The 227,674-nt window shown below is 71.1% G+C and carries 194 protein-coding genes, 1 tRNA gene and 3 pseudogenes (2 of these 198 running past the window's edge); 88 read left to right on the plus strand and 110 right to left on the minus strand.

Going from position 1 to position 227,674, the window contains the following annotated elements; genetic code table 11:
• Positions 1–1,829 carry the 3' portion of a 5-oxoprolinase/urea amidolyase family protein gene (locus tag ACIBK3_RS32965; protein WP_399371114.1) on the plus strand. The gene continues 1,702 nt to the left of window position 1, outside the view, so the window shows 1,829 of its 3,531 coding nt (coding positions 1,703–3,531); its start codon lies off the left edge, out of view; it ends in the stop codon at positions 1,827–1,829.
• 14 nt (positions 1,830–1,843) lie between these two features.
• Positions 1,844–3,499, plus strand: coding sequence for an allophanate hydrolase (gene atzF / locus ACIBK3_RS32970; RefSeq protein ID WP_399371115.1), 1,656 nt, complete (start codon positions 1,844–1,846; stop codon positions 3,497–3,499).
• Positions 3,500–3,595: 96 nt separating this feature from the next.
• Here atzF and ACIBK3_RS32975 read toward each other — a convergent pair whose 3' ends face one another.
• The 11 genes from ACIBK3_RS32975 to ACIBK3_RS33025 form a co-directional block, all read right to left on the minus strand.
• Complete coding sequence (locus tag ACIBK3_RS32975) at positions 3,596–6,448, minus strand: DEAD/DEAH box helicase (protein ID WP_399371116.1); 2,853 nt, start codon at positions 6,446–6,448, stop codon at positions 3,596–3,598.
• Positions 6,449–6,533: 85 nt separating this feature from the next.
• Complete coding sequence (gene tatC / locus ACIBK3_RS32980; RefSeq protein ID WP_399371117.1) at positions 6,534–7,481, minus strand: twin-arginine translocase subunit TatC; 948 nt, start codon at positions 7,479–7,481, stop codon at positions 6,534–6,536.
• Positions 7,482–7,528: 47 nt separating this feature from the next.
• Entirely contained in the window at positions 7,529–7,819 is a 291-nt protein-coding gene (gene tatA, locus ACIBK3_RS32985; RefSeq protein WP_399371118.1) for a Sec-independent protein translocase subunit TatA, read from the minus strand.
• A gap of 274 nt (positions 7,820–8,093) precedes the next feature.
• Positions 8,094–8,288, minus strand: coding sequence for a hypothetical protein (locus ACIBK3_RS32990; RefSeq protein WP_399371119.1), 195 nt, complete (start codon positions 8,286–8,288; stop codon positions 8,094–8,096).
• Between the two features lie 10 nt (positions 8,289–8,298).
• Positions 8,299–8,589 (minus strand): hypothetical protein, encoded by a 291-nt coding sequence (locus ACIBK3_RS32995; RefSeq protein ID WP_399371120.1) that lies wholly within the window; start codon positions 8,587–8,589, stop codon positions 8,299–8,301.
• Positions 8,590–8,791: 202 nt separating this feature from the next.
• A complete protein-coding gene (locus tag ACIBK3_RS33000; protein ID WP_399371121.1) occupies positions 8,792–9,829 on the minus strand; it encodes a helix-turn-helix transcriptional regulator in 1,038 nt (345 codons plus the stop codon).
• Between the two features lie 14 nt (positions 9,830–9,843).
• Positions 9,844–10,797, minus strand: coding sequence for a helix-turn-helix transcriptional regulator (locus ACIBK3_RS33005; protein WP_399371122.1), 954 nt, complete (start codon positions 10,795–10,797; stop codon positions 9,844–9,846).
• A 129-nt stretch (positions 10,798–10,926) separates the two neighbouring features.
• On the minus strand, positions 10,927–11,298 hold the full coding sequence (locus ACIBK3_RS33010; RefSeq protein WP_030672441.1) for an FKBP-type peptidyl-prolyl cis-trans isomerase: 372 nt from the start codon (positions 11,296–11,298) through the stop codon (positions 10,927–10,929).
• Positions 11,299–11,382: 84 nt separating this feature from the next.
• Positions 11,383–12,399 carry an FKBP-type peptidyl-prolyl cis-trans isomerase gene (locus ACIBK3_RS33015; RefSeq protein WP_399371123.1) on the minus strand — a complete coding sequence of 339 codons (1,017 nt, stop codon included), beginning with the start codon at positions 12,397–12,399 and terminating at the stop codon, positions 11,383–11,385.
• 128 nt (positions 12,400–12,527) lie between these two features.
• Entirely contained in the window at positions 12,528–13,889 is a 1,362-nt protein-coding gene (gene pafA, locus ACIBK3_RS33020; protein ID WP_028801611.1) for a Pup--protein ligase, read from the minus strand.
• 9 nt (positions 13,890–13,898) lie between these two features.
• On the minus strand, positions 13,899–15,158 hold the full coding sequence (locus ACIBK3_RS33025; RefSeq protein WP_399371124.1) for an MFS transporter: 1,260 nt from the start codon (positions 15,156–15,158) through the stop codon (positions 13,899–13,901).
• 116 nt (positions 15,159–15,274) lie between these two features.
• Here ACIBK3_RS33025 and ACIBK3_RS33030 point away from each other — a divergent pair, with 116 nt between their 5' ends.
• Positions 15,275–16,291, plus strand: a complete 1,017-nt coding sequence (locus ACIBK3_RS33030) for a LacI family DNA-binding transcriptional regulator (protein ID WP_399371125.1) — start codon at positions 15,275–15,277, stop codon at positions 16,289–16,291.
• Between the two features lie 57 nt (positions 16,292–16,348).
• On the opposite strand, the gene prcA is transcribed toward ACIBK3_RS33030, so the two are convergent.
• The 6 genes from prcA to arc form a co-directional block, all read right to left on the minus strand.
• Positions 16,349–17,104: a proteasome subunit alpha gene (gene prcA, locus ACIBK3_RS33035; protein WP_399371126.1), complete on the minus strand. Its 756-nt coding sequence runs from the start codon at positions 17,102–17,104 to the stop codon at positions 16,349–16,351.
• 71 nt (positions 17,105–17,175) lie between these two features.
• Complete coding sequence (gene prcB / locus ACIBK3_RS33040; protein ID WP_399371127.1) at positions 17,176–18,021, minus strand: proteasome subunit beta; 846 nt, start codon at positions 18,019–18,021, stop codon at positions 17,176–17,178.
• Positions 17,973–18,578 (minus strand): endonuclease VII domain-containing protein, encoded by a 606-nt coding sequence (locus ACIBK3_RS33045; protein WP_399371353.1) that lies wholly within the window; start codon positions 18,576–18,578, stop codon positions 17,973–17,975. Before ACIBK3_RS33045 ends, prcB begins: the two co-directional genes overlap by 49 nt.
• 52 nt (positions 18,579–18,630) lie before the next feature.
• Positions 18,631–18,846: a ubiquitin-like protein Pup gene (locus ACIBK3_RS33050; protein WP_399371128.1), complete on the minus strand. Its 216-nt coding sequence runs from the start codon at positions 18,844–18,846 to the stop codon at positions 18,631–18,633.
• A 155-nt stretch (positions 18,847–19,001) separates the two neighbouring features.
• On the minus strand, positions 19,002–20,513 hold the full coding sequence (dop, locus tag ACIBK3_RS33055) for a depupylase/deamidase Dop (RefSeq protein WP_399371129.1): 1,512 nt from the start codon (positions 20,511–20,513) through the stop codon (positions 19,002–19,004).
• 234 nt (positions 20,514–20,747) lie between these two features.
• The gene (arc, locus tag ACIBK3_RS33060) at positions 20,748–22,514 is read right to left on the minus strand and encodes a proteasome ATPase (protein WP_399371130.1); all 1,767 of its coding nucleotides are present in this window, start codon (positions 22,512–22,514) and stop codon (positions 20,748–20,750) included.
• A 243-nt stretch (positions 22,515–22,757) separates the two neighbouring features.
• On the opposite strand from arc, the gene ACIBK3_RS33065 reads away from it, so the two are divergent.
• Entirely contained in the window at positions 22,758–23,063 is a 306-nt protein-coding gene (locus tag ACIBK3_RS33065; protein WP_030932633.1) for a ferredoxin, read from the plus strand.
• A gap of 57 nt (positions 23,064–23,120) precedes the next feature.
• Here the strand turns inward: ACIBK3_RS33065 and ACIBK3_RS33070 are convergent, their stop codons facing one another.
• The 3 genes from ACIBK3_RS33070 to ACIBK3_RS33080 form a co-directional block, all read right to left on the minus strand.
• On the minus strand, positions 23,121–23,699 hold the full coding sequence (locus ACIBK3_RS33070) for a hypothetical protein (RefSeq protein WP_399371131.1): 579 nt from the start codon (positions 23,697–23,699) through the stop codon (positions 23,121–23,123).
• 210 nt (positions 23,700–23,909) lie between these two features.
• A complete protein-coding gene (locus tag ACIBK3_RS33075; RefSeq protein ID WP_030672413.1) occupies positions 23,910–24,812 on the minus strand; it encodes a tRNA (adenine-N1)-methyltransferase in 903 nt (300 codons plus the stop codon).
• A gap of 38 nt (positions 24,813–24,850) precedes the next feature.
• On the minus strand, positions 24,851–26,548 hold the full coding sequence (locus ACIBK3_RS33080; protein ID WP_399371132.1) for a site-2 protease family protein: 1,698 nt from the start codon (positions 26,546–26,548) through the stop codon (positions 24,851–24,853).
• 175 nt (positions 26,549–26,723) lie between these two features.
• Between ACIBK3_RS33080 and ACIBK3_RS33085 the strand changes: the two genes are divergently transcribed.
• Both ACIBK3_RS33085 and ACIBK3_RS33090 read left to right on the plus strand, forming a co-directional pair.
• Positions 26,724–27,845: a RecB family exonuclease gene (locus ACIBK3_RS33085; protein WP_399371133.1), complete on the plus strand. Its 1,122-nt coding sequence runs from the start codon at positions 26,724–26,726 to the stop codon at positions 27,843–27,845.
• 14 nt (positions 27,846–27,859) lie between these two features.
• Positions 27,860–28,534 carry a response regulator transcription factor gene (locus ACIBK3_RS33090; protein ID WP_030932644.1) on the plus strand — a complete coding sequence of 225 codons (675 nt, stop codon included), beginning with the start codon at positions 27,860–27,862 and terminating at the stop codon, positions 28,532–28,534.
• A 98-nt stretch (positions 28,535–28,632) separates the two neighbouring features.
• Here ACIBK3_RS33090 and ACIBK3_RS33095 read toward each other — a convergent pair whose 3' ends face one another.
• The 4 genes from ACIBK3_RS33095 to metH all read right to left on the minus strand — a co-directional run bounded on the left by ACIBK3_RS33095 (position 28,633) and on the right by metH (position 36,674).
• On the minus strand, positions 28,633–30,210 hold the full coding sequence (locus ACIBK3_RS33095) for an ABC transporter substrate-binding protein (protein WP_399371134.1): 1,578 nt from the start codon (positions 30,208–30,210) through the stop codon (positions 28,633–28,635).
• 65 nt (positions 30,211–30,275) lie between these two features.
• On the minus strand, positions 30,276–31,880 hold the full coding sequence (locus ACIBK3_RS33100) for an ABC transporter substrate-binding protein (protein WP_399371135.1): 1,605 nt from the start codon (positions 31,878–31,880) through the stop codon (positions 30,276–30,278).
• Positions 31,881–32,328: 448 nt separating this feature from the next.
• Positions 32,329–33,024, minus strand: coding sequence for an HAD family phosphatase (locus tag ACIBK3_RS33105; RefSeq protein ID WP_030676467.1), 696 nt, complete (start codon positions 33,022–33,024; stop codon positions 32,329–32,331).
• 128 nt (positions 33,025–33,152) lie between these two features.
• Entirely contained in the window at positions 33,153–36,674 is a 3,522-nt protein-coding gene (metH, locus tag ACIBK3_RS33110) for a methionine synthase (protein WP_399371136.1), read from the minus strand.
• A 336-nt stretch (positions 36,675–37,010) separates the two neighbouring features.
• Here metH and ACIBK3_RS33115 point away from each other — a divergent pair, with 336 nt between their 5' ends.
• The 6 genes from ACIBK3_RS33115 (at position 37,011) to ACIBK3_RS33140 (ending at position 44,546) form a co-directional block, all read left to right on the plus strand.
• Positions 37,011–37,775, plus strand: a complete 765-nt coding sequence (locus ACIBK3_RS33115; RefSeq protein WP_399371137.1) for an IclR family transcriptional regulator — start codon at positions 37,011–37,013, stop codon at positions 37,773–37,775.
• 310 nt (positions 37,776–38,085) lie between these two features.
• Entirely contained in the window at positions 38,086–38,880 is a 795-nt protein-coding gene (locus ACIBK3_RS33120) for an MIP/aquaporin family protein (RefSeq protein WP_399371138.1), read from the plus strand.
• An 85-nt stretch (positions 38,881–38,965) separates the two neighbouring features.
• Entirely contained in the window at positions 38,966–40,504 is a 1,539-nt protein-coding gene (gene glpK / locus ACIBK3_RS33125) for a glycerol kinase GlpK (protein WP_399371139.1), read from the plus strand.
• Between the two features lie 64 nt (positions 40,505–40,568).
• A complete protein-coding gene (locus tag ACIBK3_RS33130; RefSeq protein WP_399371140.1) occupies positions 40,569–42,185 on the plus strand; it encodes an FAD-dependent oxidoreductase in 1,617 nt (538 codons plus the stop codon).
• Between the two features lie 199 nt (positions 42,186–42,384).
• The gene (locus ACIBK3_RS33135) at positions 42,385–43,056 is read left to right on the plus strand and encodes a FadR/GntR family transcriptional regulator (protein WP_030676479.1); all 672 of its coding nucleotides are present in this window, start codon (positions 42,385–42,387) and stop codon (positions 43,054–43,056) included.
• Between the two features lie 437 nt (positions 43,057–43,493).
• Positions 43,494–44,546 (plus strand): PAC2 family protein, encoded by a 1,053-nt coding sequence (locus ACIBK3_RS33140; protein ID WP_399371141.1) that lies wholly within the window; start codon positions 43,494–43,496, stop codon positions 44,544–44,546.
• A gap of 85 nt (positions 44,547–44,631) precedes the next feature.
• On the opposite strand, the gene mshC is transcribed toward ACIBK3_RS33140, so the two are convergent.
• From mshC to ACIBK3_RS33160, 4 genes are all read right to left on the minus strand, one after another.
• On the minus strand, positions 44,632–45,861 hold the full coding sequence (mshC, locus tag ACIBK3_RS33145) for a cysteine--1-D-myo-inosityl 2-amino-2-deoxy-alpha-D-glucopyranoside ligase (RefSeq protein ID WP_399371142.1): 1,230 nt from the start codon (positions 45,859–45,861) through the stop codon (positions 44,632–44,634).
• Between the two features lie 94 nt (positions 45,862–45,955).
• Positions 45,956–46,798, minus strand: a complete 843-nt coding sequence (locus ACIBK3_RS33150; protein WP_399371143.1) for an SCO1664 family protein — start codon at positions 46,796–46,798, stop codon at positions 45,956–45,958.
• Positions 46,762–47,352: a DUF3090 domain-containing protein gene (locus tag ACIBK3_RS33155; protein ID WP_399371144.1), complete on the minus strand. Its 591-nt coding sequence runs from the start codon at positions 47,350–47,352 to the stop codon at positions 46,762–46,764. Before ACIBK3_RS33155 ends, ACIBK3_RS33150 begins: the two co-directional genes overlap by 37 nt.
• Positions 47,353–47,451: 99 nt before the next feature.
• A complete protein-coding gene (locus ACIBK3_RS33160; RefSeq protein ID WP_399371145.1) occupies positions 47,452–48,138 on the minus strand; it encodes a histidine phosphatase family protein in 687 nt (228 codons plus the stop codon).
• Between the two features lie 110 nt (positions 48,139–48,248).
• Here ACIBK3_RS33160 and corA point away from each other — a divergent pair, with 110 nt between their 5' ends.
• Positions 48,249–49,244 (plus strand): magnesium/cobalt transporter CorA, encoded by a 996-nt coding sequence (gene corA / locus ACIBK3_RS33165; protein WP_399371146.1) that lies wholly within the window; start codon positions 48,249–48,251, stop codon positions 49,242–49,244.
• Positions 49,245–49,256: 12 nt separating this feature from the next.
• Here corA and ACIBK3_RS33170 read toward each other — a convergent pair whose 3' ends face one another.
• A complete protein-coding gene (locus ACIBK3_RS33170) occupies positions 49,257–50,045 on the minus strand; it encodes a ferritin-like domain-containing protein (RefSeq protein ID WP_399371147.1) in 789 nt (262 codons plus the stop codon).
• Positions 50,046–50,733: 688 nt separating this feature from the next.
• The gene (locus tag ACIBK3_RS33175) at positions 50,734–51,789 is read right to left on the minus strand and encodes an LLM class F420-dependent oxidoreductase (RefSeq protein ID WP_399371148.1); all 1,056 of its coding nucleotides are present in this window, start codon (positions 51,787–51,789) and stop codon (positions 50,734–50,736) included.
• Between the two features lie 255 nt (positions 51,790–52,044).
• Between ACIBK3_RS33175 and ACIBK3_RS33180 the strand changes: the two genes are divergently transcribed.
• Together ACIBK3_RS33180 and ACIBK3_RS33185 are read left to right on the plus strand one after the other, a co-directional pair.
• Complete coding sequence (locus ACIBK3_RS33180) at positions 52,045–53,028, plus strand: aldo/keto reductase (RefSeq protein ID WP_399371149.1); 984 nt, start codon at positions 52,045–52,047, stop codon at positions 53,026–53,028.
• Entirely contained in the window at positions 53,025–55,274 is a 2,250-nt protein-coding gene (locus ACIBK3_RS33185) for a helix-hairpin-helix domain-containing protein (RefSeq protein ID WP_399371150.1), read from the plus strand. The genes ACIBK3_RS33180 and ACIBK3_RS33185 overlap by 4 nt, the downstream gene beginning before the upstream one ends.
• 230 nt (positions 55,275–55,504) lie before the next feature.
• Here ACIBK3_RS33185 and ACIBK3_RS33190 read toward each other — a convergent pair whose 3' ends face one another.
• On the minus strand, positions 55,505–56,188 hold the full coding sequence (locus ACIBK3_RS33190; protein WP_399371151.1) for a hypothetical protein: 684 nt from the start codon (positions 56,186–56,188) through the stop codon (positions 55,505–55,507).
• Between the two features lie 47 nt (positions 56,189–56,235).
• On the opposite strand from ACIBK3_RS33190, the gene ACIBK3_RS33195 reads away from it, so the two are divergent.
• On the plus strand, positions 56,236–56,424 hold the full coding sequence (locus ACIBK3_RS33195) for a DUF5703 family protein (protein WP_005485166.1): 189 nt from the start codon (positions 56,236–56,238) through the stop codon (positions 56,422–56,424).
• A 112-nt stretch (positions 56,425–56,536) separates the two neighbouring features.
• Here the strand turns inward: ACIBK3_RS33195 and ACIBK3_RS33200 are convergent, their stop codons facing one another.
• The 3 genes from ACIBK3_RS33200 to ACIBK3_RS33210 form a co-directional block, all read right to left on the minus strand.
• Positions 56,537–57,391, minus strand: coding sequence for a chaplin family protein (locus ACIBK3_RS33200; RefSeq protein WP_399371152.1), 855 nt, complete (start codon positions 57,389–57,391; stop codon positions 56,537–56,539).
• 182 nt (positions 57,392–57,573) lie between these two features.
• Positions 57,574–57,807: a chaplin ChpH gene (gene chpH / locus ACIBK3_RS33205; protein ID WP_399371153.1), complete on the minus strand. Its 234-nt coding sequence runs from the start codon at positions 57,805–57,807 to the stop codon at positions 57,574–57,576.
• 172 nt (positions 57,808–57,979) lie between these two features.
• Positions 57,980–59,305, minus strand: a complete 1,326-nt coding sequence (locus ACIBK3_RS33210) for a M20/M25/M40 family metallo-hydrolase (RefSeq protein WP_399371154.1) — start codon at positions 59,303–59,305, stop codon at positions 57,980–57,982.
• A gap of 186 nt (positions 59,306–59,491) precedes the next feature.
• Here ACIBK3_RS33210 and ACIBK3_RS33215 point away from each other — a divergent pair.
• The 4 genes from ACIBK3_RS33215 to ACIBK3_RS33230 all read left to right on the plus strand — a co-directional run bounded on the left by ACIBK3_RS33215 (position 59,492) and on the right by ACIBK3_RS33230 (position 65,858).
• A tRNA-Leu gene (locus tag ACIBK3_RS33215) sits at positions 59,492–59,576 on the plus strand.
• A gap of 277 nt (positions 59,577–59,853) precedes the next feature.
• The gene (locus ACIBK3_RS33220) at positions 59,854–63,708 is read left to right on the plus strand and encodes a Pls/PosA family non-ribosomal peptide synthetase (protein WP_399371155.1); all 3,855 of its coding nucleotides are present in this window, start codon (positions 59,854–59,856) and stop codon (positions 63,706–63,708) included.
• Between the two features lie 77 nt (positions 63,709–63,785).
• The gene (locus ACIBK3_RS33225) at positions 63,786–65,165 is read left to right on the plus strand and encodes a M1 family metallopeptidase (protein WP_399371156.1); all 1,380 of its coding nucleotides are present in this window, start codon (positions 63,786–63,788) and stop codon (positions 65,163–65,165) included.
• Between the two features lie 273 nt (positions 65,166–65,438).
• On the plus strand, positions 65,439–65,858 hold the full coding sequence (locus tag ACIBK3_RS33230; protein ID WP_399371157.1) for a YchJ family protein: 420 nt from the start codon (positions 65,439–65,441) through the stop codon (positions 65,856–65,858).
• Between the two features lie 22 nt (positions 65,859–65,880).
• On the opposite strand, the gene ACIBK3_RS33235 is transcribed toward ACIBK3_RS33230, so the two are convergent.
• Positions 65,881–66,582 carry a FadR/GntR family transcriptional regulator gene (locus tag ACIBK3_RS33235; RefSeq protein WP_399371158.1) on the minus strand — a complete coding sequence of 234 codons (702 nt, stop codon included), beginning with the start codon at positions 66,580–66,582 and terminating at the stop codon, positions 65,881–65,883.
• 143 nt (positions 66,583–66,725) lie between these two features.
• Here ACIBK3_RS33235 and ACIBK3_RS33240 point away from each other — a divergent pair, with 143 nt between their 5' ends.
• The 4 genes from ACIBK3_RS33240 to ACIBK3_RS33255 all read left to right on the plus strand — a co-directional run bounded on the left by ACIBK3_RS33240 (position 66,726) and on the right by ACIBK3_RS33255 (position 70,629).
• Positions 66,726–67,244 (plus strand): gluconokinase, encoded by a 519-nt coding sequence (locus ACIBK3_RS33240; RefSeq protein ID WP_399371159.1) that lies wholly within the window; start codon positions 66,726–66,728, stop codon positions 67,242–67,244.
• A 125-nt stretch (positions 67,245–67,369) separates the two neighbouring features.
• Entirely contained in the window at positions 67,370–68,797 is a 1,428-nt protein-coding gene (locus tag ACIBK3_RS33245) for a GntP family permease (RefSeq protein WP_399371160.1), read from the plus strand.
• A 9-nt stretch (positions 68,798–68,806) separates the two neighbouring features.
• On the plus strand, positions 68,807–69,577 hold the full coding sequence (locus tag ACIBK3_RS33250; RefSeq protein WP_399371161.1) for an SDR family oxidoreductase: 771 nt from the start codon (positions 68,807–68,809) through the stop codon (positions 69,575–69,577).
• 14 nt (positions 69,578–69,591) lie between these two features.
• The gene (locus tag ACIBK3_RS33255; RefSeq protein ID WP_399371162.1) at positions 69,592–70,629 is read left to right on the plus strand and encodes an L-idonate 5-dehydrogenase; all 1,038 of its coding nucleotides are present in this window, start codon (positions 69,592–69,594) and stop codon (positions 70,627–70,629) included.
• A gap of 83 nt (positions 70,630–70,712) precedes the next feature.
• On the opposite strand, the gene ACIBK3_RS33260 is transcribed toward ACIBK3_RS33255, so the two are convergent.
• The 6 genes from ACIBK3_RS33260 to ACIBK3_RS33285 all read right to left on the minus strand — a co-directional run bounded on the left by ACIBK3_RS33260 (position 70,713) and on the right by ACIBK3_RS33285 (position 78,080).
• The gene (locus ACIBK3_RS33260) at positions 70,713–72,764 is read right to left on the minus strand and encodes a nitrate- and nitrite sensing domain-containing protein (protein ID WP_399371163.1); all 2,052 of its coding nucleotides are present in this window, start codon (positions 72,762–72,764) and stop codon (positions 70,713–70,715) included.
• A gap of 46 nt (positions 72,765–72,810) precedes the next feature.
• A complete protein-coding gene (locus tag ACIBK3_RS33265; protein WP_399371164.1) occupies positions 72,811–73,644 on the minus strand; it encodes an MHYT domain-containing protein in 834 nt (277 codons plus the stop codon).
• Positions 73,645–73,861: 217 nt separating this feature from the next.
• Positions 73,862–74,488 carry a cytochrome b/b6 domain-containing protein gene (locus ACIBK3_RS33270; protein WP_399371165.1) on the minus strand — a complete coding sequence of 209 codons (627 nt, stop codon included), beginning with the start codon at positions 74,486–74,488 and terminating at the stop codon, positions 73,862–73,864.
• 15 nt (positions 74,489–74,503) lie between these two features.
• The gene (locus tag ACIBK3_RS33275) at positions 74,504–75,193 is read right to left on the minus strand and encodes a molybdopterin-dependent oxidoreductase (RefSeq protein WP_399371354.1); all 690 of its coding nucleotides are present in this window, start codon (positions 75,191–75,193) and stop codon (positions 74,504–74,506) included.
• A 327-nt stretch (positions 75,194–75,520) separates the two neighbouring features.
• Complete coding sequence (locus tag ACIBK3_RS33280) at positions 75,521–77,017, minus strand: APC family permease (RefSeq protein WP_399371355.1); 1,497 nt, start codon at positions 77,015–77,017, stop codon at positions 75,521–75,523.
• A gap of 124 nt (positions 77,018–77,141) precedes the next feature.
• Positions 77,142–78,080, minus strand: coding sequence for a hypothetical protein (locus tag ACIBK3_RS33285; protein ID WP_399371166.1), 939 nt, complete (start codon positions 78,078–78,080; stop codon positions 77,142–77,144).
• Between the two features lie 680 nt (positions 78,081–78,760).
• Here ACIBK3_RS33285 and ACIBK3_RS33290 point away from each other — a divergent pair.
• The 6 genes from ACIBK3_RS33290 to ACIBK3_RS33315 all read left to right on the plus strand — a co-directional run bounded on the left by ACIBK3_RS33290 (position 78,761) and on the right by ACIBK3_RS33315 (position 83,532).
• Positions 78,761–79,654: a DMT family transporter gene (locus tag ACIBK3_RS33290; RefSeq protein WP_399371167.1), complete on the plus strand. Its 894-nt coding sequence runs from the start codon at positions 78,761–78,763 to the stop codon at positions 79,652–79,654.
• Between the two features lie 60 nt (positions 79,655–79,714).
• Positions 79,715–80,239, plus strand: a complete 525-nt coding sequence (locus ACIBK3_RS33295) for an NUDIX hydrolase (RefSeq protein WP_399371168.1) — start codon at positions 79,715–79,717, stop codon at positions 80,237–80,239.
• Between the two features lie 72 nt (positions 80,240–80,311).
• On the plus strand, positions 80,312–80,704 hold the full coding sequence (locus ACIBK3_RS33300) for a YidH family protein (RefSeq protein ID WP_399371169.1): 393 nt from the start codon (positions 80,312–80,314) through the stop codon (positions 80,702–80,704).
• Positions 80,701–81,027, plus strand: coding sequence for a DUF202 domain-containing protein (locus ACIBK3_RS33305; protein WP_399371170.1), 327 nt, complete (start codon positions 80,701–80,703; stop codon positions 81,025–81,027). The genes ACIBK3_RS33300 and ACIBK3_RS33305 overlap by 4 nt, the downstream gene beginning before the upstream one ends.
• Positions 81,028–81,261: 234 nt before the next feature.
• Positions 81,262–82,293, plus strand: coding sequence for a phosphotransferase family protein (locus ACIBK3_RS33310; protein WP_399371171.1), 1,032 nt, complete (start codon positions 81,262–81,264; stop codon positions 82,291–82,293).
• A 6-nt stretch (positions 82,294–82,299) separates the two neighbouring features.
• On the plus strand, positions 82,300–83,532 hold the full coding sequence (locus tag ACIBK3_RS33315) for an acyl-CoA dehydrogenase family protein (RefSeq protein ID WP_399371172.1): 1,233 nt from the start codon (positions 82,300–82,302) through the stop codon (positions 83,530–83,532).
• Between the two features lie 62 nt (positions 83,533–83,594).
• On the opposite strand, the gene ACIBK3_RS33320 is transcribed toward ACIBK3_RS33315, so the two are convergent.
• From ACIBK3_RS33320 to ACIBK3_RS33330, 3 genes are read right to left on the minus strand one after another with little or no spacing between them, the layout of a single operon-like run.
• Entirely contained in the window at positions 83,595–84,188 is a 594-nt protein-coding gene (locus ACIBK3_RS33320) for a TetR/AcrR family transcriptional regulator (protein WP_399371174.1), read from the minus strand.
• A gap of 41 nt (positions 84,189–84,229) precedes the next feature.
• Positions 84,230–85,891: a class I adenylate-forming enzyme family protein gene (locus tag ACIBK3_RS33325; protein WP_399371175.1), complete on the minus strand. Its 1,662-nt coding sequence runs from the start codon at positions 85,889–85,891 to the stop codon at positions 84,230–84,232.
• Positions 85,888–86,661 carry an SDR family oxidoreductase gene (locus ACIBK3_RS33330; protein ID WP_399371177.1) on the minus strand — a complete coding sequence of 258 codons (774 nt, stop codon included), beginning with the start codon at positions 86,659–86,661 and terminating at the stop codon, positions 85,888–85,890. Before ACIBK3_RS33330 ends, ACIBK3_RS33325 begins: the two co-directional genes overlap by 4 nt.
• A gap of 264 nt (positions 86,662–86,925) precedes the next feature.
• Here ACIBK3_RS33330 and ACIBK3_RS33335 point away from each other — a divergent pair, with 264 nt between their 5' ends.
• Positions 86,926–88,155 (plus strand): exo-beta-N-acetylmuramidase NamZ domain-containing protein, encoded by a 1,230-nt coding sequence (locus tag ACIBK3_RS33335; RefSeq protein WP_399371178.1) that lies wholly within the window; start codon positions 86,926–86,928, stop codon positions 88,153–88,155.
• A 118-nt stretch (positions 88,156–88,273) separates the two neighbouring features.
• Positions 88,274–89,617 carry a serine-threonine protein kinase gene (locus ACIBK3_RS33340; protein ID WP_399371180.1) on the plus strand — a complete coding sequence of 448 codons (1,344 nt, stop codon included), beginning with the start codon at positions 88,274–88,276 and terminating at the stop codon, positions 89,615–89,617.
• 18 nt (positions 89,618–89,635) lie between these two features.
• On the opposite strand, the gene ACIBK3_RS33345 is transcribed toward ACIBK3_RS33340, so the two are convergent.
• A complete protein-coding gene (locus ACIBK3_RS33345) occupies positions 89,636–92,449 on the minus strand; it encodes a penicillin acylase family protein (RefSeq protein WP_399371181.1) in 2,814 nt (937 codons plus the stop codon).
• 288 nt (positions 92,450–92,737) lie between these two features.
• Here ACIBK3_RS33345 and ACIBK3_RS33350 point away from each other — a divergent pair, with 288 nt between their 5' ends.
• Complete coding sequence (locus ACIBK3_RS33350; RefSeq protein ID WP_399371183.1) at positions 92,738–93,340, plus strand: hypothetical protein; 603 nt, start codon at positions 92,738–92,740, stop codon at positions 93,338–93,340.
• Positions 93,341–93,430: 90 nt separating this feature from the next.
• A pseudogene (locus ACIBK3_RS33355) lies at positions 93,431–93,810 on the plus strand (hypothetical protein); the annotation flags it as partial.
• Between the two features lie 204 nt (positions 93,811–94,014).
• Here ACIBK3_RS33355 and soxR read toward each other — a convergent pair.
• Positions 94,015–94,518, minus strand: coding sequence for a redox-sensitive transcriptional activator SoxR (soxR, locus tag ACIBK3_RS33360; protein ID WP_399371184.1), 504 nt, complete (start codon positions 94,516–94,518; stop codon positions 94,015–94,017).
• A gap of 118 nt (positions 94,519–94,636) precedes the next feature.
• Here soxR and ACIBK3_RS33365 point away from each other — a divergent pair, with 118 nt between their 5' ends.
• Positions 94,637–95,098 (plus strand): MaoC family dehydratase, encoded by a 462-nt coding sequence (locus ACIBK3_RS33365; RefSeq protein ID WP_399371186.1) that lies wholly within the window; start codon positions 94,637–94,639, stop codon positions 95,096–95,098.
• 12 nt (positions 95,099–95,110) lie between these two features.
• Here ACIBK3_RS33365 and ACIBK3_RS33370 read toward each other — a convergent pair whose 3' ends face one another.
• From ACIBK3_RS33370 to ACIBK3_RS33380, 3 genes are all read right to left on the minus strand, one after another.
• Positions 95,111–95,734 carry a TetR/AcrR family transcriptional regulator gene (locus ACIBK3_RS33370; protein ID WP_399371188.1) on the minus strand — a complete coding sequence of 208 codons (624 nt, stop codon included), beginning with the start codon at positions 95,732–95,734 and terminating at the stop codon, positions 95,111–95,113.
• Positions 95,735–95,805: 71 nt separating this feature from the next.
• The gene (locus ACIBK3_RS33375) at positions 95,806–96,051 is read right to left on the minus strand and encodes a YiaA/YiaB family inner membrane protein (RefSeq protein WP_030676617.1); all 246 of its coding nucleotides are present in this window, start codon (positions 96,049–96,051) and stop codon (positions 95,806–95,808) included.
• A 73-nt stretch (positions 96,052–96,124) separates the two neighbouring features.
• Positions 96,125–97,312, minus strand: a complete 1,188-nt coding sequence (locus ACIBK3_RS33380) for an acyl-CoA dehydrogenase family protein (RefSeq protein ID WP_399371189.1) — start codon at positions 97,310–97,312, stop codon at positions 96,125–96,127.
• A gap of 77 nt (positions 97,313–97,389) precedes the next feature.
• Between ACIBK3_RS33380 and ACIBK3_RS33385 the strand changes: the two genes are divergently transcribed.
• The 3 genes from ACIBK3_RS33385 (at position 97,390) to ACIBK3_RS33395 (ending at position 99,867) form a co-directional block, all read left to right on the plus strand.
• Entirely contained in the window at positions 97,390–98,031 is a 642-nt protein-coding gene (locus ACIBK3_RS33385; RefSeq protein WP_399371190.1) for a TetR/AcrR family transcriptional regulator, read from the plus strand.
• A gap of 47 nt (positions 98,032–98,078) precedes the next feature.
• Positions 98,079–98,792: an ArsR/SmtB family transcription factor gene (locus ACIBK3_RS33390; RefSeq protein ID WP_399371192.1), complete on the plus strand. Its 714-nt coding sequence runs from the start codon at positions 98,079–98,081 to the stop codon at positions 98,790–98,792.
• A gap of 67 nt (positions 98,793–98,859) precedes the next feature.
• Positions 98,860–99,867: a DMT family transporter gene (locus tag ACIBK3_RS33395; RefSeq protein WP_399371194.1), complete on the plus strand. Its 1,008-nt coding sequence runs from the start codon at positions 98,860–98,862 to the stop codon at positions 99,865–99,867.
• Between the two features lie 337 nt (positions 99,868–100,204).
• Here ACIBK3_RS33395 and ACIBK3_RS33400 read toward each other — a convergent pair whose 3' ends face one another.
• The 8 genes from ACIBK3_RS33400 to ACIBK3_RS33435 form a co-directional block, all read right to left on the minus strand.
• Positions 100,205–101,284 carry a Zn-dependent alcohol dehydrogenase gene (locus ACIBK3_RS33400; protein WP_399371195.1) on the minus strand — a complete coding sequence of 360 codons (1,080 nt, stop codon included), beginning with the start codon at positions 101,282–101,284 and terminating at the stop codon, positions 100,205–100,207.
• 11 nt (positions 101,285–101,295) lie between these two features.
• Complete coding sequence (locus tag ACIBK3_RS33405; protein WP_399371196.1) at positions 101,296–102,684, minus strand: aldehyde dehydrogenase family protein; 1,389 nt, start codon at positions 102,682–102,684, stop codon at positions 101,296–101,298.
• A gap of 146 nt (positions 102,685–102,830) precedes the next feature.
• Positions 102,831–104,171 carry an ABC transporter ATP-binding protein gene (locus ACIBK3_RS33410; protein WP_399371197.1) on the minus strand — a complete coding sequence of 447 codons (1,341 nt, stop codon included), beginning with the start codon at positions 104,169–104,171 and terminating at the stop codon, positions 102,831–102,833.
• A 471-nt stretch (positions 104,172–104,642) separates the two neighbouring features.
• On the minus strand, positions 104,643–105,881 hold the full coding sequence (locus ACIBK3_RS33415) for an MFS transporter (protein ID WP_399371198.1): 1,239 nt from the start codon (positions 105,879–105,881) through the stop codon (positions 104,643–104,645).
• A 54-nt stretch (positions 105,882–105,935) separates the two neighbouring features.
• Positions 105,936–107,351: a CitMHS family transporter gene (locus ACIBK3_RS33420; RefSeq protein ID WP_399371199.1), complete on the minus strand. Its 1,416-nt coding sequence runs from the start codon at positions 107,349–107,351 to the stop codon at positions 105,936–105,938.
• Between the two features lie 167 nt (positions 107,352–107,518).
• Positions 107,519–109,762 carry a molybdopterin oxidoreductase family protein gene (locus tag ACIBK3_RS33425; RefSeq protein ID WP_399371200.1) on the minus strand — a complete coding sequence of 748 codons (2,244 nt, stop codon included), beginning with the start codon at positions 109,760–109,762 and terminating at the stop codon, positions 107,519–107,521.
• 164 nt (positions 109,763–109,926) lie between these two features.
• Positions 109,927–110,544: a TetR family transcriptional regulator gene (locus tag ACIBK3_RS33430; RefSeq protein WP_399371201.1), complete on the minus strand. Its 618-nt coding sequence runs from the start codon at positions 110,542–110,544 to the stop codon at positions 109,927–109,929.
• The gene (locus tag ACIBK3_RS33435; RefSeq protein ID WP_399371202.1) at positions 110,541–111,143 is read right to left on the minus strand and encodes a hypothetical protein; all 603 of its coding nucleotides are present in this window, start codon (positions 111,141–111,143) and stop codon (positions 110,541–110,543) included. Before ACIBK3_RS33435 ends, ACIBK3_RS33430 begins: the two co-directional genes overlap by 4 nt.
• Before the next feature lie 171 nt (positions 111,144–111,314).
• On the opposite strand from ACIBK3_RS33435, the gene hmgA reads away from it, so the two are divergent.
• From hmgA to ACIBK3_RS33450, 3 genes are all read left to right on the plus strand, one after another.
• Positions 111,315–112,649, plus strand: coding sequence for a homogentisate 1,2-dioxygenase (hmgA, locus tag ACIBK3_RS33440; RefSeq protein WP_399371203.1), 1,335 nt, complete (start codon positions 111,315–111,317; stop codon positions 112,647–112,649).
• Positions 112,650–112,676: 27 nt separating this feature from the next.
• On the plus strand, positions 112,677–113,426 hold the full coding sequence (locus ACIBK3_RS33445) for a GntR family transcriptional regulator (RefSeq protein ID WP_399371204.1): 750 nt from the start codon (positions 112,677–112,679) through the stop codon (positions 113,424–113,426).
• Positions 113,427–113,538: 112 nt separating this feature from the next.
• On the plus strand, positions 113,539–114,696 hold the full coding sequence (locus ACIBK3_RS33450) for a type ISP restriction/modification enzyme (protein ID WP_399371356.1): 1,158 nt from the start codon (positions 113,539–113,541) through the stop codon (positions 114,694–114,696).
• Between the two features lie 24 nt (positions 114,697–114,720).
• Here the strand turns inward: ACIBK3_RS33450 and ACIBK3_RS33455 are convergent, their stop codons facing one another.
• On the minus strand, positions 114,721–115,452 hold the full coding sequence (locus ACIBK3_RS33455) for a TetR/AcrR family transcriptional regulator (RefSeq protein WP_399371205.1): 732 nt from the start codon (positions 115,450–115,452) through the stop codon (positions 114,721–114,723).
• A gap of 63 nt (positions 115,453–115,515) precedes the next feature.
• On the opposite strand from ACIBK3_RS33455, the gene ACIBK3_RS33460 reads away from it, so the two are divergent.
• A complete protein-coding gene (locus tag ACIBK3_RS33460; RefSeq protein ID WP_399371206.1) occupies positions 115,516–116,466 on the plus strand; it encodes an ATP-binding cassette domain-containing protein in 951 nt (316 codons plus the stop codon).
• Between the two features lie 26 nt (positions 116,467–116,492).
• Positions 116,493–117,245, plus strand: coding sequence for an ABC transporter permease (locus ACIBK3_RS33465; protein WP_399371358.1), 753 nt, complete (start codon positions 116,493–116,495; stop codon positions 117,243–117,245).
• 249 nt (positions 117,246–117,494) lie between these two features.
• On the opposite strand, the gene ACIBK3_RS33470 is transcribed toward ACIBK3_RS33465, so the two are convergent.
• The 3 genes from ACIBK3_RS33470 to ACIBK3_RS33480 all read right to left on the minus strand — a co-directional run bounded on the left by ACIBK3_RS33470 (position 117,495) and on the right by ACIBK3_RS33480 (position 119,247).
• Complete coding sequence (locus ACIBK3_RS33470) at positions 117,495–117,764, minus strand: hypothetical protein (protein WP_399371207.1); 270 nt, start codon at positions 117,762–117,764, stop codon at positions 117,495–117,497.
• A gap of 125 nt (positions 117,765–117,889) precedes the next feature.
• On the minus strand, positions 117,890–118,708 hold the full coding sequence (locus tag ACIBK3_RS33475) for an anti-sigma factor domain-containing protein (protein ID WP_399371208.1): 819 nt from the start codon (positions 118,706–118,708) through the stop codon (positions 117,890–117,892).
• Entirely contained in the window at positions 118,705–119,247 is a 543-nt protein-coding gene (locus tag ACIBK3_RS33480) for a sigma-70 family RNA polymerase sigma factor (RefSeq protein WP_030676686.1), read from the minus strand. Before ACIBK3_RS33480 ends, ACIBK3_RS33475 begins: the two co-directional genes overlap by 4 nt.
• A gap of 233 nt (positions 119,248–119,480) precedes the next feature.
• On the opposite strand from ACIBK3_RS33480, the gene ACIBK3_RS33485 reads away from it, so the two are divergent.
• From ACIBK3_RS33485 to ACIBK3_RS33500, 4 genes are all read left to right on the plus strand, one after another.
• The gene (locus ACIBK3_RS33485) at positions 119,481–121,013 is read left to right on the plus strand and encodes a DUF4331 domain-containing protein (protein WP_399371210.1); all 1,533 of its coding nucleotides are present in this window, start codon (positions 119,481–119,483) and stop codon (positions 121,011–121,013) included.
• 140 nt (positions 121,014–121,153) lie between these two features.
• Positions 121,154–122,761 (plus strand): tetratricopeptide repeat protein, encoded by a 1,608-nt coding sequence (locus ACIBK3_RS33490; RefSeq protein ID WP_399371211.1) that lies wholly within the window; start codon positions 121,154–121,156, stop codon positions 122,759–122,761.
• Positions 122,758–124,443, plus strand: coding sequence for a nickel transporter (locus tag ACIBK3_RS33495; protein WP_399371213.1), 1,686 nt, complete (start codon positions 122,758–122,760; stop codon positions 124,441–124,443). Before ACIBK3_RS33490 ends, ACIBK3_RS33495 begins: the two co-directional genes overlap by 4 nt.
• Positions 124,444–124,530: 87 nt before the next feature.
• The gene (locus tag ACIBK3_RS33500) at positions 124,531–126,144 is read left to right on the plus strand and encodes a protein kinase (RefSeq protein WP_399371214.1); all 1,614 of its coding nucleotides are present in this window, start codon (positions 124,531–124,533) and stop codon (positions 126,142–126,144) included.
• Between the two features lie 44 nt (positions 126,145–126,188).
• Here the strand turns inward: ACIBK3_RS33500 and ACIBK3_RS33505 are convergent, their stop codons facing one another.
• Positions 126,189–126,995: an SGNH/GDSL hydrolase family protein gene (locus ACIBK3_RS33505; RefSeq protein WP_399371216.1), complete on the minus strand. Its 807-nt coding sequence runs from the start codon at positions 126,993–126,995 to the stop codon at positions 126,189–126,191.
• Positions 126,996–127,239: 244 nt separating this feature from the next.
• Here ACIBK3_RS33505 and ACIBK3_RS33510 point away from each other — a divergent pair, with 244 nt between their 5' ends.
• The 5 genes from ACIBK3_RS33510 to ACIBK3_RS33530 all read left to right on the plus strand — a co-directional run bounded on the left by ACIBK3_RS33510 (position 127,240) and on the right by ACIBK3_RS33530 (position 134,586).
• Positions 127,240–127,719 (plus strand): hypothetical protein, encoded by a 480-nt coding sequence (locus ACIBK3_RS33510; RefSeq protein WP_399371217.1) that lies wholly within the window; start codon positions 127,240–127,242, stop codon positions 127,717–127,719.
• 343 nt (positions 127,720–128,062) lie between these two features.
• Entirely contained in the window at positions 128,063–128,884 is an 822-nt protein-coding gene (locus ACIBK3_RS33515) for a glycosyltransferase family 2 protein (protein ID WP_399371218.1), read from the plus strand.
• Positions 128,881–130,011, plus strand: coding sequence for a glycosyltransferase (locus tag ACIBK3_RS33520; RefSeq protein WP_399371219.1), 1,131 nt, complete (start codon positions 128,881–128,883; stop codon positions 130,009–130,011). The genes ACIBK3_RS33515 and ACIBK3_RS33520 overlap by 4 nt, the downstream gene beginning before the upstream one ends.
• Positions 130,008–130,808 (plus strand): polysaccharide deacetylase family protein, encoded by an 801-nt coding sequence (locus ACIBK3_RS33525; RefSeq protein WP_399371221.1) that lies wholly within the window; start codon positions 130,008–130,010, stop codon positions 130,806–130,808. The genes ACIBK3_RS33520 and ACIBK3_RS33525 overlap by 4 nt, the downstream gene beginning before the upstream one ends.
• The gene (locus ACIBK3_RS33530) at positions 130,801–134,586 is read left to right on the plus strand and encodes a lipopolysaccharide biosynthesis protein (protein WP_399371222.1); all 3,786 of its coding nucleotides are present in this window, start codon (positions 130,801–130,803) and stop codon (positions 134,584–134,586) included. The genes ACIBK3_RS33525 and ACIBK3_RS33530 overlap by 8 nt, the downstream gene beginning before the upstream one ends.
• 18 nt (positions 134,587–134,604) lie before the next feature.
• Here the strand turns inward: ACIBK3_RS33530 and ACIBK3_RS33535 are convergent, their stop codons facing one another.
• Positions 134,605–136,032, minus strand: coding sequence for a xylan 1,4-beta-xylosidase (locus ACIBK3_RS33535; protein WP_399371224.1), 1,428 nt, complete (start codon positions 136,030–136,032; stop codon positions 134,605–134,607).
• A gap of 166 nt (positions 136,033–136,198) precedes the next feature.
• Between ACIBK3_RS33535 and ACIBK3_RS33540 the strand changes: the two genes are divergently transcribed.
• Together ACIBK3_RS33540 and ACIBK3_RS33545 are read left to right on the plus strand one after the other, a co-directional pair.
• Positions 136,199–137,293: a DUF5925 domain-containing protein gene (locus ACIBK3_RS33540; protein ID WP_399371225.1), complete on the plus strand. Its 1,095-nt coding sequence runs from the start codon at positions 136,199–136,201 to the stop codon at positions 137,291–137,293.
• Between the two features lie 157 nt (positions 137,294–137,450).
• Positions 137,451–138,203: a DUF72 domain-containing protein gene (locus ACIBK3_RS33545; protein WP_399371226.1), complete on the plus strand. Its 753-nt coding sequence runs from the start codon at positions 137,451–137,453 to the stop codon at positions 138,201–138,203.
• Positions 138,204–138,415: 212 nt separating this feature from the next.
• On the opposite strand, the gene ACIBK3_RS33550 is transcribed toward ACIBK3_RS33545, so the two are convergent.
• Positions 138,416–138,787, minus strand: coding sequence for a GntR family transcriptional regulator (locus ACIBK3_RS33550; protein ID WP_399371227.1), 372 nt, complete (start codon positions 138,785–138,787; stop codon positions 138,416–138,418).
• A 72-nt stretch (positions 138,788–138,859) separates the two neighbouring features.
• On the opposite strand from ACIBK3_RS33550, the gene ACIBK3_RS33555 reads away from it, so the two are divergent.
• Positions 138,860–139,789: a GNAT family N-acetyltransferase gene (locus tag ACIBK3_RS33555; RefSeq protein ID WP_399371228.1), complete on the plus strand. Its 930-nt coding sequence runs from the start codon at positions 138,860–138,862 to the stop codon at positions 139,787–139,789.
• Positions 139,770–140,270 (plus strand): DUF402 domain-containing protein, encoded by a 501-nt coding sequence (locus ACIBK3_RS33560; protein ID WP_399371230.1) that lies wholly within the window; start codon positions 139,770–139,772, stop codon positions 140,268–140,270. Before ACIBK3_RS33555 ends, ACIBK3_RS33560 begins: the two co-directional genes overlap by 20 nt.
• A gap of 41 nt (positions 140,271–140,311) precedes the next feature.
• On the opposite strand, the gene ACIBK3_RS33565 is transcribed toward ACIBK3_RS33560, so the two are convergent.
• Positions 140,312–140,929, minus strand: a complete 618-nt coding sequence (locus tag ACIBK3_RS33565; RefSeq protein ID WP_399371231.1) for a class I SAM-dependent methyltransferase — start codon at positions 140,927–140,929, stop codon at positions 140,312–140,314.
• 139 nt (positions 140,930–141,068) lie between these two features.
• Between ACIBK3_RS33565 and ACIBK3_RS33570 the strand changes: the two genes are divergently transcribed.
• The gene (locus tag ACIBK3_RS33570) at positions 141,069–141,200 is read left to right on the plus strand and encodes a hypothetical protein (protein ID WP_399371233.1); all 132 of its coding nucleotides are present in this window, start codon (positions 141,069–141,071) and stop codon (positions 141,198–141,200) included.
• Between the two features lie 231 nt (positions 141,201–141,431).
• Positions 141,432–141,689: a lytic polysaccharide monooxygenase gene (locus tag ACIBK3_RS33575; RefSeq protein WP_399371234.1), complete on the plus strand. Its 258-nt coding sequence runs from the start codon at positions 141,432–141,434 to the stop codon at positions 141,687–141,689.
• 306 nt (positions 141,690–141,995) lie between these two features.
• Here ACIBK3_RS33575 and ACIBK3_RS33580 read toward each other — a convergent pair whose 3' ends face one another.
• A complete protein-coding gene (locus ACIBK3_RS33580; RefSeq protein WP_399371235.1) occupies positions 141,996–142,442 on the minus strand; it encodes a MarR family winged helix-turn-helix transcriptional regulator in 447 nt (148 codons plus the stop codon).
• 97 nt (positions 142,443–142,539) lie between these two features.
• On the opposite strand from ACIBK3_RS33580, the gene ACIBK3_RS33585 reads away from it, so the two are divergent.
• The 8 genes from ACIBK3_RS33585 (at position 142,540) to ACIBK3_RS33620 (ending at position 151,191) form a co-directional block, all read left to right on the plus strand.
• A complete protein-coding gene (locus ACIBK3_RS33585; protein ID WP_399371236.1) occupies positions 142,540–142,914 on the plus strand; it encodes a cupin domain-containing protein in 375 nt (124 codons plus the stop codon).
• 205 nt (positions 142,915–143,119) lie between these two features.
• Positions 143,120–144,346 (plus strand): lactonase family protein, encoded by a 1,227-nt coding sequence (locus tag ACIBK3_RS33590; RefSeq protein WP_399371237.1) that lies wholly within the window; start codon positions 143,120–143,122, stop codon positions 144,344–144,346.
• A gap of 483 nt (positions 144,347–144,829) precedes the next feature.
• Positions 144,830–146,182: an ABC transporter substrate-binding protein gene (locus ACIBK3_RS33595; protein ID WP_399371239.1), complete on the plus strand. Its 1,353-nt coding sequence runs from the start codon at positions 144,830–144,832 to the stop codon at positions 146,180–146,182.
• Positions 146,183–146,302: 120 nt separating this feature from the next.
• Positions 146,303–147,262: a carbohydrate ABC transporter permease gene (locus ACIBK3_RS33600; RefSeq protein WP_399371241.1), complete on the plus strand. Its 960-nt coding sequence runs from the start codon at positions 146,303–146,305 to the stop codon at positions 147,260–147,262.
• Positions 147,259–148,146 (plus strand): carbohydrate ABC transporter permease, encoded by an 888-nt coding sequence (locus ACIBK3_RS33605; protein WP_399371242.1) that lies wholly within the window; start codon positions 147,259–147,261, stop codon positions 148,144–148,146. The genes ACIBK3_RS33600 and ACIBK3_RS33605 overlap by 4 nt, the downstream gene beginning before the upstream one ends.
• A 209-nt stretch (positions 148,147–148,355) precedes the next feature.
• Entirely contained in the window at positions 148,356–149,390 is a 1,035-nt protein-coding gene (locus ACIBK3_RS33610) for a zinc-binding dehydrogenase (RefSeq protein WP_399371243.1), read from the plus strand.
• Between the two features lie 260 nt (positions 149,391–149,650).
• A complete protein-coding gene (locus tag ACIBK3_RS33615) occupies positions 149,651–150,457 on the plus strand; it encodes a DeoR/GlpR family DNA-binding transcription regulator (RefSeq protein WP_399371245.1) in 807 nt (268 codons plus the stop codon).
• Entirely contained in the window at positions 150,454–151,191 is a 738-nt protein-coding gene (locus ACIBK3_RS33620) for an HAD family hydrolase (protein ID WP_399371247.1), read from the plus strand. Before ACIBK3_RS33615 ends, ACIBK3_RS33620 begins: the two co-directional genes overlap by 4 nt.
• 253 nt (positions 151,192–151,444) lie before the next feature.
• Here ACIBK3_RS33620 and ACIBK3_RS33625 read toward each other — a convergent pair whose 3' ends face one another.
• From ACIBK3_RS33625 to ACIBK3_RS33645, 5 genes are all read right to left on the minus strand, one after another.
• Positions 151,445–152,425 (minus strand): ImpB/MucB/SamB family protein, encoded by a 981-nt coding sequence (locus ACIBK3_RS33625; RefSeq protein ID WP_399371248.1) that lies wholly within the window; start codon positions 152,423–152,425, stop codon positions 151,445–151,447.
• Entirely contained in the window at positions 152,422–155,961 is a 3,540-nt protein-coding gene (locus ACIBK3_RS33630; protein ID WP_399371250.1) for a DNA polymerase III subunit alpha, read from the minus strand. Before ACIBK3_RS33630 ends, ACIBK3_RS33625 begins: the two co-directional genes overlap by 4 nt.
• 725 nt (positions 155,962–156,686) lie before the next feature.
• Positions 156,687–157,277, minus strand: coding sequence for a TetR/AcrR family transcriptional regulator (locus tag ACIBK3_RS33635; protein WP_399371360.1), 591 nt, complete (start codon positions 157,275–157,277; stop codon positions 156,687–156,689).
• Positions 157,278–157,330: 53 nt separating this feature from the next.
• Positions 157,331–158,413, minus strand: a complete 1,083-nt coding sequence (locus ACIBK3_RS33640; RefSeq protein ID WP_399371251.1) for an SMP-30/gluconolactonase/LRE family protein — start codon at positions 158,411–158,413, stop codon at positions 157,331–157,333.
• A gap of 125 nt (positions 158,414–158,538) precedes the next feature.
• Complete coding sequence (locus ACIBK3_RS33645) at positions 158,539–159,354, minus strand: oxidoreductase (protein WP_399371253.1); 816 nt, start codon at positions 159,352–159,354, stop codon at positions 158,539–158,541.
• Positions 159,355–159,458: 104 nt separating this feature from the next.
• On the opposite strand from ACIBK3_RS33645, the gene ACIBK3_RS33650 reads away from it, so the two are divergent.
• Positions 159,459–159,719, plus strand: a complete 261-nt coding sequence (locus ACIBK3_RS33650) for a hypothetical protein (RefSeq protein ID WP_399371255.1) — start codon at positions 159,459–159,461, stop codon at positions 159,717–159,719.
• Here ACIBK3_RS33650 and ACIBK3_RS33655 read toward each other — a convergent pair.
• Complete coding sequence (locus ACIBK3_RS33655) at positions 159,704–160,537, minus strand: enoyl-CoA hydratase/isomerase family protein (RefSeq protein ID WP_399371257.1); 834 nt, start codon at positions 160,535–160,537, stop codon at positions 159,704–159,706. The genes ACIBK3_RS33650 and ACIBK3_RS33655 overlap by 16 nt on opposite strands.
• Positions 160,538–161,092: 555 nt before the next feature.
• Between ACIBK3_RS33655 and ACIBK3_RS33660 the strand changes: the two genes are divergently transcribed.
• Positions 161,093–163,861, plus strand: coding sequence for an AAA family ATPase (locus ACIBK3_RS33660; protein ID WP_399371258.1), 2,769 nt, complete (start codon positions 161,093–161,095; stop codon positions 163,859–163,861).
• 196 nt (positions 163,862–164,057) lie between these two features.
• Positions 164,058–164,198, plus strand: a complete 141-nt coding sequence (locus ACIBK3_RS33665; protein WP_399371260.1) for a hypothetical protein — start codon at positions 164,058–164,060, stop codon at positions 164,196–164,198.
• A gap of 463 nt (positions 164,199–164,661) precedes the next feature.
• On the opposite strand, the pseudogene ACIBK3_RS33670 reads toward ACIBK3_RS33665, so the two are convergent.
• Positions 164,662–165,004: pseudogene (locus ACIBK3_RS33670) on the minus strand (WYL domain-containing protein); the annotation flags it as partial.
• Between the two features lie 188 nt (positions 165,005–165,192).
• On the opposite strand from ACIBK3_RS33670, the gene ACIBK3_RS33675 reads away from it, so the two are divergent.
• The 5 genes from ACIBK3_RS33675 to ACIBK3_RS33695 all read left to right on the plus strand — a co-directional run bounded on the left by ACIBK3_RS33675 (position 165,193) and on the right by ACIBK3_RS33695 (position 169,300).
• Complete coding sequence (locus ACIBK3_RS33675; protein ID WP_399371262.1) at positions 165,193–166,002, plus strand: alpha/beta hydrolase; 810 nt, start codon at positions 165,193–165,195, stop codon at positions 166,000–166,002.
• Complete coding sequence (locus ACIBK3_RS33680) at positions 165,999–166,829, plus strand: SDR family NAD(P)-dependent oxidoreductase (RefSeq protein WP_399371263.1); 831 nt, start codon at positions 165,999–166,001, stop codon at positions 166,827–166,829. The genes ACIBK3_RS33675 and ACIBK3_RS33680 overlap by 4 nt, the downstream gene beginning before the upstream one ends.
• A gap of 71 nt (positions 166,830–166,900) precedes the next feature.
• Positions 166,901–167,890 carry an alpha/beta fold hydrolase gene (locus ACIBK3_RS33685; protein ID WP_399371265.1) on the plus strand — a complete coding sequence of 330 codons (990 nt, stop codon included), beginning with the start codon at positions 166,901–166,903 and terminating at the stop codon, positions 167,888–167,890.
• A gap of 14 nt (positions 167,891–167,904) precedes the next feature.
• Positions 167,905–168,384: a cupin domain-containing protein gene (locus ACIBK3_RS33690; protein WP_399371266.1), complete on the plus strand. Its 480-nt coding sequence runs from the start codon at positions 167,905–167,907 to the stop codon at positions 168,382–168,384.
• A 43-nt stretch (positions 168,385–168,427) separates the two neighbouring features.
• A complete protein-coding gene (locus ACIBK3_RS33695; protein WP_399371267.1) occupies positions 168,428–169,300 on the plus strand; it encodes an alpha/beta fold hydrolase in 873 nt (290 codons plus the stop codon).
• 126 nt (positions 169,301–169,426) lie between these two features.
• Here the strand turns inward: ACIBK3_RS33695 and ACIBK3_RS33700 are convergent, their stop codons facing one another.
• Complete coding sequence (locus ACIBK3_RS33700) at positions 169,427–169,549, minus strand: hypothetical protein (protein ID WP_399371269.1); 123 nt, start codon at positions 169,547–169,549, stop codon at positions 169,427–169,429.
• Here ACIBK3_RS33700 and ACIBK3_RS33705 point away from each other — a divergent pair.
• Complete coding sequence (locus ACIBK3_RS33705; protein ID WP_399371270.1) at positions 169,548–170,381, plus strand: alpha/beta fold hydrolase; 834 nt, start codon at positions 169,548–169,550, stop codon at positions 170,379–170,381. The two genes, ACIBK3_RS33700 and ACIBK3_RS33705, sit on opposite strands and share 2 nt — an antisense overlap.
• Positions 170,382–170,466: 85 nt before the next feature.
• On the opposite strand, the gene ACIBK3_RS33710 is transcribed toward ACIBK3_RS33705, so the two are convergent.
• From ACIBK3_RS33710 to ACIBK3_RS33760, 11 genes are all read right to left on the minus strand, one after another.
• The gene (locus ACIBK3_RS33710; protein WP_399371271.1) at positions 170,467–173,247 is read right to left on the minus strand and encodes an ATP-binding protein; all 2,781 of its coding nucleotides are present in this window, start codon (positions 173,245–173,247) and stop codon (positions 170,467–170,469) included.
• Positions 173,248–173,331: 84 nt separating this feature from the next.
• The gene (locus ACIBK3_RS33715) at positions 173,332–176,046 is read right to left on the minus strand and encodes an ATP-binding protein (protein WP_399371272.1); all 2,715 of its coding nucleotides are present in this window, start codon (positions 176,044–176,046) and stop codon (positions 173,332–173,334) included.
• A 493-nt stretch (positions 176,047–176,539) separates the two neighbouring features.
• Positions 176,540–177,622: a S1 family peptidase gene (locus ACIBK3_RS33720; RefSeq protein ID WP_399371274.1), complete on the minus strand. Its 1,083-nt coding sequence runs from the start codon at positions 177,620–177,622 to the stop codon at positions 176,540–176,542.
• Between the two features lie 229 nt (positions 177,623–177,851).
• Positions 177,852–178,823: an SPFH domain-containing protein gene (locus ACIBK3_RS33725; protein WP_399371361.1), complete on the minus strand. Its 972-nt coding sequence runs from the start codon at positions 178,821–178,823 to the stop codon at positions 177,852–177,854.
• A 130-nt stretch (positions 178,824–178,953) separates the two neighbouring features.
• Complete coding sequence (locus ACIBK3_RS33730; protein WP_399371276.1) at positions 178,954–179,862, minus strand: S1 family peptidase; 909 nt, start codon at positions 179,860–179,862, stop codon at positions 178,954–178,956.
• Positions 179,863–180,072: 210 nt separating this feature from the next.
• Positions 180,073–180,882 carry a DUF1684 domain-containing protein gene (locus ACIBK3_RS33735; protein WP_399371277.1) on the minus strand — a complete coding sequence of 270 codons (810 nt, stop codon included), beginning with the start codon at positions 180,880–180,882 and terminating at the stop codon, positions 180,073–180,075.
• Positions 180,883–180,904: 22 nt separating this feature from the next.
• Positions 180,905–182,206, minus strand: coding sequence for an NtaA/DmoA family FMN-dependent monooxygenase (locus ACIBK3_RS33740; RefSeq protein WP_399371279.1), 1,302 nt, complete (start codon positions 182,204–182,206; stop codon positions 180,905–180,907).
• Positions 182,190–183,293 carry an LLM class flavin-dependent oxidoreductase gene (locus tag ACIBK3_RS33745; protein ID WP_399371280.1) on the minus strand — a complete coding sequence of 368 codons (1,104 nt, stop codon included), beginning with the start codon at positions 183,291–183,293 and terminating at the stop codon, positions 182,190–182,192. The genes ACIBK3_RS33740 and ACIBK3_RS33745 overlap by 17 nt, the downstream gene beginning before the upstream one ends.
• A 32-nt stretch (positions 183,294–183,325) precedes the next feature.
• Complete coding sequence (locus ACIBK3_RS33750; RefSeq protein WP_399371282.1) at positions 183,326–184,087, minus strand: amino acid ABC transporter ATP-binding protein; 762 nt, start codon at positions 184,085–184,087, stop codon at positions 183,326–183,328.
• A 72-nt stretch (positions 184,088–184,159) separates the two neighbouring features.
• Entirely contained in the window at positions 184,160–185,926 is a 1,767-nt protein-coding gene (locus tag ACIBK3_RS33755; RefSeq protein WP_399371283.1) for an FAD/NAD(P)-binding protein, read from the minus strand.
• A complete protein-coding gene (locus ACIBK3_RS33760) occupies positions 185,923–186,780 on the minus strand; it encodes an amino acid ABC transporter permease (RefSeq protein ID WP_399371284.1) in 858 nt (285 codons plus the stop codon). Before ACIBK3_RS33760 ends, ACIBK3_RS33755 begins: the two co-directional genes overlap by 4 nt.
• Before the next feature lie 427 nt (positions 186,781–187,207).
• Here ACIBK3_RS33760 and ACIBK3_RS33765 point away from each other — a divergent pair, with 427 nt between their 5' ends.
• Positions 187,208–188,155 (plus strand): ABC transporter substrate-binding protein, encoded by a 948-nt coding sequence (locus ACIBK3_RS33765; RefSeq protein ID WP_399371285.1) that lies wholly within the window; start codon positions 187,208–187,210, stop codon positions 188,153–188,155.
• A 21-nt stretch (positions 188,156–188,176) separates the two neighbouring features.
• Here the strand turns inward: ACIBK3_RS33765 and ACIBK3_RS33770 are convergent, their stop codons facing one another.
• Positions 188,177–189,382: a DUF5685 family protein gene (locus ACIBK3_RS33770; protein WP_399371287.1), complete on the minus strand. Its 1,206-nt coding sequence runs from the start codon at positions 189,380–189,382 to the stop codon at positions 188,177–188,179.
• A gap of 299 nt (positions 189,383–189,681) precedes the next feature.
• Between ACIBK3_RS33770 and ACIBK3_RS33775 the strand changes: the two genes are divergently transcribed.
• Positions 189,682–190,119 carry a cell division protein SepF gene (locus ACIBK3_RS33775; RefSeq protein ID WP_399371288.1) on the plus strand — a complete coding sequence of 146 codons (438 nt, stop codon included), beginning with the start codon at positions 189,682–189,684 and terminating at the stop codon, positions 190,117–190,119.
• 39 nt (positions 190,120–190,158) lie between these two features.
• Here the strand turns inward: ACIBK3_RS33775 and ACIBK3_RS33780 are convergent, their stop codons facing one another.
• Together ACIBK3_RS33780 and ACIBK3_RS33785 are read right to left on the minus strand one after the other, a co-directional pair.
• Entirely contained in the window at positions 190,159–191,331 is a 1,173-nt protein-coding gene (locus ACIBK3_RS33780) for an acyl-CoA dehydrogenase family protein (RefSeq protein WP_399371290.1), read from the minus strand.
• Between the two features lie 176 nt (positions 191,332–191,507).
• Positions 191,508–193,115 (minus strand): MFS transporter, encoded by a 1,608-nt coding sequence (locus ACIBK3_RS33785; protein ID WP_399371291.1) that lies wholly within the window; start codon positions 193,113–193,115, stop codon positions 191,508–191,510.
• 295 nt (positions 193,116–193,410) lie between these two features.
• Between ACIBK3_RS33785 and ACIBK3_RS33790 the strand changes: the two genes are divergently transcribed.
• Positions 193,411–194,691, plus strand: a complete 1,281-nt coding sequence (locus ACIBK3_RS33790; protein WP_399371292.1) for a mannosyltransferase family protein — start codon at positions 193,411–193,413, stop codon at positions 194,689–194,691.
• 237 nt (positions 194,692–194,928) lie between these two features.
• Positions 194,929–195,945, plus strand: coding sequence for a phosphatase PAP2 family protein (locus tag ACIBK3_RS33795; RefSeq protein WP_399371293.1), 1,017 nt, complete (start codon positions 194,929–194,931; stop codon positions 195,943–195,945).
• Between the two features lie 134 nt (positions 195,946–196,079).
• On the opposite strand, the gene ACIBK3_RS33800 is transcribed toward ACIBK3_RS33795, so the two are convergent.
• Positions 196,080–196,295, minus strand: coding sequence for an I78 family peptidase inhibitor (locus tag ACIBK3_RS33800; protein ID WP_399371294.1), 216 nt, complete (start codon positions 196,293–196,295; stop codon positions 196,080–196,082).
• A 373-nt stretch (positions 196,296–196,668) separates the two neighbouring features.
• On the opposite strand from ACIBK3_RS33800, the pseudogene ACIBK3_RS33805 reads away from it, so the two are divergent.
• Positions 196,669–196,990 (plus strand): annotated as a pseudogene (locus ACIBK3_RS33805) (ABC transporter); the annotation flags it as partial.
• Positions 196,991–197,096: 106 nt separating this feature from the next.
• Here the strand turns inward: ACIBK3_RS33805 and ACIBK3_RS33810 are convergent.
• On the minus strand, positions 197,097–197,804 hold the full coding sequence (locus ACIBK3_RS33810) for a transglycosylase family protein (RefSeq protein ID WP_399371295.1): 708 nt from the start codon (positions 197,802–197,804) through the stop codon (positions 197,097–197,099).
• 554 nt (positions 197,805–198,358) lie between these two features.
• Between ACIBK3_RS33810 and ACIBK3_RS33815 the strand changes: the two genes are divergently transcribed.
• A complete protein-coding gene (locus ACIBK3_RS33815; protein WP_399371296.1) occupies positions 198,359–199,141 on the plus strand; it encodes a hypothetical protein in 783 nt (260 codons plus the stop codon).
• Positions 199,142–199,190: 49 nt separating this feature from the next.
• On the plus strand, positions 199,191–199,559 hold the full coding sequence (locus ACIBK3_RS33820; protein ID WP_399371297.1) for a hypothetical protein: 369 nt from the start codon (positions 199,191–199,193) through the stop codon (positions 199,557–199,559).
• Positions 199,560–199,625: 66 nt separating this feature from the next.
• Here ACIBK3_RS33820 and der read toward each other — a convergent pair whose 3' ends face one another.
• The 5 genes from der to aroH all read right to left on the minus strand — a co-directional run bounded on the left by der (position 199,626) and on the right by aroH (position 204,082).
• The gene (gene der / locus ACIBK3_RS33825; RefSeq protein WP_399371298.1) at positions 199,626–201,098 is read right to left on the minus strand and encodes a ribosome biogenesis GTPase Der; all 1,473 of its coding nucleotides are present in this window, start codon (positions 201,096–201,098) and stop codon (positions 199,626–199,628) included.
• Between the two features lie 107 nt (positions 201,099–201,205).
• Positions 201,206–201,796, minus strand: a complete 591-nt coding sequence (locus ACIBK3_RS33830; protein ID WP_051826485.1) for a lysophospholipid acyltransferase family protein — start codon at positions 201,794–201,796, stop codon at positions 201,206–201,208.
• Between the two features lie 62 nt (positions 201,797–201,858).
• On the minus strand, positions 201,859–202,545 hold the full coding sequence (gene cmk, locus ACIBK3_RS33835; protein ID WP_399371300.1) for a (d)CMP kinase: 687 nt from the start codon (positions 202,543–202,545) through the stop codon (positions 201,859–201,861).
• 86 nt (positions 202,546–202,631) lie between these two features.
• Positions 202,632–203,717, minus strand: a complete 1,086-nt coding sequence (locus ACIBK3_RS33840; protein ID WP_399371301.1) for a prephenate dehydrogenase — start codon at positions 203,715–203,717, stop codon at positions 202,632–202,634.
• Positions 203,714–204,082, minus strand: coding sequence for a chorismate mutase (gene aroH, locus ACIBK3_RS33845; protein ID WP_399371303.1), 369 nt, complete (start codon positions 204,080–204,082; stop codon positions 203,714–203,716). The genes ACIBK3_RS33840 and aroH overlap by 4 nt, the downstream gene beginning before the upstream one ends.
• Before the next feature lie 236 nt (positions 204,083–204,318).
• Between aroH and ACIBK3_RS33850 the strand changes: the two genes are divergently transcribed.
• From ACIBK3_RS33850 to ACIBK3_RS33860, 3 genes are read left to right on the plus strand one after another with little or no spacing between them, the layout of a single operon-like run.
• A complete protein-coding gene (locus ACIBK3_RS33850) occupies positions 204,319–204,996 on the plus strand; it encodes a hypothetical protein (protein ID WP_399371305.1) in 678 nt (225 codons plus the stop codon).
• A 29-nt stretch (positions 204,997–205,025) separates the two neighbouring features.
• Positions 205,026–205,610 carry a DUF6529 family protein gene (locus tag ACIBK3_RS33855; protein ID WP_399371306.1) on the plus strand — a complete coding sequence of 195 codons (585 nt, stop codon included), beginning with the start codon at positions 205,026–205,028 and terminating at the stop codon, positions 205,608–205,610.
• Positions 205,607–206,017, plus strand: a complete 411-nt coding sequence (locus ACIBK3_RS33860) for a Rieske (2Fe-2S) protein (protein WP_399371307.1) — start codon at positions 205,607–205,609, stop codon at positions 206,015–206,017. Before ACIBK3_RS33855 ends, ACIBK3_RS33860 begins: the two co-directional genes overlap by 4 nt.
• A gap of 25 nt (positions 206,018–206,042) precedes the next feature.
• Here the strand turns inward: ACIBK3_RS33860 and ACIBK3_RS33865 are convergent, their stop codons facing one another.
• The 14 genes from ACIBK3_RS33865 to ACIBK3_RS33930 all read right to left on the minus strand — a co-directional run bounded on the left by ACIBK3_RS33865 (position 206,043) and on the right by ACIBK3_RS33930 (position 221,962).
• Complete coding sequence (locus tag ACIBK3_RS33865; RefSeq protein ID WP_399371309.1) at positions 206,043–207,062, minus strand: ADP-ribosylglycohydrolase family protein; 1,020 nt, start codon at positions 207,060–207,062, stop codon at positions 206,043–206,045.
• Positions 207,059–207,844, minus strand: a complete 786-nt coding sequence (locus ACIBK3_RS33870) for an NUDIX hydrolase (protein ID WP_399371311.1) — start codon at positions 207,842–207,844, stop codon at positions 207,059–207,061. The genes ACIBK3_RS33865 and ACIBK3_RS33870 overlap by 4 nt, the downstream gene beginning before the upstream one ends.
• Positions 207,845–207,917: 73 nt before the next feature.
• The gene (locus ACIBK3_RS33875; protein WP_399371312.1) at positions 207,918–209,324 is read right to left on the minus strand and encodes a DHA2 family efflux MFS transporter permease subunit; all 1,407 of its coding nucleotides are present in this window, start codon (positions 209,322–209,324) and stop codon (positions 207,918–207,920) included.
• A 26-nt stretch (positions 209,325–209,350) separates the two neighbouring features.
• Positions 209,351–209,932 (minus strand): TIGR03086 family metal-binding protein, encoded by a 582-nt coding sequence (locus ACIBK3_RS33880; RefSeq protein ID WP_399371313.1) that lies wholly within the window; start codon positions 209,930–209,932, stop codon positions 209,351–209,353.
• Entirely contained in the window at positions 209,929–210,888 is a 960-nt protein-coding gene (locus ACIBK3_RS33885) for a sigma-70 family RNA polymerase sigma factor (protein ID WP_399371315.1), read from the minus strand. The genes ACIBK3_RS33880 and ACIBK3_RS33885 overlap by 4 nt, the downstream gene beginning before the upstream one ends.
• 68 nt (positions 210,889–210,956) lie before the next feature.
• Entirely contained in the window at positions 210,957–212,042 is a 1,086-nt protein-coding gene (locus ACIBK3_RS33890) for a pseudouridine synthase (protein WP_399371317.1), read from the minus strand.
• A complete protein-coding gene (gene scpB / locus ACIBK3_RS33895) occupies positions 212,042–212,716 on the minus strand; it encodes an SMC-Scp complex subunit ScpB (protein ID WP_399371319.1) in 675 nt (224 codons plus the stop codon). Before scpB ends, ACIBK3_RS33890 begins: the two co-directional genes overlap by 1 nt.
• The gene (locus ACIBK3_RS33900) at positions 212,713–213,849 is read right to left on the minus strand and encodes a segregation and condensation protein A (RefSeq protein WP_399371321.1); all 1,137 of its coding nucleotides are present in this window, start codon (positions 213,847–213,849) and stop codon (positions 212,713–212,715) included. The genes scpB and ACIBK3_RS33900 overlap by 4 nt, the downstream gene beginning before the upstream one ends.
• 18 nt (positions 213,850–213,867) lie before the next feature.
• The gene (locus tag ACIBK3_RS33905; protein WP_399371323.1) at positions 213,868–214,473 is read right to left on the minus strand and encodes a hypothetical protein; all 606 of its coding nucleotides are present in this window, start codon (positions 214,471–214,473) and stop codon (positions 213,868–213,870) included.
• Entirely contained in the window at positions 214,458–215,594 is a 1,137-nt protein-coding gene (locus ACIBK3_RS33910) for a ParA family protein (RefSeq protein ID WP_399371324.1), read from the minus strand. Before ACIBK3_RS33910 ends, ACIBK3_RS33905 begins: the two co-directional genes overlap by 16 nt.
• A 401-nt stretch (positions 215,595–215,995) precedes the next feature.
• A complete protein-coding gene (ald, locus tag ACIBK3_RS33915; protein ID WP_399371325.1) occupies positions 215,996–217,120 on the minus strand; it encodes an alanine dehydrogenase in 1,125 nt (374 codons plus the stop codon).
• Positions 217,121–217,256: 136 nt separating this feature from the next.
• Entirely contained in the window at positions 217,257–219,344 is a 2,088-nt protein-coding gene (locus ACIBK3_RS33920) for a tetratricopeptide repeat protein (RefSeq protein ID WP_399371327.1), read from the minus strand.
• A 211-nt stretch (positions 219,345–219,555) separates the two neighbouring features.
• Positions 219,556–220,182, minus strand: a complete 627-nt coding sequence (locus ACIBK3_RS33925) for an NUDIX domain-containing protein (protein ID WP_399371329.1) — start codon at positions 220,180–220,182, stop codon at positions 219,556–219,558.
• A gap of 97 nt (positions 220,183–220,279) precedes the next feature.
• Positions 220,280–221,962: a CTP synthase gene (locus tag ACIBK3_RS33930; protein WP_399371330.1), complete on the minus strand. Its 1,683-nt coding sequence runs from the start codon at positions 221,960–221,962 to the stop codon at positions 220,280–220,282.
• A gap of 532 nt (positions 221,963–222,494) precedes the next feature.
• Here ACIBK3_RS33930 and ACIBK3_RS33935 point away from each other — a divergent pair.
• Both ACIBK3_RS33935 and ACIBK3_RS33940 read left to right on the plus strand, forming a co-directional pair.
• Positions 222,495–224,297: a glycoside hydrolase family 15 protein gene (locus ACIBK3_RS33935; protein WP_399371364.1), complete on the plus strand. Its 1,803-nt coding sequence runs from the start codon at positions 222,495–222,497 to the stop codon at positions 224,295–224,297.
• Positions 224,298–224,537: 240 nt separating this feature from the next.
• Positions 224,538–225,920, plus strand: coding sequence for an FAD-binding oxidoreductase (locus tag ACIBK3_RS33940; protein WP_399371331.1), 1,383 nt, complete (start codon positions 224,538–224,540; stop codon positions 225,918–225,920).
• A gap of 46 nt (positions 225,921–225,966) precedes the next feature.
• Here ACIBK3_RS33940 and ACIBK3_RS33945 read toward each other — a convergent pair whose 3' ends face one another.
• Positions 225,967–226,386, minus strand: coding sequence for a hypothetical protein (locus tag ACIBK3_RS33945; protein WP_399371333.1), 420 nt, complete (start codon positions 226,384–226,386; stop codon positions 225,967–225,969).
• Between the two features lie 103 nt (positions 226,387–226,489).
• On the opposite strand from ACIBK3_RS33945, the gene ACIBK3_RS33950 reads away from it, so the two are divergent.
• On the plus strand, positions 226,490–227,674 hold the 5' portion of the coding sequence (locus tag ACIBK3_RS33950; protein ID WP_399371335.1) for a PucR family transcriptional regulator. 462 nt of this gene lie beyond the right edge of the window; 1,185 of the gene's 1,647 nt are visible here — the first part of the coding sequence; it begins with the start codon at positions 226,490–226,492; its stop codon lies off the right edge, out of view.

The following is a 227,674-nucleotide window of genomic DNA, read 5'->3' on the forward strand; positions in this document are numbered from 1 at the left end:
TCGACGTGCCGGCCTTCCTCGGCAGCGCGAGCACCTTCACGCTGGGCCGCTTCGGCGGGCACGGCGGGCGGGCGCTGCGCACGGGTGACGTCCTGCACGGCGGAACTGTGGCGGAGGGCGGGACCGTGACCGCGGGCGGGCCGGTACCGCCCGGTGATCGCCCGGACTTCGGTGCCGTATGGCACGTCAAGGCCGTCGAAGGCCCGCACGCGGCCCCGGAGTTCTTCACCGAGGACGACATCCGCGACTTCTACGCGGCCGACTGGAAGGTCCACTTCAACTCGGCCCGCACCGGCGTGCGCCTGATCGGCCCCAAGCCGCGCTGGGCCCGCACCGACGGCGGCGAGGCGGGCCTGCACCCGTCCAACATCCACGACACCGCGTACTCCGTGGGCGCCGTCGACTACACGGGCGACATGCCGGTGCTGCTCGGCCCGGACGGCCCCTCCCTGGGCGGGTTCGTCTGCCCGGCGACGGTGATCAGCAGCGACCGCTGGAAGCTGGGCCAGCTCCGCCCGGGCGACACGGTGCGCTTCGCGCCGGTGGACGTGTCGGGCGCCCCCCGCCCCGCCATCGTGGACGGCGGCATTCTCGCCCGGGACGGTGACGTCACGTACCGCCGCAGCGGCGACGACAACCTGCTGGTCGAGTTCGGCCCGATGCAACTGGACCTCGCCCAGCGCATGCGCGTGCACGCACTGATGGAGGCGGTGTCCGAGCAGGGCCCGGAAGGCATCACCGACCTCACGCCGGGCATCCGTTCGCTCCAGATCCAGACGGACCCCAGCCGTCTGTCCCCGGACGAACTCCTTGCCGCGGTGAGGGAGATCACCACCTCCCTGCCCCCGAGCGACGAGCTGGTGGTGCCCTCCCGCACGGTCCACCTCCCCCTGTCCTGGGACGACCCGGCGACTCGCGAGGCGATCGCCCGCTACATGGCGGGCGTCCGCGACGACGCGCCCTGGTGCCCGTGGAACATCGAGTTCATCCGCCGCGTCAACGGCCTGGAGTCGGTGGACGACGTGTACCGCACGGTCTTCGACGCGGAGTACCTGGTGCTGGGCCTCGGCGACGTCTACCTCGGCGCCCCCCTGGCCACGCCCCTGGACCCCCGTCACCGCCTGGTGACCACCAAGTACAACCCGGCGCGCACCTGGACCGCCGAGAACTCGGTCGGCATCGGCGGCGCCTACCTGTGCGTCTACGGCATGGAGGGCCCCGGCGGCTACCAGTTCGTGGGGCGTACGACCCAGGTGTGGTCGGGCTGGCAGCAGCGCGGCGCGTTCGAGCCGGGCTCACCCTGGCTGCTGCGTTTCTTCGACCGCATCAAGTGGTATCCGGTGGACGCGGACGAACTCCTCGACCTGCGCGCCGACATCATCTCGGGCCGCTTTGTCCCACGCATCGAGGAAAGCACCTTCTCGCTGGCCGAGTACCAGGCCTTCCTGGCCGAACACGCCGAGTCCATCGGGGAGTTCCGGTCCCGGCAGCAGACGGCGTTCTCGGCGGAGCGGGACGCGTGGGAGGAGGCGGGCGAGTTCACGCGAGCGGACGCAGCGACCGCCCCGGCGGCTGCCCCGGCGGAGGTGACCGTCCCACCGGGCGGTCGCCTGATCGAAGCCGAATTCGCCGCCTCGGTATGGCAGTTGAACGTCGGTCCGGGCGACGAGGTGACGGCCGGGCAGCCGCTGCTCGCCCTGGAGGCGATGAAGATGGAGTCCAGGGTGCACGCGCCGATGGCCGGTGTGGTGGCGGAGATCCTGGCCAGGCCGGGCGACCAGGTGGAGGCGGGGACGGCGCTGGTCGTCCTGGCCCCGGCCGCGAACTGAAGGAGGAACACCGTATGTCCACCACCCTCTCCCGCGTCCGCGCCGCCTACGCCCGCATCGAAGCGGTCGACCGCCCCGAGATCTGGATCGACCTGCGCCCGCAGGACGAGGTCGAGCGGGAGGCCCGGGCGCTCGACGTCCGGCTGTCCGAAGGTGAGCGGCTCCCGCTCGCCGGACGCCTGTTCGCCGCCAAGGGCAACATCGACGTGGCCGGCCTGCCCACCACCGCGGGCTGCCCGTCGTACGCCTACGACCCCGAGGCCGACGCTCCCGCCGTCGCCCGGCTCCGCGCGACGGGCGCCCTCGTCCTGGGCACCACGAACCTGGACCAGTTCGCGACGGGCCTGGTCGGCACCCGCTCCCCGTACGGCGCCGTCCGCCACGCGTACGACCCGGCCAGGATCAGCGGCGGCTCCAGTTCCGGCTCGGCCGTCGCCGTGGCCCTGGGCATCGTCGACTTCGCCCTGGGCACCGACACCGCGGGCTCAGGCCGCGTCCCGGCCGCCTTCAACGGCATCGTCGGCCTCAAACCCACCCGGGGCCTGGTCCCGACGGCCGGCGTGGTCCCCGCCTGCGCCTCCCTGGACTGCGTGACCGTGTTCGCCCGCACCCTCCCGGAGGCGGAGCAGGCCCTGGCCCACATGGCCTCCCCGCCCGACCGCGACCTGCCCCCGCTCCCCCAGCGCACCCCGGGCCCCTGGCGGGTGGCGGTACCCGCGCGGGAACAGCTCGGCGAGCTGGACGAGGGCTGGGCGCAGGCGTACGAGGCGGCGGTGAACCAACTCGTCGCAGCGGGCGCCTCGGTACGGGAGATCGACCTCAGCCCCTTCACGGACGCCGCGGCGATGCTGTACCAGGGCGCGTTCGTGGCTGAGCGCTACACGGCAGTGGGGAGTTTTGTCGACAAATTGATCGCAGCGGGCGGTGCGGGGCTCGACCCCACGGTCGCCGGCATCATCACCGGCGCCCGTGACATTCCGGCCCACCAGCTCTTCGCCGACACCGACCGCCTGGCCACCCTGCGTACCCGAGCCCTCGCCGAGCTGGCCGACGCGGACGCCCTCCTGCTCCCCACCGCCCCCGGCCATCCCACCCTCGCCGAAGTCGCCGCCGACCCGGTGGGCGCCAACGCCCGCCTGGGCCGCTTCACCAACTCCACCAACCTCTTCGACCAGGCGGCGGTGGCGGTCCCGGCCGGCGAGACCAACGGCCTCCCCTTCGGCGTCATGCTGATCGGCCCCGCGTTCACGGACGAACGCCTGGCGAGGATCGCCGCCCTGCTCCAGCCCCGGACGCGGCTGGCAGTGGTGGGAGCCCACCTCACGGGCCAGCCCCTCAACCCCCAGCTCCTGTCCCTGGGCGCTCGCCTGGACCGTACGACGACCACGGCCCCGGTGTACCGCCTCCACGCGCTGGCAACCGACCCGCCGAAGCCGGGCCTGGTCCACGTGGGCGAGGGCGGCGCGGAGATCGAAACGGAGGTGTGGCACCTCCCGGCAGAGGGCCTGGGCCGCTTCCTGACCGCGCTTCCCCGCCCCATGACGCTGGGCAGAGTCCAACTGGCGGACGGCACGAGCGTGCCGGGCTTCCTGTGCGAGCCGAGCGCGCTGGACGACGCGACAGACATCACCGGGTACGGCAGCTGGCGTTCCTATCTCAACAAGCGCTGAGGTCAGTCACCCAAGGGGCACGGGGCTGTATCAATGTGCGGCTCTGCCGCGTGGGCGCGACCAGCCACAACGGACCCGCACTCGCCACCGAACCCGTCACCCCACCGACGAGTAGGCCACAACCCCCCGCAGCAGTTGGTCAACAGCCTTACGCGCATTCTTCCCTACCGTCGAACCGCCGGAGGGAGACGCCGCTGAGATCTGCCCCAGCACATCGATCACCTGCTTGCACCACCGCACAAAGTCCCCCGCCGGCATCTCCACCTCCCGCAGCACCTCGTCGAGCCCCTTGCCGCCGGCCCACATGTACGCGGCCCAGGCGAACCCGAGATCCGGCTCACGCTGCCCCACACCCTCGGTCTGCGTGATCCGGAACTCCTCCTCCATGGCATCGAGATGCCCCCAGATCCGCACCATCTCGCCGAGCGCGGCCTTCGCCTTGCCCGAGGGCACCTTGGGCGCCACCGCATCGTCGGAGTTCCGGGACTCGTACACCAACGCCGAGACGCACGCGGCGAGTTCGGCGGGGGTGAGCCCCTCCCACACGCCGGCCCGCAGGCATTCGCTGGCCAGCAGATCGAGCTCGCCGTACAGCCGCGCGAGCCGTTTGCCGTGCTCGGTGACCTCGTCTTGGCGCAGATAGTCCAGCTCGGTCAGCAGCGCCACGATCCGGTCAAACGTACGGGCGATCGTGTTGGTACGTCCTTCGATGCGCCGCTCCAGCTGGGAGGTGTCGCGCAGCAGCCGGTGATATCGCTCGGCCCAACGGGCGTGGTCCTCACGGTCGTTGCAGCCGTGACAGGGATGCGCGCGGATCGCCGTACGCAAGCGGGCGATCTCGCGGTCGTCGGCGGCCTGCGAGCGCTGCTTGCGGGCCCGCTCCGGCGGGATGTGTCCGGCCTTGGTGCGCAGCGCCGAGGCGAGGTCGCGACGGGACTGCGGCGAACGCGGATTGAAGGACTTCGGGATCCGCATCCGCTCGAGCGCCTCGACGGGCACCGGGAAGTCGATCGACGCGAGCCGCTTGACCTGACGTTCGGCTGTGAGCACCAGCGGACGCGGGCCGTCGTGGTACTCGAAACCCCGGTGGCCGTTGGACCGCCCGGCCGGCAGCCCCGGATCCAGCACCAGCGCGAGGCCCGCGTACTTGCCCGTCGGGACGTGGATGACATCACCCGGCTTGAGCTTCTCCAGCGCGACGGCGGCCTCCGCCCGCCGCTGGGCCGCCCCCTGCTTGGCCAGTTCGGTCTCGCGGTCCTTGAGCTCGCGGCGCAGCCGCGCGTACTCCTCGAAGTCGCCGAGGTGGCAGGTCATGGAGGCCTTGTAGCCCTCCAGGCCCTCCTCGTTGCGCTGGACCTGCCGGGAGATCCCGACGACCGACTTGTCGGCCTGGAACTGCGCGAACGACGTCTCCAGCAGCTCGCGTGAGCGGTGCCGGCCGAACTGCTCGACCAGGTTGACGGCCATGTTGTACGACGGCTTGAAGCTGGAGCGCAGCGGATACGTGCGCGTACCGGCCAGTCCCGCGAGGTGGTCGGGGCTCGACCCGCGCTGCCACAGCACCACCGCGTGGCCCTCGACGTCGATGCCGCGCCGGCCCGCACGGCCGGTCAGCTGGGTGTACTCGCCCGGGGTGATGTCGGCGTGCTGTTCGCCGTTCCACTTGACGAGCTTCTCCAACACCACGGACCGGGCGGGCATGTTGATGCCCAGCGCGAGTGTCTCGGTGGCGAACACGGCTTTCACCAGGCCGCGGACGAACAGTTCCTCGACGACCTCCTTGAACGTCGGCAGCATGCCGGCGTGGTGGGCCGCGATGCCGCGCTCCAGGCCTTCCAGCCACTCGTAGTACCCGAGGACGTGCAGGTCCTCGTTCGGGATGGACGCCGTGCGCTCCTCGACGAGGGCGCGGACCTGTTCCCGCGCCTCGTCGTCGTTGAGCCTGAGGCCCGCGTACAGGCACTGCTGTACGGCGGCCTCGCAGGCGGCGCGGCTGAAGATGAACGTGATGGCGGGCAGCAGGCCCTCGGCGTCGAGGCGTTCGATGACCTCGGGGCGGCTCGGTGTCCACACGCGTGAGCGCTCCCGGCGCTCCCGCTCCCGGTCGGCCTCGCGCATGGCCCGGCCGCGCCTGCGGTCCTGGTACGACGGACGCTGAGCCTCCATACGGGCCAGGCGTGTGAGGTCGGGGTTGACGGCCTTCTTGTTGCCCTCACCCTCCTCGAACAGGTCGTACATCCGCCGCCCGGCGAGCACGTGCTGGAACAGCGGCACGGGGCGGTGTTCGGAGACGATCACCTGGGTGTCACCGCGCACGGTGTCGAGCCAGTCGCCGAACTCCTCGGCGTTCGACACGGTGGCCGACAGCGAGACCAGGGTGACCGACTCGGGGAGGTGAATGATCACTTCCTCCCACACGGCGCCACGGAAGCGGTCGGAGAGGTAGTGCACCTCGTCCATGACCACGTATCCGAGGCCGAGGAGGGTCTGGGAGCCCGCGTACAGCATGTTCCGCAGGACCTCGGTGGTCATCACGACCACCGGGGCGTCGGAGTTGACGCTGTTGTCGCCGGTGAGCAGGCCGACCTTGTCCGCGCCGTACCGGCGGCAGAGGTCGGTGTACTTCTGGTTCGACAGCGCCTTGATGGGAGTCGTGTAGAAGCACTTCTTGCCCTGCTGGAGGGCGAGGTGGACGGCGAACTCGCCGACGATCGTCTTGCCCGAGCCGGTGGGGGCGGCCACCAGCACGCCCTTCCCCGCTTCGAGTGCCTGGCAGGCCTCGATCTGGAAGGGGTCGAGGCCGAAGTCGTACATCTCGCGGAAGCCAGCGAGTGCGGTGGCCTGCTCGACAGCGCGCCTGCGTGCTGCCGCGTACCGCTCGGCCGGTGAGAGGTCCTCTGTCATCGTGCTTTCGAGCGTACCGGGCCCCACTGACAACAGGACGATCATTATCCGGATCCGCTCTTGGCGAACCCGGGATCTCCGCAGTTCACGGCGCCGGGGGAACCGGGCGGCCGCGCCCTGCGGAGGAGGGTCAGGTCACGTCGTCGTATCCGTTGACCCGCTCGGTGCTCGCCTGCTCGGGCAGGGTCCGGCTCGCGGAGACGGTCTCCACCTCACCGATGTCCTCGGGGGTGAGGTCCAGGTCGGAGGCCTCGTCGTCGTCGGGGCCCTCGGCCTCGCGGCGGCGCCTGCGGCGGTCATTGAGCAGGGAGAACAGGACGGCGCCGAAGTACAGGATCCAGATCGGTCCGGCCAGCGCCAGCATCGTCAGCGGGTCGGTGCTGGGGGTGGCGATGGCCGCGAACACCGTGATGGCCATGATCATCCCGCGCCACCAGCCGAGCATCCGCTTGCCGGTGATCGCCCCGGTGAGGTTGAGGAAGACCAGCACCAGGGGCAGTTCGAAGGAGAGACCGAAGACCAGCACCATGCGCAGGACGAGGTCGAGCAGGTCGTCCAGCGGAAGCAGGTTGGACGCGCCGTCCGGGGTGAAGTCGAGCAGCACCTTCGCCGTGGTGGGCAGCACCGTGTAGGCGAAGTAGGCGCCGACGAGGAAGAGCGGGGCACCGGTGCCCACGAACGCGTAGGCGTACTTCTTCTCGTGGCGGTGCAGGCCGGGCGCGATGAACCCCCAGAGCTGGTAGAGCCAGACCGGCGAGGCCAGTACCACACCGGCCATCAACGACACCTTCAGCGCCAGCGTGAACGGCGTAAGCAGACCGTTGATGGTGATCTGCGCGCACGGCTGGCCGGACTTCACCTTCGACAGCTGTTCGAAGGTCTGGTCGCAACCGACCGAGTCGAGGATCGGCCTGGTGATGAGGTTGATGATGTCGTTGTAGAAGAAGGCCGCGACCACCGTGATGGCGACGATCGCCAGCATCGCCTTCGCGAGCCGGTTGCGGAGCTCACGAAGGTGTTCCGCGAGGGGCATCCGCCCCTCGGGATCCTTCTCCTTCTTGCGGGCAGGCTTCAGCAACCCACGTTCCCATCTCGTGCGGCGGGCCGGAGGTCACCGGCCCTGCGTCAGCGCTTGGTCGAGTCCGTCGGCTCCGTGACCGGACGGGAGCTGGTCACGTCGCCGGGGGCCGCCTGGATGGTGCGCGGAGCCGAGGTCTGCTGGTCGTCGTGCGGCGGGGCCGCGGGAGCGGACGCGTTGTCCTGGCCCTCGGACTTCATCGCCTTGGCCTCGCTCTTGAGGATGCGGGCCGACTTGCCGAGGGAGCGCGCCATGTCGGGAAGCTTCTTGGCGCCGAACAGCAGGATGACGACGACGAGGATGAGAATGATCTCGGGGGCGCCGAGCCTTCCGAACATAAGTCTTTACCTTCTCACCGAGGCGGCTTGGGTGGGGGTGCCGTCCGACCGGTCGGACAAGTGTCCGATCGATCGTCCTTGACAGCGATCGTAACGCTCAGGGGTAAACGCGTGGCAATCCCTGTGCGTACTCCCGGTCCGCGATCCGGGCCTCGTTCTCCGGTCCGCGACCAGCAGCGTACCCGCCGACCCCACCAAGGTGACAGGGCGAAGCAGCCCAAAGCGCATACCACCCGCCACGCGCAGGCGCCTCACCGGCGACCCGCGGGCGAGCTCAGAGGGAGTCCGCGGCGCGGGCCGCGCTCAGCGACGCGCGCTCCAAGTCCTCCGCGGCACGGTTGATCCGGTGCGCGGAATCCGTGACCTGCCTGCCCAGACGCTGCGCCTCCAGGAAGACCCGCACGGCGAGCACCCCGAGGACGGCGAGACCCACAAAACCCACGGCTACCGCGAACATCGGCCAGAACATGACGCCGAGCCTAAACGGTGGGGTGCAGCCGCAGGGTGCTGACCCCGCCACCGGTGAGCAGTTCGACGATCCGTTCACCGGCGGGCTTGCGGACCGGGGATCCGCACTCGGGGCAGGTGAAGGAGTAGAAGGTGGTGCGGCTGCTGGCGCCGATGGCGAGCCGCAGCGCGCTCGCGGCGAGCTCGAAACAGCCCCGGCACTGCGGGCAGGCCGCCTTGAACGTCACCGGGGTCACGCTTCTCATTCCGGCGAACGCGGCAGCCACAGTCATGTCGGCGCCGGACGTCGACGACTCGCTCACAGCCCCTGCTCCTCTTCTCTGGTCGTTCGCCGCCCGCCGAGCGGCCTCGCCGACAGCGCCCGCGACCTCCGCCCCGAGCTCGGCCGGGTTGGGCCACCAACCGGTGCCGAGGGGCGACCGTGCTCAGACTTCCGGGCCGGCACACGCCCGCCGCCCCGCCGCTTCGCCTCCCGCGCGTCGACGCCGCTGACCTCCGCCCGTCCTACTGCCCGTCGTGCGCGCCGTTCATCACCGGCGCCGCCGCAGCGCCGCGCGCCTCGATCCCGTCGTACGCCGCCAGCGCCTCGCGGGCCGCCTCGCGGGCGCTGTCGGCGAGGCCGCTCGGCGAGACGATCCGGCCGTCGCGGCCGAGCCGCAGCGCCAACCGTCTCAGCGACGCCGGCTCCGGGGTCCGCAGAGTGATACGAAGACCGCCGTCCGGAAGCTCATCCGCACTGTCGTGCGGGTAGTACTCGGCGACCCAGCGCCCGCCCGGCCCGACCTCGACGACCACCTCCGGGTCCTCCGCCGCGGGCTGCACCAGGGCCTCGGACAGGTCCCGCAGCTCGATCTCGGGTGGTGCGGCGGGCTCGTCCAGGATCCTGATCTCGGCGACCCGGTCGAGCCGGAAGGTGCGTCGCGCCTCGGAGCGCCGGCACCAGGCCTCCACGTAGGTGTGTCCGACGCTGACCAGCCGGATCGGGTCGATCTCGCGTTCGGTGAGCTCGTCCCGGGCGGGCGAGTAGTAGCGGATCCACAGGCGGCGCCGCTCGGAGATCGCCCGGTCGACATCGGCGAAGACACCGCCCTCGGACTCGAAGGTCACCGACAGCCGGGAACTGGCGCCCGCCTGCTCGCCGGCCGCGGCCTCGACCTTGGCGGTGGCCCGCAGCAGCGCCTGCCGGTCGCTCTCCCGCAGCCCCGGCAGCGTGGACACCGCTCGGGCGGCCACCAGCAGCGCGGTGGCCTCGTCGGCGGCGAGCCGGAGCGGTTCGGCCGCCTCCGCCCCGAGCGCGGCCGGGTTGTGCCACCAGATCCGCTCACCGTCGGTGTCGATGTCCAGCAGGTCGCCACCGCGGAAACTGGTCCCGCACATGGGCAACACGTCCAGGTCGGAGACCAGTTCGTCCTCGGTGATCCCGAAAGCACGGGCGACATCCTCGACCCGCGCACCGGGCCGCTCCCGCAGATACGTCACCAGGGAGAGCATCCGCCGGGTCTGGTCGATGGCGTTTCCCGGCCTGGCCGGTTTTCCCACCACTTTCTTACGTCCCCTCAGCCCTTGGCCACGGCACGCAGCCGGTCCAGCACATCGGCCCGCAGCTCGGCGGGCTCCAGCACCACCACGTCCGGCCCGAACTCCACCAGCCAGGCGTCCAGCCCATGACCGTACGGAATCTCCAACTCGTCCCAGCCGTCCCCCAGTTCCCGCACCGCGGTGGCCTTCGCGCGCAGGGGGTACCCCGCGCCGGTGCGCAGCCGGATCAGCGCGGAGCGGTCGGCGGTCTCCCCCGCCCAGCTCGCGACGGTCTCCCGCACGGTGACGACATCCGGGACCGGCGCCGTGAAGCGGCTGCCGCGGGAGCGCACCTTGCCGGTGATCCGTGACAGCCTGAAGACCCGCTCGGCGCCCCGGTCACGGTCGAAACCGGCCAGATACCAGTGGCCGCGCCAGCACTCCAGCGCCCACGGCTCGACATGCCGGGGCTCGGGGTGGGCGGCCGTGGCCTTGCGGTAGTCGAAGACGACCGGACGGCGGTCACGGCAGGCCAGCATCAGCGGTTCGAACGCGGCTTCGTGCACCGGGATCCGGGGCTCCAGCGCGCTGTGCGCCTCATACGGGTCGACGTCCTCGGGCAGGCCGGCCGCGCGCAGCTTCTGCAGGGCGCCACTGGCCGCGCCGGCGAGCCGGGCCTGCTGCCACACCTTGGCCGCCAGCCCCAGAGCGGCGGCCTCCTCGGCGTCCAGGGTGATGGGCGGCAGGCGGTTGCTGTCACGGCGGGCCATGTAGCCGACCTCGCCGTCCAGGTTCTCCACGGTCTCGATGACCAGGCCGAGTTCGCGCAGGTCGTCCTTGTCGCGCTCGAACATCCGGTTGAAGGAGTCGTCCGACCCCGCTTCGAGGTAGGCCTCGATGGACTCACGCAGCTCGCGCTTGCTGAGCGGTCGCCGGGTCCCGAGCAGACACAGCGCCAGGTTCATCAGCCGCTCGGCCTTGGCAATGGCCATCGACGCCCTTCGCCTCCCTATGGTGCTTGACGACGATGACCGTACCGCCCCGATGTGGCACGGCAAAAGCCGAAGGCCCATGCCCGGACAGGCATGGGCCCCAGCTGGTCGAGACCGGTCGTACGACGATCAGACCCCGAGGAGGTCGACCACGAAGATCAGGGTCTCGCCCGGCTTGATCGCCGGGGTCGGGCTCTGGTTGCCGTAGGCGAGGTGGGCGGGGATGGTCAGCTGACGGCGGCCGCCGACCTTCATGCCCTGCACGCCCTGGTCCCAGCCCTTGATGACCCGGCCGCCGCCCAGCGGGAAGCGGAACGGCTGGCCGCGGTTCCAGCTGGCGTCGAACTCCTCACCGGTGCTGAAGGCAACGCCCACATAGTGGACGGTGACGGTCTGGCCCGCCTGCGCCACAGCGCCGTCGCCCTCCCAGATGTCCTTGATCTCCAGGTCCGCCGGGGGCTCGCCGCCCGGGAAGTCGATCTCGGGCTTGTCGATGCTCACGTCTCTAGCTCCTGCTTGTGTACGGAAAGGCAACGAACACAGTCTTGCACTTCGGGCACGGTCACATCGTCGCGACGGCGTCGACTACATCTTCGCCAGGATGTCGACCGTGAAGACCATCGTGGAGTCCTTCTTGATACCGCTGCCGGGCTGCGGGTTGTCGCCGTAGCCCAGCTTCGGCGGGACGACGATGAGGATCCGGCTGCCCACCTTCTTGCCGGTCATGCCCCGCGACCACCCCTGGACGACCTGCTGGAGCGAGAACGACGCCAACTGCTTCCGGCCGTACGTCGAGTCGAACTCCTTGCCGGTGTCCCACAGCACACCCTTGTACTGCACCAGCACGGCGTCCTCGGCGGCCACCTCGTCGCCGTCGCCCTCGATGACATAGTTCGCCACCAGCTTCTTCGGCGGGTCGGCCTTGGGAACCTCGATGGAGGGCGCCTTGCCGTCGGTGTTGGTGCCCACCTTCGGCAGGCCGGCGTTGTCCTGCGCGACCTTGGTGCCCTTGGCGGAGCTCTTCGCGTTGAACGTGCCCAGCACCTCGACCACGAAGACCAGCGTGTCGGTGCCCTTGATGCCGGCCTGCGGCTCACCCTTCGCGCCGTACCCCCAGGTGGGCGGAACGGCCATCTCGACACGGCTGCCGACCTTCTTGCCCGCCAGGGCGTACCGCCAGCCGTCGATGATGCGGCCCTGGGCGAGCTGGATGACCAGCGAGGTCTTGCGGTCGTAGGAGTTGTCGAAGACCTTCCCCGTGTTCCAGATCTGGCCCAGGTAGTTGGCCTGGATGTAGTCACCCTCCGCGACGGTGGTGCCGCTGCCCGCGATGAGCGTCTTCACCGCGAGCTGCTTCGACGGCTCACCGCTGCCCTTGGCGATCGTCGGCTTCTCACCGAACTTCTCACCCGCCGTGACCGCCGGCAACGGCCCGTCCACGATCTTCGGCGGAGGCGCGGCGGAAGCCGACGCCGACGCGGACCCACCCGAGGGCGACGCGCTGTCGCTCGCCTTGCTCGAGTCGGACTTGTCGTCGCCGCATCCGGCGAGCGTGACCAGTCCTGCGGGTACGGCGGCAAGCATGAGGGAGCGTCGGCGCACGGTGGGGGCCTCGTAATCGGTCGATCTTGTTGATGGCGTGCGCGCAACTCTACGGCGTGAGAAGGGCGCCGTACGCGAAACGCACGGCGCCCGTGTTGCGTTCCGGACATACCTCCGGAACGCGTTGCTCACATTCCCGCGATCAGCTTCTCCACCCGGTCGTCCACGGAACGGAACGGGTCCTTGCACAACACGGTGCGCTGCGCCTGGTCATTGAGCTTGAGGTGGACCCAGTCGACCGTGAAATCACGGCGCTGCTCCTGCGCCCGCCGGATGAAATCACCGCGCAGCCGCGCCCGAGTGGTCTGCGGCGGAACCGACTTGCCCTCGAAGATCTTCAAGTCGTTGCAGATCCGGGCTGCTTGGCCCTTCTTCTCCAGCAGGTAGTACAGACCACGACGACGATGGATGTCGTGGTACGCGAGGTCTATCTGCGCCACCCGCGGGTGCGACATCGTCATGTTGTGCTTGGCCCGGTACCGCTCGATGAGCTTGTACTTCATCACCCAGTCGATCTCGGTGCCGATCCGGTCGAGGTCCTCGGCCTCGATCGCGTCCAGCGTGCGGCCCCACAGCTCCAGGACCTGCTCGACGGTGCCGGTACGGATACCGCGGCGCTCACAGAAGTCCACGGCCTTCTCGTAGTACTCGCGCTGCACCTCCAGCGCGGAGGCCTCCCGGCCGCTGGCCAGACGCACCTTGCGCCGGCCGGTGATGTCGTGGCTGACCTCACGGATCGCCCGGATCGGGTTCTCCAGGGTCAGGTCCCGCATCACGGTGCCCGCCTCGATCATGCGCAGCACCAAGTCGGTCGCGCCGACCTTGAGCAGCATCGTCGTCTCGGACATGTTCGAGTCGCCCACGATGACATGCAGGCGGCGATAGCGCTCGGCATCGGCGTGCGGCTCGTCCCGCGTGTTGATGATCGGCCGGGAACGCGTCGTCGCCGAGGAGACACCCTCCCAGATGTGCTCGGCACGCTGGCTCACGCAGTACACCGCGCCACGCGGGGTCTGCAGCACCTTGCCCGCTCCGCACAGGAGCTGCCGGGTGACCAGGAACGGAATCAGAATGTCCGCGAGCCGGGAGAACTCGCCATGACGCGCGACGAGATAGTTCTCGTGGCATCCGTACGAGTTGCCCGCCGAGTCGGTGTTGTTCTTGAAGAGGTAGACGTCGCCCGCGATTCCTTCCTCGTGCAGGCGTCGTTCGGCGTCCACCAGGAGTCCTTCGAGAATGCGCTCGCCCGCTTTGTCGTGGGTGACCAGTTCGGTCACATTGTCACATTCGGGTGTCGCGTATTCCGGATGTGAGCCCACGTCGAGATAGAGGCGGGCACCGTTTCGCAGAAAGACGTTACTGCTGCGGCCCCATGACACGACACGGCGGAAGAGGTACCGCGCCACCTCGTCGGGAGACAGGCGTCGCTGTCCCCTGAACGTACACGTGACGCCGTACTCGTTCTCCAGCCCGAAAATGCGGCGGTCCATGAGTGAACATTACGCCCGATCCCCCGAGCTGAAACGAGGTTCGACAGCACGGTTTGGATCATTTTCCGATGAAGACGCAACCACCGCACCCCCACCAACAGCTGCGAGTACCCGCCCCGTGGCCAGCAGAACCACCAGCGACACACCCCCCGCGGCCCCCGGCACCGCGAACCCCCACAACGCCCCGCCCGCCTCCACGACCGGCCCCGCGAGCCCCGTTCCCACGGACGCCCCCACCGTGAACGTCGTCACAAGCCACGAGAACGCCTCAGTGACCGTCCCCCGCGGCGCGTGCCGGTCCACGAGGACGAACGCACAGGCGATGGCAGGCGCCAGGAACACACCCGCGACGACCGTCAGCAACGTCATCGCCACCGCACCCGGCATCAGCGTCAACGGCACATAACACACCGCCAGAAGCGCCACCAGAACCCGCAGTCGCCGGGCCGGCTCCCCACTCCACTGCCGCGCCCCGTAGAACACACCACCGATGAGCGCGCCCACCCCGATGCCCGCCATCAGCCAGCCGTACACCGCGTCACCCCCATGGTCGTCCGCGTACGACACGGACGCCACCGTGATGGAGCCCAGCGCGATACCCACGAACAAAAACGCGGCCAGCAGCGCCAGGAGGCCCGGCGAACGCAGCGCACCGAGCCAGTGCGCCTCACGCGGAGCCGAGCGCCACGCGCGCGAGGGCGGCGACACCACCACCGACAACGCGCCGAGCACTCCCACGACATTCACCACGACCAACGCCGCCTGCGCCGACCACAGCGACACGCACAGCGTCACCAGCAACGGCCCGACCGCGAACATGACCTCCTGCGCCACCGCGTCCAGGGCGTATGCCCTGTGCACCTCGCCCTCCTCACCGAGGACGGAAGGCCACAGCGCCCGCAGACCGCCCTCCAGAGGCGGGGTGAAGAGCCCCGCGGCCGCGACGGCGGCATAGGCGACCGGCAACGGATCCGTGCCCGCGAACGCGAAGACGGCCGTCGCGAGAGCCGACAGGACCGCTGCAGGCAACTGCACCCGCGGCTGCCCGTACAGGTCCACCAGCCGCCCGAGCACCGGCTGCCCGACCGCATTGGCCACCCCGTAGGCGGCCGCCAGCCCCCCGGCCATGCTGTACGCGCCGCCCCCCGCACGCACGAACAGCACGATCGCGATCGCGGCCGTCGCGTTCGGCAGCCGCCCCACCAGCGTGCCCACCAGCAGCCGTACGGCGTGCCTCGCCCTGAGGATCTCCAGATATCCCGCGGCCATGTCCCGCCCTTCACTCGCCCGGTGCGCCGGTGACACGCGAGGTGTTACGTATAACGCCCTCCGTCATACGTACCATGTGCGCAGTTCACGCGTCCACACGAAAGCGCAGGCAACCGGTGGCCCGAGGCAGCACCCGACCCACCAGCCGCGACGTCGCCCAAGCCGCCGGCGTCTCCCAGGCCGCCGTCTCCCTCGTCCTCGGCGACAAATGGCGCGGCCGGGTCTCCCAAACCACCGCCGAACGCGTCCGCAACGCCGCCCGCGAACTCGGCTACCGCCCCAACCTGGCAGCCCGCAACCTCCGTCTGGGCCACACCCGTACCGTCCTCCTCGTCGTCCCCGCCCTGACCACCGAGTTCTTCGCCGGCGTCTACACCGGCGCCGCCCGAGTCGCCGCCGAACACGGCTTCGGAGTCGTCCTCTACCCCTCCCCCGAAGGCGTCGGCCCCGCCCGCGACCCCTTCGCCTCCGCCCAGGCCGCCCTCGACGGCGTCATCGCCTCCTCCATGGCCGCCGACGCCCTCACCGCCATCCGCGGCGACCAGCTGCCCCTGGTCATGCTGGACAGCGACCCGTCCGGAAGCCTCGGCGCGGCCACCGTCAACCTCGACATCGCCGACGGCGTACGCCAGGTCGCCGAACACCTCCTGAGCCTCGGACACCGCCACTTCCTGCACCTCGCGGCGGACGTACCGTCCTGGACCTTCGACGTCCGCGCACGCGAGCTCGCCACCCGCGTTCGCGCAGTGCCCGGCACCACCGTCCGCACCACACACGCCCCCATCTCCATCGAGGACGCACAGAGCGCAGCCGAAGCCGCGCTCTCCGCCCCCGGCCCCCGGCCCACCGCCCTGGTCTGCGACGACGACAAACTCGCCGCCGGCGCCTACAAAGCCATACGACGCCTCGGCCTGCGCATCCCCGACGACATCTCCGTCACCGGCCTCGACGACCTCGCCCTCGCCACCGCCATCGACCCCGAACTGACGACCGTACGCCTGGACGCCGAACTCTTCGGCGAACACGGCATGCGCGCCCTCCTGGCCGTCCTGGAGGGCCGAACACCCGACGCCGGAGACATCCCCGTCCAACTGGTCGTACGAGGCTCCACAGCACCACCCAGGGCCTCCTGAACACACCTGTGCCCCGGCCGAACCGTCGGCCGGGGCACATCAGGAAAGAGAACGGGACTACTCCTCTTCGGAACCCTCCGCCTCATCGGAGCTCTCCGCCTCGGTACTCGCCCCACCGACCTCCAGCAGCCGACCCAGCTGACGGCCCACAATCCGCTTGAACTTGCGCTTCTGCGGACGCGTACGGTCCAGCACCGCCACCTCCAGACGCTCCGACGGAATCTCCCGCTCACTCCCGTTGGTGTCACGGGACAACGCCTGCACAGCCAGCTTCAGCGCCTCGGCAAGACTCATGCCGTCCTGGTGACGCTGGTCCAGATAACTGCTGATCGTCTCGGCGTTGCCACCGACCGCGACCGAACCGTGCTCATCCACGATCGAACCGTCATGCGGCAACCGATAGATCTGGTCACCCTCCGGCGTCTCCCCCACCTCGGCGACGACCAGCTCCACCTCGTACGGCTTCTCAGCCGCACTCGAGAAGATCGTGCCCAGCGTCTGGGCGTAGACATTGGCGAGACCACGAGCGGTCACGTCATCACGGTCATAGGTGTAACCCCGCAGATCGGCGTAGCGCACACCACCGATCCGCAGATTCTCGTACTCGTTGTACTTACCGGCAGCCGCGAAGCCGATCCGGTCATAGATCTCGCTGAACTTGTGCAGCGCACGGGACGGGTTCTCGCCGACGAACACGATGCCGTCGGCATACTGCAACACGACCAGGCTGCGACCACGGGCGATGCCCTTACGGGCGTACTCCGCCCGGTCGGCCATGGCCTGCTGGGGTGAGACATAGAACGGCGTCGACACCGGTTATCCGTCCCTCTCTTCTGAGTACCGTCGAAATCCCTGGATCACCTTGAAAACAACCGGGCAGCCGACTACAGCAGCGCGGCCCGCGGACCGTCCGGCTGCTCCAGACGCCGCTCCAGGATCGAGCGGGCGATCTCCGAGGACTCATCATCGGAGATCCGACGGAAACCGTCCTCGGTGATCACCGTGACGATCGGGTAGATCCGGCGAGCGACATCGGGACCACCGGTCGCCGAGTCGTCGTCAGCCGCGTCATACAGAGCCTGCACCACGAGCATCGTGGCATCGGCCTCACTCAAGTCATTACGGAACAGCTTCTTCATCGCACCACGCGCGAAGATCGACCCCGAGCCGGTCGCGGCGAAATTGTGCTCCTCGGAGCGGCCACCGGTGACGTCGTAGGAGAAGATGCGACCCCTCTCCCGGTCCACGTCATACCCCGCGAACAGCGGCACCACGGCCAAACCCTGCATGGCCATGCCCAGGTTGGAACGGATCATGGTCGACAGGCGGTTCGCCTTGCCCTCCAGCGAGAGCTGCGCCCCCTCGACCTTCTCGAAATGCTCCAGCTCCAGCTGGAACAGCTTGACCATCTCCACCGCGAGACCGGCCGTGCCGGCGATACCGACCGCCGAGTACTCGTCGGCCGGGAACACCTTCTCGATGTCCCGCTGCGCGATGACATTGCCCATCGTGGCCCGCCGGTCACCGGCGAGCACCACCCCGCCGGGGAAGGTGACGGCCACGATCGTGGTCCCGTGCGGCGCCTCGATCACACCCTGCGTGGGCGGGAGCTGCCGGTTGCCCGGCAGGATCTCCGGCTGGTGCTCGGACAGGAAGTCCATGAAGGACGAGGACCCAGGCGTCAGGAAGGCAGCTGGTAGACGCCCGGTGCTACGAGTGTTGGCTTCCACGCGATTCCTTCCACGTAAGCAGCAGCCCGCCTTATGGCATCGGGCCGATCCTTGAACTGCCCCAGTGCGGCGTTGCAGCTGAAGCACAGTACGCCCCGGACCCTACCCGTCTTGTGGCAGTGATCCACATGTGCGGCCGGAGCCGCCAAACATATGCAGCAGACGCCCGCTTGAGAGGCGATCAACTCGTCACGCTCGGCTTCGGTGAGCCCGTACTGGCGCTTCAGATGCCCCTCGCGCCCTTGGATGGCCCGACACGCCTTGCAGCGCGTCGACAGGCCGTCCGAAGCGGTCGCGTTGCGATGCCACTCGCTGTGAGGCTTCACTTCGCCGCAGGTCCGGCAGAGCTTGTGCCCTGCCGGAACGTCCACCTTCTCGCGGACCGGCTTACCCATGGCCTCCCGGCGGCGCCGGTAGTGTGCGGCGCTGTATTCCGCCACGCACTCCCGACACCGCACCTGGAGACCATCGCTCCGGTTCTTGTCCCGTGCGAACGCGGCGACGGGCAAGTCCTTCTTGCAGCCCGTACACCGCTTCGCGTGCGGTTCTCCAGCCACCCCCAAATCCCCCGCTTCCTTCGATTCGAAGGAGAAATGGCCGAACGACCGCCTACTGTCCACCTTTTTGCACGAAGCTTCGAACGAAATCCTCGGCATTTTCCTCTAGTACGTCGTCGATTTCGTCCAGGACGGAGTCCACGTCGTCGCTCAGCTTCTCCTGGCGCTCCTTGAGGTCTTCGGATCCCTGTGCCTCGGGCGCCTCCTCGACCTCCTCGGTGTTGCGCGTCGCCTTCTGCTGTCCGCCGCCGGTGTCCTTGGTCGCCATAACCCTCACCCCGCTCGGTTCGACGTTCTTGATCAGACCCTACAAGCAGGGTCCGACATTGGCCCCGCTGTTCCGTCAACGTCCGGGGACCATCTCGATGATTCCCGGACGCGGACCTTTCCACCCTGTGGGGCCGAGTCGGCCCCGGGTACCCCTCAGTGGCCGGACAGTACCCTGACCAGGTCTTCGGCCGTCCGGCAGCGGTCAAGGAGCTCCTTGACGTGATTACGCGTTCCGCGAAGTGGTTCCAGGGTTGGGACGCGCTGGAGCGAGTCCCTGCCCGGGAGGTCGAAGATCACGGAGTCCCAGGAGGCGGCCGCGACGTCGTCGGCGTACTGCTCCAGGCAGCGGCCTCGGAAGTAGGCGCGGGTGTCCTCCGGGGGCTTCGTGCGGGCCCGCTCGACCTCGCTGTCGTCCAGGAGGCGCTTGATGCGTCCGCGGGCCGCCAGTCGGTTGTAGAGGCCCTTCTCGGGGCGTACGTCGGCGTACTGGAGGTCGACGAGGTGCAGCCGGGGTGCGTCCCAGTCGAGGTTGTCGCGGCGTCGGTAGCCCTCCATGAGTTCTCGTTTGGCGACCCAGTCGAGTTCGCCGGCCAGGCTCATCGGGTCGTGTTCGAGGCGGTTGAGGGTGTCCTCCCAGCGTGCGAGGACGTCCTTGGTCTGGTCGTCGGCGTCGGCGCCGTACCGTTCCTCGACGTATTTGCGGGAGAGCTCGAAGTACTCCATCTGGAGTTGGACTGCGGTGAGTGTGCGGCCGCTGCGGAGGGTGACCAGGCGCTTGAGGGTCGGGTCGTGGGAGACCTGGTGGAGGGTGCGGACGGGCTGGTCCACGGCGAGGTCGACGGCGATGAAGCCGTCCTCGATCATGGACAGGACGAGCGCCGTCGTGCCCAGTTTGAGGTAGGTGGAGATCTCCGAGAGGTTCGCGTCGCCGATGATGACGTGCAGGCGGCGGTATTTCTCGGCGTCGGCGTGGGGTTCGTCGCGAGTGTTGATGATGGGGCGTTTGAGTGTGGTTTCGAGGCCGACCTCGACCTCGAAGTAGTCGGCGCGCTGGCTGAGCTGGAAGCCGTGTTCGTGTCCGTCCTGGCCGATGCCGACGCGGCCCGCTCCGGCGAAGACCTGGCGGGAGACGAAGAAGGGCGTGAGGTGGCGCACGATGTCCGAGAAGGGGGTTTCCCGCTTCATCAGGTAGTTCTCGTGGGTGCCGTAGGAGGCGCCTTTGTTGTCGGTGTTGTTCTTGTAGAGGTGGATCGGCTGGGCGCCGGGGAGCTGGCCGGCGCGTTCGGCGGCTTCTGCCATGATGCGTTCGCCGGCCTTGTCCCAGAGGACGGCGTCGCGTGGGTTGGTGACTTCGGGGGCGCTGTATTCGGGGTGTGCGTGGTCGACGTAGAGCCGTGCGCCGTTGGTGAGGATGACGTTGGCGAGGCCGATGTCCTCGTCGGTGAGCTGGCTGGAGTCGGCGGCCTCGCGGGCGAGGTCGAAGCCTCGCGCGTCGCGCAGCGGGTTCTCCTCCTCGAAGTCCCAGCGGGCCCGGCGGGCCCGGTGCATCGCCGCCGCGTAGGCGTTGACGATCTGGGATGAGGTGAGCATGGCATTGGCGTTGGGGTGGCCGGGGACGGAGATCCCGTACTCCGTCTCGATGCCCATTACTCGCCGTACGGTCATGCGGCCCTCCTTGCCCGGCGGCGCCCTCGGTCGGGGGCGCCGCTCAAGTACCGCTGGCGCTCCGGTGCGTGTGCGGTGCCCGTCCCCGCACTGCGCGACTCGGCGGTATGGAAGAGCCTAGAACGCCTCTGCGCCGGCGGGGAGATCATTTGCGTCATTGCCTTGCTCCAGCCGTGGCCTGGAAAACAGTCGGCTGCGGGTACCCGGTGTGGGCACCCGCAGCCGCCCTGTGTTTTACAGGTACTGCCCGGTGTTTGCCACCGTGTCGATGGAGCGTCCGGTGTCCGCACCCTGCTTTCCGGTGATGAGCGTGCGGATGTAGACGATCCGTTCGCCCTTCTTGCCGGAGATGCGGGCCCAGTCGTCCGGGTTGGTGGTGTTCGGGAGGTCCTCGTTCTCCTTGAACTCGTCCACGCAGGCCTGGAGGAGGTGGGAGACCCTGAGGCCCTTCTGTTTGTGTTCGAGGAAGTCCTTGATCGCCATTTTCTTGGCGCGGCCCACGATGTTCTCGATCATGGCGCCGGAATTGAAGTCCTTGAAGTAGAGGACTTCCTTGTCGCCGTTGGCGTAGGTGACTTCCAGGAAGCGGTTTTCCTCGGATTCTGTGTACATGTGTTCCACGGCCGTCTGGATCATGCTCTGGACGGTTGTGGCCTTGCTGCCGCCGTGCTCGCCGAGGTCGTCGGCGTGCAGGGGGAGGCGTTCGGTGAGGTACTTGCCGAAGATGTCCTTTGCGGCTTCGGCGTCGGGACGCTCGATCTTGATCTTCACGTCGAGACGGCCGGGGCGCAGGATGGCGGGGTCGATCATGTCCTCGCGGTTGGAGGCGCCGATCACGACCACGTTCTGCAGGCCTTCCACGCCGTCGATCTCGGCGAGCAGCTGCGGGACGATGGTGTTCTCCACGTCCGAGCTGACGCCGGAGCCACGGGTGCGGAAGAGGGATTCCATCTCGTCGAAGAAGACGATGACGGGGGTGCCCTCGCTGGCTTTCTCACGGGCACGCTGGAAGACGAGGCGGATCTGCCGCTCGGTCTCGCCGACGTACTTGTTCAGCAGTTCGGGGCCCTTGATGTTGAGGAAGAAGCTCTTGCCGGCGGCCTGGCCGGTGACTTCGGCGACCTTTTTGGCCAGCGAGTTCGCGACGGCCTTGGCGATGAGCGTCTTGCCGCATCCGGGTGGTCCGTACAGGAGGACGCCCTTGGGTGGGCGCAGTTCGTGCTCCTTGAACAGGTCCGGGTAGAGGTACGGGAGCTCGACTGCGTCGCGGATGGCTTCGATCTGGCCGCCGAGGCCGCCGATCTGCTCGTAGCCGATGTCCGGGACCTCTTCGAGGACGAGTTCTTCGACCTCGCTCTTGGGGACGACCTCGTAGACGTAGCCGGAGCGGGGTTCGAGCAGGAGGGCGTCGCCGGCGCGGATGGTGACGTCCAGCAGCGGCTCGGCGAGCCGTACCACCCGTTCCTCGTCGGTGTGCCCGAGTACCAGGGCGCGCTCGCCGTCCTCGAGGATTTCCTTGAGGGTGACGATCTCTCCGACCCGCTCGTACTCCATGGCTTCGACCACGTTGAGCGCTTCGTTGAGCATCACCTCCTGGCCGCGCCGGAGGTCGTCGAGTTCCACGCTGGGGCTGACGTTCACCCGGAGTTTGCGGCCGCCGGTGAAGATGTCGGCGGTGCCGTCCTCGTTCGCCGTGAGGAAGACACCGAAGCCGGCCGGTGGCTGTGCGAGCCGGTCGACTTCCTCCTTGAGGGCCACGATCTGGTCGCGGGCCTCACGGAGCGTGTTGGCGAGTCGCTCGTTCTGGGCGGACACGCCGGCCAGGTTGGTCTGCAGCTCGACGATCCGCTCTTCGAGAATCCTCGTGTGTCGCGGAGAGTCGGCGAGCTTGCGTCGCAGGACGGCGATCTCCTGCTCAAGGTAGGCAATCTGCCCGGCGGGGTCGTCGGACCCTCGTCCCGGGCGGATGCCGCGGTTCATGTCGTCGTCGTGGGCTGCCACGGTCCTCACCTCCTCCAAGGGGAGCTGGACGCTTCCAGACCCTACCTGGGTGGGTGTCGATTGAAACCCCTAGATCACAAAGACGGTAGGGGTGTGTCCGATCTTCACCCTTGCGCTCTCCCTCACGCCAGGGGAATACCCACTGAACATGGCGGGGAAGCCGCCGGAGGTAGGGTCGAAGTGTTCAACGCCCGTCAGAGCTGGCCGGATTCCCGTGCGGCTCGACGAGAAACGGCAGGAGATATGAGCGTGCAGCAGGAGGCCGGGGCCGACACGGAGGCGCTGGAGGTCTGGATCGACCAGGATCTCTGTACCGGCGACGGCATCTGTGTCCAGTATGCGCCTGAGGTGTTCGAGTTGGACATCGATGGGCTGGCGTACGTGAAGGGCGCGGAGGACGAGCTGCTGCAGGACAGGGGTGCCACAACGCCCGTTCCGCTGCCGCTTCTCACGGATGTTGTCGACTCGGCGAAGGAGTGTCCGGGGGAGTGCATTCACGTGCGTCGGGTTTCGGACAGGGCTGAGGTCTACGGTCCGAACGCCGAGTGACGGTGCGGGTGCTCGCTGTGACTGCTGTCTGATTTCTCACATGCGCGGTGGCGCGTTTCAGACGGTGTGGGAGCCGGCGGGTGTCGAGCGGACGAACGTGCCGTTCTTCCATCGCCACTTCGCGTCGTCCTTGACGTCGGGGCAGCAACTGGGCACGTCGGTGGTGGAGTAGCCGAGGACTGTGGCGAGGACGGCTCCGTCCCGGAGGGCGAAGTCGGTCACGGTCCGGCGGTCCTTGGGGTTGATGAGGGTGGCCACCACGCGGGGCGTGCCGGTGTCCGCGGAGCGGGTGAGGACGTAGACGCCGTCGGGCGGGGTTCCCATCGCTGTGTCGCAGTGCACGACGGCGACTGTTTCCGGCCTGCCGTCTTGGTCGAGGTCGCCGGTGACCTTCTTCGCCACGATCGCCTTGGCGGGGCCGCACTCGATCGGGAAGTGGACGTGGGAGGGGTCGGGGGGTGCGGTGACGGCCGGGTCCTTCTTGGTCTGGGGGCCGGCTTCCTGGGCTGCCGTCGCCGGGTTGGGCTGCAGGACCGAGGAGAGGGCCACGACGCCGGCGACCGCTGTCGCGGTGGCGACCCAGTGGATGGGACGAGTGTGGGTGTGTGCCAGTTCCGGGACGGCGGGTTGCTGCACTAGGAGCGTCTCCTGAGGGCTGTGCCGGTGGGGGTGGCTGCATGGTGCCACACGTCACAGTGAGGGGGAAACGGCGGGGTCGGCACTCCGCCGACCTTGGGCCTTACGGACTTTGGTGCGGTGTCAACACGCGTACGCCGTGGCGCAGTTCCCGGAGGTCGGTGGGAACTGGGCCACGGCGTTCGTGCGTTGTCGCGGCACCGGGCCGCTTCAGCGGGCGGCGCCGCCGTCGGCGTTGGGGCCGGTGTAGTCCTCGCCGTAGGCGCCCTTGGCGGGGCGGCGGCGGCGCATGGGGGGCTCGACTCCGTCGGCGAGGCGGCGGGCGGTGAGCAGGAAGCCGGTGTGGCCGATCATCCGGTGGTCGGGGCGGACGGCGAGGCCCTCGACGTGCCAGTTGCGGATCATCGATTCCCAGGAGGTCGGTTCGTTGAAGGAGCCGATCTCGCGGATGGACTCGACGGTGCGGGCGAGCTGGGTGGTGGTCGCCACGTAGCAGCAGAGGATGCCGCCGGGGACGAGTGCCTTGGAGACGGCTTCCAGGCATTCCCAGGGGGCGAGCATGTCGAGGATGACGCGGTCGACGTCCGTGTCGGACAGGTTGTCCTGGAGATCGCCGACGGTGAGCTGCCAGGCGGGGTGGGGGCCGCCGAAGTAGCGCTCGACGTTCTGCCGGGCGATGTCGGCGAAGTCCTCGCGGCGCTCGTAGCTGTGCAGCATGCCCTGGTCGCCGATGGCGCGCAGCAGGAAGCTGCTGAGCGAGCCGGAGCCGACGCCGGCCTCGACGACGCGTGCGCCGGGGAAGATGTCGGCGAAGGCGAGGATCTGTCCCGCGTCCTTGGGGTAGACCACGGCGGCGCCGCGGGGCATGGACAGGACGTAGTCGGGGAGCAGGGGGCGCAGCGCGAGGTAGGCGACGTTCCCGGTGGTGCGGACAACGCTGCCCTCGGGAGCGCCGATCAGTTCGTCGTGGGGGAAGGAACCCTTGTGGGTGTGGAAGTTCTTCCCGGCCTCGAGTGTGAACGTGTAGTGGCGGCCCTTGGGGTCGGTCAGCTGAACCTGGTCCCCGACCTTGAAGGGCCCGCGCCTGCGGGCGGCACCGGTCGGTTCGGACATGTGAACAGCCTACCGGTCCCGGCGGGGGCCTTGGACCACTAGGAGGGCCTGGCCATCGCCTTGACGAAGGCGCGCTCGACGTCGGCCGCGGACAGGACGCCGTAGATCTCGCCGGTCTCCTCGACGACGAGGTATTCGGTGGCGGGGGTGGCGCGCAGGGCGTCGAGGAGGTCTTCGCCGGCCAGTTCCGCGGAGACGCGCATGCCGTCGGTGAGGTCCTGGGCGAGGCCGCTGACGGCGACCCAGGGGCGGCGGTGTTCCGGTACGCCGACGATGGCGGCCTCGCGGACGAGGGAGAGGGGGTGGCCGTCGGTGTCGACGACGACGAGGGCGCGGGCTCCGGCGGCGTTGGCGCGGCGCAGGGCTTCGGAGAGGGGGGTGTGGGTCTCGACGGGGACGGCGCGGCGGGTGAGGGTGCGGGCGCGCAGTTCGGGCAGGTGTTCGCGCAGGCGGGCCATGCGGAGGCTGTTGCCGGCGCCGGTCCAGATGATGGCGGCGAGGATGGCGGCGAGCAGGGCGTCCATCACGGTGTCCATGCCGACGCTGTCCTCGGCGTTGGAGCCGAGTGCGCCGGACTGGGTGAGCAGGGGGAGGCCGATGAGGACGGAGACGGCGAGGGCGCGGCCGATCCAGGCGGCGGCGATGGTGCCGGTCATGGGCTTGCCGGTGATCTTCCAGACGACGGCGCGCAGCATTCGGCCGCCGTCGAGGGGCAGGCCGGGCAGGAGGTTGAAGGCGGCGACGATCAGGTTGGAGACCATCAGGCCGGCCAGGAGTACGCCGGGGACCGTGTCGGGCTCGACGGGCTGCAGGGCGAGGTAGAAGAGGCCGGAGAGGGCGAGGGAGAGCAGCGGGCCGACGAAGGCGAGCCAGAACTCCCGGCCGGGGGTCTCGGCCTCCTTCTCGATCTCGGAGACACCGCCGAAGAACTGGAGCTGGATACGGCGGACGGGGAGCTTGAAGCGGAGGGCGGCGACGGTGTGGGCCAGTTCGTGGACGAGTACGGAGGCGTAGAAGGCGACGGCGAAGAAGAGGGAGACCAGGTAGCGGGCGGCGCCGAGTTCGGGCAGCACCCGGTCGAGCTGGCCGCCGAACACCCAGGTGATGAGGGCGGCGACGAGGAACCAGCTGGGCGCGACGTACACGGGCACGCCGAAGGGCCGCCCCATCAGCAGTCCGCCGCCGGGGCCTCGTTCGCGCCGGGGAGGACGGCTCTTGGTGGAGCCGGCGTGGGCGAGGGGCCGGTCGCCGACGGGGTGGGTGTGCTCCGGGCTGCCGGTGTGCGCTTCGGTCCGGTGATGGTCGGCGGCGTGCTGAGGGGTGGTGGGGTGCTCGGTGTCGTGTGCGGCAGGCATGGCCTGCTGGTCCTTGGGGGCCTGGCCACTGGCGGCCTGGTCACCGGCGGCCTGGTCCGTGTGGGGCCGGTCTTCGGCGGGCTTGTCCCGGGGGGTCTCGTCCTCGGGGGACTCTTCCGCGGAGTGACCGGGACTCTCGCCTGCCGTGGTCTCGTCGCCGACGGCGGTGGCGTCGTCCGGGGTCTGGGGCGGGGCGTCCAGGCGGCGTACGACCATGGTGGGTTCGTCGGCCGGTGGGGTCTCGTCAGTGTCGGTGTCGGTGGCCCGTCGGGGCCGGCCGGGGCGTGCGGGGCCGGTGGCCGGGGTCGCAGGTGTTGCGGGGCGCTCGGTCGGCTGGTCGTCGCCGGACCGCGGCTGCCCGCTCCCGCTGCTCTCGTCCACGGTGTCCCCTCGTTCGAAGCGTCTCCCGCGCCTGCCGGACGGGAGGGTCTCGGGTCGATGGTATGCGGCCGTCGCGACGCGTTCCGCCCCGGCACCCCCCGTGTTTCCCTGGTCGTCGCGCGGGTCATGACGGTGGCTGGGTCACTGTCAGTGGCGGGCCGTATGGTCTGTGGTCATGGAGACGAGCACGGAGGACGCCGCGGGGGCCGCCGGCGAAGGGACCGCGCAGGGGGATCCGCCGGTCGCGGCGGAATCGGCGGCCGCGAACACGACGGTCACGGCCGCGACGGCCACGGCCACGGCCATGGCAGTGGACACGGCGACGGCGGTCGCGGCAGCCGGTGCCGCGGTGACGGCTACGACTACCGCTGAGGCCGCAGCTGCGACTGCAGCGCCGGCCGACGAGGTGATCACGGCCGGTCCGGCGGGTCCGACCGGTCACACGGCCATAGCCCCGGCCTCGCTGTCCCCCTCCCGGGCGGGTGACTTCATGCAGTGCCCCCTGCTGTACCGGTTCCGGGTGATCGACCGGCTGCCCGAGAAGCCGAGCGAGGCGGCGACGCGCGGCACGCTGGTGCACGCGGTCCTGGAGCGGCTCTTCGACGCCCCGGCCGCGGAGCGGACCGCTCCCCGTGCCAAGTCGCTGATCCCCGGACAGTGGGACCGGCTGCGGGAGACCCGGCCGGAGGTCGTCGAGCTGTTCGCCGACGATCCTGAGGGCGAGCGGATGGCGCGCTGGCTCGGTGAGGCGGAGCAGCTGGTGGAGCGCTGGTTCACGCTGGAGGACCCGACCCGGCTCGAGCCGGTCGAGCGCGAGTTGTTCGTCGAGACGGTGCTGGACTCGGGGCTGAAGCTGCGCGGGATCATCGACCGGGTCGATGTGGCGCCCACCGGCGAGGTGCGGATCGTCGACTACAAGACGGGCAAGGCGCCCCGGCCGGAGTACGCCGAGGGTGCCCTGTTCCAGATGAAGTTCTACGCCCTGGTGGTGTGGCGGCTGAAGAACGTCGTCCCGCGCCGGCTGCAGCTCGTCTATCTCGGCAGCGGCGATGTTCTGACGTACGACCCCGTGGTGGCCGACCTGGAGCGGGTCGAGCGCAAGCTGCACGCGCTGTGGGAGGCGATCCGCGAGGCCACGCGGACCGGTGAGTGGCGGCCGCGTCCGACCAAGCTGTGCGGCTGGTGCGATCACCAGGCGCACTGTCCGGAGTTCGGCGGTACTCCCCCGCCCTATCCGCTGCCGGTGAGGGCGCCGGAGTCCGGCGGTGGCCCGCAGGGCAGAATGGGGCCGGACTAGCGAAGGAGACTTACGTGGCCATCCGCGTCCTACTGGTCGATGACCAGCCGTTGCTGCGCACCGGCTTCCGGATGATCCTGGAGGCCGAGCAGGACCTCGCGGTCGTCGGCGAGGCCGGAGACGGCCTCCAGGCTCTGGACCAGGTGCGGGCTCTGCAGCCCGATGTGGTCCTGATGGACATCCGTATGCCGCGGATGGACGGTGTGGAGGCGACCCGGCAGATCACCGGGCCGGGGCGGGACGGCCCGGCCAAGGTGCTGGTGCTGACCACCTTCGACCTCGACGAGTACGTGGTGGAGGCCCTGCGGGCGGGTGCCAGCGGCTTTCTGCTGAAGGACGCCCCGGCCAATGAGCTGGTGCAGGCCATCCGTGTGGTGGCGGCGGGTGAGGCGATGCTGGCGCCGAGCATCACGCGGCGGCTGCTCGACAAGTACGCCACCCATCTGCCCTCCGGCGACGAGCCGGTGCCGGACACCCTGCACACGCTCACGGACCGTGAGGTCGAGGTGCTGAAGCTGGTGGCGCGCGGGCTGTCCAACGCGGAGATCGCCGCGGACCTGTTCGTGAGTGAGACGACGGTCAAGACGCATGTCGGCCATGTCCTGACGAAGCTGGGGCTGCGCGACCGGGTGCAGGCCGCGGTGTACGCGTACGAGAGCGGTCTGGTGCGGCCTGGGGCCCAGCAGTAGGCGGTACGTGCCTTCGAAGCGGGTTCCCGCGGGCTTCTTCCCGCGGGGCGGGTTCCCCGCGGGAACGTCTTCCCGCGGGGCGGGTTCCGTCAAGCGTGTCAGCTCTTGCTGAGTTCCCAGAAGCGGAAGACGGTTGAGGCGTCGAGGCAGTACTCCAGGCCGTAGACGCCCTCGCGGGTGACGGCGTACTGCTTGGCCTGCCAGAGCGGGAGGACGGGGAGGTCGTCGGCGACGAGGTCCTGGAGTTTGCCGTAGTCGGACTCGGTCGCGGCGCGGTCGGTCTGGGCGGCGGTCCTCGGGATGAGCGTGCCGGTGATCGTGCTGTTGCGGTAGTGGTTGTCGAGCACGTTGCCCTTGCCGAAGAAGGGGGCCGTGAAGTTGTCGGCGTCCGGGTAGTCGGGGACCCAGCCCTTCACGTAGACGCCGTAGGTGCCGGCCGCGATGTTCTTCTCGTACTCGTCGAAGGCCACGGACCGCATGTCTGCGTCGAACAGGCCGCTGGCGTTGAGCTCGGCGGCGATGGCCTTCAGCAGGGCGTCGGTGGCCGGGCCATAGCGGGACGGGGTGGACCACAGGGTCAGCTTCACCTTGCCGCTGATGCCGTCGGCGGCCAGCGCGGCGGCGGCCCTGGCCTTGGAGGGGCGGGCGCCGTAGGTGTCGAAGAAGGCCGTGTTGTGGCCGGTGATTCCGGCCGGGATGATCGAGTACAGCGGGGTGGCCGTGCCCTGGTAGACGTCGTTGATGAGGGCGTCGCGGTCGATCAGGTAGGCCATGGCCTTGCGCACGCCGAGCCGGCCGGCGACCGGGTCGTCCATGTTGAAGACCAGGTGCTGGACCTCGGCGCTGCTGCCCTCGACGACTTCGACGTCGGAGTCTTCGCCTTGTTCGATCTCCGCGATGTCGCCGGCGGCGAGTCCTCGGTAGGCGATGTCGACCTTGTGGTCGAGCAGGGCCTGCTTGAGGGCGGGCTGGTCGCCGTGGAAGAACTTCAGCGTCACACCGGAGTTCTTGACGTCGGCAGTGCCCTGGTAGTTCTCGTTGACCGAGAAGACGGCCTGGTCGTCGCTGAAGGAGTCCAGCTTGTAGGGGCCGGAGCCGACCGCCTCGCCGTCCTCGCGCAGCCCGTCGGCGTCGTACTGGGTGTGGTCGACGATGGAGCCGGCGCCTGAGGCGAGCTTGCTGGGGAAGGTGGCGTCGGGGGTGTTGAGGTGGAACACCACGGTCTTCTCGTCCGGTGCTTCGACCTTCTGGAGCATGGGGAACATGATCGCGGGCCCGGCGTCGTCGTTGATCTTCAGCATGCGGTCGAAGGAGAACGTGACGTCCTTCGAGGTGAGCGCGTCACCGTTGCTGAACTTCAGGCCGTCCTTCAGCGTGCAGGTGTAGACCTTGGTCTCGGTGTCCGTGAAGGCGCAGTTCCGGGCGGCCTCGGGCTGTGGTTCGGTGCTGCCCTTGGGGAAGCTGAGCAGCGACTGGAAGACGTTGTTGAACAGCATCCAGGAGCCGGGGTCGTAGCCGGAGGCGGGGTCGGTGGCCAGGACGTCGTCGGACATTCCCATGACCACGGAGGAGCCGCTGTCCCCCGATGCCCCGGTCTGGGTTCCGCAGGCGGTCAACAGGCCGGAGGCCAGCCCCGCCACGATGGGCAGGACCGGCCACTGGTTGCGCAGGTTCACGTAATGCCTTGTCGTTGTGTTGGGGCCCGGAGCCGCCCTCCCGGGCCCCGGCGGGGTGCTCGGTGTCAGCCGCGGACGCCGCGGCCGAGCTCCCACAGCTGAAGGGTCGAGGAGGAGTTCAGCGCGTACGCGGTGCCCGTGATGTCGTCGCGTGCGGCGACGTACTGCTTGCCCTGCCACAGCGGGAGGACGGGAACGTCCTGGGCGACGATGTCCTGAATGTCCGTCAGGCTGGCGGCGGCGGCGAGCCGGTCCGACTCGCGGCGGGACTCCGGGATCAGCGTGTTGCGGATCTGGCTGTTCGCGTAGGGCGAGCCGATGGTGTTGTCCTTGTCGAGGAACGGCGCCAGGTAGTTGTCGGCGTCCGGGAAGTCCGGGAACCAGCCCATGCCGTAGACGTCGTACGCGCCCTCCTGCTCGGCGGGGCGGAAGGTGTCCCAGGGCTCGCCCTTGACGCTGACGTCGAACAGGCCGGTGTCGTTGAGCTGCTTCTGCAGTACCTCGAACTCCTGCTTGGTGGCCGGACCGTAGTGGTCGGTCGTGTAGTGCAGGGTCAGCTTGACCGGGGTGGAGATGTTCGCCCTGGTCAGCGCCGACTTGGCCTTGGCGGTGCTCGGGTCGCCGTAGGTGTTGAAGAACGAGTTGGAGTGGCCGGTGATGCTGGCCGGGACCATCGAGTACAGCGGCTCGGCCTGCGATCCGTAGACCTTGCTGACGAGTTCGCTGCGGTTGATGACCTGGGCCATCGCCTCACGGACCGCCTTGGTCTTCACGGTCGGCGCGGCGGTGTTGAAGCCCAGGTAGCGGATCTCCAGGCCGGGCAGTTCGACGAGGTCGACGTTGCCGCCCGAGGCGCCTGCGAGCTTGTCGATCTGTTCCGGGGACATGGTGCGGGTCATGACGTCGATGTCGCCCTTGTCGAGCGCGGTACCCATGGTGTCCGCGTCCTCGAAGGAGCGCATCTCGACCTTGTCGTTGTTCACCTTCAGCGTCCCCTTGTAGTTGGGGTTCTTGGTGAACACCACGCTGTCGAGCGCGTCGTTCTTGACGTCGGCCTGCAGGGTGTACGGGCCGGAGCCGTCCACGTCGAAGCCGTCGCGCAGTTTGTCCTTGGCGTAGTCGTCGGGGTTGACGATGCCCGCGACCGGGGTCGACAGCTTGAACGGGAAGGTGGCGTCGGCCGTCTTGAGGTGGAAGATCACCTCGCGGTCGCCCTGGGTCTCGACGGTGTCGATGGTGGACAGCAGGGCGAAGACACCGCTGTCGGCCTTCAGCGCCATCGCACGGTCGATGGAGTACTTCACGTCCTTGGCGGTGATGTCCTTGCCGCCGGCGAACTTCAGGCCGTCGCGCAGGGTGCAGGCGTAGCGCTCGTTGCCGCTGTCGGTGAAGCCGCATTTCTCGGCGGCCTCGGGCACCGGGGTCCCGTCGCCCTTCGGCATGATCATCAGGGTCTGCACCGTCTGGCGCAGGATGTTCCAGGTGCCGACGTCGTAGGCGAAGGCGGGGTCGAGCGGCGCCGGGGCCTTCTTCGTGGCGGTGAACCGGTCCGTGGTGCCAACGACGATCGCGTCGCCGCTGTCGCTCCCGCTGTCGGACCCGCCGCAGGCTGCGAGTACCGGAGCGAGCAGGCCGATCACGGCCGGCAGCACCAAAGTCTTGCGGTTCATGCTCGAAGTTCTCCAGAGCTGTCGAGTCCGTGTACCCGGCATGCAGGGGTGTCGATGCGGATCACGGGGTAAGGGTGATGTTCTCGCTAGGAGATTAGTCCGCGCCGGCAGGAGGGTTCGCGACGACCGGAGTTGAGGGCCCATCACGCAGCGGAACCAGGTGTGGACGGACCGGAAACCCGAGGGGGGAAGGATTCGTGCAGGGTCTCCCCAATCGGGACACAAAGACCCACCTGCGCCCCCGCAAAGGGGGCAGCACACACACCCGTACCACCCTGTCGAGCCCTCATGGCGTGGGGAACGTCACATACCCGGCGGTGTGGAGAGCGCCCGAATTCCGGGCGTCCGGGCCGGTTCGAATTCCTTCGCACACGCCTCGTGGAATTCCCGCCCTATCGGCACCGCACGCTGGGTGAACGCGCGGCGTATTTCCGTCATCAACGCCCCGTCAGAGCGTGATCAGACCGCGCAGAAATGCCAGGTCCACCTCTTCGAGCGAGGTCACGACGGTGCGCCGGTCTGCGGGGGTGATGGGCGCCACGGAAGGCACGGCCACGACATGGCAGCCGGCCGCCTCGGCCGCGGCGACGCCGGTCGCGGTGTCCTCGACGACCGCGCAGCGGACCGGGTCCACGCCGAGTCCGGCGGCGGCGAACAGATACGGGTCGGGGTGCGGCTTGGTGCGGCTCACCTCGTCGCCGGCGACGGTGAGTGCGAAGTACTGGGGGCCGAGCGAGCCGAGCACCCGGTCGATGATGCGCCGGTGCGAGGCGGAGACCAGCGCCGTGGGGATCTCGTGCGCGGCCAGTTCGGCCAGCAGCCGGGCGGCTCCGGGCATCAGCGGCAACGCGCGGTCGATACGCTCCTCGAAGCCCTGGTTGAGCAGCACCGTGAGCTCGGCGAGGGTGATGTCGGCGCCGGTGGCCTCGATGAGGAAGCCCGCGCTGCGGGTCATGGGGCCGCCGACCACGACATGGCGCCAGGAGTCGTCCAGGGTGTGCCCGAGGCGGGCGAACACCTCGGCCTCGACGTCCCACCAGAAGCCCTCGGTGTCCACCAGGGTGCCGTCCATGTCGAGGAGCACCGCCTGCAGGGCGGAGCCTTCGGCCGTACGGGTTACTGGTGCGGGAACCGTGCTGGTCATCCACGTACCTCCTTTGAGGGACGACCAGGCCGGTTCCCACGGGGGGAACCGGCCTGCAGTGGACCGACCAGTGTACGACTTATCCGATCAGCGTGCCGTTCGGGACGGAACCGGCGGCGTGACACGCCTCACCGTGCGTTGAAGTACTTCGCCTCGGGATGGTGGATCACGATCGCGTCGGTGGACTGCTCCGGGTGCAGCTGGAACTCCTCGGAGAGGTGGACGCCGATACGCTCCGGCTGGAGCAGGTCGGCGATCTTGGCGCGGTCCTCCAGGTTGGGGCAGGCGCCGTACCCGAGGGAGAAGCGGGCGCCGCGGTACTTCAGGGCGAACATGTCCTCCATCTCGCTGGGGTCCTCGCCGGCGAAGCCCAGCTCGGAGCGCACGCGCGCGTGCCAGTACTCGGCGAGTGCCTCCGCCAACTGGACGGACAGGCCGTGCAGTTCGAGGTAGTCGCGGTAGGCGTTGGACTCGAAGAGCTTCGCGGTCTCCTCGCCGATGCGGGAGCCGACGGTGACGACCTGGAGGCCCACCACGTCGGTCTGACCCGACTCCTCCGGGCGGAAGAAGTCGGCCAGGCACAGCCGGCGGCCGCGGCGCTGGCGGGGGAAGGTGAAGCGGGTGCGCTCGTTGCCCTGTTCGTCCAGGATGATCAGGTCGTCGTCCTTGGACACGCACGGGAAGTAGCCGTAGACGACGGCCGCCTCCAGCAGGTTCTCCGTCTGCAGCTTGTCCAGCAGCCCGCGCAGCCGGGGCCGACCCTCGCTCTCGACGAGTTCCTCGTAGGAGGGGCCCTCGCCGGTGCGGGCCTGCTTGAGGCCCCACTGGCCCTTGAACAGGGCGCCCTCGTCGAGCCAGCTGGCGTACTCCTTGGTCTGGACGCCCTTGATGACGCGGGTGCCCCAGAACGGCGGGGTCGGCACGGGGTTGTCGGTGGCGACGTCGGAGCGGACGTGGCCCTCCTCCGGGCGCTCCTCCACCTCGACGGCGGCGTTCGCCCGCACCCGGCGCTGCTTGAGCTCCGGCAGCTTCGCCCCGGGCACGCCCCGCTTGACGCCGATCAGCGCGTCCATCAGCCGCAGACCCTCGAACGCGTCGCGGGCGTAGCGGACTTCGCCCTGGTAGATCTCGTGCAGGTCCTGCTCGACGTACGCGCGCGTCAGCGCGGCACCGCCGAGGATGACCGGGTATTTCCCGGCGAGCTCGCGCTGGTTGAGCTCCTCCAGGTTCTCCTTCATGATCACCGTGGACTTCACCAGGAGCCCGGACATGCCGATGACGTCGGCGCGGTGCTCCTCGGCGGCCTCCAGGATCGCGGAGACCGGCTGCTTGATGCCGAGGTTGACGACGTTGTAGCCGTTGTTGGACAGGATGATGTCGACGAGGTTCTTGCCGATGTCGTGGACGTCGCCGCGCACGGTCGCCAGCACGATGGTGCCCTTGCCGGCCTCGTCGCCCTCGACCTTCTCCATGTGCGGCTCGAGGTAGGCCACCGCGGTCTTCATCACCTCGGCCGACTGCAGCACGAACGGCAGCTGCATCTGTCCGGAACCGAACAGCTCACCGACGACCTTCATGCCGTCCAGCAGCGTGTCGTTGACGATGTCGAGGGCGGGGCGGGACGTGAGCGCCTCGTCGAGGTCCGCCTCCAGGCCGTTCTTCTCGCCGTCGATGATGCGGCGCTTGAGGCGCTCGTCCAGCGGCAGGGCGGCCAGTTCCTCGGCCCGGCCCGCCTTGAGGGACTTGGTGGTCGCGCCCTCGAACAGGGCCATCAGCTTCTGCAGCGGGTCGTAGCCCTCGGCCCGGCGGTCGTGGATGAGGTCGAGGGCGGTCTGTACCTCTTCCTCGGTGAAGCGGGCGATCGGCAGGATCTTCGACGCGTGCACGATCGCCGAGTCCAGGCCCGCCTTCACGCACTCGTCGAGGAAGACCGAGTTGAGCAGGACACGGGCGGCCGGGTTGAGACCGAAGGAGATGTTCGACAGGCCCAGCGTGGTCTGCACGTCCGGGTGGCGGCGCTTGAGTTCGCGGATCGCCTCGATGGTGGCGACGCCGTCCTTGCGTGACTCCTCCTGACCGGTGCAGATGGTGAAGGTCAGGGTGTCGATGAGGATGTCCGACTCGTGGATGCCCCAGTTGCCGGTCAGGTCATCGATGAGCCGTTCGGCGATCTCGACCTTCTTCTCGGGGGTGCGGGCCTGGCCCTCCTCGTCGATGGTCAGCGCGATCAGCGCGGCGCCGTGCTCCCGCGCCAGTTCGGTGACCTTCGCGAAGCGGGACTCGGGGCCGTCGCCGTCCTCGTAGTTGACGGAGTTGATGACCGCGCGGCCGCCGAGCTTCTCCAGGCCCGCGCGGATGACCTCCACCTCGGTGGAGTCCAGCACGATCGGCAGGGTGGACGCGGTGGCGAAACGCCCGGCCAGTTCCTCCATGTCGGCGACGCCGTCACGGCCGACGTAGTCCACGCAGAGGTCCAGCATGTGGGCGCCCTCGCGGATCTGCTCGCGGGCCATCTCCACACAGTCGTCCCAGCGGCCCTCCAGCATGGCCTCGCGGAACTTCTTCGACCCGTTGGCGTTGGTGCGCTCACCGATGGCCAGGTACGCGGTGTCCTGACGGAACGGGACCGTCTGGTAGAGGGAGGCGGCACCCGGCTCGGGCTGCGGATGACGCTCACTCGGGGCGAGGTCGCGGACCCGCTCGACGACCTGGCGCAGGTGCTCGGGAGTGGTGCCGCAGCAGCCGCCGATGAGGGAGAGGCCGTAGTCGCGGACGAAGGTCTCCTGCGCGTCGGCCAGACCCTCCGCGTCGAGCGGGAAGTGCGCGCCGTCCTTGGTGAGGATCGGCAGGCCCGCGTTCGGCATGCACACGAGCGGGATACGGGAGTGCCGGGTCAGGTAGCGCAGGTGCTCGCTCATCTCCGCCGGGCCGGTGGAGCAGTTCAGGCCGATCATGTCGATGCCCAGCGGCTCCAGCGCGGTCAGCGCGGCACCGATCTCGGAGCCGAGCAGCATGGTGCCGGTGGTCTCGAACGCCATCGACACCACCAGCGGCACCTCGACGCCGGTCGCCTCCATCGCGCGCCGGGCGCCCAGGACGGATGCCTTCGTCTGGAGCAGGTCCTGGGTGGTCTCGACGATCAGGGCGTCCGCGCCGCCGGCGAGCAGTCCTTCGGCGTTGGCCTGGTAGCCGTCGCGGATCGTCGCGTACGTGACATGGCCGAGGGTGGGCAGCTTGGTTCCGGGGCCGATCGAGCCCAGCACCCAGCGCGTGCGACCGTCGCGGGCGGCGTACTCGTCGGCCACCTCACGGGCGATACGGGCGCCGGCCTCGGACAGTTCGTGCACACGGCCGGCGATGTCGTACTCCGCCGCGGCCGTGTGGTTGGCCCCGAAGGTGTTGGTCTCCACGCAGTCGACGCCCACCGCGAAGTACTCGTCGTGGACGGAACGCACGATGTCGGGGCGGGTGACATTCAGGATCTCGTTGCAGCCCTCGAGATTCTCGAAGTCCTCCAGGGTCGGATCCTGCGCCTGAAGCATGGTGCCCATCGCTCCGTCGGCGACCACCACACGGGTGGCGAGTGCCTCACGGAGCGCGGACACACGGGTCCGGCTGTCGGCGGAAGGGGTCGGTGGCGACGAGGCCATGTAAGGGCTCCCTTGAGGTGCGACGGCTGTCGGCTTCTCCGGCGCCCGCGAGACGTCCCACGCGAGGCGCACCTCGCCAGGGTAGCCGGGTCCCGGCTCCGATGGTCAGGACGTCCACGGGACGGACCACGATAGGCGGACAGTGGGGGGCCACCTGAGCGAGACGGGTGGGACACCGGCGGCATACGGGTGTGCCACCGGTGTCCCACCCGTGGCGCAACAGATACGGGCCGACCATTAGCGGAGGTCGGCATGGACCGGTAGTGTTCGACATTGCCGAACGGTGGCAGCGGGCGTCGCGCGGCGGCGGTCGAAGGGGACGGAGGCAGCACGGCGATGGCACGGAACATCCAGTCGCTGGAACGAGCGGCCGCGATGCTGCGGCTTCTCGCGGGTGGCGAGCGGAGACTCGGCCTGTCCGACATCGCCTCCTCGCTGGGCCTCGCCAAAGGCACCGCGCACGGGATCCTGCGCACCCTCCAGCAGGAGGGCTTCGTCGAGCAGGACGACGCCTCCGGGCGCTACCAGCTGGGCGCCGAACTGCTGCGCCTGGGCACCACCTACCTCGACGTCCACGAACTGCGGGCACGCGCCCTGGTGTGGACCGACGACCTGGCCCGCTCCAGCGGCGAGAGCGTCCACCTGGGCGTCCTGCACCAGCACGGCGTGCTGATCGTGCACCACGTCTTCAGGCCCGACGACAGCCGGCAGGTCCTGGAGATCGGTGCCATGCAGCCACTGCACTCCACGGCCCTGGGCAAGGTCCTGTCGGCGTACGACCCGGTGGCGCACAGCGAGGTGCTGGAGAGCGACCGCAAGTCCTTCACCGAGCGGACCGTCTGCGACCTCGACGACCTGGAGAAGATCCTCGACATCACGCGCGCGCGTGGGTACGCGGCCGACGTCGAGGAGACCTGGGAGGGCATCGCGTCCGTCGCCGCGCCCATCCACGACCGGCGGCGGATGCCGGTCGGGGCGGTCGGCATCAACGGGGCCGTGGAGCGGCTGTGCCGGGACGGCGAGCTGCGCCCCGAGCTGATCGCGGCGGTGCGGGACTGTGCCCGCGCGGTCTCGCGGGACCTGGGCGCCGGGCGGTTCTGAGCCCGTCGGGGACGAGGCGGAGCGCAGGCGCCGGAACACCGGACGCCGGAACACCGGGACACCGCGGGCGTCGCGGGCCCTGTCGCGCGCCGGGCTGCCCGCGCCTGCGGGCAGGCGCGGCATCGGTGGCACACGGCCGTCAGTAACGATCGTGTTTTCGACAACAGAACTCTTGACGTGCCTGTAACGCCAGGGCGAGACTCCCGTCCATCGGTCGACATTGTCGAACACCGACCGGCAAATAGGCGTTACAGTGACTACGCCAAGGGCCGGCAGCTCTTCCTCTGGACGAAGGACAAAGGAGTCGCGGGTGTCCAGCTCCGACATCTTCATCGGCGAGACCATCGGTACCGCCATACTCATACTGCTCGGCGGGGGCGTCTGCGCCGCCGTCACGCTCAAGGCCTCCAAGGCCCGCAACGCCGGCTGGCTCGCCATCGCCTTCGGGTGGGGTTTCGCCGTTCTGACGGCCGTGTACACCTCGGCGCCGCTCTCCGGTGCCCACCTCAACCCGGCCGTGACGCTCGCGCTCGCCATCAAGGACGACGACTGGAGCAACGTCCCGGTCTACTGGGCCGGTCAGCTGGTCGGCGCCGCGATCGGCGCGGCCCTGGTCTGGGTGGCCTACTACGGTCAGTTCCACGCCCACCTCACCGACAAGGAGATCGTCGGCGGTCCCGGCGCGCAGGCCACCTCGGCCAAGGCCGTCGAGGCCCAGGAGAAGGGCGCCGGCCCGGTGCTGGGCATCTTCTCCACCGGCCCCGAGATCCGGGTCGTGTGGCAGAACCTCGCCACGGAGATCATCGGCACCGTCGTACTGGTGCTCGCCATCCTCACGCAGGGCCTGAACGACAGCGGCAAGGGTCTCGGCACCCTCGGTGCCCTGATCACCGCGCTCGTGGTGGTCTCGATCGGTCTGTCCCTCGGCGGCCCGACCGGCTATGCGATCAACCCGGCCCGTGACCTCGGGCCGCGCATCGTGCACGCCCTCCTGCCCCTGCCCAACAAGGGCGGCTCCGACTGGGGCTACGCCTGGATCCCGGTGGTCGGTCCGCTGATCGGCGGCGCCATCGCGGCAGGCATCTACAACGTCGCTTTTGCTTAGAGCAGCTGCTCGTGACAGCGGCTTCGAAGCACCTGAGCAGCAGTAGACCAGTCCCCTTCACCATGGAACCTCCCGGGAGCACACCGTGACCGACGCCCACACCGCCGGCCCCTTCATCGCGGCGATCGACCAGGGCACCACCTCCAGCCGCTGCATCGTCTTCGACCGGGACGGCCGTATCGTCTCCGTCGACCAGAAGGAGCACGAGCAGATCTTCCCGAAGCCGGGCTGGGTGGAGCACAACGCCACCGAGATCTGGACCAACGTCCAGGAGGTCGTCGCCTCCGCCATCGAGAAGGCCGGCATCACCCGCGACGACATCAAGGCCATCGGCATCACCAACCAGCGCGAGACCACTCTGCTCTGGGACAAGAACACCGGTGAGCCCGTCCACAACGCCATCGTCTGGCAGGACACCCGCACCGACGCCCTGTGCCGGGAGCTCGGCCGCAACGTCGGCCAGGACCGCTTCCGTCGCGAGACGGGCCTGCCGCTGGCCTCCTACTTCGCCGGTCCGAAGGCCCGCTGGCTGCTGGACAACGTCGAGGGCCTGCGCGAGCGCGCCGAGGCCGGCGACATCCTCTTCGGCACCATGGACAGCTGGGTCATCTGGAACCTGACCGGCGGTGTCGACGGCGGCCGGCACGTCACCGACGTCACCAACGCCTCCCGCACCCTGCTGATGAACCTGCACACGCTGGAGTGGGACCCGAAGATCGCCGAGTCCATCGGTGTGCCGCTGGCGATGCTGCCCGAGATCCGCTCCTCCGCCGAGGTCTACGGCGAGATCACCGGCGGCAAGCTGGGCGACCTGCTCGGCGGCATCCCGGTCGCCTCCGCGCTCGGAGACCAGCAGGCCGCCCTGTTCGGCCAGACCTGCTTCGCCGAGGGCGAGGCCAAGTCGACGTACGGCACCGGCACGTTCATGCTGATGAACACCGGCGAGAAGATCATCAATTCGTACTCCGGCCTGCTCACCACCGTCGGCTACCGCATCGGCGACGACAAGCCGGTCTACGCCCTCGAGGGGTCCATCGCCGTCACCGGTTCGCTGGTGCAGTGGATGCGCGACCAGATGGGCCTGATCTCCACCGCCGCCGAGATCGAGACGCTCGCGCTCTCGGTCGAGGACAACGGCGGCGCGTACTTCGTGCCTGCCTTCTCCGGCCTGTTCGCCCCGTACTGGCGTCCCGACGCCCGCGGTGTGATCGCCGGCCTGACCCGGTACGTCACCAAGGCGCACCTCGCGCGCGCCGTCCTGGAGGCCACCGCCTGGCAGACCCGGGAGATCAGCGACGCCATGACGAAGGACTCGGGCGTCGAACTCGCGGCCCTCAAGGTCGACGGCGGCATGACCTCCAACAACCTGCTGATGCAGACGCTCTCGGACTTCCTGGACGCCCCCGTGGTGCGCCCGATGGTCGCCGAGACCACCTGCCTCGGCGCCGCCTACGCCGCCGGTCTCGCCGTCGGCTTCTGGACCAGCACCGACGACCTGCGCGCCAACTGGCGCCGGGCCGCCGAGTGGACCCCCCGCATGGACGCGGACGCCCGCGACCGTGAGTACAAGAGCTGGCTCAAGGCCGTCGAGCGGACCATGGGCTGGCTCGAAGACGAGCACTGACGAGAGCTGAGAGAGCTCTGAAGCGAGCTCCGACACGAGCTCTGATGAGGAGTAAGAACCCCACATGACCAGTCAGTCCACCCTGCAGTCCGTGCCTGCCCTGGGCACCCGCCCGGCCTCCGGCTCCAACCCGAGCCGCGCCGAGGCCCGGGAGCAGCTCTCCAAGGCGTCGTACGACCTTCTCGTCATCGGCGGCGGCATCCTGGGCATCTCCACCGCCTGGCACGCCGCGCAGTCCGGCCTGCGGGTGGCCCTGGTCGACGCCGGCGACTTCGCCGGTGCCACCTCCTCCGCCTCCTCCAAGCTGCTCCACGGCGGCCTGCGCTATCTGCAGACCGGCGCGGTGAAGCTGGTGGCGGAGAACCACTTCGAGCGCCGTGCGGTCTCCCGCCAGGTGGCTCCCCACCTGGCGAACCCGCTCACGTTCTACCTCCCCGTGTACAAGGGCGGGCCGCACGGCGCGGCGAAGCTGGGAGCCGGCGTCTTCGCGTACTCGATGCTGTCGGCGTTCGGCGACGGCGTCGGTCACCTGCTGTCGCCGGCTAAGGCGCAGCGGGACGTGCCCGAGCTGCGCACCGAGAACCTCAAGGCCGTGGCCGTGTACGGCGACGACCAGATGAACGACGCGCGCATGGCGCTGATGACGGTCCGGGCGGCCGTCGAGGCGGGCGCGGTCGTGCTGAACCACGCCGAGGTCCAGGGCCTGCGCTTCACCAAGGGCCGGGTCACGGGCGCGGACCTGCGCGACCGGCTGTCCGGCGACGAGTTCGGCGTGAACGCCCGTCTGGTGCTCAACGCGACCGGCCCGTGGGTCGACCACCTGCGCAGGATGGAGGACCCGGACGCGGCGCCGTCCATCCGCCTGTCGAAGGGCGCGCACCTGGTCCTTAAGCGGACCGCCCCGTGGAAGGCCGCGCTGGCCACCCCGATCGACAAGTACCGGATCACCTTCGCCCTCCCCTGGGAGGACATGCTGCTGCTCGGCACGACCGACGAGGCGTACGAGGGCGACCCGGCGGATGTCGCGGTCACCGAGAAGGACACGGCCCAGATACTCGACGAGGCCGCGTTCTCCATCCGCGACCAGCAGCTCGACCGTGACCTGATCACGTACGCCTTCGCGGGTCTGCGGGTGCTGCCGGGCGGCCCCGGTGACACGGCCAAGGCCAAGCGGGAGACCGTGGTGACCGAGGGCCGGGGCGGGATGCTCTCGGTCGCGGGCGGCAAGTGGACGACGTTCCGGCACATCGGCCGTACGGTCATGCAGAAGCTTCAGGCGCTGCCGGGCCATCCGCTGGGCGACGACTTCGAGCCGGTCTCCGCGCTGCCGAGGAAGCTGCCGCTGCCGGGCGTCGCGAATCCCCGTGCCGTGGCCCACCGCCTCCTCGTCGACCACCCGGTGCCCGGCCCGCGCATGGCCGCCGACACGGCCAGGCACCTGGCCACGCACTACGGTTCGCTGGCCTTCGACATCGCCCGCCTGGCGAACGACGACCCGGAGCTGGCCCAGCGCGTCCACCCGGACGCCCCGGAGATCTGGGCCCAGGTCGTCTACGCCCGCGACAACGAGTGGGCCGAGACACCGGACGACGTACTGCGCCGGCGTACGACGCTGACGATCCGGGGTCTGGCGACGGACGACGTCCGCGCGAAGGTCCAGGACCTGCTCGACAAGAAGTAGGCCTCGCGGGCCCCGCAGGGCCCGCGAGGCCCATCGGGGCAGCGTCGTCAAGGGGTGGAGGCCGCCGTGCAACCGGCCCGACCGCGCCGGAAGAGGCCGCGGTGATCGCCGATCTGGCGCGCTCATCTGAACAGGCCCGCATAATGTGGCTGAGACATCCGATGTCTCGGCACACTTCGGGGCGACAGGGAGGCCGGTCATGGCAGTCACCGACGAGGCGATCGAGAAGATCAAGGGCATGATCGTCTCCGGCGCGCTGCGCCCCGGCGACCGGCTCCCCAAGGAGAGCGAGCTCGCCGCCGAGCTGGGGCTGTCCCGCAACTCGCTGCGGGAGGCCGTGCGGGCCCTGTCGCTGATCCGGATCCTGGACGTGCGGCAGGGCGACGGCACGTACGTCACCAGCCTCGACCCGCAGCTGCTGCTGGAGGCGCTCAGCTTCGTCGTCGACTTCCATCGCGACGACACGGTCCTGGAGTTCCTGGCGGTACGCCGCATCCTGGAACCGGCCGCGACCGCGATGGCGGCCCTGCGGATCAGCGAGCAGCAACTGGACGCGCTCTCGGCCCAGTTGGACAAGCTGGGTGACAGCCCGTCGGTGGAGGAGCTGGTCGCCTGCGATCTGGACTTCCACCGCGGGATCGTGCAGAGCTCCGGGAACTCGGTGCTGTGTTCCCTGCTCGACGGTCTGTCCGGGCCCACCACCCGGGCCCGGATCTGGCGGGGGCTGACCCAGGAGGACGCCGTCACCGGCACCCTGCGCGAGCACCGGGCGATCCTTGCCGCGCTGCGCGACCGGGACGGGGAGGCGGCCCGTTCCTGGGCGACCGTGCACATCGCGAGCGTGGAGCAGTGGCTGCGGTCCACGCTCTGACGAATCGCCCGGACCGGGTCCCGGCTTCGGCGGGACGGTGCGGGAACCGGACGGGGCCCGGCGCCGGCCAAGACGGTGGGGGCATCCGGACCGGGTTCCAGCGCCGGCGAGACGGTGCTGGAGAGCCCGATGTACCGGAACCGGGTGGACGGCCCCCATCCGGTCCAGCACGCCCCGTCCGCGGGCCTGCCGGGGAAGCCCATGAGGCCGTACGGCAGGCAGCACCGGCCGGAGGACGACGCAGCAGCGGGCGACCGCGTAGTTGCCCCGGGCCGCTGCGCCCTCGGGGCGTAACGGCCCGGACGGCTCGGGGTGTTCCGGGGTGGCGAACGGGGCAGTGATGCGTTCACTCCCCCGTGCAAGGGGGCTGCGGACGCCCCCGCCGCACGCCGTAAGGTTGGGTCGTTAAGCGAGGGCACGTCGGAAGGAGGCGCTGGGTGATCGAGCTCGAGGGGGTTCCCGAGCTGATCGACCCGGTCATGGTGGCCGCGTTCGAGGGCTGGAACGATGCCGGCGACGCCGCCTCCACCGCGGTCGCGCATCTGGACAGGGAGTGGAAGGGCGAGGTGTTCGCGGCGCTGGACGCCGAGGACTACTACGACTTCCAGGTGAACCGCCCCACGGTGTGGCTGGACGGCGGCGTGCGCAAGATCACTTGGCCGACGACAAGGTTGTCGGTGGTACGGGTCGGCGGCGAGAAGCCGCGTGATCTCGTCCTCGTGCGAGGTATCGAACCGTCGATGCGGTGGCGCTCGTTCTGCAACGAGCTGCTGGGCTTCGCCCACGAACTGGGCGTGGAGCTGGTGGTGGTCCTGGGCGCCCTGCTGGGCGACACCCCGCACACCCGTCCGGTCCCGATCAGCGGGACCACGTCGGACGCCGACCTGGCCCGCCGCATGGACCTGGAGGAGACCAAGTACGAGGGGCCCACGGGGATCGTCGGCATCCTCCAGGAGGCGTGTACGCACGCGGGCGTCCCGGCTGTGTCGCTGTGGGCGGCCGTGCCGCACTACGTGTCGCAGCCGCCGAACCCGAAGGCGACGCTGGCCCTCCTCAACCGCCTGGAAGATCTGATCGACGTCCGCATCCCCCTGGGTGAGCTGCCCGAGGACGCGCGCGCCTGGCAGGTGGGCGTGGACCAGCTGGCCGCCGAGGACAGCGAGGTCGCGGAGTACGTCCAGTCTCTGGAGGAGGCCCGGGACACCGCGGAGCTGCCGGAGGCGTCCGGCGAGGCGATCGCCCGGGAGTTCGAGCGGTACCTGCGGCGCCGGGACGGGTCCGGACCGGGCGGCTCCGGTGGGCACGCGACGACGGACGGCAGCGACAGCACGTCGTATCTGCGGGACAACCCCAGCGGTCGCAACAAGCCGCCGAAACCGCCGAAACCGGAACCGGGGGCGGAGCCGGAGTCCGGGGCGGGGCCGGAGTCGGCGGCCGAGCCGGAGTCCGCGGCCGAGCCGGACGACGAGGACTCGTCGCCGGAGGACTGAAACGGGCTGAAACACAAGGGGCGGTGCGCCAGTTCGCACCGCCCCTTGTGTGCTTTTTGTGTCGTCGAGCGTGTGTTCTCGATCGCTACAGCGCCACGCCCAGCAGTGCGTCCACCGCCCGCGACACGACGCCGGGGGCGCCCTCGTCCGTACCGCCCTGCTCGTCCTGGAGCGTCACCCACCGGTCCACGGCGGCCAGCGCGGCCGGGGAGTCCAGGTCGGCGGCGAGGGCCTCGCGGATCTCCTCGACGAGCGTCTCGGCGGGCGGGCCGTCGGGGCGGGAAACCGCGGCACGCCAGCGGCCGAGCCGGTCGACGGCGTCCTGGAGGACCTGGTCGGTCCACTCCCAGTCGGCCCGGTAGTGGTGGGCCAGCAGCGCCAGCCGGACGGCGGCCGGGTCGACCCCGTCCCGCCGCAGCTGGGACACGAAGACCAGGTTGCCCTTGGACTTGGACATCTTCTCGCCGTCGAGAGCGACCATGCCGGCGTGGACGTACGCCTTGGCCATCGGGAACTCGCCGGTGAGGACCTGGGCGTGCGAGGCGCCCATCTCGTGGTGCGGGAAGGCGAGGTCGGAGCCGCCGCCCTGCACGTCGAAGCCCATCCCGAGGTGGTCCAGGGCGATGGCGACGCACTCGATGTGCCAGCCGGGGCGGCCGCGCCCGAGCGAGGCGCCGTCCCAGCTGGGCTCGCCCTCGCGGGCGGCCATCCACAGCATCGGGTCGAGCGGGTTCTTCTTGCCCGGGCGGTCCGGGTCGCCGCCACGCTCGGCGGACAGCAGCCGCATGGCGTCCGCGTCCAGGCCCGACACCTTGCCGAAGTTCGGGTCGGACCCGACCGAGAAGTAGATGTCCCCCTCGAGTTCGTAGGCGGCGCCCGCGTCCCGCAGCCGCTCGACGAGCGGCACGATGCCGGGTATCGCCTCGACCGCGCCTATGTAGTGCCGCGGGGGCAACATGCGCAGGGCGGTCATGTCCTCACGGAAGAGGGCCGTCTCCTGCTCGGCGAGGGCGGTCCAGTCGAGGCCGTCGCGCTCGGCCCGCTCCAGCAGCGGATCGTCGACGTCGGTGACGTTCTGGACGTAGTGGACCTGCCGCTTGGTGTCGAGCCACACGCGCTGCACAAGGTCGAACGCGTTGTAGGTCGCCGCGTGACCCATGTGGGTCGCGTCGTACGGCGTGATGCCGCAGACGTAGATACGGGCGACGGGACCGGGGTCGAGGGTGACCAGGCCACCGGTGGCGGTGTCGTGGATCCTCAGGTCGCGGCCCTGACCAGGCAGGGCGGGGACCTCGGAAGCGGGCCAGGCATGCATGCCATGAGCCTAACCGGACGGAAGTTCCGTATACGAACCGGACCGGGCCGGATGGCCGGTGAGGCACTCTTGCGCGATACCGGCCGGTGTGCCACTACACCGGTGGCCAGGGAATGGCCGGCCACTCGCCGCTGGGTTCCGGGTGCTTGCCGGACGTCAGCAGGGCGTCGACCCGCGCGCGGGTGGCGTCGATCTCCGCCGGGGTGATGAGCGAGGCCAGGCGTGCGGACAGCGCGCCGGACTCCCCGAGCGCCCCGTTCAGGGCCTTGAGCACGTCGACCGCCTCAGCGTTAAGCGGCTCGCCGGCCCAGCCCCACAGCAGGGTCCGCAGTTTGTTCTCGGCGTTGAAGGTGACCCCGTGGTCGATGCCGTACAGGCGGCCCTCGGCGGTGGGCAGCAGATGGCCCCCCTTGCGGTCGGCGTTGTTGATCACCGCGTCCAGCACGGCGAGCCGGCGCAGCCGCTCGTCGTCGGCGTGCACCAGCAGCGCGGTGCGTCCCTCACCGACCTCGGCGAGGCCGATCGCCTTCCAGCCGGGCTCCGGCTCCTCCGCGTCGACGAGCGCGAGCAGTTCGCTCTCGGGCGTCACGTCGATCCACAGCTGGCACATGCCCTCGCCGTACGGCCCGTCGCGCAGCACGGTGGGCGGGACGAGGCCCCAGCCCATCGCCTCGGAGACCTCGTACGCGGCGACCTCGCGCTGTGCGAGCGTCCCGTCGGGGAAGTCCCACAGGGGCCGCTCCCCCGCGATCGGCTTGTAGATGCAGGCCGCCTCCCGGCCGTCGTAGGAGACAGTGCAGTACAGGGCCGCGTTGGACGCCTCCCGGATGCGGCCGCGCACGGTCAGCTCGCCCTCCGCGAGCACGTCGGCGAGCGGCTCGGTCGGTGTCGCCCCGGTCGTCACGCTCCGCGGCGGTATCCGTTCTGGCGCGGACATACGTGTCCTTCCGGGTCGAGCGGGAGACTGCACAGCGGACACGGCGGCCGCCCGGCGTTGACGACGTCCAGGGCACGCTTGGCGAAGGCTCTCGCCTGCGCGCCGGTGAGCCGGACCCGCAGCATCGGGGGCCCGTTCTCCTCGTCCTGGAGGAGTTTTTCCTCCGCCTCGGCGAGGTCCTCCTCGGACTCGGCGTCGAGCTCCACGAGGGCCTGCGCCTCGACGATCATGCGCTGTTCCTCGCCGTCCCAGGCGAGAGCCATGGTGCCGACCCGGAACTCCTCCTCGACAGGGGTTTCCAGAGGGGCGGTGTCGGCGACTTCGGTGGGCGCGACGGCCGGCACGGCGGCACTGCCTCCGCTACGGCGTACGACCTCGTCCAGCAGCTCGTCCATCCGCTCGGCGAGCGCGGCGACCTGGGTCTTCTCCAGGGCCACGCTGGTCACCCGGGGGCCGGCCGTGGCCTGGAGGAAGAACGTACGGCGTCCGGGCAGTCCGACCGTACCGGCCACGAAGCGCTCCGGGGGGTCGTAGAGGAACACCTGACGGGACACGTCCTGTCTCCATTGGAATCGTGAGTAGCTGCGGCTGTCCGTGAACGTCCGTACGTGAACGTGCTTGCGCGGACCGCTTCACCCTACTGCGCCCGACGATCACGGTGCGCCCGCACCGCCCCCCACCGGGGCGTCGCCTGCCGGGGGCTCCTCGCGCGGCGCCAGGGACGCGAAGTCACCGGTGTCGCCGAGGCGGACGAGAAACGGCCTGAGACGGGTGTAACGGATCGCTGTGATGGAACATGGTTCAACAGAAATCCGCTGGAAGAGGTCGAGATGAAGTCCGAGTGCGTCCGCCACGAGCGACTTGATGACGTCGCCGTGGGAGCACATGAGGTAGACGGCGTCGGCGCCGTGGTCCCGCTCCACCCGGGCGTTCCACTCGCGCACCGCCTCGGCGGCCCGGGTCTGCATCGCCCGCATCGACTCGCCGCCGGGGAAGGCGGCCGCCGAGGGGTGCGTCTGCACGACCTGCATCAGCGGCTCGTCCATGAGCTCGGCGAGCTTGCGTCCGGACCAGTCGCCGTAGTGGCACTCCCCGATCCGTTCGTCGGTGTGCGCGGTGAGGCCGGGGCGGGCCTGGAGAAGGGGCTGGACGGTCTCCTGGCAGCGCTGCAGCGGGCTGGTGACGATCTCGGAGAGCGGCAGCTCGGCGAGCCTGCCGGGCAGCGCGGCCGCCTGTGCGGCGCCGCGCTCGTCCAGGGCGACGCCGGGTGTCCAGCCGGCGAGCAGTCCCTCGGTGTTGGCGGTGGATCGTCCGTGCCGGACGAGGATCAGCGTGGGCATGCCGCCCAGCGTAGGCGTACGCCGGGCGACGGTCCGGGGCGCGGTGGTCACCGTGGTGGGAGTGGTCGCGGTGATCGGGGTGGCCTTCGGATGACGGGAGTACACGGTCTGTGATCGTCGACTGCGCCATCTACCGTGACGGCCACCGGACGGAGGGGCCCGAGGATCTCTCCGACGCTCTCGCCGAGGCCCGGGCGGCCCACGGGTTCGTCTGGATCGGGCTGCACGAGCCGTCCCAGGAGGAATTCGACCACGTCACCCGGGAGTTCGCGCTGCATCCCCTGGCGGTCGAGGACGCCCTGAAGGCCCACCAGCGGCCCAAGCTGGAGGTCTACGACGACTCGTTGTTCGTGGTCCTCAAGCCCGTGGCGTACGAGCCGAAGAGCGACGCCGTGTCCACCGGCGAGGTCATGCTGTTCCTCGGCGACTCCTTCGTGGTGACCGTCCGGCACGGTGTGCGCTCCCCGCTGGGCACCGTACGGCAGCGGCTGGAACAGGAGCCCGAGCTGCTCGGCAAGGGCCCCACCGCCGTGCTGTACGCGGTCGCCGACGCCGTCGTCGACCACTATCTGGACGTGGCCACCGAGTTGCAGACCGACCTGGAGGAGCTGGAGACGGAGGTGTTCTCGCCGGACGGTGGAGGCTCACGGCACACTGCGTCCCGCATATACACCTTCAAGCGGCAGATCCTGGAGTTCCGCCGGGCGACCGGGCCGCTGGCGCTGCCGCTGACCCGGCTGGCGGGGGTGGGCACGTTCGGCGGGGCGGTGCCCTTCGTCAACGAGAAGGCGCGGCCCTTCTTCCGTGACGTCAGCGACCACCTCACGCGTGTGAACGAGTCGGTGGAAGGGCTGGACCGGCTGGTCTCGGACATCCTCTCCGCGCATCTCGCGCAGATGAGCGTCCGGCAGAACGACGACATGCGGAAGATCTCCGCGTGGGCGGCCATGGCCGCGATCCCCACGATGATCGCGGGGATCTACGGCATGAACTTCGACCACATGCCCGAGCTGCACTGGATGTGGTCGTATCCGGCGGTGATCGCGCTGATGGCCGCCCTGGAGGTGCTGCTGTACCGGCTGTTCAAGCGCCGGGGGTGGCTGTAGGGCTGCTTGAGGTCAGGCGAACTCGGGCGCCGATGTCGCGGGGCCGCCGAGTGGGTTCCGGTGTTCCGGCATCTTCAGGGACACCATGGTCCTCCAGCCGGCCGACCGCTCGTACGCGTACACCGCGTGGATGCCCGCCGCCAGGAGCGCCGACTTGGCCTTGGGCCAGCCGAGGATGCGGCCCAGGTGGGCCATGACCGCGAGACTGACGCCCCGGTAGACGCGGATCTCGGCGAGCGCGCAGTCGCGCAGCACGCGCTGGATGAACCGTCCGTGCCCGGCGGCCGCGAAGCGCAGCAACTCCTCGTGGGTGTAGGCGAGGTGGTTGTCCTCGTCGTCGGAGATCATCCGGACCGCCTTGCCGACCACGGGGTGGTCCGAGAAGTACTTCCGCAGCATCACCATCTGGTCGGAGGCGCGCTGCTCGGTGACCCGGCTGTGCGCGAGGTACGTGATGAGGTCCTGGACGGTGAGCGGTTCGTCGCCCTTGAGTTTCGCGTGGGCCAGTCCGATGCCGTGTTCCTCCAGGATCCTCGTGTAGTCGGTCTCGGGCGGGACCGGAACGGGATCGAGGCCGCGCTTCTTCAGCAGGGCGTTGAAGATCCGCCCGTGCTTTTCCTCGTCCGCGCCGTGCCGGGCGATCTTGGGGGCGAGGGCACGCTCGCTCGCCGGGACGAGCGCGGCGATGCGGGCGTTCTCCCAGCCGCCCTGGGACTCCCCGCTGGCCGCGATGGAGCAGAACAGGCGGAAGGACTCGTCGTTGCCGAGGATCTCTTCGAACAGTCTCTTGGCCGACACCATCGTGGGCACCTCTCCGCAGGGCTCCGCAGGACTCCGCAGAGAACGAGTCAAACGTGGCGCGACGGGTGCTGCAACAGCTGTCCCGGACAGCTCCGCCGAAAGGAGGACCAGCGGGGCCGCACGCGTGCGTAACCGGGCGGTCGCCGGCGCGTTGTGCCGCGTGACGGCCGTGGCGGGGTGGGCCCCCGAGCCCCCACCACGGCCGCGGAAACCTCCGGTGGTTGGGCCTGTGTGTTACGTGGGCCTGGTTGTCGGCCGGGGCCCGGGGGGACGGTTGGCGGCGGCCCGCTGACCGGTGGTCACGCGGAGCCGGGTGATCGGTTGACGGCCGGCCAGGTGACCGGTTGTCGGGCGGGCCCGGAGTTGGCTGGCAGGGGGCCGGTGGTCGGTGGTCAGGCGGAGCCCGGTGGTCGGTTGACGGTCGGCCCAGTCACCGGTTGTCTGGCAGGCCCGGTGGTCAGGCGGAGCTGGTGATCGGTTGTCAGGCGGAGCCAGTGACCGGTTGACGGCAGGCCCGGTGACCGGTTGTCGGACGGGCCCGGTGGTTGGCCGGCAGGAGGGGGCCCGGGGGTGGCTGTCGGGCGGGGCCCGGGGGCCGTTGACGGCGGCCCCCGGTGACCGTCGTCGGACGGGCCCGGGGGTTGGCCGGCAGGCGGAGCCGGAGGTGGCTGTCGGGCGGAGCTCGGTGTCAGGCGAGGCCTGCGCGGTCGAGGGCCTCCGTGCCGGTGCGGAGCGATGCGAGGCGCTCGTCGAGCGTGAAGCCCGCGGGGGCGAGGGTGAGGGTGGTGACCCCGGCCTCGGCGTAGGCCTTCATCCGGTCCGCGATCCGGTCGACGGAGCCCAGCAGAGTCGTCTTGTCGATCAGGTCGTGCGGGACGGCGGCCGCGGCGCCCCGCTTGTCGCCGGAGAGGTACTTGTCCTGGATCTCGGCGGCTTCCTTCTCGTAGCCCATGCGCTGGGCGAGCTGGTTGTAGAAGTTCTGCTTGCGGCTGCCCATGCCGCCGACGTACAGCGCGGTGTACGGGCGGAACGTGTCCGCGAGGGTGGTGACGTCCTTGTCGTCCCCGACGGCGATGGGCAGGGTCGGGCAGACGTCGAAGCCGTCGAGGGTCTTGCCGGCCTTCTCGCGGCCGGCCCGCAGGTACTTGATCGCGGTGTCCTCGAGGTGGTCGGCGGAGGGGAAGATGAGGAGGGCTCCGTCGGCGATCTCGCCGGTCTGTTCGAGGTTCTTCGGGCCGATGGCGGCGACGTACAGCGGGATGTGCTCGCGCTCCGGGTGCACGGTGAGCTTGATGGGCTTGCCGGGGCCGCCGGGGAGGGGGAGGGTCCAGTGCTCGCCCTCGAAGGAGAGGCGCTCGCGGGTCATCGCCTTGCGGACGATCTCCACGTACTCGCGGGTGCGGGAGAGCGGCTTGTCGAACTTGACGCCGTACCAGCCCTCGGAGACCTGCGGGCCGGAGACGCCGAGACCGAGGCGGAAGCGGCCGCCGGAGAGCGAGTCGAGGGTGGCCGCGGTCATCGCGGTCATCGCCGGCTGGCGGGCCGGGATCTGGAAGATGGCCGAGCCGACGTCGATACGCTCGGTCTGGGCGGCGACCCAGGTGAGCACGGTGGCCGCGTCGGAGCCGTAGGCCTCCGCGGCCCAGCAGACGGCGTAGCCGAGGCGGTCGGCCTCCTTGGCCACGGCCAGATTGTCCGCGTCCATGCCTGCACCCCAGTAGCCGAGGTTGATCCCGAGCTGCATGCCGAATCCCCTTACCGATCAGTAACGTCCCTTGGAGGGAACCTTAGCGGGTACCTGCGGGCGGGGGTCTGCCGCGGGTGGGTGGGGTGGCGCGGCGCGCCGCCTGCGGCGCGTGTGCGGGTCCGGTGGGGTGCGTAGCGCCGACGGGTGTGTTGCCGGTCGGTGCCTGGGCCGTCCTCAGTGCGGTGCCGTTGGCGGGAACTGGTTGTCCACAGGCACCCACGCGGCAGGTTCTGGCCAGTAATCTCGGCGTTCATGGAGCAGAGGCATCTCGGCCGCACAGGCCTGCGTGTGTCCCGGATCGGGCTCGGCACCCTGACCTGGGGCCGGGACACCGATGAGCACGACGCCGCGGACCTCTTGAAGACGTTCTGGGAGGCGGGCGGGAGCCTCGTCGACACCGCGGACGTGTACGGCGACGGAGAGGCCGAGTATCTGCTCGGACGTCTCATCGAAGGGCTCGTGCCGCGTCGGGACCTGGTCATCTCGACGAAGGCCGGCAGCGTGCCCGATCCGGACCGGCGGTTCGACGGCTCGCGCGGACATCTGCTCTCCGCGCTCGACGCCTCGCTGGCCCGGCTCGGCACGGACTACGTCGACGTGTGGCACATCCACGCCTACGACCCTGACACCCCCCTGGAAGAGACCCTCCAGGCGCTGGACCTGGCGGTGAGCAGTGGGCGTGCCCGGTACGCAGGGGTCTCGAACTTCTGCGGCTGGCAGCTCGCCAAGGCGGCGACCTGGCAGGTCGCGGCGCCGGGCACCCGGACCCGGCTGGCGAGTACGCAGCTGGAGTACTCGTTGCTCCAGCGCGGTGTCGAGCGCGAGGTGCTGCCGGCCGCACTGGACCTGGGCATCGGGATGCTGCCCTCGTCACCGCTCGGGCGCGGGGTGCTCACCGGCAAATACCGGAACTCGACGCCCGCCGACTCGCGGGGCGCCTCGGAGCATCTGGCGCCGTTCGTCGCGCCGTATCTCGACGACACGGCGAGCCGGATCGTGGACGCCGTGACGACCGCGGCGGACGGACTCGCCGTGACACCGCTTCAGGTGGCCCTCGCGTGGGTCCGGGACCGGCCGGGGGTGGCCGCGCCGATCGTCGGCGCGCGCAACGCACAGCAGCTCACGGCGGCATTGTCAGTGGAGGCCCTTAGTCTTCCTGACGAGATCTGCCGGGCTCTCGACGACGTGTCGGCGCCCGTGCACCGCTATCCCGATCACGACTGGAGCACGCTGTGAGCACGGAGCCGGGGCTACCCCACGACGCCGAGGACGCCGAGGCCGCCGAGGACACCGAGCCGGGGACGCCGGGCGCCGCGGAGGAGCGCGTCGAGGCGAACGGTGTCGAGGGGGAAGGCGTCGAGGCGGAGGGCGGGGGCTCCGCGGGCGCCGACGGAGGCGCCGGCGCGGATGCGGCGAAGGTGTCCGAGGCCGCGGCCGAGCTCGCCGCCCAGCGACTGGAGCGGGAGCGGATCGAGAAGCGAAAGGCCGAGAAGCAGGCGCCCGTCGCCGCCGGGGCCAAGCTCAGCGGGAAGGCCGCGGATCTGCTCGCGGCCGTACGGGCGGTGGAGAGCGGCGAGCGGCCCGTGGTGGCCGCCTTCGAGGAGCCGGCGCCCGCGCCGCCCCGGTCCGTGCCCGAGTCGAGGCCGCAACCGGTCCCGGCCGAGGCCGCCGCGGCCGTACCGGCGCAGGGTGTGGTCGAGGCCGTGCGGGGCGTGCTGGTCGAAGGGGGTGCGCCGGAGTCACTCGCGGCCCAGGCGGCCGGGGTGCTCGGCGAGGGTGCCGGTGACCGGCTGCGGGCGGATCCCTGGCAGTTGTTGCGGGTCGGCGGTGTGCGCCCCGAGCAGGCCGACGGGTTCGCGCGGGCGCTGCTGGGTGCGGAGTGCGGGCCGGACGACGAGCGGCGGGGCCGCGCGGTCACGGTGTGGCTGCTGGAGCAGGCCGCCCTCGCCGGGCACACCGTCCTGGAGATGCCGGCCCTCGTCGCCGCGCTGTCCCAGCGGGGCGTGCCGGATCCCGACGCGGCCGTCCAGGACACTCTCGCCGAGGGTGAGGCCCTGGTCTTCCAGGACGCCCTCGACCCGGGCGCCCCGGAACCGGAGGAGGACGAGGAGGAACGGCCGGTCCGTGTCCTCGTGGGACTGGAGCGGTACGCCCTCGCCGAGGAGAGCCTCGCCGACGGTCTGGCCCGCCTGATCAACTCCGTGCCGAAGGAGGACGGTTCGGGGGCGGAGTGGGAGCGGGCCGCGCAGGCCGCCGGCGGGTCGGCCGCCGAGCTGATCCGCGCGGTCGCCCGGCACGGTCTCGTGCTGCACACCGGCGGAGCGGCCTCACTGGCCGAGCCCGCGGCCCTGCTGAGCGCGGCCGGGCAGCTGGGGCTGCGAGCCTGGGCCGCCGCCCACGGTCCGATCGGGCGTGATCGCTTCGCGGCGCTGACGGGTGGGGCCGAGGGGCGGGCCGAAGCGTCGAACGACGATCCGGCCGGCGACGCCCGACATGGCGGTTCCTCCAGCGGCTCCCTCGCCGGGGCCGGGGTCGCCACCGTCACCGGGCTGCTGTCCGGCGCCGAGGGGCCGGGGCGGGACGCCGAGGGCACCTTCGACCTCGACCTGCTCGTCGTCCTGGACGCACCCCAACTGGACGTCGAGACGGCGGCGCTGCTGACGGAGTCCCTGCCTGACGGTGCCCGGCTGGTGCTGGCCGGGGATCCCGCGGTGCTGTGGTCCGTCGGTCCCGGGCGGGTCTTCGCGGATCTCCTGGCCGCGCGGGTCTGTCCGCAGATCGCCTCGCGGCGGCCCGATCCCGGGCCGCTCGGCGAGCTGGTGTCCGGTATCGGCGTCGGCGAGCTGAACCAGGTCGAGGCCCCCGGCAAGGAGGTCGTGATCGTGCCGGTGCGGGACGCCGGAGAGGCGGTGCACCGGACGGTGCAGCTCGTCGCGGACTCGGTGCCGCGGGCGATCGGTGTCCCGGCCGAGGACACTCAGGTGATCACGCCGGGCCACGGCGGAGCGGTCGGCACCCGTGCGCTGAACGCGGCTCTCAAGGAACGTCTCAACCCGGGCCCGGGCCGGTTCGGCGGCTTCGACCCCGGTGACCGGATCGCCTACTCCCCCGCGCCGGGCCGTACGCTGCCGGGTCGCGTGGTGGGGGCCGACGCCGAGGGACTGCATCTGTCATGTGCGGGCGAGGCCGTTGTCGTACCGAAGGAGCGGGTCGAGCAGACCGTGCGGCACGGGTGGGCGCTGACCGCGCACCAGGCCGTGGGCGGCCGCTGGCCGGCGGCGGTCGTGGTGCTGCCAGGCGACGCGGCGCAGGCCCTCAGCCGCCCCTGGGTCTACACCGCGTTCGGTCGGGCGGAGCGGCACCTGTCCGTGGTGCACGGCGTGGAGCAAGCCCTGCCCAGGGCTGTGGCCGAGTCCCTGCCGAAGCCCCGGACGACCCGTCTGCCCGTACTGCTGGCCCCGCAGGTACCGCTGAGCGGCTGAACCGGGCCCGCCGGGACGGGGTGAGTGGGACGGGACCGGCGGGGCAGCGCCGGAAGGGTGGAGCGGGACCGACCGGCGCGGTGGAGCCGGTACGGGCCGCCGGGCCCGCCCCGGCCGACGGGTCGGGCCCGCCGGCCGGGGTGCCACAGCACGACGGCGGCGGCCGTCCCGGGGTTGAGCTCCCGGACGGCCGCCGCCGTCTCACGCGTCGTTCCCGCCCGCGCGGGCGGTCAGCGGTCCGCGTCCAGGGGTTCCAGGTCCTCGTCCTCGTCAAGATCCGCGTCGAGTTCGTCCACGCCGTCGTCGATCTCGTCGTCGAAGACCGCGCTGACGTCGAAGCGGCAGACCACCCGCTGGGCGTCGGCCTGCTCGAACGGAGCCTCCAGCCACTCGCCGGGCTCGGGTGCCTCGTCGGCGGCCGTCACCCAGAGCGTGGAGTCGCCCTCCTCCAGGCCGAACTCCTTGTGCCGGGAGGCGATCTCGTCCGGCTCGAACTCGCCGAACAGAAGGCCCAGGGCGCCGTGGACCGTGCCCGATGCCCCCGTACCGCTGCCGATCTCGTCGTCCGCCGCCTCGATCCGCTGGGCCTGCGCCAGCAGCCGCTGCGGCTCCACCACGGCGTAGTCGCGACGGATCAGCACGCTGAGGCCGTTCGGCTCCTCGGGGCCCGTGTAAGGCGGGAGCGACTCTTCCGCTCCGGGGATCTCGAAGGGCGTGACCTCGTCATAGCGGTCGTAGAGCAGTTCGTCATACGTTTCGGCGGCCGCGGCCAGCTCGTTGAACGCTTCGTAGACGGCCGGGTCGTCCTCACCCGACCTGCGTTCGACCGCGGCCAGGTGGCGGTCGAGCGCGGTCTTGACCGCCTCGGCGGCGGCTCGTACCTCGGCAGCGGTGGGCTGCGCAGCATCAGACATAGTGCAGACGCTATCCGTACCGGGCCCCAGCCCGCACAATAGATGCGATGCCGGAATACGAATTTGTCGACGTGTACGTACCGCGCGGGGTTTCCCGCAAGGACGCGACCCGTCTGCTGACGGACCATGCCGAGTACGGTCACTGGGAGTTGGACCGCCTGAGCCTGCTGCGCGACGGCAGCCGCAGGGTGCGGCTGCGACGGCGGATCATCCGCCAGGTCCGCGCCACGTGGTGAGCTGGGGCGACGGACACGGCGCGGGCCCCGCCGAGGCAGGGCCCGCGCCGTCGTGCGCACCGCTGGGGTAGTTCGCGGTACTTTCCGCCGCCGTGTACGGCTTGCACGCGCCTCACGCGGAGGCGCGTGCCTTGCGGTACAGCACCGCGCCCGCCAGCAGCGCCCCCGCACCCACGGGGAGGGCGAGGCCCAGCGGCAGCTCACTGCCGGTGTGCGCGAGCTGCGCGGCGCCCTGCGGCTGGACCACGGTCTGGGCTCCGAGGTGGCTGGTGGGCGCGGAACTGCCGGGCGTGCGGCCGTCCGCGGGGGACGGAGTGTGCGGGACGCCGGGGCGACCGGGCTCCACCGGGTTGCCCGGCCGGCCGGGGTGTTCCGGGGTGCCCGGGTGGCCCGGCTGCTCGGGTGCGGCGGGCGGGGTCGTTCCGTCGCCGCCCGGCGGCGTGGGGTGGTGTCCGCTGCCGGAGCCGGCGCCGTTGGCACAGTCGTCAGCCGTGGCGGCGTTGCCGACGCCGATGACGTCGACGCTGTTGCCGCAGACGTTGACCGGCGCGTCGATCGGCGCCTCGACGTGGTTGCCGGAGACCACGCCCGCGGAGCCGCCGGTGTGACCGTCGGCGTGCGACCCTCCTGAGTCACCGGAGCCGCCGTATCCGGCGGAGTCGTCGGAGTCGCCGTATCCACCGGAGTCGCCGTGTCCGCCATGGGAGCCGCCTCCGGTCCTGACGCCGGTGTTCACGCATTTGTTGCCCATCGCCGGGTTGAGCAGCCCGACGACGTCGACCGTGTTGCCGCAGACGTTCACCGGCGCGTGCACCGGCGCCTGCACCGAGTTGCCCGACAGCACGCCGGGCGAGCCGGCGCTCGATCCGCTCGCGTACGAGCCGGCGTGCGCGGCGCCGCCCGTGGCGGCGATCACGCCGGTCGCTGCGGCCACGGTCATGAGGCCCTTGCGGGTGACCTGTCGCATTACTGAATCCCTGCCTTCGACCTTGTACCGAATACCGACGCCGGAAATCCGAAGCCCGGATCTCGACGTTTCGAAAAAGCAGCTTCGAAAAGAACCGCTTCGAAAAGGCCCGTCGGCCACGGAGCGCATGGCACGCGCTCCGGGACCGACGGGCTCAGCCCCTCATGGGGCGAGGCACAACGTCACTTGTTGATGCAGGTGTTGGCGAAAGCGGGGTTCAGCAGCCCGATCACGGAGACCGTGTTGCCGCAGGCGTTCACCGGGACGTGAACGGGAACCTGGACGACGTTGCCGGACAGGAATCCCGGGGAGTGCACGGCGGCACCCTGGGCACCGGAGTCGGCGACAGCCATGCCCGCACCCGCGAGAACCAGACCACCCGTGGCGGCCGCAGCAGCGACGATCTTCTTGATCATTATTCCTCCTGGTTGACAATGTGATCCCAAGTCGCGGATCACATCATCAGGAACGAGGAGGGAGTAATCGAGCTACGAGCTTATGGTCGCATTCACTCTTCTCAGTCGGTTCCGCACAGGCGCCCGAATTTTGAGGTTTCGTTTCAGCGGGCGCATTCCGGCGCCCGCCGGGTCAGGACGCGTCGATGAAACGGTCCAGCACCCGCACGCCGAACTTGAGGCCGTCGACCGGGACGCGTTCGTCGACGCCGTGGAACATGCCCGCGAAGTCCAGCTCCGGCGGCAGCTTGAGCGGCGCGAAGCCGAAGCCGCGGATGCCCAGGTCGTCGAAGGACTTGGCGTCCGTCCCGCCGGAGAGCATGTAGGGGATGGCCTTCGCGGTGGGGTCCTCGGCCAGCAGCGAGGACTGCATCGCCTCGACCAGAGCTCCGTCGAAGCTGGTCTCCAGGGCCTTGTCGGAGTGCACGTCCGAGCGCCGCACCTTCGGTCCGAGGATGCGGTCGAGGTCGGCGAGGAACTCCTCCTCGTGGCCCGGCAGGAAGCGCCCGTCGACGTGCGCGGTGGCTTCGCCCGGGATGACGTTGACCTTGTAACCGGCGCCGAGCTGGGTGGGGTTGGCCGTGTTGCTGAGGGTCGCGCCGATGAGCTTGGCGATGCCGCCGAGCCTGGCGAGGGTGGCCTGCATGTCCTCCGGGTCCAGCTCGGTGCCGAGGGCGTCGCCGAGCTCGTCGAGGAAGGCGCGGGTGGTCTTGGTGACCCGCACCGGGAACTCGTGCCGGCCCAGCCGGGCCACGGCCTCCGACAGCTCGGTGATCGCGTTGTCCCGGTGGATCATGGAGCCGTGCCCGGCGGTGCCGGCCACGGTCAGCTTCATCCAGTGCATGCCCTTCTCGGCCGTCTGGATCAGATAGAGCCGGCGCTGCTCGCTCACGGTGAACGAGAACCCGCCTACCTCGCTGATCGCCTCGGTGACGCCCTCGAAGAGGTGCGGGTGGTTGTCGACGAGGTGCCGGGCCCCGAAGGTGCCGCCCGCCTCCTCGTCCGCGAGGAACGCGAGCACGATGTCGCGCGGGGGCCTGCGCCCGCTGCGCAGCCGGTCGCGGACGACCGCCAGGGTCATCGCGTCCATGTCCTTCATGTCGACGGCGCCCCGGCCCCACACGCACCCGTCGGTGACCTCGCCGGAGAAGGGGTGGTGGGTCCAGTCGTCGGCGTTGGCCGGTACGACGTCCAGGTGGCCGTGGATGAGCAGCGCGGGCCGGGACGGGTCCTCGCCCTCGATGCGGGCCACGGTGGACGCGCGCCCGGGGTGCGACTCGAAGATCTGCGGTTCGAGGCCCACCTCGGCGAGCTTGGCGGCGACGTACTCGGCCGCCTTGCGCTCACCCGGTCCCGAGTGGTCGCCGTAGTTGCTGGTGTCGATCTGGATCAGCTCGCGGCAGAGGTCCACGACCTCGTCCTCGCCGGTGACGCCCCTGGCCGTGTCCGTCTCGCTCACGCTGCTTCCTCCCGCTGTCGCCGCTGGTGGTCCCCCTCATCCTCCCCCTCCCCCGGCCGCTCCCCAAGGCCGGTCCCGGCCCGTCACACCCCGTTCACGCGCGGACGGGGTGGATCAGGGGCCCGTCGAAAGCCTGGTAATGTTTCCTCCGTCGCCGCAGGGGAAACCCAGCACGACACACACCTTGTCCGGGTGGCGGAATGGCAGACGCGCTAGCTTGAGGTGCTAGTGCCCTTTATCGGGCGTGGGGGTTCAAGTCCCCCCTCGGACACAGAAGATGAGCGAGGGTCGTGACCGTCTGGTCACGACCCTCGCTCGTTGTGTGGGGCATCTCTCCTCGGTTGAAGATCACCAGGTCACGGGCGGTGGCGGCACGACTACAGACCCCCGGAAGGCCGTCCCGAGTGGCCGACGGAAGGGCGCGGGCCTAGCTTCGTACTAAAATTTCCGGCTTGTTACGGAACGGAGCTGGAGTCGGACAACCCCAGGCAGACCTGCGGGCCCGCCAGCGCCCCGGAGGTTCTCCGGGAAAGAGACGCGAGGGCCCGATGGCGGCGATACACGAGAGCAGTGCTCTCGGCCTGCTCGATGACGAGCTCCGAGAACGGTTCGGCGACACGGCACGTTTCTCCGGAGGGCCGGCGGCCTCTCCCCGCACCCTGGTGGACGTCCTCGACGCGTCCGTGCGGTCGTATCCGAACGAGCTCGCCCTGGACGACGGCACGACACCGCTGACCTACCGTGCGCTGGCCGCTGAGGTGGAGCGGCTGCGGCTGCGGCTCGCGGACGCCGGGGTCGGTCTCGGGGACCGCGTGGGCGTCCGAGTGCCGTCCGGGACCAACGATCTGTACGTGGCGATCCTCGCGGTGCTGGCCGCCGGTGCCGCCTATGTGCCCGTGGACGCAGAAGACCCGGAAGAGCGGGCCGAGCTGGTGTTCGGGGAGGCCGGGGTACGGGCCGTCGTCGGCGCCGGGCACGAGCTGACCGTGCACGGCCGCTCCGCGGTCCCCGCCGCCCGCCCCGGCGTCGGGCACGACGCCTGGATCATCTTCACCTCCGGCTCCACCGGGAAGCCCAAGGGTGTCGCCGTCAGTCACCGCAGTGCGACCGCGTTCGTGGACGCGGAGGCGGCTCTGTTCCTCACGGACGATCCGATCGGGCCCGGGGACCGGGTCATGGCGGGACTGTCCGTCGCGTTCGACGCGTCCTGCGAGGAGATGTGGCTGGCGTGGCGGTACGGGGCCTGTCTGGTGCCGGTGCCGCGGTCGCAGGTCCGCAGCGGTGCCGATCTGGGGCCCTGGCTCGTCGAGCAGGAGATCACCGTCGTCTCGACGGTGCCGACGCTGGCCGCGCTGTGGGAGCCCGAGACCCTCAACGACGTACGCCTGTTGATCTTCGGTGGTGAGGCCTGCCCGCCCGAGCTGGTGCAGCGGCTGGTGACCGAGGGGCGGGAGGTCTGGAACACGTACGGGCCCACCGAGGCGACCGTGGTGGCCTGTGCCTCGCTGATGAGCGGCGCGGAGCCGATCCGGATCGGGCTGCCGCTGGACGGCTGGGAACTGGCCGTCGTGGACGAGGCCGGCGAGCCGGTGCCGATGGGCGGCAGCGGGCAGTTGGTGATCGGCGGGGTCGGGCTGGCCCGGTACCTCGACGCCGAGAAGGACGCGGAGAAGTACGCGCCGCTGGAGTCCCTGGGGTGGGACCGGGCCTATCGGAGCGGGGATCTGGTCAGGGCGGAGCCCGAGGGCCTGGTGTTCCTCGGGCGGGCCGACGAGCAGATCAAGCTCGGCGGGCGGCGGATCGAGCTCGGTGAGGTGGATGCCGCGTTGCAGGCCCTGCCGGGTGTGGCGGGCGCCGCGGCCGCCGTACGGACCGCCCGCGGCGGCAACCAGCTCCTCGTCGGATATGTCGTCACCCAGGACGGCTGGGACCAGGCGGTGGCCGTCGAGAAGCTGCGCGCGGAACTGCCCGCCGCGCTCGTTCCGCTGCTCGCGCCGGTCGACGACCTTCCGACGCGGACCAGCGGCAAGGTGGACCGGGGCGCCCTGCCCTGGCCGCTGGAAGGGCTGACGACCGGTGGTCCGGCCGAGCAGCTGTACGGCACCGAGGCGTGGCTCGCCGAGCAGTGGAGCGAGGCGCTCGGCATCCCCGTGTCGAGCGCGCGGGACGACTTCTTCGCGATCGGCGGCGGCAGTCTCGCGGCCGCCCAGCTGACCACGCGGCTGCGCACCCGGTACCCGAGCGCCGCCGTCCTCGACATCTATCAGCATCCCGTGCTGCGGAAGCTGGCGCGGCACCTGGAGAAGTCGGCGCAGGACGACGGCGGCACGCGGGTGATCGCCCCGGTCCCGGTGCGTGCCCAGGCCGCCCAACTCCTCCTCCTTCTCCCCCTGTTCACCGTGCTCGGGCTGCGCTGGACCGTCGTGCTGGCCGCGCTCGGCAATCTGCTGCCCGCCTACTCCTGGCTGCCGACCGCTCCTTGGTGGCTGGTCGTGGCCGGGGCGCTGGTGTTCTTCAGCCCGCCCGGACGGCTCGCGATCGCGGCGGGCGGCGCCCGGCTGCTCCTGAAGGGGGTCGAACCGGGCCGGTACGCGCGCGGTGGCGGTGTCCATCTGCGGCTGTGGACCGCGGAGCGGCTGGCCGAGTTCAGCGGGGCGACCTCGCTGACGGGGTCCTGGCTGGAGCGGTACGCGCGGGCGCTGGGCGCGAAGATCGGCCCGGATGTGGACCTGCACTCGCTGCCGCCGGTCACCGGCATGCTCAAGCTCGGGCGGGGCGCGGCCGTGGAGTCCGAGGTGGACCTGTCCGGCTGGTGGCTGGACGGCGACCGGCTGGAGATCGGGCCGGTCAAGGTGGGCGGGCACGCCGTCGTGGGCACGCGCAGCCTGCTCTTCCCGGGCGCCCGGGTCGGCAAGCGGGCCGAGGTGGCGCCGGGTTCGGCGGTCACCGGCCAGATCCCGACCGGGCAGCGGTGGGCGGGCGCGCCCGCGGTCAAGCTCGGCAAGGCCAAGCGCAACTGGCCCAAGGAGCGGCCGGTGCGGGGCAGGTCCTGGGGTGCGATGTACGGCGTGACGGGCTTCGCGCTCAGTGCGCTGCCGGTGCTGGCGGGCGCGGTCGCGCTGCTGGTGGGCCACTGGTTCGTCACGCCCGAGGTGACCGTGACCGGGGTCGCGCTCGGTCTCGTCCCGGCGACGCTCGCCTTCGGGGTGGCGTACGCGCTGGTGATCCTGGTCGCCGTACGGCTGCTGAGCCTGGGCCTGCGCGAGGGCACCCATCCCACGCACAGCAGGATCGGCTGGCAGGCGTGGACCGTCACGCAGCTGATGGACCGCTCGCGGGAGACGCTGTTCCCGCTGTACGCCGGGCTGGCCACGCCGGTGTGGCTGCGGCTGCTGGGGATGCGGATCGGCAAGGGCGCCGAGGTGTCCACCGTGCTGGCGCTGCCGAGCCTGACGACGGTCGGTGAGGGCGCGTTCCTGGCCGACGACACGCTGACCGCGCCGTACGAGCTCGGCGGGGGCTGGATGCGGATCGGGCGGGCCGAGATCGGGCGGCGGGCGTTCCTCGGGAACTCGGGGATGACCGCGCCGGGCCGTTCCGTGCCGGACGGCGGGCTGGTCGGGGTGCTGTCGGCGACGCCGAAGAAGGCGAAGAAGGGCAGCTCGTACCTGGGTCTGCCGCCGATGAAGCTGCCGCGCGCGGCGGCCGGCGGCGACCAGAGCCGGACGTACGACCCGCCGGCCCGGCTGCTGTGGGCGCGCGCGCTGGTGGAGCTGTGCCGGATCGTCCCGGTGTTCTGCTCGGCGGGGCTGGCCGTGCTGACGGTGGCCGCGCTGTGTGCGCTGGGCGGGTGGGCGCCGCTGCTGTCGGGGCTGGTACTGCTCGGGGCGGGGCTGGTGGCAGGGCTGGTGTCCGTCGCGGCGAAGTGGGCGCTCGTGGGGCGGCACCGCGGCGGGGAGCATCCGCTGTGGAGCTCCTTCGTGTGGCGCAACGAGCTGGCGGACACCTTCGTGGAGGTGCTGGCGGTGCCGTGGCTGGCGGGTTCCGTGCCCGGTACGCCGGTGCTGACGGCGTGGCTGCGCGGGCTCGGGGCACGGATCGGCCGGGGCGTGTGGGTGGAGAGCTACTGGCTGCCCGAGACCGACCTGGTGACCCTGGAGGACGCGGCGACCGTGAACCGTGGCTGCGTGCTGCAGACCCACCTCTTCCACGACCGGATCTTGCGAACGGATACTGTGGTCCTCCGTGAGGGCGCGACGCTGGGTCCTGGCGGAATCGTCCTGCCCGGCAGCACGATCGGCGCCCGTACGACTCTGGGGCCGGCGTCGCTGGTGATGGCGGTGGAGTCCGTTCCCGACGACACCCGCTGGCTGGGCAACCCCATCGAGTCGTGGCGTTCCTGAGCGCGGCTCGGCCGGGTCCCGAGGACGGTGGTGCACCGGCACGACGTTCGAGCACAGCGCAGGGAGCAGACACCGCAGTGACCGTTCAGCAGGCAGTGGGTCCGGATCCGTACTTCCCGGCCAACGGCGACTCCCGTTACCGGGTGCACCGCTACGAACTCGCGCTGGACTACCGCCCGGGCCCGAACCGGCTGTCGGGGACGGCCCGGATCAACGCGATAGCGGGACGGTCGGCGCTGCCCGAGTTCCAGTTGAACCTGGCCGACTTCAAGATCGGCCGGGTCCGGGTGGACGGCAGGCAGCCGCACTACACGCACCGGGGCGGCAAGCTGCGTCTGCGGCCGGCCAAGCCGGTCCGGCCGGGCGCCCCCTTCACCGTGGAGGTGCACTGGTCCGGCAACCCCAAGCCGGTGAGCAGCCCCTGGGGCGGACTCGGCTGGGAGGAGCTGGAGGACGGGGCGCTGGTGGCGAGCCAGCCGGTCGGGGCGCCGTCCTGGTACCCGTGCAACGACCGGCCCGCCGACAAGGCCTCGTACCAGATCTCGATCACCACGCCGTCCGCGTACGCGGTGGTGGCGGGCGGGCGGCTGCTGACGCGGACGACGAAGGCGTCGACGACGACCTGGGTGTACGAGCAGGCGGCGCCGACGTCCAGTTATCTGGTCGGGCTGTCGATCGGCAAGTACCAGACGGTGCTGCTGGGCGATCCGGGGCCGGGCGGGGTGCCGCAGCACGGGCACATCCCGGCGCACAAACTGCCCGAGTTCTCTCGGGACTTCGCACGTCAGCCCCAGATGATGGAGCTCTTCCAGGAGCTGTTCGGGCCGTACCCGTTCGACGAGTACGCGGTCGTGGTGACCGAGGAGGAGCTCGATGTCCCCGTCGAGGCACAGGGGTTGTCGCTGTTCGGCGCCAACCACGTGGACGGGGCGCGGGGTTGGGAACGGCTGGTGGCGCACGAGCTGGCGCACCAGTGGTTCGGCAACAGTGTGTCCATCGCGGACTGGCGGCACATCTGGCTGAACGAGGGGTTCGCGAAGTACGCGGAGTGGCTGTGGTCGGAGCGGTCGGGTGGCCGCAGCGCGCATCAACTCGCCGTGGCGGCCCACCGGTCGCTGTCCTCGCTCCCCCAGGACCTCACACTGGCCGATCCCGGGCGCAAGTCGATGTTCGACGACCGGCTCTACCAGCGCGGCGGGCTGACCCTGCACGTGCTGCGGTGCGCGATGGGCGACGACGCGTTCTTCCGGATGCTGCGCGGATGGGCGACGCTGCACCGGGGCGGCGCGGTGAGCACGACGACCTTCACCGCCCACGCGGCCCGGTTCGCGCCGGAGCCGCTGGACGAGGTGTTCCGTGCGTGGGTGTACGGCACGAGGCTGCCGCCGCTGCCCGAGCCGGCCCCGCCGATCCCGGCCCGGCCCACGCATCCGCCGACCAACGCCGGGTCCGCGTAGGCGAACAGCGCCGGGTGGGCGTGGGCGAACAGCGCCGGGTCGACTTGGGCCCGGGCGGCGCGTCCGCGCAGGCACGGGTGCCGGGTTCACGCAGGACACGCCTGGCCTGCGCAGGACCCCGGGTCGGGCCCGCGCAGAACCGCACGCCTCGCCCGCGCAGGACCCCGTGTCGAGTCCGCGCAGAACCGCGTGTCGAGCCGCGCAGAACCGCACGTCGAAAGCAGCCGAAGGCCGCGCGGCGCGCCGCGGCGGCGGCCCGGCACAATGGTGCGCATGTCCCGACGTGGCACCCGCCCCTCCCGTCCCGCCGGCACCCGTCCCGGCGGCTCCTGTCCCTGCGGGCTTCCGGAGCCGTACGGCGTGTGCTGCGGCCGCTTCCACGCTGGGGCCGCCGCCGCGCCCACGGCGGAGGCGCTGATGCGGTCCCGCTACAGCGCCTTCGTGCGGGGGGACGCGCCGCATCTGCTGCGGACGTGGCATCCGCGGACCCGGCCGGCTCGGCTCGACCTGGACCCGGGGATGCGCTGGACCGGTCTTGAGATCCTCGGCACGACGGACGGCTCCGCCTTCCACAGCACGGGCACGGTGACCTTCCGGGCCTCGTTCCGGGGTGGCTCGCTGCACGAGCGGAGCCGGTTCGAGCGGGTGGACGGGGCGTGGATGTACGTGGACGGGGAGTTCGTGGACGAGTAGGGGCCACGGCGACCAGTAGGGCCTACGGCGCGAGTATGTCCAGTTCCTGAAGTGCCCCCACGGTGATCTCGCGGGTCAGTTCCTCCGCGCGGAGGGCGTCGCCCTCGCGGACCGCCTCGGCGACCTGGACGTGGAGGGTGACGGCGGCCGGGTCGGGATCGTCGAACATGACCTCGTGGTGGGTACGGCCGGCGAGGACCTCGGCGACGACATCTCCGAGGCGGGCGAACATCTCGTTGCCGGAGGCGTTGAGGATCACCCGGTGGAAGGCCATGTCGTGGAGGAGGTAGCCCTCCAGTTGGTGGCCGCGTGAGTGGGCCACCATGCCCAGGGCGCGCTCGGTGAGTTCGGCGCACTGCGCCGCCGTGGCGTGTTTGGCGGCGAGGCCCGCGGCGACGGGTTCGACGGCCGAGCGCAGCAGGGTGAGGGAACGCAGCTGGCGGGGGCGGTCGGCGCCGGCCAGCCGCCAGCGGATGACCTGGGGGTCGTAGACGTTCCACTCGTTCGCGGGACGGACCGTCACGCCCACCCGGCGGCGGGACTCGACGAGGTGCATGGACTCCAGGACGCGGACCGCCTCACGCATGACGGAGCGTGAGACGTCGAAGCGCTGGGCCAGCTCGTCGGTCCGCAGGACACTGCCCGGCGGGTACTCGCCCGCGGTGATCGCGGGGCCGAGGGACTCCAGTACGCGGCCGTGCAGCCCCCGGTCCGTTGTGGTCATGTACTCAGCGTACGAGGTGGATCACAGGAACAAAAAGTCAGACTTATTTGTCACAGACTCTTGAACTCGTCGTACCTAATGGGTTTCAGTGTGGCCGACGCCAGATGTCGGCGTCGAATGTCGAAGAAGACAGCGAGGCAGTGATGCGTACCCCTCACGTCGTCGTGGTGATGGGCGTCGCCGGCACGGGCAAGACCACGATCGGTCCCCTGCTCGCGGCCCGGCTGGGCGTCCCGTACGCCGAGGGCGACGACTTCCACCCCCAGGCCAACATCGACAAGATGTCGGCCGGTGTCCCGCTCGAGGACGCCGACCGGTGGCCGTGGCTGGACGCCATCGGCACCTGGGCGCACGGGCGGGCCGGGCTCGGCGGGGTGGTCAGCTGTTCCGCGCTGAAGCGGTCGTACCGCGACCGGCTCAGGGCCGAAGCCCCGGGAGTCGTGTTCCTGCACCTCGCGGGCGACCGGGCGCTGATCGAGGACCGGATGTCGCATCGGCGGGGTCACTTCATGCCGACAGCGCTGCTGGACTCGCAGTTCGCCACGCTCCAGCCGCTCCAGCCGGACGAGGCCGGGGTCGTCGTGGACGTCACCGGCAGTCCGGAGGAGATCACCGACCGGGCCGCGGACGCACTCGACGCACTCGACGGGACCTCTCGGTAGGACCGGCCCCGGCGCCTCCCCGAGACCTCTCACCACCCCTGGAACACCCTCACCGCAGTACCTCCTTGTGCAACACCCCCCACCGCAGTACTCCCCCCATCCCCGTACCTGCAAGGGAACTCCCCGTGACCAGACTCAGTGTCGAGATGCTGGCAGCGGACGCACCCGAGCCGATCACTTCGGCCGGCCACGCTCAGCTGGGTATCGCCGTACTGGCGGGAATCGCCGTCATCGTCCTGCTCATCACCAAGTTCAAGCTCCACGCCTTCCTGTCGCTGACCATCGGGACACTGGCGCTCGGCGCGTTCGCCGGGGCACCGCTCGACAAGGCCATCACCAGCTTCACCACCGGGCTCGGCTCGACCGTCGCCGGCGTGGGCGTACTGATCGCGCTGGGCGCGATCCTCGGCAAGATGCTCGCCGACTCCGGGGGTGCCGACCAGATCGTCGACACGATCCTGGCGAAGGCGAGCGCGCGCTCGATGCCCTGGGCGATGGTGCTGATCGCCTCGGTGATCGGCCTGCCGCTGTTCTTCGAGGTCGGCGTGGTGCTGCTGATCCCGGTCGTGCTGATGGTCGCCAAGCGGGGCAACTACTCGCTGATGCGGATCGGCATCCCGGCGCTCGCGGGTCTGTCCGTGATGCACGGCCTGGTCCCGCCGCACCCCGGCCCGCTGGTCGCCATCGACGCGGTGAAGGCCAACCTGGGTGTCACACTGGCGCTCGGCGTGCTGGTGGCCATACCGACCGTGATCATCGCCGGTCCGCTGTTCTCGAAGGTCGCGGCCCGCTGGGTCGACGTCCCGGCCCCGGACCGGATGCTGCTTTCGACTGGGGGTTCCCCCCAGACCCCCGCGCAGCGCGCCTCCGAGGACCTTCAGCGGCGTCCCGGCTTCGGCGCGACGCTGGCCACGATCCTGCTGCCGGTCGTCCTGATGCTGGCCAAGGCGCTCGTCGACATCGTCATCGACGACCCCGAGAGCACCGTGCAGCGCGTGTTCGACGTCGCCGGCTCGCCGCTGATCGCCCTGCTGGCCGCTGTGCTGGTGGGCATCTTCACCCTGCTGCGGCCCGCCGGGTTCGCCAAGGAGCGGGTCTCCCAGCTGGTCGACAAGGGGCTCGCGCCCATCGCGGGCATCCTGCTGATCGTCGGCGCGGGCGGCGGCTTCAAGCAGACGCTGATCGACTCCGGCGTCGGCCAGATGGTCCTGGAGATATCCAAGGACTGGTCGATCCCGGCCCTGTTGCTGGCCTGGCTGATCGCGGTGGCGATCCGGCTGGCGACCGGTTCGGCGACGGTCGCCACGGTCTCGGCGGCCGGCCTGGTCGCCCCGCTGGCAGTCGACATGTCGACCACCCACACGGCCCTGCTGGTCCTGGCCATCGGTGCCGGCTCGCTCTTCTTCAGCCATGTCAACGACGCCGGATTCTGGCTGGTGAAGGAGTACTTCGGCCTCAGCGTCGGGCAGACCCTCAAGACCTGGTCCGTCATGGAGACGATCATCTCGGTGGTCGCCGGCGGTCTGGTCCTGCTTCTCTCACTGGTCATCTAGGGGTACGGGATGAGTCACCCTCTCTTCGACATCGGCGGCCGTACGGCCCTGGTCACCGGCTCCAGCCGGGGCATCGGCCTCGCGCTGGCCCGGGGTCTCGCACAGGCGGGCTGCCGGGTCGTCCTCAACGGACGGGACGGCGACCGGCTCGCCAAGGCCGCCGCGGAACTCTCCGCGGAGGTCCCCGGTGAGGTCCACACGGCCGTGTTCGACGTCACCGACGGGCCGTCGGTCGCCGCCGGCATCGCGGATGTCGAACAGCGGGTGGGCCCGCTCGACATCCTGGTCAACAACGCGGGAATGCAACTGCGCGCCCCGCTCCTGGAGTTCACCGACTCGGACTGGCACCGCATCCTGAACACCAATCTGACCAGCGCGTTCCTGGTCGGCCGGGAGACGGCCCGCGGGATGACGGAACGCGGCCACGGAAAGATCGTCAACATCTGCTCGCTGCAGAGCGAGGTGGTCCGGCCCGGCATCGCGCCCTACGCGGCCACCAAGGGCGCGCTGAAGATGCTCACCAAGGGCATGTGCGCGGACTGGGGCCCGCACGGCGTCCAGGTCAACGGTCTCGGTCCCGGCTACATCGAGACGGAGCTGACCGAGCCCCTCGTCCAGGACGAGGAGTTCAGCGCGTGGGTGCGGCGCCGCACCCCGGCCGGCCGCTGGGGCCGTACGGAGGACCTGGTGGGCGGGGTGCTGTTCCTGGCCTCGCCCGCGGCGGACTTCGTCAGCGGGCAGGTGCTGTACGTCGACGGCGGCATGACGAGCGTGCTGTGAAAGGGGCCCCGGGAATGCTGGGTTGTGTGATCCACGGTCAGGGCGACCTCCGGGTCGAGGAGCTGCCGGTGCCGTCGCCGGGCCCCGGTCAGGCGCTGGTCTCCGTCCGCTACGGCGGGGTCTGCGGGTCCGACCTGCACTACTGGCGGCACGGCGGCGTCGGCGACTTCCGGCTCAAGGAGCCGATGCTGCTCGGTCACGAGGTGGTCGGGACGGTCGTCTCGTACGGTGACGGGGCGTCAGGTCCCGTCACCGGTACGGCCGTCGCGGTCCACCCGGCGACGCCCTGCGGGGTCTGCCCGGAGTGCGTGGAGGGGCGGCGGAACGTCTGCCGGGACACGCGGTACCTCGGCAGCGCGGCCCGCTTCCCGCACGTCCAGGGCGGCTTCGCGGCCCACGTGGTGGTACCGGCCGAGCAGCTGCGGCCGCTTCCGGCCGGTCTGGAGCCGCGCCGGGCGGCGCTCGCGGAGCCGCTGTCGGTGGCGCTGCACGCGGTGCGGCGGGCCGGGGACGTCACCGGGAAGCACGTCCTGGTCACCGGCGCCGGTCCCATCGGCTGCCTGGTCGTCGCGGCGGCGAAGGCGGCGGGCGCCGCACACGTGACGGTGACGGACCTCCTCCCGGCGGCGCTGCGGTACGCGTCCGCGGCGGGCGCCGACACCGTCGTACGGGCGGACGATCCGTCCGATCCCGGGTGGCCGTCGGAGGTCGACGCGGCCGTCGAGGCGTCCGGGGTCGCCGCGGGCCTGGACACCTGTCTCCGGCTGGTGCGGCGGGGCGGGGTCGTCGTGCAGCTCGGGATGCTGCCGTCCGGGCAGAGCCCCTTCGCCGGGAACCTCGTGGTGAGCCGGGAGATCGAGCTGCGGGGCGCGTTCCGCTTCGACGGGGAGTTCGACGACGCGCTGGAACTGCTCGCGGCCGAGCCGGCGTTCGACGCGCTGGTCAGCGCGGTGATCCCGGTCGGGGAGGCGGAGTCGGCGTTCGCGCTGGCCGCCGACCGTAGCCGGTCGTGCAAGGTGTTGCTGGACTTCGGCGTCCCCGGCACCCCCTGAGACTCACCGCGTACGCGGCCCCTGGAACATCACCGCACACACCCGCCCTGAGACATCACCGCACCTGCCGGCCGCCGTGCCTGCTACTCCCGCTGCCGCGGGATCAACGCCGCCGCGGGGGCCAGTGGCCGGCCGGTGTCCTGGTGAACGTCCCGGCCGCCGTCGTGGCCGCCTTCCCGGGTGCCGTCCTGACCGCCGGAGAGTGCGACGTCGTGTACGGGCATGTCGTCCCGGATCAGGTTCTCGGGGATGAGGACGGCCGCTGTCGCCCCGCTGCTCGCCGAGGGGCGCAGTTCGACACGCAGGCCTTGCCGGGCGGCGATGCGGTTGACCACGAACAGTCCGATCCGCTTGGCGTCGAGCAGGTCGATGTTCTCGGACTGGATCTTGCGGTTGGCCTCGGCCATCGCCTCCTCGTTCATGCCGAAGCCGCTGTCCTCGATCTCGATGAGGAGGCCGTCGCGCAGCCGGGCGGCCCGCAGCTGGACATGGGCACTGGGCGGTGAGAACGAGGCCGCGTTCTCGACGAGTTCGGCGAGCAGATGGATGACGTCGGCGACGGAGCCGCCGTTGAGGGAGACGCGCGGCACCGGCCAGATCTGGACCCGGCCCGGCTGCTCGATCTCCCCGAGGGCCGCCCGCAGGACGTCCACCAGCGGAATCGGGTCGTGCCAGCCGCGTCCGGGCGCGATGCCGGACAGGATGAGCAGGCTCTCGGAGTGGCGGCGCATCCGGGTGGCGAGGTAGTCGACCTGGTACAGCTCCTGCACCTCGGCCGGATCGCGCGGACGCTGCTCCAGCTGGTGGAGCAGGTCGAGCTGGCGGTGCAGCAGCACCTGGCTGCGGCGGGCGAGACTGACATACACCCCGGAGATGCCGCTGAGCAGTTCGGCGCGCTCGGAGGCGGCTCTGAGCGCGGCCCGCTGCACGGCGGTGAGCGCGGTGCTCACCTGGGCGAGTTCGTCACCGACGAGGCGGCGCATCGGGGCCTCGGCGTCGATGTCCAGGCCCTGCCCGGCGTGCAGTCGGCGCATGGCCCGCGGCAGCCGGCGCCCGGCTACTTCGAGGGCGTCGTTGCGCAGGTCGAGGAGTTCGACGATGAGTCCCCGGCCGACGCCCACGGACACCAGCAGCGACAGCAGCACGCCCACCAGACCGAGGATGACGGCGACGCCGGAAGCACCCAGCGTGTCCCAGCCGATCAGGTTCGCCTTGGCCATGGCTCCCGTACCGGCGTCCGACTCGGCCTGGGCGAGCTCGGTCAGCACGGCGTCGGCGCCCTTGTCCCAGTTGCCCAGGAAGTCCGTGGAGAGGACCGAGGCGCCGGGCCCGGCGTCGCGGACCCGGTCCTCGCCGGCCGCGAGCGTGCGGTGACCGCCGCTGTGCAGCACCGCGTTGTACGCCTCCCGGTGCGCCGGCTTCAGGTCGGCGACCGCTGGCTTCATCAGCTCCCGCTGGGTGGCCACGGCGCCGGCGAACAGCGCGTACTGCTCCGTCGTGAGCTTCCCGGTCGCGCTCCCCATGGCGAGGAGGGCCTGTTCCTGGGCCACGGCCTCGCGGGCACGGGCGAGTTCGAGGACGACCCGCGCCTCGGAGGCGACGCCGGTGCTGTCCTCGCCGGTGAGCGCGCCGGTGACGGCGAAGGCGTCCTCGATGACCGCCGAGTACGCCGTGAACACCGTCGGGGCGCTGCCCTTCGCGCCGGTCTGCGCGCGGAGCGCGTCGAGTCCGCGCGCGTCGCTCTGCAGGCGGTCGATGCGGGCGGGCAGGCCGGCGTCGAGGAGTTCGGCGTCCGTGGTGGCGGCGTTGGCGCCGTCGCGGACGGCGGTGGCGGCCTTGTCGGTGGCCGTGCCCGCCGCCTCGAAAGCGTCGAGGCCGGCCGTGTTCCGCGCGGCGGCCTGACGCGCGGCGGCGGTCCGTTCGGTCTGCAGTGCGGCGACGAAATCGCCGACCGGGGCGAGGAGTTCGGTGTTGACGTCCTTGACCCGCCGGGTGTCGCCGATGTGGGAGGCCGTGGTGACCGCGGCGAAGCCCCACAGCGCCATGAGGGACACGACGGGCAGCATGAGCAGGGCGACGATCTTGGCCCGGACCGATCTGGGGCGCAGCTGTGCCAAGGTACGGGTGAGACTCATGGGATACCTCTTGGAGGGTGTGTGCGGTGCGGCTCCGCGGTACGGCTCAGACGACCCCGGCGGTGGCGGACACGGTGGCCGACGCGGTGACCGGCTCGGTGGGGGTCGCGGTGGAGAGCTCGACCTCGCGGAGCAGTTCGGTGGCGACGGACTCGGCGCGCCTGCCGGTCGGGGAGAGCGCTACGTACGCGGAGGCGAGGAAGAGGAACGAGCCGAGCACCACGGCGAGCGGGAAGAGGAACGCGGTGGGCGTGGCTCCGGGCAGCTCGGCGCTGCTGGGCGCGAGGCTGACGTGGACGGCGAACATCGCGGTGTAGTGCATGGTGCTCACCGCGAGCCCCATGACGAGCGCGGCGACGACGGTGAGGACGGGGCCGCGCACGATGAGGGTGAGCGTGAGCGCGGCGGTCGCGGCGACGACGGCGATCACGATGGAGGCGACGACGAGGAGCGGGTCGTAGTCCACGGTGCCGTGCAGGTTGAGCGCGGCCATGCCGGTGTAGTGCATGGCGGAGACGCCCAGTCCGGTGCCGAGCCCGCCGAGCAGCACCGACGTCACGCGTGAGCGCCCGTACCCGGCGGTGAAGACGCCGGCGCTGACGACGGCGATGGACATGACGAGGCTGAGAACGGTGAGGGGGACGTCGTACCGGATGGGGGTGCCCTCCACGCCGAAGCCCATCATCGCGACGAAGTGCATGGTCCAGATGCCGGAGCCGATCGCGAACGAGGCCAGCAGCAGCCAGTTCCGTTTCGAGGCACCGGCGGCATCGAGGGCCCGTACGGTGCACCGCAGGCCGAGCGCCGAGCCGACGCAGGCCATGACGTAGGAAAGGACGGGCGTGACCCATCCGGCGCTGAAGTGGTCCATGTGTCCCATGGAGAACTCCTCTCGCCCGCCGGGCGGACAGCACAGCGTGCATGGGGGGTACCGCCGGCGATCAGTGCGGGGGGAACGAGATCAAGCCACTTCCTTGCCGGAGGTTCGGTGCGGATTAACGTACGGCGGGTGTGGGTTACGGCCCCGTTTCCCCGCAAGTGCTTCACAGTCCTCTTACGTCGCCCGTACGTTCGCATGGCCGAAAAGATTCACCACGCTAGGGGCGCCACAGTGGGTGTTCCCGCTCGGCCCACTCCCGGCTCACGGTGCCCGTCCGCAGGCCGCGGCGGGCCTCCGGGTCCCCGAGGGCCATGCCGATGTGGCCGCCCAGGACGATGCCGATGGTGAGGGCGAGCCAGTCGTGGACGAAGGTCGCGCTGGTGCGCCACTGGATCGGTGTGAGGTGGGTGAACCACATCAGCAGGCCCGTGCCGAGCATCACCAGGGTGGCGCCGGCGATCCAGGCCGCGTACACCTTCTGGCCCGCGTTGAACTTGCCCGCCGGGCGCGACGACCGTCGTTTGTCGCGGACCAGGGCGGCACGCAGCCAGAGGCGGTCGTGCGGGCCGAAGCGGTTCAGGAAGCGCAGGTCGGAACGGAACCCGCGGGAGACGAGGCCCGCCAGCACGGGCACGGGCAGAGCGAGACCGGCCCACTCGTGGATACGGACCACCAGCTCACGGCGGCCCACGAGTTCGGCGAACTGGGGAACGTACAGACAGGCCGCCGTCACCACGCACACGCCCATCAGCGCCGCGGTGGTGCGGTGGACCCACCGCTGGGTGCGGCCGAAGCGGCGCACGCGGGACGACTCGGGCGCGGGGGCGTGGATGCGCAGGCTCATGGTCAGCTCGTGCCGTCAGCTCGTGGGCTCGTCGTCGCGGCCGTTGGAACGGCCGACCCAGGCGTCGACGTCGTAGCCGCGTTCCTCCCAGTAGCCCGGTTTCACATTCTCTGTGACGGTGATGCCGGAGAGCCACTTGGCGGACTTGTAGAAGTACATGGGCGCCACGTAGAGGCGGACCGGGCCGCCGTGGGTGTGGCCGATGTTCTTGTCCTGCATGCGCAGGGCGACCAGGACGTCGTCGCGGCGGGCCTGCTCGAGGGTGAGGCTCTCGCTGTACGCGCCGTCGAAACAGGTGAAGCGCACCGCCCCGGCTGAGGGGCGCACTCCCGCGGCGTCCAGGAGCCGGGACAGGCGTACCCCCTCGAAGGGGGTGTCGGGGACCCGCCAGCCGGTGACGCACTGCACGTCCTTGACCAGGCGGGTCTGTGGGAGGGCGCGCAGCTCGGCGAGGCTGTAGCTCTTCGGGGTGTCGACCAGGCCGTCGACGGTGAGGCGGTAGTCCTCGGCGTCCTTGTGCGGCACGGAGGACGTGACCGAGTAGTAGCGGAAGCCGCCTCCGTTCGGGAGCAGACCCGTGAGGCCGGTCGGGTCGCTGTCGGCGGCGCTGCCGAGGAACGCCTCCAGGCCGCGCTGCAGGGTCGGCGCGGCGACCACGCCGAGCGCGCCCAGACCGAGGGTGCCGAGCAGGACCCGGCGGCCGATCGGGGCGCCGCGTTCCTCGGGGCGCTCCGCGCGCGGGGCGCCGGGGCGTTCCGTACGCGGTTCGAGGCCTTGCGCGCGCGGTCCGCCGCGGCGCTGGTGCGGCTCACCGGGGTGCTTGCGCTGCCCGCCGTCGTGCTCACGCCGCTCGTCGGGGTGGAGCGGGCCGCGTTCCTCGGGCTGTTCGGGGTTCACCTGTTCATTCGAGCATCCGCGACCCCTGCCGGACCAGGGATCGCGGGTGCTCGTCAGAGTTCCGTAACCACTTCTCACCCGGATCCCGGCCGGATCCCAGCGGATCCCAGCCGATCCCAGCCGGATTTCACCCGGTTACGACGTCTGCTCCGCCGCCTTCTCCAGCTGGAACGCCTCGTTGCCGAGTCCGATCCGGGCGTGCGCCTCGGGTCGGCGGGCCCGCAGGACCGCGCCCTGCACCAGGCCGAGCACCAGGGCGAGCCCGATGGTGCCGGGCAGCACCCAGCTCAGCGCGGAGCCGGGACCGGCGCCCACCAGGACGTCGAAGTCCTTGACGGTGTAGCCGGCGATCACCAGCAGGGCGACACCCGCGACGGCGGAGGTCAGCAGCCGTCCTGCCTGGGCGCCCGCGGCCCCGCGCCGGACGAAGAACACGACGACCGAGAAGGAGGCCGCCGCCATCAGCAGGATCACGCCGAGAGCGCCGATGTTGCCGAACCAGGTGAACAGGTGCAGGACGGGTTCGGTCGGGTCGCCGGCCGGTTTGTCGTCGGCGACCGCGAAGGCGATCACGATGACCACGGAGACGGCGGTCTGCAGCAGCGAGCCCGTGCCGGGGGCGCCGCTGGCGCCTGTCGTACGGCCGAAGGCGGCGGGCAGCAGACCCTCGCGGCCCATGGCGAAGGCGTACCGGGCGACGACGTTGTGGAAGCTGAGCAGGGCGGCGAACATGCCCGTCACGAAGAGGACGTGCAGGACGTCGGTGAAGGTGCCGCCGAGCCGGGACTCGGTGAGGGAGAACAGCAGCCCGGCGCTCTGCTTCTGTGACTCGCCGACGATCGCGGAGGGTCCGGCGGCGACGGTGAGGGCCCAACTGCTGAGCGCGAAGAAGACGGCGACCCCGCTGACCGCGAGGAACATCACCCGCGGCACCAGGATGTGCGGGCGGCTTGTCTCCTCGGCGTACACGGGCGCCTGCTCGAAGCCGAGGAAGGCGGCGATGCAGAAGCACAGCGCGGTGCCGACTCCGGCGCCGGTCAGAGTGTCGGGGTTGAAGGCGTGCAGGGACAGGCCCTCCTTGCCCGGGTCGGCGACGGCCGCGATGTCGAAGATGACCACCAGGGCCACCTCGACGACCAGCAGAACGCCGAGCACCTTCGCGTTGACGTCGATCTTCAGCCAGCCCAGCGCACCGACGACCAGCGCGGCCACCAGGGCCGGTATCCACCAGGCGATCTCGAGATCGGCGTAGGTGGCGAACAGTCCGGAGACCTCGAAGCCGAAGACGCCGTAGATGCCGACCTGGAGGGCGTTGTAGGCGACGAGGGCGACCAGCGCGGCACTCGCGCCGGCGGTGCCGCCGAGGCCGCGGGAGATGTACGCGTAGAAGGCGCCCGCGTTGTGCACATGGCGGCTCATCTCCGCGTACCCGACCCCGAACAGCACGAGAACCACGCCGAGGAGGACGAACAGGAGCGGCTGGCCGACGATGCCCATCACCGCGAATGTGGTGGGCATGACACCAGCGACGACCATGAGGGGGGCGGTGGCCGCCAGGACGGAGAGCAGCAGGCCGCCGGTGCCGAGGCGGTCGGCACGCAGGGCCCGCTCCTGGCCCTTGAAAGTACTGATGCCGTCGGCGGTGGATCCGGTTGAACCGGTGGATCCGGTGGATCCGGTGGTGCTCGAACTGTCCGTTCTGTCCGTTGTCACGGGGACCGTCCTTTTCGGGGAGTTCTGGGTTACGGGGATGGGGTCAGGCCGTGCCGAGCGCGGTGTCGCGGGCGGCGCGGAAGGCGGAGTACGGGTCGCGGTCCGGGTAGGACCAGGGGGCCGGGGTGGGGTGCTCGCCGATGCGGTGGAACAGGGCGGCCGCCTCGGCGCCCCGGCCCTCGCAGACCTTGGCGTGGGCGAGGAAGTTGAGGTCCACGAGGCGGCGGGGGTGGCCCTCGTGCTCCCATTCCAGCCACCAGTCGAACGCGGCCTTCATCACCTGCCGGGCCCGGCGGCCGGTCCAGTGGCCGGAGGCCGCCGGGTCCGGTGGTGCGTGTCCGGCGGTGGCGAGGACGCGGTAGCGCTCCGCGTGCGCGACGACCGGGAGGATCGCGAGCGGGGAGTCGGCGGGGGCCTGCTCGGCGGCCCAGTTGGCGAAGTCGTAGACCTCGTGCAACGGGTCCGGGCCGGCGTCCACGCGGCGCTCCGCGAGGCGGGCGACCATCAGGTGGTGGGCGTGGTGGTGGTCGGAGTGCCGGGCGCGGACCTCGCCGAACAGGTGGACGACCTCCTCATCGGCGCCCACCGTGTGCTCCAGCATGAGCAGGCCGAGCCAGGGGGTGGGATCGGAGGGTGCGAGCGCGGCGGCGGACCGGCAGGCCTCGCGGGCCCGGACCGGCTTCTCCTTGCCGCGCAGGGCCCGCCGGACCTGGGCGAGGGCGAGCAGGACGGCGGCGTCGGCGGAATCGGGCTCGGCGAGCAGCCAGTCGTTCGCCCAGGCGGCGCAGTAGGGCTCCAGGGCGAGCACCGTGATCCGGTGACCCCTCAGGTCCCAGTCGTCGCCGGTGTGGGCGAGCAGCGTACGGGCGGCCTGCCAGCGCCCTTGTGTCAAGGCGGCCCGTGCGGAGGCGAGTTCTGCGTCGTCGAGGGCGGCGTCGAGCGCGTGGGCGGCGGCGCGTCTGCGGCCTGGCTTCCGGATCACTTCGGCTCCGAGGATCGGCGCCTGTGAGCGCACACGAGAGGGGGCAGGGGGCGCCCGGGCGGGAGCGCGTTCGAACCTGTGGGTACGTGCGGCCGTACGGCGGCGGGGACGGCGATGTCGGGCGCCGGGGTCGCGGGCACCCGGACGGTGGACACCGGGGTCGCGGGCACCGGGGCGGGTGCGTACCGCGCGGCCCGCGCGGACTGCGATGGGCACGCCTCGAGGCCGAGGGGTGACGGGGGTGGGGACACCGCGGGAACTTCCTCACGCGACGCGGCTCGCCGTCGGCAGGGAGACGACGCGCCGGCCGGCCGTCCGGTCCGGACGCTTCGGCTTGCCAGCAGCTGATCACGCACAGCCAACCCGCAGCTAATACTTTCCGTCAAGGGCCGCCGGGATGTTACACGCTTCAACTGTCCTGATTCACAGGGGACTTGTCAGGCGCAGCGGAATGTGAACGTCCGATTCGCGGGTCCCGCTGTGGCGTACGCCATGGCGCCGCCCGGCCCGGCATCGCACCATGGCAAGTAGGTCGTACCGCCCGCCCCTGACCGACCCGGGTGGCGTGACCGAGTCAAGCGCCCGAATCCGGGTACTCCCAGGGGCAAGCCGGGCCCTGGGCCGCTACAGTCAGCCCCCTACGCATCCCGTGACCCGGCCGGATGATCGAGGTACGCAGCGTGTCTGTACTGGTTCTTGTTCTCGCCGTGAGCGCGGCCTGCTGTCTGGGCTTCGGGTTCGTGCTCCAGCAGAACGCGGCCCGGCAGGCACCGCTCAGCGACTTCCTCTCACCCCGGCTGCTGCTGGACCTGATGAAGGTGCCGCGCTGGCTCGGCGGCATCGCGCTGATGGTGGCCGGCATGGTCCTCGGCGCGATCGCGCTGGGCCAGGGCGAGATCTCCCTGGTGGAACCGCTCCTCGCGACGAACCTGCTGTTCGCCCTCGCCCTGTCCCGCAAGCAGAGCAAGCAGCCGCTGGGCCGCCAGGGCTGGGCGGGGCTCCTGCTGCTCGCGGGCGGGGTGACCGCGTTCATCCTGGCGGGCGAGCCGCGCGGCGGCAACGCGGTCACCGATCCGCTGCGCCACTGGCTGATCATCGGCGTGATGATCGGCCTCGCCCTGCTGCTGACGACGTACGCCAAGCGCTCCCGGCTGAGCGCCGCCCCGTTGCTGCTGGCGCTGGCCGCCGGAATGCTCTACGGCGTGCAGGACGCGCTGACCCGGGTCAGCGGCCAGCGGTTCTCCGAGGGCGGACTGGTCGAGGTGCTGACCGGCTGGCAGCCGTACGCCGTACTGGCCCTCGGCGTGACCGGCCTGGTCCTGGTGCAGAGCGCGTTCGAGACCGCGCCGCTGCGGATGTCGTTGCCCGCGCTGACCGCCGCCCAGCCGCTGGCCGGGATCGTCTGCGGTGTCGGCTTCCTCGGCGACCGGCTGCGCACCGACACGGGCGCGCTGGCCTGGGAGGCGGCGGGACTCGCGGCGGTCGTGGCCGGCATCGTGCTGCTGGGCCTGCATCCGGCGATGCCGTCCGGCGCGACGGAGACCGAGCCGGCCCGGGACCTGCAGCCGTACTGACGGACGGCTCCCCCCGGCCCGTGCGTGCTGCCCGGACGCGGCCCCTGCTTGGATGGGGTCATGAGCGCTGCTGACGAGATCCTCGACATCGTCGACGAGAACGACCAGGTCACCGGGCAGTCCCCGCGCGGCGAGGCGTACGCGCGCGGCCTGCGCCACCGCTGTGTCTTCATCGAGGCCAGGGACGCCGAGGGCCGGCTGTTCGTCCACCGCCGCACGCCGGGCAAGCTGGTCTTTCCCTCCCTGTACGACATGTTCGTCGGCGGAGTCGTCGGCGCGGGCGAGTCCTACGACGACGCGGCCCTGCGCGAGGCCGAGGAGGAACTGGGCGTCACGGGCCTGCCCCGCCCCGAGTACCTCTTCAAGTTCCTCTATGACGACGGCGCCGGCCGGACCTGGTGGTCGGCGGTGTACCAAGTCCGCTGCGAGCTCCCGGTCAGCCCGCAGACCGAGGAGGTCGCCTGGCACGACTTCCTGTCCGAGGACGAGGTGGAGCTCCGCCTGCGGGAGTGGCAGTGGGTACCGGACGGGCTGGCGGCGTACGAGCGGCTGAAGGCGTACCGGTCCGGCCTGTCCGGCGCGTGAGAACGAGCCGGACAGGCGGCCGGGTGAAGGCGGCCGGACAGGCTCCTCGGCGTGCCGGATAGGGTCCTCGACGTGATCGAATTCGCACGGAACGTCCGACTGTGGTTCGCCCCCCAGGAGCTCAGGCAGGAGGGCGGCACCCCCGACTACCGCTTCTCGCTGGCGAACGAGCGCACCTTCCTCGCCTGGCTGCGCACCGCGCTCGCACTGATCGGCGGCGGCTTCGCCGTGGACCAGTTCCTGCCGGACCTGCGCTGGGGCTGGCGGGTCGGCCTCGCGCTCGCGCTGCTCGCGGCAGGCGTGCTGTGCTCGCTGCGGGCGGTCAACCACTGGATCCGCTGCGAACGGGCCATGCGCCGGGGCGAGGACCTGCCGGCGTCCCGGTTCCCGGCACTGCTGGGCGTCGCGGTCGCGGTCGTGGCTGTCGCCATGGTCGTCGTCGTGCTCGTCGGGTGGGAAGGGTGACCGGCGCGGCGGCGGCCCCGGACCGGGACCCTGGACTGCAACCCGAGCGGACCCGGCTCGCCTGGCGCCGTACGACCCTGTCGAGCACGGTGGCGGCCCTGCTCGCCATGAAGACCACGCTGCACGGCGGGGCGTCGGCGACCGCCGTGACCGTCTGCGCCCTGTGCGGCGCCCTGTGGCTGGGCTTCCTGCTGGTCGCCCACCGCCGTATCCGCGACCTGTCGGCGACGAGCAGCCCACCGGCACTGGCACCCCGGCACGCGACGGCGGGAGCGCTGCTGACGGTGGCGCTGGCCGTCTGCGCGGCGGCGCTCGTCTTCTAGGCGGTTCGAATTCCAAACGGTTGTCCGGCTCTGGTTCCAAACGGTTGTCCGGCTCCGGCTCCCGTCTGCAAGGCGCTTCTCCTTCCGGCGTCGGCAGGTGGCGGCCTGGCAACTGTCCGGGATGCCGCACGGCGGCCAGGGTGGCCCCGATCACGTTCGCCTCCCCCACTGGACGACATACCGACCGGTCGGCATCATGTATGGGGTCGTGTTCAACCGCCTGTAGGAGCATTGATGAGCCCCGACCACCCGCCAGGACTCGATCTCGACCGGCTGCGCGCCCTGCTCGACCGTGAGCGGCCCGGTCTGGTGCACGGCCCGCTGACCGGCCGGTTGATCGAGGGCGGACGGTCGAACCTCACGTACGCGGTCTCCGACGGCAGCGCGAAGTGGGTCGTACGACGGCCCCCGCTCGGCCATGTGCTGGCCACCGCGCACGACATGAAGCGCGAGCACCGCGTGATCAGCGCGCTGCACCCGACGAACGTGCCGGTGCCGCGTCCGGTGCTGCTGTGCGAGAACCCCGAGAACGGGGCGGTGCTCGGGTCGCCGTTCTACGTCATGGAGTTCGTCGAGGGCACCCCGTACCGCACCGCCGAACAGCTGGCACCGCTCGGTCCCGAGCGCACCCGGGACGCGGTCCTCGCCCTGGTCGACACGCTGGTCGAGCTGCACGCGGTGGATCCGGCCGAGGTCGGTCTGGCGGATTTCGGCCGGCCCGAGGGTTTCCTGGACCGGCAGCTGCGGCGCTGGGGCAAACAGCTGGACGCCTCCCGCAACCGCGAGCTGGCCGGCGTCGACGAGTTGCACGCGGCGCTCGGCCGGCGGCTGCCCCAGTCCCCCGCACCCGCCGTCGTGCACGGCGACTACCGGCTCGACAATGTCCTGATCGGCAACGACGACCGGATCAGCGCGATCCTGGACTGGGAGATGTCGACGCTCGGCGATCCGCTGACCGACCTGGGCCTGCTGGTGATGTACAGCATGCCGCTGGGCATGCCCGACTCCCCGGTGTCGACGACCGCGGAGGCCGCCGGCCACCCGTCGCCGGCCGAGCTGATCGAGCGGTACGCCGCGCGCTCGGGGCGTGACGTGTCCGCGGTGTCCTGGTACACGGCGTTCGCCTGGTTCAAGCTCGCCGTGATCCTGGAGGGCATCCACTACCGCTACACCCTGGGCCAGACGGTCGGCCGCGGCTTCGACCGCATCGGCGACCTGGTCCCGGTCTTCATCGAGCACGGCCTGACCACCCTTCAGGAAGGCTGACCGGACATGGACTTCGCGTTCGACGCGCGCACCGAGGAACTGCGCGCCAAGCTGCTCGCCTTCATGGACGAGTACGTCTACCCCGCCGAGGCCGTCGCGGAGGAGCAGCGTGCCGCGCTCGCCTCGCCGTGGGACACCCCGGCCGTGGTGGAGGAGTTGAAGGCCGAGGCACGCGGGCAGGGCCTGTGGAACCTCTTCCTCCCGGACGCCGAGTACGGCGCCGGCCTCACCAACCTCCAGTACGCGCCGCTCGCCGAGATCACCGGCCGCTCCCCGCAGTTGGCGCCCACGGTGACGAACTGCGCCGCACCCGACACCGGCAACATGGAGGTGCTCGCGCAGTTCGGCGACGAGCAGCAGAAGAAGCAGTGGCTCGAGCCGCTGCTGGCGGGTGAGATCCGCTCGGCGTTCGCGATGACCGAGCCGGAGGTGGCCTCGTCGGACGCCACGAACATCACCACGCGCATCGAGCGATCCACCAACGGCGCCGACGGCACCGACGAGTACGTCATCACCGGACGCAAGTGGTACATCTCCGGGGCGATGAACCCGGACTGCAAGATCTTCATCGTGATGGGCAAGACGGATCCGGACGGGGACGACATCCGCCGTCAGCAGTCCATGGTGCTCGTTCCCCGCGACACCCCGGGTGTCACCGTCAAGCGGGCGATGAAGGTGTTCGGCTACGAGGACCACTACCACGGCGGCCACGCCGAGGTGATCTTCGACCAGGCGCGCGTGCCGGTGACGAACCTGATCGGCGAGGAGGGCGGCGGCTTCGCCATCGCCCAGGCCCGCCTGGGCCCCGGCCGTATCCACCACTGCATGCGGCTGATCGGCATGGCCGAGCGGGCGATCGAGCTGATGTGCAGGCGGGCCGTCTCCCGCGAAGCCTTCGGCAAGACGCTGGCCCAGCAGGGCGTGGTCCACAACTGGATCGCCGACGCGCGCGTGACGGTCGAGCAGTTGCGGCTGCTGGTGCTGAAGACGGCCTGGCTGATGGACACGGTCGGCAACCGGGGCGCGCACGCGGAGATCCAGTCCATCAAGATCGCCACGCCTCGCGCGGTCGTCGACATCATCGACCGGGCGATCCAGCTGCACGGCGCGGGCGGTGTCAGCCAGGACTTCCCGCTCGCCGAGCTGTACGCCGGCGCCCGAACCCTGATGATCGCCGACGGCCCGGACGAGGTGCACCAGCGGTCGCTGGCGCGGCGGGAGTTGAAGAAGTACGTGTGAGACCTGGGTGAGGGGCGGTCGCTCATCGGCGACCGCCCCTCACCCACGTCTCTCAGGGGTCCTCACGGCCGCAGTGCCCGCAGCAGCAGGTCGGCCAGGTGGTCGGCGACCTCCTGCGGGCCGAGGGGGCCGTCGGGGCGGTACCAGGTGGACAGGTGGTGGACGGAGCCGAAGTGGTAGTCGACCACCAGGTCGGCGGGGGTCGCCTTGGAGAAGACGCCCGCCTGCTGGCCTTCCTCGATCAGGGCACGGAAGCGTTCGTGGTAGCGCCGGCGCTCGGCGCGCACCTGCTTGTTCTTCTCCGGGCTCAGGTGGTGCATCGAGCGGAAGAAGATCGACGCGTCGTCGAGGTTGTCGATGGTGGTGACGACGACATCTGCCGCCGCGCCCCGCAGCCGCTTCTCGATCGGTTCGTCGGCGTCCGCGAAGGCGTCGAGTCTCTCCTGCTGAACGCGCAGCACACGCGCGTACACCTCGTGCAGGAGGTCGTCCTTGGAGCCGAAGTAGTGGTACAGCGCTCCCTTGGTGACGCCGGCCGCCTCGACGATCTCCTGCACCGAGGTGCGGTCGTAGCCCTGCTCCGCGAAGAGCCGGGTGGCGGCGGCGAGGAGCCGCTGCGGCACGGGGGTTCCGTCACCGTCCGTCGTCCTGGGCACTGCCGCCACCTGCCTTCCGAGTGTTTCCGCTGGTGCTTTGTCTAGCCGTTCGGGCGAGAACGCAGTTCCCGCCGGAGGATCTTCCCACTGGCCGTCTTCGGCAAGTCGGGCAGGATCTCCACCTGCCGCGGGTATTTGTAGGCGGCCAGTCTCTCCTTGCAGTACGCGGCCAGCTCACCGGGGTCGGTCTCGGCACCCGGACGCAGGCTGATGTACGCCTTGACGGTCTCGCCGCGGTACCCGTCGGGCACCCCGACGACGGCCGCCTCGCGCACCGCCGGGTGCGTGTACAGCACGTCCTCGACCTCGCGCGGCCACACCTTGAACCCGGACGCGTTGATCATGTCCTTCTTGCGGTCGACGACGTACAGCCAGCCCTGCGGGTCCATGAAGCCGATGTCCCCGGTGCGCAGTTCGCCGTCCGGGAAGGTCTCGGCGGTGGCGTCCGGGCGCCGCCAGTACCCGGGCACGACCTGCGGCCCGCGGACGAGGATCTCGCCCTGCTCCCCGAAGGGCACCTCGGCGCCCTGCTCGTCGACGATCCGGACGACCGTGTCGGGCCCGGGCACGCCCACGGCGAGCGTCCCGGAGACCGGGTCGACCGGCGCCTCACGGGTGGGCGGCACGGAGGCGCAGGGAGCGCTGCACTCGGTGAGCCCGTACCCGTTGCGGATGTACGGCCCGAAGCCGGCCCGGAACTTCTCCACCAGGGCGGGCGGCAGCGGGGCGCCTCCCGAGGAGATGTTGACGAAGGAGGAGAAGTGGTCCGGGGTGACGTCGGGGTGGGCGGCCAGCGCCATGAACGCGGTGGACGGGCCGACCGTGTAGAGCGGCCGGTGCTCGGCGAACGCGTCGAGCACGACCCCGGCCTCGAAGCGGTACGCCAGGACGAGCGTGCCGGCGCTGTTCAGACACGCCCCGAACTGGCAGACCATCCCGGTGATGTGGAACAGCGGTGCCATCGCGAAATAGACGGGCGCCTCGGGCAGGGCCAGCCCGGTGCGCTGCCGCTCGGCGTTGTACATGATGTTGCCGTGCGTGTTGGTGGCGCCCTTGGGGGTGCCGCTGGTGCCCGACGTGTAGCTGATCAGCGCGATGTCGGACGGCGCGGGGTCACGGTCGCCGGGCGCCTTGTGACCGGCCCGGGCGACGGCCGTCAGGTCATCGGCGTCCGCGGCCTGCGGCAGCCGCTCGAAGGTCAGCACCCGCGCGTCCCCGCGTGTCTGGAAGTCGAGCTCGCAGCCGGTGAGCACGATCCGCACCGGCGAGTCCGCGGCCGCGTCGCGCAGATACGACTCCCAGGCCCGGTCGGCGCAGATCAGCGCGGCCACCTCGCCGTCGTGCAGCACATGGCCGACCTCCCCCGACTTGTACATCGGGTTGACGGGTACGACGGTCGCGCCCGCCTTCCAGGCGCCGAGCACCGCGAGCGCGAAGTGCGGGGAGTTCTGCAGCAGCACCGCCACCCGGTCGCCGCGCTCCAGTCCACGGGCGGCGAGGTGCCCGGCGACGGAGTCGCTGAGCTCGTCGACCTCGCGGTAGGTCAGACGGCCGTCGAAGTAGGCGAGGAAGGTGCGGTCCGGGGTCTCGGCGACGGCCCGGCGCAGGGCGTGCACGAGGGAGTCGGCGGGGTCGACCGGGGCGCGCTGGGCGTCGTTGAGCAGGGAGATCCAGGGCTTGGCGGCGTACAGGGAGCCGGTCACCGGGTCGCCTCCCACTTCTGCTGGAGGTGGTTCATGTTCGTCAGCCAGCGGTCGGGATCGGCGGCCCTTGCCTGGTAGTACCCGGCGACCTCGGGATGCGGCAGGATCAGGAACCGGTCCTCCTCGATGCCCTTGAACAGGGCGTCCGCCACGTCGTCCGGCTCGATCGCGGTCGGCTGCAGGACCAGGTCGCCCGCGCTCCCGGTGGCGGCCAGCATGTCGGTGCGCACGCCCTGCGGACAGATCGCGTGCACCTTCAGACCACGGTGCCGGTACGTCAGCGACAGCCACTCGGCGAAGGCGTAGGCCCCGTGTTTGGTGACGGCGTAGGGCGCGGCGCCGATCATGGTCAGCAGTCCGGCGGCGGAGACGGTGGAGACGAACCGGCCACTGCCGCGCTCCAGCCACCCCGGCAGCAGCTCGTGGGCCGCGCGGACGTGGGCCATCACGTTCACGTCCCAGGACGACGCCCAGGGCTGCTCGTCGAGCGGCCGCCCGGGCTCTCCCGCCTCGAAGGCGACGCCCGCGTTGGCGCAGTACACGTCCACGGTCCCGCCGAGCGCCTCCCGCGCCTCGGCGACGATCGCCGAGGCGTCCCCCGCGACGGCGATCTGGCCGATCTCCTCGGCGACGGCCTTCGCCCGGCCGGCGTCCAGGTCGCTCACGACGACCCGGGCCCCCTCGGCAGCGAACCGACGGGCCAGCGCGGCCCCGATCCCACCCCCCGCTCCGGTGACGACCACTCCCGCACCCTGCACGGCTCCCACCATCGGTCTCCTTCGACGCGACGCGATTCGGCTCTGCCCCCGTGTGGCCAGACTAACCGGTCGGTATGTGACAGGGAAGGGTCACTGAAGCGCCCCGAAGGAGCGCGGGGCTGTATCGATATGCGGCTCCTCCCCCACTCTCGGCTTCGCTCGAGCGGGGGGACCCCCATCGTGGGCGCGCCCGGCCACATCGGGCCCGCCAACTCCCCGCTACCCGCGGTAGCGCATACGGTGCCCGTGCCGACGCCCGACGTCCAAGGAGGTCACATGCACCTGCCCAGACGAACCCTGCTGGCGGCAACCGCGACAGCCGCGTCCTTCACCGCGGCGCCCCCCGCCCCCGCGGCCCGCCGCAGGCGAACCGGCTTCGAGAACCTCGCCGCACACGACTACGCCCAGCTCTCCGGTCAACGCGTCGGAATCGTCACCAACCCCACCGGCGTCACCCGGGACGTCCGCCACATCGTCGACGTCATGCACGCGGACACCCGCGTGAACCTGAGGGCCGTCTTCGGCCCCGAACACGGCTTTCGGGGCACCGCGCAGGCCGGCGGTTCCGAGGGCCGTTACGACGACCCCGCGACCGGCCTGCCGGTGTACGACACGTACCTGAAGAGCGGTCAGGCGCTTGCCGGCATCTTCACCGCCGCCGGCGTGGACACCGTCGTCTTCGACATCCAGGACGTGGGCGCGCGCTTCTACACGTACATCTGGACGCTGTACGACTGCATGGAGGCGGCGCGGCTCGCGGGCAAACGGTTCGTCGTCCTGGACCGCCCCAATCCCGTGACCGGCCGGGCGGCTCTCGGGCCGGTGCTGCACAGGGAGTTCGCGACCTTCGTCGGACGGCAGCCGGTCTCCCAGGCGCACGGGATGACCGTCGCGGAGCTGGCGCGGCTGTTCAACGGGGAGTTCCTGAGCACGCCGGTCGAGCTGGACACCGTACTGATGACCGGGTGGCGGAGGTCGCAGTGGTACGACGCCTGGGGGCTGCCCTGGGTGCCGCCGAGCCCGAACATGCCGACGCCCGACACCGCCCTCGTCTACTCCGGGACGTGCCTCTTCGAGGGGACGAACCTGTCGGAGGGGCGCGGGACGACCCGGCCCTTCGAACTGCTCGGCGCGGAGGGAGTCGACGGGCGCTGGGCCGACGCGGTGAACCGACTCGCCCTGCCCGGTGTGTACTTCAGGGAGGCGTACTTCGCGCCCACCTTCTCCAAGTTCCAGGGGAAGACCATCGGGGGCGTGCAGATCCATGTGCACGACCGGGACGCCTACGACCCCGTACGCACCGGGATCGCGCTCGTGGTGACCGCGAAGAAGGTGTGGAACGGCTTCGCCTGGCGCCCGGACAACTGGATCGACAAGCTGACCGGTTCCACGCTGGTGCGCACGATGATCGACGCGGGCGCGGACACCGACGAGGTGGTGGCGGCCTGGGAGCGGGAGCTGGCGGCGTTCCGGCGGGTGCGCGAGGAGTACCTCGTGTACCGGTGAGCGGTCGGGTGTGGGTCACCCGGATGAGTCGTGATGAGTCGTGGCGTATGGCCAACGCGGCCCGGTAGCGGGACGATGCGCGCACATCGCACACACCCGGGGGACGAGGAGGCCGGTCATGGCTGGTCCGGCAATGAGCGTGACACCGTACTGGGAGCTCACGTTCGACGCGGACGGGGACCCGGACGGGCGCGGGCGGGACCGGCTGCTCGCCGGGGTCGAGGAGCGCGGCGTCCGGGATCTTGTCGTCTTCGCGCACGGCTGGAACAACGACCGCTCCGGCGCGACGCGGCTCTACAGCGACTTCTTCGCGCCTGTCCCCGGGCTCGCCCCGGCGGCCCGGCTCGGGTACGCCGGTGTGGTGTGGCCGTCGATGCGGTTCTCGGACGAGCCGATCCCGGACTTCCCACGGGCGGTGGCCGCCGAGATGCCGCCGCGTCCGGCGCTGGACAAGGACACCCGGCACGCGCTGCTGGAGACCTTTCCCGGGCGGGCGACCGTGATCGACCGGATCGCGCGGCTGCTGGACCAGCAGCCGCGCGCGGAGGCCGACTTGGAGGAGTTCGGGCGGCTGGTGCGGATGCTGGTGGAGGTGGTGCCGGCGGGGCCACAGACGCTGTTCGCGGCGGACACGCTGGTGGAGGGGGTGCCGCAGGGTGAACCCGCGATGTTCTCGGGGCCCGTGCCCGAGCTCTGCGAGGAGTACGCGCGGGCGCTGGCGGGGCTCGAGTCGCCGGGTGGGCCGGTGGCGGAGTTCTCGATTCCCAACCCGTGGGACGGGGCGCACGAGTTGCTGCGGCAGGCGACGTACTACGCCATGAAACGGCGCGCGGGGGCCGTAGGGGAGCGTGGACTCGGGCAGGTGATCGGTCAGTTGGCCGCGGCGGCCCCGGACGTACGGGTGCATCTCGTCGGGCACAGCTTCGGGGCGCGGCTGGTGTCGTTCGCGCTGCGGGGGCTGCCGTCGGGTGTGCGCACGGTGAAGTCGCTGACCCTGCTCCAAGGGGCCTTCTCGCACTACGCGTTCGCGGCCCGGCTGCCGCACGACCCGCGCGCGGGAGGCGTGCTGCAGGGGCAGCACAACCGGGTGGACGGTCCCGTGGTGTGCTGCTACTCCCGGCACGACTCGGCGCTCGCCACGATGTACCCCCTGGCGTCGCGGATGGCGGACGACGACCGGACGGTCGGGATCGACGTGCCCGGCCCGGTCCAGGGCTTCGACGTCGGGTCGGTGCTGGGCTCCAGGTGGGGCGCGATGGGGCACGACGGGGTGCAGGCGGTACCGGGCACCGAGTCGTTGCGGTTGGCTCAGGCGCTCCGGACGGAGCTGCCCGCGACGGGCTGTGTGAACGTGGACGCGGCCGAGGTCGTCAGGCGCGGCGGGCCGCCCGCCGGAGCTCACAGCGACATCTGCCACCGGGAACTGGCCCAGCTGGTGGTGGCGGCGGGCCGCATTCGCTGACCCGCCGCCACGCGTGGCTCACCGGTGCGACGTGAACTCCACCACCTGCTGGAACGTCGGCCGGTTCTGCCAGCTGATGTTGGAGTGCTTGATGCCGCCCAGGGTGCGCTGGACGATCGAGTCGGCGCACCACTGGTTGCCCGCCGCGCACAGGTCGTCGCCGGGGTAGACCTGCGCCGCGGTCCTGCCGGCCGCCTCCTTCAGGGTGCTGATCAGGACGTCCCGGCAGGCGCTGAGGCTGCCGCCGCCGCAGTACTTCCGCGCGAGCGGCCCCTGGACCGACTCACCGAGCACCGCCCGGATGTCCTTGTCGACATAGCTCCACCACCCGTACTGGAAGGAGCTGCCCGCGTGCGAGCCGGTCGGGCCGTGCGCCGCCGACGGGGCCTCGTCGACGGGCAGGTTGGCGGTGAAGGCGGTGTACAGGTCGCTGCCGAGGCCCGGTTGGAACTCGGCCTTCACCAGCAGCGGCCACCACGCGTCGAGGACGCGGATCGCGTCGGCGTCGGCGTACGTCTTCGAACCGGCCTTCGTCTCGGTTCGCTTGGCGCCCGCCGTCACCCAGGCCTGGAGCTTGCTCACCGCCGCGGCGGCCGTCGCGTCGGTGACGGTGGAGCTGCCCACCACCTTGAGGAGATCCGGCAGCACGTCCTCGGCCCGCAGGTCGGCCAGGGCCGCGTCCGCCATCGCCTTGGTGAGTGCGGCCCGGGTGACCCCGCCCGCGGCGACCAGCTTCTTCACGCGGTCGTCGAGCAGGTTGCCGCGGTGCACCGAGCCGTCGCCCCAGGACGCGGTCGTGTATTCGCGGGCCTGCTTGTTGTTCCAGGAGATGTAGTAGTCCTGGTCGATCGAGTTCGGGTGGGCCGAGGCGGGGGTGTAGTCGGCGGTGTTCGTCGTCGGGTTCCAGTTCCGCCATTCGTACGACGGCTGCGCCCACACCGGGAACTCGGCGTCGACACCGCTCGCACGCACCGGGTTGTCGCCGCTGTTGTAGTACGCGGTGTGCTCGGAGTCGGCGTAGAACCAGTTGAAGGTGTAGTTGATGTGCTGCGCCGCCGACTGGAAGTCCTGCGGGCCCTTCACGTAGTCGGGGTCGTTCAGCATCTGGAAGCCGATGATCGAGTCGGCCTCGTGGAGGTAGGACGTGCGCAGGGTGGTGTAGGCGACCTTCTTGCCGCCGACCGTCGCGCGGTACTCGACGGGGCCGTACTTGGTGCGCCACACCCGCATCGTGTAGGAGCCGGCCGCGGTGCCGTCGGCGGTGGTGGGCTTCCAGGCGTTCTTCTGCTCGATCTTCTCCATCGCCGTGCAGGTGCCGCGGTACAGGTAGTGGTAGTCGTCCTGGCACAGCTCGACGGCGTAGGTGTCGATGATGTCCTGGCCGGAGGTCGTGGCGCTCCACGCGTAGTCCTGGCCGCGGCCGAGTTCGACGTACATGCTCAGGCCCGCGAAGGAGGCGCCGCGGGCGCTGAGGCCGGGGCCCTGGATCTCCTGGAGCATCAGGAGCTGGGGTGCGAAGTAGCCGGTCTGCGGGCCGAAGACGGCGATCGGGTTGCCGCTCGCGGTGTGGTCGCCGCTCACCACGAGGGCGTTGGACATTCCGCGTTTGGCGGAGGTGACGGCCGTCTTCGCCGCCGTGGTGGAGGCGGTGGCGGCGGTCGAGCCGGCCGCGCTGCCCGTACGGTCGTAGACCAGCTGTTCCTGAGCCACCGAGCCGGCGTCGGGCAGGGCCTCGCCCTGGGCGTCCGCGGGCTTGGAGGCGTACGGGAAGCTGCCGTCCCGGACGGTCAGGACCGCCTCGGGGTCGTTGCGTTCACGGAAGGACTCCCAGACCTTGGTGCCCTCCGTCACGCCGTACTTCTGCTGGGCGGCGAGCAGCGACAGCGCGTTGTTGACCTCGCCGCCGCCCCCGGAGCCGAAGAGCGAGCCGATCACGGAGGCCAGCGCCACCAGGTCGGTGGTCTTGAAGTGGTCGATCGTGCCGGCGTTGGTGACGGAGTCCTTGTGGCCGGTCAGGACGTACTCGCCGGGGAAGTAACGGCCGCTGTCGGAGGCGTCGATGTAGGCGTTGATGCCGGCGACGTAGGCGTTGACGTCGGCGAGGGCCTGCTTGCCGCGGTCACCGGCCGAGGCGACGGCGTTGTCGATCTGGGCCTGGAGATCGGCCTCGGAGTACGGGGCGTTGCGCCAGAACTCCTGTTCCAGGCCCTGGTTGGACGGGGCGCCGCCCGCGAAGGAGGTCAGCCGGCCTCGTCCGACGTGGCGGAAGACATCCATGAGCCACAGCCGGTCCTCAGCCGCCGCATACCCGGCACCGAACTCCGTGCCGTATCTGGTGGTACCGGTGATGTGCGGGACACCCGACTTCTTGTCGCGGACGATCGTCACGTCGCCGCGACCGGCGGGCTTGACCGTGGAGGCGACTTGATCGGCGGGGACTCCGAACGACGCGTCGTTGAAGAAGGTGTTGATCGTGCTGTCGGTGAGCGTGGGGTAGCCCTTGGCCAGGTCGCCGTACGGGGCGAGCTGGTCGTCGGCGTGGTCGGGCTGGGTGCCGAATGCCTGGTTGAGCAGGATCTGCGCGAGGGTGGCGTTGCCGCTCTGGCCCGGCGGCAGGATGTCGGAACACTGGCCACCGCAGTGGTCGTTGGCCGCCGTGGTCCGCGCGGCGGCCGTGGTCCGCACAGCCGCCGCCTCACCTGCCGCCGCCTGGGTGAGCGGGGACAAAAGACCGGCAATCAGGACGCATACGGAAGCAGACTTCAGGAACCCGGGGAACCTGCCGGGAGTTCTCTGTCTGTCGAGGGCGGTGCGTGAGGTGCGCCGTGGCATGGGAGCTCCTACCGACGGGAGTGTTGCCGGACGTTACCGCCGGTATCCCCGGGATGGAAGATGAACATGCGTCACTTTTTGGAGCCGTGGAGTCCTGGAGGTCGCCGCGATGCCGTTCCGAGCCACGGTGGCGGACTCGCCAGGGTCAACCGCGGCCGCCTTATGGGGGCCCATCGGAAATCGGATGGAGCCGAATCGCCTGTCGATACGTCTATTCGGCGACGTCCGTTCGACGACGCCGCCGAAGTGACCGAAGTACAGGTGCAGGTGTGACGGAGGTGCAGGACGATGGCCGGTTTCCGAAGTCTGGCGAGACAGGTGCGCGATCCACGGTGCGACCTGGCGCTCAGGCGTTACTCGCTCCGCAAGTGCCTTGAGCGGTTCGCTCCTTACGGGCACAGGGCGACCTGGGACCACTTGTGCTCCCGGGCCGGGTTCGGCCCGGAGGACCGCTCTCCCGACCCGGCGCGGCTCGTGGCCGCACTGGAGGAGCTGGAGGAGGCGCGTTCGGTCTGGCTGACCTACGAGGTGGAGTTCGCCGAGCGACGCAAGAAGGAGAAGCACGACGGGCTGCGCAGGCCGGGCAGTGTGGACGACTGGCACCGGCTGACCTGGGGCGGGTTCGGAGTCGCCTGGTGCGACGATCCCCGGGTCCATCCCCATGAGCCGCTCGCGGAGGTACTGCGCCGGATCATCTCCGCGCTGGAGCGGGAGCCGGGGACGGGGTGCCCGGTGTGCGGCGGGGAGCGCCTCGTCTGGAAGTACGAACTGGACCACGAGCCCTCGACGGGTCCGGTCTGCGTGGACTGCGGAATTCTCGTACCGCGGCCCGTGCTGTCGCCGGAGGCCCTGGCGGATGCCAGGCGTGGACGGCTGCTGGTGTCGGCCTGACCGGGCCGGCCGCTCCGACCGCAGTGACATGAGGAACCGTGCGTGCGGGGGTGCGCCGGGGATGCCGTACCCCCCTGTTTGCCGGCATACATCGTCAGTGGCCACTGGCACGACGGCGCGGCGCGGTTCGCCGTCTCACCGCTCGGTCCGAAGGTGCTGCGGGTTCTGTCGGAGGTGACGCATCCGGCCCCCGACACGGCCGAGGAGACCGCGCGTGCGCTCTGGGCGGACCTGGGCTCCGCCCACGGCCGACCGGTCCTGCCGCACGGCGAGGACGGCGGCGCGTGGCCGGTGCCGCGCCTGGCCGGCCGGCTGGGGCCGGCGACCCGCATGGGCCTGGAGGACACGCGTTGCAATGGGTGAGCGGCCTCGCCGCGGGCCGTCGGCTCCTGCCGGACGGGCAACGGGCCTTGTCCAATGGTCAGTTGGTGGCGGAGGCACTGGTCCAGTACGGGTCCGCGAGTCGGTGACGGACGCAATCCGCCGACCGAAGACCCTGACCCTGACGGTGCCCCCGGCGGGACCGCACCGAGTGGCCGGCCGGGAGAAAGGCGGGCCGGTCGAGGCGATGCGACACCGGAAACACGAAGTGGGTGCCGTCGGTGCCGACTCGGGCCGGGAAAGCGCCCCCGACGGCACGGCCACCCGCCGCGCGGTGCCGCGGTCGGCCCGCCTCAGTGGGAGTCCTCCGGTTCCCGGCTTCGCCGGGGCCGTCCGGCTCCGCCTTGTTCCACCATCAGCCTCGAACCCGTCAGACGGTCGCCGAAGACGTCGTCCGGGTTGGAGAGCACGCAGGTGTCCAGGGAGAGGCAGCCGCAGCCGATGCAGTCGGTGAGGTGGTCGCGGAGGCGGTTGAGTTGTCTGATGCGTTCGTCGAGTTCGGAGCGCCAGGCCTCGGAGAGGTGGGCCCAGTCCTCGCGGGTGGGCGTGCGTTCCTCGGGGAGTTCGGCGAGGGCCTCGCGGATCGTGGCGAGCGGGATGCCGACGCGCTGCGCGGCGCGGACGAAGGCGACCCGGCGCAGCGCGTCACGGGAGTAGCGGCGCTGGTTGCCCGAGGTGCGGCGGCTGCTGATCAGACCCTTGGACTCGTAGAAGTGCAGGGCGGAAACGGTGGCGCCGCTGCGCGCGGCGAGCTGGCCGACCGTGAGCTCATGGATCTTCTCGGGAATCTGAGGCATCCCTCGAACCCTACCCATCCCGGCGCCGCCCCGGTCCGTTGACATGGGGTCGGCCACCGATCATGCTAAGCAGTCGCTTAGACTGAGCGGCAGACTTCGCTACGCGGGAGGCCGGGACATGGCAGAGCCGAGGATCTTCACGTCCGTCGACGACCTGAGGGCGGCGGTGGGTCAGCAGTTGGGGTACACCGACTGGCTGGAGGTCGACCAGAAGCGGATCGACCTGTTCGCGGAGGCCACCGGTGATCACCAGTGGATCCATGTCGATCCGGAGCGGGCCGCCTCCGGACCGTTCGGGACCACCATCGCGCACGGCTATCTGACCCTGTCCCTGCTGCCCCTCTTCGGGCCGCAGCTGATCAAGGTCGAGGGCGTGAAGATGGGCGTCAACTACGGGACGAACAAGGTCCGTTTCCCCTCCCCCGTCCCGGTCGGCTCCCGGCTGCGCGCGACCGCCGCGATCACCGGCGTGGACGACGTGCCGGGCGGCGTCCAGGTGAGCGTCGCGTTCACCGTGGAGCGCGAGGGCGGCGACAAGCCGGTGTGCGTCGCGGAGTCCGTGTCGCGGTACTACCTCTGACGCACCGGCGGGCTACTTCGCGCCCGCCATCCGCAGCACGAGGTCGGCGTACAGCGCGCCGACCTCCTCGGGTGTGCGCGGGCCGTTGACGTTGAACCAGCGGGCCACGTCGACGCAGAGGGAGAGCACGGCGAGAGTGGTGCCGTGCACGTCGAGCACGTCGAACTCGCCCGTCGCCACGCCGTCCTCGATGATGCCGCGCATCTCGGCGTTGACCTGGCGGCGCAGCGCGACGATCTCGGCGCGGGCTTCGGGGCCGAGGGAGTCCAGTTCGTACTGCACGACCCGCGCGATGGTACGACCGCCCGCGTGCCAGCGCACGAAGGAGCTCACCGCGTCGGCGAGCCGCTCGGTCGGGGTGCCCTCGGCCCGGGACGCAGTGCGCAGGATCTCCAGGGCCTTCGCGTTCCCGATCCTGCTGATGCGGTGGAGGAGTTCCTCCTTGGTCTTGTAGTGGATGTAGAGCGCGGCCGGGCTCATGCCGGCCCGGCCCGCGATGTCCCGGGTCGTCGTGGCGTGGTAGCCGCGCTCGGCGAAGGCCTCCACCGCGGCGATGAGCAGCCGCCGGGCCGCGTCGGGCGTGACCTCGTCCCACGCCGACGGCTCGCCGTCCGCCGTCTCCTCCGCCGTACTCATCGCACGCTCCCTCTCCACTGGCACGGTCCCCACCATACCGCCGAAGGTGAGCGGGCGCTTAGCGTGCCCGCTCAGAGCTTTTCGAAGGGGTGGTAGGCCGAGGTCGCCGCGTCCTGCCGGTCCCGGATCACCTTGGAAAGGGTGAAGGCGGAGGTAACCAGGTACAGGACGGCGATGCCCAGGAAGGCGCGGACCCAGGCGTCGGCGTTCAGCTTGAAGATGCCGACGGCGGTGGCGCCCATGGCCACGGAGAAGGAGGCGACGGCCTGCCCGTAGAAGGCGGCCGTGTTCTGCTGCTTGCCCGATGTGTCACTCATGGGGCAAGGATCGGCGGACGGGGCCGGTGCCACATCCGCTCGGATACTCAGGTGCCGTACTCAGCACCACGCCTCAGAACGCCGAGACCCCCGTCAGCGCCCGCCCTATGACCAGCTTCTGGATCTGGCTGGTGCCCTCGTAGAGGGTCATCACGCGGGCGTCGCGCAGCAGTTTGCCCGCCGGGTACTCGTCGATGTAGCCGTAGCCGCCGAAGACCTGGAGGGCGTTGTTGGCGGCGCGGACGGCCGCCTCCGAGGCGAACAGCTTGGCCTTGGACGACTCGGTGGCGAAGGGCAGGCCGCGGTCGACGAGGTCGGCGACCCGCCAGGTCAGCAGGCGGGCCGCGTCCACGTCGACGGCGATGTCGCTGATCAGTTCCTGGACGAGCTGGTGGTGGGCGATGGTCTTCCCGAACTGCTCGCGCTCGCCCGCGTACCGGACGGCCGCGTCCAGCGCCGCCTGGGCGATGCCGACGCAGCCGGCGGCGACCGACATCCGTCCCTTCGCGAGGGCCGACATGGCGACCGAGAAGCCCTTGCCCTCGGGAGCCAGCATCGCGGAGGCCGGGACCCGGACGTCCTGAAGGACCAGTTCCGCCGTCGCCTGGCCGCGCAGGCCGAGCTTGCCGTGGATGGTGCGGCGGGTCAGGCCGGGGGTGTCGGTCGGGACGAGGAAGGCGGAGACGCCCTTGTGGCCGGGGGCGTCGGTGGAGCGGGCGAACAGGAGGACGACATCGGCCCAGGTGCCGTTGGTGATGAACGTCTTGGTGCCGTTGAGGACGTAGTCTCCGCCGCTCCCGGCCCCGCTCGAGCGGGAGGTGCCCCCGTCGTCGCGGACCGCCCGGGTGGAGAGGTTGCCCGCGTCCGATCCGGTGCCGGGCTCGGTGAGGCCGAAGCAGCCGACGTACGCGCCGGAGGTCAGGCCCGGCAGCCAGCGCCGCTTCTGTTCCTCGCTGCCCCAGGCCGCGATCGTCTTGGCGACCAGGCCGAGCGAGACGGAGACGATGCCGCGCACGGACGAGTCGCCGCGGCCCAGTTCCTCCGTCACCAGGCAGTACGCGAGGTGGTCGCCGCCCGAGCCGCCGTACTCCTCGTCGATCGTCAGCCCCAGGAAGCCGAGCTCGCCGAGCTTCCTGACGATCGAGCGGTCGACCTCCTCGGCGCGGTCCCAGGCGATGACGTGGGGGGTGATCTCCCGGTCCACGAAGTCCTTCGCGAGCTGCCGGACCGCGGTCTGCTCCTCGCTGAGTTCCAGGTTCACCCGAGACACCCCACTTGAAGGCCGTACCTTTAAATTAGCACTGCTAGTTTCTGCTGCGCAGCCCTACTATGTGCGCCATGGCACGACCGCGCAAGCCCCTCCTGAGCACCGACCGGATCGTCGAGACGGCCCGCCTGCTCGTGGACGCGGAGGGCCTGGCCGCGGTGTCCACCCGGCGGCTCGCCGCCGAGCTCGGGGTCAGCGGGCCCTCGCTCTACAACCACTTCCGCACCAAGGACGAGATCCTGGAGGCCGTGGCCGACTCGGTGAGCGCGCAGGTCGACCTGTCGATGTTCGAGGACGGCCGGGACTGGCGCGCCGCGCTGCGGGACTGGGCCACCTCCTACCGGGCGGCCCTGCGCGACCATCCGAACATCGTCCCGGTGCTGGCCCGCGGTCCCGGCCGCCGGCCCGCGGGGCTGCGGCTCGCCGACGCCGTCTACGGCGGGATGGTCGGCGCGGGCTGGCCGCCGGCGCAGGCCACCTCCATCGGCGCCCTGATGCGGTACTTCGTCATGGGCTCCGCGCTCGGCTCCTTCGCCGGCGGCTTCGTGGACGACGCGAGCGCGTACGACCCCGCCGACTACCCGCACCTCGGGCAGGCGCATCTCCTCGCGGAGCAGCAGGAGAAGATCGACGAGCGGGCCTTCGAGACGGGGCTGACCGCGCTGCTGGACGGTCTGGCGCAGCAGTACGAGCAGGTCGGGCGGACCGCGTGAGGACACTTCGGTGAGTGCCGAAGTGTTCGTGTTCCATGCTGGAAGGCATGACCACCAAGGACCCACGGGCGGCGGAACTGGCCCGGCTCGCCGCTCTCGTCGCCGACGAGACGCGGGCCGCGTGTCTGCTCGCGCTGCTCGACGGGCGGGCGTGGACCGCCGGTGAACTGGCACGGCACGCGGGTGTCGCCGCGTCGACCCTGAGCGAACACCTGGGCAAGCTCGTCGCGGGCGGTCTCCTCACCGAGGAACGGCAGGGGCGGCACCGGTACGTCCGGCTGGCCGGGGCCCGGGTCGCGCAACTGGTGGAGGACCTGGCGGCGCAGACGAGCCCGGACGGCGACGTCGTACGGCCACGGGGTCTGCGCGCGTCGAGCGCCGGGGCGGCCATGGCCCGGGGCCGCACCTGCTACGACCACCTCGCCGGGCGGCTCGGCATCGCGGTGACCGACGCGCTGACCGGGCGCGGGCTGCTGCGGCAGGACACCGGGTTCGCGCTGACCGACGCGGGGCTCGGCTGGTTCGACTCCACCGGAATCCCCCTCGACCGCACCGGCCGCCGTCCGCTGGCCCGGGCCTGCCTCGACTGGACCGAACGCCGCCCCCATCTCGCGGGCGTCGCGGGTGCCGCCCTGTGCCGGCACGCCCTGGACACGGGCTGGTGCGTACGCATCGGCTCCGAACGGGCGGTGAAGGTGACGGCGGCCGGTGAACGCGCGCTGGCCGAACTGCTCGGCATCGAGACCCGCGCACTGCGCTGAGGGGCGCCGACAGCCCCCGTCCGAAATCCGCGAGCCCTCCCACGACTTCCTCCCTAGCCTCAGGAGCATGATGAACGCCTCCCGTCGTACGGACGTCCCACGCCGTACGGATGTCCCGCGTCGTAGGGACGCCTCCCGTCGTACGGAGCTGCTCGCCGCCGGTGCCGCCACGGTCACCGTCGTGCTGTGGGCCTCCGCCTTCGTCTCGATCCGCAGCGCGGGTGCCGCGTACTCGCCGGGCGCGCTGGCGCTCGGGCGGCTGCTGGCGGGGGCGCTGGCCCTCGGGGTGATCTGTCTCGTACGGCGGGAGGGGTGGCCGCCGCGGTCGGCGTGGCGCGGGATCGCGATATCCGGGGTGCTGTGGTTCGGCTTCTACATGGTCGCCCTGAACTGGGGCGAGCAGCAGGTGGATGCCGGGACGGCGGCCCTGGTCGTGAACATCGGGCCGATCCTCATCGCGCTGCTCGGGGCGCGGCTGCTGGGGGACGCCATGCCGCCGCGGCTGCTGGCGGGGATGGCGGTGTCCTTCGCGGGAGCGGTGACCGTCGGACTGTCGATGTCCGGTGGCGGCGGGTCCTCCGTGCTGGGGGTGGTGCTGTGCCTGCTGGCCGCCGTCGGGTACGCGGGCGGTGTCGTGGCGCAGAAGCCTGCGCTGGGCCGGGCGAGCGCGCTGCAGGTGACGACGTTCGGGTGTCTGGTCGGGGCGGTGGTGTGCCTGCCGTTCGCCGGGCAGCTGGTCCGCGAGGCCGCCGACGCGCCGGCCTCGGCCACCCTCAACATGGTCTACCTCGGCATCTTCCCGACCGCGCTGGCCTTCACGACGTGGGCGTACGCCCTGGCCCGGACGACCGCCGGCCGGATGGGCGCGACCACGTACGCGGTGCCCGCGCTGGTCGTGCTGATGTCGTGGCTGGCGCTGGGCGAGGTGCCGGGACCGCTCACGCTGGCGGGCGGGGCGCTGTGCCTGGCGGGGGTCGCGGTGTCGCGGTCCCGGCGGCGGGCGGGGCGGGCACCGGCACCGGCACCGGAGGCGGAGCCCCGACCGCGACCTGAGAAGGCCGCGGATTCGGCGTGACACCCTCGGGCCGGAGGTGCCGAGCCCCCGAGCCCCCGAGGGACGCAGTCGGCGAATCCGCTGCGGCCGGCTGGTCGGCCGCAGGGATGTGGCACTCGCCGCGCAAGTGTCACATCCTCCGGGCCGGACAACGGGACCCAGGGACCACCGGCCATCCCGCCCACCACGCCGACCGGGATTCGGCCACAGCGTCCCCCGAAGCGACGGAAGCGACGGGGCAACCAGGGCCGCCAGGGGTACCAGAGCCCCAGGGCGCCGGAACCCGAACGCAGAGCCCCCGAGGCGTCCGGTGTCCGGCACCTGCCGTGGAGCCCGCCCGTGAGGCCCCGGACACCTCTCAGAACACCACCAGCGCCCGTCCGCCCTTGCCCGCCAGCATGTTCTCGAAGGCCGCCGGGATGCCCTCCAGGGCGATCCGTTCCGTGACCAGCGCGCCCAGGTCCAGGCGGCCCTCCCGGACGTGTTCGGCGAGCAGCGGCAGATCGGCGGCCGGGTCCGCGTTGCCGTAGACGCAGCCCGCGAGGGTGCGGCCCCAGTGGAAGATCTCCAGGGCGTTGAAGGTGACCTGCTGGTCCTTGCCGCCGATGCCGACGACCGTCGTACGGCCGCCGCGGCGGGTGGAGTCCCAGGCCGTGCGGATGGTGCTCGCGCGGCCCACGCACTCGACGGCCACGTCGACGCCCTGCTTGCCGGTGAGGGCGCGGATCTCCCGGGCGGTGGTGTCGGAGGCGACCAGGTAGTCGGTGGCTCCGGCGGCGCGCGCCAGCTCCTCCTTCGCCGGGGAGACATCGACGGCGACGATCCTGGAGGCGCCCGCGATACGGGCCGCCTGGAGCGCCGCGAGACCCACTCCCCCGACGCCGTACACCGCGACCGTCTCGCCGGGGCGGACCCGGGCCGAGTGGTGGACGGCGCCGTAGCCGGTGAGGACCGCGCAGCCGAGGAGGGCCGCGTCGGTGAGGGGCACGCCCTCGGGCAGGGGCAGGACGCAGCCCGCGGACACCACCGTCTCCTCGGCGAACGCGGCGACGTTCAGGCCGGGGTGGAGGTCGGTGCCGTCGGCCGTACGGGCGTAGACGTCGGCGGCGCCGTTCAGCGCGTTGGCGCACAGCCAGACCTCGCCGAGTGAACAGGCGTGGCAACTGCCGCAGGCCGGGGCCCAGTTGAGGACGACCAGGGCGCCGGGCGCCACGCCCGTGACCCCCTCGCCGACGGCTACGACGGTGCCCGCGCCCTCGTGGCCGAGGACGGCGGGAACGGGGACGCGCATGGTGCCGTCGGACAGGGACAGGTCGGAGTGGCAGACCCCGGCGGCGGCGAGCCGGACGCGCACCTGGCCGGGGCCGGGGTCGGGCAGGTCGATCTCGGCGATCTCCAGCGGAGCGCCCACGGCGGGAAGGACGGCGGCACGAACCACGGGAACGCTCCTCAGAACTGCAGGGACTTGGTCTGGAGGTACTCGGCGAGGCCGTGCGCGCCGAGTTCGCGGCCCACACCCGACTGCTTGTAACCCCCGAAGGGGGCCAGCGGGTTGAAGCGGCCGCCGTTGATGTCGACCTGCCCGGTGTCCATCCGGCGGGCGAAGGCGACCGCCTCGGCCTCGTCGCCGGCCCAGACGGCGCCCGCGAGGCCGTAGACGGTGCCGTTGGCGATGCGCAGGGCGTCCTCCTCGTCCTCGTAGCGCAGGATCGACAGGACCGGGCCGAAGATCTCCTCCTGGGCGATGGTCATCTCCTCGGTGACGTCGGCGAAGACGGTGGGGCTGACGAAATAGCCCGGCTCGCGCGGGGATTCGGGTCCTCCGGCAACCAGCCGGGCACCCTCGGCCACGCCCTTCTCGATGTAACCCCGCACCCGCGCCCGTTGTGTGGCGTTGACGACCGGGCCGATGCGCTCGCCGTACTTCGCGGCAGCCGTGGCGGCCAGTTCGACCGCCTCCTCGTACTGGTCGCGGTGGACGAGCATCCGCGTCCAGGCGCTGCAGGTCTGGCCGGAGTTGGACATGACGTTGGCGACGCCGACGTTGACCGCCCGGGCGAGGTCGGCGCTCGGCAGGATGACGTTGGCGGACTTGCCGCCCAGCTCCAGGGCGACCTTCTTGACGGCCGCGCCCGCCGTCGCGCCGATCCGCCGGCCGACGGCGGTGGAGCCGGTGAAGGAGACCAGGTCGACGCCCGGATGCTCGGCGAGGGCCTGCCCGGCGACCGGGCCGAGGCCGGTGACCAGGTTGAAGACGCCCGCCGGGATCCCCGCTTCGTCGACCGCCTCGGCGAAGAGCTGGGCGACGAGCGGGGTGTCCTCGGCGGGCTTCAGCACCACCGTGCAGCCCGCCGCGAGCGCCGGGGCGACCTTGGCGACGATCTGGTGGAGGGGGTAGTTCCAGGGCGTGATCGCGCCGACCACGCCGATCGGTTCCTGGTGGACGATCGAGTTGCCGACCTTCTCCTCGAAGGGGTGGGTGGCCGCGAGCTCGGCGTAGGAGCCCGCGACCGCGATCGGCGTGCCCGCGTGGACGTTCTGCGAGAACTTCAGGGGCGAGCCCAGCTCGGCGGTGACCGTCTCGGCGATCTCGTCCTTGCGGGCCGCCAGCACGTCCCTCAGAGCGGCGAGCCGCGCGGCCCGTTCGGCGGGGGCGGTCGCGGCCCAGGCCGGGAGGGCGGCACGGGCGGCCCGTACGGCGGCGTCGACGTCCTCGGCGGTGCCGGCCGGGACCCGGCCGATGACCTGCTCGTCGACCGGGCTCACGACGTCGATGGTGTCCCGGCCCGCGGCGGACCGCCACGCACCGTCGATGTACATGCCGTCGTGTGCCTTCATCGTGCGTCCTCCCGGGCGGGGCGGTGTCGTCGTCCACGTCACAAACTAGCGGCCACACCACAAACTAGCGGTGTTAGTTTTCCGGCGCCAGTGATCTCCGGGACGTCCTGGACCGCGGACCCGACGGGGGGCGTCGCGAGGTACGTCTACTCACCCAGGTCCGGCAGCCGCGCCGGGGCCGGGCAGATGCGCTCGCCGTGCTGGTCGAAGACGAACAGGTGGGCGATGTCGACGAGGAGGGGAACCTGCATGCCGCGGCGGAGGTCGATGTCGGGTGTGGTGCGGACGACGAGGTCGCCGGGGAGCCGGGCCTCCTGGCGCGGCAACTCGGGCTCGGAGTCCGCCGGGTCGTCCAGGACCACCACCGGACCGGCGCGCAGGGCGCCCGCGCGCTCCCGGAAGCGGTCCAGGACCGAGCCGGCCTCACGCCGGCGGCGCCGGGCCTGGCGGGCGGCGGGGTGCGGGTCCTCCAGATCCGGTACGAGGGCGGGACTGGAGCCGGTGTTGAAGTGGACGAGCACCTCGTGGCCCTGGAACTCCACGTGTTCCACCAGACCGGTGATCGCGACCTCGCCGGGGCGGGCGGCGGACGGCTTGGCCAGGCGTATCGCCTCCGAACGCAGGCCCACGATGACCTCACGTCCCTGCTGGACGCGGAGCAACTGGTGGTCGAGGGAGAGGGGTTCGGGCAGCCGCAGGTACTGCTTGCCGAGGCTGATGGTCATCGCGCCGTCCAGCGGGGCCCGGACCAGGCCGCGCAGGAGGTTGATCCGGGGGGTGCCGATGAAGGCGGCGACGAAGACGTTGCGCGGCAGCGCGTACACCATGCGCGGGGTGTCCAGCTGCTGCAGGACACCGCCGCGCATGACGGCGACCCGGTCACCGAGCGACATGGCCTCGGCCTGGTCGTGGGTTACGTACACCGTGGTGACGCCCAACGCGCGGGTGAGGGCGGCGATCTCGGCCCGCAGGTGATTGCGGAGCTTGGCGTCGAGGTTGGAGAGCGGTTCGTCCATCAGGAAGGCGGAGGGGTGGCGGGCGATCGCCCGGCCCATGGCGACGCGCTGGCGTTCCCCGCCGGACAGCTGCGCGGGGAAACGGTCGAGGAGGTCCTCGATGCCCAGCATGCGGGCGGTGGCGTCCACGCGGGGGCCGGGGTCCTCCCCGGGGGCCTCGATGCGCAACGGGAAGCCGATGTTGCCTCGGCTCGTCATGTTCGGGTAGAGGGCGAAGTTCTGGAACACCATCGCCATGTCCCGCTCGGAGGGGAGCAGGTCGTTGGCGTACTCGCCGTCGAGCCGCAGCTGTCCCTCGGTGATCTCCTCCAGGCCGGCGATCATCCTGAGCAGGGTGGACTTGCCGCAGCCGGAGGGGCCGAGCAGGACGAGGAACTCGCCGGGTGCGATGTCCAGCGACAGCCGGTCCACCACGCGGACGCCTCGCGTGTAGGTCTTGCTCACGTCATACAGAGAGATGGCGCGTGTCATGGCAGTGCCCCCGGGGGCTCACTGAGCGAACGCAGGTGCTCGGCGGTGGGACGCCACGTGCGGAGTGTACGGGCGTATGGGTCACGGAAGCTAACGGATTGTGTGCTTCCAGGGGAAGACACTTGGCGGAATCGGGACGCGCCGGTCCGGCAGGTGAGAAAACGGACGGGCGGATTCAGTGGGTTTGGGCGGGCCCGGTCGGGTTCCTGGGTCTCGGTGAGGTGGGGGAAGACGTCGACGCCCCGCCTCCCCGCCGCCTGGCGGCGGGGAGGCGGGGGCGGCCCTGAGGGGGGTTGCGCGGGGCTGCGGCGCGGAACGGGCGGTGGTGGAAGCGCGGCAGCGGTGGGAGCGCCGGGGTGGGCGGCGACGGGAGCGCCGGGGCGAGCACCAGAGTGGGCGCGGGGGGAGCGCCGGGATGGGCGGCGACGGGAGCACCGGCCCGGGTACCGGGGCGGGTACCGGGGGCTTCGGTCAGACATCCCTCTTCCGGTTCAGTGCGAAGCCCGCTCCGCGGGGCGTGGTCCGCGGCGCCGGTTCCCCGCCCGTCCGGCCCGGCGAACGCAGCGCGACCCCCGAGGACAGCAGCAGCAAGCCGCCGAGCATCACGAACGGTGCCGCCACGCCCGCGACGCCGGCCACCAGGCCTGCCGCGGCCGGTGCGGCGACCTGGCCGAGGCGGTTGCCGGTGAGGCGGAGGGCGAGGGCGGTGGAGCGGGCGTCGTCGGGCGCCGCCTGGACGACCGTCGTCATGGACAACGGCTGTCCGACGCCCAGGCAGAACCCGAGGGCGACCAGCATGAGCGCCAGCGCCCACACGGGCACCGGCAGCGCGATGCCGGCGCACAGCACGGCCGCCGACAGGCAGGTCACGGTGAGCAGCAGGGCCCGGCCCAGCAGCCGCAGCAGCGGCGTCAGCACCAGACGGCAGGCGATCGTGGCCGCGGCGCGCAGACTGAGCAGTACGCCGACCACGGACGGGGCGATCCCCCGGTGCTCGCCGACCACCGGAAGGTAGGCGGTGAGGATGTCGGTGGCGGACAGCACGGACAGGCTGATGAGGATGCCCGCGGGCACGCCCCGGGCGCGCAGGATGCGCTGGACGGGGACGCGGTCGCCCGGTGCGGTACGGGACGTGAGGGCCGTACGGTCCTCGATGCGCCACAGCGACGTGAACGCGACCGCGGCCCCCGCGCCCGCCACGACGAGGGCGAGCGCGCTGGTGCCCGCCATGTCCCGGCCGCCGATCAGCGCACCCGCGGCGATCGGGCCGACCAGTTGGCCGAGCGAGGCGCCGATGGTGAAGTGGCCGAAGTTGCGGTCCTGTTCGTGCGGCGCGGACTGGCGGGCGACCAGCGACTGGGCGCCGATCACGAAGCAGAGGTGGCCGAGGCCCATCACCCCGCTCCAGACGGCCATCACCCGGAGGGAGTCGGCGAGACCGCTCAGTGCGCAGCCGCCGGCGATGAGGACGACGCCGACCGGCAGCAGGGGTGCGCAGCGCCCGTGGTCGGTGCGCCGCCCCAGCGGTACGGCCGCGAAGAGGGGGAGCAGGGCGTAGACGCCCGCGATGACCCCGATCGCCCGCTCGTCGGCGCCCAGCGCGAGAGCCCGGTAGGAGACGGCGGGCCGGGCCATCGACACCGCCCCCTGCGCGAAGCTGAAGGCGATGACGAGACGGAGCAGCCAGCCGCGGTTCCCACCGGGCTCCATGAGGACGACCTCCGACGAGTGAGATCAGATGACTCGGGCGACTGATCGGTTGACTCAGATGATGCCGAACAGGATGCCCGCGCCGAGTACCACGAGGGAGGTGAGGGCAGCCCACTTGACCACGAACCGGGTGTGGTCGCCGAACTCGACCTTGGCCATGCCGACGAGGACGTAGACGGCCGGGACGAGGGGGCTCGACATGTGCAGCGGCTGGCCGATCAGCGAGGCGCGGGCGATCTCCAGGGACGAGACACCGTGCGCCTGGCCCGCCTCGGCGAGGACCGGCAGGATGCCGAAGTAGAAGCCGTCGTTGGACATGAAGTACGTGAACGGGATGCTCAGGACGCCGGTCACGAGCGCCATGTGCGGGCCCATCCCCTCGGGGATGTTGCCGACGACCCACTTGGCCATGTGGTCCACCATGCCGGTGCCCTGCAGGACTCCGGTGAAGACGGCGGCGGCGAAGACCATGCCGGCGACGTTGAGAACGTTCTCGGCGTGGGCGCCGAGGCGGGCCTTCTGGTCGGGCATGTGCGGGAAGTTCACGGTGAGCGCGAGCGCGGCGCCGAGCAGGAACAGCACCGGGATCGGCAGGTACTCCATGATCATGGCGGTGAGCAGGACCACCGTGAGCAGGGCGTTGAACCAGTACAGCTTGGGGCGCAGGGTGGGCCGGTGCGGGTCCAGGACCTGCATGGCCTTGTCGGGCTCGTCGTCCTCGGCGGGTGCGTCCGCGCCGGAACCGCCGGTGGGGACAGCGCCCTTGCCCTTGCCGGTGGTACCAGTGCCGGAACCGGCGCCCACGAGGACCGTCTCGGACTCCTTCTCCTCCACCAGCGCCTCGTCCAGCGTCAGCACGCCGAGCCGCCGGCGCTCGCGCACACCGAGGACGTACGCGAGGGCGAAGACGCCCAGCAGACCGACGCCGAGGGCCGGGATCATCGGGACGAAGATGTCGCTGGCGTCCAGCTTCAGCGCGGTGGCGGCGCGGGCGGTCGGGCCGCCCCACGGCAGGGTGTTCATCACGCCGTTGGCCATCGCGGCGACCCCGGTCATCACGACCAGGCTCATCTTCAGGCGCTTGTACAGCGGGTACATCGCCGAGACCGTGATCATGAAGGTGGTCGAGCCGTCGCCGTCGAGCGAGACGATCGCGGCGAGGACGGCGGTGCCGACGACGATCCGCATCGGGTCGGCTTTGCAGAACTTGAGGATCCCCCGGACGATCGGGTCGAAGAGTCCGACGTCGATCATCACGCCGAAGTAGACGATCGCGAACATGAGCATCGCCGCGGTGGGGGCGAGGCTGGTGACGCCGTCGATGACGTAGTCACCGAGCTTGGCGCCCTTCCCGACGAACACACAGAACAGTGCGGGGATCAGTACGAGCGCCGCGATCGGCGACATCTTCTTCAGCATGATCAGGACCAGGAAGGTCGCGATCATGGCGAAGCCGAGGATGGTCAGCATGAGTGGATACCTAACGTTCGCCCTTGAACATCCCACCAGGGACGGCGGTGCGTTGACGTTAGGTCCCGTCAAGCGGCGTTAACAAGACGTTGACATGCGAGCAATAAGCGCAAAACTGCTGGTCACGGCTTTGCGCTGCTCACAGGGGGTGCGTTTTCGGCCCCGCTTCACGCCGTCGCGGTCACTTCCGCGACCACTTCCACGGGTACGCCGTTGAGGACCGCGTTGCCCGACAGGGGGTCGAGCAGGCTGCCGTCGAGGAGTTGGTTGACGTTGACGCCGGGGTCGGCGGAGGCGTGGCTGAGCCGGGTGCCGGGACGGTCGTGGCCCCAGCCGTGCGGCAGGCTCACCACTCCCGGGCGCACCCCGTCGGTGACCTCGGCGGGGGCGGTCACCTCTCCCCCGGCGCCCTTGACGCGTACGGCCGCCCCGTCCCGGACCCCGAGCCGCTCGGCGTCCTCGGGGTGGATGTGCAGGGTGCAGCGGTTGGAACCGCCGGTGAGCGCGGGCACGTTGTGCATCCAGCTGTTGTTGGAGCGCAGGTGGCGGCGGCCGACGAGGACGAGCCCGTCGGGCCGTTCCGCCAGGGCCCGCCGGAGCCGGGGCAGGTCGTCGGCGATCGGCTGCGGCAGCAGCTCGACCTTCCCGCTGCGGGTCTTCAGGGGCTGCGGCAGACGGGACCGCAGCGGCCCGAGGTCGATGCCGTGCGGATGCGCCAGCAGCTTCGTGAGGCTCAGCCCGTCCGGTCGTACGCCGAAGCCGTCGCCGTAGGGGCCCAGGCGCAGCATCATGTCGAGCCGGCGCTCTGGGCCGCCCGCGCCGGTGAGCTGTGCGGCGAGGTCCTTCGGGTCGCGGCCGTGGACCGGGGAGTGCTGTTCCCCGACCGCCTTGCCGAGGGTCTGGCCGATGACCAGGTCGTCGACGGCGGACGGGTCGGCGCCGTGCATGCCGGTGACGGCCAGGGTGAGGCGGGCCAGGATCTCGGTCTCCGCCATCCGGCCCGGTTCCAGCGGGACGGCGGGGCGGGTGTAGCGGACCTGGTTGCGGACCGCGAGGGTGTTGAAGGCGAAGTCGTGGTGCGGGCTCTGGGAGGGCGGGGGCGGCGGCAGCACCACGTGGGCGTGGCGCGAGGTCTCGTTGAGGTACGGGTCGACGCTGACCATGAAGTCGAGCGAGCCGAGCGCCTTGTCGAGCCGGTCACCGTCGGGTGCGGACAGGACGGGGTTCGCGGCGACCGCGATCAGCGCCCGGACCGGCTCACCCTCGTCGGTCGCGGTGTCGATCTCCTCGGCGAGTGCGGAGAGCGGCAACTCCCCCTTGGCCTCGGGGTGTCGGCCGACCCGTGAGTGCCAGCGCCCGAGCGCGAACCCGCGGCCGGGTCCGGCCGGCCGGGGTGTCCTGTCGGTGGCGGCCTGCGGGAACAGGGCGCCGCCGGGCCGGTCGAGGTTGCCGGTGAGGATGGCGAGGACGTCCACGAGCCAGCTGGCCAGGGTTCCGTGCGGGACCGTGCAGCTGCCGATGCGGCCGTAGACGGCGGCAGTGGGGGCGGCGGCGAGTTCACGGGCGAGGGTACGGATGGTCGCCGCGTCGACGTCACAGGCGCCGGTCACCGCCTCGGGCGTGAAGTCCCGTACGGCGTCCCGGAGTTCGTCGACTCCCTGCACGTGCGGTGTCAACTCGCCGAGTCGCACGAGGCCTTCCTCGAAGAGGACGTACGCCATCGCGGCGAGCAGCAGGGCGTCGGTGCCGGGCCGGATCGCGATGTGCCGGTCGGCGAGCTGGGCGGTGCGGGTGCGGCGCGGGTCGATGACCGTGAGGGTGCCGCCGCGGGCCTTGAGCGCCTTGAGCTTGCCGGGGAAGTCGGGGGCGGTGCACAGACTCCCGTTGGACTCCAGGGGGTTGGCGCCGATGAGGAGGAGATGGTCGGTGTGGTCGAGGTCGGGCACGGGGATCGCGTTGGCGTCGCCGTACAGCAGGCCGCTGGAGACGTGCTTGGGCATCTGGTCGAGCGTGGACGCGGTGAAGATGCTGCGGGTGCCGAGCCCGGCCAGGAGCACGGGCGGGTAGAGGGCGCCCGCCATGGTGTGCACGTTGGGGTTGCCGAGGACGACGCCGACGGAGTTCGGGCCGTACCGCTCGACGACCAGCCGGATCCCGGTGGCGACCGCGTCGAACGCCTCCTCCCAGGTGGCCTCCCGCAGCTCGCCGTCCCTGCGGACGAGCGGGGTGCGCAAGCGGTCCGGGTCACCGTCGACGGCCCCGAAGGAGGCACCCTTCGGGCAGATGAATCCCTGGCTGAACACGTCGTCCCGGTCACCGCGGGCGCCGGTCACCCGGGTCCCCTCGACGGTGAGGGTGAGGCCGCAGGTGGCCTCGCACAGGGGGCAGATACGCAGGGCGGTGCGGGACACGGGTCCTCCCGGTGGGCGGCGGCAGCGGTGACGCACGAACTCGGGGCCGAGCATACCGACCGGTATGCATGCTGGCGAGGCCTGCGGGCGGGCAGCATGGGGCTTCCACGCGGGCGCCCCGGACCTGCAGACGGGGCGGCATGAGGCCTGCCTGCGGGCCGCTCTCAGTCCAGTACCCGTGCCAGATACGCCCGCAGGATCTCCCGGGTCTCCGCGATGATCCTCTCGTCGCCCTCCGGTGCGACCCGGAAGGCCAGGTGGACGAGGGTGTCCGCGGTTTCCACGGCGACGAGGAAAACGCGCCGCAGGTCCTCGTCCGGCTCGCGGTCGAGGTAGCCGGAGAGCAGGTCGGTGAGGCGGTCGGCGACGCGGTGGTTGGGCTCGGCGTAGCGGGCGCCGACCGGGATCTGGTTGCCGAAGTCGACGAGCGAGAAGCCGGGCGCGGTGCGCTTCATGGCGAGGTACTCGTCGAGGACGGCGTCCATCGCCGCCCGCCAGCCCCCCTCGCCGGTCCCCTTGAGGCGCTCGGTGACCCGCTCGGTCCAGCGCTCCAGGTTGCGCTGGGCGAGCGCGTCGGCCATCGCGCGCTTGTTGCCGAAGAAGCGGTAGACCGAGCCGATGGGGACCCCGGCGCGCAGGGCGACGGCCCGGGTGCTCAGGGCGTCGTAGCCGACTTCGTCGAGCAGATCGGCGCAGGCGTCGAGGATCCTGGTCAGCCGTTCGGCGCTGCGCCGTTGCACGGGCGCACGGCGCAGCGATGTCGCTTGGGGCACGGGCTTCATGATGCCTTTCCGCCGCGGTCCGGGGAAGCTCGCCCCTCAGTACGAACGGGAGTGCCGGGCGCGCTCAGCGCGTCGCCCGAGGTCCCGGTGGGCGCCGGGCCGGAGGCCGTGATGTCCGCGGTGCTCTCGACGGGTTCGCCGTCGACGGCCCAGACCGTGCCGTCGTCGGCGTACAGGCGCGCGGTGAGGTGGCGGGTGCCGTGCGGGACGTAACGGGCCGAGAGGCGGTACTCGGGGGTGCGCAGGGCCGCGACGGGGTGCCCGTTCACGAAGAGCCGGGCGACACCGCGGCCGGCCACCGCCTCCCCTTCGGTGCCGGCGGGCGAGAAGCGGAAGCGGCGGAGGGTCAGCCGGATGTTCCAGCCGTTGTCGTCCTCGGCGGGCTGCACCTCGATGCCGACGTCGGGCGCGCGCTTCTTGTCCACCTCGCGGTAATGGCGCCCCTGCTTGTCCGTGTCGTCGAGGACCTTGCCCACCGGCGAGGGCGAGTCCCCGTTCCTTCCGTTCCCCTGCGCACTGCCCGAGCCGCAGCCCGCGGATCCGGTCAGCAGCAGGACACAGACCGCGAGCGCGGTGAGAAGTCTCCGCGTCCACGACATGCCGGGGAGCGTAGAACACGAGTCCGACACCTCGTATCCCCCTGGAGGCTGGTTCCGGCCGTCGGCGGTCGTCCTTCGTGAGGAGGCCGGGCGGCCCCCGGCGGCCCCCTTGCGCCCGGGAAACCACAATCCTACGGTGGTACATAGGAATCAAACGCCGAGGGAGCGATCATGAGCGGGGACCTGCGGAAGACCGCGGAGGGGCTGACCTACCTCACCGGTTTCGGCAACGAGCACAGCTCTCAGGCCGTTCCGGGAGCACTGCCCGAAGGCCGGAACTCGCCCCAGCGCGCCCCCCTCGGGCTGTACGCGGAGCAGCTCAGCGGTACGGCCTTCACCGAGCCCCGGGCGCACAACCGGCGCTCGTGGCTGTACCGGATCCGCCCCTCGGCCGCGCACCCGGCGTTCACCCGCACGGAGAACGGCTCGATCCGCACCGCCCCCTTCACCGAGACGGTGCCCGACCCGAACCGGCTGCGCTGGGACCCGCTGCCCGAACCCGCGCCGGGGACCGACTTCCTCGCCGGGCTGTGGACGGTCGGCGGCAACGGCGACGCCACCCAGCGCACCGGCATGGCCGTGCACCTCTACCACGCCAACGCCTCGATGGACCGGGTCTTCAGCGACGCCGACGGGGAGCTGCTGATCGTGCCGGAGCGCGGCGGGCTGCTGCTGCACACCGAGTTCGGGCTGCTGCATGTGGAGCCGGCACATATCGCGCTGATCCCGCGTGGGGTGCGCTTCCGTGTGGAGCTGCTGGATGCCTCGGCCCGCGGCTATGTGTGCGAGAACTACGGCGCCTCCTTCCGCCTCCCCGACCTCGGACCCATCGGCGCCAACGGACTGGCCAACGCCCGTGACTTCCGGGCGCCGGTCGCGGCGTACGAGGACGACGACAACACGGCGGGCCCGGTGGAAGTGGTCAACAAGTTCTGCGGCAACCTATGGGCGGCGACGTACGACCACTCACCGCTCGACGTGGTCGCCTGGCACGGCAACCTTGTGCCGTACGTCTATGACCTGCGCCGTTTCAATGTGCTCGGCACCATCTCGTACGACCACCCGGACCCGTCGATCTTCACGGTGCTGACGTCCCCGTCCGACACCCCGGGACTGGCCGGCGTCGACTTCGTCGTCTTCGCGCCGCGGTGGCTGGTGGGCGAGGACACCTTCCGGCCGCCGTACTTCCACCGGAACGTGATGAGCGAGTACATGGGCCTGATCGAGGGCGCGTACGACGCGAAGGCGGCCGGAGAGGGGGGATTCGTGCCCGGCGGCGGCTCGCTGCACCCCATGATGTCGGCGCACGGGCCGGACCGGGAGACGTTCGACCGGGCGAGCGCCGCCGAGCTGCGACCGCAGAAGGTGGACGACGGACTGGCGTTCATGTTCGAGACCCGGTGGCCGCTGACGCTGACCCGGCAGGCGGCCCGCGCGGAACACCTGCAGCAGCACTACGACGACGTGTGGCAGGGCCTGGAACGCCACTTCCGCCCGTTGCACTGATCGCATACGACCGGTACGGATAGCCCCGTGACCTCCTTCGCCCCGGACTCGATCGTCCTGAACCGCAAGCTGCCGCTCTGGTACCAGGTGTCGCAGTCGCTGCGCGCCTCGATACTCGGCCGCTCGCCCCAGGACCCGTTGCGGCTGCCGACCGAGGAGCAGCTCGCCGGGCACTACGGGGTGAGCGTGCTGACCATGCGGCAGGCGCTGAAGGAGTTGGAGACCGAGGGCCTGATCACCCGCCACCGGCGCCGCGGCACCTTCATCGAGCCGGACGTCCGCAGGGGCTCTCCGGTGCGGCTGCTGGGCTCGGTGGACGCGATCGTGGCCCAGCAGTCCGGCATGGCGACGCGGCTGCTGGACCACGGCAGGACGTCCGTGCCGGCCGAAGTCGCCGAGTACTTCCCGGACCTGGCCGAGGTGTCGACGTACCACCGCCTGCGCTCCGAGGAGAAGACCGGCGAGCCGACCAACCACGCCCGCAACTACGTCCGCCCCGAACTCGCCGCCCGCATCGACCTCGACGACCTGACCCGCTGGCCGATGACCAAGGTGCTGCGGGATGTCGTCGGGGCGGACATCAGCCGCATCACGGACACGGTTCAGGCCCGCCTCGCCGACCCGGAGACGGCCCGCCTCCTCCACGTCCCGCTGCTCAGCCCGATCCTGCACTACACGGGCGTCACCTACGACACCGCCGGGCGCCCCTTGGACGTGGCCGTCATCCACTACCGGGGCGACCGCTTCTCGTTCACGGTCACCCTCGACGCGACCTAGACACGGCCTGGACGCGGCTCGGACGTGTTGGGCGGACCGGCGGAAGGAGAGCGGACGTGTGGCCGTGCAGGCCGTACAGCCCCTGCCCCAGCTGTCGTCGGCAAGTCGTACGATGCCCAGCGTGACGCACGACGACGCTCCGCTGCTGGCGGACCTCATGCCGTGGTCCGTCGCACCGCCGCGGCTCGGCCGGGGGTGGCCGACGGGTCCCGATCCGGCTTCCCTGAAGGCCCGTTGGGATGCCCTGCTGAAGGCCGAGGGCCCCGGCCGGGAGGCCCTGTTCGAGCCGACGCGTTCCCGTACGCTCCAGTCGGCTGTCGGGCAACTGCCGGGACAGTCGGGCGGCACGGAGAAGCTGGTCCGTGCCTCGGGCCCGTGCCCGGAGCCGGTGCGTGTGCTGCACGCGCCCTTCGACGAGCAGTGGCTGATCCCCGACCACCGGCTGATCGACGCGGCACGGCCCGAGTTGTGGCGGGTCGCGGACGAGCGGCAGATCTTCGTCGCGGAGATCCCCGACGCCGCCGGCCCCCACCTGCTGGCGACCTCCGTGCTCCCGCTGCTGCGCCCCGGCCGTATCCGCCCCCTGTACCGCCGCCCCGGCGGTGCGGAACCCAACCTGGCGCCGGGCCTGCTGGACCACCTGGCCGACCGCCTCGGCCTCGTCCCGACGCCCGTGGACCTGCTGGCCTGGACCGTGACGGCGGTACGCCCGGGCCTCGCCGTCCCACTCACCGAGGACCCGGAACTGTGGGCCGTCGGTGTCGAACTGGGCCACCGCGCGCTCTGGCTGATGCGCCGCGACGGCGACCGCCCCAAGCTCCCCGGCGGCCGCCGCCCGTACGTCCGCGCCCCCCTGCCGTCCCTGCCGCTGACCGTGCACTACGACCGCGACGAGGAGACCCTGCACGTCGACGAGGGCCGTATCTCCCCGGTCCCGCCACAGGCCTGGGACTTCGAGGTGGCCGGCGGACGCGTCCTGGAGCAGTGGTTCGCGACCCGCACCGCGCAGGCCGAACCGGGCACGCTGTCCGCGATCCGCCCGACGACGTGGCCGCAGGCCTGGACCTCGGAACTGCTGGAGCTGATCACCGTACTCGCCCTGCTGGCCGAACTGGAGCCCCGGCGGGAGGAGTTGACGGTGACGGCACCCATCACCGCGCAGGAGCTGCGCAAGGCGGGCGTCCTGCCCGTGCCGGACGCGGCCCGCAGACCGGCGTCGGTCCTCGACCATCACGAGGAGGGCCCGGAAGGCCAGTTCGCACTGATCTAGTGCCGTGGCCCCGGGCTCCCTGGGCTACCGGCTACCGGAGCCCTGACTCCTCGGCTCGAAGCCGTCCAGTACGCGGTCCAGCATCCGGTCGAACACGGCCTCCATGTCGATGGGCCCCGCGTCCTCCGTGAACGCCGCCGCCAGCCGCGGATACGCCCCGGACGCCACCTGACTTGCCAGGTACGCGATCCTCACCGCGTTCTCCTGCTCCTCCGACCAGGGCAGCGACCGCGCCCGCTCGACGTTGGACAGCTCCGTCGACACGTACGCCGTCACGCACCCGTTGAGCATCCCGAGCAGCTCCATCTTCGTGCCGTAGGGCACGTCGAAGGGGTCCATGCAGGCCATGCAGTGCTCGAGAAAGCGCAGGGCGTTGGGGCTGAAGCCGTACACCGGTGACATCAGCCGCGGCACCCATGGATGCCGGTGCATGAGAGCCCGGGTCTGGTACGCCACCCGGCGCATGTCGGCCCGCCAGTCACCGCTGGGCTCCCACACCTCCTGCTCGCCGCTGACCGCGTCCACCATCAGCTCGTACAGGTCCTCCTTACGGGGGACGTAGTTGTAGAGCGACATGGTCCCGCAGCCCAGCTCGGCCGCGACATGCCGCATGGAGACGCCGTCGAGGCCCTGCCCGTCGGCGAGCCGCACCGCCGCCGCCGCGATGTCCGCGCGCGTGAACGCGGGCTTCGGCCCCCGGCCCGTCCGCTCGGGACGGGCCCAGATCACTTCGGGTACGGCCGCTCGGCCCGCCATCGATCATCACCTCGGCCTCCATCCTAGTTACGTACAGCGTACGTAGTGCGCTATGGTCGACCCATGACTACTACGTACGCTGTACTTAGTGAAGGTCTGGAGAAGCGGTTCGGTGCCGTCCAGGCCGTGCGCGGGCTGGATCTCGCGGTGGCCAGCGGCACGGTCTGCGGCATCCTCGGACCCAACGGGGCGGGCAAGACGACCGCCGTACGGCTCCTGACCACCCTGCTGCGGCCGGACGCCGGCTCGGCGCGCGTCGCCGGGCACGACCTCGTGCGGGAGGCCGCCGCCGTGCGCCGCGTGATCGGCGTCACCGGGCAGTACGCCTCGGTCGACGGGGACCTCACCGGCCGCCAGAATCTCAGGCTGTTCGCCCGGCTGCACCGGGTACGAGGACCCGCCGAGCGGGCCGGGGACCTCCTCGACCGCTTCGGGCTGGCCGAGGCGGCCGACCGGCCCGCGTCCACCTACTCCGGCGGGATGCGCCGCCGGCTCGACCTGGCGGCCAGCCTGATCCGCCGCCCCGAGGTGCTGTTCCTCGACGAACCGACGACCGGGCTCGACCCGGCCAGCCGCAACCTGATCTGGGCCGCCGTACGCGATCTCACCGCGGACGGCACGACCGTCCTGCTGACCACGCAGTACCTGGAGGAGGCCGACCGACTCGCCGACGACATCGCCCTGGTGGACCGGGGCCGGGTGGCGCACACGGGTTCGCCGGCCGAGCTGAAGGCGCTCATCGGGACGCACGTCGAGGTCGTCGTCGCGGGCCCGGACGTCATGGCGAGGGCGGCGGGCGTGCTGGACCGGCTCACCGGCGCCCGGCCGGCGTTCGACGAGGAGCGCAACGCCGTCGGCGCGGTCACCCGGGACCCGACGCTCACACTCCCCCGGCTGGTACGCGAACTGGACGCGGCGGGAGTCCCGTTGCTGGACGCGAGCCTGCGCCCGCCGACCCTCGACGACGTGTTCCTCCGGCTCACCGACGACCAGGATCTCCAGGAGGCGGCGTGAGCACGCTGGCGTACGACTCGGGCGCGATGCTGGGCCGCCAGCTGCGGCGGCTGCGGAACAACCCGGGCCTGGTCGTCCTGACCCAGACCATGCCGGTCACCATGCTGCTGTTCTTCGGCTACGTCTTCGGCAGCGCGCTGGCGATGCCGGGCGAGGAGTACCGGGCGTTCCTGGTGCCGGGCCTGCTGGTGGCGACCGCCGCGAACGGGATCATGACCGGGATGTTCCAGGCCGCCGCGGACACCCACCGGGGAGTGACGGACCGCTTCCGGACCCTGCCGATGAGCCGGGCGGCGGTGCCGCTCGGGCAGGCGGGCGCGGACCTGGTGGTCACGGCGGCAGGGACGGTGCCCTTCCTGCTGGTCGGGCTCGCGGTGGGCTGGCGGGTCGAGGGGAGCGCAGCGGCGGCGGTGGGCGCCTTCGGACTGTTGCTGCTCTTCCGGTTCGCGACCACCTGGATCGGGATCTTTCTCGGGCTGCTGACCCGGAACGAGGAGGCCGCGGGTCAGCTGGGCGGGGCGACCTTCCTGCTGCCGCTGCTGTCGAACGCGTACATCCCGACCGAGGGCCTGCCGGGGTGGCTGCGCACGATCGCCGAGTGGAATCCGATCAGCGCGGTGACGACCGCCCTGCGGGACCTGTTCGGGAACGCGCCGGTGCCTCAGGGTGCGGCCTGGCCGGTGGCGCATCCGGTCGCCGGGTCACTGGTGTGGTGCGCGGTCCTGCTGGGAGTGTTCGGGCCGGCGGCGGTGCACCGGTACGCGCACGGCGAGCGGTGAACCGGCGCCGGTAGGCCGGTCAACGCCCGTGCAGAAGGCGCGCTGGGCACGCCGGGTGGGGGCGTGCGGGCAGCGCGGGTTCGGGCGCGGGGCATGGACGGGGGTCTTGCCCCGCGCTCGGGGAGCCACATCCGGTGCGCCGCCGTGTGCCGTGGGGATGACGGATGACGGAGCACGGCGTCGCGCCGGGACGGCGTGGCAACCCGAGCGAAGAGCGCCTCGGGACGGCCCGAGGAACGCCGGTGTCGCTCAGCGTCCGCCGAACAGCGAACGACGCAGCCGCCGCAGGGGCGCGAAGAGCGAGACGCGGCGTACGCGTGCTCCCCTGGCGCTGCGGCCCCTCGCGGGCTCACGTGCGGTCAGCTCACGCATCAGCGAGGTCGCCTCGGCCGTCTCGACCTGCGGGACGGCAGGACCGCCCAGCACCGAGAGATGGCGGTCGAGACGCGAACTGGTCGCGCTGCTCCCACACGTGATCGCAGGGACCCTCGCCCTGCTGCGCACTGTTATCTGCTCCATGTCACTCCCCACCCGTACGAGTCCACCCGGCCCGGGCAGAGTAACCCTATCGCTCCCTCGGGGCACTCGTGTATCGCGGTCACAGGATTCACCTTCCCCGTAAGGAGGTTGACGACGCCCCTCGGTCACCCTCCGAATCCGACTGATTTCAGGGCGAGTTGGACAACCGGCTGGGTAGTGGGCTGCGGCGAGCCCCCGTCCGGCTCGACGGTCACAGCGAGTGACGTCGCCGACTTGTTCAGGCCGGAGGTGACCAAGGGCGTGTCGCCGTCGAAGAGCCCGAGGGAGCGCGGTTGCGCGTCGGGGCGCATGAGCCAGAGTTGGTGCACGCGGTCGCGCGGCAGATCGTCGTATCCGCTGAGGGTGACGACCGCGCGCCCCTCCGATGCGGAAGCGACCACTCCGATGCTTCGGCCCCGGGTGTCCGCCCCGGCCGTCGCCCGGGCGTCGGGAGCGGCGAGAACGTGGGCGATCTCACGTGACCGCTCCCGCTGTGCGTTCAGCTGGTCCCGTGTCTGGTTGGCCTGGACGGCGAACAGGGACGCGACCACGAGAGCCGCGGCGGCGGTCGCGGTGGCGAACGGGACGAACAGGGGGCGTCGGCGGGGTGCGTGGGAGCGCGCCGGCGGCGGCTGCGCGCCCCAGACGTGCGGCGGCAGCTGGGGAGTCCGCGCGCGGGCCGTGGGTGCCGCGTCCTGCCTGACGGGTTCCTGCGGAGTCGTGCGTACGGCGGCCAGCACCCGGTCGCGCAGCGCAGCCGGCGGCGGGGCGGCCGTGGACCAGGCCAGCCGGACGGCGTCCTCGGCCAGGGCGCGGACCTCGGCGGCGCAGCTCGCGCAGGTCTTGAGGTGCTTCTCGAAACGGATCCGCTCGGCCGGCTCGAGGGCGTCGAGGGCGTAGGGGGCGGCGAGGGAGTGGAGGTCCTCGCGGCGGAACAGGCTCATGCGACACCTCCCAGGCACTCGCGCAGCCGGGTGAGTCCGTCGCGCATCCTCGTCTTGACCGTACCCAGCGGCAGGGAGAGCCGCTCGGCCACTTCACGGTACGTGTAGCCGTCGTAGTAGGCGAGTGTCACCGACTGGCGCTGCAGCGCGGTGAGGCGGTCCAGGCAGTGGCGCACCCACTCGCGTTCCAGACCGGCCTCGACCTCCTCGGTGACCTGGTCGAAGGCGGGGTGGTGGGCGCGCTGCGCCTCGCGCTGTTCGCGTTCGCCGGCCGCGCGGGCGCTGCGCACCCGGTCGACGGCCCGGCGATGGGCGAGGGTGAGGACCCAGGACAGGGCGCTGCCGCGGCCCGGGTCGAAGCGGGCGGCGGAGCGCCACAGTTCGAGCAGCACCTCCTGCGCCACCTCCTCCGACTGCGCCGGATCCCGCAGGACCCGCTTCACCAGCCCGAACACCGGTCCGGACACCAGGCCGTACAACTCCTCGAACGCCCTCTGGTCACCGCCGGCCACCATCACCAGCAGTTCGTCCGCCTCCAACTCGTCTCCCCCTCCAGCCAGACCGCATCTGGGCCGCCGTCCCGTCCCACGAGGCATGCGCAACCTTCCCACCTCCGGAGGGGGTTACGGATGAGCGGGCCGAAAACGCGGGTGGTCGCAGATGAAACAAGTTTCGAAGTCCGCCGTAAGAACGTTTGGGATTCGACCAATCCACTCTGCCGATCGCTCCGAATGGCGTTCGTCAGGCAAAGTTGGCACTGAGGACGGACGGCATGACACCTAACTCCAGGCGCGGCACGGGACACCGGAGCCTCGTGACCCTCATATGTGGTGCGCTGGCCGCCGGGGGGCTCGCAGCCGCCGGTGTGGCCACGCTGGAACCCGGGGCGGCCTCCGCCTCCAGCCACCGGGAGGCCCCGCTGATCTCCGGGCAGCCGCAGTACGACAACACGGACGTGTACGCGTTCGTCAGCCCGGACAAGCCGGACACGACGACGATCGTGGCCAACTGGATCCCGTTCGAGGAGCCCGCGGGCGGACCGAACTTCTTCCCGTTCGCCGAGGACGCCCAGTACGACCTGCACATCGACAACGACGGTGACGCGCAGGGCGACCTGCTGTTCCGGTACACGTTCAAGACGCACACGAAGAACCAGAAGACCTTCCTGTACAACACGGGTCCCGTCACCAGCCTGGACGACCCGGACCTCAACGTCACGCAGACGTACGACATCGAGCTGATCAAGCTGCGCAAGCAGAAAGTCGTCTACAGGACGAAGGTCGCCGACGACGTGCCGGTCGCGCCGTCGAACGTCGGCAAGGCGTCGATGCCGGACTACAACACGCTGCGCAAGCAGGCGGTGCACAAGCTCACCAACGGCGCGCAGACCTTCGCCGGGCAGGCCGACGACCCGTTCTTCCTGGACCTGCGGGTCTTCGACCTGCTGTACGGCGGGAACCTCACCGAGGTCGGCAACGACACCCTCAAGGGCTACAACGTCAACTCCATCGCCCTCCAGGTGCCGAACGACATGATCACCCAGTCGCACGAGCAGCCGATCGTGGGCGTCTGGTCGACCACGCAGCGCCGGAACGCGCAGGGCTACTACTCGCAGGTCTCGCGCCTCGGCAACCCGCTCGTCAACGAGGTCGTCAACCCGCTGAAGGACAAGGACAAGTTCAACGCGTCCGCGCCGTGGGACGACGGGCAGTTCCTGAAGAACGTCACCAACCCCGAGCTGCCGAAGCTCATCGAGGCCATCTACAAGATCAAGGCACCGGCCGAGCCGCGCAACGACCTCGTCGACGTCTTCCTCAAGGGCGTCAAGGGCCTCAACCAGCCCCCGTACGTACGCCCGTCGGAGGAGCTGCGCCTCAACACCTCGATCAAGCCCGCCGCCAGCCCCAAGCGGCTCGGCGTCCTCGACGGCGACAACGCGGGCTTCCCGAACGGGCGCCGGCTGACCGACGACGTCATCGACGCCTCCCTGCAGGTCGTCGAGGGCGAACTGCTCGGCGCGAAGAACGACCTGGGCGACGCGGTCGACAAGAACGACAAGAACTTCGAGCACGCCTTCCCGTACGTCGCACTGCCGACGGAGGGCTCCCGGGGTCCGCTCGCCAAGGGCACGACCGACGGGGCCGACGTCCGCAGCCAGCTCGGTGACGCCCTCCAGCCGGCGGGCGCGGGCGGCAAGGACAACATGACCCTGATCGCCGGCTCGGCGGGCGCGGGTGCCCTGGGCATCCTGCTGATCGGCGGGGCCCTGATGTGGTGGCGCCGGATGCGGGACCGGGCCTACTAGGAAGGTCTCCCGGCCCCTCCCGGCCCCACCGGCCGGGAGCCCGGCCCCTCGACCGGCGCGGCCCGCTCGTACCCATCCCCCACGGCGCGGGCCGCGCCACCGCACGACACCTTCCACAGCACGCCGACCGAGGAGAGGGCATGGCCCCGCGTACGCACGACAGCGACCCCGCCGACCACCCGGCGGACGCCCCGCAGGCCGACCCGCCGGACACCATGAAGCCGACGGATCCAGAGGCCGGGCCCTCCACGACAGCGTCCACCAAGCCGTTCGCCGTGGAGACCGACGATCCGGGCGCCGCGTCCGTGGACACGCCGGTGGCCGCAGCCCCTGACACGCCGGCAGCCGCGGAGGCAGCCGGGCACATCGGCTCCGGCGTGGACGCGCGGGTGGCTGCTGTGCGGCGGGTCGCTGCTGCCGGGCGGCGCTGGCGGGGGGTGCAACTGGTGGGGTGTGCCGCGCTGTTGGCGGTCGCGATGACCGCCGGGGCCGTCGTGGTGGGGGCCGTGCGGGACGGCCGGGGTACGGCGGTGGCGCCCTCGTCGGCCGCCCTGTCACCGGAGTTGCTCGGCAAGGGCGACCTGGACACGAGCATCGCCGCCCTCCAGACCCATCTGCGCGCCCAGCCCAAGGACTTCGGCGGCTGGGCCACACTCGCGCTCGCCTACGTCGAGCAGGCGCGGACCAAAGGTGATCCCTCGCGCTATCCCCAAGCCGAGCAGGCCCTCAAGCGCTCGCTCGCGCTGAAGCCGGACAACGACCAGGCCCTCGCCGGCCGCGCCGCCCTCGCCGCCGCCCGGCACGACTTCGAGAACGCGCTCGCCCACGCCGACCGGACCCTGAAGCAGAACCCGTACAGCGAACGCGCGTTGTCCTCCCGTATCGACGCCCTCGTCGAACTCGGCCGCTACGACGAGGCGTCGAAGGCCGCCGATCTCGCGGACACCCGGCGACCGGGCGTCCCCGTCTTCACGCGATTCGCGTACGTGCGCGAGCTGCGCGGCGACGTGACCACCGCGCGACGCGTGCTGGAGCAGGCGCTCGCCACCGCCACCGCGCCCGGGGACATCGCGTACGTCTCCGCCGCGCTCGGCCAGCTCGCCTGGAACCAGGGCGACTACGAGACGGCCCTGAACCACTACGCGCGCGCCCTCGCCGCCGACGAGAACTACCTCCCGGCGCTGGAGGGCCGGGCCCGTGCCCAGGCCGCGAGCGGTGACCGCGCCGCCGCGATCAAGGGCATGGAGGCCGTCGTCGCCCGCTACCCGCTGCCCGGCCCGCTCGTCGAACTCGGCGAGCTGTACGAGGACCGCGGCGCCGAGGGCGACCCGGAGAAGGCCCGCGACCAGTACGCCCTCGTCGACGCCTGGACGGCGCTCGCCCGCGCCAACAAGGTCAACGCCGACCTGGACACCGCGCTCGCCGCCGCCGACCACGGCGACAAGGCCGAGGCGCTGCGCGCGGCCCGCGCCGAGTGGGGCCGCCGCCACACCGTGCACACGGCGGACGCCCTCGCCTGGGCCCTGCACGTCAACGGCCGCGACGCGGAGGCCCTGCCGTACGCCCGCCGGGCCACCGCAACCGGCTACCGCAGCGCCGCCTTCCTCTATCACCGGGGGATCATCGAGCGCGCCACCGGCCACCAGCAGGACGCCCGCACGCATCTGACGGCGGCGCTGAAGCTGAACCCCGGCTTCTCCCCGCTGGGCGCCCGTGCGGCCCGTAAGGCACTGGAGGCCGTCAAGTGACGTACGCCCGCCGCCTGTTCGCCTCCGGCGCGGCCGTCCTCACGGCTGCCTGCGCGCTCGTACTGGTCCCCTCCGGAGCCGCGAGCGCCCACCCGCTCGGCAACTTCACCGTCAACCGGTACGACGGTCTCGTCGCCGCCCCGGGCGAACTGCGCGTCGAGCACGTCGAGGACCTCGCCGAGATCCCCGCGACCCAGGCCAAGCCGGACCTGGAGAAGCTCGGCATGACCGAGTGGGCCCGGCAGCGGTGTGCGACGGCCGCGCGGGACAGTGAGGTCACCGTCGACGGCCGTGCGGTCGCCCTCACCGCGCGGAGCAGCCACGCGCGCCTGCGCCCCGGCCAGGCGGGGCTCGACACCCTCCGCGTGGAGTGCCGGCTCTCCGCGCCGTTCACCGAGGACGGCACCGTCTCCCTCGGCTTCCACAGCGCGGGCACGTCCACCGGCCCCGGCTGGCGGGAGATCACCGCGCGCGGCGACCGGATGACGCTCACCGCGTCGGACGTACCGAGGGACTCGCTGTCACGCGAACTGACCACGTACCCCAAGGAGTTGCTCTCCTCCCCCGCCGACACCACCACCGCGTCGCTCCGGGTGCGCCCCGGCGGTCCGGCCCTTTCCGACGCCGACACGGACGCCCCGGCCGCCTCCGTCCTTCCGCGCGGCGCCGACCGCTGGACGCGGGCCCTGGACTCCCTCGTCGCCCGGCACGACCTCACCGTCGGCTTCGCCGCGCTGGCGATCCTCATCGCCGTCGCCCTGGGCGCCATGCACGCGCTCGCTCCGGGCCACGGCAAGACCCTGATGGCCGCGGTGGCCGCCGCCCGGGGCGGCAGGGCCCGGATGAAGGACGTCCTGCCCCTGGCCGCCTCGGTCACCGTCACCCACACCCTGGGCGTGGTCGCCCTCGGCCTCCTGGTGACGGCCGGCTCGGCGGCCGCGCCCTCGGTGATCACCTGGCTGGGCATCGCGAGCGGCGTCCTGGTGACGGGGGCCGGCCTGACCCTCCTACGACGGGCCTGGCCCCACCGGGCCCACACGCACGGGCACGGACACGGACATGACGCCGGTCACGAGCATCGGCACGGGCACGACCATGACCACGGGCACCCGCACGGGACGGCCGACGCCCCCGACCGTCCGCTGGCCCTGGCTGGCGCGCACAGCCACCCCACCACGACCGCCGCCCCAGCCGCCGCTCCCACAGCCGCCCCCCACACGCACGATCACCCGCACCCGCACCCGCACCCGCATCATGAGCACGAGCACGACCACAGCCACACCCCCCTCACTCACACCCACACCCACGGCGGCCACACCCACTCCCACCCCACCGCCCCCACCGTCCGCGGCACGATCCTGCTCGGATTCGCCGGTGGCCTCGTGCCCAGTCCGTCCGCCGTGGTCGTGCTCGTCGGTGCCGCCGCGCTCGGTCAGGCCTGGTTCGGGCTGCTGCTCGTCGTGGCGTACGGCGTCGGGCTCGCCCTCACGCTGACCGGGGCCGGCTTCGCCGTCGTCAAGCTGGGTACCGGTGTCACCCGGGTACTCGACAGACGTCCGCGCTGGGCGGCCGGCCCGCTGACCGCCCTGGTCCGCAGGACCGCACCCCTGGTGTCCGCGCTCGTCGTCGTGGCCATTGGGGCCGGATTGGTGCTCAAGGGGGCGGCATCCGCACTCGGCTGAGCTACTTTTGTGAAGAAAACACACAGAACATCACGCGGTGTGGACGACGCACACGGAGATGCGCACGGATGCGAATGGGGGACGCCCGTGTCCGAAGAACCGGGCAGTGAACGTCTGATCGCGGGCCGCTACCGACTCCTGTCCCCGCTCGGCGAGGGCGGCATGGGAACCGTGTGGCGGGCCCGCGACGAGGTGCTGCACCGCGAGGTCGCCGTCAAGGAGGTGCGGGCGCCCGCCGGACTGCAGGGATCCGAGGTCGAGCGGATGTACGCCCGCCTGGAGCGCGAGGCGTGGGCGGCGGCCCGGGTCGCCAACCGCAATGTCGTGACGGTCTACGACGTGGCCACCCAGGACGGCCGTCCGTGGATCGTCATGGAGATCGTCCGCGGCATCTCTCTCGCCGAGCTGCTGGACGCCGAGGGCCCGCTGTCCCCGCAGCGCGCCGCGCACATCGGAGCCGAGGTGCTGGCCGCGCTGCGGGCCGCGCACGAGGCCGGCGTGCTGCACCGGGACGTGAAACCGGCCAACGTGCTCATGTCGAACGACGGCCGGGTCGTGCTCACAGACTTCGGCATCGCCATGGTCGAGGGCAGCTCCGCGCTGACCATGACCGGCGAGGTCATCGGTTCCCCCGAGTTCCTGGCGCCGGAGCGGGCGCTGGGCCGCACACCGGGTCCCGAGTCCGACCTGTGGTCGCTGGGCGTCCTGCTGTACGCGGCGGTCGAGGGCCACTCCCCGTTCCGGCAGAACACCCCGCTCAGCACCCTGCGGGCGATCGTCGACGAGGAGCTGCCGCCGCCGTACCGCGCCGGCCCGCTCGCCCCGGTGATCGAGGGACTGCTGCGCAAGGATCCGGCAGAGCGGCTGTCGGCGGAGCGGGCCGAGCAGGACCTGCGCGTCGTCGCCGCGGGCGGCACGCCCCGCGCGGACAGCGTGCGGGCGGCCCCGTTCGCGTATCCGCCGACCGCCGCGGCTCATCAGCAGCCGCCGCCGACCGCGCCGGGTCCGGCCCAGTGGACGCAGCCCGCCCCGGCGGCCGGGCCGACGACCGCCACCGCCCCACCGGCGGGGCCGGGCCGCAACCGCCGGGCCGCCGTCGTGCTGGTCGCGGGTCTCGTCGCCCTGGCGCTGGCGATCGCGGGACTGACGTACGCGCTGCTGAACCGTGACAACGGGAACGAGGCGGGCGGCAGCCCCAAGAACGAGACGCCGACGGTGAGTTCGCCCTCGGTGAGCGACAGCGCGTCCAAGGACTCCGGAAAGCCCACGCCCACGCCCAGCCAGAGCAGTAAGTCCACGTCGGCCGCGCCGCCCCAGTCGGTGGACGTCTCGCTCGCGGGGGCGCACACGGAGTACTCCGGGCCCTGTCCGCCGGCGCAGAGCGAGGCGCCCGCCTTCACGGCGACCTTCACGGTGGGCAGCCTGCCGGCGGAGGTGCGCTATCGCTGGGTGTCGCGGGACGGCGACGTCATGGACGCGGGCTGGAAGACCCTCTCGTTCCCGGCGGGCGGGGGCAGGACCAAGCAGGACACCGCTTTCGTGACGACCAAGGACGACAACGGGAGCTTCGAGAACGAGATCAGTGTCGAAGTCCGACGTCCGGTGCGTACGACGTCCAACTCGGTGCCGTTCTCGGTGACCTGTGAGACGGAGACCCCGTCGGGTGACGAGGCCTCCCCCTCCACGTCGGTCAGTCCGTGACGGTCAAGCCGTGAGGTCAGGCCGTGACGGCCGGTCCGCGACGGTCAGGCCAGGCCGTTGAACACCGGCAGGTAGCCGCCGGACTGGCCGGCCGCCGTCGGGTGGTACGACTCGCCGATGTTGAGCAGGTTCAGGCTGTGCAGCCAGGCGCTGCCGGAGCAGAGCTCGTGGCCGGTGAAGGTGGTGCGAGCGTCACCGAAGGCGAAGCCGAAGTCCGCGGCCCGCTTGGCGATCGCGGTGTCGAGGTAGTCGGCGGCGTCGTTGATGGCCTTCCGCTTGGTCTCGGAGAGGCCGGCGCAGGTGGTGCCGAGCTTGTAGAAGCGGGGGTAACCCAGCACGACCACACGGGCGGTGGGAGCCTTCGAGCGGATCGCCGAGTAGACGCTGTCGAGTTTGCCGGGCAGCGTCGAGTCGACGTACGCCCTCGCGGTGTCGATCCGGGAGAGGCAGGAGCTGTCGGACTGGAGCACACAGGTCGTCATGACGTCGGCGAACCCGGCGTCGTTGCCGCCTACGCTGATCGAGACGAGGGCGGTGGCGGAGCTGAGCGGAGTGAGCTGACTCGCCAGAACATCACCCGTCCGGGCGCCCGAGCAGGCGGTGAAGTCGAAGGTCGAGGGTGAGTGGGCGGCGGCCCAGAGGTAGGGGTACGCCTTGGTGCTGCGCTTGCAGTCGCCGCTCGTGGAGAGGTAGCTGCCCGCGCCGACCCCGGAGGAGTAGGAGTCTCCGAGGGCCACATAGCCGCCGTTCGCGGCGAGTTGGGACGCCTGGGCCGTGGCCGCCCCGGTGAGGGCGGTACCGAGGGCGAGGAGGAGCGAGCTGACGTATACGGCAAGTCGGGAACGTCTCATGGAACCTCCCTATAGCAGGATCTCTGCCATCACCGTCGTAGCAACGACACGCACAGATCGGAAGTGTCCATGCCAAGACTTTTCGGGGCTTCCGGGGTGCGAACCGGCGTGCGCCGCGTCCGATCTGACTCACCATTCCCTGGAGCCCCACCCGCCTCCGGGGGCATGCGCGCATCTTGACTGCCCCTCGGGACTGAGCGACATTGAAGCCCGGCATCCGACGCTTCGGGGGGCAAAGTCGGCCATGCAGACCATCCGCAACAAGACACCGTCGGCAGCGCGGGCGGACGACACCGAACGGGCGCGACCAGGACCGGGGAGGGACCTGGCACCGCTGTTCGCGGGCGCCGCGACGGCCGTCGCGGGATGCGGCGCGCTGTTCGCGTTCGCCGACTCGCACTCGCCGCTGCGCGGGCCGCTCACCCTGTTCTTCCTGCTCGTCACACCCGCGGCCGCTCTCGGCGCCGCGCTGCGCGGGCTGGAACCGTTCGGCCGGCTGCTCACGGCGCTGGCGGGCTCGGTCGTCGTCAACATGCTGGTGGCCCAGGGCATGCTGGCCGTGCACCGCTGGTCGGTGCGGGGCGGGCTGGTGGCCGTGACCGTGCTCAGTGCGCTGATGCTGCTGCCGGCCGTGGCGCGAGGGCTGCGCGGTACCGTGCGGCGACACGCGCCCCAAGTCGCTGACGGCGAGCGATCAGTATCGGTCAAACCAACAAAAACGTGAGGGCTCGTTCCAGGTCTTGCCATACAGCATCAATCGTCAATACCGTCATACATCTCACCCGCATCGGTCCGTCATCAAGCGGCTCTAGGGGAGGGCTCAAGGACCGCGATGGATTCCGGCGCGGGGCGCGGTAGGGGGGTGCCGTGCTCGGTGACCGCACTTGTGACCGAGCCGTGCCGCGCGACCGGCTGCCGTTTCCCGGAGCCGGCCAGCTTTGCCAGCTCACCCGACACGCACGGAGTTCCACTCCGGCATGCCATGGGTGAGTACCCCCCTTTCGAACCGGACCAAGAGCCGGGCTGCCCAGGGGCGGGCGGTCCACCGGACGAGAGGGACCATTCTCATGAGCTCAGTTCTGCGCCCGGCCAGCACGGGCCAGGATCCGTTAACAGCCGGGACCTACCGGCCGATCTCCTCTCACTTGGCGATCACACCGCCGGTGAGCGTGGTGATTCCCGCCATGAATGAGGCGGAGAATCTCCCCTACGTCTTCAAGACGCTTCCGAGCTGGATCCACGAAGTGGTTCTCGTGGACGGCAACTCCACCGACGACACCGTCGAAGTGGCCCGCTCGCTGTGGCCGGACGTCAAGGTCGTCGAACAGCGCGGCAAGGGCAAGGGTGACGCGCTGACCACCGGCTTCCAGGCCGCCACCGGCGACATCATCGTGATGGTCGACGCGGACGGCTCGGCCGACGGCAACGAGATCGTCAGTTATGTCTCCGCCCTCGTCTCGGGCGCGGACTTCGCCAAGGGGTCCCGCTTCGCCAACGGCGGCGGCACCGACGACATGACCTTCATCCGCAAACTCGGCAACTGGGCGCTGTGCACGGCCGTCAACCGCAAGTTCGGCGCCCGCTACACGGACCTGTGCTACGGCTACAACGCCTTCTGGCGGCACTGCCTCGACAAGATCGAGCTGGACTGCACCGGCTTCGAGGTCGAGACCGTGATGAACATCCGGGTGGTGAAGGCGGGTCTGAAGGTTCAGGAGATCCCGAGCCACGAGTACCTCCGCATCCACGGCACGAGCAATCTGCGGGCCGTGCGGGACGGGCTCAGGGTGCTCAAGGTGATCCTGCGGGAGCGCTCCAACCGGCGTGCTCTGCGTCGCCGGCCGCAGCACTCCCCGATGCTCGACTCGGTCCGGGGAGAGGTGTCTTGAGCGATCCCGACATCTCCGTCGTGATCTGCGTCTACACCGAGGACCGCTGGGAGGACATCCTCGCGGCGGTCTCCTCGGTGCGGGCGCAGTCACGGCCGGCCCTGGAGACACTGCTGGTCGTCGACCACAACACACCGCTCCTGGACCGGCTGGCCAAGGAGTACAAGGAGTCCGCACAGGTGCGGGTGCTCGCCAACGCGGGCCCCCGCGGCCTGTCCGCCGGACGCAACACCGGAATCGCCGCGGCCCGCGGCGACGTCCTGGCGTTCCTGGACGACGACGCCGTCGCCGAACGGGACTGGCTGCGGCACTTCGCCGCGGGCTACGCCGACCCGCGGGTGATGGCCGTCGGCGGCCGTACGGTGCCGATCTGGGCGTCGGGCCGCCGGCCGGACTGGTTCCCGGAGGAGTTCGACTGGGTGGTGGGCTGCACCTACAAGGGGCTGCCGCCGGGGCGGGTCCAGGTGCGCAACGTCCTGGGCGGCAACGCCTCCTTCCGCCGCAGCGCCTTCGACGCCGCGGGCGGTTTCGCCACCGGCATCGGACGCGACGGCGACAAGCGGCCGCTGGGCTGCGAGGAGACGGAGCTGTGCATCCGGCTCACCCGGGCCAGACCCGGGGCGATCCTGCTCATCGACGACAGCGCGGTGATCCACCACCGGGTGCCCGAGACGCGTGAGCACTTCGGCTACTTCCGCACCCGCGCCTACGCCGAGGGCCTGTCGAAGGCACTGGTGGCCCGAAGTGTGGGAACGGACAAGGGACTTGAGTCCGAGCGCCGGTACGCGACCCGGGTACTGCCCGCCGGGGTGGCGCGCGGCCTGCGGGACGCGGCCCTGGCCCGGCCGGGCGGCGCGGGCCGCGCCGGCGCCATCGTCGCCGGGGTGCTGACGGCGGCGAGCGGATACGTGGTGGGCAGCCTCCGGGCACGCCGCGGCACCACCACCTTCTCGGTGGCTGCGATCGAGGAGGCACGCTCCACCCGCTCGGAACCGGAGGCCGAGGAGACAAGCCCCACCGTCTCGCAGCCCGAGACGGAGGAAGCGCGCCCGACCGTCTCGCAGCCCGAGACCGAGGAGGCACGCCCCACCGTCTCGTTGACCGAGACCGAGGAGGGCGGCGTATGAGCGAGAAGCCGGTGCCGATCCTCATGTATCACGCGGTCGCGAGCGACCCGAACGAGGCCACCCGCGCCTTGTCGGTGTCCCCACAGGCGTTCGCGGAGCAGATGGCCGTGATCGCCGACCGGGGCCTGTCGCCGCTCAACACCGCTGATTTGGCGGCACGTTGGCGCTCCGGCCGCCCGCTGCCGGAGCGGCCCGTCCTGATCACGTTCGACGACGGCTACGAGGGTGTGCACCGGCACGCCCTGCCCGTGCTCGCCAAGCACGGCTTCGCGGCCACCCTGTTCGTCTCCACCGGCTGGATCCGGGGGGCGTACGACACCGGCGGCGGCCTGGACACCATGCTGGACTGGGGCCAGGTCCGCGAACTCGCCGCGACGGGCGTGGAGATCGGCGGCCACAGCCACACCCACCCGCAGCTCGACCAGCTCGACGACGGCACGCTGCGCCACGAGCTGATCCACTGCAAGGAGATCGTGAGCGACGAACTCGGCACCGTGCCCACCTCGTTCGCCTACCCGTACGGCTACTCCAGTCGCCGGGTGCGACAGGCGGTGCGGGAGACGGGGTACGGCCAGGCACTCGCCGTCGGCAACGGGCTCGCCCGCCGCCGGCAGGGGCCGTACGCCCTGCACCGGGTCACCGTGCGCCGCAGCACGGGTGCCGAGGAGTTCGAGCGGCTCGTCGAGGGCCGTGCGATCGTCCGGAACTTCGCCGGGGACCGTGCCCTCACCAAGGGGTACGCCCTGGTCCGCAGAGCACGCCAGGTCCGCCGGAAGGCCATCCGTTCCCGTGTCTGACACGACCACGACCGAGCCCACCTCGTCCGCGCCCGAGGCGCCCGAGCAGCCGGGGCGCCGGCTCCGCCTGCCGGGCCTCGGCCGGTCCCCCGGGGGCAGCCCGCTGTTCCGCAACGCCTACGCCCTGATGCTCAACACCGGCATCTCCGCGGTGCTCGGCCTCGGCTTCTGGCTGGCGGCCGCCCGCTACTACTCCGAGTCGGCGGTCGGCCAGGGCTCCGCCGCGATCGCCGCGATGAAACTCCTCGCGGGGCTGACCGCGGTGACCCTGACCGGCGCGCTGGCCCGGTTCATCCCGGTCGCGGGACGTGCGACCGGGCGCCTCATCGTGCGTACGTACGCGGGCAGTTCGGTGTTCGTGGCGCTGGCCGCGCTCGTCTTCCTGCTCACGCTCGACCTGTGGGGGCCGTCGTACCGCTTCCTGCACGGGCCCCTCAACGGGCTCGGCTTCGTCGTGGCCGTCATCGCCTGGTCGCTGCTGACGCTGCAGGACGGGGTGCTGACCGGACTGCGCAGCGCGCTGTGGGTGCCGGTCGGCAACACCGTCTTCTCGGCGGTGAAGCTCGCACTGCTGGTCGCGCTCGCGGTGGCCGTCCCGACGAGCGGCGTGTTCGTGTCGTGGGTCGCGGCGATCGCCTTCTCCGTAGTGCCGCTGGGCTGGCTGGTGTTCCGGCGGCTGGTGCCCCGGCACGAGAAGGCGACCGAGGAGCGCGCGCGGCCGCCGACGCTGAAAGAGGTCGGGCGGTTCCTCGCGGGCGACTACACCGGCTCGCTGTTCTCCCTGGCCGTGGTCTACCTGGTCCCCGTCATCATCGCCTCGCAGGTCAGTTCCCAGGACAACGCGTACTTCTACATCACCACCACCATCGGCGGCACGATCAACCTGCTCGCCATCAACATGGGTGCCTCCCTGACCGTCGAGGGCTCGCACGACCCTCGGCGGCTGGCCGCCAACACCCGGGCCGCGCTGAAGCGGATGGCCCGGATCATGCTGCCGGTGGCCGGGATCCTGTTCGTCGGCGCACCCTGGATCCTCGGCGTGTTCGGCGCGGGCTACGCGGACGCGGCCACCCCGCTGCTGCGCTGGTTCGCGGTCGGCGCGGTCCTCAGGGTCGTCATGGAGACGTACTTCGCGGTGCTGCGTGCCCAGAGCCGTACCTCCCCACTCGCCTGGATGCAGGGCCTGTTGTGCGTCCTGGTGCTCGGTCTGACGTTGCTGCTGCTCCCCCGGATGGGCCTGACCGGCGCGGGCGTCGCCGAGATCTCCTCGCTCACGGTGATCGTCGCGATGGCGGCACCCAAGCTGTACAAGGTCGTCCGGGGCAGGCCGGGCGAGATCCCCGAGGACGCGGCGCCCGACGGGGACCTCGCCGACCTGGGGGCGCGCGAGGGCGCCGCCCCGGCCGCGCCGCCCAGGCGGGGGCCTGCCTGGGCGCTCGACAAGGACACCCTCGCCCTCGGCATCCACGTCGACTTCGACCACCTGGAACGCCGGCCGGACGTCCGCCCGGGCCCCGGCACCCCGCCCACCGGCACCCCCGTGGTCCCGGAGGACCGCCGGCCGACCTGGGCGCGCAGTCCCGAGGTCGGGTTGCCTGTGCAAGAACGCGAGCCGGGCTCCGAGGCGTCACTCGGTCCGGCCGAGCCGGAGGTGGACGCCCCGTTCGAGCCGTGGGAAGAAGAGCCGGAGGAGGTCGTAGAGGAAGAGTCCGCCGTACGCGCGCAGGCCCCGGAGACCGAAGAGGAACCGGTGGCCGCCCGTCGGCCGCCCACCCGGGTCGGAGTGATCCTCGGCTGTCTGCTGACCGCCGCGCTGCTCCTGTACTGGGTGCCCGCGCTGCGGCTCGGCGAGGCCGATCTGGACGGGATCGGCGGGCTCGGGCTGATCTCCGTGCTGCCCCTGCCCACCCTCGTCGGGGCGGCGCTGCTGGTCGTGGTGTTCGCCTCGCTGCTGTGGCTCGGCCGGGAGCACCGCACGCTGCTGATGGTGACCCTGCTGGCGACCGTGGTCTCGCTGCACGCGCCGCCCGCGGTGATCGAGACGGAACCGCGGTTCGCGACGGCCTGGCAACACCTCGGGTTCCTCGACTACATCGACCGGACCGGGTCGGCCGTGCCCGACCTGGACGCGCGCTGGAGCTGGCCCGGCTTCTTCGCGGCGGCCGCGTTCGTCGCCAAGGCCTGCGGGGTCAGCGACCTCACCGAGGTGATCCGCTGGTGGCCGACGGCCGTCCAACTCCTCTATCTGGCCCCCCTGTTCCTGCTGGTGCGTTCGATGCGGGCGAGCTGGCGGGCCAAGTGGACCGGCATCTGGATCTTCGTGCTCAGCGGCTGGGTGGGCCAGGACTACTTCTCCCCGCAGGGCTTCACCTATCTCCTCTACCTGGTGTTCGTGGCGATCCTGCTGGTCTGGTTCCGGGCACCGGGCGTGATCTGGACGAAGCGGCGGCCCGGCGAGATCGAGGTCGAGCCGACCGACCGGCGGCAGCGGGCCGTGCTGCTCATGATCCTGGTCGGCCTGTTCGCGGCGAGCGTCCCCGCCCACCAGCTCACCCCGTTCGTGATGCTGGGCGTGCTCGCGGTGCTCGTCCTGGTCGGCCGCAGCGAACTGCGCGGCCTGCCCATCCTGTTCGGCGTGCTGGTGGCCGTCTGGGTCGGCTTCATGGCCGAGCCGTACTGGTCCGGGCACTTCGACGACCTGTTCGGCGGGGTCGGCGGCGTCGGCAGCAACGTGTCGTCGTCCGTCTCCGGCCGGATCCAGGGCGGCAGTTCCACGCACAAACTGGTGCTGTACGTGCGCGTCCTGCTGGCCGGCTCGGTGATGGCCTTCGCCTGCTGGGGCTGGTGGCGCCGCCGCTGGCACGGCTACCGCGAACGCTCGCTGCTGGTCCTCACCTTCGTGCCGTTCCTCGGCTTCGGCATGCAGTCGTACGGCGGCGAGATGGCGCTCAGGGTCTTCATGTTCGCCCTGCCGGGCTCCGCCCTGCTCGCCGCCCTCGCCCTGTTCCCGCGCACCGGCGTCACCGTCGAGGAACGCGACAAGGACCGGGTGAGCCTCGCCCCGCTGGCGGCGCTGATGGCCGGCCTGCTCCTCATGGGCGGCTTCCTGGTGGCCCGGTGGGGAAACGAGTCGTTCGAGCGGATCCGGCCCGGCGAGGTCGCCGCCATGGACTACGTGTACGCCCACGACGATCCGACGGTTCGGCTGCTGTGGCTGAGCAACGACACCGTCACCAACGTGACGCCGGCGATGCCGTGGGGCGCGAAGGACATGGAGAAGGTCGAGTACGTGCCCACGCTCGCGCCCAGTGACCCGGTGCTGGTGTCCGGCCTGGTCAAGGCGCTCAAGGACGCGGGCCCGAACTCGTATCTGATGATCAACCGCAGTCAGGTCACCTATCTCCAGCTCGACGTGGGCTACTCGAAGACCTGGGAGCCCCGGCTGGTCGAGAACCTGGACGACCGGCCGGAGCTGAAGAAGGTCCTCGTCAACGCGGACGTGACGATGTACACCCTGGCCAAGCAGCCCGAGGGCAAGGTGCCGGCCGCTGACCCGGGTCCGATCGGGCCGCAGGTGACGTGGACGTCCTGGTCGGTCGTCGGGGCCCTCGCGGCGCTCGCGCTGATCGTGCTGCTGACGGCACGGGAGGTCGTGCGGGTCGCGCTACGGCCGAGCGTGCGGCAACTGCGCTGGCTCCAGAGCAGCTTCTGGTTCTCGCTGCCGCTGCTGGCGGTGCTGCTCGCGTCGCTGGTGCAACGGTTCCTGACGATGAAATGAGGGCGCAGGTCGGGTGGCTCAACGGGTCTTCCGGTCGAGCCACCTCACCTCGTACGCCTGCATCGCGAACCGCCTGCCGTCGACCTGCGCGCTGATCGGCCGGTCGAGGGTGTTGACGACGAGGACCGCCTTGTCGCCGGCCAGGACCCGAACGTTGGGCACGTCGTCGGCGGCGACGGACACCGTCCGGTAGGCGGTGCCGGGCGGGAACCGGTCGCTGAAGCGGGACACGAGGTCGTCCATGGGCAGTTTCGCGCCGCCGCTGCCCCGGTCGGTCGGGGTCCACAGGCAGCCCGCGCACTCGGTGCCCTTCTCCCGCTCCGGGTTCCAGTAGAAGCCGGAGGAGGCGCCGCCCTTGACCATGGCGATCATCCCGGCGGCCTGGACGGCGATCCGGCGGGCCTCGGACCAGCCCTTGCGTTCGTCGTCGGCGTCGGCGGGCTCGACGTAGTACTCGGACCACCACAGCGGCAGGTCACCGGTCCGCGCCCGCACCCACTTCCCCACCGCCGTGAACTTGTCGGTGGCCGCGAACTCGTCGGGCAGCAGCTCGTCGTCGTTGGTGTAACTGGAGCCGTCGACGACCACGAAGTCGGCACCGGCCTTGTTCTTGTTCCAGTACGTGAAGGCGTCCAGGACACGCTGGTCCATGGCGCCCCAGGGACCCCTGAAGGTGGTCGAGGCGTCCTCGGAACGCGGGTCGAGGCTGTCCATGACCAGATACGGCCCGCCGACCATGATGTGCTGGTCGACCTTCTTCAACGCCTTGTAGACCAGGTTGTAGAGCTTGGTGTAGCCCTCGTAGTCCCAGCGGGCCCGCGCGTCGTTCCAGAAGCCCTTGAACTCGTTCCAGACGACGAAGTGACGTACGTCCGGATAGCGCTTGGCGACGGTCGCGGCCAGGTCGGCGAAGTCCTGGTAGTGCTCGGGCGTCGGCGCGGTCTCCAGGGCGGCCTGGCTCCAGTCGGTGTTGTCGACGCCGGACCTGCCGCCCTTCATCCAGTCCGGGGAGCAGCACAGGGTGATGACGGGAGTCGCGCCGGACGCGCGCATGAAGTCGATACGGCGGTCCAGCGCCGCGAAGTCGTAACGCCCCTTCACCGGCTCGGGGTTGTCGGCGCCCCAGCCCATGATGTGCTGGTTCTGCGGCAGCCCGCCGGCGTTCTTCAGCCGCCCCTCCACCCGTTCGGTGGCGGTGGCGCTGCCCTCGTCGGCACTGAACTGCGTGTGGGTGAAACCCCAGCCGACGTCGGGCTTCGAGGCGGCGGGCGGGCCCGGTGTGCCGTGCACCGTGTCGCCGTCGCGTGAGGTGCCCGCGGTGCTCGCGCCGTTCCCTGGAAGTGTGTTGAGCAAGGTCACCAGCAGGGCGAGTACGGCCGCGCCCACACCGAGCAGCGCGGTGAGCCGCCACCGCCGAGCCCCCGAATTCCACCCATGACGTCCCATCGAGGGCAACGGTAACCGGCCGGACACGCACGGGGGCAGAGGTCGTAGCCACACAGCTCTGTAACAGGACGGAGGGGACACACCGGATACACCCGGCACCGGCGACACAGCCGGCGCACTGCGGAAAGCGGGTGCGTGAGGCGCGTGTGTGCCGGATCATGGCGGCATGTCTGCGAACCCTCACGACGCGCTGCCGATCCGGCTCAACGTCGACGACAGCGACTCGCCGTCCGACGTCGTCGACGCGCTGTTCCTCGGCCGTTTCGCGACGGGCGAGCAGCCGTACTCCCACGCGGCCAACATCGACCGCGTGCGCTCCGGGGCGACCCTGCTGCCGCCCGGCGCCCGGGTGCTGCGCATCGCCCGCGACGACGACCGCAGCGCCACGCTGGCCGAGGGCGACGGCTGGACCCTGCTGATCTCCCGCTGGAACCGGGGCGCGGACGTCACCGTCACGGCGACCACCGCCGAACTCGCCGAGAAGGTCCTCGACCAGGCCACCGACGGCGCGACGGACGAGCCCGAACCGCAGCCGGAGAACGTGACGATGGGGTTCTGGTACGTCTCCCCGAGGCGCGGCCCGCACCGGACCACCCGTCAGATCTCCGCGGGCACCTGGGACGAGGTGCGGGCCAACTACACCGCGCCGGTGGCGGGCGCGATGGACCGCCTGATGAAGACGACCCCGGAGGACATCGCCGGCCGGCTGCTCCTCCTGCACGGCCCGCCCGGCACCGGCAAGACGTCGGCCCTGCGGACACTGGCCCGGTCCTGGCGGGACTGGTGCCAGGTCGACTGCGTCCTGGACCCGGAGCGGCTGTTCAGCGACGTCGGGTATCTGATGGACATCGCGATCGGCGAGGACGACAGCACGGGCAAGGGCCGCTGGCGGCTCCTGCTCCTGGAGGACTGCGACGAGCTGATCCGCGGCGAGGCCAAGCACACCGCGGGGCAGGCGCTGTCCCGGCTGCTCAACCTCACCGACGGCCTGCTGGGCCAGGGCCGCAACGTCCTGGTCGGCGTGACGACCAACGAGGACCTGGAGCGGCTCCACCCGGCCGTGGTCCGCCCCGGCCGCTGTCTGGCCCGCATCGAGGTGGGCCCGCTGACCCGCCGGGAGGCGGCGACCTGGCTGGGCACCGAGGAGGGCGTCGGCCGCGAGGGGGCGACGCTGGCGGAGCTGTACGCACTGCGCCGGGGCACGTCCCCGACGGCGGTACCGGAGCCCCGGCCGGGGGCGGACGCGGGCTTGTACTTGTAGGCGTTTGCCGGCGGTGGCTTGGCCGGCGCGGCCTCGCCCGTGCGGCTTGGCCGGCGCGTTCTTGCCCGGTGCCGGCTTGGCCGTGCGGCTTGCCTGGTGCCGGCTTGGCCGGTGTGGTTTGCCTGTAGCGGTTTGCGCGTAGTGCTTTGATGGGGCTATGACCCTGTTCGTCGGCACGTCGGGGTGGCAGTACAAGGACTGGCGGGGCGTCTTCTACCCGGCCGGGTGTCCCACGCGGCTGTGGCTGGAGGAGTACGCCGCACGGTTCGCGACCGTCGAGATCAACAACGCCTTCTACCGGCTGCCCTCCCGCGAGACCTTCGAGGCCTGGCGGGAGCGCACCCCGCCGGACTTCGTGGTCGCGGTCAAGGCCAGCCGCTACCTCACCCACATCAAACGGCTGAAGGACCCCGAGGAGCCGGTCCACCGTCTGATGAGCCACGCGGAAGGCCTGGGCGACCGCCTGGGCCCTGTCCTGCTCCAGCTCCCGCCGAACCTGCGCGCCGATCCGGACCTGCTGGACGCCTGCCTGGCCTGCTTCCCGCCCGCCACCAGGATCGCCGTCGAACCCCGCCACGACTCCTGGTGGACCCCCGAGGTCCGCAAGGTCCTCGAGACCCGCTCGGCCGCCCTGTGCTGGGCCGACGTCCTGTCCCGCCCGGCCACCCCGTTGTGGCGCACCACGGACTGGGGCTACGTCCGCTTCCACCAGGGCCGCGCCCGAGCCTGGCCCCGCTACGGCCGACGGTCCCTGAGGACGTGGGCGGAACGGATCGCGGACACGTGGTCCGACAGGGAGGACGTGTACGCGTACTTCAACAACGACCCGAACGCGGCGGCGGTGCAGGATGCGGCGGTGTTCGCCAGGGCGGCGAGAACAGCGGGCCTGACGCCTACGCGGACGCCTTAGCCGGCGGCTCTTCCGCCTCCGGCTCGTCGGCGGGCTGCGCTCGCCGACCTGGCCCTCCGGCCCTCCGGCAGGCCCGCGTCTGCCCGCCCTGCCTCTTCGGTCCCTCCGTGACCCTGCGGCCGCCCCGCCCCTTTCGCCGCTGAACTCCCTTCGCCGCCCACGGCGTCAAGCCACAACAGCACACTGCAGCGGTACCGAACGGTGCCGCCTCCTCAGCCCTCCCCGTAAGCCGCCCGCAGGGCATCCCGCACAGCGACCAGAGCCGCGTTCTCGTCCAGCCCGAGCCGCCGCACCCGCTCGACGTACGCCTGGGCAGCCGTCGCCGCCTCACGTTCCGCCGCCGAGCCCGCCGCGGCGATGTACGTCCCGTTGCGGCCCCGCGTCTCGATCACCCCGTCCCCTTCCAACGCCCGGTAAGCCTTGGCGACCGTGTTCGCGGCCAGGCCGAGCGATTCGGCGAGCCCTCGCACGGTCGGCAGCCGGTATCCGACCGGCAGCACGCCCGACCGCGCCTGCTCGGAGATCTGCGCCCGCACCTGCTCGTACGGCGGGGCGCTCTCATCGATGTGGATCTTCAAGGTCACGTGGGCGATTGTCCCGCACCCGGGCGAAAATGAGAGGCACCGGGAGGCATCTCCCGCATAGCCTCCGCCCATATGACTATGACTGTGCGCGACCTCCGCCCCGGGGCGCGGGCCGACTTCGAGGGCTTCGCCCGGGTCCGCCACCTCGCTCTCCCGTTCTACCTCGTCACCGCGGACTCCCTCGTCTACGACCTCACCCACGCCCACCCCGCCTCCCACTTCCGCCCCCTGGTCGCGGAGGAGGACGGCGAGATCGTCGGCACCGCCCAGGTCGGGATCGTCCACGACAGCCCGGAGCCGGGGCAGGGCTACGTCAACGTGTACGTGCACCCGGAGCGCACGGGGCGCGGGGCCGGCACAGGTCTGGTCCGCGCCGCCGAGGAGTACCTTGCCGGTCTGGGGGCGACCAAGCTCTTCGCCTGGGTCCTGGACGGGCCCGGCAACCGCGCCTTCGCGGAACGGCACGGCTACCGCGGCAGCCGCTCCGCCCACTTCCTGCGCCTGGACCTGACGAACGGCAACCTCCCCCCGCGCCCGCCCCTGCCGGCCGGGATCGAGCTGCGCACCGGTGCCGACTTCGCGGACGACCCGCGCCCGGTGTTCGAGCTGGACTCCGAGACGATGTCGGACGAGCCGAGCGACATCGACTACGAGTTCACGGACTACGAGGCCTGGCTGGAGGGGACCTGGCACCATCCGCTCTTCAGCCCTGAGCTGACCTCGATCGCCGTGGCCGAGGGCCGCCCGGTCGCCTTCAGCGCGGCCCGCACGGACGGCGGCACCCGCTACGGCACCGTCATGACCGGCACCGCCCGCGCCTTCCGAGGCCGTGGCCTCGCCAAGCTCGCCAAGACCGACTCCCTGCACCGCGCCCGCGAGGCCGGTCTCACGGAGGCGTTCACCGGCAACGACACCGGCAACGGCCCGATGATCGCGATCAACAAGTGGTTCGGTTACGAAGTCTGCGCGACGGAGGTGCGCTATGTCCGCGAACTCGGCTGAGCCGACAGGCCAGGTGGAGGTCGTTCTCGTCAAGGCGGGCCGTACGAAGATCCGTTACCGGAGCGTGCTGCTGGCCGACGACGGCACCCGGATCGCCGTACGTGCCCCCTGGGCCGGTACCGGCAGCCGCGACTTCGGCTTTGTCCGCTTCGAGCCGGGTGACATCTTCACCGAGTACTACTGGCGTGACCGCTGGTACGCAGTGAAGGAGGTCCGGGACGCGGCCGGCGCGCTGAAGGGCTGGTACTGCGACGTCACCCGCCCGGCCACGCTCTCCGGCACGGAACTCGTGGTCGAGGACCTCGACCTGGACCTGTGGGTCTCGGGCGACGGCACGGACGTACGCCGTCTGGACGAGGACGAGTTCGCCGAGAGCGGTCTCGCGGACCGGGATCCGCGGGCAGCGGCCGCCGCCGTGACAGCCCTGGACGAGCTGGAGGCCCTGGCCCGGGAGGACGGCCTGGAAACGCTGCTCGCGTAACCACGTAGCCGGAGCCGGACAACGGCAGAACCGCCTACGGCTCACACCGTCGCCACCACCGCGTACCGCTCGTCGTCCACGGCCACCCTCCCCCACAGCAGCGCGTCGTCCGACAGCCGGTCCACGCGCACCTGCCCGGCGAGCGGGGCGAGGAGGGCGGTGAGCCGGTCGGCGGGTATGCCGACCGGGGTGACCGTGCCCCACACGCCCTCGATCAGCACCAGCCGCCCTCCGGGGCGCAATAGCTCCCGCCAGTGCCGCAGGGCGCGGCCGGGGTCGGGCAGCGACCACAGCACATGCCGGACGAGCACCACGTCGAACCGCTCCTCTCCCACCGGCGGTTCCGCGGCGTCACCGACGAGGAACACCGCGTCACGCCCGGCGAGTTTGGCGCGGGCGAGGGCCACCATGTTCGGGGACCGGTCCACGCCGGTGACGCGGTGTCCCTGCTCGGCCGTGAGGAGTGAGAGGCTGCCGGTGCCGCAGCCGAGGTCGAGGACGTCGGCCGCGTGCCCGGGCAGCCAGCCGCGCAGCCGCTCGGCCCAGGCGCGGCGCACGTCCGGGTCGCGCAGGCCGTGGTCCGGCTCGTCGTCGAAGGAGGCCGCCTGGGCGTCCCAGTCGACGTCCGTCGAGGTCGTGGCGTCACTCTCGTTCGTCATGCGCCCAAGAGTGACACCCGCCACTGACAGTCGAATCGTGACAGCGGCCACTGACAGACCGGCAATCGATGAGGAACTCTCCCTGCACGGGTCTACCTCCGTGAGAACGCGGAACTCGTAGTCCCCGAAGGAGGCAGCCATGCGCCGTATGACCGTGCAGAAGCCCCTGAAGAAGACGGACTCCCGGGTCCGCGAGGAGGCCGACGATCGTCCGTCGGGACGTCCGGAGGTCCGCAAGGACATCGCACGCACCTGGTGGCCGGACGGGTGAGGGCCGAAGCCCCTCGAGTCCAGCCGCTTTTCTCCAGTGAGTCGACAGTGAGTCGACAGTGAATGACAGTAGGACCCGCTCGCTCGTCCAGGCGCGCATGGCACCTACCTGATCCGAGTCCGAACCCTCCCTTAAGACGGCCATAAAGATCGCCTCGGACCGCCCTCAGCAGGCGGTTTCGGGGTTTCTTGGATCCGGTGCCCATCACCACCGGTTCCGAGGAGATCCCGTATGCCCGCACGCCCCCGTCGCCCCTCTCGGCCTGACCCCGTCGGCCCTGACCGCGCAGTCCACCGGGCCCGCGCACGGCTCACCTTCGAGTACCGCGTGACAGCCCCGCACAAGGGCGCCTTCAAGGTGTACGTCACCCAGGCCGACTACGCCCCGACGCGGCCCCTGGCCTGGGACGACCTCGACCTGGAGCACCCGGTCGCGGCGAGCGGCTTCTCCCCGTTCTCCGCCGCCCTCCCCGAGCGCACCGGCCGGTAGCTGCTGTACGCGGTCCGGCAGCGCCGGCGGCGCCGGAAGCGAAGCCGGTGGCGGCGACCGGGAGCCCCGTACCCGACGAGCCCGAGCCGGCCGGCGGCCCCGAGAACCTCGCCGAGACCGGCGGCGACAGCAGCACGCCGTACCTCGCGATGGCGGCGCGGCCCCACTGGCACTGGGCTCGGCGGCCCTGTTCCCCTCGGTCCGCCGACGCGCTCGAACGACGGCCGGCACGGTCGCCATGCCCGAAGGCCGGCACGGGGGCGAGGTCTGTCCGGCGGCTCAGGTCGGACAGGCCTCACCACCGTGTCACCAGGTGGGCCGCAGGGGACCATGGGGAGCGATGCGCACCAACTGGCCCAGCAACGCGCTCACTTCATCCTCACCCAGCAGCTCGACCCACGCCCTCACGGCCTCCGCCGCCGCCTCCTCGGCCGCCCGCGTACAGGCCCACCCCCGCTCGGTCAACACGACCAGCCGAGCCCGCGCATCCCCGGGATGCGGCCGCCGCTCGGCGTATCCCTTGCGCACGATCTCGTCGACCAGCTGGCTCGCGGCCTGCTTGGTCACGCCGAGGTGGGCGGCGAGACCGGTGACGGTCGCACCGTCCGGAGCGAGCCGGGCGAACGCGAAACCGTGCGCCGGCCTGAGCCCCTCGAAGCCACGGGCGAGCACACCCTCGTTGATGCGGTGTGTGAGCTCACCGGCTACGGCGAGCAGGGCGGCGGACAGGGCCATGGCTTCGGAGTTCTGCACGGAGGCATTGAAACACCCTTGACGAATTGGTCAAGCAGCCTGACCATGGGAGAATTCAGTCAAGCAACTTGACCATCTCGCCGCGCAGGAGACAGCCATGCCCGTCATCCGCTCGTCCGAAGCCACGACCCACGAGATCCACGGCGCCCGCTTCGTCTCGTACGCCACTCCCCTCACCGGCAGCAGGGAGTTGTGCGCCTGGCGGGGTGAGATCCCCGCCGGAACCAAAGCCCCCGCTCACACGGTCAACCGCGAGGAGATCTTCCACCTGCTCACCGGGGAGCTCCTGATCACGCTCGACGGCCGCACCGACCGGATCACGGCGGGCGACACATTGATCATCAATCCGGGAGCGACCCTGAGCGTGGAGAACCCGACGTCCGTAACTGCGATCTCCTGGGTCACCACCTCCATCGGCCTGGAGGCCGAACTGGCCGACGGCACCCGGATCACGCCCCCCTGGGCCAACTGACCTCCCAGGGCGCCGACGATCCCTCCGGGTCAGACCCGGCGAATCCGCGGTTACCACCTAGTGCAGTCCGAGCTCTCCGGAGCGAACAGAGTTCTTACGAGAAGCTGACGCGGAACCGGAACACCTCCATCCCACCTGCCCCACAGGCAACTCTGGCTCTGCACGTCACCGACCGGCGGTGGCGGTGACGTACGAGGAGTCAGGTGTGAGCAGGCATACCAGGCGCAGGTCGAAGTTGCAGGTCCGACTGACCGTTGCAGGGGCCGGCATTCTCGCCTCGGCGGCTGTCGCAACGACGGTGGCCATCGCCTCGGCGGGGGAAGTGCCCCGCGCACACGAAGGCGCGACGACGAAGACGGCGAAAGCGGGAGCCGACCACGCGGTCTTCGTGCAGGGCAACGAACTCGACGGCAACACCATCCACGTCTTCAAGCGCGGTGACGACGGAAAACTGACCGCCGCGGGCACCTACGGCACCGGCGGCAAGGGCGGGGACCAGGTCGACGCGCCCACCGATTCCCTCGCCTCCCAGGGCTCGCTCGTCTACGACCGCGGGTCGCACATGCTGCTGGCGGTCAACGCGGGCAGCGGTACCGTGACCTCGTTCCGGGTCGAGGGACAGAAACTGACACACCGGCGGATAGTGCGCTCGGGCGGTGACTTCCCGTCATCCATCGCGGTTGCCGGGAAGTTCGCCTACGTCATGAACGCGGGTGGCAAGGGCAGCGTCCAAGGCTTCAGGGTCACGTCCGGGGGCCTCGAACCGCTGGGCGGTTCGCAGCGCTCCCTGGGGCTGAAGAACGAGAAGGTGCCGCTGTTCAGCAGCTCGCCCGGCCAGGTCGCGTTCACTCCGGACGGCCGCGAGCTGGTCGTCACCACGAAGTCGGCCAACACCATCGAGGTCTTCCCGATGCGCCGCGACGGGCGCCCCGCGCACCGAGCGACGGTCAACGACTCGGCCGGTGGCGTGCCGTTCGCGATGAGCTTCGACAAGGCGGGCCGGATGCTGGTGGCCGAGGCCGAGAAGTCGACGGTCAGCATGTACGAGGTGCGCGCCGACGGCCGCCTCAAGGTCATCCAGAAGCCCCTGGCCAACGGTCAGAACACGCTGTGCTGGCTGGAGCGGGCCGGTGACTTCTTCTACGGCGGCAACACCGGCAACTCGACGGTCACCGGCTACCGCACCGACCGGCACGGCAGGCTCGCGCTCACCAACGAGGTCGGCATCGCCACCCCGCCGTCGGCCATGTCCCAGGGGGTCATCGACCTGGCGGTCACGGAGGACGAGAGGTTCCTGTACGTGCAGAACGGGACCTCCGGCACCGTCGACGGCTTCCGCATCGGCGGGAACGGCTCACTGACCAAGGTCACGACGGTCACCGGACTGCCCGCCTTCGCCGAATCCGGCATGGAGGGTATCGCCGCAGCGTAAGGAAGCGGCCGCTGCGACCCGGCGCCCCGGAGACTTCCTCCGGGGCGCCGAACGCGCGCCATGGGCCACCCCGCCGACCCCCACGAGAACCGCATCCGCCGGCGGGCCGGCTGCTCCCGCACCGGATGCGATCGCGACTGACGCACGAGGTGGCCCTTCAGCGGACCAGGGCTGCCAGGCCGGCGGCGCGGACAGGCGGCGAGAGCGCCACTCAGCAGGCGTTTCGCCACGTCGGCAGGTTTCGCGCCGGCCCCCGCGCCCGCCCTTCGTCGGGGCGCCCCTCACCCCGGACCAGAAAAATATCTCGCAAGATGTGTTAACAGCGGCGCAGTCTTCTGCTAATAATTCCGCCATCGATACCGCGCCCGTCATCCCAGGGGCGCACCCTTCCCCACCAGCCGAGCCTCAGCCGGGGTCCAGACGAACCCCGCCGATTGGCTGCTCCGCCGTTCTCCGAGCCATCTGTACGAGAGGTCCCCCGTCATGCCATCGACCAGATATGTCCTCCTCGCGGGCGCCGCCGCCACGGCCCTGCTCGCCACCGCGTGTTCCGGAGCCGGGGCCGGCGGGTCCTCCGGCGGCGGCAAGAGCATCAACGTGCTGATGGTCGGCAACCCGCAGATGGAGGACATCGCGAAGCTGACCAAGAGCACCTTCACCAAGGACACCGGCATCAAGGTCAACTTCACGGTCCTGCCCGAGAACGAGCTGCGCGACAAGGTCACCCAGGACATCGCCACCCAGGCCGGCCAGTACGACGTCGCCACCATCGGCGCCTACGAGGTACCCATCTGGACCAAGAACGGTTGGCTGCACGAACTCGGCTCCTACGCCGGCAAGGACACCGGCTTCGACAAGGCCGACCTCCTCAAACCGATGGTCCAGTCCCTGTCCGGCTCCGACGGCAAGCTCTACGCCCTGCCGTTCTACGGCGAGTCGTCCTTCCTCATGTACAACAAGGACGTCATGAAGGCCAAGGGCGTCACGGTGCCCGAGCACCCGACCTGGCAGCAGATCGCCGACATCGCCGCCAAGGTCGACGGCGCCGAGCCCGGCATGCGCGGCATCTGCCTGCGCGGACTCGCCGGCTGGGGCGAGCTCGGGGCCCCGCTGACGAGTGTGGTCAACACCTTCGGCGGCACCTGGTTCACCAAGGACTGGAAGGCCCAGGTCAACAGCCCCGCCTTCAAGAAAGCCACCACCTTCTACGTCGATCTGGTCAAACAGCACGGTGAGGCGGGCGCGCCGCAGGCCGGGTTCACCGAGTGCCTGAACGCGATGAGCCAGAAGAAGGTCGCGATGTGGTACGACGCGACCAGCGCGGCCGGCTCGCTGGAGGACCCCGCCTCCAGCAAGATCGCCGGCCATGTCGGATACGCCTACGCGCCCACCGTCAAGACCAAGGCCAGCGGCTGGCTGTGGGCCTGGGCGTGGGCGATGCCCAAGACGACGAAGAACGCCGACGCCGCCTCGAAGTTCATGCTGTGGGCCTCCAGCAAGAAGTACGAGCAGCTGGTCGGCGACAAACTCGGCTGGGCCCGCGTCCCGGCCGGCAAGCGGGCCAGCACCTACGACATCCCCCAGTACCAGAAGGCCGCCGCCTCCTTCGGTGACCTCACCCTGAAGTCCATCGAGGCGGCCGACCCGGCCAACCCCGGCATCCAGCCCCGCCCGACGGTCGGCATCCAGTACGTCGCCATCCCCGAGTTCCAGGACCTGGGCACCAAGGTCACCCAGGAGATCTCCGCCGCCATCGCCGGCAAGACCAGCGTGGACACCGCACTCGACGACGGCCAAAAACTCGCCGAGACCGTCGCCAAAAACTATCGGAAGTAACCCTCACCACCCGGCCGGTGCTCCCACCGCCGGCCGGGCACCCCCACCCCGGCTTTCCCGCACCCGGCCTTCCGCCCCCGGCTTTCCCGCACCCGGCCGTCCCCGGCAGAGGAACCTCTCATGACCACCCTCACCGCACCCCCCAAGACAGCACCCCCACCCGCCCGCACCCACAAATCCTCCAGCGCGGCCACCTGGAAGCGCCGTATCCCGCTGCTGCCGGCGCTGATCTTCACCATCGTCGTCACCCAACTCCCCTTCGTGGCCACGCTGGTGATCTCCACCTTCCAGTGGAACATCCTCAAACCGGGCCAGCGCCACTTCGTCGGCCTGTCCAACTTCCGGTTCGTCTTCACCGACGAACGGCTGCGCACCGCGGTCCTGAACACCGTCGTCCTGACCGCGTCGGTCGTCCTCATCAGCGTCGTCCTCGGCCTCGGCCTGGCCATGCTCCTGGACCGCAGGTTCTTCGGCCGGGGACTGGCCCGCACCCTGCTCATCTCCCCGTTCCTCGTCATGCCCGTCGCCGCCGCACTCTTGTGGAAACACGCCATCTACAACCCCGACTACGGCCTGCTCAACGGCACCCTCAACGCCCTCTGGCGACTCTTCGGCGCCTCCAACGGCCCCACCATCGACTGGATCTCCTCCTACCCCATGCCCGCCGTCGTCATCTCCCTGGTCTGGCAGTGGACCCCGTTCATGATGCTGATCCTCCTGGCCGGCCTGCAGGCCCAGCCCGGCGACGTCCTGGAAGCAGCCCGCATGGACGGCGCATCCGCGACGGCGACCTTCCGCCACATCACCCTGCCCCACCTGCGCCAGTACCTCGAACTGGGCATCCTCCTCGGCACCATCTACGTCGTGCAGACCTTCGACGCCGTCTACACCATCACCCAGGGCGGCCCCGGCTCCCAGACCACCAACCTGCCCTACGAGATCTACCTGACCATGTTCCGCAAATACGAGTACGGCCAGGCAGCCGCCGCCGGCGTCGTCGTCGTACTCGGCTCGATCGTGATCGCCACCTTCGCCCTGCGCACCATCGCATCCCTCTTCCGCGAGGAGGTGTCCCGATGACCGCTCACGCAGCAGTCGCCGCCCCAGGGGCGAGGTTCAAGAAGCTCCTGCGCCAAGGCGACGACCAGGGCGGTGCGCCTCGGCTGTCCCCGCTGTGGACGTTCGTCGCCTGGCTGGCCACCCTCGCCTTCTTCGCGCCGGTGGCATGGATGGTGCTCACCTCCTTCCACCAGGAAGCCGACGCGGCGACCAACCCGCCCACCCCCCTGGCCCCCCTCACCCTGGACCAGTACAAGCTGCTGTTCAGCCGGGACATCACCCCCTTCCTCCTCAACTCCGCCATGGCCAGCGTCATCTCCACCCTGCTGGTGCTCGCCCTGGCGGTACCGACCGCCTACGCGCTGTCCATCAAACCGGTCCGCAAATGGACCGACGTGATGTTCTTCTTCCTGTCCACCAAGTTCCTCCCGGCCATCGCGGCCCTCCTGCCGGTGTACCTGATCGTCAAGGACGCCGGGATGCTCGACAACGTATGGACGCTGATCGTCCTCTACACCGCCATGAACCTCCCGATCGCCGTGTGGATGATGCGCTCCTTCCTCGCCGAGGTCCCCAAGGAGATCCTGGAAGCCGCCGAAGTCGACGGAGCGGGCCTGCTCACCGTCCTGTGGCGCATCGTCGCCCCCGTCGCCATGCCCGGACTCGCCGCCACCTCGCTGATCTGCTTCATCTTCAGCTGGAACGAGTTCATGTTCGCCGTCAACCTCACCGCCACCCAGGCCTCCACCGCACCCGTCTTCCTCGTCGGCTTCATCACCAACGAAGGCCTCTTCCTCGCCCGCCTCTGCGCCGCCGCCACCCTCGTCTCCCTCCCCGTCCTCATCGCCGGCTTCGCCGCCCAGGACAAACTCGTCCGCGGCCTGTCCCTAGGAGCAGTCAAATGAGGGCGGCCGTCATCACCCGGCCCGGAAAGCGTGGAGATCACCACCGTCGAGGATCCCGCCCCGGCCGCAAGATCCGGTTCCAGCCCGGCCTCCGGAGCACATAGAACCCGCGCCCCGTCCCGGTACGTCTCCCCGCCTGTCGGGCCGCGCGCCGACCTCTCATCCCGGCCGCGGCGCCGACCGACCGCCACGAAACGGAGCACCACCCCATGTCCCAGCAGATCCGCCGTGTCCTCGTCCGGTCGATCGACGACATCACCGTCGAGTACGTCCCCGCGCCGACTGCCGGCGAGGGCGAACTCCTCGTCCGTACCTCCATGGTGGGCGTCTGCGGCTCCGACACCCACGCCGCACAGGGCCACCACCCGTTCATGTCCCTCCCTTACCACCCCGGACACGAGGCGGTCGGCGTCGTCGCCGCCGTCGGCCCCGGCGCCGACGGGTTCGCCCCGGGCGACCGGATCATCATCGAACCGAACCTCTACTGCGGACGGTGCCCCCAGTGCCGCTCCGGCCGCTACAACATCTGTCAGGAACTGAAGGTCTTCGGCTGCCAGACGCCCGGCGCCATGACGGACCTGTTCGCCATCCCCGCCGACCGCGTCCACCGCGTCCCCGAGGGCATGACCGACATCGAGGCCGCCCTCGTGGAACCACTGGCCACCCCGGTGCATGCCGTGTCCAAGGCCGGTGACCTCACCGGACGTGCGGTAGTCGTCCTCGGCGCCGGTCCCATCGGTCTGCTCGTCCTCGCCGCCGCCCGGCAGGCGGGCGCCGCGAAGATCGCCGTCACCGACCTGCTGCCGGGCAAACGGGACCGCGCCCTGCGACTCGGCGCCGACGCCGCCCTGCCCGCTGACACCACCGGCCTTGCCGACCAGGCCCGTCAGGCGCTCGGGGGACCGGTCGACGTGGTCTTCGACTGTGTGGCGCGCGAACAGTCCATGGCCCAGGCCACCGATCTGGTCACCAAGGGCGGCCGGATCGTCGTCGTCGGCGTCGGCGCCGCCGGAACCACCCCCGTACGCCTCGACCTGATCCAGGACCGCGAGATCCGTGTCGAGGGCACGCTGATGTACACGGCCGACGACTACCGCACCGCCATCGCCCTGATCGCCTCGGGCGCCGTCGACACCGACGAGATCGTCACCGCCACGTTCCCCCTGGAGGAGGCGGCCAAGGCCTTCGCCGCCTCGCTCGCCCCGGAACACGTCAAGGTGTTGGTCACCGTGGACGCGTCCTAGTGGCCGCTGAGAGCGGCCGGCCGGGCCGGGCGGAGGCAGGGAGGCGTCGGCAGGCGACGACTCCCGGTTCCTGCCCGCCCGTGTGCGAGACTTCGAGGTCGAAACCTCGGGGCGCCACCACGCACCGCGAGGCTCGGGGCGCCGCTACGCACCGCGAGGCTCGGGGCGCCGCTACGCACCGCGAGGCCGAGGCCGTCGCCATGACGGCCTGCCCCCAGCCGCGTGCCGGGCACAGAACACCAGGGAAAGGGAGAGCCGTAGTGGCCGCCAGGACTCGGTCGTCTCAGGCCGCTGTGGAGGAGCGGCGTCAGGCCGTCCTGCGCCATGTCGTGGAACACGGCGAGACCCGCATAGACGAACTCGCCGACCACTTCGGCGTCAGCCTGATGACGATGCACCGCGACCTCGACGACCTCGCCAAGCGTTCCCTTCTCCGCAAGGAACGCGGCCGGGCCGTCCCCTTTCCCGCGGTCACCATGGAAACCGCGACCCGTTTCCGTGAAAGCACAGCCCTCTCGGCGAAGGCAGCCGTCTGCCGCGCCGCGATCGGCCGCATCCGGCCCGGCAGTACGGTCCTCATGGACGACTCCACCACCCTGTTCCCCCTGGCCCCCGCGCTCGCGGAACTCGACCGACTGACCGTCGTCACCAATTCGGTGGGCCTGGCGCAGCGGCTCGGGTCCGCCCCCGGTGTGGAGGTCGCCCTGCTCGGCGGGCGGTATCACGGCGACTTCAACTCCTGCACGGGCCCCGAGGTGACCCGCGCCCTCGCCCGTATCCGCGCCGACGTAGCCCTGATGTCGGCCACCGCCGTCCTCTCGGGCCAGCTCTTCCACCCCCTGAGCGAGTACGTCGAGGTCAAGCTGGCCATGCTCGCCTCCGCCGAGCGGGCCCTGCTCCTCGTGGACCATTCGAAGTTCGGCAAGACAGCCACCCACGCGTACGGCACGGCGGCCGACTACGAGACCGTCATCACCGACACCGGCACCCCTGACGCGGAGATCGCGGCACTGAAAGGCCTCGGCGTGCTGGTCGAAACAGTCGACCCCGGAGACAACACGTCGTGATACACGCCCTGTTCGAAACCCCCAGCGCGTACCGGCCCACCGCCGCGGAGATGGCTGCTCCCGTCCCGCCGGTCAAGGCCGTCCTCTTCGACTTCAGCAACACGATCTTCCAGATGATCGATCTGGAAGCGTGGCTGCGCCGGGTCGGCGCTGCCAGCGGCCGTGAGGGCATGGTGGAGGAGGACGGCGCCGTTGCCGAGATCGCCCGGCAGCTGCGGGACGCCTTCCGGCTGCCCGCCGTCGCGGCCCTCCAGGCGGGCCGCGACCTCTCTTCCGAGCAGCACCGCCGCGCCATGCGGGGCTGGTGGGGGCACGTGGACTTCCTGAGGGGCGTCGAGGAGACGGCCTACCGGGAACTCACCGCACCCGACGCCTGGCTGCCCTACTGCGACACCGAACCGACACTCCGTGCGCTGCGCGCCCGCGGACTGCGCGTCGGCATCGTCAGCGACTTCGCCTGGGACCTGCGGGTCCACCTGGCTGACGCCGGGCTGGAGGACCTGATCGACGTCTGCGTCATCTCCTGCGAGGTGGGCCGCGAAAAGCCCGATCCCCAACTGTTCCTCAAGGCCTGCGCGGACCTCGGCACCGACCCTCGCGCCACCCTCATGGTCGGCGACAACCCGGTACGCGACGGCGCGGCCACCGCCTGCGGCCTGCGTGCCTACATCCTCCCCGCCGAACAACGCACCGGCGACCGGGGCCTGGCCGAAGTCCTCCGGCTCGTGGCCTGACCTGCGACAGGCGATGTCGGTGCATCGCCACGCCGCTGCGCGAGCGGAGGCGACGAACCGGAGGCGACCGACCGGAGGCAGCGGACCGGAGGCGACCGACCGGAGGCGACGAACCGGAGCGGCGACCGCGAGGGAGAGCTGTGGTCGTCGGGAAGCTCGGCCCGCCGTGGCTCACCGGCACTTCCCGGCGTCTCCAGCAGGCCATGCCGACGCCGGACGCTGCGGCGGGACGCGGACGGGAAGGCACAGGCAGTCAGTCCGCCAGAGCGGCCGGCCGTACCGCCTCCGGCCCGAAGCGCAGGCGGGCACGGTCTGCCGCGGCTTCCGCCGCACGGGCACGGGCATCACCGGGGTCCAAGGAGAGCTGGCGGTAGGCACTGCCGGCCGGCAGCAAGTCGTCGGCACGGATCGCCCAGGAACGGACGCGGGCTCGCTGCAGGCCCAGGGCAGTCAGCAGACCCAGGGCAGCCTCGGCAAGGGCTGGTGAGTGACTGGTGGGTTCCGGCAGCGCGCGCGTACGCGTGGTGGAGCTGCGATCGGCGTACCGCGCTATGAGGGTGAGCCGCCCGGTGATCTGGTTCTCGCCGCGCAGGCGCCTGCCGATCTGCTCGGCGAGACCCAGGACGGCTCGATGATGCTGCTCCGGGTCCAGGCAGTCCCGTTCGAACACTAGGTCTGCGACCAGGTGCGCTGCCGGTTCCGAGGGGGTGACCGGGCGGGGATCGTGGCCGCGGGCGCGCTCGGCCAGCAGCCGGGCGGGGCCGGCGCCGAGAAGGCGCTGGAGGGTCGCCGGGGGTATGTCGGTGACCTGACCGATGGCGTGCAGTCCGTATCTGCCCAGTGTGTCCGCTGTGGCGCGGCCGATCCCCGGCAGGGCGGTGACCGGGCGGGGGTACAGCCAGTCGGCGGCCTGCCCGTCGGGGACCCAGGTGGTGTCGCCCGGCGCGGACGCGTCGGCCGCCATGGCAGCCAGCATGCGGTTGCTCGCGAGCCCGGCGCTGCTGTCGATGTCGTAAAGGGCCTTCAGCCTCATCTTCGCCAACTGGACCGCGTCATAGGGAGACAGGTCGAAGTATCTGAGCGCCGACGTCAGGTCGAGCTGGACGGCGTCCGGCGGGATGGCCTGGACATGAGGCGTGACACCAGACATCAGTTCGATTACGTCGCCGTACTGTGCCTCGCTCAGGGCTGCGTGCAGGTGGAGGTGGGCGATGTGCCGCCGGCGTGTGGTCATCCCGCGCTCCCCGGGCTGCGATGGCCGAACTTCTTCAGGTCGGCCGAGCGGGTGCCGGCGGGCTGCAGATCGGCGTACGGATGCAGCCGGGCACCTGTGGTGCCGTTGGCCAGAGTGCGCTGCGGCTGGGCAGGAGCCGGGGACGGCTGGGCGGGAGTCGGTTGCGGCCGGGCGGGAGTCGGTTGCGGCCGGGCGGGAGTCGGTTGTGGCTGGGCGGGAGTCGGTTGCGGCCGGCTGGCGCCGAGGAGGGCGAGTGCGGCCTCGGGGCCGTTGTCGCGGCGGGCCGCGGCGATCTCGTCCAGGTCCCAGGCCATGGTGCCCACGACGGTACGGCGGGTGCCGCGCACCTGGACCGTGCCGCGCACCAGCAGCAGTCCGCTGTGGAAGACGGTGTGCGCGCAGGCCGGGTGGGAGTCCTCGAAGAACGCCAGGTCGACCAGGCCGGAGCCGTCCTCCAGGGTGACGAAGATGATGCGTCGCCCGCTGGCGATCGGCGGGGTCTGGGTGGAGGCCCGTACGCCGGCGACCAGGACCTGCTGACCGGCGCGCAGTCCGGCCAGGTGAGCCGCGTCGGTGGCGCCGATCTCGCGCAGCAGCCTGTGGTGGTGCTCCATCAGGTGCCTGGAGACATCGATGCCGAGGGTGCTCAACTCGGCGCTCAGGGCTTCGCGTCCGGTCATCTCCGGCAGACCGCTCGGCTGAGCGCCTCCCACAGCACCTGCGTCGATGGGCAGTTGACCGGAACCCGCGGTCCGGTTGCGGGACTGCCGATGCAACTCGGCGATCTGGAGCAGGAGATCACGCCGGGTGAGCCGGCCGTCGTGGAGACAGTTCAACGCGCCGATCTCCGCGAGCCGTTCGGCGACCGGCCTGCTGGGGTGGGCCCGCTGCCAGAAGTCCGACAGCGACCCGTACGGCTGCCCCTCCTCGATCCGGGCGCACTCCCCCTCGCTGATGCCGTGCACCGCGGACAGCGCGAGCCGCACACCCCACCGCTCCGCGTCGGCCTTCTCCACGGTGTGCTTCACCTGGGAGCGGTTGATGTCGACGGGCAGGATCGGCACACCGCGCCGGCGGGCGTCGGAGACCAGGACGCGCTTGGGCCACATCCCGGGGTCGTGTTCGAGCAGGCCGGCCAGCAGGTACGCCGGGTAGTGGGCCTTGAGCCAGGCGCTCTGCAGGGCCGGTACGGCGAACGCGACCGCGTGGGCGCGACAGAAGCCGTAGGCGCCGAAGGCCTCGACGGTCTTCCAGACCTGCTCGCGCACGTTCTCGCTGTAGCCACGCGCGCGTGCCAGGCCATGGAACCAGTCCCGGATCTTCGGCAGTCGTTCCTTCTCGCCGAGTGCCCGCCGGGCGATCTCCGCCATCGCGTAGTCACAGCCGGTCATCACCGACAGCGTCTCGATGATCTGCTCGTGCCAGATGGTCACTCCGTAGGTGTCGGCGAGCACCGGCTCCAGGTCCGGGTGGGCATACGACGGTGTGCCGCCATGGCGGGCGGCGATGTACCGCTCGGGCATGCCGCCGGCGACCGGGCCGGGGCGGAAGAGGCTGATGTCGGCGATGACGTCCTGCGGATCGCGGGGCCGCAGCCGGGACAGGAGATCCTGCTGACCGGGCGACTCGAGTTGGAACAGACCCAGGGTCTGGCTCTCCTGGATGAGCTTGAACGCGAAGACGTCGTCGAGCGGCACCTGCTTCGGGTCGTCCAGGTCGATGTGGTTGCCGGTGGTCCGTTCGATCTCGGCGACGGCGTGGGCCATCGCGGACTGCATGCGTACGCCCAGAACGTCCAGCTTGATGTTGCCCAGGTCCTCGATCTCCTCCTTCGCGGCCATGGCCATGGGGTAGTCGCCCTGCGGGGTGGGCTGCACCGGCAGCCGGTCCAGGAGACTCGCGTCGCTGATGACCACGCCGCAGGGGTGCATGGCCATGCCGTGGACCAGGGAGTCGAGGCCTTCGGCGAGTTCCCACAGCGGTCCGTAGCGGTGTGCCTCGGCCGCCAGTTGCCGCAGTTCGGGCAGTTCGGCGAGCGCGCCGGTGATGTCGGAGGCTCTCAGGTGCGGGAAGCTCTTGGCGATCCGGTCGACGTCGGCGGGCGCGATGCCGAGGGCGAGGCCGGTGTCGCGCAGGGCGCGGCGGGCCCGGTAGGTCTCGGGCATGGCGGTGACGGCGACCCGCTCCTTGCCGAACCGGTCGAAGATCGTGTCGTAGCACTCCAGCCGTCGGGCGGACTCCACGTCGATGTCGATGTCGGGCAGCGACGCGCGCCGCACGCTCAGGAAGCGTTCGAACAGCAGGCGGTGGTCGAGCGGGTTGGCGGTGGCGATGCCCAGCGCGTGGCAGACCATCGAACCGGCGCCCGAGCCGCGGGCCGCGACCCGGATGCCCTTGGCCCGGATGTCGGCCACTACCTGGCCGACGGCGAGGAAGTACGAGTCGTAGTCCAGCTTGGAGATCACCTTGAGTTCCTCGTCCAGCCGGTCGAGGGCCACCCGGTCGCGGTCCAGGCCCCGCCGGGCCATGCCGGCCTCGCACTGCCGGCGCAGCAGCCCTGCCGCTCCCTCCGCTCCGGGCTCGGCGCCGAAGAGCGCGGGTTCCGGGAAGTGCCGCCTGCCGAGTCCCAGGTCCGCTCCGGGGTCCACGGCGCACTGGGCCGCGGTGGCCGCGGTGTCCGCCATCAGACGGTGTGCCCGCCGGGCATCGGCTCCGGCGCATTCGGCGACCAGCTGCGCGACGGCCGTCATCGCCTTCTCGTCCTTGAGCCAGCGCTGTCCGCTGTCCAGGCGGCGCCGGTCGATGGGCCGCAGCAGCCGGGCGGCGTCCAGGACGTCGGCGAGGCGGTGCTGGTCGGGGTCGGCGTAGCGGACGGCGTTGGAGAGCACCGCGGTGGTGCCGGTGCGGTCGGCCAGCGCCAGGGTCCGGGCGGCCAGCCGGAGCGATCCAGGACCGGTACCGAAACGTTTATGCACTACGGCTTCCAGCCTGACTCCCTCGCCGAAGATCTCCCGCCACGGCGCCAGCAGTTTCATCGCGACGCCTTCCCGCCCGGCCGCCAAGGCCCGTACCGGCTCCGAGAGCGGCCCGAGCAGCACGGTCAGGCCGGGACCGCCGTACTCGCGCAGCGCCTCCCACGGCACCACCACCGGTGCCGCGCCGGACGCGGTACCGGCATGGGCGGCCGAGGTGATACGGCACAGCCGCCCCCAGCCGGCCCGGTTCTGCGCGAGCAGCACGAACCGCAGCGGCGGCTCGACGACGTGCGCGCCACCGCGCACCGGGGTGCGGCGCCGCCGGTCGGGCGGCGGAGGTGCGAGGGCCTCCACCGCCAGGTCGATACCGAAGACCGGCCGGACCCCGGCTCCCGCGCATGCCTGTGCGAACCGGACGGCACCGGTGACCGTGTCCCGGTCGGTGAGCGCGAGCGCCGTCACGCCCCGCTCGGCCGCCCGCAGAACGAGATGCTCGGGATGGGCGGCGCCGTAGCGCTCGGAGTAACCGGACGCGACGTGCAGATGGGCGAAGCCCGCCATGCCGCACCTCCATCACTCCGCCTCTTTTCGACCCTTTTAGGCTACATGCCCGATATCTTCATCGCACTCCCGTTCGATTACCCTAACCCCATCAGCCCCGGTCAGCGACATGATTCGAACACATCATCGATTCTTTGGCGAGGGGGACCACGGCCGAACCAGGCGCTACGCCGTCACATCCCTGACCAGGCACCACGGTTGGAGGAAATCGCCCTGACGGCGCGCACCGTGCCGCAGTCATCCAGCGACCCAAAGGGGATGGAGGTAACGACCTGTAGCGAGAACGACACTTTTTGCAACAGGGCGGGTGTCGGATCGGACGGGTCAGTCGTGCCTCACGGAAGCGTCGGACCGGTCGGTCAGCCGCAGAGGCTGATCGTCGGTGCCCGTGCGGCCGTCTTTCGTCGCGCGTAGCGCCCAGTCAGCGGCACGCCTGCGGTCCGGACGCGCGGGACGCTGAGCACACAACACGTCGTCGAGGATCTGGGCGACCACTGTCCTGCCGGCGGAGCCCGGGGGGCCGGCGTCCTGTGGAGCCACCGCGCCTGCTCCGGCTCACTCCGTGGAAGCGGATCGCGGGCGAGGCGAAGGCTGCCGGCGCGTGATCACGGCGGCGAGGAAGTACAGGACGACACCGATCGCCGCCGCGATGCCCAACGATCGGTAGGCGATGCCCGCGAGCAGCCCCAGAGCACTGCTCCGGTGGTGCAGACCGACTGAAGCGATCAGTTGTGCTGCTCGGCGTCCAGCAGTGCGAGGGCGTTGCGGATGCCCTCTTCGAGGAGTTGGTCGGCGAGTTGCCGGTCGGTCAGGGCGCGGGAGAGTTGTAGCGTCCCGGCCATCACGCCGAGGAGGCTGAGTGCCTTCAGACGCGCCGACGGCGGATCGTGGGGTGCCAGGCGGGCGGCGAAGCCGTCGATGAGGGTCAGCGCGCCGTCGGTGTACGCCTGCTTGGTGCGATCCGTGGAGCGTCCGATCTCGTCGAGCAGGGCGGCGTTGGGGCAGCCGTCCTCGATGGTGTCGCGCTGCTCGGTGGAGAAGTACCAGCGCACCATCTGTTCGAGTCCGGCGCGGCCGGGTGCCGCCTGCGCGACGATGTTCTCGTGCTGTGCGCGCAGTTGGTCGGCGACCGCGGTGGCGACGAGGTCGTCCTTGGAGGTGAAGTAGGCGTAGAAGGTGCCGTTGGTCAGCCCGGCGTCCTTCATGAGCGCGGCGACGCCGGAGCCGTCGATGCCGTGACGCTTGAGCCGGCGGCCGGCCGTCTCGATGATCCGCTGCCTCGTCTCCTGCTTGTGTTCTTTCGTGTACCGCACGATGTGTTCCTCCATCGCAGCCAGGGCTTGCGCCCCGGCTGCCGCCCTGGGTCAGGTCAGTGTGCCGCGTGGGCAAGGAGAGCGGCGAAGTTGATTCTCGCGGTCTGCAGTTTCGGGTCGTGGGGCTCGGGGACCCCGCCGTCGGTGATGTACAGCCGGTCGCCGCGAACCGCGGTCGCGGAGGGTGAGGCGAGACCGTCCGTGCTGGTCAGGACGGGCTTGTAGGTGCCGTTGGGGTAGATCACCACGACCCTGTCCGGGCCGTTGTTCGAGGAGGAGCCGTTCTGCGCCGCGAACACCACATCGGAGAAGGGGGTCAGGAAGCTGAGGTCGTCGATGTTGGGCAGGCCGCCCGCGACCTGGCGGATTGCTCCGGCCGTGCCGGTGGCGGTGACCGGTACCCGCAGGAGGGTGCCCTTGTTGAAGTTGCTGATCCACAGGGCGCCGTTGTGGAACCTGAGCCCGTTGGCGCCGATCGGCAGGGCTTCGGTCGGTACCGGCGCGAGAGCGGCGTCGGTCAGCCACGGGGTCACCGGTCCGCCCGAGGCCGGAGCGGACCAGATGATGCCCTTCAGGCTGTCCGCGATGTAGAGGGTGCGTCCGGTCGGGTCGACGGCCAGCCCGTTGGGGCCTGAGTCGGCGGGCAGAGCGGCGACGCGCTGGGGGGTACCGTCCGCGAGCAGCTTGTACACGCCGTTGCGGTCCGCGTTGCCCGGGGCCCACAACGCGTAGTAGACGGTGCCGTCACTGCCACGGGCGTTGCCGCTGATCGCCTCACCCACCTGCCCGGTGGCGAGCACCGTGCGGTTTCCGGACGCGTCCATACGCATCAGCTCCGGGCCATGGGTGCGCTGGCACACCGCGCAACTGCCGAGCATCGACAGGGTCACTGAGCCGTCGGGGTTGGCGGTGATGTTCTCGGGGATCTCGCCGGCGGCGAAGTCGAAACTCGCCGCGGTCCGTACGTCGGTGACAACGGGCCCGCCATACGGGCCTCCCGTCCACGCGGACGCGGACGACGCCGACCCCAGGACGGCCGCCGTCGCGGTGACCGCCAGCGCGATGCCCGCCTTCTTCTTCAGGACACGTCTTGCGCTCGATGAACCGCGCCGGACCGTTTGCCGGCTTCGCTGCTGCATGACTCTCCTCGGTAAATCAACGAGTTGCTGATCAACGGACTTCAGGAACATCAGGGATGCCTGCGATATCGGGCACATCGCGGGCATTCAGGCCGAGTCGGCGCCTTGGAAGCCGGACCGGGAGGTCAGCCGGGCAGACGGTTGTTCTTGCGGATCTGCTTGTCGAACGTTCCGGCGGGGACGAGGCGGCGCGCCTTGGTGACGCGTGAGGCCAGCGGGCCGGCGGTGTAGCGCAGCTTCGGCTTCTCATCGGTGGCCGCGGTGACGATCGTTCTGGCGACCACGGCGGGGTCGTCGCCGGCCTTCATCGCCTCCGCGATCACCTCGTCGAAGATGCGCCGTCGCTCCGCATACAGGGGCAGCGGGGTGTCGGGCTGCGCGGCGTTGGCGTCGAAGCTGGTCCTGGTATAGGCGGGCTGGACGAGGAGGACGCGGACGCCGTGCTCGCGGACCTCGTGGTCCAGCGACTCGGAGTAGCCCTCGACGGCGTGCTTCGAGGCGACGTAGAGAGCCATGAAGGGCTGGGGGGCGACCCCGAGGACGGACGAGATGTTGATGACGCGTCCGCGACCCTGGGCGCGCATGTGCGGCAGGACGGCCTTCGTCATACGGATGACGCCGAGGACGTTGATGTTCAGGACGCTCTGGGCCTGGGCGACGGAGTTCTCCTCGACGGCACCCGCCGAGCCGATGCCGGCGTTGTTGACCAGGACGTCGATGCGTCCGAACCGGTCGATCACCTCTGCTACCGCGGCGGTGGCCGAGTCGTCACTGCCCACGTCGAGATCGAGGTACGTCACACCGGCGGGCGGGGTGAGCCCGGAGGTCTTGCGGCCGGTTCCGACCACCTCGAAACCCGCCGCGGCGAAGGCGCGGGCCGTCTCCTTGCCGATCCCCGATGAGGCACCTGTCACAAGCGCCACCGGCCGAGTTGTCGTCATCGCGGACTCCTTCAGGTTGAATTACGTTCGTATGTCTTACGTTCGTACGACCATAGAGGGGTCATCGGTCGATGGCAAGGGCTCACGCCGGCGATCCGAGAAAAATGGCGACGATCCTCGGCCCGGCCGCCCGCCGTCGAGGTCACCAGGCACCCGCGCATTTCGGCGGACACGGTCCGTGCCTGGCTACGGGTCTTGCTGAGCGGCTGGACTGTCCGGTCGACGATCCTCGGACCGGCCGCCCGCCGGTCGTCGGTGTCGAACAGGTGGAGGCCGTCGTGATCGTGGCGCTGGAGGTGATTCCGGAGTCGTCATCCGCTGCTCGCGAACGGGTCTTCGCAGTCGGTGTTCACCGGCTCTCCTGACGTGCGATACCGAGGTAGTGGCCCAAGCGGAGTTCCAGCTCTTCGGGACCCTTTTCGGCAGCGAGCTTCTCGAACCGGGGCAGGAACGCCTGGGCCCCTGGCCAGGTCAGGGAGCTCAGGAACTGCGTGTAGGCCGCTCGCAGGTCGGCATCGGGCGGGAGCGTCGCCCGGTTGACCTGAGCCTTGGCGGCCGCCAGCGCCGCCTTGTCGAATGACGCCAGCCGGGTTGCCATACCGTCCACGAAACCGTCCAGCTCGGCGTCGGCGACGGCGCGGGTCACCCATCCGTAGCGTTCAGCCGTGTCGGCGTCGTAGTCATTGCTGCTGAGGATGGCTTCGAGTGCCCGGTCCCGTCCGATGAGTCGGGGCAGGTGTTCTGTGCCCCCGCCGCCCGGAAGGATCCCGCCGCCGACCTCGGGCTGGCCGAACACCGCGTGCTCGCGGCTGGCGTAGCGCAGATCGCAGGCCAGGGCCAGTTCGTCCCCGCCGCCCCGGGTCCTTCCGCGGATGGACGCGATGCTGATGAACGGAGCCGTGGACAGCCGTACTACGAGATCGATCCACGCCGGCGTCGCCTCCGGAGCGGACGGCATGAAGTCGGCGGCCCGGCCGAGATCGAAGTGGTTGAAGAAGTAGCCGGGTGTACTGCTGGTGAAGACGGCAACGTGAACCTGCGGGTCCTCGCTCAGCTCCGTGACGACCTCGACCAGTCGGGACACGGTCTCCCCGACGATGAGATTCACCGGTGGATTCGAGAATGTGATCTTGCGGATGCCCGGTGTCGGCCGCTCCACGCTGATCGTGCTGGGTTGCGTCATCGTTCGCTCCAAAGGTGATCCTGGCGGTTTGCCGGAGAGGCGTGTTCGTCGGGCCGTCCTGAACTGGCGGACGCGACGCGCAGAACCTGGTCCGGCAGACCCGTGGTCATGTCGTGCTTTTCCTTGCTGTGCTTCGAGGCCCCGAACGGCGGGACGGACGAGCGGGGCAGTCGCGGCCGACCGGGTGCGCAGCGCTGATTGCCGAGGGCCGGGCGGGGCGACGCGGCACGACGTGCCGACGCGGCCGGCGGTCGGGACGGCGGTGTGGCGCAGCCTCGGTTTCGGGTCCGTGGCCGCCGCGGCGGTATCGGCGTCCGTCACAACGAGCTGAGCCACTGTCCTGCCGACGCTCCCGACTCCGGATCGCCGTCGCCATGTCTTCCCCCTGCGGTGGGCACGAGCGCACTGATCACGCCCGACGCTACGAAGGAAGCGGGGAAACCGGATCCGTCACCGTGTCTGTCACCGTGTCCGTCAAGATTTGGCCTGGTGCCGTTGAACTCGGGTCGCCGGCGCTGGCTGGGGGCGACCGCAGCCCTTTAAGCTTTCAAGCAAATGGACCTGTACGGACGGCGCCAGGAGCAGGCAGCCCTTGACCGGATCCTTGACGGCGCCCGTCAGGGATGCGGAGCGACCATGATGGTGTGGGGTGACCCCGGCATCGGTAAGACCGCCCTGCTCGACTACGTGGCCGAGTCGGCCGCCGCGGACTTCACCGTCCTGAGATGTCGCGGTACTCGTCTCGAGTCGGAGCTGGCCTTCGCCGCGCTGCACGAATTGCTGTGGCCGGTGACGGAGCGGATCAGCACTCTCCCGGAGCCGCAGGCCAAGGCCCTGAACGGGGCGCTCGGTACCAGCAACGATGTGGCGGACCGGTTCCTGATCGGCGTGGCCGCACTGACGCTCTTCCGCGAGCTGGCCGAGGAACGGCCGGTGCTCATCGTCGCCGACGACGCCCAATGGCTCGACGAGCCATCCGCACAGTGCCTGGCCTTCGCCGCGCGCCGACTGCGCAACGAGCCCGTGGTCATGCTCCTCACCGGACACGACGACCCCGTCGACGGCCTCTGGGAAAAGCTGACGGCCATGGAGGTCCGGGAGCTGGGCGACGAGGACGCCCGGCTCCTCGCCCGTGCCGTCGCTCCGCACGCGGACGAGGCGGTGATCCGCCGCACGGTCCGCGCGGCAGCCGGAAATCCTCTCGCACTCCAGGAGCTGACCACGTCCGTGGCGGCCGGCGACATCTCGACGCACCCTCTTGCCGATGAGCGGATCGCCGTCGGGCCACGTCTGCGCCGTGCCTTCCGCGCCCGGCTCGAGAGGATGTCCGCGCCTGCCCGCACCGCTCTCCTTCTCGCCGCCGCCGATCACCGTAGCGATCGAAACACCATGTGGCAGGCCGGAGTTGTGCTCGGTATCGACGTGGGCGCGTGGGACGAGGCGATGCACTCGGGTCTGCTCGCCACGCGCCCGGACGGTCGCGTGTGCTTCCGCCACCAGTTGATGGGGGCGGTGGTCTACGAGGAGGCGCCGGCCGCGGACCGGCAGACGGTTCATCGCGCGCTCGCCTCCGTCCTGACCGGTGAGAACGCCGACGAGCTGCGCCCCTGGCACCTCGCCGCAGCCGTGGAGGCCGCGGGCCGACCCGACGAGGAGGTGGCCCGGCTCCTGGAAGAGTCGGCCCAGCGGTCCTGGGCGCGCGGTGGCTGTGCCACGGCGGCTCGTGCCCTGCGGCGTGCGGCGAAGCTGTCCCCCTCCACGGACGACGCGGCCAGACGACTGGCTCACGGGGCGAGGGCGGCCTGGGAGGCCGGCCATGTCGACGTGGCGCTGGGCATGCTGGAGCGGGCCGAAGGGTATTCGTCCGCATCCACGGTCGCGGATCTCAGCGAGGGGTTGCGCGGGCTGATCGAGTTCGCGCACGGCGATCCGGAAACCGCCTGCCGTCAGCTGACCCGGGACATGGACCGGGTGGCCGATCCCGGGCAGGCCTTCGGGCTCGGCAGCATGGCGCTGCGGGCTGCCTGGGCGGCCGGGCACGGCGCGCTTCAGCGCGAGGCGCTCCAGCGGCTCGAGCGGCGGCTCCCGCGAGGGAGCTTCCCGAACGCCGATCTGCTGCCGTTGCTGCGCCAATGGTGGACGGAGGAAGGGGGCGGCGGCGCCGATGACCGCGACCAGATCGTGGCCCCCGTCGCGGACATCCTCACCCGGCTCAGCGGCAGTACCTGGATCCTGATGCCACCGGCACCGCTGGCGGTGGCCTGGGGCATCGAGTCGGCCCTGCACGAGGCGCTCCGCCGCGAGACCGACATGCTGCGGCACACGGACCAGGTCACTGCCCTGACGCAGACGCTGGCCCAGACCGTGGCGCTCGACATCGCCCAAGGCTCCTGGACCTTGGCCACGGCGAACGCCCTTGAGGGGCTCCAAGTGGCCGAGGGGACCGGCGACGACCACTTGGCGGCGCAGTGCGACGCCGGTCTCGGATGGCTGGCAGCCGCGCGAGGCGATGAGCGGACCGTCGCGGACGTCGCCGCCCGGTTCATCGAGGTATGGGTGCCGCGTGGGGTGCGCGTCTTCAGCGCCTGCGCGGAGTGGAACCTCGGCATGTCGGCGCTCTTCGCCGGCCGGGCCGAGGAGGCGCTCGACCTCCTGGTCCGGCTGACCGAGCACGGGCACCACGCCGCGCACCCCACCATCGCCGTGCTCGCAGCGGCGGACACCGCCGAGGCCGCCCTCCAGGCAGGGCAGCGGGCGACGGCCGAGGAACAGGCGCGGCTGCTGCGGCGGTGGGCCGAGCGGACCGGGGCGGCGTGGGCGACCTCCGCGACGCACCTTGTCCATGCGCTGCTGGCCTCCGGAGCGGATACGGAGAAGCAGTTCCGGCTTGCGCTGGATGTTCCCGGAGCCCGGTCGCGGCCCTTCAACCACGCCCGCACGCGCCTGCTGTACGGCGAGTGGCTGCGGCGGGCCCGCCGCCGCACCGACGCCCGGACACAGCTGGCCGAAGCCGCGGAAACCTTCCAACGACTCGGCGCGGCGCCCCTGCTCGCCCGCACCCGGGCCGAACAGGAGCTGACCGGGCAGCACCTGCGCCGCGACTCACCGGCCCGGGACACCGCGGCCATCCTCACGGCGCAGGAGCTGAGAGTCGCACGGCTGGCCGCGCGGGGGCTCACCAACCGGGAGATCGGGGCACAGCTGCTGATCAGTCCCCGCACGGTGGGTCATCACCTGGCCAACGTGTTCCCCAAGCTCGGTATCGTCTCGCGCGCCGACCTCGCGCGCATCGACTTCGGGGACGGGCTGCATCTGATCGGCTGACCGGCCGCCTTCGGGGAAGGACCGGGCGACCCGTGGGGCCGCACTCCGGCTTCCTGCTCTCGATGTCGCGGTCGGTGCAGGGGTCGGTGCATGTGGTGCGGCAGAGCTGCTCGTCCGGCCCGTGCGCCTCGGCGGCCGGCTGCCGCAGTTCGGCGAGCGCGCCGGTGATGTCACAGGCCGCAGGTGCGGGAAGCTCTTGCCCCTCGCCATCGAGGCAGGCGTCCCCCGCAACGCCCTCACCCAGCGATATCTCGACCTGAAGAGCGAGTTCTACGCCAAGGTCAAGAACGAGGGCAGCCGACCGACGTTGAGAACCGGCTGCGCAAGCAGGTCGTGAAGCTGAAAGAGCTTCGTGAGAAGGACAAGGCCGAGCTCGACCAGCTCCGCGCCGATGTCGCAGGGCTGGTCCGTGTGCTCAACCAACTGACCCTGGAAAACCGGCAGTTGCGCGAGCATCTGTCGCGCCCCCGGCCGCCGGGCGAGCGGCGGCCGGGTACTGGAAGCCTCCCACCGCCATCGCCCCGTGTCCGGCACGGGGGCGCTCCTCGTTACGGAGTCAGGGAGCCTGCGATGGGAGCTCGGTCGGGCACGGTGAGGGGGCGACGGTGCTACCGAAGTCCAGAGCCGATTCGTATGCGGCAATCCGCCGTCACAAATCATGAATCTCGTTGCTGACCTGGCGTCATTCCTCCGCGACCGGTGGGACGACGAGGAATGCGACGCCGACCTCTCCCACGAGCTCGCATGTCCCGCCCCACCCGAGGCGCGAGCGCTGCACGGGCGCCACAGCGCCCCTACCAGGGTTCAAGCCGTCCCATCGGCGGACGGATCCAGGGGGGGCCACCTCGGCCAGCGGGAGGTCGAACACCACGCGGGTGGAGAACTCCCGTCCGAGGCCCAGATGCGCCTCCAGCACCGCCACCGGGTCGAGACCTGCGGATGGTTCGAAGCCGGGCCCGGTCCGCCGGACCGCGCGGACCCGGTCGACCCGGTACGTGCGGATCGCCTCCGCGCGATGGGAGTGGCACAGCAGGTACCAGCGCCCGTAGCGGACGACGAGGACCAGGGATCCACCTCCGCCTCCCACTCGTTGCCGGCCTCGCTGCGGCACCTGACCAGCACACGGTGCCGGGCCGCGACGGCGCACTGCCGGCGGGCGCCGTCACGCGGAACAACGCGTGGACGCCGCTGGAGTCCCTGCGGATCGACGCGGGTGTCCTGGGGCCGTTCGGGATCCACCACTGGGGTGTCACCCCGGTGCGAGAGCACCGCGGTTCCCGGTTTCGTGTCCACATGCCGGGTCAGGACCCCCAGACAAGAGAGGCCCAGCCATGACCGTCACGCTTCCCGTGGTCTTCGTCCACGGACTTTGGCTGCACAGCACCTCCTGGCGACCGTGGATGGATCTCTTCCGCGAGGAGGGCTACGACGCGTCCGCGCCCGGGTGGCCCGGCGACCCCGACACCGTCGAGGAGGCGCGCCAGAACCCCGAGAGCATCGCCGGCTACGGCATCGACGACGTCGTCGAGCACTATGCAGCCCTGATCGCGGCCCTGCCCGTGCGGCCCATCGTGATCGGTCACTCGTTCGGTGGGATGATCGCGCAGAAGCTGCTCGGCCAGAACCGCGCCGCCGCGGCAGTCGCGATCGACGCCGCACAGATCAAGGGCGTTCTGCCCCTGCCGCTGTCCGCACTGAAGGCGACCTTCCCGGTCTTCAAGAACCCGGCCAACAAGCGCCGGTCGGTCTCCCTGAGCGCAGAGCAGTTCCGCTTCGCGTTCGGCAACGCCATTTCGGAGGAGGAATCGACGGCCCTGTACGAGCGCTGGACGGTTCCCGCGCCGGGCAAGCCGCTGTACGAGGCCGCCTCCGCCAACTTCAACCCTCACTCGCCGGCGAAGGTCGACACGCAGAACAGCGGACGCGGTCCGCTGCTGCTGATCTCCGGCGGGAAGGATCACACGGTGCCTGAGGTCGTCACCCGGGCCACCCTCAAGCAGTACCGGCACTCCGAGGCCGTCACCGACATCATCAACTTCCCCGACCGCGGGCACTCCCTGACGATCGACGACGGCTGGCGCGAGGTCGCGGACACCGTCCTCACCTGGCTGCGGCAGCAGAAACTGGAGACCGGGCGATGACCTCCCGTGCGTCCCAGGCCGCCGGAACGTCCGGTGCCGACGCTGGGCTGGCCGGACGGACCGTCGTGGTCACCGGCGCCGGGCGCGGCATCGGGCTGGCCATCGTCGAGGCCTTCCTCGCAGCCGGCTCCCGCGTCGTCGCGGGATCGAGGGAACGCACCGAAGCCCTCGACCAGCACGTGAAGCAGGGTGCTCAGCTCACCGTCGTGGCGCTCGACCTCGCGACGGCCGACGGTCCGGCCGCGCTGGTCGCCGAGGCCGTCGCGATCCATGGCGGTGTCGACATCCTGGTGAACAACGTCGGGGCGGTGCGGCCGCGGCTGGACGGCTTCCTGGGCGTGACGGACGAGGACTGGGAGTGGACGTTCACGGTCAACTTCATGGCCGCCGTCCGCACCACCCGGGCCGCGCTGCCGCACCTGCTCGCCACCGGAGCGGGACGTATCGTCACCGTCTCCTCCGTCAACGCCCGGCTGCCGGACCCGCTGGTCATCGACTACGGCGCGGCGAAGGCAGCGCTGACCAACTTCTGCAAGGCCCTGTCCAAAGAGGTGGGGCCCCGCGGTGTGCGGGTGAACACCATCGGTCCCGGCCCGGTGGACACCGCGCTGTGGCAGGGCGCTGACGGCGTCGCCGCCGCGGTCGGCCAGTCCCGGGGCGTCGACCCCCGGGAGGTGGCCCGCGGCGCGGCGGACCAGTCGGTGACCGGCCGCTTCACCCGGCCGTCCGAGGTGGCCGATCTCGTGCTCTACCTCGCCGGCCCTCGGGCGGCGAACATCACCGGCGCCGACTTCGTCATCGACGGCGGTCTCGTCGACTCGCTCTGACCGGCCGTCACGATGCGGCGGAACCGGTCCCGCCGCGCCTCGCTTCCCCTCGCAATCCTTCGGAGAGACCAGTGAGATTCCGCCTGCCCAGATCCCGCCGCCTGGTGGCCGCGGTCTTCGCCCTGGCCATCGGCCTCGGCTCGACCACCCTCACGGCCGCGGCCTCCGACAAGCCGGCATCGCAGGCCGGCGAGCGGATACCCGCCGGCTTCAGCGAACACAAGACCCAGGTCGCCGGGACCGGCATCAACTACGTGATCGGCGGCCGCGGCCCGACCCTGGTCCTGATCCACGGCTATCCCCAGACCTGGTACGAGTGGCACGGCATCATGCCCGCGCTCGCCAAGCACTACACCGTCATCGCCCCGGACCTGCCCGGCGCGGGCCACAGTGACGCCCCGGCGTCCGGCTACGACAAGAAGACCATGGCCGCCAAGCTGCACGCGCTCCTGGTGTCGCTCGGCAAGGCCGACGACGTGAACGTCGTCGGCCACGACATCGGCACGATGGTCGCCTACTCCTACGCCGCGCAGTATCCGCACAGCGTCCGGAAGCTCGTGCTCAGCGAGGCTCCGATCCCGGACAAGGGCATCTACCAGCACCCGGCGCTGACCGCCCAGGGCCCGGGCGCGTGGCACTTCGGCTTCTTCTCCTTGCAAACCGGCCTCCCCGAGAGCCTGGTCCGGGGCCGCGAGCTGACCTGGACCTCCGGTTTCATGCGCGGGATCGCCGTACACAAGGACGCCCTGACCCCGGACGACCTTCAGGTCTTCGCCTCCTACCTGCGCGACTACGCACACCTCGAAGCGAGCTTCGCCTGGTTCCGGACGTTCCCTCAGGACATCGCCGACAACGCGCGGTTCCAGAAGACGCCCCTGACCATGCCGGTCCTCGCGATCGGCGCCGACGGCAGCCTCCGTTCGTCGGTCGCGAAGCAGGCACGCCACTACGCCACCCACGTCACCCCGGCGGTCGTCCCCGACTCCGGCCACTGGATCTACGAGGAGCAACCGAAAGAGATGACCGACATTCTGCTGCGCTTCCTGGACGGCCGACGATGACGTCAGGGGCGGAAATGACCCGGTTCTTCCCGACCTTCGGCCCGACGGCCGAACGCGAACCCTTCTGGTTCCTCGGTGGCCAGGCCAGGATTCTGCTTCCCGGCGCCGCGACCGACAACCGGCTCAGCCTGATGGAGTTCGCCGACCCGGTCGGCCACGCGCCCCCGCACCACGTCCACGAGGACGAGGAGGAGGTCTGGTTCGTCCTCGACGGCGAGGTGACGTTCTTCGTCGGCGACCAGCGCCACGACCTGGTGCCCGGACAGGTCGCGTACGGGCCGCGCGGAGTTCCGCACAGCTATCTGGTGCGCTCGCCCCAGGGGGCGCGGATCGCGGTGCTGTTCAGCCCGGCCTGCATAGAGGAGTACTTCCGGGCCAACGGCACCCCGGTGGCCGAGGCCGGGGACCTGCCGCCGGAGTTCGATATCGGGGCGGTCGTGGCCTCCGCCGAGGCCTTCCACCTGCGCGTCACCGGACCGCCGCCGTCCTTGTGAGTCGGACCGCCCTGAAAGACCAGGGGAGACGAGGAGAACAGCCATGACAGGCATCGAACCCGCCCGATTCCGCGAGGGCGGGCAACGCCGCAGGAAACTGATGCTTTCGGCGCTGGCGGTCGGGACACTGCTCGCGGTCCCGGCGCTGTCCGCCGCCACGCCCGCCGGCTCGGCGTCCGCCACGAACGCGGCGACGGCGTCGGCCGCACCGAGCACACCCAGGCCGACCGTCGTCCTGGTCCACGGCGCGTTCGCGGACTCGTCGAGTTGGAACGCGGTGATATCGCGGCTCGAGCGCCGGGGTTACCCCGTGATCGGCGTCGCGAACCCGCTCCGTGGCCTGGCCGACGACTCGGCCTACGTGTCCAGCGTCCTGGACACCGTTGCCGGGCCGGTCATCCTGGTCGGCCATTCCTACGGCGGCGCCGTCATCACCGACGCCGCGGTGGGCCACCCCAACGTCAAGGCCCTGGTGTACGTCGCCGCGTTCGCTCCCGACCAGGGCGAGTCCGGCCTGGCGATCCTCGGGAAATACCCGGGCAGCCAGCTCTCTCCGGCGCTGACGGTCCGGCCGTTCCCAGGCGGGCAGGACGCCTACGTCAACCCCGCGGATTTCCGGCAGGTCTTCGCCGCCGACGTACCGGCCGGCAAGACCCGGCTGATGGCAGCCGGGCAACGGCCGGTGGCACTGGCCGCGTTCGCGGAACCCAGCAGCACACCGGCATGGAAGACCATCCCCTCCTGGTTCCTGGTCGCAGGCGCCGACCGCGCCATCCCACCGGCTGCCGAGCAGGCCATGGCGCTGCGTGCGGGTTCGCACACCGAAGTGATCCGCGGCGCCTCGCACGCGGTCCTCGTCTCACATCCCGACGCCACAGCCCACGTCATCGAGGCCGCCGCCCGCGCCACCTCCTGACCCGGCATCATCCGCGAGAGGTGTGGCCTCAGTTGAGTGACGCTCCTCGACCCGGACGAACAGCGGGGACTTCGGCCCACGTCAGCCCGACGTCAATCAAAGACGCACAGGTAGAACGCTTAAGCGTCACTCATTTTGTTCGAATGCGCGGTCGCTGGAGTCGGCGCCGCCGCCCCGCACGCCGTCCGCATCACCCACCCCGACGCCGTCACCACGCTGATCCACCAAACCGCGAAGGGAAATCGACATGCCTTACATCACCGTCGGCCAGGAGAACTCCGCCGACATCGAGCTCTACTACGAGGATCATGGGAGCGGGCAGCCTGTCGTGCTGATCCACGGCTACCCGCTGAACGGCCGTTCCTGGGAGAAGCAACTCCCGGCCCTGCTCGACGCGGGCCACCGGGTCATCGCCTACGACCGGCGCGGCTTCGGCCGGTCGTCGCAGCCGACCACGGGCTACGACTACGACACCTTCGCCGCCGACCTCCACACACTGCTGTCCGAGCTGGACCTCACCGACGCGGTACTCGTCGGATTCTCCATGGGCACCGGCGAAGTAGGCCGTTACCTGGGTACGTACGGCTCGCAGCGCGTCGCCAAGGCCGCGTTCCTGGCCTCCCTCGAACCCTTTCTGCTCAAGACCGACGACAATCCGGACGGCGTCGACCAGTCCGTCTTCGACGGCATCCTGGAGGCGGTCACGAAAGACCGCTACGCCTACTTCACCGGCTTCTACGAGGCGTTCTACAACCTCGACGAGACGCTCGGCCACCGGATCAGCGAAGAGACCGTGCGGGCCAGTTGGAGCGTGGCAGCGGATGCGTCGGCGTACGCGTCGGTGGCCTGCGTGCCCACCTGGATCACCGACTTCCGCGCCGACGTCGCCAAGATCGACGTACCGACTCTGATCCTGCACGGCACGGCCGACCGGATCCTGCCGGTCGACTCCACCGGACGGCCCTTCCACGCGCTGCTGCCCTCGGCCGAGTACGTCGAGATCGAGGGCGCCCCGCACGGTCTGCTGTGGACGCACGCCGAGGAGGTCAACGCCGCGCTGCTGGCCTTCCTGGGCAAGTAGTCGCTCGGCTCGGCCCCGCACCGAGTGCCTGGTCCGTGACTCGACGCGGGGTCGCGCCTGGCCCTGGAAGGCCCATGAGGAAGAGTCAGTCCTCGGTCGCCGGGCCCGGTTCCCCGATCGCGTGAGGGATCTGTTTACGGGAGGTGATGCCGAGCTTGCGGAACACCTTGTTCAGATGGAACTCGACGGTCGAGGCGGTGACGAACAGCCGTGTCGCGATCTCTCCGTTGGTCAGCCCGGAGGCGGCCATGGAGGCCACCTGCCGCTCCCGCGGTGTGAGGTCGAATCTGGTCTCCTCCGTCCGCCTGCGGGCTGTCTCGCCGGTGGCCAGCAGCTCGGTCCGGGCCCGCTCGGCGTACGGCACCGCGCCGAAGGCGTCGAAGCTCTCGTACGCGGCGCGCAACTGCTTCCTGGCGTCGGAACGCCGTTTGCCTCGGCGGAGCCACTCGCCGAACAGCAGGCGGGACCGGGCCTGTTCCAGGGCCAGCGGCGCCTGCTCCAGCAGTTCGACCGACTCGTGGTAGAACTTCTCGGCATGGTCGCCGTCGGCCGTCAGCGCCCGGCCGAGGGCAAGGGTGCCCAGGGCCCAGGGAGTATCGGCGAGCGGGGCGCGTTCCTCCAGCCGGGCCAGGGCCCGGCCCGCGCCGTCTCGGTCACCGGTGCGGACACCGGCCTCGATGAGCAGCGGCAGAACGAGGTTTCCGCAGGTCGGAGGGTCCTCCTCGAAAACCGCCCGCGCGTGCTTCATCGCCTGCCGGTAGCGGCCCTGCCCCAGCTCGAACGAGGCCAGAGCATGCTGCGCCATCAAATGGTGCAAGCCTTGGCCTATGCTCCTCATCTCCGCGGTCCGCCGCACCGCCGCCCGCAGCTCGGCCTCCCGGCCGGTCAGGGCGAACAGATGGAGCCGGTTGATGTCTCCGCCGCCGGGGAACCCGGTGTCGGCCACGATGTCGTCGAACTCTGCGTAGCAGACCTCCGCCCCCGTGAACCGTCCGTCCAGAAGTGCGTAGCGCGCCTCGACGAGCAGCGTGATGCTCAGCGCGTACAGCGCGCCGGTGTCGCGCTCCGCCACCGCCAGGCGGTCGGTGAGTTCACGCCCGGCCTGGACGTCCCACAGATCGTCGCAGGCCATCAGCAGCATCACCGCGAACGGACTGTGCGCGTCCCCGATCCCGCCGCCCCGCAGCCTGTCCAGGGCGCTGCGCAGCACGGGCGCGCCGTGCTCGTAGCCCTCGGCCACGCGACGGGCCAGACCCTCCATCAGCAGGTCGCGGCCGCGCACGGCGGAGTCCGGGTCGTGCCGCGCGGCGACGACTGCCGCCGCGACCTCGGTCAGCGACGTGCCCCGCGTGCAGTCGTGGGCGACCAGCGCGGCGTGCAGCGCCTCGCAGAGCAGCTCCCAAGTCAGCCGTGGGTTCTGCGGGCCGAGCCTGGTCACGGCGTCCATCAGCATCGCGGGGACGTCGGCGACGGCGATCTGGAACATCTGCGTGGTCGCCCGCATCCGCAGTTCGCGCGTGCGCATCACCGGGTCACGGATGTCAGCGCCGGCGAGGTCCAGCGCGGTTTGTGCCGTCGGCGCGTCGCCGGACATCAGATGGGCCTGCGCGGCGTCGAGCAGCCGCTCGGCCCGTTTGTCCGGGTCTCCGGTGAAGTCGGCGGCGCGCGACAGGAACAGGGCCTGCTGGGAGTAGCCGCCGCGGGAGCGGGCTCGCTCGGAGGCGGCTTCCAGGTCGTCGGCGACCTTGTCGTCCACGCCCTCGGTGGCCTCGGCCCGATGCCAGGCGCGGCGGTCGGCATCGCGTACGGGGTCGCAGGCGGCGGCCAGTGCCGCGTGCGCCCGGCGGCGCTCGCCGGGTTCGGCTCCGGCATAGACCGTCGAGCGGATCAGGGGATGGCGGAAGGCCGTCGGCGTCTCCCGGCCGAGGATTCCGGCAGCGACCGCCGGCTGGACGGCGCGGGCCGACAGGCCCAGCCGCCCGGCGGCCCGCCACATCATCCCCGTGTCGTCCGAGGGGGCCGCCGCGAGCAGCAGCAACAGGGTTCCGGTCTCGGGCGGCAGGGCTCGGACCAGGCGCCGGAAGTGGCCCTCGAGCAGCTGGCTCACCGGCAGCGGATCGGGCAACGGGGCGATACCGGACAGTTGCTCGGCGGCCAGGGCGTCGGCCAGTTCCAGCAGCGCGAGCGGATTGCCACCAGTGCCGGCGACGATCCGCTCGGCCACCGCTGTGTCCACCCGCCGGGTGCCGAAGGAGAGCAGGACCTTGGCCTCCGACTCCGGCAGGCCGGTCACGGAACGCGTGCTCAGCGCGTCGAACAGGCCGTTGTCCCCAATCCCGTCACGGACGGCGATGATCAGGCCCAGGGAGTCGGCATGCAGTCGGCGAGCGGTGAACGCCAGCGCCTCGGCCGACTCCCGGTCCAGCCACTGCGCGTCGTCCAGCAGGAACAGCAGCGGCTGATCGGCGGCGGCCTCGGACAGCAGTGTCAGGGTCGCCAGCCCGACCAGGTAGCGATCCGCGGGCGGCCCCGAGGCCAGGCCCAGGGCCGCGTCCAGCGCGGCGTGCTGCGGCTCGGGCAGTCGGCTCGTCCGGTTCAGGAACGGTCGCAGCAGCCGGTGCAGCGCGCCGAAGCCGAGACTGGTCTCGGGCTCGACCGCGGTCAGCCGGACCACGCGCAGTTCTGCGGCCTGGGCGGCGGCGTACTCCAGCAGTCGGGTCTTGCCGACCCCCGGTTCGCCGGTCAGGACCAGGACTCCGCTGAGGCCGTCGCGCACCGCGTCGAGCAGTCGTCCGATGGCTTCGCGTTCGGCGTGGCGGCCGACCATCGGCGGCCCGGATGCATGCTGGACGTCGTTCCACACCATGGGACCGCCCCCTCTGTCGAGGTCCTGACATGGGGAACGCTAGGAGCGCCGCGCCACCGGAAGCGAGCGTCATGTGACGGTGGTTCAACGCAGTGCGCTGACCGCCATCCGCAGCTCGGCGCGCGAGACCACGCCCAGCTTGGGGAAGATCCGGTGGAGATGTGAGCTGACGGTACGGTGCGACAGGTAGAGCCGCTGGCCTATCTCGCGGTTGGTCAGCCCGTCGGCGGCGAGCTGGACGATCTGCAGCTCGTGGGCGGTCAGCTGGTCCCGCGCGTCCGGGGCCCGGCGGCGGCTGGCCTCACCCGCGGCACGCAGTTCCCGGCGGGCTCTCTCCCCCCACGGGATCGCCCCGAGCGCGTCGAACATGTCGCGGGCGGCACGGAGATGGTCGCGGGACTCGACGCTGCGCCGTCGGCGCCGGAGCCATTCGCCGTAGACCAGGTGGGTCCGGGCCCTGATCAGCGGCCAGGCACTGAGGTCGGCGCCCAACGCGGCCGCGAAGAGCGAGTCGGCGTCTTCGTCGAGCGCCAGCAGGGCCCGGACCAGCCGCAGTTCGGCGTGCAGCACCGGCGCGGAGGTCACCGTGGCGACCTCCTCCAGCTCCGCCACGATCGGAAGCACGGCCTCCAGCCGCCCGCAGCGCGCCGCCGCGTCGACAAGGTCACCTACGGCCGTCAACCGCAGGGCGACCTGGAACGCGGGATCCGCCGGATCGTGAAGCCGGCGGAGATGGCCGAAGGCCTCCTCGAACCGCCCCGCGCCCAGCGCGGCCAGCCCGCGTGCCATCGACGCGGTGGCCAGCACCGGACGTGCCCCGGCCGGCAGGCCGATCTCCTCCGCCTCCTCGGCCAGCTCCAGAGCGGAATCCAGCTCACCGCGCAGCGCGGCCAGCTTGGCAGCGGTGGCGGTCATCAACGCGTACATCATCGTCTGGCTGGTTTCGCGCGCCAGCCTCCGTGACTCCTCGGTCGAGGCGATCGCCGCGCCCAGGTCCCCGACCACGAGAGCACTCCACGCGTCCGCGCCGACCGTCCGGGCCAACAGCCCCAGACGTCCCTGGGCACGCAGCGGCGCGCCGCCGGCCGTGGAGAACGCCCGCGCCAGGTCGAAACCGCCGACGAGGAGCGAGGCGGTGCTGAGCATGCGGTAGGCGCGGCCGTCGTCGCCCTCCTTCAGGGCGACGTGCCGGGCCCGGTCCAGGACGAAGACGCCACGGTCGACCGGCGCGGCGTAGGCGCAGATGGCCAGGCGCCACGGATCGAGTTCGTCGAGCTCCATCCGCTCCACGGCCTGCAGGACCGTGCGGCGGCCCTCAGGGCCCGGTTCCGACCAGAAGCACAACTGCGCCGCGCTCCACAGGATCCGCAACGCCAGCACACGGTCCTCCGTGGCCATCTCCTCGGCGAGGGCCGTCAAGGAGATGGCTCCTGATGAGTGGCTGTGCAATCCCTCGTCGAAGCTGCCGCGCAGCCAGACGACCGTGGCGTGCTGCCGCCGTGACAACGGCCCGGTGAGCGCCTGGTCCAGCAGCCGGGTCACGGTCTCGGCCCGCCCGAGCTCGACGGCGAAGTCGGCGGCACGCAACAGCCGTTCCGCTCGGCGGCCGGCGTCCTCGCTGAGCGCGGCGGCCTGTTCGAGGGCCGTGACGGCCGCCGCGATGCCGCCACGGCGTGCGGCCCGGTGAGCGGCGTCCTCCAATGCGGCGGCAACCGTCTCCTCCGGGGCGTCGGCCGCGGCGGCCCGGTGACGCAGCTGCCGGTCGGGATGTTCGTCGAGCACAGCAGCGAGTGCCGCGTGTGCGGCGTGACGGACGCCGGTGGGCATGGTCTGGTGGATCGCCGACCGCATCAGCGGATGCCCGAAACTCAGTTCCGTACCGACGACTCGGACGAGCCGGGCGCGCACGGCCGGGTCGAGTTCCGCACTTCCGGCCGTCGCGCCGGTGAACTGCCCGGTCGCGCGGTAGATCTCGGGGAGCGACGAACTGTCGTTGAGCGCCGCGATCCGCAGCAGACTGCGGGTGATGTCCGGCAGGGTCTCCAGGCGGTCGGTGAAGGCCCGTTCGAGCCTCTCGGTGAGAGGCAGTTGGGACAGGTGCGGATCGGCCGACGCGCCGAGAGTGCGGGAGAGCTCGGTCAGGGCCAAGGGGTTCCCGGCAGCCTCGGCCAGCAGTCGGCGATGCACGGTCGGCCGCAGATCCGGGGCGCTGTCCGCCAGGAGTTCCGCGGCCTGCCCGTCCGTGAGCGGGCCCAGGATCACGGAGGTGAGTTCTTCGGAGTTCAAACGCGACCGGTAGCCCTCGCGCGCGGCTCCCACCACGACCACCGGCTCCGTGCCGACCCTGCGCGCCACGAAGGCCAGGACACTGGCGGTGGCGTCGTCGAGCCACTGGACGTCGTCGACCAAGACCAGCACCGGCGCCACCGCGGCCGCGTCGGCCAGAAGGTTGAGAACCGCCAGACCGACCAGGAAGACGCCGGGGACACCGGCTCCGGCGTGCCCGAGAGCGGCGTCCAGGGCCTGCCGGTGCGGCGCGGCGAGCTCAGCGGCTCCTGCGGCCAAAGGACGCAGGACGAACTGCAAGCCGGCATAGGGAATGTCGCTCTCGGCCTCGACACCGCTCGTGCGCAGAACCCGGTAGCCGAGCCCCTCGGCAAGGGCGGCGGTCTCGGCGAGCAACGCCGTCTTCCCGATGCCGGGCGCCCCGCGCACCAGCACCGCCCCGCCGTGGCTCCGCGGCTCGGCCAGCAGCCGACCCAACAGATCCAGCTGATCATCCCGACCGATGAGCCCCACGGTCCCCCCATCAGCCGGGTCCCCGGACTCAGTCTGTTTGGAAGGTCAGGGTACTGCGCCGCAGCCGACGACCTGAACGGCAGACCAGGATGCGATGGACTCTCGCTCCGTCTCAGCCTCAGGACAGTGCCGACTCAACGACCCATGAGCTCAACGTGCAGAACGTGACAGGGAAGCGCAGGGCCCGGCGGGCCCGGTAGGTCTCGGGCCTGGCGGTGACCGCGACCCGCTCCTTGCCGAACCGGTCGAAGATCGCGTCCTAGCACTCCAGCCGTCGGGCGGGCTCCACGTCGATGTCGATGTCGGGCAGCGACGCGCGCCGCACGCTCAGGAAGCGTTTGGACCACGGCCCGACCAGGCGCTGCACCGTCACATCCCCGGAGGAAGCGGCGCAATTGCAACGTGAAAGTCCCGTCACTCACGTGAGTGACGGGACTTTCACGTCGTGCCGTCCGTACTTTCCTACGGTGCGGTCATGGCTGCCTGGTGGCTGTCAGCCGATCTGGGCGCCGAAGGCCGAGAGGGCCTCGGTGACCGGCTGGAAGAAGGTCTCGCCACCCGAGGTGCAGTCGCCGCTGCCGCCGGAGGTGAGGCCGATGGCGTCGCTGCCGGAGAAGAGCGAACCGCCGCTGTCGCCGGGCTCGGCGCAGACGTCGGTCTGGATCAGGCCATTGACGATGTCGCCGTTGCCGTAGTTCACGGTGGCGTCCAGACCGGTGACCGTGCCGCTGTGCACCTGGGTGGTGGAGCCGCTGCGGGTGACCTTCATGCCGACGGTGGCCTCGGCCGCTCCCGTGATCTTCTGGGTGGAGCCGTCGTAGAGGTCCACCTCGCTCGGGTGGGCCACGTCGGCGGTGTACTTGACCAGGCCGTAGTCGTTGTCGGGGAAGCTCGACTGCTCGTTCGTGCCGATCGCGTTGCCGCTGGAGTCCGACCAGCTGGAGATCGCCTCCGTGCAGTGCCCGGCCGTGATGAAGTACGGTTCGCCGCCCTTGACCACGTTGAAGCCGAGCGAGCAGCGTCCGCCGCTTCCGGTGATGGCGTCGCCGCCCGCGATGAGGGGCTTGAACTCCCCCTTCGAGCGCTGGAGTTCGGCGGTGGCACCGAGTCCGCCGACGACCTCGGTCAGCTTCGCCCACTCGGCGTCGGAGACCGTGCGGTCGGCGGTGACGACGACCTTGTTGGTGGTCGGGTCGGTCACCCAGGCGGTGCCGGGGATGGTGGCGTCCTGCTTGAGGGTGCCGCGGGCGCTCTTCAGTTCGGCGAGGGAGTTCTCGACGAGTCTGGCCTTGGCGCCGGCCGCCTCGACGGTCTTCGCCGCGGCCTCGTCGAGCACGTTGACCACGAGGCTTCCGCTCTTCGCGTCGTAGAACGTTCCCGCCGCGTCGGCGCCGAGGTCCTGGCCGAGCGTCGAGGCGAGCTTTCCGGCCGCCAGGGCCGAGAGGGTCTCGGGCGCCGGGGACTTCGCCGGCTCGCTCGCGTTCGCAGTCTGGAAGGTGACTCCCGCGGCGACCAGTGCGGCGATGCCCGCACCTGCCACGGCGGCCCGCCGCCCGGGTATGCGTCGGTGCTTCAACTCGCGTCCTCCTGTGGGGGGTCGGTCCGGTGGGTGTGGGGCCTCGCGGACCGGAAGGCTGGTTGACGAGCGACCACTCTTCCGAACCCCACAGGGGGCACACAAGGCCGACTTCAGGACGCGCGTAGAACACGGTTGCGCGCCCCTCTATTTTTGACAGTCCACGGTCACCTCGGGTCGTTCGCGCAGCAAACACTACGCGCGAGTAACTCCGCTCAGCCCGTGAGGACTAGTCCTGTCTTGAAACCGACCCCTCCGAGTCCGGCTCCAAGCGAGGTGCGAGAGGCGGAAGTTGCTCCTGCACCGGTTGCTGTGCCGATTGCGGCACCGAAGGCTGCAGCGGCTGCAGCGCCGGAGCGGGCATCTGCGACCCCGGTTGTTGTGCCGGAGCAGGCATCTGAGGCCCCGGTTGTTGTGCCGGAGCGGGCATCTGCGGCACCGGCTGCTGCGCCTTCTCCAGGAACCGCAGCAGCTCCACCGGGAACGGCAGCACCAGCGTCGAGTTCTTCTCGGCGGCCACCGCCACCACCGTCTGCAGCAGCCGCAGTTGCAGCGCGGCCGGCTGCTCGGACATCTCCTTGGCGGCCTCGGCGAGCTTCTTCGACGCCTGGAGTTCGGCGTCGGCGTTGATGACCCGGGCCCGCCGCTCCCGGTCGGCCTCCGCCTGGCGGGCCATGGACCGCTTCATGGTCTCCGGCAGCGAGACGTCCTTGATCTCGACCCGGTCGATGGTGACGCCCCACTCCACGGCCGGGCTGTCGATCATCAACTCCAGCCCCTGGTTGAGCGTTTCCCGGTTGGAGAGCAGATCGTCCAGCTCGCTCTTGCCGATGATGGACCTGAGCGAGGTCTGCGCCATCTGCGCTACGGCGAACCGGTAGTCCTCCACCCGGACCACCGCCTCGGCCGGCGCGGTCACCTTGAAGTAGACGACGGCGTCCACCCGTACCGTGACGTTGTCCCGGGTGATGCCCTCCTGCGCGGGCACCGGCATCGTCACGATCTGCATGTTGACCTTGCGGAGCTTGTCGATGCCCGGGACGATCAGGGTGAACCCCGGCCCGCGCACCTCCGGCCGGAGCTTTCCGAGCCGGAAGACCACACCCCGTTCGTACTGCTTGACGACCCGTGCCGCCGCCATCACGTACACCGCTCCGGCGGACGCGAGCGTCACTCCCGCCGCCACCAGCTCCTCGACCATCACGGCCCCCAGGGTCCGACGTGACCGCCTGTACGTCGACGGTAACCCCGGTGCGGAACAAGGGCGAGCCCCCGCACGGCGGTTGCGTGCGGGGGCTCGTCCGCTGCCGGCCGAAGGCCGGGGCGAGCGACTAGAAGACGCTGACGCCGTAGGCGTTCAGGGCCTCCACGACCGGCTGGAAGAAGGTCGTGCCGCCGGAGGAGCAGTTGCCGCTGCCGCCGGAGGTCAGGCCGTAGGCGACACCGTTGGTGCCGTAGAGCGAACCGCCGGAGTCGCCGGGCTCGGCGCAGACCGTGGTCTGGATCATGCCGTAGACGACGTCGCCGCCACCGTAGTTGACGGTCGCGTTGAGGGCGGTGACCCGGCCGCTGTGGATACCGGTGGTCGACCCGTCACGGGTGACGGTGGTACCCACGCTCGGGGTGCCGGCGCTGGTGATGTCCGTGTTGCCGGCCGTGCCCGACTTGGTGACCGACGAGTTCGTGTAGCGCACGATGCCGTAGTCGTTGGTCGGGAAGCTGGAGCCCGCCGTGGAGCCGAGCGTGGTGGTGTGGGAGGAGTTCGACCACCACGTGCCCGCACCGTCGGTGCAGTGACCGGCGGTCAGGAAGTAGTAGTTGCCCGCGCTGTCACGGACGTTGAAGCCGAGGGAGCAGCGCCAGCTACTCGCATAGATGGCGTCGCCGCCCGCGATGTACTTCTGGAACTTGCCGTTCGTCCGCTTGATCGTCAGCGCGTCGGCGTCGGCGCCGGCCTGCTGCTTGATCTTGGCGATCTCGGCCTGGGAGACCGTGCTGTCGGCGGTGAGCACCACACGGTTGGTCTTGCTGTCGACGGCCCAGGCGGTGCCCGGGATGTCAGCCTTGAGCACCGAGTTGCTCACGCTCTTGAGCTCGGAGGCGCTGAAGGCGGTGGGGGTGTCGGACGCGTTCGCGTTGGGGACCGCGATGGCGGCGGCGGCCACGAGACCGGTGGTGACGGCGGTCAGCCGGATCCGTCTCGAAATGCCGCTGCGAGGGGTGGTGCGCTTGATCCTCACTTTTCGTTCCTCCACAGGGGAAGTCGGGGGCCCTCGTGGGGTGTGGGCCCGTGAGGCGCAGCCCGGAGCGCGGCCTCCCGGATTCCCCGGATACGCCGTGCCCCTGACAAGCGCTGTGAAGGGAGTATTCGGCCGAACGGACGGTCGGCGCAAGGGTGCCTTTCGGCCGCCAACCTTTGAACGATCTTTGCGATCCCGTGGGAACCGCCTTCAGATCAGGTTCCGTTCACCCGCCTCGACCGCGACGGCCAGGGTGTTCCCGGGCGGCGGGAAAGGGCAGACGAAGTGGTCGGCGAACGCGCACGGCGGCAGCAGCGCACGGTTGAAGTCGACCGTGGTGCGGCCCTCGGCGTCCGGCGCGGCGGGCCGCAGGAACCGGAACCGGTAGCTGCTGTCCCCGCTCGTGGCATCGCCGAAAACCGCCCACAGCGAGCCGTCGCCCTGGACCGTCACCTGGAGTGTCAACTCCCGTCCGGCCAGGCGGAAGGCCAGCTCCCCGCCGAGGCCCAGGCCACGCGCCCGTCCGTCCGCGTTCTCGACGCGTACGGTGCGGTCCTCGTCGTACGGCGTGAAGCGCCCCGGCACCGACCAGCCAGGATCGTAGGGCGTGGCCTCGATGCCCCGGAACGTCTCGCGCGCCGGGGAGGCGGGGTCGAAGTCGCGTACGCCCCACACGCCCTCACGCACCAGCACCACCAACCGGCGCTCGCCGTACCCGACCCGGGCGGCGGCCGCGGGTCCGGCATCGGCCGTGAGCCGCACCTCGCCGCTGAAGGGCTGTCCGTCCACGCTCAGGCCGTCCACGCTCAGCCCGTCCGCCTCCTCGGCGGCCGTCAGCCGCACCGCGTCGCCGTCGACGGTCCACGTCCCCGGCATGTCCGGAAGTCGACCGTCCGGATAGTCCTCCAGCCAGTAGGTGCCGGCGAGCGCGAGGGGGCCGTAGGGCGCCGACACGGTCTCGGTACGGTGCTCGTGCCACTGCTTCCATGCGTCGGATGCGTCGGATGCGTCGGCGGTCATGTGATCAACCCTTCCATTCCGGTCACCCCTTCCCCTCCGGGCCGGACAGCCCGAGGTGGGAGCGCAGGGTGGTGCCTTCGTATTCCGTGCGGAACGCGCCGCGTTCCTGGAGCAGTGGCACCACCCGGTCCACGAACTCGTCGAGCCCGCCCGGGGTGAGGTGCGGGACGAGGACGAAGCCGTCGGCGGCGTCCCGGCGTACGAACGTCTCGAGTTCGGCGGCGACCGCCTCCGGCGTGCCGATGAAGGACTGCCGGGCGCTCGCCTCGATCACGGTCTGCCGGATGGACAGCCCCTTCTCCTTCGACAACGCCCGCCACTTCTCCGCGATCGCCACGTTGTCGCCGTGCCGGGTCCGCCCCTGGGTGAGCGACGGCTCCGGCACCGGATCGATCTCGGGCAGCGGCCCGTCCGGATCGTACGAGGACAGGTCGACGCCCCAGATCTGCTCCAGCGTGAGGATGGCGTTCCGCGGGGAGACCTGCTGCCGGCGGATCCCGGCGGCTCGCTCCTGCGCCTCGCCGGCGGTGTCGCCGAGGACGACGGTGACCCCGGGCATGATCTTCAGGTCGTCGGGGCCGCGCCCGTACTTCTCCAGACGTCTCTTCACATCGGCGTAGAAGGCACGCCCGGCCTCCAGGGTGCCGTGCCGGGTGAAGATCACGTCGGCGGTGGCGGCGGCGAACTCCCGCCCCTCGTCCGAGTCTCCCGCCTGGATCACGACCGGATGGCCCTGCGGGGAGCGCGGCAGGGTGAACTCGCCCGCGATGTGGAAGTGCGGGCCGCGGTGCGCGAAGGGGCGGGAGACGCCGTCCGGTGTCCAGGAGTCCCACAGCTCCCGTGCGGTGGCGACGAACTCGGCGGCGCGCGCGTACCGGTCGGCCCGGTCGAGGTATCCGCCGCGCCGGAAGTTCTCGCCGGTGAAGGCGTCGGAGGAGGTCACCACGTTCCAGGCGGCCCGGCCGCCGCTGAGGTGATCCAGGGTGGCGAGTCGGCGGGCGAGTTCGTACGGCTCGTTGAAGGTGGCGTTGACCGTGGCGGCGAGGCCGAGCCGGTCGGTGACGGCGGCGAGCGCGTTGAGCACGGTCAGCGACTCGGGCCGGCCGACCACGTCGAGGTCGTGGAGACGACCCTTGTGTTCGCGCAGCCGCAGCCCCTCGGCGAGGAAGAAGAAGTCGAACAGACCGCGTTCGGCGGTGCGGGCGAGGTGTTCGAAGGAGGAGAACTCGATCTGTGACTTCGAGCGCGGATCGGTCCACACCGTGGTGTTGTTGACGCCGGGGAAGTGCGCGGCGAGATGAATTTCCTTACGGCGTACGGTCATGACGCTCCCCTGTCACGGCGTGTGTCCCGGCGTACTGGTTGGCGGGCCGCGCCAGGCCCAGGTGCTCGCGGAGTGTGCTGCCCGGGTAGAAGGTGCGGAACAGGCCCCGGTACTGCAGCAGCGCCACCGTGCCGTTGACGAGGCGCTCCAGGTCGCGGCGGGGCTCGACGGGGGTGAGGTGGAAGCCGTCGACGGTGCCGTCCGTGTACCAGGCGGCGATCAGCTCGGCGAGGTCGACGGGGCCGCCCCGGTACAGCGGGCCCTGCCCGGTGGGCCGGGGGCCGCCTCCGCCGTGGCCCGGTTCGGCCGCGTGCTCCCCGTCGCCGAGGTCGACGACGAGGCTCGCGAGAACACACAGGTCGTCGGGGTTGCGGCCGAACTCCCGGGCTGAATCACGCACTTGATCGCGTACGGCGGCGGCGTGCGCGGCGCTCACGGCCCGTACGAGCACCACGTCGGCGTACTCGGCCGCCGTCTGCCGGGCGGGTCCCTCCGTCGCGTCGACCACACGGACCGGGTGGCCCTGGGGCGGCCGGGGCACGATCGAGGGGCCCTTGACCGAGAAGGCGGAACCGGCGAAGTCGACGTGGTGCAGTTTGTCCCGGTCGATGAAGCGGCCGGTCGCCGCGTCCCGTATCTCGGCGTCGTCCTCCCAGCTGTCCCACAACTTCGCGGCCACGTCGGCGACTTCGCGGGCCTCCTGCCACAGCGCGTCGGCGGGCGCGGCACGGCGGCGGCCGAAGAGGCGGGCCTCCTGCTCGGTGGCCGACACCTCGATCCGCCAGCCGGCCCGGCCGCGGCTGACCCAGTCGAGGGTGGCGACGGCGGCCTGGACGTGGAAGGGCTCGGTGTGGGTGGTGGTGACGGTGGGGACCAGACCGATCCGGCCGGTGGCCGGCGCCACCCGGGACAGGACGGTGAGCGCGTCGGGCCCCGGGCGGGCGAAGGTGTCGTCCAGGGTCACGAAGTCGAGGCCGCCGCGCTCGGCGAGCCGGGCCAGCTCGACGTAGGACTCGGCGTCGTACACCGCCGGCTGGTCGACGGCGGCGGCCAGGTGCAGCAGGCCCCGGCCGTGCGATGAGGTCATGTGGGCAACCTTTCTGCGGCGAGCGGCGGCGCTCACAGCACTTTGGAGAGGAACGCGCGGGTCCGGGTGTGCGCCGGCCGGTCCAGGACGTCGGCGGGCGGGCCCTGCTCGACGATCCGTCCGTCGTCCATGAACACCACCGTGTCGGCGACCTCGCGGGCGAAGCCGATCTCGTGGGTGACGACGATCATCGTGGTGCCCTGGTGGGCCAGGTCCTTGATGACGTCGAGGACTTCGCCGACCAGCTCGGGGTCGAGCGCGGAGGTCGGTTCGTCGAAGAGCAGCAGGCGGGGCTCCAGCGCGAGCGCCCGGGCGATCGCCACCCTCTGCTGCTGTCCGCCGGAGAGCTGCTTCGGGTAGGCGTCGGCCTTGTCGGCGAGGCCGACCCGGTCGAGCAGCCCGCGCGCGGTCTCGACGGCCTCCTTGCGGGGCCGCTTCAGCGCGGACACCGGCGCCTCGGTGATGTTGTCCAGCACGGTCAGGTGCGGGAAGAGGTTGAAGTTCTGGAAGACGAAGCCGATGCGCGTGCGCTGCCGCAGCACCTCACGCTCGGGAAGCTCGTACAGCCTGTCGCCGGAGCGGCGGTAGCCGACCAGCGTCCCGTCCACGCTGATCGCGCCCCGGTCCACCTTCTCCAAGTGGTTGATGGTGCGCAGCAACGTGGACTTGCCGGAGCCGGACGGGCCCAGGATGACGGTGACCTCGCCGGCGCGCACGGCGAGGTCGATGCCCTTGAGCACGTCCAGCGCGCCGAAGCTCTTGTGGACGGACCTGATGTCGACCATGACGGTCATCGCGGATTCCTTGCCGTGAGACGTAAGGGAGCGTGAGACGTGAGGGACGTGAGGGAGGAATGACCAGGCGGGTCAGGCCGCCGCCCGGCCGGCGAGCTCGCGCAGGAACAGCAGCGTGGCCCGGGCCGTCGCGTCGTTCTGCCGGAACGCGGGGCCGCCGGTGCGAGGGCGGGTGAACGCGCCGGGGGTGCGGGCGTCGGTGTACGGGCCGAGCGCGAAGCGCCGGGGGTGCGACCGGCCGGCCCGGTCCAGGATCCGTCCGTCGGCGGGGTCCACGCGGAGCAGTCCCTCGGGTGTCTCGGCCGCCCCGTCGGCGTGCAACGCGCGCAGCAGCGGGTCGCGGGCCCGGCCGACCGTAGGCTCCGGCAGCCGCGCCTCGACCAGCGCACGGGCCTCGACGGAGAACCCCGGCACGGTCGGGCTCGACGCCCGGAACACCCCGTCCTCGGCGGCGACGGTCAGGTCGGCGCCGAGGAACTTCAGGACGCCCGCACGGGACAGGGCGAGCATCTGCCGCAGCCGGGGACCGGGCGGTCCGGAGGCCAGATAGCTGAAGAAGCCGTGCCACCAGGGGCCGATGTCCCCGAGCCGGACCAACTGGCCGTAGACGGACAGCAGTCCGAGGAAGACCGCCAGGTCGGGACTGTACGCGGGATCATGACTGCGGCTCAGGTCATCCTCGACATAGTCACGCAGTCCCTCCTGGAGCTCGTCGAAGGAGCCGTACCGCACCCCCTCCAGCGGACGGTCCAGCGCGGCCAGGTCGAGCCGGTCGGCGGGGTCGGGCACCGCGGACGCGACGAGGGCCGCCCGCCCGGCCGGGTCGTCCGTGGCCGCGTACTTCTCCTCGAAGACGCTCCAGTCGAGGGCCGTCCGCTCGGGATGGACCGTGAACAGCCGGTGGTAGTGCGCGAAGCCCAGCTCCTTCTCGACCAGCGGCCACACGTCCCGCCGGAAGTCGAAGCCCTCCGGCCGGGCGAGCAGCGCGTCGACCTCGGCGGGCCCGAGGAACCGGGGCAGCGGCGGCCGGTCACCGGTCCAGTCGTAGCCGATCTTCGAGTGGTACGGCACCCCGCGCCGCGATCCGACGTACAGCACCGGCTCCCGTCCCGACGGCACGTACGTGCCCCCCTCGTGGCGTCCGCCCCGGCCCTCGGTGAGCAGCACCATCAGGTCGACGAAGGCGAGGCCGAAGCCGCGGACGAGGACGGGTTCGCCGGGCGCGAGCGGGGACAGGTCGGTGTCGGCGGTGAAGTCCGGTGGGAGGTGGAGGAGCCCATGAGCGCGGGCGTACGCGGCCAGCTCATCCTGCTCCGGGTCGAGTTCGGCGTCGAGGTGGCCGAGGGCGAGCACCACGAGGTCGGCCGGGAGCGGACGCGGCCGGCCTTCCAGCCACACCTGCTGGCGGCCCTCGCGGGGGCCGGACACCCGCAGGGCGCGGCGCGGGTGGTGGTGGACGGTGACGGACGGCGGCAGGGCGGCGACCGCCCGCTCGTGGAACCAGCTCAGGTACGCGCCCTGGAGCTGCCGGTCCGCGAAGGTGCGGCCGTCGATGCCGGCCCACTCGTGCAGCGTGGGGCCCTCGGCGACGGGACCGGTCATGGTGACCGTCTCGTCGGTGAACATGGTGACGTCCTCGGCGTGCGAGTTCATCCACAGCAGCGGCGACTGGGCCGCGCGCCAGATGCGTCCGGCGCCCGGCGGATGCGGGTCGACGAGATGGATGTCGAGGCCCGAACCGGTGTACAGCTCGGGTGCGTTGGCGGCGATCCGCTCGATCAGACCGGTCCCCCGCGGACCGGCCCCGACGATCACGACAGAGGGCCTGTCCGCACTCATCGGGCACGCTCCGAACCACGCGCGTAGTGCTTCTCGACGTAGTACTGGCCGAGGCTGAGCACCGAGGTGACGACGGTGTACCAGACGGTGGCCACCATCAGCAGCGGGATGACCTGGTAGGTGCGGTGGTACACCAACTGCACCGAGTACAGCAGGTCCTGGACCGCGATGATGCTGACGATGGAGGTGCCCTTGAGGGTGCCGATCAGCATGTTCCCGGCCGGCGGCACGATGGACCGCATCGCCTGCGGGAGCACGATCCGCCGCCAGCGCCGCCACCGGCTCAGCCCGAGCGCCTGCGCGGCCTCGATCTGCCCGCGGTCCACGGAGAGGATGCCGCCGCGCACGACCTCGGCGGCGTACGCGGCCTCGTGCAGGGTCAGTCCGATGATCGCGACGGTGACCGGACCGAGCAGGTCCACCGTCTTCACGCCGAGGATCTGCGGGTACAGCGCCCCGATGTTGAACCACAGGAGCAGCTGCACCAGGACCGGGATCGACCGGAACAGCCAGACGTACCCCCAACTGACGCTTCTCAGCACCGGGTTGGCGGACAGCCGGGCCGCGGCGAGCACAGTGCCCAGCGCGAAGCCGAGCACCATGACGACGGCGGTCAGCCACAGGGTGAGCCACAGACCGCGCAGCACGGCGTCGGAGGTGAAGTAGTCGGCGACCACGCCCCACTGGAACGCCTCGTTGCGCACCACGGAGGTGACGGCGAGGACGAGCAACGCCAGTACGGCGACGGCGGCCGTCCACTGGCCGAGACGGCGCTGCGGAACGATCGTGAGGGAGTCCGCGTGCTCCGGTACGTCCGGGGCGGCGGGGGCTTGGGCAAGGGTGTCGGAGGTCATGCGAAGGCTCCGTGGCATCGAGTCGGTAGAACTCGGGTGGGTGCCTTCACACGGGCGCGCACCACAGGTACTGCGGCGCGGGTACGGCCGAGCCCCTCAGCAGGGCCGTCCATCGAGAGTACGGGTCGGTTTCCCCTCGCTGTCAAGGCTGTCCGGACTGTGAGCCGTACGTCTCACGTCAGTTGACGCACCACCGAATGCCTGTTCCACTTGGCCCATGCATCCACAGCAGTGGCTGGTCAAGCGCTCCCACATCGACTTCGGTCGAGTGTGGTCCTCCTCCTGTTGAGCTGACCCACTGCGCGCCCTGATCCGCTGATCCAGCGGGGCGCTTCTCGCGTTCTCCCTCGCTTCGTCTTCACACGCGCACCCCTCCCCTCCCCTCGCGCTTACCTCACTCTTGCCTGCCCTCAGGAGACCGCACCCGATGCACACCCCCACGCGTGCCCGAAATCGCCTTATTGCCCCCTTCGTTCTCATCACCGCGGCGACCCTGCTCCTCACCGCCTGCGGCTCCGGCTCGGACGACGCCGCCGTCACCGCCGCGGGCCAGGCCGACCAGATCCCCGCCACGGACGTCGTCTCCGCCCTCAAGAAGGACGAGACAGCCGCAAAGCTGCTGCCCTCCGGCACCACCCGCCTCACGATCGCCGTCAGCGTCTCCGGCCAGCCGCCCGGCACCTCGATCCTTGACGACGGAAAGACCCTGGCCGGCCAGGACGTCGACTTCGCGGAAGCCGTCGCCAAGGTCCTCGGCATCAGGCTGCGGACCGAGCAGGCGAGCTTCGAGGCGATCCTGCCGGCCCTCGACAGCGGCAAGTACGACCTCGGCGCCGGCAACTTCGGCGTGACCGACGAGCGCCGCAGGACCATCGACTTCGTCACCTACATCAACGACGGCCAGGGCTTCGCCACCCGCAAGGACAGCAAGCTGACCAAGGTCACCGACCTGAAGCAGCTGTGCGGCCTGACCGTCGCCACCGGCGCGGGCACCACCTTCGAGGCCACGCTGGAGGAGAACACGCGCCTGTGCACCGACGCGGGCAAGAAGGCGTACAAGGTGCAGACCTACAACGAGCAGGGCGCGATCTGGTCCTCGCTCCAGCAGGGCCGCAGCGACATCGTGATGTCCACGATCAACGGCCTGCGCTACGCCGTCGCCCACCAGCAGGGCCTGACGTTCCTCAACGAGTTCCACCGCCTCGACGTCGGCTTCGCCTTCAAGAAGGGCAGCAGCCTGACACCCGCCTTCCAGGCGGCGGTGAACAAGCTGATCGCCGACGGCACGTACGCCAGGATCCTGAAGAAGTGGGGGACGACGGGCTCGGCCATCACCAGGTCGGAGATCTCGCCTCCGGAGGTGCGAACCCCGTAGTGCAAACGCGTTGACTGTCTGTCACAGCCCGCAGTCGCAGCACGAGCAGCATTCACCGCACTCGCAGCAGGAGCACGCCTCGCAGCAGTCGCAGTCGCAATTGCCGCACCACCCCTCCCGCTTCTGCCGCGACCACGGCCCTTCGTACTCGTCGGCGCAGCACACCTTGCAGGTGCAGCACAACCCGATCGCGACGGCGCACCCGGCCCAGAACCCGCGCTTGCCGGGCCGGGGCGGCTCACCGCCGAAGGGGCTGCCGCTGTAGGGGTTCCCCGGCGCCTGCGGCCCCCGCGGGGCGTACGGGCCACCGTGCCGGGGCGGCCCGAAGGCGGCGGTGGCCTCCTCCGACAGGTGCCCGCAGGAGGACGGCCCACCGAACGCCCGGTCCACCGAGCGCCGCAGTTCATGCACGAGCAACTGGTGCGCGAGCGCGCTGTCCGTGAACTCGGCCTCGCGCAGCGCGAGCCGTATCCCGTGTACGGCGTCGTCGGCGAGCCGCCTGGCCTCCGCCAGGGATGTCCCGGTCGCGGTGAGGGGGTTCCAGGCACCGGAAGCGGCGTCGGCCTCCCGGTCCTCCACCGCGTCCAGCAGATGCGCGAGCCGGCCGAAGAGGCGGCCGGCCTCGGCGAGCGGCTCGGTGTTGCCGGGGCGGCCGGCCAGGATCGCGGTGTGCGCGAAGGCGGCGGCCGTCGCGGTCTCGGTGGGTTCGGTGACCGTCAGCAACGGCGTGCCCGGCCCCGCCAGCGCCTCGACACCGATCTGCCGGTCCACGGCGTCGACGAGTACGGCGGTGTCGAACCCCACGTCCATACCGGTCCGCGCGGCCGCCCGGCCCCAGCTCGTGGCCACCCGGCGGGCGGCGAGCGCCACCGGCCTGCGGCCCAGCAGCCCGTCCCCGTCGGCGACATGGTCACGCACCTTGGCCGAGGCGAGCACCAGCGAGACGGCGGCCGCGAGCCGCGCTCCCTCACCCTGTGTGACGGACGCGGTCCGCATTCCGCGCAACGGACAGGGTCCCGCCGTACGGCGTCCCGCTCCCCCGCTTTCCCCGTCGGTCTGAGCTTCCGTCAACACCGATATCAGCAGCCCGTCATAGTTCGTCACCACTCGCGCGAGCTGTCCGTGGTCCTTGCGCAGTGCGAGACACAGCCCGCACAAATGCGCCATCCACTGGGTTTTGAGGCTCTCCGTGAGCCGGTGACGGCAGGGTCTGACGATTCCGAACACGACGATTCCCCCGTGGTGCGTACGGCGTTGAACTGCGGCGATTCGCGGCATCGTACCGGCCCCGTCGTTCACCCGTACGCCCCGTCATCACCCGTACGCCGTGAAGAATCATATTTCACTCACAGTCAGCAGCCGTTTGTGAAACGACCCTTGGGACACATGGACTCTCGACGGATTCGCTGTGCACCAGTACCGTCACAAACCCCCCGCGCGGCGTCTATCCACTTGGCGCACCGTCCGCATCATGGATGACCATAGAGATGCGGAAGCACGAAAGACCGCTGTGAGAGGAGGCGTCCATGGGATCGGTACGCAAGGCAAGTGCCTGGCTTGGGCTCGTCGACGACAACGAAGACGAGCGTTACTACGACGACGAATACTCCGAAGGGACCGAACCCGGGGAGGCCTGGGTCACCGATCCGCGGGTCAAGGTGGCCACGGACGTCGCCGAGGAGAAGGGCCGCCGGATCGGCACGGTCACCCCGGACAGCTTCCGGGACGCCCGCGCCATCGGCGAGCTGTTCCGCGAGGGTGTCCCGGTGATCGTGAACCTCACGGCCATGGAGGCCGGCGACGCAAAGCGTGTCGTCGACTTCGCGGCCGGGCTGATCTTCGGCCTGCGGGGTTCCATCGACCGGGTGTCCAACCGGGTGTTCCTGCTGACCCCCGCCGACACGGAGATCATCAGCGGGGACTCGGCCGCGCACCGCACGGACGGCTTCTTCAACCAGAGCTGAGGCAGGGCCGCTCACCGGCCCTGCCGCTGCTGGGGGAATTCAGCGGAAGGCGTCGAGCCCGGTGAGCGCCTTGCCCAGCACGAGCTGGTGCATCTCGACGGTGCCCTCGTAGGTGAGCACCGACTCGAGGTTGGTGGCGTGCCGCATCACGGGGTATTCGAGCGAGATCCCGTTGGCACCGAGGATGGTACGGGCGGTCCGGCAGATCTCGATCGCCTCCCGCACGTTGTTGAGTTTGCCGAAGCTGACCTGCTCGGGACGCAGGCGGCCGGCGTCCATGCGCCGCCCCAGGTGATGGGCGAGCAGAATCCCCTTGTGCAGTTCGACCGCCATGTCGGCGAGCTTGGCCTGGGTGAGCTGGAACCCCCCGATGGGCCGCCCGAACTGCTCACGCGTCTTCGCGTAGTCGACGGCGGCCTCGAAGCAGGCGCGGGCCGCGCCCATGGCGCCCCAGACGATCCCGTAGCGGGCGTGCGACAGACAGCTGAGCGGACCCTTCAGGCCGACGACCTCCGGCAGCACGGCATCGGCGGGCAGCCGTACGTCGTCGAGCACGAGCTCGCTGGTGACGGAGGCGCGCAGGGACCACTTGTGCTTGATCTCCGGCGCGGAGAAGCCCGGGCTGTCGGTCGGCACGACGAACCCGCGGATCCCGTCATCGGTCTGCGCCCACACGACGGCGACCCCGGCGACGGACCCGTTCGTGATCCACATCTTGCGCCCGTTGAGCACCCAGTCCCCGCCGTCGCGCTTGGCGTACGTCCGCATGGAGGCGGGGTCGGACCCGTGGTCGGGCTCGGTGAGCCCGAAGCAGCCGATGACGTCACCGGCGGCCATGGAGGGCAGCCAGCGCCGCTTCTGCTCCTCGCTGCCGAACCGGTGAACGGCGTACATGGCGAGGGATCCCTGCACCGACACCAGCGAGCGAATCCCGGAATCGGCGGCCTCCAGCTCCAGGCAGGCCAGCCCGTACTGCACGGCGCTGGCACCGGCGCAGCCGTACCCGCTGAGCGACATCCCGAGCGCCCCGATCCCGCCCAGCTCCCGGGCCAGCTCCCGGATCCCGGGGAGCTCCCCGCTCTCGTACCACTCGGCGACGTACGGCAGCACCCGGTCAGCGGCCCAGTCCCGCACGGTGGCCCTGATCGCCAGGTCCTCCGGCTCGAGCAGGTCGTCGATACCGAGGGGGTCGGCGGGGTCGAACGGGGCCATGAGCACGTCCTCTCGAAACTAGCACCGCTAGTTACTCATCCGCACCTGACGTTACGACGCAGTGTCCCGCACGTCCAGGACAGCGTGGCGGGCCCGTCGGCGAAGCAGCACCGCCGGGGTGCCGCACCCTCACAAAAAAGCCCCGCCTCCCGAGCGTGGGTGGGAGACGTCCTGCGTCAAGCCGAGACGCGGGACTGCGCGACCTTGCGAGGCGCGGGTACGCCGCCGGCCCCGGACTCGGCCCCGGGATCCCCGCACTGCATCACTCGCGGCAGCCGCAACGCCATCACCGCCCCCAGCACCAACAACCCCGCACTCACCAGCAGCGTGACATGCAGTCCGTGCACGAAACTGTCCCGGGCCGCCCGGCGCAGGGCGACCCCGGCAGTCCCGCCCAACTGCCCGGCCACGTCGTACGCCTCGCCCAGCGAATGCCCCGCCGACGCGGACGCCGACGCCGGCACCCCCGGCACGGACGCCAGCCCGGGCGCGTACGCCGCGTTCATCACCGTGCCGAGCAGCGCGATCCCGATGCCCGCCCCCAGCTGGTACGAGGTCTCGCCGATCGCCGCCGCGCCGCCCGCCTGCTCCGGCGGAGACTCGCTCAGCATCGACTCGTACGCCCCGAACAGCGTCGTCTCCAGCCCGAACCCCAGCAGCACGAACCCGAGGACCAGCAGCCCCGCGTTGTCCTGGCCGCCCATCGCGGTCAGCAGGAGGACGGCCACCGCCGTCAGGAGGAACCCGCAGCTCACCATCCGCCGCGGCCCGAACCGCCGGAGCAGCCGCGCCCCGGCCAGCCCCGCCGCCATCGCGGCGATCGTCAGCGGCAGCAGCCGTAGACCGGTCTGCAGCGGAGACAGTCCGAGCACCAGTTGCAGGTACTGCGCCGCGATCAGCTCCAGCCCGACCAGCGCGAGCATCGCCAGCACGATGCACCCGACCGACGTACTGAACGCCGGCCGCGCGAACATCCGAAGGTCCACCAGGGGATGCGTCAGCCGTCGCTGCCGCCGTACGAAGAGCACGATCAGCGCGGCGCCCAGCACCAGCGGCGCCACGGTGAACGGCCCCAGCTCCCCACCGCCGAGCCGCTTCACGCCCAGCACCAGGCAGAACAGCCCGGCCGCCGCCATCAGCGCGCCGACCACGTCCCAGGGCCCCTTGCCGTCGCCCCGCGACTCCGGCAGCAGCAGCCGTCCGACCGGCAGGCTGACCAGCATCAACGGTATGTTGACGAGGAACACCGAGCCCCACCAGAAGTGCTCCAGCAGAAAGCCGCCGAGCAGCGGACCGATCGCCGCGCCGACCGCCGCCACCGCGCTCCAGATGCCGATCGCGAGCGCCCTCTCCCGCCGGTCCGGGAAGACCTGGCGCAGGATCGACAGCGTCGCGGGCATGATCATCGCGCCGCCGACCCCGAGCAGCGCCCGGGCCAGGATCAGCACCTGGGCGGTCCCGGCGAAGGCGGCCATGGCGGAGGCGACGCCGAACAGGCCGTATCCGAGCAGCAGGATCCGTCTGCGGCCGACGCGGTCGCCGAGCGTGCCGAAGAGGATCAGCAGCGAGGCGCAGACGAGGGGATAGACGTCGACGATCCAGAGCAGTTCTATCGCGCCGGGCTTGAGGTCCTCGGTGACGGCGGGCACCGCCACGTGCAGCACGGTCGCGTCGAGGGCGACCAGGAGCAGGCTGACGCAGAGGACGACGAGAACGACCCAGCGGTTGGCACCGGCCCCGGCCGCCCGACGGCGCAGCACAGCGGCCGTGGTCGTCCCGGACATGCACGTACCTCCCAGATGTTCCCTCGCGTTCGGCGGGGCTCACGGGTTGGGGACTCCCCGTGACTCGGCCGGAGAGGAGCGGTGGTCTCCGGCCCGCGCAACGAAGGCGAGTGACACGCCAATGTACGCGAGTTCCCGCCGGTGCCCAGTGGCGGACCTCTCAGACGCGTGGGGAACAGGTGTGGCGTACGCCACTCCACCTCCCCGCTCCCCCTCCTCGTCGGGCACGGCCCCGCGGGCCGCGCGGTACCGGCCCCGGTAAGGACGCGGCCCGTACCCGGTCGATAATCAGCCCGTGACCGATCTTGAAACGCGCGGCGCCGCGACCCTGCGCCGAGCGGCCCCGGCCCTCCTCGGGTACGCGGCCGTACGCGCCCTGGGCCTGCTGACGCTGGCCCTGTGGAGCGCCGCGCGCGACAAGAGCGCGTACACGCTGCTGACCGCTCGCTGGGACGCCCTGTGGTACACCCGGGTCGCCGAGCTGGGATACGGCTACGAGGTGCGCCTGCCCAACGGTGATGTGCACTCCAACCTCGCGTTCTTCCCGCTGCTGCCCTGGCTGGAGCGGCTGCTGGCCGCCACCACCCCGCTGTCGTACGCCGACGCGGGCTTCGCCGTCGCCCTGCTCGCCTCGCTCGCCGCGGCGTGGGGCGTCTTCGCCGTCACGGACCATGTGTACGGCCCCCGCGCCGGCGTCTGTGCCGCCCTGCTGTGGGCCGTGCTGCCCGTCGGGATCGTGCAGTCGATGGCGTACAGCGAGTCCCTGTTCACCGCGCTGGCCGCGTGGTCGCTGTACGCGGTCCTCACCGGCCGCTGGGTGACGGCGGGCGCTCTGGCCTCCCTGGCGGGCCTGACCCGACCGGTGGGCCTCGCGGTGGTCGCGGCGGTGGGGGCGGCAGCGATCATCTCGTTCGTACGGGACCGGAGAGCACCTGTCGTGGCCGCCGCCGTACGGGACGGGAGAGCACCTGCTGCCGCCGCCGTACGGGACCGGGGAACGCCTGCCGCCGCCTCCGTACGGGACCGGAGAACGCCTGCCGCCGCCGCTTCCGTACCGGAGCCGAGAGCCCCGGGCGTCGACGCGCGGCGCGCCCTCGGCGTGCTGCTCGCCCCCCTGGGCGGCGCCGCCTATGTCCTGTGGGTCGGCCACCGCACCGGCAGGGGCCCGCTCGGCTACCTCGACGTCCAGGCCGGCTGGCGCAACGGATTCGACGGCGGCTACGCCTTCGCCCGCTTCGTCGCCGACAAGTTCACGTCGTTTCCGTCGGCCCTGGCGGGCGTGGGGCTGATCGTCGGGGTGGGGCTGATCGTCTGGCTGTACGCGGTCTGCGTACGACAGGGCCAGCCGCTGCCGCTCCTGGTGTACGCGGGCGTCGTCACCGCCCTCGCCCTGTGCGCGTCGAGCTACTTCGGCTCGAAACCACGCCTGCTGCTGCCCGCCTTCCCCCTGCTGCTGCCCCTCGCCCGGGCCCTGGCCCGCACCCGGACACGCAGGTCGGCGCTGCTGCTCGGCACGGTCGCGGTGGTCTCGGCGGGGTACGGGGCGTTCTGGCTGAACGGCTCCGGTCCACCGTGATCGTCGCGGACCGTCGGTGAGCGTCCGGATAATTCCACCCCATGATTCGGTGAACGAATTCATAAGGCCAATAAAACCGCAACCCGGGACGATCAAAGGAATTAAAGGGGCCGGCCTCCCGGCATTGCGGATTCCTCGGAATTAAACCTCCGCCTGAGAGGAATCCCACATCACATGGTCATCACAAAGCCGTGGATTCGACGAGGAACTGAGCTCACTCGCTGTAACGTCGATTGGGTGCGTACCGAACGAAACCTCACCCGTCTGGACCGGGTGTTCGCCAGGCTGGACCGTGAGCGGGAACGGCCGGCCCACATCGACGTGCCGAAGATGAGCCGGCACCGGGTCGCGCTGCTCGCCGGAACTCTCGCGTTCTATCTGGCGATCGTGTGGCTCGTGGTGATCACCTCATGGCTGGTCCGTCTCGACTGGCAGGTCATGTTCTTCCGCCCGTACCAGCAGTGGGCGGGCATCCACTGGTTCGTGGACTACTACGTGGTGCTCGGCCAGCGCGGCCCGACCGCCGTGATGGTCGCCGCCTGGCTCGGCTGGCGCTCCTGGCGGCAGCACACGCTGCGCCCGCTGCTGACCCTGGGCGCATCGCTGCTGCTGCTGAACATCACGGTCGGCGCCGCCAAGCTCGGCATGGGCAGACTCGGGCCGCACTACGCGACCGCGATCGGCTCGAACGAGATGGGCCTGGGCGGCGATATATTTCCCAGCGGCCATACCGCCAACGCCGTGGTGACCTGGGGAATCCTGGCCTATCTGGCCTCCACCCCGAGAGCCCGGCGCTGGCTGTCCGCGGTCTCCGCGGTCACCTCGCTCGGAGTCGGCATGGCCACGGTCTACCTCGGTACGCACTGGCTCAGCGACGTCGTCCTCGGCTGGACCGCGGGTCTGCTGGTCCTGCTGGCCCTGCCCTGGTGCGAGCCGTTGATCGCCCGCGCCGAGGCCGGGATCTTCGATCTGCGCGACCGCTGGCGTGCCCGGCGCCGCGCCCCCGCACCGGCACCGCTCTCGCCCGTCGAGACTCCGGTGCGCCTCAAGCCGCGTACGACGGCTCCCCAGAACGAGACGGCGGCCCGCTCGCCCCGGGCGCCCGTCTACCTCGCCCCGGGCCCGCACATGACCCGCTCGGAGCGCACACCCGTCACCCCGGTCGGCAGCCGCAGGCCGCCGCACTCGGACCGTGTCCCGCGGGGCACGAACTCGACGGCCCGCCCCCTGACGGGCGGCGGCCCCCCGAGCTGACCCCTCGGACAGGCTGACCACCAGTCGGCGGGGCCGGTACGCACAGCCCACCCCCGCACCCGGCGACGGCCCCGGTTCCTCGACAGGAACCGGGGCCGTCGCCATGATCGTGGTCCGCCCCGTGTCAGGTCGCGTCAGCCCTTCCAGGCCCGCGCCACCTGGCCGTTCTCCACCTCGAAGTTCAGGCGACCGCTGCGGTACTCCATGGTGATGACGGCCCCCGGCGGCAGCGACCGGACCGTCGACCACCCCCGCTCGCGGGCGAGCCGTTCCGCGCTGTCGGCGTCGAGGCCGACGTAGGTGTCCGGGCTGTCGTCGGGTTCGGCGGGAGGGGTCGGAAAAGGTGCCATACGGCCACGCTAGGCGCTGTCCGGCAACCGGGGAAGTCCGGGCTCGAACCCTGGTCGGGCCTCCCTCTCTGTCACGCTTCTGTCACAGAGTCACGAGACGCGTTTTGGGTCGACTTCGTCACACGTACGAGCGGTTTCGTACACCTTCTTCGGGGAACCGAACGCATTTCCCGCCTGTCGCGCCCACCGGAGGAAAAGCCCCGCGGAAAGTTCCCGGAGAACCGTCCCCGGCCCCTCTTTCCGTCCGCGATTCCGGACGGGTCCGCGGGAACTCGTGCCGCCGATGAAAAACCCGGATGCGGCACAGAAACCGTCCCCTGCGGGTTCTCGGCGGTTCGGCCGGCCGCTCGAACACCACCGGAACCAGCAGACCGCCCTGGACGCCTACCCGCGACTCCGCCGTCCTCCCGCGCCGCGCCGGCACTCTCTCCGGCGGGGAGGAGCGCACGCTCGCCCTCTCCCGGGCCCTGCCGGCACGCGCGCGCATGTCGCCGACGGTCGCCGCCCGCACGTACGACCTTCTGCGCGCGCTCGACGCCTGTGGGGTCGTCGCCGAGCAGCGGCTGCCGCCGGGGCCGCGCGACCCAGCGGCGGCGGTGGTGTACGAACCGCGCCGCGGAGCGGTCGGCTTCGGCGGCGAGGCGGGCGAGTTCCAGCGGCGGGAAGCGGCGGACCGGCTACCGCCGAGGCACTGAGCAGCCGCCGCGGCGGGGTCGTCCCGGGGCGTCCGGTACGCCCTGGGGCCCCATCCGGTCCGCCGACCGGATGGGGCCCCAGGCCCGGGACGAGGGGGAGCGGGCCTCAGATGTCGAGGCGCTGCCCGGGCACGATCACGTCGGGATCACCGCCGATGGCGGCCTTGTTGGCGGCGTAGAGCCGCTGCCAGGTGGTCCCGTGCCGGTCGGCGATGCCGCTCAGCGTGTCGCCCGCGCGGACGGTGTAGTCGCCTCGGGACCCGCCGCGGGTGACGTGCTGTGCCGATGCCGGCCTCTCGGGTGCCTCGACCGCCCTGGTCGAACGCTCCGGCGCCTTGTAGGGCTTCGACGGTGCCTTCGACGGGGAGGGGTTCGTGTGCGTCGTGCCGGAGGCGGAGACGCCCGGTGCGCTCCCGGACGCTCCGGCCCGCGCCGAACAGGTGGGCCAGGCGCCCCATCCCTGGGCCCGCTGGACCTTGGTGGCGACGGCGATCTGCTGGTCCCTGCCCGCCTGGTCGGCCGTCGGCGCGTAGGCCGTGCCGCCGTACGCACGCCAGGTGGAGGCGGAGAACTGGAGTCCTCCGTAGTAGCCGTTGCCGGTGTTGATGTGCCAGTTGCCGCCGCTCTCGCACTGGGCGATGCGGTCCCACACCCCGCCGTCCGCCGCCGCGGCGTTGCCGGTCGCGGCCAGCACTCCCAGCGGGGCGAGCAGAGCCGCTCCGGCGAGGACCGCCGCGGTACGGGCCTGGTTCCCGCCGGGAGCCTTCCGCGCCTTACGGACGTTGTCGCGAGTGGTATCGGCACATTCGGACATGTAGTTCCCTCTCCACGTACCCGGGGTCCCCCAAGGCGAGGCGCCACGGCCCGTGTTCCGTCACGGTCGTCACGCTCCCCCCGTCCACCGGAGATGGTGCGGCGCGCCGGACATCGGCATGTCGATGAAGCGCGCGGTCGGCGGACGTACCCGAGCGGTGCTGGTTGCACACGGCCGAGAAATCTAGAAGGGCGACCAGCCGGTATCAACCAACTGCTTGTCATTCCAGGCCAGTTCGCCGTTACCCCGAGTATCGACGATTTTTTGCCACCCACTTAATTCACTGATTTCCTGATTTGTCGGCCAGTCCGCCTGACGGCCTGTGACTCACTTCACCGCTCCAACTCCCCCCGCATTCCCATGACTTGACGCTGAGTGCCGGTTTACGCACCGAAGGTGACGCTGCGCGTCGGATGGTTCGATTCCGTTCGGCCTGGAGCGTGACCCCCGCCACAGATCGCCCGTTGTCTTCTTCATGAGCCCGGGACCCCGCCCGGTTCACGGGCCGGGAGCCACCCGGTCCCGCCACGCACCACATCCCGAGGGAGCCACCCGTGCCGCGCATGCTCGACGTCAGCGACGAGGTACGCGCCGAGATCGGCGACGAAGAGGCCGACCGGCTGCTCGCCGGGGAGAACGCCCCCGGCAGTTACGACTGCACGTCCTGTCGCACCCCGGGCGACTCCGAACAGGAGCGCACCAGCACCGTTCTGTTCGTCGGCGACGAGACCGCGGTGCTCGCCTTCGCCCATGCCTCCTGCCTGCCCTCCCAGGTCGTCCAGGTCACCGAGGAGCAGCTGCGGGGCGCGGTGAAGTCGATCACCGGCGACACCGTGGACCTGGAGCCGGAGAAGACCGCACCCGAGCAGGCCGTGCTCGGGGTGACGAGCGGACTCGTGCTGATCGCCGGAGAGTTGCACCCCGCGCTGGTCGTCGAGCCGACCGCGCCGATCGTGCGACCGGGTGCGACGGGAGCCGGCGACGACTTCCTGCCGCTGCTGATCGAGCAGGGGTTCATGCCGGTGACGGCGATCGAGAGCGCGCCCTCCGTGCTGCACGGCTGGTCGGTGCTGTTGGCGATGGGCCAGTTGCACGCGGTGCTGCAGCCCTCGCCGAACGGCGGGCAGCCGGTCGCCTGGTGGCAGGCGCATCAGCCGCTGCAGGTGACGGACAGCTGGCGGGCCGCCGCGAACAAGCACCAGCAGGTGCTGATGTTCGCGGCACCGGTGGGGTCCATCGGACGGCAGCCCCGAGAGGACCTGCTGCGTGACGCGCTGGACAAGGCGGCGGCGAACGGGCAGTTGGTCACGGCGGCGCTGCCGCTCGCGGGGACGTGAGCGCGTCGCCCGACCGCATCTCCCAGGGCCCGGGGTCGTTTGGACATACGTGCACACCTACGACGTTCCCCGCCGCCCGTTCCAGCCGCTGCCGTCCGCACGAGTGGCTCAGGACCCTCAGGGCGGCCCATCGGCCACACCGATCTACGACGCGCTCTACGCCGAGTACGTCAAGTCGTTCCGCTCGCTGCCGGGTGACCGCACGGGCGAGGACGAGCTGGGCTTCACCGCCTTCGGGAACATCCCGCACAGTACGGGCTCGTTCAGCAACGCGTACAGCGCCTACAGCGCGGGCGCGTACAGCGCGCGCCAGCAGTCGCAGTGGCAGCGCGTGGGGCAGATCGGGCAGCAGCACGGCACCGGCGGGTTGCACCACGTTCCGGCGGCGCTGCCGCCCGGGCCGCGCAGAGGCAACTGAGGCAACTGAGGCATGGGGGAAGGGCGGGCCCCGGGTCCGGGCCCGCCCTTCCTGACGCGTTCCTGCCTACTTCTTCCGGCCCCGCTTCTCGCGTACCCGCACCGAGATATGGATCGGCGTCCCCTCGAATCCGAACTCCTCGCGCAGCCGTCGCTCGATGAACCGTCGGTAGCCCGCCTCGATGAAGCCGGAGGCGAAGAGCACGAAGCGCGGGGGCTTGGTGCCGGCCTGGGTGCCGAAGAGAATGCGCGGCTGCTTGCCGCCCCGGATCGGGTGCGGGTGGGCGGCGACCAGTTCGCCGAGGAAGGCGTTCAGGCGGCCCGTCGGGACCCGGGTCTCCCAGCCGGCCAGGGCGGTCTCGATCGCGGGGACCAGCTTCTCCATGTGCCGTCCGGTGTGCGCCGAGACGTTCACCCGCGGCGCCCACGCCACCTGGAGGAGCTCGGTCTCGATCTCCCGCTCCAGGTAGTAGCGGCGCTCCTCGTCGAGGGTGTCCCACTTGTTGAAGGCGAGGACGATGGCACGGCCCGCCTCGACGGCCATGGTGACGATGCGCTGGTCCTGCACCGAGATGGACTCGGAGGCGTCGATCAGGATGACCGCCACCTCGGCCTTCTCGACGGCGGCCGCGGTGCGCAGCGAGGCGTAGTAGTCGGCGCCCTGCTGGAGGTGGACGCGCTTGCGGATGCCCGCCGTGTCGACGAACTTCCAGATCACGCCGCCCAGTTCGATGAGCTCGTCGACCGGGTCGCGGGTGGTGCCGGCGATCTCGTTGACGACGACGCGCTCCTCGCCGGCCACCTTGTTCAGCAGCGAGGACTTGCCGACGTTCGGACGGCCGATCAGCGCGATGCGGCGCGGGCCACCGACCGCGGTGCCGAAGGTCTGCTCGGGCGCCTCCGGCAGCGCCTCCAGGACGGCGTCCAGCATGTCGCCGGTGCCGCGGCCGTGCAGCGCTGAGACGGGGTGCGGCTCGCCGAGGCCCAGCGACCACAGGTACGCCGCGTCGGCCTCCGCGCTCGGGCCGTCGACCTTGTTGGCGGCCAGGACCACGGGCTTGCCGGCCTTGCGCAGCAGTCGTACGACGGCTTCGTCGGTGTCGGTGGCGCCGACCTTGGCGTCGACGACGAACACGACGGCGTCGGCCGCCTCGATCGCGTACTCGGCCTGCGCCGCCACGGAGGCGTCGATGCCGAGGACGTCCTGCTCCCAGCCGCCGGTGTCGACGACCTTGAAGCGACGGCCCGACCACTCGGCCTCGTAGGTGACACGGTCGCGGGTGACGCCCGGCTTGTCCTCGACGACGGCCTCGCGGCGGCCGATGATCCGGTTCACCAGAGTCGACTTGCCGACGTTCGGGCGCCCGACGACGGCGAGGACGGGCAGCGGCCCGTGGCCGGCCGCGTCGATCGCCCCCTCGACGTCCTCGGGATCGAAGCCCTCTTCCGCGGCGAGCTCCATGAACTCCGCGAACTCGGCATCGCCGAGCGCCCCGTGATCGTGCTCGGCCGACCCGTCGGGCTGGATGTGGTCGTTCATGAAGTCCGTACCTCGTCGTTCAATCGTGGTGATCGGTGGAACGCCCGGGTTCTCCCGGCCGGCCCACTACTCAGTGTCGCCCGGCGTCCACGTGGACGCCCGGCGTTTTACCGGCGGCCGGTCAGCCGCCGGGCGTGCTCCAGGTGCGCGGTGAGCTGCTTCTGGATGCGCTCGGTCGCCTCGTCGAGCGCCTTGCGTGTACGTCGTCCGCTGCCGTCGCCCGCCTCGAAGGGGTCGCCGAAGACGACGTCCACACGGCTGCGCAGCGGAGGCAGCCCCTTTACCAACCGGCCGGGCCGGTCGGAACTTCCCAGCACGGCGACCGGGACGATCGGGGCACCGCCGCGCACCGCGAAGTACGCGAGCCCGGCGCGCAGCGCGGCGAAGTCGCCCTCGCCCCGGGTCCCCTCGGGGAAGATCCCGAGGACGCCGCCGTTCTCCAGGACGCCCAGCGCCTGCGTGATCGCCGTGCGGTCGGTGGTGTGCCGGTCGACCTTGACCTGCCCGATGCCGAGCAGGAAGGGGTCGAGGGGCCCGATGAACGCCTCCTTCTTGATCAGGAAGTGCGTCGGCCGGGGCGCCACGCCCATGACCATCGGGCCGTCGATGTTGTGGGAGTGGTTGACGGCGAAGATCACCGGACCGGTGACGGGGACCTTCCAGGCCCCCAGCACCCGCGGCTTCCACAGCCCGTACATCAGGCCGACGCCGATGCGCCGCCCGACCTCGGCGCCCTTCTGGGAGGGCACGGACGCTGCAGTCACTTCGCGGCCCGCTTCTCCTCGACGAGCGTGACGACGCACTCGATGACCTGCGCGAGGGTGAGCTCGGTGGTGTCCACCTCGACCGCGTCGTCCGCCTTGGCGAGCGGCGAGGTCTTGCGGGTGGAGTCCGCCGCGTCCCGCTTGATCAGGGCCTCGCGGGTGGAGTGGACGTCGACACCCTTCAGCTCGCCGCTGCGACGCGCCGCGCGGGCCTCCGCGGAGGCGGTCAGGAAGATCTTCACGTCGGCGTCCGGCAGCACGGTCGTCCCGATGTCGCGCCCCTCGACGACGATCCCCTTCTCGGCGCCTGCCGCGACGGAGCGCTGCAGCTCGGTGATCCGGGCCCGCACCTCGGGCACCGCGCTGACCGCGCTGACCTTGGAGGTGATCTCCTGGGTGCGGATCGGGGCGGCCACGTCGGTGCCGTCGACCGTGATCGTCGGGTTCAGCGGATCGGTGCCGGAGACGATGTCGGGCTTGCCCGCCACCGCCGCGATCGCCGTGGGGTCGTCGATGTCGATCCCGTTGGTCACCATCCACCAGGTGATCGCCCGGTACTGGGCGCCGGTGTCCAGGTAGCTGAGGCCCAGCTGGGCCGCCACGGCCTTGGACGTGCTCGACTTGCCCGTGCCGGAGGGACCGTCTATGGCGACAATCACGGGCTGGGCGGCGCCGTTTTCCACGGGAGGACACCTTCCTGGTGCGCGCTGGGAGTGTGCGGGGACGCGAAAGCGCCCCGCACAAGGTTACTGGCTCACCGGAGGCCTCCTTACTGGCGGATGGCCCAGCCCCGCTCCTTCAGCGCCGCCGTGAGTACGGGCGCCGCCTTCGGCTCCACCCACAGCTGCACCAGACCCGCCTGCTGCCCGGTGGCGTGCTCGATGCGTACGTCCTCGATGTTGACCCCGGCCATCCCCGCGTCCGCGAAGATACGGGCCAGCTGGCCGGGCTGGTCGTCGATGAGGACGGACACGACCTCGTAGGCCCGCGGGGCGGACCCGTGCTTGCCGGGGACGCGGATCTGGCCCGCGTTGCCGCGGCGCAGCACGTCCTCGATGCCGGCGGTGCCCTCGCGGCGCTTGTCCTCGTCGGAGGCCTGCAGTGCCCTGAGCGCCCGGACCGTCTCCTCCAGGTCGGCGGAGACGTCCGCGAGGAGGTCGGCGACCGGCCCCGGGTTCGCGGAGAGGATGTCGATCCACATCCGGGGATCGGAGGCCGCGATCCGGGTCACGTCCCGGATGCCCTGTCCGCACAGTCGTACGGCGGCCTCATCGGCGTGCTCCAGGCGGGCGGCGACCATGCTGGAGACCAGGTGGGGCATGTGGGAGACGAGCGCGACGGCACGGTCATGGGCGTCGGCGTCCATCACCACCGGCACGGCCCGGCAGTGCGAGACCAGCTCCAGGGCGAGGTTCAGGACCTCGGTGTCGGTGTCCCGGGTGGGGGTCAGCACCCAGGGGCGGCCCTCGAACAGGTCACCGGTGGCGGCCAGCGGGCCGGACTGCTCACGGCCCGACATGGGGTGGCTGCCGATGTACGCCGACAGGTCCAGGTCCAGCGCCTCCAACTCGCGGCGCGGGCCGCCCTTGACGCTGGCCACGTCGAGGTAGCCGCGGGCCAGGTCCCGGCGCAGCGCGTCCGCGAGCACCGAGGCCACATGGGCGGGCGGGGCGGCGACGATCGCCAGGTCGACGGGACCGTCGGGCGCCTCGTCGGTGCCGGCGCCCAGCGCGGCCGCCGTACGGGCCTGCTCGGGGTCGTGGTCGGCGAGGTGGACGACGACGCCGCGCTGGGTCAGGGCGAGCGCGGCGGACGTACCGATGAGGCCGGTTCCGATGACCAGTGCGGTCCTCACTGGGCGATGTCCTTGCGCAGGGCCGCCGCGGCACCGAGGTACACGTGCGCGATGTCGGCGCGGGGCCGGTCGGACTCGATGTGCGCGAGGACCCGGACGACCCGGGGCATGGCGCCCTCGATGTCGAGTTCCTGGGCGCAGATCAGCGGTACGTCGGCGAAGCCGGTGCCGAGCTTGCGGGCCGCGGCGGCCGGGAAGTCGCTGTGCAGGTCCGGCGTGGCCGTGAACCAGATGCTGATCAGGTCGTCGGCGGTCAGGCCGTTGCGCTCCATGATGGCGGTGAGCAGGGCTCCGACCTGCTCGTCCATGTGGCCGGCCTCGTCCTTGTCGAGTTGGACGGCGCCCCGGACCGCTCGTACCGCCACGGCGATGCTCCTTGCTGATGTGCTGATGTACGGCTCTTGGTGCGTCCAGCCTAGTCAGCCCCCCTCGGGCCGGGTGGCCGGCGCCCGCACGCTGAGACGGCACCGGCACCCGCCGGATCAATCCACCCCGAATCGCCTTATTCCGCCACTTGGGGTGAGAAACACCTGTGCGCCTCTTTACGCCGGGCCGCCGGTCCGCTCTGATGGCAGGACATCCGCCTCGGGGGAGGCCCGTAATGAAGCGTCCCGGACCGTTGGTCACCCTTCTCGCGGGGCTGCTGCTCGGCCTCTTCATGCTCTCCCTCAACGCGACGACGGGCACCGAGAGCGCCTCGTCCGGCTACCGGGAGCAGACCCCGAGCCCGGCGCCCAAGAAGTCGGCCACCGCATCCCCGTCCCTCCGGTCACCGTCTCCCGCGGTGGCTCCGTCTCCGTCGAGGAAGCCGGTTGCCACCGCCGACTACGCCGGGCGCACCGACGACGACTCGGCCTCCGTCGCCGTGGCCGTGCGCGACGGCAAGGGGATCGCGTACTTCTGCGACGGCCACGCCAAGGAGTCCTGGCTGAAGGGTGACGTCGAGGACGACGGAACGATGCGGCTCACCGGCTCGTACGGCGCCGAGCTGAACGGCACGCTGCGGCAGGACCGACGGATCCGCGGCACGGTCGAGGTCGCCGGCGGGCACTACGCCTTCACCGCCGACCGGGCCACCAAGCCGTCCGGGCTGTACCGGGCGACGGCGACCGTGCGCGGCGCGAAGATCGACGGCGGCTGGATCGTGCTGCCGGACGGCCGCCAGGTCGGCATCCTCACCCGCGCCGGCAAGCCCACCGCGGCGCCCGGGATCACCCCGGAGACCGGCGCGGTGACGGTCGACGGACAGCAGCTCACGGCCCGCCCCGTCACCCCCTGACCCTCCGGTTGACCCACCTGGGAGCGCCCATGCCCGTCGACCCGAACGCCCTCACCCAGGACTTCCCCTCCCCCGAGCCCGGCCACCGCCGCCCGAACCCCGCCCGCTGTCTGGTGCCGGCGGCCGTGGCCGCCGCGGTCGCGGTCGCCCTGGGGGTGTACGGCAAGGTCCACGATCCGGCGGGCACCGCGTTCAACCTGGCCGGCTTCAGCAGCACGGGGGCGGTGAAGTCGTGGCTGGCGACGACCGCGTTCTTCTTCGCGCTGGTCCAGCTGGTCTCCGCGTTCATGGTGTACGGGAGGCTGCCGGGCCCGCGCTGGTCGCCGGCACTGCACCGCTGGTCGGGCCGCGCCGCGTTCCTCGTGGCGGTGCCGGTCGCGGTGCACTGCCTGTACGCGCTGGGCTACCAGACGTACGAGACGCGCGTCCTGTGGCACTCGGTCCTGGGTTGCTTCTTCTTCGGTGCCTTCAGTGCCAAGATGCTGCTGCTGCGGTCGGAGCGGCTCCCCGGCTGGCTGCTGCCGCTCGTCGGTGGGCTGGTCTTCACCGTTCTCACCCTCATCTGGCTCACCTCTGCCCTCTGGTTCTTCCGCACCTTCGGAGTGACGACATGACCGACAGCCCGACCCGGCGCACCCTCCTTCTCGCCGCGGGCGCGGCGGGCGCGACCGCGCTGACCGTGGGGTGCGGCGAGTACGGCAAGGACAGCGGCTCCTCGGCCGGCGCCTCCAGCGGTCAGGAGCTGGCCAGGACGGCCGACATCCCGGTCGGCGGCGGCAAGATCTTCGCGGACGAGAAGGTTGTCGTCACCCAGCCGGAGAAGGGCAGGTTCAAGGCCTTCTCCAACATCTGCACCCACCAGCAGTGCCCGGTGGCCGACGTCTCGGACGGCACCATCAACTGCGATTGCCACGGCAGCAAGTTCCACATCGCGGACGGCTCGGTGGCCCATCCGCCGGCCACGAAGCCGCTTCCCGAGAAGCAGATCAAGGTGCGCGGCGACATCATCACGCTGGCCTGACCTGCACGGACCGCGAACAAGCCCGTCAGGCGTCCCAGAGTGCCCCCAGCGTCGCCAGCTCGCTCTGGTACTCGATCCGGTCCGCCCACTGACCGGGCCACGCGTCGGCGCCCAGGTGCGCGCCCGCGAAGGCGCCCGCCAGGCAGGCGATGGAGTCCGAGTCGCCGGAGGTGCAGGCGGCCCGCCGCAGGGCCGTCACCGGCTCCTCGACGAACAGCAGGAAGCTCAACAGCCCGGTCGCCAGCGCCTCTTCGGCGATCCAGCCCGCACCGGTGGCCAGGCACGGGTCGGTCTCGGGGGAAGGAGAACGCAGGGCGTCCTGAAGGCGGTCCAGGATCTCCAGGCACTCGTCCCAGCCGCGCGCGATGAAGTGCTCGGGCGACGGGTCCTGGCTCCGCGTCCACAGGTCGCCGAGCCAGCGCTCGTGGTAGTGGCTGCGGTTCTCGAGGGCGTACGACCGCAGCAGCGCGACCAGCCGGGCCGGCTCGGCTCCCTCCGCGAGCAGCCGTACGGCGTGCGCGGTGAGGTCGGAGGCGGCGAGGGCCGTCGGATGCCCGTGGGTGAGCGCGGACTGCAACTGGGCGGCGCCGGCGCGCTGTTCTTCGCTCAGCCCGTGGATGAGACCGACGGGCGCGACCCGCATGTTGGCGCCGCAGCCCTTGGAGCCGATCTGGCTGGCGTCCTGCCAGGGCAGGCCGGGACGTTCCAGCAGGGCGCAGGCCCGCAGGCAGGTGTTGCCCGGAGCCCGGTTGTTCTCCGGGGAACGGTTCCAGGCGATGAACTCCTGCCGCACGGGCTCTACCATGTCCTCGGGTCCGAGCACGCCCCGGTCCATGGCCGTGCGCAGCCCTCGTGCCAGCGCCAGCGTCATCTGCGTGTCGTCCGTGACGAGCGCGGGCGTGGGCAGCTCCAGGCCCCGCCACGGCCCGAACCGGTCGGTGATCGACGACACGCTGTGGAACTCGGTCGGATAGCCGAGCGCGTCTCCGAGGGCAAGCCCGACGAGCGCCCCCGTGGCGGCGCGCTTGGTGAGGAGGGTGGTCATGTGGGACGTCCTTCCAGGGACGGTCTGAGGAGGGGCGGTTGCAGGGCGGTGGCCGGACCCGCCCGGTACAGCGCGGCCGGTTTGCCACGGCCGCCGGTCAGCCGGGCGGCACCGGGCACCGCTTCGACGAACCCGGGCGTGGCGAGCACCTTGCGCCGGAAGTTGGGCCGGTCGAGCGCGGTGCCCCACACGGCCTCGTAGACCTGCTGCAACTCGCCGAGCGTGAACTCGGGCGGGCAGAAGGCGGTGGCGAGGCAGGTGTTCTCGAGTTTGGCGCCGACGCGTTGATGGGCGTCGGCCAGGATCCGGTCGTGGTCGAAGGCGAGCGGCCGGGCCGAGTCGTACGGCGTCCAGCGCGCCTGCGCCGCGTCGCTTCCGCCCCGCGGTTCGAGCGAGGCGAGACGGGGGTCCCCCCGGACGAGGTCCGGGGGAGGGTCGGGCAGCAGCGCGGCGAAGGCGACCGAGACGACCCGCATCCGGGGGTCCCGGTCGGGTTCGCTGTAGGTCCGCGACTGCTCCAGGTGCAGCCCGGAAACGTCCGACAGGCCGGTCTCCTCGGCGAGTTCACGCCGGGCGGCCGTCTCCGCCGACTCGTCCGGCCGCACGAACCCGCCGGGCAACGCCCACTGCCCGGCGTACGGCTCCTGCCCCCGTTCGACGAGCAGCACCTGCAGCGCGCCCGCGCGAAGGGTGAACACCGCGAGATCGACGGTGACGGCGAAGGGTTCGTAGGCGTACTTGTCGTAGGCCTCGTTGCCGTACACGCCGTTGTCACCGCCCACCTGCGCCCACCCCCTTAATAGTCAGTACGACTATAAAGAGGCGGGCGCGTCTTCCACAAGCCCCAACAGCCCCCTACCCGCGCCCGGGCGCGAACGCCGCCACCACCGCCCCCGCCGCCGCGGCCCCCGCCGAGACCCAGAGCGCGGGCGCGCATCCGTCCAGGAAGTCGGCCGGTGAGCCGTAGCCGCCGTACGTCGTGAACACGGCTGCGGCGACGGCGACACCGAAGACCCCGCCCAGTTCGCGCAGGGCGTTGTTGACGCCGGCGGCGACGCCCGCGTCGCTCAGCGGCACGGAGGAGGTCACGGCGTTCGCGACGCTCGGGAACACCAGGGAGATGCCGATGCCCGCGATGATCAGCGGGAGCACCATCTGCCCGTACCCGACGCCCGGTTCGACCTGCCAGGCCAGCAGTCCGAGCCCCGTCGCCTGCAGTGCGAGGCCGGTCAGCATGAAGGGGCGGGTGCCGAACCGGTCCGCGAGCGCGCCCGCGACGGGTGCGACCAGCAGAGGCATGGCGTTCCACACGAGGATGCGCACCCCGGCCTCCAGCGGGGAGTAGCCGAGCCCGAACTGGAAGAGCTGCGTGATCATGAAGAGCGCGCCGAGCAGCGAACCGAAGAGGAGGAAGGCGGCGGCGTTGGCGGTGGAGAAGGCCCGTCGCCGGAAGTACGCGAGCGGCAGCATCGGGTACCGGGCACCCTTCCGCTCCCAGCCCAGGAAGGCGGCCACGAACCCGGCCCCGACGAGCAGCGCGGTCAGCACCTCGACGCTCCCCCAGCCCACCTCGGGGGCCCGGACCGGCGCCCAGGCCAGGCCCGTCAGCCCGACGGCCGCCAATACCAGCCCCACGAAATCGAGTTGGGGCCGCGTGCCATGGCTCTCACGGAGTTTCGTGGCGGCCAGGGGCAGCATCGCCAGACCGATGGGTACGTTCAGCCAGAAGATCCACTGCCAGGACAGGCCCTCGGTGACCGCCCCGCCGAGCACGGGTCCGGCCGCCACACCGAGGCCGGTCACCCCGCCCCACACCCCGATGGCCATGCCCCGCTTCTCGGCCGGGAACGCCTCGCTGATCAGGGTCAGGGTGAGCGGCAGGAGTACGGCGGCCCCGGCGCCCTGCACCATGCGCGCGGTGATGAGCTGTCCCGGGCCGCCCGCGAGGGCCGCGGCGGCGGAGGCCAGGGTGAAGACGGCGAGCCCGACGACGTACATACGCCGCCGCCCGAAGCGGTCGCCGAGCGCGGCGCCGGTCAGGGTCAGGCAGGCGAAGACGAGGTTGTAGGCGTTGATCGTCCACTCCAGCTGGGACAGGCTCGCCCCGAAGTCGGCCCGCAGCGCGGGCAGCGCGGTCGCGACGACCACGACGTCCAGGGAGCACAGCAGCGCCCCGAGCCCGGCGAGCGCCACGGTCCACACGCGCCGCCGGGATGCGAGTTCAGGGGGTGTACGCAGGGGGACTTCGAGCGTCTCGGTCATGATCGTGCCTTCCGTGAGTCTTGAGGTCACTCACGGAAGGCAGACCAGCCTCGCTCCGGAAAGGCATCGCGCCGCCCCAGGAAGGCCAGCAGCCGGGTGTCGGCACGCGAGCGCGACGGCAGCCGAACCGGCGTACCGAAACGCACACCGCGGTCCGCCTCGCCGACCACGCACCGCGCGACGGACAGCAACTCGGCCGCGAGCGGGGCGGGAATGGGCCTCAGCCGCCCGCAGGCCTGGGCGACGTCCCAGCCGTGGACGGCGATCTCCACGGCCCCCACGGCGGCCATCACCTGGACGTCCAGCGGTACTTCGCCGACCAGTACCTCATCCTCGGCCGGTCCGGCCGCCCAGGCACCGAGGACGGCACACGCCCGTCTGCGGAACCCGCACGCGCGATCCGCGCCCGGCTCCACGGGAAACAGCCCGATCCGCCCGCCGGTCAGCCCCTCGTGCAGCGCGTCCAGCGCGTCGTCGAGATGCCCGAGGAGTTCCGCGAGATCCCACTCGGCGCAGGGGGTCCCGCGACCCAGGTTCCCGGGCTCCACTCCGGCCACGCTGCCCAGTGCGTAGGCGAGCGAACGCTCCAGCAGTTCCCCGGGGTTCATGACAGCACCGCCGGCATCCCGAAGAGGCCGGGCAGTTCCGCGTCCAGGAAGGCCGTGATGCGGGCCACGGCACCCGACTCGACGGTGAGCACCTGCACGGAGTGCGCTCTGAGGGCGTCGTCCGCCCCGCGCACGTACATGACGACGGCGGGCTGCCCGTTCGCGCGCGTGGGCAGCATCCGGATGCCGCCCTTCTCGTGGACGCGCGCCCGCAGGAACCGCAGCACGTCCTTCTTCCCCGCGAACCACTCCGAGTTGGGCGGCATCTCCAGCTCGACGCCGTCCTGGAGGAGCGCGAGCAGCGCCTCCATGTCGGCGTTCTCGAAGGCGGCCATGTACCGGCCGAGCACCTCACGGTCGGCCGCGCTCTCGGGCTCGACGACGAGGTCCTCGTCGGGGGCGACCTCGTCGAGGCGGGCACGCGCGCGTTGCAGGCTGCTCTTGACGGCCGCCGTGGAGGTGTCCAGCAGCGAGGCGACCTCGGGCGCCCGCCAGGCCAGCACGTCCCGCAGGATGAGCACGGCCCGTTGCCGCGCGGGCAGGTGCTGCAGCGCGGCGACGAGCGCGAGCCGGAGACTGTGGCGGGCCGCCACGACGGTCGCGGGGTCGACGAGGGTGTCGGGCAGCGGCTGCAGCCACGGAACGTCCGTCGCAGGGGCCGTCAGCGGCTCCTCGGGCGCCCCTGACGGCCCCCCGAGGCCCGAGGGCAGCGGGCGCCGCGTTCGGCTCTCCAGGGCCGTCAGACACGTGTTGGTGGCGATCCGGTGGAGCCAGGTCCGCAGGGACGCCCGGCCCTCGTAACCGTCGTAGGACCGCCAGGCCCGCAGATACGTCTCCTGGACCAGGTCCTCGGCCTCGTCGACCGAGCCCAGCATCCGGTAGCAGTGTGCGAGCAGTTCCCGCCGGTACGGGCCGGTCAGCCGCACGAACTCGTCTCGGTCCGTCGTCGCCACCATGGCCACTCCTCTCGCCGGTCACCCATACAGACCGGCGAGGGAGCGAAAACGCATCGGCGCCCGGAGGCCTACAGGTCGACTTCCTTCATCAGCATGCCGACCTCCGTGTTGGACAGCCGGCGCAGCCAGCCCGACTTCTGGTCGCCCAGGGTGATCGGGCCGAAGGCGACGCGGACCAGCTTGTCGACCGGGAAGCCGGCCTCCGCCAGCATGCGGCGGACGATGTGCTTGCGGCCCTCGTGGAGGGTGACCTCGACCAGGTAGTTCTTGCCGGTCTGCTCGACGACCCGGAAGTGGTCCGCGCGCGCGTACCCGTCCTCCAGTTGGATGCCGTCCTTGAGCTGCTTGCCCAGGTCGCGCGGGATCGGTCCGACGATGTGCGCCAGGTAGGTCTTCTTCACGCCGTACCTGGGGTGGGTCAGCCGGTGGGCCAGCTCGCCGTGGTTGGTGAGCAGGATGACACCCTCGGTCTCGGTGTCGAGCCGGCCGACGTGGAACAGGCGCGTCTCGCGGTTGGTGACGTAGTCGCCGAGGCACTGACGGCCGTCCGGGTCCTCCATCGTGGAGACGACACCGGCCGGCTTGTTCAGCGAGAAGAACTGGTACGACTGGGTCGCCACCGTCAGGCCGTCGACCTTGACCTCGTCGTTCTCCGGGTCGACCCGCTTGCCCTGCTCCAGCACGATCTCGCCGTTGACCTCGACCCGCGCCTGCTCGATCAGTTCCTCGCAGGCCCGCCGGGAGCCGTAGCCCGCGCGCGCGAGGACCTTCTGCAGCCGCTCGCCCTCCTGCTCGGCGCCCGGGAAGGTCTTGGGCAGCTTGATGTCCTTCTTGCCCGCGTACCGGTCCCGGTTGCGCTCCTCGGCCCGCGTCTCGTACTCACGGGAGGTCGCGGGAGCACTTCGCCCGCGCTGCTGGGGCTTCTTCGGTCCGCCCTTGGCGCCGCCGCGGGCCGCGCCGCCGCGCCCCGCCTTCGGGCCCTCGTGAGACGCGCCGGGGCCCACGTCGTAGCGGCGCTCCTCGGGGCGGGGCTTGCTGGGACGGCCCTGGCCCTTGGCCTGGCCCTGCCCCTGCTTCTGGTCCCTGTTGTTACCGGCCCCGCGGTGGTTACCGCGCCCGCCGCTCTTGCCGCTACCGCTGCCACTGCTTCGCATCAAAGTTCCGTCGTCGTCGTGTCAGGCATGTTCGTCGCGGGCCCGTCGTCCGTGTCCGGTGCATCCGGATCGAACGACGGCACGCCTTCCTGGGTCTCGGCCTCGATCGCCTCCGCCTCCGGGAGGAAGGGCGCGAGCTCCGGGAGCTCGTCCAGACCGCGCAGGCCCATCCGCTCCAGGAAGTAGTTCGTCGTCACGTACAGGATCGCACCTGTTTCGGGTTCCGTGCCCGCCTCCGCGACCAGACCGCGCTGCAGGAGGGTGCGCATCACACCGTCGCAGTTGACTCCGCGCACGGCGGAGACCCTGCTGCGGCTGACCGGCTGGCGGTAGGCGACCACCGCGAGGGTCTCCAGCGCGGCCTGGGTGAGGCGGGCCTGCTGGCCGTCCAGGACGAAGCCCTCGACGGCCGCCGCGTACTCCGGGCGCGAGTAGAAGCGCCAGCCGCCCGCGATCAGCCGCAGCTCGAAGCCGCGGCCCTGGACGGTGTACTCGTCGGCCAGCTCCCGCAGCGCGTCCCCGATCTGCCGTCTGGGCCGCTGCAGGATCTTCGCCAGGTGCTCCTCGGTCGCGGGCTCGTCCACGACCATGAGGACGGCCTCCAGGGCCGGCTTGAGGTCGAGGTCGGCGACGGTACGCGGCCCGGCCGCCACGTCGGTGGTGTCCTCGCTCACGCCTTCTTCTCCTTGGCATCGTCCTTGGGTACCTCGGGCGGCCGGTCGAACTCGTCCGTGACCGTCGGCGTCTCGTCGCCGTCCCCGCCGGTCCAGCGCACCAGCAGCTCCCCGAGGGCGGTCTCCTGGTCGAGGGCCACGGCCTTCTCCCGGTAGAGCTCCAGCAGGGCCAGGAAGCGCGCGACGACGGTCAGGGTGTCGCCGGCGTCCTCGATCAGCGCCCGGAAGCTCGCCTCCCCCAGCTCTTTGAGCCGCCCGACCACGATCTGGGCCTGCTCCTGCACACTCACCAGCGGCGCGTGGATGTGGTCGACGTACACCTGCGGCCGGGGCTTGGGCTGCATCGCCTTCACGGCGAGCTTGGCGAACCCTTCCGCCCCGATGCTGATGACCACCTCGGGCAGCAACTCGGCGTGGTGCGGTTCCAGTCCGACGGTACGGGGGTAGCGCCGTGCCTCCTCGTCCAGCCTGCCGCTGAAGATCTCGGCGATCCGTTTGTACGCGCGGTACTGGAGCAACCGCGCGAACAGCAGGTCCCGGGCTTCGAGAAGCGCGAGGTCGGCCTCGTCCTCGACCTCCGCGGCGGGCAGCAGCCGGGCCGCCTTGAGGTCGAGCAGCGTGGCCGCGACGACCAGGAACTCCGTCGTCTGGTCCAGGTCCCAGTCCGGGCCCATCGCCCGGATGTGCGCCATGAACTCGTCGGTCACCTTGGACAGCGCGACCTCGGTGACGTCCAGCTTGTGCTTGGAGATCAGCTGGAGGAGCAGGTCGAAGGGCCCCTCGAAGTTGGAGAGGCGGACCTTGAAGACGCCGTCTCCCGGCTCTTCCCCCTCCGCGGCTGACGCGGGCTCCTCTGACGCGGGCTCCTCTACGGGAGGCGGGGCCACTGGGGCCGGTGGCTCCGCTGGAGCCGGTGGTCCCGCTGGAGCCGGTGGTTCCGCTGGAGCCGGTGGCTCCGGAACCGGCGCGGGTTCAACCGCAACCCGTGGGGGTTCGACACGAGCCGGCGCGGGTTCGACCGGAGCCGGCGGAAGTTCGACCGGAACCGGCTCCGCCCCTGGCCCCCGCCCCAACGCACGCCGGCGACCGGCGGATGCGCCGGTGCCGGCGGAGGGAACGTCGTTCGAGGTCATGGCCCCCGCAGGCTATCGCTACCGCCCACGCAGCCGTCGAACGAGGATGCTCGCGTCCCCACGGGACTCCAGGTCGGCCAGCACCACGGCGACGGCCTCGCGTACGATCCGCCCGCGGTCGACCGCCAGCCCGTGCTCGCCCCGCAGCACCAGACGCGCGTGCTCCAGATCCATGAGCTCCTCGGCGGACACGTAGACCGTGATCTTCTCGTCGTGCCGCTCCCGCCCGCTGGGCCGCCGGGAGGCCGCCCGTCCGCGTTTGCGGGACGCGGCGGCGGCCGGCGCACCCGCGCCCGCGGCAGAACCTTCCTGCGTCCCCTCGCGCTGTCCGGAGCGCTCGGCGCCCCGGCTGCGGGACTCCCCCGAGCCGCCCGGCTCCGTCGCCACGTGCTCCGCGCCGTCGCCGTCACCGCCCTGGGCCGGCACCGCGTGCGGCGCGTCCCCGGACGAGGCCGTCCCGGTGGTGGCGGGCGCCCCGGCCGCTGCCTGGTCGCTCTCCCCCGCCGGAGCGGGCACCCGGGCCTCGCCGTTGACCGGGCGCCGTGGAGTGGACGGCTGGAGCGCCGTCCCCCCTGTCGTACGGAACAGTTCGTCGGCCCCCGGCAGACTCACTCGGCGTGACACCGGGCGAGCACCTCCCTGGCGAGCTGGCGGTAGGCGGCGGCACCGACGGAGTTGGAGGCGTACGTGGTGATCGGCTCGCCGGCGACCGTGGTCTCCGGGAAGCGGACCGTGCGCCCGATGACCGTGTGGTAGACGTGGTCGTCGAACGCCTCGACGACCCGCGCGAGCACCTCGCGGCTGTGCACGGTGCGCGAGTCGTACATCGTGGCGAGGATCCCGTCGAGTTCCAGCTCCGGGTTGAGCCGTTCCTGGACCTTCTCGATGGTCTCCGTCAGCAGCGCGACACCGCGGAGGGCGAAGAACTCGCACTCCAGGGGCACGATCACCTTGTGCGCGGCCGTCAGGGCGTTCACCGTGAGCAGGCCGAGCGAGGGCTGACAGTCGATCACGATGTAGTCGTAGTCGGCCATGAGCGGCTTGAGGGCGCGCTGCAGCGTCGACTCGCGCGCTACCTCGGAGACCAGCTGGACCTCGGCGGCGGACAGGTCGATGTTGCTGGGCAGCAGGTCCATGTTCGGGACCGCCGTCTTCAGGAGCACCTCGTCGGCCGCCATGCCCCGCTCCATGAGCAGGTTGTAGACCGTGAGGTCGAGCTCCATCGGGTTGACGCCGAGACCGACCGACAGCGCGCCCTGCGGGTCGAAGTCCACGAGCAGCACACGACGGCCGTACTCCGCGAGGGCGGCACCCAGGTTGATGGTCGACGTCGTCTTGCCCACGCCGCCCTTCTGGTTGCACATCGCGATGATCGTCGCGGGGCCGTGACTGGTCAGCGGGCCCGGGATCGGGAAGTACGGCAGCGGGCGCCCGGTCGGGCCGACGCGCTCGCGGCGCTGGCGGGCAGCGTCGGGCGCGAGCGTGGCCGCGTACTCGGGATCGGGCTCGTACTCGGCGTCGGGGTCGTAGAAGTGCCCGTCGGGCAGTTCGTCGTAGTCGGCGAAGTGGTTGTGGGGCGCGCCACTTCCGTCGCCGGCCATGGCGTTCACGTGATGGCCATCCATGCTCTGGTGTGCTGGCTGAGTCACCCCTGAGGTCCGGTGACTCCGGTGGGCTGCGAAGGTACGCACCGCGACGGAGCCGACAGCCTCGACCCCCGCGGGGCCCTCGGCCCGTGCAGACATTCCTGGGTGACCACCCCCGGGAGAAAATGTCGACTCATTCACAAGTCGTCTTACCTCCTTGGTGACCAGGAAACTTCTAGACAGGTCAGCGTGGCACCATGCCGACGGTTGGCGACTCTATGGCGTGTCGGGCGTCCGCAGCAACACAATCCGCCGGACCCGGCAGGATGTGTCGGCAATGAAACATCCCTCTGTCAAGGGCGTACGACCGTCGCACGGTGGGTTTCACCGGTGTACGAATCGGTCCAAGGGTTACGTTCGAGGCGAGTTGACCTAGAGCCGCAAAGTGACCATACACACACCCGGCCGGACCTTCTCGGGCAAGGTCCGGCCGGGTGCGCGGCGTTGACGACCTGTGTTGACGTATCGACCTTTACCAAAAGGAGACTTAACGTCGACGGTCAGCCGAGCAGGGTTTCGAGCTCCACGTGCTCCAGCCCGTGCGCCTCCGCGACCTCGCGGTAAACGACCTTGCCGTCATGGGCGTTGAGCCCCTTGGCGAGCGCGGGATCGCGGCGCAGCGCCTCCACCCAGCCGCGGTCGGCGAGTTCGACGATGTAGGGCAGTGTCGCGTTGGTGAGCGCGTAGGTGGAGGTGTTGGGCACCGCGCCGGGCATGTTGGCGACGCAGTAGAAGACCGAATTGTGCACCGGGAAGGTCGGCTCGGCGTGGGTCGTCGGGCGGGAGTCCTCGAAGCAGCCGCCCTGGTCGATCGCGATGTCGACAAGGACACTTCCCGGCTTCATGCGCGAAACAAGTTCGTTGGTCACCAGCTTCGGGGCCTTGGCGCCCGGGATGAGCACGGCACCGATGACGAGGTCGGCCTCGAGGCAGGCCTTCTCCAGCTCATAGGCGTTGGAGACGACGGTCTGGATCTTCGTTCCGAAGATCTTGTCGGCCTCCTTGAGCTTGTTGATGTCCTTGTCGAGCAGGGTCACGTGGAAGCCCATGCCGATGGCGATCTGCGCGGCGTTCCACCCGGAGACGCCACCGCCGATGACGACGGCCCTGGCGGCCAGCACACCCGGGACCCCGCCGGGCAGCACACCGCGGCCGCCGTTGGCGGCCATGAGGTGGTAGGCACCGACCTGGGGGGCGAGGCGGCCGGCGACCTCGGACATGGGGGCGAGCAGCGGGAGCGCCCGGCTGGGCAGCTCGACCGTCTCGTATGCGATCGCGGTGGTGCCCGACTCGACGAGGGCGTCGGTGCACTCCTTGGAGGCGGCCAGGTGCAGGTAGGTGAAGAGTGTCTGGTCCTTGCGCAGGCGGTGGTACTCCTCGGCGATGGGCTCCTTGACCTTGAGCAGCAGGTCGGCGGTGGCCCACACCTCGTCGGCCGTGTCCAGGATCCGCGCGCCGGCGCCGACGTATTCGGCGTCCGCGATCGAGGAGCCGACGCCGGCGCCTCGCTCGATGACGACCTGGTGACCGTGGCGCACCAGCTCGTGCACGCCGGCGGGGGTGATGGCCACCCGGAACTCGTTGTTCTTGACCTCGCGGGGGATGCCGACCTTCACGTCGATCACGGTCCTTGGCTCAGAGGATGTCGGGGCATTACAAGACATACCCAGGCATGCAGGGGCACACCAGGATGCACCGCAGGAGAAGGTGCGGCAGAGCCAGTCTAATGAAGGTGTTCCCGCTGTCTAGCCTTTCATTGCATCAATCTTCAGCGGATGTGCTACGGATTTCGCAGGCGTTAGCGTCGTGTTCCGGTGGATCGGCCCGTTCCGGCTCCGGATCGGCCCGCGTTTCGGGCTCCTGGAGCTCCTCGCCCAGCAGCCGCTCGGCGGTGCCCCGGTGAAGTGCGGCCGCCGCCGGATCGCCGAGGCGCTCCAGGGTGTCGGCGATCCGCAGCTGGAGCGCGGCCTGGAGGCGGACGTCCTCGGCTCGGCGCGCCCACTCCACCGCCTCCAGGCAGCTGCGCATCGATTCCTCGGGCCGTCCGGCGTACTCCTGCACGCGCGCGATTTCGCTCAACGCCCGCGCGTGGGCGGCCACATCGCCGTATCTGCGGTGTCCGGCGGCCGCGGCCCGCCAGTTCCGCAGCGCCTCGCCGTAACGGCCCGCGAACGTGTGGGCGGCGGCGATACGGCCGTACAGCCGGGCGGCGTCCGCGCGCTCGCCCCGGGCCAGCCGCTGGGCGAGGGCGCGGCCGAACCAGTCGGCGGCCCGGTCGTAGTCCGCGAGCTCCAGATGGGCTCCGCCTACGGATTCCATCGCGCGGCCGGTCGCATACGGGTCGTTCGCCTCACGTCCGGCGTCCAGTGCCGCCCGATAGCGCGCCAGCGCCTCCGTCGTACGGCCGGTTCGGGCGTCCAGGTCGGCGAGGTTCAGCAGGGCGGCGGCGCGCTCGCGGGGCAGCCCGCGGCGCTCGGCCACGTCGAGGACCAGGCGGTGGACGCCGTACAGGTCGGGCGCGGCCGCCCGGGTGCCGAAGTGGGCCACCATCGCCCGCACGAGCTGGGACATCAGACGCCGGGCGAGGGTGTCCAGCTCCCCGTCGGCGACCGCGCAGCGGGCCGCGGCGAGCAGGGCGGGTTTGCGGAGGGTCAGCCACTCGGCGGCTGCCCGGGGGCTCGGGAAGCGCAGGTCGCGGGGCATGCCGAGGAGTTTCTCGCGGGCCTCGGGGCTGTCGGTCTCGGTGATCACCCGGCAGGCCTGCAGCAGCCGTACCGTCCGCTCCAGCATCCGGGCGCGGGCGAGCTGGAGCTCGGCGGGGCGCTCCTGGCTCTCGGCGAGGTCCGTCAGCAGCGGCTGCAGACAGCCGGGGACCTCGTACTGCGGCAGCGGCGAGTCCACCGCGTGCAGCAGGCCGAGGGCGACGAAGTCGTCCAGGGTGGCGCGGACGCCGTCCAGCGAGCTGCCCGCGAGCGCGGACGCGGTGTGCGGGTCGACCAGACCGGCCGGGGCGAGGGCGAGCAGCCGCAGGATCCGGGCGGCGGGGCCGGACAGGGACAGGTACGTGAGCCGGAAGACCCGGCTGAGCGCGGTTCCCTCGCCGTCCTCCGCGCGCAGCTGCTTGGCGAGGTCGGAGACGGCCGCCTTGGGACGGGTGGCGAGCCAGCCGCCGGCCAGCATCAGCGCGGCGGGCTGGCCCTGGCACTCCTCGGCGAGAGTCTCGGCGGCCCGTGGGTCGACGGTGATGCGGACCGACCCGGTGTGCCGGGACAGCAGTTCCACCGCCGACTTGGTGTCGAGGCCGCCCAGGGTGCAGGGGCGCACGTCCGCGATCCCGGTCAGCGGGCCCCCGGAGACGGCGACCACCAGGCATTCCGGCGTGTCCGGCAGCAGGGCGTCGACCTGTTCGGCGCTGACCGCGTCGTCCAGCAGGAGCAGGGCCCGGCGGTCGGCGAGGGCCTCGCGCAGCGCGGCCGTGAGGTCGTCCTCGGCGGCTCCGGCGGGGGCGGGCACGTCGAGGGCGGTGAGCAGGTCGCGGGCGGCGCGTTCGACGGGGACGGGCGTGCCGTCCGGTTCACCGAGGCGGGCCCGCAGCACCCCGTCCTGGTAACGGTCGGCGACCTGTCGTACGAGTTCCTCGGCGAGGGCGGTGCGTCCCGAGCCGGGCCTGCCGGCGATGAGCAGCACGCGCGCGCGGGGGGCCTTGCGGCCGCCGATCGTGTCGAGTCCGGCGCTTTCGATGTCGGCGCGCAGTTCCTTCAATTCCCTTGTGCGGCCGAGGAATTGACTGTCCGCGGGAGCCTGTGCCGACAGCCGTGCACCGTCTGCGTCCACCGCCTGATCCGTCACGGGCCACACTCCCGTCCCACACCGCACGCGCAAGCCCGCCGGGACTCCGGTCCGGGCGTTTCCAGAGCCTAGTTCACGCTCTGCTACGTTCCGGTCGGAGCACGGCGGACACGTCCCTCGATCGGATCAGCAGATCGTCACACCGCAGGTATGGCGGATGGATCGGGTGCGTGGGGCGGCCGACGGATCGGCGACGGGCTGCCGGAAGGGTTCAGGACTCGAACGGACGCGCCGGCCACGGCGCGTCCGCCGGACGCAGCGCGTCGAGCCCGTCGCCGCCCCGTGCGGCGGCCAGCGACAGCACGCCCACGACGAGGCAGTTGTTGTGCAGTTCGCCGGCGAGCGCACCCCGGACGAGTTCGTCGACCGGCACGCGCGCGTGCTCCATGTCGGCCTCCTCGTCCTCCACCTCGAAGCGCTCCTGGTCGGCCTCGGACAGGTCGCGCGCGAGGAAGATCCGTACGGCCTCGTCGCAGCCGCCGGGCGTGGTGTAGACGTCGGTCAGCACCCGCCAGTCCTCGGCCTTGACGTGCGCCTCCTCGTACAGCTCACGCTGGGCCGCGTGCAGCGGGTTCTCGCCGGGCACGTCGAGCAGGCCGGCCGGGATCTCCCACAGCTTCTGCCGCACCGGGTGGCGGTACTGCTTGATGAGCAGGACCCGGTCCTCGGCGTCGAGGGCGAGGACGGCCACCGAGCCGGGGTGGACCTGGTAGTCGCGCCGCGCCACCGAGCCGTCGGGCATGACCACCTCGTCCGTGCGGACGGAGGTCTTGTTGCCCACGAAGGGAGTCTCCGTCGCCCGGATCTCCCACTCCTCGTGGGTGTCCTTGATCGTCATGCTCTGTCCTTCCAGACGTACGCGAGCCACATACCAGAAGCAGCCGGGGTGCCCACCTTTTGAAGGGATGCACCCCGGTCACCGTACAACTGGTGTGTTACTTCGAATTCTCCCGCGCGGCCTCGGTCCTCTGCACCGCCGCCTTCACGAGCCCGGCGAACAGCGGGTGCGGACGCGTCGGGCGCGAGCGCAGTTCCGGGTGGGCCTGGGTGGCGACGAGGTAGGGGTGGACCTCGCGCGGGTACTCGACGTACTCGACGAGCTTGCCGTCCGGCGAGGTGCCGGTGAACTGGATGCCCGCCTTCTTCTCCAGCTCCGCGCGGTAGGCGTTGTTCACCTCGTAGCGGTGCCGGTGGCGCTCCTCGACGTACTCCTTGCCGTCGTACACCTCGCGCACGATGGAGCCCTCGGCGAGCTTGGCCGGGTACATGCCCAGGCGCATGGTGCCGCCCATGTCGCCCTCGCCGGCGACGATGTCGAGCTGCTCGGCCATCGTGGAGATGACCGGGTGGGCGGTGGCCGGGTCGAACTCGGTGGAGTTGGCGTCCGAGATGTCGGCCAGGTTGCGCGCGGCCTCGATCACGATGCACTGCAGGCCGAGACAGAGGCCGAGCAGCGGGATCCGGTTCTCGCGGGCGTAGCGGATCGCGCCGACCTTGCCGAGCACGCCCCGGTCGCCGAAGCCTCCGGGGATGCAGATGCCGTCGACGTCCGCCAGCTGCGCCTTGGCGCCGGCCTGGGTCTTGCAGTCGTCCGAGGTGACCCACTTGATCTTCACGCGGGCCTTGTTGGCGAAACCGCCGGCGCGCAGCGCCTCGGTGACCGAGAGATAGGCGTCGGGCAGGTCGATGTACTTGCCGACCAGGGCGAGGGTGACCTCGTGGTCCGGGTTGTGGACGCGGTCGAGCAGGTCGTCCCAGGTCGTCCAGTCCACGTCGCGGAACGCCAGGTCCAGCTTGCGGACGACATAGGCGTCCAGGCCCTCGCCGTGCACGGTCTTCGGGATGTCGTAGATCGAGCGGGCGTCGGGGCAGGCGACCACGGCGGCCTCGTCGACGTCGCACATCAGCGAGATCTTGCGCTTGATCGCGGTGGGCACCTCACGGTCGCAGCGCAGCACGATCGCGTCTGGCTGGATACCGATGTTGCGAAGAGCCGCAACCGAGTGCTGGGTCGGCTTCGTCTTCAGCTCCCCCGAGGGACCGATGTACGGCAGGAGCGAGATGTGGACGACGAAGACGTTGTCACGGCCGACCTCGTGCCGGACCTGGCGGACCGTCTCCAGGAACGGCAGCGACTCGATGTCGCCGACGGTGCCGCCGACTTCAGTGATCACCACGTCCACCTCGTCCGTCGCCATGCGGCGGATGCGGTGCTTGATCTCGTTGGTGATGTGCGGGATGACCTGGACGGTATCGCCCAGGTACTCGCCGCGGCGCTCCTTGGCGATCACCGTCGAGTAGACCTGACCGGTGGTGACGTTGGCGGAACCGTCCAGGTCGCGGTCGAGGAAGCGCTCGTAGTGGCCGATGTCCAGGTCCGTCTCGGCGCCGTCGTTGGTGACGAACACCTCACCGTGCTGGAAGGGGTTCATCGTGCCGGGGTCGACGTTCAGGTAGGGATCGAGCTTCTGCATCACGACGCGCAGACCGCGGGCCTTGAGCAGCATGCCGAGGCTGGAGGCCGTCAGTCCCTTGCCGAGCGAGGAGGCGACACCCCCGGTGACGAAGATGTGCTTGGTCGTCGTGGCTGTGCTGTTTCGGAAAGCAGCGGGCGGCATGGCCAAGAGGGGGCTCCCGTGGTCGCGGTCTGGAGGTGCGGTGCGGCTTCCCGGAGGCTTTCACCAGGGGTTTGTGCCGGAGGTTTCCGGGGGTGCCGCCGCTGCGGTTCGGGGGTTTCGTGCCCACCGGTCCACGGGCTACCAGGGTATCAGCGCCCGGGCGAGATGGCTTCCGGCCACGCTCCGCGCACAGGTCGACACAGACCCGCCCGGGACTGCTCATTTCTCACTCGTTGCTCACCCGTTCGGCTCACCCGCGTTGCCCGGAGCGGCACGCAGATCATCTACGTGCGTCGTATCCTGCTCGGACACTCGCTGCCGAGCCGTCCGGGAACACGGCACCACCCCCGCCCGTATCACCCGGAACAACGAGAGCTCGTCAGATCGTTGAGCAACAGTTGCCGTTTTGCCTCACAGCAGCATGACTGTTTTGATTCACCGCTCAACGACGCATGACAAAGACCCCTTGACCGCACTAGCGACAGCCCCCCGAAGATGGGGGGGCGACGTGGCCGTTCGACTGGAGTTGCACGTGGCCGGGCGCATCGAAGACTACGCACTCATCGGAGACATGCAGACCGCTGCCCTGGTCTGCCGGGACGGCACGGTGGACTGGCTGTGCCTGCCCCGCTTCGACTCGCATGCCATCTTCGCCGGTCTGCTGGGCACCGAGGAACACGGCTTCTGGCGGATCGGCCCGGCCCACGCGTCCGACGCCGAGCCGCCCACCGCGGCCCGGCGCGGCTACCGCGGCGACTCCCTGATCCTGGAATCCGAGTGGGACACCCCCCGCGGCACGGTCCGTGTGACCGACTTCATGCCCCCGCGTGACGGCGCCCCGCAGCTGATCCGGATCGTGGAGGGCGTCTCGGGCCGCGTCCCGATGCGCTCGGCCCTGCGCATGCGGTTCTCCTACGGCCGGGTCGTCCCCTGGGTGCACAAGCACGAGGGCCGCACGGTGGCCGTCGCGGGCCCGGACTCCGTGTGGTTCGACACAGAGGCCGAGACCTACGGCAAGTCGCTGACGACGTACGCCGACTTCACGATCTCCCCGGGTGAGCGGATCGCGTTCACCATCTCCTGGGAGCCCTCGCACAAGCAGCCGCCGCCGCTGCCGGAGCCCGAGCAGTCGCTGGAGGCCACGGAGGACTTCTGGCGGGAGTGGGTCGAGCACTGCACGTACCACGGCCCCTACCGTGAGGCCGTGGTCCGCTCGCTGATCACGCTGAAGGCGCTGACGTACGCCCCCACAGGCGGCATCGTCGCCGCGCCCACCACCTCTCTGCCGGAGGAGATCGGCGGCGTCCGCAACTGGGACTACCGCTACACCTGGCTGCGGGACGCGGCGATCACCCTGTCCTCGCTGCTGCGCACCGGCTACCGCGAGGAGGCCCGCGCCTGGCGCGAGTGGCTGCTGCGGGCCGTCGCCGGGGACCCGGAGAACCTGCAGATCATGTACGGCATCGCCGGCGAGCGGGAACTGGGCGAGGCCGAGCTGGACTGGCTGCCCGGCTACGAGTGCTCCGCGCCGGTCCGGGTCGGCAACGGCGCCGCCCACCAGCTCCAGCTGGACGTGTACGGCGAGGTCACCGAGGCCCTGCACCTGGCCCACATGACGGGCCTGGCCCGCAACGACTACGCCTCGCTGCTCCAGCTCAAGCTCATCCGCTACCTCGAGCAGCACTGGGACGAGCCGGACGAGGGCATCTGGGAGGTGCGCGGCCCGCGCCGCCACTTCGTGCACTCGAAGGTGATGGCGTGGGTGGCCGTGGACCGCACGATCAAGCTGATCGAGTCCGGGGACGCGGACGGCCCGCTGGAGAAGTGGCGGGAACTGCGCGACGACATCCACCGGGACGTGTGCGAGCGGGGCTACGACAAGGAGCGCAACACCTTCACGCAGTCGTACGGTTCCAGGGAACTGGACGCCTCTTTGCTGCTGATCCCGCAGATGGGCTTCCTGCCGCCCGACGACAAGCGCGTCATCGGCACCATCGAGGCGATCCAGCGCGAGCTGTCCACCGCGGACGGCTTCATCCTGCGCTACCCGACCTCGGGCGAGAACGAGGGCGTCGACGGCCTGCCCGGCGACGAGGGCGCCTTCCTCGCCTGCTCATTCTGGATGGCGGACGACCTCGCGATGATCGGCCGCGTCGACGAGGCCCGCAAGCTGTTCGAGAAGCTGCTGTCGCTGCGCAACGACCTCGGTCTGCTGGCCGAGGAGTGGGACCCGCGCCTGAAGCGTCAGGTCGGCAACTTCCCGCAGGCCTTCAGCCACGTTCCGCTGATCGACACGGCACTGCGGCTGACGGCGTCCGGGGCGTACGGCGGCTGAGCGCGACCTCTGTGGCCCCGGCCGAGGGCTGGGCAGTGCCGGGCCGAAGGCCTCGTACTGGACGTACGTGGGTGGACGTGCGTGGGTGGACGTGCGTGGGTGGACGTACGTGGGTGGACGTACGTGGGCTTTCGCCCGGTGGGCGAGGGGGCGTGCCGGGCGTCGCGGCGGGGCGAACGTCGCCTGCCGGGGCACTAGGCTGGAAGCGGACATATTGCCCCTTTGTGAAAGGGGGCGGCCATGGCTTCCCTCTCGAAGGCGGGCACGGCTCTGACCGCGCTGCGCGAGGACCTGGCCGGCGACGTGTTCGCCCCGGGTGACGTCGGATACGACGAGGCCCGGACCGTCTACAACGGGATGATCGACCGGCGGCCCGGGGTGATCGCGCAGTGCGTGGACGAGGCCGATGTGGTGCGCTCGGTGCGCTTCGCCCGGGAACTCGACCTGCCGGTCGCGGTGCGAGGCGGCGGGCACAGTGTGGCCGGCATGGCGCTCAACGACGGCGCGGTGGTGGTCGACCTGCGTCACATGCGGGCGGCCACCGTCGATCCGGCGGCCCAGGCGGTACGGGTCGGCGGCGGTGCCACGATGAGCGACCTGGACCGGGCCACCCAGCCGTTCGGCCTCGCCACCACCGGCGGCCGGGCGTCCACCATCGGCGTCGGCGGCTTCGTCCTCGGCGGCGGCACCGGCTGGCTGGACCGTTCCTGCGGACTCGCCGTCGACAACCTGCTCGGCGTGGAGCTGGTCACCGCCGACGGCAGCCGGGTGCATGCGAGCGCCGACGACAATCCCGAGCTGTTCTGGGCGCTGCACGGTGGCGGCGGCAACTTCGGCATCGCCACCGCCCTCACCCTGGCGCTGCACGAACTGCCTGAGTTCTCCATCGCGTTGGTGCTGTACCTGCCCGAGGTCGGCCCCGAGGTCGTGCGCACCTACCGCGACCTGATCAGCTCCGCCCCCGTCGAGGCGTCCGGCGAGGTCCTCTTTCTCACCGGCCCGCCGGCGGAGTTCGTCCCGGCGCACCTGGTCGGCACGCTGGTGTGCGGCGCGCTGCTGGCGTACGCGGGCGCCGAGGAGGACATGCGCAAGCTCGCCGAGCCCCTGCTGGCGCTGCCGCACGAGACGGAGGTCGTCACCGAGATTCCGTACGCCGACTTCCAGACGATGTTCGACGATCCGCCCGGGCTGCGGACCTCCTGGTCGGTGGAGTTCATGGCCGACGCGCCCGACGACTTCGTGGACGCCTTCTGCGACCGCGCCCGCTCCATGCCGGTGCCCTCCAGCAGCCGGCACGTCCTGTTCCCGCAGGGCGGGGCGATCGCCGACGGACCGCGGGAGTACCCGGTGCCGTACCGGGACGCCCCATGGGCGGTGCACCCGTTCGCGGCCTGGGAGGATCCGGCCGACGACGAGCGCGCCGACCAGTGGGTCCGGGACGTGCGCGCCGGTGTCCGGAAGTGGAGCACCGGCGCGGTCTACCTCAACTTCATCGGCGACGAGGGCGCGGACCGCGTGATCGCCGGCCTGGGTGCGAAGAACGCCCAGCGGCTTGCACGGGTGAAGCAGCGCTACGACCCGGACAACGTGTACCGCTTCAACCACAACATCAGGCCCGCCTGAGGGCTGCTCGCAGGGTGAGACGGAGTGCGCGCGGGAGAAGCCGCCGTCAGGCCGGCCCGAGGGCCGTCAGCGTCCGCTCGCCCGCCGGGTCACCCGCCGTGGCCGGCACCAGGGCGATCTCGTCGAGCGCGGCCTGGACCGCTTGCTGGAGGTGCCCAGGGCGGCCCCGACCGGCCGAACCGGTGACGCCCGCGGCACCCGCGGCACCCGCGGCACCCGCGACGCCCGCGGCACCCCGGGCGATCGTGCAGGCGTCCCGCACGGACACCGGCACCGGTCCGGCCGTCAGCGCGACCCGCTCGGTGGCCCGCCCGATCGCCGTGGCCAGGACGAAGGAGTCCAGGTCGGGCCCTCCCCGGCCGACACCTCGCGACAGCCGAGCCGGTCGGCGAGCGCCGACGAGCCGCAACGGCTCGCCGGCCGGACTGTCGTCCTCGCGCCCCACGGCGACCACGCTGATGTCCATGTCCCCGCCGCTACCCGAGAGCAGCCTGGCAAGCCGGGCGTGATCGATTCCGGGACCGTCCCGGAGATGTCGCCGGAAGGGGTGCACGGGTAGCGTCCGCTGCATGGACAGCGGCACGGACCACCGATTCGACAGCCGGGGCGCCGGAATCACCGTCCAGCGCGCGCTGGAGCTGCCCGGTCTGCGCGGCGGGCTGCCCGAGGTCCTCGCGGGCGCGGACCGGCTGGGGCGCACCGTGCGCTGGGTGCACGCGGGCGAGGTGCCCCACATCGCCTCGCTGCTCAAGGGCGGCGAACTGCTGCTCACCACGGGGTACGGCCTCGGCACCCGTCCGGCCGACCAGCGCGCGTTCGTCCGCACCCTGGCCGAGCGCGGTATCGCCGCGCTGGTCGTGGAACTCGGCCCCCGCTTCACCCGGCTGCCCGCGGCCCTGGTCGACACGGCACGCGCGGCCGGTCTCCCGCTGGTCCAACTGCACCGCGAGGTGCCGTTCGTGACGGTCACCGAGGAGGTCCACACCGAGATCGTCAACGGCCATTACGCCCTGCTCCGGCGGGCGGAAGAGGTGCACCGCCGCTGTACGCAGGCCCTGCTGGGCGGCGGCGGGGTGCCGCAGGTCCTCGGGATCCTGGCCGACTTCAGCGGCAACCCGGTCTTCCTGGAGACGACGGACGGTCGGCTCCTGTACGCCGCCGGGGCGGGCTCCGAGGGCGCGGACCCGCTGCAGGTGTGGGAGGGGCTGCGCGGCCAGCACCAGGACACCCCGCCGGCCGGCTCGGTCCTGGTGGACGTTCCGGGCGGCGGTCCGGGCACGGGTGCGGTGCGCGCCCGGCTGGTGTTGCTGCCCGTACGGGACCGGCTCGCCCTCGTGCACCGGATGGCCGCCGAACGGGCCGCGGGCCTCCTGGCGGTGGTCCTGATGCAGGCCCGGCAGGAGGAGGAGCTGGCGGCGCGGGGGCGGGGGGACTTCCTGACCGACCTCGCCGAGGGCCGTATCGCCGCGGAGGACGCCCCCGCGCAGGCGCGCGTGCTCGGCTTCAAGCCGGGCGCCGGCCCGCTGCTGCCCGTCGTGATGCGGCTCGCGGACACCCTGGCTCCGGGCGGCGGCTGGGCGGTCCTGGCGCGCGCGGTCGCGGAGGAGCTGGCGTCGGTGGGCGTGCCGGTCCTGTTGGGCGTACGGCCCGTCGAGGGCCGGGTCCCGCTGCTGCTGGGCCTGCGTGCGGAGACGGAACGGTCGGCCGTCGCGGACCGGGTGGCGGCGGCGCTGCGGGCGGGTGTGGAGCGGGCC

The sequence above is a fragment of the Streptomyces sp. NPDC050287 genome (assembly GCF_044459385.1).
Taxonomy (GTDB): Bacteria; Actinomycetota; Actinomycetes; order Streptomycetales; family Streptomycetaceae; genus Streptomyces.

What these genes read in the sequence shown, in the direction of transcription:
- atzF (WP_399371115.1), top strand. Translation starts at nt 1,844, where the DNA reads ATGTCCACCACCCTCTCCCGCGTCCGCGCCGCCTACGCCCGCATCGAA.
- ACIBK3_RS32975 (WP_399371116.1), bottom strand. Translation starts at nt 6,448, where the DNA reads ATGATCGTCCTGTTGTCAGTGGGGCCCGGTACGCTCGAAAGCACGATG.
- tatA (WP_399371118.1), bottom strand. Translation starts at nt 7,819, where the DNA reads ATGTTCGGAAGGCTCGGCGCCCCCGAGATCATTCTCATCCTCGTCGTC.
- ACIBK3_RS32990 (WP_399371119.1), bottom strand. Translation starts at nt 8,288, where the DNA reads ATGTTCTGGCCGATGTTCGCGGTAGCCGTGGGTTTTGTGGGTCTCGCC.
- ACIBK3_RS33005 (WP_399371122.1), bottom strand. Translation starts at nt 10,797, where the DNA reads ATGGCCATTGCCAAGGCCGAGCGGCTGATGAACCTGGCGCTGTGTCTG.
- pafA (WP_028801611.1), bottom strand. Translation starts at nt 13,889, where the DNA reads ATGGACCGCCGCATTTTCGGGCTGGAGAACGAGTACGGCGTCACGTGT.
- ACIBK3_RS33025 (WP_399371124.1), bottom strand. Translation starts at nt 15,158, where the DNA reads ATGGCCGCGGGATATCTGGAGATCCTCAGGGCGAGGCACGCCGTACGG.
- ACIBK3_RS33050 (WP_399371128.1), bottom strand. Translation starts at nt 18,846, where the DNA reads ATGGCGACCAAGGACACCGGCGGCGGACAGCAGAAGGCGACGCGCAAC.
- dop (WP_399371129.1), bottom strand. Translation starts at nt 20,513, where the DNA reads ATGACCGTACGGCGAGTAATGGGCATCGAGACGGAGTACGGGATCTCC.
- ACIBK3_RS33065 (WP_030932633.1), top strand. Translation starts at nt 22,758, where the DNA reads ATGAGCGTGCAGCAGGAGGCCGGGGCCGACACGGAGGCGCTGGAGGTC.
- ACIBK3_RS33075 (WP_030672413.1), bottom strand. Translation starts at nt 24,812, where the DNA reads ATGTCCGAACCGACCGGTGCCGCCCGCAGGCGCGGGCCCTTCAAGGTC.
- ACIBK3_RS33085 (WP_399371133.1), top strand. Translation starts at nt 26,724, where the DNA reads ATGGAGACGAGCACGGAGGACGCCGCGGGGGCCGCCGGCGAAGGGACC.
- ACIBK3_RS33100 (WP_399371135.1), bottom strand. Translation starts at nt 31,880, where the DNA reads ATGAACCGCAAGACTTTGGTGCTGCCGGCCGTGATCGGCCTGCTCGCT.
- ACIBK3_RS33105 (WP_030676467.1), bottom strand. Translation starts at nt 33,024, where the DNA reads ATGACCAGCACGGTTCCCGCACCAGTAACCCGTACGGCCGAAGGCTCC.
- metH (WP_399371136.1), bottom strand. Translation starts at nt 36,674, where the DNA reads ATGGCCTCGTCGCCACCGACCCCTTCCGCCGACAGCCGGACCCGTGTG.
- ACIBK3_RS33115 (WP_399371137.1), top strand. Translation starts at nt 37,011, where the DNA reads ATGGCACGGAACATCCAGTCGCTGGAACGAGCGGCCGCGATGCTGCGG.
- ACIBK3_RS33130 (WP_399371140.1), top strand. Translation starts at nt 40,569, where the DNA reads ATGACCAGTCAGTCCACCCTGCAGTCCGTGCCTGCCCTGGGCACCCGC.
- ACIBK3_RS33135 (WP_030676479.1), top strand. Translation starts at nt 42,385, where the DNA reads ATGGCAGTCACCGACGAGGCGATCGAGAAGATCAAGGGCATGATCGTC.
- mshC (WP_399371142.1), bottom strand. Translation starts at nt 45,861, where the DNA reads ATGCATGCCTGGCCCGCTTCCGAGGTCCCCGCCCTGCCTGGTCAGGGC.
- ACIBK3_RS33150 (WP_399371143.1), bottom strand. Translation starts at nt 46,798, where the DNA reads ATGTCCGCGCCAGAACGGATACCGCCGCGGAGCGTGACGACCGGGGCG.
- ACIBK3_RS33160 (WP_399371145.1), bottom strand. Translation starts at nt 48,138, where the DNA reads ATGCCCACGCTGATCCTCGTCCGGCACGGACGATCCACCGCCAACACC.
- ACIBK3_RS33170 (WP_399371147.1), bottom strand. Translation starts at nt 50,045, where the DNA reads ATGGTGTCGGCCAAGAGACTGTTCGAAGAGATCCTCGGCAACGACGAG.
- ACIBK3_RS33175 (WP_399371148.1), bottom strand. Translation starts at nt 51,789, where the DNA reads ATGCAGCTCGGGATCAACCTCGGCTACTGGGGTGCAGGCATGGACGCG.
- ACIBK3_RS33180 (WP_399371149.1), top strand. Translation starts at nt 52,045, where the DNA reads ATGGAGCAGAGGCATCTCGGCCGCACAGGCCTGCGTGTGTCCCGGATC.
- ACIBK3_RS33190 (WP_399371151.1), bottom strand. Translation starts at nt 56,188, where the DNA reads ATGTCTGATGCTGCGCAGCCCACCGCTGCCGAGGTACGAGCCGCCGCC.
- ACIBK3_RS33195 (WP_005485166.1), top strand. Translation starts at nt 56,236, where the DNA reads ATGCCGGAATACGAATTTGTCGACGTGTACGTACCGCGCGGGGTTTCC.
- ACIBK3_RS33200 (WP_399371152.1), bottom strand. Translation starts at nt 57,391, where the DNA reads ATGCGACAGGTCACCCGCAAGGGCCTCATGACCGTGGCCGCAGCGACC.
- chpH (WP_399371153.1), bottom strand. Translation starts at nt 57,807, where the DNA reads ATGATCAAGAAGATCGTCGCTGCTGCGGCCGCCACGGGTGGTCTGGTT.
- ACIBK3_RS33220 (WP_399371155.1), top strand. Translation starts at nt 59,854, where the DNA reads ATGGCGGCGATACACGAGAGCAGTGCTCTCGGCCTGCTCGATGACGAG.
- ACIBK3_RS33230 (WP_399371157.1), top strand. Translation starts at nt 65,439, where the DNA reads ATGTCCCGACGTGGCACCCGCCCCTCCCGTCCCGCCGGCACCCGTCCC.
- ACIBK3_RS33235 (WP_399371158.1), bottom strand. Translation starts at nt 66,582, where the DNA reads ATGACCACAACGGACCGGGGGCTGCACGGCCGCGTACTGGAGTCCCTC.
- ACIBK3_RS33240 (WP_399371159.1), top strand. Translation starts at nt 66,726, where the DNA reads ATGCGTACCCCTCACGTCGTCGTGGTGATGGGCGTCGCCGGCACGGGC.
- ACIBK3_RS33250 (WP_399371161.1), top strand. Translation starts at nt 68,807, where the DNA reads ATGAGTCACCCTCTCTTCGACATCGGCGGCCGTACGGCCCTGGTCACC.
- ACIBK3_RS33255 (WP_399371162.1), top strand. Translation starts at nt 69,592, where the DNA reads ATGCTGGGTTGTGTGATCCACGGTCAGGGCGACCTCCGGGTCGAGGAG.
- ACIBK3_RS33260 (WP_399371163.1), bottom strand. Translation starts at nt 72,764, where the DNA reads ATGAGTCTCACCCGTACCTTGGCACAGCTGCGCCCCAGATCGGTCCGG.
- ACIBK3_RS33265 (WP_399371164.1), bottom strand. Translation starts at nt 73,644, where the DNA reads ATGGGACACATGGACCACTTCAGCGCCGGATGGGTCACGCCCGTCCTT.
- ACIBK3_RS33270 (WP_399371165.1), bottom strand. Translation starts at nt 74,488, where the DNA reads ATGAGCCTGCGCATCCACGCCCCCGCGCCCGAGTCGTCCCGCGTGCGC.
- ACIBK3_RS33295 (WP_399371168.1), top strand. Translation starts at nt 79,715, where the DNA reads ATGAGCGCTGCTGACGAGATCCTCGACATCGTCGACGAGAACGACCAG.
- ACIBK3_RS33310 (WP_399371171.1), top strand. Translation starts at nt 81,262, where the DNA reads ATGAGCCCCGACCACCCGCCAGGACTCGATCTCGACCGGCTGCGCGCC.
- ACIBK3_RS33315 (WP_399371172.1), top strand. Translation starts at nt 82,300, where the DNA reads ATGGACTTCGCGTTCGACGCGCGCACCGAGGAACTGCGCGCCAAGCTG.
- ACIBK3_RS33330 (WP_399371177.1), bottom strand. Translation starts at nt 86,661, where the DNA reads ATGGTGGGAGCCGTGCAGGGTGCGGGAGTGGTCGTCACCGGAGCGGGG.
- ACIBK3_RS33335 (WP_399371178.1), top strand. Translation starts at nt 86,926, where the DNA reads ATGCACCTGCCCAGACGAACCCTGCTGGCGGCAACCGCGACAGCCGCG.
- ACIBK3_RS33340 (WP_399371180.1), top strand. Translation starts at nt 88,274, where the DNA reads ATGGCTGGTCCGGCAATGAGCGTGACACCGTACTGGGAGCTCACGTTC.
- ACIBK3_RS33345 (WP_399371181.1), bottom strand. Translation starts at nt 92,449, where the DNA reads ATGCCACGGCGCACCTCACGCACCGCCCTCGACAGACAGAGAACTCCC.
- ACIBK3_RS33350 (WP_399371183.1), top strand. Translation starts at nt 92,738, where the DNA reads ATGGCCGGTTTCCGAAGTCTGGCGAGACAGGTGCGCGATCCACGGTGC.
- soxR (WP_399371184.1), bottom strand. Translation starts at nt 94,518, where the DNA reads ATGCCTCAGATTCCCGAGAAGATCCATGAGCTCACGGTCGGCCAGCTC.
- ACIBK3_RS33365 (WP_399371186.1), top strand. Translation starts at nt 94,637, where the DNA reads ATGGCAGAGCCGAGGATCTTCACGTCCGTCGACGACCTGAGGGCGGCG.
- ACIBK3_RS33370 (WP_399371188.1), bottom strand. Translation starts at nt 95,734, where the DNA reads ATGAGTACGGCGGAGGAGACGGCGGACGGCGAGCCGTCGGCGTGGGAC.
- ACIBK3_RS33375 (WP_030676617.1), bottom strand. Translation starts at nt 96,051, where the DNA reads ATGAGTGACACATCGGGCAAGCAGCAGAACACGGCCGCCTTCTACGGG.
- ACIBK3_RS33385 (WP_399371190.1), top strand. Translation starts at nt 97,390, where the DNA reads ATGGCACGACCGCGCAAGCCCCTCCTGAGCACCGACCGGATCGTCGAG.
- ACIBK3_RS33390 (WP_399371192.1), top strand. Translation starts at nt 98,079, where the DNA reads ATGACCACCAAGGACCCACGGGCGGCGGAACTGGCCCGGCTCGCCGCT.
- ACIBK3_RS33395 (WP_399371194.1), top strand. Translation starts at nt 98,860, where the DNA reads ATGATGAACGCCTCCCGTCGTACGGACGTCCCACGCCGTACGGATGTC.
- ACIBK3_RS33405 (WP_399371196.1), bottom strand. Translation starts at nt 102,684, where the DNA reads ATGAAGGCACACGACGGCATGTACATCGACGGTGCGTGGCGGTCCGCC.
- ACIBK3_RS33410 (WP_399371197.1), bottom strand. Translation starts at nt 104,171, where the DNA reads ATGACACGCGCCATCTCTCTGTATGACGTGAGCAAGACCTACACGCGA.
- ACIBK3_RS33415 (WP_399371198.1), bottom strand. Translation starts at nt 105,881, where the DNA reads ATGGAGCCCGGTGGGAACCGCGGCTGGCTGCTCCGTCTCGTCATCGCC.
- ACIBK3_RS33420 (WP_399371199.1), bottom strand. Translation starts at nt 107,351, where the DNA reads ATGCTGACCATCCTCGGCTTCGCCATGATCGCGACCTTCCTGGTCCTG.
- ACIBK3_RS33430 (WP_399371201.1), bottom strand. Translation starts at nt 110,544, where the DNA reads ATGAAGCCCGTGCCCCAAGCGACATCGCTGCGCCGTGCGCCCGTGCAA.
- ACIBK3_RS33435 (WP_399371202.1), bottom strand. Translation starts at nt 111,143, where the DNA reads ATGTCGTGGACGCGGAGACTTCTCACCGCGCTCGCGGTCTGTGTCCTG.
- hmgA (WP_399371203.1), top strand. Translation starts at nt 111,315, where the DNA reads ATGAGCGGGGACCTGCGGAAGACCGCGGAGGGGCTGACCTACCTCACC.
- ACIBK3_RS33450 (WP_399371356.1), top strand. Translation starts at nt 113,539, where the DNA reads ATGCCCAGCGTGACGCACGACGACGCTCCGCTGCTGGCGGACCTCATG.
- ACIBK3_RS33455 (WP_399371205.1), bottom strand. Translation starts at nt 115,452, where the DNA reads ATGGCGGGCCGAGCGGCCGTACCCGAAGTGATCTGGGCCCGTCCCGAG.
- ACIBK3_RS33460 (WP_399371206.1), top strand. Translation starts at nt 115,516, where the DNA reads ATGACTACTACGTACGCTGTACTTAGTGAAGGTCTGGAGAAGCGGTTC.
- ACIBK3_RS33465 (WP_399371358.1), top strand. Translation starts at nt 116,493, where the DNA reads ATGCTGGGCCGCCAGCTGCGGCGGCTGCGGAACAACCCGGGCCTGGTC.
- ACIBK3_RS33470 (WP_399371207.1), bottom strand. Translation starts at nt 117,764, where the DNA reads ATGGAGCAGATAACAGTGCGCAGCAGGGCGAGGGTCCCTGCGATCACG.
- ACIBK3_RS33475 (WP_399371208.1), bottom strand. Translation starts at nt 118,708, where the DNA reads ATGAGCCTGTTCCGCCGCGAGGACCTCCACTCCCTCGCCGCCCCCTAC.
- ACIBK3_RS33485 (WP_399371210.1), top strand. Translation starts at nt 119,481, where the DNA reads ATGACACCTAACTCCAGGCGCGGCACGGGACACCGGAGCCTCGTGACC.
- ACIBK3_RS33490 (WP_399371211.1), top strand. Translation starts at nt 121,154, where the DNA reads ATGGCCCCGCGTACGCACGACAGCGACCCCGCCGACCACCCGGCGGAC.
- ACIBK3_RS33505 (WP_399371216.1), bottom strand. Translation starts at nt 126,995, where the DNA reads ATGAGACGTTCCCGACTTGCCGTATACGTCAGCTCGCTCCTCCTCGCC.
- ACIBK3_RS33510 (WP_399371217.1), top strand. Translation starts at nt 127,240, where the DNA reads ATGCAGACCATCCGCAACAAGACACCGTCGGCAGCGCGGGCGGACGAC.
- ACIBK3_RS33515 (WP_399371218.1), top strand. Translation starts at nt 128,063, where the DNA reads ATGAGCTCAGTTCTGCGCCCGGCCAGCACGGGCCAGGATCCGTTAACA.
- ACIBK3_RS33525 (WP_399371221.1), top strand. Translation starts at nt 130,008, where the DNA reads ATGAGCGAGAAGCCGGTGCCGATCCTCATGTATCACGCGGTCGCGAGC.
- ACIBK3_RS33535 (WP_399371224.1), bottom strand. Translation starts at nt 136,032, where the DNA reads ATGGGACGTCATGGGTGGAATTCGGGGGCTCGGCGGTGGCGGCTCACC.
- ACIBK3_RS33540 (WP_399371225.1), top strand. Translation starts at nt 136,199, where the DNA reads ATGTCTGCGAACCCTCACGACGCGCTGCCGATCCGGCTCAACGTCGAC.
- ACIBK3_RS33545 (WP_399371226.1), top strand. Translation starts at nt 137,451, where the DNA reads ATGACCCTGTTCGTCGGCACGTCGGGGTGGCAGTACAAGGACTGGCGG.
- ACIBK3_RS33555 (WP_399371228.1), top strand. Translation starts at nt 138,860, where the DNA reads ATGACTATGACTGTGCGCGACCTCCGCCCCGGGGCGCGGGCCGACTTC.
- ACIBK3_RS33560 (WP_399371230.1), top strand. Translation starts at nt 139,770, where the DNA reads ATGTCCGCGAACTCGGCTGAGCCGACAGGCCAGGTGGAGGTCGTTCTC.
- ACIBK3_RS33565 (WP_399371231.1), bottom strand. Translation starts at nt 140,929, where the DNA reads ATGACGAACGAGAGTGACGCCACGACCTCGACGGACGTCGACTGGGAC.
- ACIBK3_RS33570 (WP_399371233.1), top strand. Translation starts at nt 141,069, where the DNA reads ATGCGCCGTATGACCGTGCAGAAGCCCCTGAAGAAGACGGACTCCCGG.
- ACIBK3_RS33575 (WP_399371234.1), top strand. Translation starts at nt 141,432, where the DNA reads ATGCCCGCACGCCCCCGTCGCCCCTCTCGGCCTGACCCCGTCGGCCCT.
- ACIBK3_RS33585 (WP_399371236.1), top strand. Translation starts at nt 142,540, where the DNA reads ATGCCCGTCATCCGCTCGTCCGAAGCCACGACCCACGAGATCCACGGC.
- ACIBK3_RS33595 (WP_399371239.1), top strand. Translation starts at nt 144,830, where the DNA reads ATGCCATCGACCAGATATGTCCTCCTCGCGGGCGCCGCCGCCACGGCC.
- ACIBK3_RS33600 (WP_399371241.1), top strand. Translation starts at nt 146,303, where the DNA reads ATGACCACCCTCACCGCACCCCCCAAGACAGCACCCCCACCCGCCCGC.
- ACIBK3_RS33605 (WP_399371242.1), top strand. Translation starts at nt 147,259, where the DNA reads ATGACCGCTCACGCAGCAGTCGCCGCCCCAGGGGCGAGGTTCAAGAAG.
- ACIBK3_RS33610 (WP_399371243.1), top strand. Translation starts at nt 148,356, where the DNA reads ATGTCCCAGCAGATCCGCCGTGTCCTCGTCCGGTCGATCGACGACATC.
- ACIBK3_RS33625 (WP_399371248.1), bottom strand. Translation starts at nt 152,425, where the DNA reads ATGACCACACGCCGGCGGCACATCGCCCACCTCCACCTGCACGCAGCC.
- ACIBK3_RS33630 (WP_399371250.1), bottom strand. Translation starts at nt 155,961, where the DNA reads ATGGCGGGCTTCGCCCATCTGCACGTCGCGTCCGGTTACTCCGAGCGC.
- ACIBK3_RS33640 (WP_399371251.1), bottom strand. Translation starts at nt 158,413, where the DNA reads ATGCAGCAGCGAAGCCGGCAAACGGTCCGGCGCGGTTCATCGAGCGCA.
- ACIBK3_RS33645 (WP_399371253.1), bottom strand. Translation starts at nt 159,354, where the DNA reads ATGACGACAACTCGGCCGGTGGCGCTTGTGACAGGTGCCTCATCGGGG.
- ACIBK3_RS33650 (WP_399371255.1), top strand. Translation starts at nt 159,459, where the DNA reads ATGGCGACGATCCTCGGCCCGGCCGCCCGCCGTCGAGGTCACCAGGCA.
- ACIBK3_RS33655 (WP_399371257.1), bottom strand. Translation starts at nt 160,537, where the DNA reads ATGACGCAACCCAGCACGATCAGCGTGGAGCGGCCGACACCGGGCATC.
- ACIBK3_RS33660 (WP_399371258.1), top strand. Translation starts at nt 161,093, where the DNA reads ATGGACCTGTACGGACGGCGCCAGGAGCAGGCAGCCCTTGACCGGATC.
- ACIBK3_RS33675 (WP_399371262.1), top strand. Translation starts at nt 165,193, where the DNA reads ATGACCGTCACGCTTCCCGTGGTCTTCGTCCACGGACTTTGGCTGCAC.
- ACIBK3_RS33680 (WP_399371263.1), top strand. Translation starts at nt 165,999, where the DNA reads ATGACCTCCCGTGCGTCCCAGGCCGCCGGAACGTCCGGTGCCGACGCT.
- ACIBK3_RS33690 (WP_399371266.1), top strand. Translation starts at nt 167,905, where the DNA reads ATGACCCGGTTCTTCCCGACCTTCGGCCCGACGGCCGAACGCGAACCC.
- ACIBK3_RS33695 (WP_399371267.1), top strand. Translation starts at nt 168,428, where the DNA reads ATGACAGGCATCGAACCCGCCCGATTCCGCGAGGGCGGGCAACGCCGC.
- ACIBK3_RS33705 (WP_399371270.1), top strand. Translation starts at nt 169,548, where the DNA reads ATGCCTTACATCACCGTCGGCCAGGAGAACTCCGCCGACATCGAGCTC.
- ACIBK3_RS33700 (WP_399371269.1), bottom strand. Translation starts at nt 169,549, where the DNA reads ATGTCGATTTCCCTTCGCGGTTTGGTGGATCAGCGTGGTGACGGCGTC.
- ACIBK3_RS33710 (WP_399371271.1), bottom strand. Translation starts at nt 173,247, where the DNA reads ATGGTGTGGAACGACGTCCAGCATGCATCCGGGCCGCCGATGGTCGGC.
- ACIBK3_RS33725 (WP_399371361.1), bottom strand. Translation starts at nt 178,823, where the DNA reads ATGGTCGAGGAGCTGGTGGCGGCGGGAGTGACGCTCGCGTCCGCCGGA.
- ACIBK3_RS33735 (WP_399371277.1), bottom strand. Translation starts at nt 180,882, where the DNA reads ATGACCGCCGACGCATCCGACGCATCCGACGCATGGAAGCAGTGGCAC.
- ACIBK3_RS33740 (WP_399371279.1), bottom strand. Translation starts at nt 182,206, where the DNA reads ATGACCGTACGCCGTAAGGAAATTCATCTCGCCGCGCACTTCCCCGGC.
- ACIBK3_RS33745 (WP_399371280.1), bottom strand. Translation starts at nt 183,293, where the DNA reads ATGACCTCATCGCACGGCCGGGGCCTGCTGCACCTGGCCGCCGCCGTC.
- ACIBK3_RS33750 (WP_399371282.1), bottom strand. Translation starts at nt 184,087, where the DNA reads ATGACCGTCATGGTCGACATCAGGTCCGTCCACAAGAGCTTCGGCGCG.
- ACIBK3_RS33755 (WP_399371283.1), bottom strand. Translation starts at nt 185,926, where the DNA reads ATGAGTGCGGACAGGCCCTCTGTCGTGATCGTCGGGGCCGGTCCGCGG.
- ACIBK3_RS33760 (WP_399371284.1), bottom strand. Translation starts at nt 186,780, where the DNA reads ATGACCTCCGACACCCTTGCCCAAGCCCCCGCCGCCCCGGACGTACCG.
- ACIBK3_RS33765 (WP_399371285.1), top strand. Translation starts at nt 187,208, where the DNA reads ATGCACACCCCCACGCGTGCCCGAAATCGCCTTATTGCCCCCTTCGTT.
- ACIBK3_RS33775 (WP_399371288.1), top strand. Translation starts at nt 189,682, where the DNA reads ATGGGATCGGTACGCAAGGCAAGTGCCTGGCTTGGGCTCGTCGACGAC.
- ACIBK3_RS33780 (WP_399371290.1), bottom strand. Translation starts at nt 191,331, where the DNA reads ATGGCCCCGTTCGACCCCGCCGACCCCCTCGGTATCGACGACCTGCTC.
- ACIBK3_RS33785 (WP_399371291.1), bottom strand. Translation starts at nt 193,115, where the DNA reads ATGTCCGGGACGACCACGGCCGCTGTGCTGCGCCGTCGGGCGGCCGGG.
- ACIBK3_RS33800 (WP_399371294.1), bottom strand. Translation starts at nt 196,295, where the DNA reads ATGGCACCTTTTCCGACCCCTCCCGCCGAACCCGACGACAGCCCGGAC.
- ACIBK3_RS33810 (WP_399371295.1), bottom strand. Translation starts at nt 197,804, where the DNA reads ATGTCCGAATGTGCCGATACCACTCGCGACAACGTCCGTAAGGCGCGG.
- der (WP_399371298.1), bottom strand. Translation starts at nt 201,098, where the DNA reads ATGAACGACCACATCCAGCCCGACGGGTCGGCCGAGCACGATCACGGG.
- ACIBK3_RS33830 (WP_051826485.1), bottom strand. Translation starts at nt 201,796, where the DNA reads ATGTACGGGCTGTGGAAGCCGCGGGTGCTGGGGGCCTGGAAGGTCCCC.
- ACIBK3_RS33850 (WP_399371305.1), top strand. Translation starts at nt 204,319, where the DNA reads ATGAAGCGTCCCGGACCGTTGGTCACCCTTCTCGCGGGGCTGCTGCTC.
- ACIBK3_RS33855 (WP_399371306.1), top strand. Translation starts at nt 205,026, where the DNA reads ATGCCCGTCGACCCGAACGCCCTCACCCAGGACTTCCCCTCCCCCGAG.
- ACIBK3_RS33860 (WP_399371307.1), top strand. Translation starts at nt 205,607, where the DNA reads ATGACCGACAGCCCGACCCGGCGCACCCTCCTTCTCGCCGCGGGCGCG.
- ACIBK3_RS33865 (WP_399371309.1), bottom strand. Translation starts at nt 207,062, where the DNA reads ATGACCACCCTCCTCACCAAGCGCGCCGCCACGGGGGCGCTCGTCGGG.
- ACIBK3_RS33875 (WP_399371312.1), bottom strand. Translation starts at nt 209,324, where the DNA reads ATGACCGAGACGCTCGAAGTCCCCCTGCGTACACCCCCTGAACTCGCA.
- ACIBK3_RS33880 (WP_399371313.1), bottom strand. Translation starts at nt 209,932, where the DNA reads ATGAACCCCGGGGAACTGCTGGAGCGTTCGCTCGCCTACGCACTGGGC.
- ACIBK3_RS33885 (WP_399371315.1), bottom strand. Translation starts at nt 210,888, where the DNA reads ATGGTGGCGACGACGGACCGAGACGAGTTCGTGCGGCTGACCGGCCCG.
- ACIBK3_RS33890 (WP_399371317.1), bottom strand. Translation starts at nt 212,042, where the DNA reads ATGCGAAGCAGTGGCAGCGGTAGCGGCAAGAGCGGCGGGCGCGGTAAC.
- ACIBK3_RS33900 (WP_399371321.1), bottom strand. Translation starts at nt 213,849, where the DNA reads ATGACCTCGAACGACGTTCCCTCCGCCGGCACCGGCGCATCCGCCGGT.
- ACIBK3_RS33910 (WP_399371324.1), bottom strand. Translation starts at nt 215,594, where the DNA reads ATGTCTGCACGGGCCGAGGGCCCCGCGGGGGTCGAGGCTGTCGGCTCC.
- ACIBK3_RS33925 (WP_399371329.1), bottom strand. Translation starts at nt 220,182, where the DNA reads ATGACGATCAAGGACACCCACGAGGAGTGGGAGATCCGGGCGACGGAG.
- ACIBK3_RS33930 (WP_399371330.1), bottom strand. Translation starts at nt 221,962, where the DNA reads ATGCCGCCCGCTGCTTTCCGAAACAGCACAGCCACGACGACCAAGCAC.
- ACIBK3_RS33940 (WP_399371331.1), top strand. Translation starts at nt 224,538, where the DNA reads ATGGCTTCCCTCTCGAAGGCGGGCACGGCTCTGACCGCGCTGCGCGAG.
- ACIBK3_RS33945 (WP_399371333.1), bottom strand. Translation starts at nt 226,386, where the DNA reads ATGGACATCAGCGTGGTCGCCGTGGGGCGCGAGGACGACAGTCCGGCC.